Raw genomic sequence first — 230,686 nt, 5'->3', positions numbered from 1 at the left:
CATCGAGGGTGAAACGCGCGCTCACCTCGGAAATCCGCCCGGCGCCCTTGGTCACCACGACGAAGTTGATGATCATCAAGATGGCGAAGACCACGATACCAACCACGTAGTTACCGCCGATCACCACCTCACCGAAGGCCTGGATCACCTTACCGGCGGCGGCGTGGCCTTCCTGGCCGTGGAGCATCACCACCCGGGTCGATGCCACGTTCAACGCCAGGCGCATCAAGGTCGCCACCAGCAGAATGGTCGGGAACACTGCGAAATCCAGCGGCCGCAGGGCATACACGCACACCAGCAACACCACGATCGACAGGGCGATGTTGAACGTGAAGAACACGTCGAGCAGGAACGGCGGTACCGGCAGCATCATCATGGCAAGCATGACCAGCAGCAGGATCGGCACACCCAGATTGCCGCGACTGAGGTCGGCTACATTGCTGCGCGCGGTGCTGAGTAACTGAGAGCGATCCACCAATAATCCCCGTTCTGTGAAGCAAACTTTTGACGCCCTGGACGGGCGCAGACGGGGTATTGCAAGAAGCCTTCCAACTTTGCTCAGCCACTGGAATACGCGTGCTGGACGCAATCGGCGGGAGCGAATTTACGCCCTCCCACAGGTTCTGCGTTCAGCTGGAAATCAGCGCAGGTTCGATTCAGGAATCACGCCGCAAATCCGGCGGAATCGGCAAATCCTTGAGCGGCTCGGGGCGCTTGCCCTTGCCCGCGCGATGCTGGCGGATCTGGTAGACGTAGGCCAGCACCTGAGCCACAGCCAGGTACAAGCCTCCAGGGATTTCCTGGTCGAGTTCAGTGGAGTAGTAGATCGACCGCGCCAACGCCGGGGATTCGAGCAGCATCACCTCATTGGCCACGGCGATTTCACGAATCTTCAGCGCCAGGAAGTCACTGCCCTTGGCCAGCAACACCGGAGCGTTGCCTTTGTCGGGGTCGTATTTGAGGGCGACGGCATAATGCGTCGGGTTGGTGATGACCACATCGGCATCGGGGATAGCCGCCATCATCCGCCGCTGGGACACCTCGCGCTGCAACTGGCGAATCCGCTGCTTGACCTCTGGCTTACCCTCCGAATCCTTATGCTCGTCGCGTACTTCCTGCTTGGTCATCATCAGCTTCTGCTTGCTCTGATACAGCTGGATCGGCACGTCGATGGCGGCGATCAGGATCAGGCCGCAAGCTATCCACAATGTGCTCCAGCCCACCAGCTGCACGCTGTGGATGATGGCTTGCTCAAGCGGCTCATGGGCGATGCGCAGCAGGTCGTCGATATCGGACTGCAACACGGTGAGCGCTACAAACAGCACCAGCAGGAATTTCCCAAAGGCCTTGAGCAGCTCCATCAGCGCGGTGGTAGAAAACATGCGCTTGAGACCAGCCGCCGGATTCATCCGACTGAATTTGGGGGCCAGGCTACCGGCAGCGAACAACCAGCCGCCCAGGGAAATCGGGCCGATAAAAGCGGCAAACAACAAGAAGATCAGCACCGGTTGCATCGCTGCAAGCGCGATCTTGCCCGAATGCAACAGATACTGAACCATGGAGCCCGGCGTCAGCAGCACCTCGCGGGGCAGGGAAAAATTCAGACGCATGATTTCCAGCAGATCCAGGGCCAGCCCGCCACCGTAGATCAGCAACCCACCCGCCCCGGCCAGCATCACTGCCAGCGTATTGAGCTCCTTGGAGCGGGCAGTCTCGCCCTTTTCCCGGGATTCTTTCTTGCGCTTTTCCGTGGGGTCTTCTGTCTTGTCCTGACCACTCTCGCTCTCGGCCATGGTTCAGCGTGCCTGTGCCATGTCGCGTAGCAGTTGCAAGGCCTGGGTGGCCAGCGGCTGGTACTGATTGAGGATATCCCCCAGGCTGATCCAGAAAATCACCATGCCCAGCGTGAGGATCAGCGGGAAACCGATGGAGAAAATGTTCAGTTGCGGTGCCGCCCGGGTCATCACGCCAAAGGCAATGTTGACCACCAGCAGGGCGGTGATCGCTGGCAATACCAGCACCATCGCCGCGCCCAGGACCCAGCCGAGCTTGCCGGCGATCTCCCAGAAATGATTGACCAGCAAGGCGCTGCCAACCGGCAAGGTAGTGAAGCTCTCGGTCAACACCTCGAACACCACCAGATGCCCGTTCATGGCCAGGAACAGCAGGGTCACCAACATGGTCAGGAATTGCCCGATCACCGCCGTCGTCACGCCGTTGGTGGGGTCGACCATCGACGCGAAAGCCATGCCCATCTGGATCGAAATGATCTGCCCCGCCACTACGAACGCCTGGAAAAACAACTGCAGCGAAAAGCCCATCAAGACGCCGATAAGAATCTGTTCGGCGATGAGCATCAGGGCACTGAGATCCAAGGCATTGACGGGCGGCATCGGCGGCAACCCAGGCACGATGACCACCGTGATAGCCAGGGCGAAATACAGTCGCACACGGGTCGGCACCAGGGTCGTGCCAAAGACCGGCATGCTCATCAGCACCGCGGTGACGCGAAACAGCGGCAGTATGAACGACGCCACCCAGGTACTGATCTGGGTGTCCGTCAGCGCGAGCATCGACATCAGATCAACCGATCAACTGCGGAATACTGCCGTACAACTGCAGGATGTATTCCATGAAGGTCTGCACCAGCCAGGGACCGGCAACGATCAGCGTGACCAGCATCACCAGCAGGCGCGGCAGGAAGCTCAAGGTCTGCTCGTTGATCTGGGTCGCGGCCTGAAACATGGCCACCAGCAACCCCACCAACAGGCTGGGGATCACCAGGATGGCGACCATCATGGTCGTCAGCCAGAGCGCTTCGCGGAACAGGTCTACCGCTACTTCAGGCGTCATATCGTCCTACCCGCACAAATGGTCTAAACACCGCCGAAACTGCCCGCGAGGGTGCCAATGATCAGCGCCCAGCCATCCACCAGCACGAACAACATGATCTTGAACGGTAGGGAGATGATCAGCGGCGACAGCATCATCATGCCCATGGCCATCAGGATACTGGCGACCACCAGGTCGATGATCAGGAACGGGATGAAAATCATGAAGCCGATCTGGAACGCGGTTTTCAGCTCGGATGTCACGAACGCCGGCACCAGGATGGTCAAGGGCGCCTGATCGGGGCTGGCGATGTCAGTGCGCTTGGACAAGCGCATGAACAGTTCCAGATCGCTGCTGCGGGTCTGGGCCAGCATGAAATCCTTGATCGGCACCTCGGCCTTGGCCACGGCATCCTGGGCGGTGAGTTTTTCCGCCAGGTAAGGTTGCAGCGCATCCTGGTTCACCCGGTCGAACACCGGAGCCATGATGAACATGGTCAGAAACAGCGCCATGCCGGTGAGGATCTGGTTCGACGGCGTCTGTTGCAGACCCAGGGCTTGGCGCAGGATCGAAAAGACAATGATGATCCGAGTGAAGCTGGTCATCAGCATGACAAACGCCGGGATGAAACTCAGCGCAGTCATGATCAGCAGGATCTGCAGGCTGACCGAGTATTCCTGTGCCCCTTCGGCGTTGGTGCCCAGGGTAATCGCCGGGATCGACAGTGGGTCGGCGGCGAACGCCAACGGCGCGGCCAGCATCAGGGCCAACGCCAACAGAATGCGCAACGGCATTACTTTTTATCCTTCTGATCTTTACCCAGCAGCTCCATGAGGCGCTGGGCAAATTCGGGGGCGACCTGCTCTGTAGAGGATATCTGCACCGGTTCCTTGAGGACGTGCAACGCAGTAATGGTGCCCGGGCTCAAGCCCAGCAGGATCTGCTCGTTACCGACCTGCACCAGCACCAGCCGGTCTCGCGGGCCAAGCGCGCGGGAACCGACGATGTCGATGACCTGCCCTTTGCCGGCCGGCCCCGCCTGTTGCACGCGCCGCAATAGCCAGGCCAGGAAGAAGATCAAGCCCAGTACCAGCAGCAGGCCCAGCACCAGTTGCGCCAATTGCCCGGCCATCCCACTGCCTGTTGCCGACGCAACGGCCGCAGTGGCAACCGGTTCGGCCGCCAGCACACTGAACGGCAGCATCAAGGCTGCTGCGAAGAAACTTTTCACTCAGCGCAGCTTCTTGATGCGTTCGCTCGGGCTGATCACGTCCGTCAGGCGGATGCCGAACTTCTCGTTGACCACCACCACTTCGCCATGGGCGATCAGGGTGCCATTGACCAACACGTCCAGTGGCTCACCAGCCAGGCGATCCAGTTCGATCACAGAACCCTGGTTGAGCTGCAGCAGGTTGCGAATGTTGATGTCGGTGCTGCCCACTTCCATGGAAATCGACACCGGGATGTCAAGGATCACATCCAGGTTGGGGCCATCGAGCGTCACCGGCTCATGACTCTTCGGCACGCTGCCAAACTCTTCCATCTGCAGGCGGCTGGAGGCGTGGGCGCCGGTATCGGCCGCCAGCAAGGCGTCGATGTCAGCCTGCCCGGCATCGCCGGTTTCTTCCAGGGCCGCGGCCCATTCGTCGGCCAGCGCCTGGTCATCCTGGGTATTCATATCGTCAGCCATCATGTGTCCTCGGCGGGCAAAAATCAGTTGAAAACGTAAAATCCGTTACAAACTTAAGGAGTTCGACACCGCTCAGCGGCGTTCGATCGGCTCTATCACCTGCAACGCCAGGTTGCCTTTGTGAGAGCCCATCTTGACCTTGAAGGCCGGCACGCCATTGGCGCGCATGATCATGTCTTCAGGCATTTCCACGGGGATGATGTCACCCGGCTGCATGTGCAGAATGTCTCGCAGGCGCAGCTGGCGCCGGGCGACCGTCGCGCCGATCGGCACGTCGACATCCAGCACGTCCTGGCGCAAAGCGTTGATCCAGCGCTCGTCCTGGTCGTCGAGATCCGACTGGAAACCGGCGTCGAGCATTTCGCGCACCGGTTCGATCATCGAGTACGGCATGGTCACGTGCAGGTCGCCGCCACCACCGTCGAGTTCAATATGGAAAGTCGAGACCACAATGGCTTCGCTTGGGCCGACGATGTTGGCCATGGCCGGGTTCACTTCCGAGTTGATGTACTCGAAGTTCACTTCCATGATCGCCTGCCAGGCCTCCTTCAAATCGACAAAGGCCTGTTCCAGCACCATGCGTACCACTCGCAACTCGGTCGGGGTGAATTCCCGCCCTTCGATCTTGGCGTGACGACCGTCGCCGCCAAAAAAGTTATCCACCAGCTTGAACACCAGCTTGGCGTCGAGGATGAACAGCGCCGTACCGCGCAGCGGCTTGATCTTCACCAGGTTGAGGCTGGTAGGCACGTACAGCGAGTGTACGTACTCACCGAACTTCATCACCTGCACGCCCCCCACGGCCACATCGGCCGAGCGGCGCAGCATGTTGAACATGCTGATGCGGGTGTACCGGGCGAAACGCTCGTTGATCATTTCCAGGGTCGGCATCCGTCCGCGAACGATGCGATCCTGGCTGGTCAGGTCGTAGCTTTTGACGCTGCCCGGTTCAGCAGCGTTTTCGGTTTGCACCAGGCCATCGTCGACACCATGCAACAGCGCGTCGATTTCGTCCTGGGACAACAGGTCCTGCACGGCCATGTCGTGTTCCTACTGCAATACGAAGTTAGTGAAAAGCAACTGTTCGATCACCACTTTGCCGAGCTCTTTCTGAGCCACTTCCTGCACGCTGGCCGTAGCTTTCTGACGCAGCATTTCCTGGCCGACCGGAGTGGCCAGGGTGTCGAAATTCTGTCCGGAAAACAGCATCACCAGGTTATTGCGGATCAGCGGCATGTGCACCCGCAGCGCCTCCAGGTCAGCCTGGTTGCGGCCCAACAAGGTGATGCTCACCTGCATGTAGCGTTGGCGACCATTCTGGGTGTAGTTGGCCACGAAGGCCGGCGCCATTGGTTCGAAAATCGCCGGCTGTTTGCCCACCGGCGCCGCTTCGACCGACGCCGCTGGCTTGCTTTGAGCGCTGTGCATGAAATACCAGGTCGCCCCCACGGACACACCGATCGCCAGGAGCAAGCCCACCACGATCACGATGATCAGCTTGAGTTTGCCTTTGGTTGCAGGGTCTTTTACAGCTGCTGCTTCACTCTTCGCCATGCCAATAATCCGTCACTAATCGGGGTTTTCACTGTTGCACGGCAAGGCTGGAGCAAGTGTTATGCCAGAAGAGGAAGGACGGGGTCAGATGCAATCTCTAGAACGCCATAAACCAATGTGGGAGCGGGCTTGCTCGCGAAGCGGAGTGTCAGTTAACAATACTGTCGACTGACACACCGCTTCGCGAGCAAGCCCGCTCCCACAGGAGGGGACATCATTGGATCAGGCGTAGTAGTCGACCGCGCTGGAACCAATGACGCTGGTGGTACTGGCCGCCACTTCAGCGACGCTGGCCGGCAGGCTTTCCTCCACCGAGTCCACTCGCCCACCGCCCGACGTGGTACGTCCGGCCTGGGCCTGCTGCTGCGCTTGTTGCTCCGAGTTCTGCGAACCGCGAGACTGATCGGACACATTGACGTCGACCTGGCCCATGCCCTGCTGGGCAAAACTGTCCCGCAGGCGATGCATCTGGCCTTCCAGGGCTTCGCGAACGCCGGGATGGGCGCTCATGAACGTGACCTGGGTCTGCTGGTCTGGAACCATGTTCACCCGGATATCCAGGCGCCCAAGTTCGGCGGGCTGCAACTGGATGTCGGCCGCCTTGAGATTGACACTGGACAGGTACATCACCCGGTTGACCACTTCTTCGGTCCAACCACTCTGATTCATCGCGATAGGTTGGTTGACCGGCACCGCGTTAGCGGTTTTTGGCGTGGCAGCCTGGGTCAGTGCCGCCAGGCGGTTGGCGAAATCGTCCACGCGGGTATCACTGGAAGCCGCGGTAAGGTCCTTGAGGCCGTCGCTGATCAAGCCGCTGAACGCTTTATCACCGCCCTGGCTGCCGAGGTCGGTGCTGTTCTGATCAGCTTGCACAGTGAGCATGCTCGCCATGCCGGCGGCGAAGGTCTGGGCCGAGGTTGGCTCACCGTCGAGCGAGGCTGACGCAGCGTTTTTGGACTGCGCCTGGCTGGAAGCGGAAACATGACCGCTCTGCTCCATCGCCAAGCGCAAGGCCGGCAATGCGTCGAGCGGATCGGCCTGCGGATCGAACCCTGGATCGACCGCGGGGGCGGCAGCTGGCGTCAACGGCGCGACCGCAGCCGCCACCAGGGACGTTACCTGGGTATCAGGGGCGACCACCACCGGCGCCGGGGCCGGCTCGGGGGCAGCGACCGGCGCGACCACCTCGGGCAACAACGCAGGATCAAGTGTCGGGTCGGCAGGGGCAGCCTCCGCGACCGGGGTTTGAGCTGTGTCGTCGCTGTCGTCGCTGTTGTCACTGGCGGTCTTGTCGTCGGCAGTGGCAGGTTTGTCGGCGGGCAAGGGTTTGCCGCTATCGGCAACCGTCGGTTCCGAGGCGGCAGCGGTTTCGTTGCCGTCGTCCTTTTTGACAGGGGTATCGGAAGTCTTGTCACGCATCGGTTTAATCGCTGGCTCAGGGGCCGCCGACGATTTGACGGGCGCCTGCTGGGCGAAGACCTGCGCGAAGTTGGAGGCTTTATTCCCGAGGTCCGGGGCCGCTGCCGGTGAATTGACGGTGGCCTGGGGCTTGGCCTGGGCAGTGGCCTGAAGCAATGAATTGGGCGTGACGGGCATAAAAGGATCTCCGCTGCACTGGAATCATAGGTCCAGTCGAGAGAAGGCAATGCAAGGGGCGGGCCAACGGATGAAAAGCGATGAATTCTCAGCAGTGGAAGCCTTCACGCTCTTCCCTGCAAAGATTTCGAACATGAGCAAACTCGCTGTCGATTTCGCTGACCAGTTTCTCGATGCCGCCCAATGACGGCTGCTTGGCGCGCTGCTCCAACTCTGCACACAGCTCGGCCAAACGGATCGCGCCCATATTACTGCTGCTGCCCTTGAAGCTATGGGCCGTGGCGCTCAGTTTTTCAGCGTCCCGGGCTTCATGCAGCACACGCAGGCGTGCTTCGGAATCGTTGAGAAAAGTATCCAGCAACTCCAGATACCCATCCTCCATGACTTCCTTCAATGTGCTAAGCACATCGCGGTCCAGATGAATCTCACTCACTTGTTCGCTCCCTGATCAAGAATGGCCCCGATTATGCCAGAGCCTCCCAGAAAAACTCCACGCGCGCACTACGACCATCGTCGGACCAGCAGGCCTGATGGCTCAACTGGCGTACCAGGCTCACGCCGCGCCCCGACAACCGATCGCTGTCCAGTGGTCGTGCCAACACCTTGGCAACATCGAAACCCTCGCCGCTGTCTTCGACTTCAATTGCCAGGCGGCCACCGTCGCCATGAGGCGTGACATGCAAGTGTACTCGCACGTGACCATCACTCAGCTCCTCCAGGCGCGTGTTGCGCTCGCTGTAGTAACGCGCGAAACCCGACGCGTCATGCTTGATGCTTGAATCGAGCCCCAGCACACCATGCTCCAGCGCATTGGAATAAAGCTCCGACATTACGCTGTACAGCGCCCCACTCTGGGCCCTGAGCCCATGAACCTCAAGCAGCAACTGCAACAGGTAGGGCATGGGGTTGAACCGTTTGAGGGTCTGCGCTCGAAACTCGAAGCTCACCGACCAGTCCAGCGGGCTGGACTGACCACTATCGGAATAGACCGGCGGCGGCGGGTTGAGTTGCCCTGGCGCGACCAGACGCACTTCCACCATGCTGAAGTCGTCCCGTGACTCGCCACGAAAGTCTCGCAGCGCCTGCTGGATATCCTCGAAAAGACGGTCAGGCTCACGGTTGGCCGCGAACACCTGCTGCAACCCCTCCACGCCAAACGGCTGGTCGTTGTCGTCGCTGGTTTCGATCACGCCATCGGATAGCAGGAATACCCGGTCACCCAGAGACATGGGGTGCACCTCGGTGCGGTCATCGAATAACTGCGGCTTGAGCACGCCCAACGGCAGGTGGCGCGCCGGCAATGGCGTGCGCATGCCGGTGAGGCTGTCATGCAGATAACCATCGGGCATGCCGCCGTTCCAGATTTCCACCGTGCAGCGCTCGAAGCTCAGGCACAACAGCGTCGCGCAACAGAACATATCCACCGGCAGGATGCGTTTGAGCTTGGCATTCATCTCCCGCAGGATCTGCGCCAGGCCGTAGCCTTTGGCCGTCATCCCATAGAACACTTCCGCCAGCGGCATCGCGCCGACCGCCGCCGGCAGACCGTGTCCGGTGAAATCCCCCAGCAGGACGTGCATGTCGCCGGCCGGATTGAAAGCCGCCAGCAGCAAATCGCCGTTGAACAAGGCATAGGGCGATTGCAGGTAACGGATGTTCGGCGCGCTCAGGCAACCGGAATGGGCGATTTTGTCGAACACGGCCTTGGCGACCCGCTGCTCGTTGAGCAGGTAGTCATGGTGCCGGGCGATCTGGTCACGCTGTTCCACGACGGTGGCCTGCAACCGACGCAAGCGGTCCATGGCCTTGATCTTGGCGGCCAGGATCACCTGGTTATAGGGTTTGGCCAGGAAATCGTCACCGCCAGCCTCCAGGCAACGGGCCAGGGCTTCGCTTTCGGTCAGTGACGTCAGAAAAATGATCGGGACCAGTTGCTCACCGGCCAATTGCTTGATCTGCTGCGCGGCTTCAAAACCGTCCATCACCGGCATCATGGCGTCCATCAGCACCAGGTGCGGACGCTGCTGGCGATAAACCTCGACTGCCTCGGCACCGTCAGCGGCAGTCAGGACCTGATGACCCTGGCGACGAACGATGGTTGACAGCAGGAGGCGATCAGCGGCGCTGTCCTCGGCAATCAGGACGGTCAGCGGCTCCGGCGGTTGCATAGCGATCAACTGATGTCGAACAGCTTGTCGAAGTTGGAGATCGCGAGGATTTTCTTCACGTCACTGCTGCTGTTGACAACCCGGATATCTGACTCGTCGCCACCGGCATAGTCACGCAATAGCAAGAGCATGCCCAAGGCAGAACTGTCGAGATAAGTGGCTTTCTTCAAGTCCACCACGATGGAGTCGGGTATCGTATTGAGTCTCTCGTAAGACTCACGAAACTCCTGGTGCCGTCCGAAATCGAATCGACCCTCGACCGAAATCGTCAGTTTTTTCCCATGTTCGGATACTTCGGTAACAACTGACATAGTTGGCTTCCTTGTCATGGACATACGTGTACAAGGTTTAGCACCTGGTAGAGGTACGAGCAAGGTTTTGGAGCAATCATCCGACAAAAATCTGGCTGCATGACTAGTACGGATCCTGACGCGGCAAACGCTGGGACAACTCATCCAGCAGCTTTTGCTCGCGCTTGTCCTCCAATTGCCGCGCCTCATCGATATAGCGCTGCACCAGTTTGCGCAGCCCTTCGACCCGAGCGAAAGCTTCTTGCCAGCTCTGGCGGGCCTTTTCCAGGTTGTTCTGGTGCCAATTCAGACTCTGGCGTTGCTGGTCGATAGCCGTGCCCAACTGCGCAAGAAACCCTTGATACCCCAGCAACCATTGCCCGGAAACGCCATGGCTGCCACGGGCAATCCATTGTTCTTGATATTCGAGACGGAAGTTCTCCAGGTCGGCCAGTTTGCTCTCGGCCACTTTGACCTGCCCCTGGAAATAGGCCAGCCGCTGGACAGCGGTTTTCTCGGCTTTTTCCGCCATGTCCACCACCGGCGCCAGGCGCGCCGCACGACTCGTGGCCATGGCCGGTTAGCCGCCGGCGACCGGGGTGAAAATACTCTGCAGGTGCGCTTCGCTGGCGCCCATGCCGATGTTGTCGTTCAGGCTCTGGCGCAGGTAAACGGCCATGGCCGGATAGAGATTGATGGCGGTGTCGGTTTCCCGGTCACCGCCGGGCACGTAGGCACCGACGCTGATCAGGTCGCGGCTTTGCTGGTAGCGCGACCAGTATTGCTTGAACTGTTGGGCACGCTTCATGTGTTCGGCACTGATGACCGACGGCATCACCCGGCTGATGGACGCTTCGATATCGATGGCTGGGTAATGTCCCTCTTCGGCCAAGCGTCTGGACAGCACAATGTGACCATCGAGCACACCCCGAGCGGAGTCGGCAATGGGGTCTTGCTGGTCGTCACCCTCAGACAGCACGGTATAAAACGCCGTGATCGAACCACCGCCCTTCTCTGCGTTACCGGCACGTTCCACCAGCTTCGGCAGCTTGGCGAACACTGAAGGTGGATAACCCTTGGTGGCCGGCGGCTCGCCAATGGCCAGGGCGATTTCCCGCTGGGCCTGGGCAAAACGGGTCAGCGAATCCATCAGCAACAGGACATTCTTGCCCTTGTCGCGGAAATACTCGGCGATGCGCGTGCAGTACATGGCCGCCCGCAGCCGCATCAGCGGGGCATCGTCCGCTGGCGAAGCGACTACGACCGAACGCTTGAGCCCTTCTTCGCCAAGGATGTGCTCGATGAATTCCTTCACCTCGCGGCCCCGCTCGCCGATCAGGCCCACCACGATGATGTCGGCTTCGGTGAAACGGGTCATCATGCCCAGCAGCACACTCTTACCCACCCCGGTACCGGCAAACAGGCCCAGACGCTGGCCGCGCCCAACCGTCAACAAACCGTTGATGCAACGAATGCCCACGTCCAGCGGCACGCTGATGGGGTCGCGCTTGAGGGGGTTGATTGTCGGGCCATCCATCGGCACCCAGTCTTCGGCCTTCATCCCACCTTTGCCGTCCAGGGCACGTCCGGCCCCGTCCAGCACGCGTCCGAGCATACCCATGCCCATGGGCAGCCGACCGGTGTCGGGCAGGGGCACCACGCGCGCCCCCGGGGCGATACCGGCCACGCTGCCCACCGGCATCAAAAAGACTTTGCTGCCGGAAAAGCCCATGACTTCGGCTTCGACCTGAACGGGGTGATAGCTGTCGTCGTTGATCACCATGCAGCGACTGCCCATGGCGGCACGCAGGCCTTCGGCTTCAAGCGTCAGGCCGACCATGCGCAGCAGGCGCCCTTCCAGGATCGGCTGGCCGGCCAACTCAGTGGCCTCGGCGTAGCTGCCCAGGCGCTTGCCGAAGCTGGTTCGCTCAAGGCGCATCACGGCCGTCCAATGCAGGAACACTCAATTCAACGGGATCCGGCTCAGCGATGCTCGGTTCATCATCAGCCGCGACCGTGGGTTCGTCCGGCAACTCCAGACTCAAATCGCTGGCTGCCGGATGCAGGGCCTGTTCGTGCAATTGGTCAAACAGCTTGGCCATGACCTGACTGATGCGGGTTTCGACCGTCGCATCGATACGGCTGTGCTCGGTTTCCACCCGGCAACCACCCGGCAGTAACGAAGCATCCTCCACAATGCGCCAGGTTTCTTCATGACGCTCGCGCAAGGCTTTGACCAACTCGAAATCCTGGGGGTTGATGTACAACCGCACATTGCCTACGCCCAGCGGCAATAGCTTGAGGGCTTCGCGCATGACGTGTTCGATCTGGTTCGAATCAATGGCCAGTTCACGCTGGATCACCTGTTTGGTGATGTGTTGCACCAAACCCACCAGGGATTTCTCGATCTGGGTGTCCTGCTCGGCGATAGGATCGAACAGGTTGTGCATCAGCAATTCCAACGCCCGCAACTTGGCCGTCAGCGCCACGTCGGCTTCCTGACGGACCTTGAGCGTGGTGCTGTGGAACCCTTCCTTCTCGCCAACGGCGAAGCCTTCGTTGTAGGCCTCCTGGCGAATGCTCTCGACTTCCTCCAGAGTCAGTGGCTGGACTTCCTCCAGCGGCACTTCCTCCATTTCCGGCAACTCTTCCACAGGCTCCGGCTCAGGCTCGGGCACGTGGGGGTCGAAGCTTGGCAGCGACCAGACGTCGAAACCGCCGACGTCCCGGGCGCGGATCAGGTCGCTGGGTGAATCATCACTCTTGGCAGACATAACGACCTTAGATCATCTCTTCGCCGCCCTTGCCACCGAGAACGATCTCTCCGGCTTCGGCCATACGGCGGGCGATGGTGAGGATTTCCTTCTGTGCGGTTTCCACGTCGCTGACGCGCACCGGGCCCTTGGCCTCGAGGTCGTCGCGCAACAGTTCGGCCGCCCGTTTGGACATGTTCTTGAAGATCTTTTCCTTGACGCCTTCGTCCGAGCCCTTGAGAGCCAGCACCAGTACATCGGAGGACACTTCGCGCAACAGTGCCTGAATACCGCGGTCATCGACATCGGACAGGTTGTTGAACACGAACATGAGGTCTTCGATCTGACCGGACAGGTCCTCGTCGACTTCGCGGATCGAATCCATCAACTGACCTTCGATCGAACTGTCGAGGAAGTTCATGATATCCGCCGCACGCTTGATACCACCCAGGGTGGTGCGCGAGGCATTGGAGTTGCCCGAGAACTGCTTCTCGAGGATCTGGTTCAATTCTTTCAGGGCAGCTGGTTGCACGGTGTTGAGCGAAGACACCCGCAGGATGATGTCCAACCGCACTTTATGGTCGAAGTTGCCCAGCACTTCGCCGGCCTGGTCCGGATCGAGGTAAGCCACCACGATCGCCTGGATCTGTGGGTGCTCGTAACGGATCACGTCGGCAACGGCGCGCGGTTCCATCCACTTGAGGCTGTCCAGGCCGCTGGTATTGCCACCCAGCAGGATACGGTCGATGAGGCCGTTGGCCTTGTCCTCGCCCAGTGCCTGGGTGAGCATCTTGCGCACGTAGTCATCGGAACCGACGCCCAGGCTGGTCTGATCGCCGACGATGTCGACGAACTCGCTCATCACCTGCTCGACCTGCTCACGGTGCACATTGCCCATCTGCGCCATGGCCACGCCCACTCGCTGGACCTCTTTGGGGCCCATGTGGCGCAGCACTTGGGCGGCGTCGGTCGAACCCAGGGACAGCAGCAAAATCGCAGCTTTGTCGACCCGGGACAATTTGGCAACAGCGGCTCGATTATCACTCATCTGCGTTAATCCACTCTTTCACGACCTGGGCCACACGACCCGGATCTTCTGCCACCAGACTCTTGATGGCGTTCAACTGAGCGTCATAGCCTTCGCTCGGGCTTGGCAACAGAATGCTCTGCGGCCCGCCGAGGCTGACGCGATCATTGGCCAATTCGCCATCCAGGCCGCCCATGCCGCCCAGCTCTACATCACCCAAGCCAGCCAACTGCTTGCTCCTGCCGCCACCGGTAATGTTGTTGAGCACCGGACGCAGCACGCCAAACACCAGGATCAGGATGAACAGCACACCCAATACTTGCTTGACCACATCCCAGAACCAGGGTTGCGAATAAAACGGAATATCGGCGATGACTTCACCGCGCTCCGAGGAGAATGGCACGTTGATCACACTGACGCTGTCGCCACGGCTGGCATCGAAACCCACGGCGTCCTGTACCAGTCGGGTAAAGCGCGCCAATTCGTCGGCGCTCCACGGTGCCCGGCTGGTTTCGCCGTTGGCCGGGTTGACCTTGACCTGATCGTCCACCACCACGGCCACCGACAGGCGGGTCAGACGGCCCTGCTGCTGCTTGGTGTGGCTGATGGAACGGTCGAGTTCGAAGTTCTTGGTCGACTGTTGACGCTTATCGGCTGGATACGGCGCCAACATCGGCTGGCCGGTGGCCGGGTCCATGATCTGCTGGCCATTGGCGTCGATCAGCGGTTGACCTGGCTGCACCATGCCGGCGGCTGCGGTTGCACCACCGGTGGTTTGTGGCGCGCTGGCCGGCGACGGCGGTTGGTTGCTCAGGGCACCCGGCACGCCTTGCGGACCATTGCTGGCGGTGCGCTGTTCGCTCACCGATTGCTCGCTGCGCAAGGCCGGTTGATCCGGGTTGAACTGCTCGGACGTCGACTCGACGGCACTGAAATCCAGGTCGGCCGAGACTTCCGCCTTATAGCGATCGTTACCCAGGATCGGTTGCAGGATGTTGTGCACCCGTTGGGTCAGCATGCCTTCCATGCGACGGCTGTAATCGAATTGCTTGCCGGCCATGGTCAGTTCGGAGTTTTCCGCCTGATCAGACAACAGGTTGCCTTTCTGGTCGACCACCGTGATTTGGGATTTGCTCAACTCAGGTACGCTGGTCGCCACCAGGTTGATGATGGCCAGCACTTGGCCTGGCTCCAGGGAGCGGCCCGAATACAGTTCGACCAGTACCGAAGCACTCGGTTTGCGTTCATCGCGCACAAACACCGAACTCTTCGGAATCGCCAGGTGCACACGGGCGCCCTTGACGTTGTTCAGGCTGGAAATGGTGCGCGCCAGTTCGCCTTCCAGGCCGCGACGATAACGGGTCGCTTCCATGAACTGGCTGGTGCCCAGGCCTTGATCCTTGTCGAGGATCTCGAAACCGATGTTGCCATCGGTGGGCGTCACGCCAGCGGCGGCGAGCTTGAGGCGCGCACGGGCGACGTCGTCAGCCTTGACCAGCAACGCACCGGAATTGGGTTCGACAGTGTAAGGAATGTCGGCGGAAGCCAGGGTTTCCATGACTTGCTTGGCGTCCATGCCCGCAAGGCTGCCGTACAGAGGACGGTAGTCCGGCTGCTGGGACCACAGCACCACGGCAAAACCAATCGCCACGCTGGCAGCCAGGCCGACCAACAGGCCAACCTGACGCAACATGGTCATCTCGGAGAGATTTTCCAGGAAGGACAGACCGAACAGCGGCGGTTTGCCGTCTATCGGAGTGGCCTTGGCCGGAACGTTATCAGCGGCTGCTTCTGCCATGACTCAATAATTTCCTTAGACCGGCATCTGCATGATGTCTTGATAGGCTTGAACCAGTTTGTTGCGAACCTGGGTCAACGCCTGAAACGAGACAGCGGCTTTCTGCGAGGAGATCATGACATCCGTCAGGTCGACGCCGCTTTTGCCAATCTCGAAAGCACTGGCCAACTGATTCGACGCCTGCTGGGTATCGTTCACTTTATTGACGGCCTGACCGAGCATGTCGGAAAAGCTGCTGCCACCCACTTGGGGGACCGCGACCGATTTAGGCTGGGCCATGGCGTCCATCTGCATGGCCCGCATGTCCAGCATCAACCGATTAAATTCAATACCTTGGCTCATGGTCTACTCTCTCTGGCGGCCCGCGTTTTTTTGACACTTACTCAGCGGGTATACAGGTGTTAGCAACAAGGGTGCCAGCTCCATGGCGACAGGAAACAAATGCTCACTTAAGCTCATGTGGGAGCGGGCCTGCCCGCGAAAGCGATGGCTCAGCCCATGCAAATGTGACTGGCAGATCGCCTTCGCGAGCAATCCTGCTCCCACAGAGGATTTTCGGTACACACCACTCAACTGGCGAAGAGGTAGGCCTCCACATCCATTCCGGCGTCCCGCATCTGTGCCAGCTTGTAGCGCAGGGTGCGCGGGCTGATCCCCAGGCGTTCGGCTGCCTCCTTGCGACGACCGCGCTCGGCGCGCAGGGTGTCGATGATCATCTGGAATTCGCGACGGCGCAGGTCGTCTCCCAGGGCGCCAGCCGACTCGCCCTCCGCGTCCGCCTGGGGGGCGAACGCCGGAGCCGCCGACACTGCTGGCAATGGCGCGCAGGCCACCGGACCGCTCAGACAGAAATCTTGCGGCTGGATCAAACCGCCTTGCTGCAGGATCAATGCTCGCTGAATGGCGTTATCCAGCTCCCGCACGTTACCGGGCCAGGGATAGGCGATCAGGAAAGCCTCGGCCTGGGGCGACAATCGGGCCGTCGCATGCTTCATTTTGTTCACGTGCTTGGCCAGCAGGCGTTCGGCCAGTGGCAGGATATCGGCGGTGCGCTCGCGCAGCGGACGCCAGGCCAGCGGAAATACCGACAGGCGATAGTAAAGGTCTTCACGAAAACGCCCTGCCGCCACTTCGCCGGCCAGGTCGCGGTTGGTGGTCGCCACCACGCGAATGTCCAGGCTGATGGGTTTGCGGGCACCGACCCGCTCCACTTCCCGCTCTTGCAAGACCCGCAACAGCTTGGCCTGCAACCCCAGGGGCATTTCGGAAATTTCATCGAGCAAAATGGTGCCGCCATCGGCTTGCTCGAACTTGCCGGCCTGGGCCGCAATGGCGCCGGTGAACGAGCCCTTTTCGTGCCCGAACAGTGTCGCCTCGAGCATGTTGTCGGGAATCGCCGCACAGTTGATCGCAATGAACGGTTCGCTGGCGCGCCGGGATTGCTGGTGGATGTAGCGCGCCAGCACTTCCTTGCCGGTGCCAGACTCGCCGGAGATCAACACCGTCGAGTCACTGCGGGCCACTCGCGCCGCCAACTCCAGCAACTGCGCACTGGCCGGCTCGAGCGCGACCGGCCCATCACCGTCAATGGCAGGACTACCTTGGGCATGGCGAGCTACCAGATCCAGCAACGCCTTGGGCTCGAACGGCTTGACCAGATAATCCGCCGCGCCTTGGCGCATGGCATCCACTGCTCGCTCGACAGCACCGTGAGCGGTCATCAGTAACACTGGCAACTGAGGCTGACGGGCGCGCAACAGCCCAAGCAATTGATGCCCGTCCATGCCTGGCATGTTGACGTCACTGATCACCAGGCTGAAGGGTTCCCGGCCAACGGCCAGCAATGCCTCTTCCGCCGAACCGACGGCGGCGTAATCGTGCCCGGCCAGTACCAGCGTATCGGCCAGCGCTTCGCGCAGGGCCCGATCGTCCTCAACCAGTAACACCTTGATCGCCATTACCTTTACTCCATACCCGGCGCACTGGAAAACAGCGGCAAGAGCACCAACGCACAGGTGCCGCGCCCCAGCCGCGAGCGCAATTGCAACTCTCCCTGATGCGCACGGGCCACGGCCTTGACCACGGTCAACCCCAGTCCGGTGCCGGTAGTCTTCGTGGTGAAGAACGGCTCGCCCAGACGCGTCAGTACGGCCGGCTCGATCCCACTGCCACTGTCACTGACGCACAAGCGCAACGTGTTGCAGCGGGTATATAAATGCACCTTCAAACGGACATTGCCGTTGCTGGCCTGGATTGCGTTTTCAATGAGATTCAACACCGCACCGACCAGGGTGTCACGGTTACACAGCAGCTCGCCGGTATGGCTGTCGCACTGCCAGCGGACCGGCAAATCCTGCACATGGGTCAACGCCGCTGCCTGCAATGATTGCAGCAAAGCCTTGGGGGTAACGCGGTCGGTCAACGGCAGTTCACCACGGGCGAATACCAGCATGTCGCGCACTTGATGCTCCAACTCGTGCAGGCGCTCCTTGAGGCGACCGGCGAACCGCTGCTGGGTTTCTACCGGCAGTTGCTGTTCAGTCAGATGGCTGGCGTATAAAAGTGCGGCAGACAGAGGCGTGCGAATCTGGTGCGCCAACGACGCGACCATCCGCCCCAGGGATGACAAGCGCTCATGACGAGCCAATTGATCTTGCAGGTGACGGGTTTCAGTCAGGTCATTGAGCAACACCAGTTGCCCCGGCTCCGCATCCAGCGAACGCGTCGAAATGGACAGGCGCCGACCGTCCTTGAGCGACACTTCATGGCCGTCGTCTTCACGGGGCGCAAAGCAACGCGCAATGACATGCCGCCACAGCTCCCCTTCCAGCGGCAGGCCAAGCAACTCACAGGCTGCAGGGTTGGCTTCGCGCACACGGCCATGAGCATCGATGACAATAACGCCACCGGGCAACAGATCGAGCAGGTTTTGCAGACGATTAGCCAGGCGCTCTTTTTCCGCCAGCTCCTGCATACGCTGAGCGCTGACCACCGCCAACTCGCCCTTGAGCTCGGTGACCCGGGCTTCGAGCAGGCTGTAGGAATCAGTCAGCTGACTGGACATTTGGCTAAACAACGCAAATGCCTGCTCAAGTCCAAGCCGGCTAGCCTGCTCGGCGGATGGCATGAGCCCCGGCTCAGGGACAGGGGACATCTGGGCGGCTTGGGTCATCGTGTCTCTCGCTTGGCTGACCGTCAGTTAAACGGAACGTTGCGAGGGCTGTAGCAATACCCGTGCCGAAAAAAAACCGCCTGAAAATCAGGCGGTTGTAAAACAGGCGTCAATCATCCGCCTGTTCATCTCCTTCGCGCCGGCTCATACCGTACTTGCGCATCTTTTCCACCAGGGTGGTGCGGCGGATGCGCAGGCGCTCCGCGGCACGGGCCACGATACCGTTGGCGTCGTCCAAAGCCTGCTGGATAAGCCCTTGCTCCAGGCCACCGAGGTAGTCCTTCAGATCCAGGCCTTCGGGCGGCAGCAAGGCATTGGCGGTGAAATCTGGTGTATGGCCGTTGATAGCCACTCGTTCTTCCAGGTCGCTGCGCAGGCTGTCGACCATTTGTTCGTCTTCGTCATCGACGTAGCGGAATTTCTTCGGCAGCTCGGTCACGCCGATAACCCCGTACGGATGCATGATCGCCATGCGCTCCACCAGGTTGGCCAGCTCCCGGACGTTGCCCGGCCAGCCATGACGGCACAGGGACATGATCGCCGCCGAGTTGAAGCGGATCGAACCACGCTTTTCGTGCTCCATGCGCGAAATCAGCTCGTTCATCAACAGCGGGATGTCTTCGACTCGCTCACGCAGTGGCGCCATTTCGATCGGGAAGACGTTGAGGCGGTAATAGAGGTCTTCACGGAAGCTGCCGATCTCGATCATGCTCTCGAGGTTCTTGTGGGTCGCAGCAATGATCCGCACGTCGACGCTCTGGGTCTTGTTGCTGCCCACGCGCTCGAACGTACGCTCCTGCAGCACCCGCAGCAGCTTGACCTGCATCGGCAACGGCATGTCGCCGATTTCATCAAGGAACAGCGTACCGCCGTTAGCCAGCTCGAAACGCCCCGCCCGGCTGGTAATGGCGCCGGTGAAGGCGCCCTTCTCGTGGCCGAACAGCTCGCTCTCCAGCAACTCGGCCGGAATCGCGCCACAGTTGACCGGCACGAATGGCGCTTCGCGACGCTTGGAGTGGTAATGCAGGTTGCGCGCAACCACTTCCTTACCGGTACCCGATTCGCCCAGGATCAACACGCTGGCGTCGGTATCGGCCACCTGTTGCATCATCTGGCGCACATGCTGGATCGCCCGGCTGGTGCCGACGAGGCTGCGGAAAAGATTGGGTTCGCGATGCCTGCCGCGTTCGCGGGCCTGGTCGTACATCTCGCGATAGACCTGGGCGCGATGCAGCGAATCCAGCAACTTGCTGTAGCTGGGCGGCATTTCGAGCGTGGAAAGCACCCGGCGACGCTGGTCTTCAGGCAAGTCAAGGGAAGAATTTTCGCCCATTAACAAAACCGGAAGGAACTCATCCCAGGTCGAGAGTGTCTTTAGCAAGCCCAAAAGAGTCGCGGGCGCATTGACGGTCCCGATCAGGACGCAAATGACTTCGCGACTGGACGACAAAGAGCCGACGGCCTGCTGCCAGTCATGGCTTCCGCAGGGTAAATTTTCTTCACCAAGAAAATTTAAGATCACCGCCAAGTCGCGGCGGCGGACGCTATCGTCATCGATCAGGAGAATTTTGGTTTCACGCCACATGCAATAGCAACTTCCCTAGTCAACTCAATGCCCGGAATTTGGGGGCAAGCTAGACGCTTGCAGACTTGTCATGCCTGTAGACGCCTTAAATCTGGATACAGCCACTAGTTAAGTCAAAAAACCGCGCACAGTCAAATTTATGGCGCACAGGGTTCGGATTAACTCAGCATTAACCGAACAGATGGTAAACCTTTGCCGCGTTCTGCGCTTGATGGATCTGCGACATCTCGTCGACGATTGCCTGACGCTCTCCCGTCGCCGCCTCCAGCAATTGCCGATAAACCCCCAGCAACTCCTCAAGTTTATTGCGCAACGCCACCTCGTCCACGTTGGACTCGCCCAGGACGTCTTCCATGCAGGAACGGCACGCCAGGTCCAATTGACCGATTGCCTCCCAGTTACGCTCGGCCAGGGCACCGACCAGGGCATCACGGGTTTGTTCGATTCGCTGCAAGACAAGACTCATGAGAGTACTCCTAGAATTGCGGACCAGGCGTGGCGATGGCATCCCAGCCTTCCTTGACCGTGCAAAGCAGATCAGCCACTTCGTCGAGGATCTTCGGATCGGCCTTGACGTTGGCCTCGGCCAAACGCTTCATCATGTAGGTATAGAGACCATCCAGCTCGGCCACTGACTCGGCCTGGTTTTCCAGGTCCAGGCCTTCACGCAGGCCGCCGACGATGCCAATGGCCTTGCCGATCAGCACGCCTCTGCTGGCGATATCGTTACGCTCCATCGCGCCCTTGGCCTGGGCAATACGATCCAGACCGCCCTCCATGAGCATCTGCACCAGACGATGGGGACTTGCTTCGGAGGTTTGCGCCTGGGCGCCAATCTTCTGGTATTGGCGAAGGGCCAACATCGGATTCATGTTCTACCTCATCAAAAAACTGCGGTTGGTATAAACAGCGTATCGACGCTGCGTCAAAAAACTTTAGGTCGAAAAGCCGAAAGCCCGGAACGTTGTCAAAACGTTGCCGGGCTTTTTGCATCGATCGAAATCAGCTGTTTTTCTGTTGTGCCGTCAATGCTTCGAACATCGAGGTGATGTTGCTGGCAGTAGCCTTCAGCTTGCCGACCAGGGTATCCATGTCGTTGTACTTTTTGGTGAGCGTGGCGGTCAGGGTCTCGACCCGGCGATCCAAGGCCTCCTGATCGTTCTTCAGGCGGGTCTGGGTCTTGGTCAGCGTGTTGGTGCGCTGATCGAGGATGCCGCCGGTCTGGGTGTAGGGTTCGATAGCCTTACCCATACGCTCCAGCAGACCATCGGTGCCGGTGAAGAACGTTTGGACTTCGCCGCTGAGCTTTTTATCGCTCATCGCTGCGGTGAATTTGACGCTATCGAAGTTCAACGCACCCGTCTTCTGATCGGTGGTAATACCCAACTGGGCCATCGACGTCAGCTTGTCGCCAGCGCCGGTTTCAGACAGGGGCGCTCGAATCGCCGCCAGCAGCGAGCGAGGCAATGCGTCACCGGTCAATTTTGCCGACACCGTCAACTTCCCATCATCGTCGAGCGACGGCTTGGTCAGAGCGGTAATGCTATTGGCGATCGCGTTATAGGCATCGACGAACTTCTGGATCGAGGCTTTCAGGCCATCGTTGTTCGGTGCCACGGTAACGGTTGAACTGGCGCTCGGCCCGCCACTGAGCAAATTCAAGGTCAACCCGGAAATCGCCGTGCTTACCGTATTGCTCTTGCTGGTCAGCGCCATGCCATCGACGGAGAACTTGGCATCTTGGGCCAGAGCACCGATGGCGCCCGCAGAAGTGGCCGTCAGCGCGGCACCGCCGGCCCCCACGACATTCGTCCCATCGATCTCCAGCCCTGCGATGCCGCTCACCGAGATGTCGGAACCTGCGCCGGTCGTGCTGGAACCCAGCACCAGGCGCGAACCGAAAGAGTCAGTGATGATGTTGGCACTGAAACCCGCAGCCTTGAGCGAAGTGTCGGCATTGATCGCGTCGCGAACCGATTGCAGGGTCGCACCGGACGCCACATCCAGGTTGTAGTCGACACCGTTCTGCTTGATGGTCAACGTACCGGACGGAATGGCACTGGAAGTGCCACCGGCGAAAGCGGCCGTAGTGACCTTGGAAGCCGTTGCGATACTATCGACCTTGATCGAATAGGTACCGTTCACCGCCGAGTTGCTGGCGGTTGCCGTCAGAACAGTGGGGGTCGAGGAGGTTGCAGCAAAACCCGCGAATTGCGGAGTCGTTGTGCTGGACAAGTCCTTCATCGCGGTATTGAAAGCTGCCAACAACGACTTCAGGGTTCCCACCCCGGAGATACTGTTGGTAGTCGTCGTCGTCGCTCGGGTGATCTGACCTTGCTTGGCGGCCTTGTCGGAGTCGACCAGGGCCTTGACGATCGCAGTGGTATCAAGGCCGGAGCCTAGACCCAAGCCAGGTAGAATTGGACTTGCCATGTGGGACTCCCTTCAGTGTGTCGCCGGCCTTTTGACCCTTACAACGCCCAAAAGAACATAGCAACAAAATTCGTGCCAGTTGTCAGGCTTCGGCGCTGAACAACAAGCTGTTTGCATCATTCAAACTATTGGCCAGCTTCAGAACTTCTTCGTTCGGGATCTGGCGAATCACTTCACCGGAACCACTGGCAATCACTTTGACCACTACTTTGCCTGAAGGCTCATCAATAGAGAACTCCAGGTTGCGCTTGACCGACTGGACGAACTTCTCGATTTCCTGAACGGCCTTCTTGAGTTTGTCCTGCTCGGCAGCAGCGTCTTTGGGAGTTTCCTTCACCGCAGCCACGACAGCAGCGTCGGCTTGAGGCTTCTCCACCGGCTTATCCACCGGTTTTCCGACCACCGTAGGAGCTGGCTTCGCCGCTGGATAAGACAAGTTCAGCTTCACGCTCATATCCATGTCCATCACCTCTTGAACGGAAAAAGCGAGAGAGTACGCAAGCGCACTCCCCCGCTAAAACTCATCCAGCTATTACTGAAGCAGCTTCAGTACAGCGGATGGCAGTTGGTTGGCCTGGGCCAGAACCGAGGTAGACGCTTGCTGCAGAGTCTGCTGCTTGGTCAGTTGTGCAGTTTCAGCAGCGAAGTCGGTATCTTGTACGCGACCCAGTGCAGCACTGGCGTTTTCGTTGATGTTCTGCAGGTTGGAGATAGTGCTGGCGAAACGGTTTTGTGCAGCACCGAGGTCAGCACGGGCACTGTTGATGGTGTCGATCGCGCTGGTGATTGCGTCCATAGCGGCCGAGAAGTTGGTTTCAGCAGCAGCGCTGTCGGAACCAACGATGGTGATTGCCGAGTCAACACCCAGGCTTGCAGCGTCGAAGCTGGCGCTCAAGGTCAGCGAGATCTGGTTGTCAGCACCGGTGTTCGAACCAACCTGGAAGGTCATGGTGCTGGCGGTACCGTCAAGCAGATTCTTACCGTTCAGGTTGGTGCTGTTGGCGATACGGGTCAGTTCGTCGCTCATCTGCGAGAACTCTTTGTTCAGAGCGACACGGTCGGTTGCGCTGTTGCTATCGTTACGGGACTGGATGGCCAGTTCACGCATACGCTGCAGAATGTTGGTTTGTTCCTGCATTGCGCCTTCAGCGGTCTGCGCCATGGAGATACCATCGTTGGCGTTTTTGATCGCCATGGTCTGACCGCGGATTTGCGAGGTCATACGGGTAGCGATCTGCAGGCCGGCGGCGTCGTCTTTGGCGCTGTTGATTTTCAGGCCGGAAGACAAACGGGTCATCGAAGTGGACAGAGCGTCGGAAGCCCGGTTCAGGTTCTTCTGAACGTTCAGCGATGTGGTGTTAGTGTTTACTGTTAAAGCCATGACGAATTCCTCGTTGGTTGGGTACTGCGGCTTCCGGCCCTTGGCAACCGCCGGGGTGTGGCCTAGAGAACCTTCGTAATAGTTATCGTCGGATTGGGAACTTGCTTGAGGGCTTTTTTCAAAATATTTGCTAGCAGACTGCCACCCCTTGCAAAACAAGGGTTTAGCGGCGGGTAAAGGCCCGAAAAATGGCGTCAAGAAAGCGCGAGACAAAATCGCGGGCAAAAAAAATAGCGCCACAGGCCAACCTGAAGCGCTATCTAAGGAAGAACATGAGTCGATCAATCGCGATAAAGAATCGCCGATCCCCACGACAGGCCCACACCGAACCCGCTGATCGCCACGCGCTTCCAGTCAGCATCCAGAACGTGCTTTTCCAGCAGTAGCGGAATACTCGACGAAACGGTGTTACCGGTCTCGACCATGTCCTTGATGAACTTCTCTGGCTCACCCTCGAAACGCCGCGCCACGGCATCGACAATCGCCGCACTGCCCTGGTGGATGCAGAACGCATCGATATCACTGGCTTGCAGTGACGACTCATCCAACAATTCGTGCAAATGAGCGGGTACTTTCAGCAAGGCAAAGTTGAAGACCTGGCGACCGTTCATGAAAAACACCCCGTCGCTGACCTTCAGGTGTGGCGCGCCGGAACCATCGGTACCGAACTTGGCCTTGCCCAACTGCCAGGTGGCGTCCTCGGCCATCCAGGTTGCCGTGGCGGCATCGCCAAACAACATGGTGGTGTTGCGGTCTTCAGGATCGACGATTTTCGAATACGGGTCGGCGGTAACCAGCAGCCCATTCTTCAGCCCTGCAGCCTCCATGAAGCCTTTCAGGGCATAGATGCCGTACACATAGCCCGAGCAGCCCAGCGAGATATCGAACGCCGCCACATGGGTCGGCAGCCCGAGTTTGTCCTGCACGATGGCGGCGGTATGCGGCAACCCCTCTTCGTCACCGTTCTGGGTGACGACGATCAGCGCGTCGATTGACTCGCGCGAAAGCTGCGGATTGTTGGCGAACAATGCATTCACTGCTTCGACACACAGGTCCGAGGTTTCCTGGTCGGCGTCTTTGCGCGGCAGGAACGCCGAACCAATCTTGCCAAGGATGAATTCTTCATCCTTCTCGAATTTGGCACCCTGAGCGTAGTTATCCACACCAGCGGTCGGCACATAACTCGCTATGCTTTTTATGCCAATCATCATGGCTTCCCGATCATAAACTGCGACTAGGTTCACCCCCAAAAGCTCAGGGGCGCTTCAAAATAGTTGATTTTCCAAGGGGCGGACGCCTTGTCCAGCGAACGAACAGGCCTCCACTCCGGGGAATACAATACAGTGAAGATGCACTTTGTGACCTATGCGTCACGCCGTTTTGTTCTGGAAAGGCATTTTTTCATGACAAACGAAGCCGTGTCATTTCCCGCGACGGTATTGAACACTGGACAGAAGTCTTGAGGATGGCGGTGCAATTGGACAAGAACGCCGGCAGTTTTACCTGCCGGCGTCAATGGAACGCCTCACAAGGCGCAGTTATGCCAGCAATTCGGTCCAGGGTACGTTGCGCACCGGTCCCAGGGTGAAACCCGCGCCTTGCAACGCCAGGTTCCCGTTGTAGAAACGATCCTGGGCGAGCGCCTCGGACCACTTCTCACGCAGCGCCGCACGCGCCTCTGGCGTACTCGCCAGCACGCCGGACTGGATGACCTGCACGTGTGGCGTCCACACCGTCAGGTACCCGGCCTGGCCGACTCTGAGGCACAGGTCCACGTCACCCAAGGCCGCGTCGAACAAGTCGCTGTCTATGCCGTCAGCAGCATTGAATAACTGCTTGGAAATCATCAAGCAGGCAAAAGACACCGCCGAGCAATTCTGCTCGACGACCAACCGGTTCATGTAACCTCTGGCAGTCTTCGGCTCGCCGATGAATGCCGAGCCAACGACGTCATTCAAGCCCAGGATCAGACCGGCCTGGGTGATACGGCCATCGCGTTCGATCAGCTTGGCACCGACCACGCCAACTTCCGGACGCAAGGCCTGATTGAGCAACGATTCGATCCAGTTGACATTGACCACTTCGCTGTCTGCCGCCAGGGTAACCAGATACTCGCCCTTGGCTTCCTGGCTGGCAGCGTTGATCAAGGACCCGGTTGCCATGCCCGGCTCGATATCCAACAAGCGAACACGACTGGCCTGATGCCCCTGCCCCTGAAGCCAGGTGCGCAGCACGGCGTTATCTGCCGCAACGGCGCCGAGCAATACCTCGTAGCGCTGATAGCGGGTGCGCTGCAGCACGCTGAGCAGGCAACGCTGGAGCGTCGTCAGATCGCCAACGCCGTGGACGATGATCGACACCAGGGGGCGTTCGGCAAAGCGGTAGTCGATTTTATGCGTACCCGGCACTACCGAGCTCACGTCAGCTTGATAACCGCGAACCGCCAGATGACGCAGCAATGTCTTGCGCTCATCGGCATTCTCTCCCACCGGCAATGCCAGGCAAGTCAGCAGAGGCTCATCCAGGTGGGCAAGTCCCTCCAGGCCGTCCCGCTCGATCAAACGCAACAGCAGGTCGAACTCCATCGCATTCTTGAACTCGCGCGAATAGCCGCCGAGTCTTACCAGCGTCTCGCGGCGTACCAGCCAATGGCGGGCCATCAAGGCCGGGGAGCTTTGCAACAAGTCAAGGTTGAACCCTGGCCGGAAAACATCGGCCAGCGTCCCGTCAGGCTGGCGCTGGAACTCATCCATCGCCACGGCTTGGCATTGCGGCGCGGCCAGCAATTCCACACCCGCGCGGAACAGACCGCCCGGCGTCAATTCATCACCGGCCTCGGCCAACACCATCCAATCGCAATCGCTCTGGCTGACCATCTGATTGATTTTGTCGACGTAATTGCTTTCGTTGACTTTGACGAAATGCAGGACTTGCTGTGGCGTCGTCTCGGCAGGCAGGTCACCGGTGGTAAACACGACAATCTTGAATGCCCGGCAGTAGCCATTGATGATGCTGTCGAAGGTGGCCTGCATCTTGAAGACGTCGGCCTCCAAGTCCAGGATCAAAATGCCAAACGTCGGGCCACCGTTACGAGCGGCCAGGTACTTGGACACCTTCTGGGCTTCACTCGCACTCGGTTCACGCGCCTCGAGCCAGCGCAGCAATTGACCGGAGCGCGTAGCGTCGAACAACCTCGCGGTATTTTCAAACGCTGCCGCCTTGAGCCGTTGTTCCCAAGCCTGGAGCATTTGCACGTAGCGCTTGTCACCCTTGGCCTGCATGACCTCGAGCAGTTGCTTCACCAGATCCTGGTTGAAGGCATAGCTCAGGAAAGCCCTGGCTAGCTGTTCATCGAGCGGCTCGGCGCTGGTATTGCGCTGGGGACGAGACAGCTCCTTCTGCTTGAGCATGACCGCTTCCAGCTCCGTCAACTGCACGCGGCCGCTGGGTGCTGCATGAAGCAGGAATTCCAGAGTGCTGAGCACGTCAAAAAAAGCCTGGTTATAGAAAGGCATCTCAACGTATTGCGTCGGTTCGAAACGCCGAACCGGTTCACCACGCCGCGAATCCCAGATCGACTCGAACAGCTTTTGGCTCTGCGGCACCGAACGCCCAGCCAGCTTCTTGACGATGGCTCCGGTATGTTCTCGCGCCGCAGCATCCACGCCGAATGCACTGGCCAAGGTCGTTGCCATACGTTCCTGCTCAGCGACCGCACGCAAGTCCTGGGAACCAGGCGCCGTGGCGACCGAGTCCTGCGGCTTCGCCACGCGGCTTCGCTCATGCAGGCCATAAGGAATGGCCAGCAAACGAACTCCTGCCTGCGCCACCAACCCATAGCAATGGCCGGCTTCCTGCAACCGCGAGTCAAAACCGGCAGGCAACGAAGCGTAGCTGCGTCGCAGGGTTTCAGTGCGCGTGAGTGCATTCACCAGGGATGGGCAATCCTCGACAAATGCGGCCAGCCGGGTGTCGACCGATGCGCCGGAATAATCTTCACAGCCCTTGCGATCGAGCAAGTAATAGTCGACACGGTCGGCATGGGCCTCGAACGCCAGGCTGTAGCCTTGGCAGGCACTGTATTCGGGGTGTGTTTCCAGGAAACCCAACGCTTGTTCAAGAGCCTCGGGCAGCAGGAAACTCTCGGCATCGGCAATCGCCAGGTAAGGCGTGACGACTCGCTCGACGGCCTGACGGACCTTATCGCCGAAACCAATGGCCGTGGGTGCGTGCAGGTATTGCACGCCGGGGAATGCTGCCGTGATATCAGTGTGGATCCGGCTCGAGGAGTCGATGACCAGCACCGCGAACGCACTGTCGCGGTAGTGGTGCAACGCCCGCCGCAGGGCAGTCGACTGGTCGTGAGCGAGCAGCACCAGGGTAAACCGTTCATTCAACGGCGCAGTCGATCCTGTTGGGACATTGCTTTGCATATTGATTCCTTAACGAGTAGGTGCCCGCATCAGCGACACCGGGAATTTCGCGGTTGAAGCTGATCAATCCGGCAGCCAACCATTGGCCCAGTACTGCAGGTTATCGCCGCGCAAGATAAAGTCGCGCAGTACCACTTCACGTAATTCGTCACCCATCCGGTAACTGGCAATCGGATCCGCCAGGTGCATACGGATGGCCTCAAGCCATTCTTCGGCGCTGTTGGTGAGGACCCGGGTACAAGGCAGGTGCCCCCGGTAAGCCTCGGTATCCGAACAAATGACCGGATAGCCGCACGCACCGTATTCCAACAGGCGAAGGTTGCTTTTGCAGTCGTTGAAAATATGAAATTCCAGCGGCGCCAAGGCCAGGTCGAGATTCAGGCTGGCCAGCTTCGCCGGATAAGCCGCCAGGCTCACGCCAGGATGAAACTCATGGATATAGGGCTTGAGCAAATCCGGGCACATGCCGAAGAACACCCATTCGACTTCGTCAGCCAGCTCGCGCACGACATCAGCAATGAGCTCCAGGTCACCACGGTGGCTGGTGCCGCCGCCCCAACCGATACGCGGCTTGCTTGAGGTGGCACGCTGACTTCTGAGCTGGTGCCACAGGCCGGCAGCGAGCATGTTCGGCACCACGCGGATGTCGTGGTGCATGCTGGACAAGACGTCCGCCAGCGGATGGGTGGACACGACAACCCGATCACACAGGCCGATCCCTTGGCGCAGCAAGTCCTCAAGGTTGTCCGGCATGTTGCGGCGGTGTTCGTTTTTTTCCGGGACCTTGGCGATGTAGTCATCCAATTCGTAGATGCGCATGGCGTTGGAGTAAGTCTTGACTTGAGTAATGTCCTTGAACTTACCCACGTTATAGCGTCCCTGAAGGATGATCACATCCGGTGACTGGCGCTCGATGTCGATGATCGAGGGCGTATCGTAGGCAACACGCCCCACGATTCGCCCCGCCGCTTCCAGTTCGAACAGCGGCTGGCTGACCCGGTAATGCCCCACCGCCGAGGTATTGACCGCCATCCCCAGGATCGAAGGGACATTGCGGGTGATCAACGGATTCCAGCCGGTGCGTGGTCCGGGCTCAAGACTGAAGCTTTTCCCGGTCAGGGTCAGGTTACGGTTGTAGGCCGGATCGTTGGCGATCCTGGGCAACCAGCGCTGATAGAACGCCTCTTGCTCGTGCTCCAGCCGCTGCTTCCACGAGGGATCACGATTGACTTCCACGCCGGACGCCAGCACGACATCACTGTAGGGTGTGGTGACGATCAGGTAACCGTTTTTTCCGACCTGCTGGCATAACTCAAGGGAGTTGATGCGCTGCGTCGTGATCGACTCATCGAACCCACCGGCCTCCTCCAGAACGTGCTTGCGCACCAACAGGCAGTGATCGCCGACAGCGCTCCAGTTCTGCACCGTCTGCAAGCGTTGCATATAGCCGCCAGACGTTATCGATTCATTGACGAAGGCCCTGCCCGCCAACCCACCCAGCCCCATGATCATGCCGGAGTCGATGACCCGGCCTTGCTGGTTGAGTGTGCGAGGCCCAACGATACCGACCTCGGGACGTTGCCCGTGATTGAGCAGTTCTTCCAGCCAGGCGGCTTCCAGCACGATGCAATTGGGGTTGAGCAACAACAGGTATTCGCCACGGGCGTGCTGTGTGGCGAAATTGCGGATCACCGCCTCGCTGGCACTTTCGGGGTGCAAGAATATTCGCAACTTTTCACTGCCCAGCTCAGCCATGGCCCGTAGCCAATGCTGCAGCTCGGCGCTTTCACTGGCGTTATCGACAATGATGATTTCGTAGTGCGGATACGCGGTCGTACTGATCAGGCTGTTTACGCAGCGCTCCAGCGCACTCAGGTCATCCTTGACACTGATGACGATCGACACCAGTGGTCGCTCGGCGAACAGGTATTCAATGCGCGGGATCAACGCCAGCAGCGGCCCTGGGTGGAGCCGGTGCGGCACACCGATACGCTTTAGATGAGCTTCGATCAACCGGGCGTTTTGCTCGATGACCTCAGGCAACGACAGCCATTGGGCGAACGAAAACGTCGACTCGACCTGGACTTCAGGAATGTGACCAACGACCTGCGGCCCATCCGTTTCCACCAGTCGCCAGATCAAGTCATGGGGTGCCAGTTCGCCCAGGCTCGGATCGAATCCACCACAGGCCAGGAATCGGGCACGCTCGAAAGCCAGTGTCCGACCGACATAGGGATAACCGCGCATCAGGTCGAGATTGAAGTCGGGCTTGAAGATCGGCTCCACCGACTTGTCATCCACCAGCGCCCCTTCATCGCTGTAGAGACAGGCAGCAGCCGGCGAGCTGACAATCCGGTCGGCCATGATCAGGAGCGCCGACTCGGTCAAGCGATCGCCGGCACGCAGCAGGTAGAACCAGTCGGCACCGTCCAGTTGAGGCAACAGCCCATTGAGCTGTTGCGCCCAGTCCGCTTGCAGCCCCAGGCGCAGGACATGGTTGTCCACCGCCTGGCGACCATTGGACAGCAGCAGCACCGATTCGCAGGCATAGGCCTGGGCCGCGATACTCTGCAGGGTAATACCCAACGCATAAGGATCGTCCTGCGCATCGATAATGATGGGGATGATCATTGGACGATAGGTCCAGCGGGCGATCTGCCGGGACAGGACTTGCTTGCGCAATGGACTGAAACGTCGACACGCCAACCACTGCGCATAGAGGTCCGCGTAACTTTCGATGTCGGTGCCGACTTGCGAGCCGATGACACCCTGCCGAGTTGCAATGACCGAGTAGACGTTGATTTCTTCCCACTCGGGCGCCCCCGGCTCCTTGGTCTGCCCAAGCGTCTGGTAACGCACCCAGCCACTGGCTGGCGCCGGCTCGCCACTGCGCTGGGCCAACATTTCCTTGAGCCATGTCAGTTCTACCGTGGCAGCCTCAACCATCTTGAGCTGATGCCCCAGGCGCTCCGGATGTAACCGCTGGCCACTTCCCTCGGCGTAAAGCTGGACCAGATTACCCCGGCGCAACAGGCAAATGAACAAGGCAAAATCCAGGACTGCCTCGAAACCTTCACCGGGTCGCGCCAACGCTGGCAGCAAGGCCTCGACATCGGTGCGGCGCATCAACGCGCCACTCAAACCGCCGAGAATATTACGGGTGGTCTTTTCAAAATACGCCAGCATGTCGTTGCCGTTGAACATCGCATCGAACTGCGTGATGCCCGTGTTTTCAACACGCACCGGCAAGGCATAGTTGTCGGCATCGATCAGATGATGCTTGTTGATCACCAGCGATACTTGCGCATGTTCCTGCAGGATGGCCGCCTGTTGACTGACGCAGAACGCCAGCAACTGGTCGTCATCGCACAGGAACTTGATGAACTCGCCCCGGGACTCTTCAAGACAGCGCAGCAGGTTCTGCTGGAATCCCAGCCGAATCGGGTTGCGCAGGTAGCGCACCGCAACATTGGCGCCCACGCTTAGTTCCTGGACGATCCGCTCGATTTCATCGGTGCGGCAATCGTCGCAAATGACAATCTCAAGATTCTCGTAGGTCTGCTCGAGCGCGCTTTGCAAGGCGAGGCGGAAAAAGCGTGGGTGGAACGCGGGGATGGCAATGCTGACAAGAGGAGCTGATTTCACACGCATGGCTCTCAACCGGTGGGCGCCAACTCAGGCGAGAGCAGGACGTCCTGAATCGTATAAAAGAACGGGTCAGGGACCGCTTATAGCGTCACGGTCCCTGCCCTGGATCAGATTTTGTTGAACAATCCCAATTGCGTGATTTTGCTGAACGCCAACTGCGACGCCTGCAGCATAGTTTGTTGCAAGGTCAGGCGCGTCATCACTTCGGCCGCGTCGGAATCACGAATCGCCGACTGGGTCTGCGTGTTGGCCAGGACAAAGCTCTGATTGGTATCGCTCTGGGTATCGAGCGACTGGCCACGACCACCGACCGAACTCAATGCACTGGTCAACTGGTCAGTACCACTGGCCAGGTTACCCATGGCCGAAGCCAGTGCCGCATTCAGCTTCTGGCCGGCAATGTTGTCGCCATCAACCGGCGTGTTCAAAGCAGTCCGCAACTGATTCACAGTGTCCAGGATGTTCTGTGTCTCGTGGGTATTGACTGCAATGCTGAATTGATCGTTGGCGGCCGGGGCACCATTGAGCGTGAAGCTCACGCCGGATGCGGTGGCAACGTTACCCGCCAGGGTGCCGCTGGACACCGGCTTGCTGTCAGCGTTCAGTGGTGCTGCGTACAGGTCGAAATCCGTGGCACTGGTGAACTTCAGCACCGCCGCCCCCGTTGGGAAACTGGCGTGGTAGGCCACCGGATCGGTGATTTGGCTACCGGTGATCTGAGTCGCAGTGGAGTTTCCCGGACTGCGAGCCGGGGTGAACGTGTCGGGTTTAGCGGCCAGGGTGAAGGTGTGACCGGGCAACACCGTGCCGGCAACGTCGCCCGCTTGAAGGTTGACGTTCAAGGTCAGGTCGACACCGCGAAAGCTCACGGTCTGCCCGGGCTGGCTGTTGGGGTCGATGACACCGCCCTTGCTGGCTTCGGCGGTCACATCGTTGCCGCCCGAATCAGTGATTTTCAACTGGGTGCCACTGGCGAATTCCACTGTGTACGGCTCGCCGCTGCGGAACTGGCTGTTGTAGGTCACGCTGGACGAAACTTGGCCGTTGCTCAGCACCACGCGACCGTCATCCACCGCCGGCGCGGTCATGGTGACCTGGCTGCGACTGGTGTTGACGGCTTGCTGGAACACTTCCCAACCGGTGCTGTTGGTGGCCATCGACATGGTGTCGCCGATCGGCAGGTCAAGGGTGACCTGGTCACCGTTGTAGCTGTAGGTCCCGTCGTCGTTGCGGGAAAACGGTACGACATCGCCCTTGGAACCGGAAAAGATGTATTTGCCGTTTTCATCCTTGGTGTTCATCAGGCTCAGCAACTGATCTTCGATCGAGCCCAACTCCGAAGCGACCGCCTTGCGATCTGAGTCGGTGTAAGCAGCGTTACCGGCACTCACAGCCAGTTCCTTGGCGCGCTGCAGCACATTGCCAATGCTGGTCATGACCGCTTCGGTCGTGCCCAAGGTCGCCTTGATGGTGGTGACGTTGGCTTCATATTGGGAAAGCATCGAAGCCTGGTTGCCCAACTGCAGCAGACGCGAAGCGCCCACCGGATCATCAGCGGCGGTGTTCACACGCACCAGACTGCTGGCTTCCTCGCTGGTCTTGACCACCTTGGCGAAGTTTTTCTGGTAGTTCGCAGCCGTGCTTTCGTAAAACTGAGAGGTAGAAATGCGCATGGGCTACGGCTCCTTAAAGGCTGTTGATCAATGTGCTGAAGATTTGCTGCGCCGCCTTGATGATCTGCGAAGACGCCGTGTAGTACTGCTGGAACTTGACCAGGTTGCCGGTTTCTTCATCCAGGTCCACGCCTGACAACGAATCGCGGGCAGTCTTGGCGTTGTCCAGGATCGCGCCGGTGGCGGCACTGTCGAGCTTGCCCTGGGCAGCCTTGGCGCCAACACCCTCCACCAGCTTGCCGTAAGCATCGTTCAGGGAAATACCCTTGCTGGAGGACCCCGTGTCGACGGTCTTGGCGGTCTGCAAGCCGGCCAGGGCGGTGCCGTTACGATTGTCCAGGCTGCCGGCCTGGCTGAGGCTGACACTGATGGAGGCGCCATTGGACGGCGAACCGGCAATGGACATGTCAAACGCGACGGTGCGTTGTACCGGCGGCACGGACGAATCCATGATCGGATTGCCACTGGCATCCTTGAGCGGAACACTCAGGCTCAGTGTGTTGCTTTCGCCCGGTTTGATCGTCCCGCTGCTGATTGGGGAGCCCTTGGCATCCAGCAGTTGGTAAGCCTGGCTGGTGCCATCGGCGGACGTCGCGCCGAACACCACCTTGACCGGCATGGAATTCTTGATGCCGTTCTGGATGATGGTCGTGGTGGCGGCGTCGTAGATGTCCAGCTTCGTGGTCATGCTCGGCTGGCCGCTGGCAGGGATGGTCAGCGTACCGCTGCCCCCTGGGACGATGGCGGCGCCCAACGGCGCGGCAATCGCCAGCCGCTTGGAGTCGGTCATCTCGGTCTTGATGTTCGCCGCCTCGTTGCGGGTCGGAGTGAGCTTGAATGTGTCGCCGGCGGCCGCGGTGCCGTTGGCAAAAGTCATCGAAAAACCGTCGATCACCGGTGGCGGCGTGGTTGCGGTGTTGAACGCGCCCATCGAGGTGCCGTCGGGCAGGCGCTGGACGGTGTAGTCAGTGCCGCTGGTGAACGTCACCTTGTAGTCGTTGGTGGTCAGCTTGCCGGAGTCTTCGATGGCGATGTTGAAGTTGCCGGAGCCAGCGCTGTTGTTCAACGAGGCAACGCTGCGCTGACTGATCTGCGCGGCGCTGTTGATGTTGGTGAACAGGTTGGAGCCAAACGCCCCGTTCATGTCGATGCCCGACGCCTGGATGCTGTTCATCTGGTCGGCGACCACCAGGGCCACGCGCCCCAGTTCGTTCATGGCCGGGTCGAGCACGGTATTGCGGTAGCGCATCAGACCGCCAATTTCGCCGCCAGTGAGCACCGACGTCAGGTCCATGGAGCTGGAGCCGCTGTTGAGCTGGATGCCAATGCGCCCCGGGTCGTTCTTGTCCGGCACGGCTTCCAGGGTATTGACGGTATTGCCCATCACCAGGGGTTGGCCAGAACCCAGGTAAATGTCCAGGCTGCTGCCGTTCTCGACGACCTGCGTGCCGGTGAAGGTCGAGAGCTGGCGAATGGTTTCGCTGCGCGCATCGAGCAGGTCGTTGGGGGCGCCACCGGAGTTGGAGACTTCGGCGATTTTCTTGTTCAACTGCGCAACGGTGGCCGCCAGGTTATTGACCTGGTCGACCATGCTGCTCAAGTTGCCATTGATGTTCGTGCTCTGCTCCGTCAACTGGTTGGAAACCGAGTTGAAACGGTTGCTAAGGGCCTGGGCATCGCTGAGCAACAACTGACGGGAAGCATCGTCACCAGGCTTGGCGTTGACGTTCTGCACCGAGGCGAAAAACTTGGTCAGCGCGCCGTTGAGACCGGTGCCGCTATCCGACAGCAGGGAGTCGAGCGGGGTGATTTGCCCCTGATAGGCCGCCGCGTCGCTGTTGAGCGACGTGGTGGTTTTCAATTGTGCTTCAAGGAAGGCGTTATACACCCGGCGCACATCGGCCAGGGTCGTGCCGGAACCGATGAACACGTTGCCGTACTGGTTCGACGCCTTGGTGGTCTGCACGGTCTGCTGGCGCGAATAACCGGCGGTATCGACGTTGGCGATGTTGTTACCCGTGGTCACCAACGCAGTCTGGCTTGCTGACAGACCCGACATCCCTATATTGAGCAAACTCATGGTTCAGACCTTATAAAGTCGTGGTGGCGCCTGCCGAAGCGTAGTTTTGGTAACTCGTCATCTGCCGGGCTATGTTCGAAATCTTGCTGGCGTAGTGCGGGTCGGTGGCGTAACCGGCCTTTTGCAACTCGCGTACAAACTGTTCCGGGTTATCGGCCGACTTCAGTACATCTTGATAGCGACTGTTGCTTTGCAGCAGATTGACCAAGTCATGGAAACTGTCGCGGTACGAAGCGTAGGAGCGGAACTCGGCCGTCTCCTTGACCATCGCGCCATTGCGGAATTCGCTGGTGATCGCCCGGGCCGAATCACCCTTCCAATTGGCGCTGGCCTTGATGCCGAACAGGTTGTGGCTGCTGCTGCCATCGGGCTGGCGCATGACCGATTTGCCCCAACCGGTTTCCAGGGCAGCCTGGGCCACCAGATAACGCGGATCGACACCGATGCGGTCGGCGGCTTCCTTGGCCATTGGCAGCATGGCATTGACGAATTCATCAGCATCGCGGAAGGCCTTGCGCGCCGGTGCCAGCGGTGGCTGGGCCATGGCGCGACCATAGACCTGCATGTCGCCTTTCGGCTCGGCAGCCTTGAGCGCGGCCAGCCAGTCACCATTGGCCAGTTCGCCAGTAGCAGGTTTAGCGGCGGCGACGGCGCGATCCGTCAGGACGTTCTGCGCAGGCACATCGGCATTGGTCGAGGCCGAAGGTACCAGCCCGGCGAGCAGACGATCGGCCAGTTTCGGCGGCAAGGCCAAGCGACGCTGGTTGATCAATTCCATGTCGTTGCGGTGAGAGCCCTCACCCGCCCCTTGCGGCGCATTCACGGCCCGGGAAGCCCACAGCGGGCGCTGGCCGTTGGAGCGCGAAAGAGGACCGTCGGGCAACGTACCGGCCGCCACTGGCGTTGGCACGGCTGCCTTGGCGACCTTGTCCAGCGCCTCTTGCTGCTTGGCAGCCGACAAGCTGGCCGCCTCGCCTGGCGCCAGCGGTTTATTCTTGGACATCTGGCGCAGCAGCACATCGGCCAGGCCGATACCACCGCCCTCGCGAGACATCGAAACCGCCAGTTGCTGGTCGTACATTTCCTGGTACTGCTTGGCTTCAGGCGTATTGAGCGGATTGTCCTTGCCCAGCGCATCGGTGGCCGAACGCATGGACTTGAGCATTTCGCCGAGGAACAGCGACTCGAATTCCTGCGCCACTTTACGCAGGTTGCCGTCGCTGTTCTTGTCGCCAACCTTGAGCTGGTTCAGGCGGTTCAGGTCCGAGTAGGAACCCGAATCCCCGCTGATCAATGTGCCCTTGCGCATATCCATGGCCCGGTCCTCAAATCACGATCAGGTCGGCTTGCAACGCGCCGGCCTGCTTCAAGGCTTCGAGAATCGCCATCAAGTCGCCCGGTGCCGCGCCGACCTGGTTCACCGCCCGGACGATTTCATCCAGGGTAGTGCCCGGGCCGAACTTGAACATCGGCTTGGCTTCTTGCTCGGCATTGACCCGTGAACGGGGGACTACGGCGGTCTGACCGTTGGACAACGGGCCAGGCTGGCTGACGATCGGGTCCTCGGTGATGGTCACGGTCAGGCTGCCGTGGGTTACGGCGGCCGGAGAAACCTTGACGTTCTGGCCGATCACGATGGTGCCGGTGCGCGAGTTGATGATGACTTTCGCCACGGCCTGGCCCGGATCGACTTCGAGGTTTTCCAGGATCGACAGATAGTCGACCCGCTGGCTCGGATCCATGGGCGCGGTGACGCGAATCGAGCCGCCGTCGAGGGCCTGGGCCACGCCCGGGCCAAGCATGTCGTTGATCTTGTCGACGATGCGCTTGGCGGTGGTGAAGTCGGAGCGGTTGAGGTTCAGGGTCAAACTGTTGCCCTGGTTGAAGCCGCTCGGCACCGCACGTTCCACCGACGCACCACCGGGGATGCGACCGGCCGACGGAACGTTGACGGTGATCTTCGAACCGTCGCGCCCCTCGGCATCGAAACCGCCCACCACCAGGTTGCCCTGGGCGATGGCGTAGACGTTGCCGTCGATACCCTTGAGCGGTGTCAGCAACAGGGTGCCGCCGCGCAGGCTCTTGGAGTTACCGATGGACGAAACGGTGATATCCACCTGCTGGCCAGGCTTGGCGAACGCCGGCAGGTCAGCGCTGACCGACACCGCCGCGACGTTCTTCAACTGGACGTTGCCTGAACCTGCCGGCACCTTGATACCGAACTGCGACAACATGTTGTTGAAGGTCTGCAGGGTGAACGGAGTCTGGGTGGTCTGGTCACCGGTACCGTTCAGGCCCACGACCAGGCCGTAGCCGATCAACTGGTTGGAACGCACGCCGGAAATGCTGGCGATGTCCTTCAGGCGCTCGGCTTGAGCGGTGAAGGCTGCCGACATCACCAGGGCACCGATCAACAGCTGTTTAAGATTCAACTGGGCCACCTAGAAAGGGAACTTCGGGCTGAGGAAGAAACGGTCGAACCAACCAGGCTGGCTCGCATCGGCGAAGGCACCGGTGCCCGAGTAGGTGATGCGTGCATCGGCCACCCGAGTCGACGAAACAGTGTTGTCGGTGGCGATGTCATCGGCGCGAACCATGCCGGCGATGCGCACCAGCTCGTCACCGGTGTTGAGGGTCAGCCACTTCTCGCCCCGCACGACGATGATGCCGTTGGGCAACACATCGGCGACGGTCACGGTGATCGAACCGGTCAGGCTGTTGCTCTGGCCGGACTTGCTATCGCCCTTGGTGGCCCGGTCGGAGCTGTAACCGGCGTTGAGGCTCAGGTCATTGCTCCCGATCGGGTTGTTGGTGGTCAGGCTGGAACCGAACAACGACGTCAGGCCGACGCTGGTGTCGCTGGTCTTGTCGATCTGCGAGTTGGCGTTCTTGCTGGCCTGGGTCCGCTCGTTCAGGGTGATGGTGATGATGTCACCGACCCGGAAGGCCTTGCGATCGCTGTACAGGTTCTGTTCGAAACCGGCCTGGTAGATCGAGCCATTGTTGGCGGCAGCCGGCAACGGCGTGCGCGGCAACACCGGAGCGTAGTACGGGTCATTGGGCTTGGGCGTTGGCCCGACACAGCCCGCGAGTGCGGTGATCCCACTCAGTGCCAGAACAGATACGAAGCGATTCATGACCCTACCTCTTGGTGTTGCAGGCGACCTCAGGCCGCCTCATAGACGTGATTACAGATTCTGCGTAACGAACGAGAGCATCTGGTCGGCGGTGGAGATCACCTTGGAGTTCATCTCGTAGGCGCGCTGGGTGGTGATCATGTTGACCATCTCCTCCACGGTGCTCACGTTGGACGTTTCCAGGGTGTTCTGCAGCGTGGTACCGAAACCGTTCAGACCCGGTGTACCGACTTGCGGCGCGCCACTGGCAGCGGTTTCCAGGAACAGGTTGTTGCCCACCGCTTGCAGGCCGGCCGGGTTGATGAAGTCGGCTGTCTGCAGGTTGCCGATCACTTGGGAGGCCGGGTTGCCCGCCACCGTGATGGACACGGTGCCATCGCGGCCCACGGTGAACGTCTGGGCATCGTTCGGGATAATGATGGCCGGCTCCAGGGCGAAACCGCTGGCGTTGACGATCTGGCCGGTGGAATCGAGGTGGAACGTACCGTCACGGGTATAGGAGGTGGTGCCGTCCGGCTGCAGGATCTGGAAGAAACCACGACCGTCGATGGCCATGTCCAGCGGCTGCTCGGTGGTTTGCAGGCTGCCGGCGGTGAAGTTTTTCTGGGTGCCGACAATGCGCACACCGGTACCCACTTGCAGGCCCGACGGCAGTTCGCTGTCTTGGGTCGACTGGGCGCCTGGCTGACGCTTGACCTGGTACAGCAGGTCCTGGAACTCGGCGCGATCACGTTTGAAGCCCGTGGTCGAGACGTTCGCCAGGTTGTTGGAAATGGTCGTCAGGTTGGTGTCCTGGGCGGACAAACCTGTTTTGGCAACCCATAGAGCCGGAAGCATTCGATTCTCCTCGTACGCCTGTTTTTCGGCGCAACGCTGTAATTAATGGTTAGATCTGCAAGACCCGGGCCATGGCCTCGTCGCCTTCTTTGGCGGTGTTCATCATCTTGACGTGAAGCTCGAACTGCTTGGCCAGGGCCAGCACCGAAGTCATCTCATCCACGGCGTTGACGTTGCTCGCTTCCTGGAAGCCGGACACCAGCTGCACGTTGCCATCGATGGGCGCCGGCTGGCCGTCCTTGGTACGGATCGAACCGTCCAGGCCCTTGGTCATGTTCTTGAGATCCGGGTTGACCAGCTTGATGCGATCGACTTCAGCCATCACGCGCGGACCTTCGCCCATGGCGCGGATGCTGATGGTGCCGTCCTGGCCGATTTCGATTTTCTGCTCCGGCGGCACGGCGATCGGACCGCCATTGCCCATCACCGGCATGCCGTTGCCGGCCCGCAACACGCCCAGGGCGTCGACGTTGAGGCTGCCAGTGCGCACGTAGCTTTCACCACCATCGGGATTCTGCACGGCCATCCAACCCGGCCCGCTGACCGCGACGTCGAGGTCACGACCGGTTTCCACCAGCGCGCCCGGCGTGAAGTCGGTGGCAGGCCGCTCGGACATGGCAAATGCCCGCGCCGGAAAGCTGTCGCCAAATACCGGCATCGAGCGGGCCTGCTCCAGGTCTTTCTGAAAGCCGTTGGTGGAGATGTTCGCCAGGTTGTTGGCATGGGCCCGTTGTGCCAGTGCGTTCTGGCTGGCGCCGGTCATTGCCACATAAAGGTACTTGTCCACTGTCGTTCCTCTGCATGCCGGACGTTTGCCGTCCACTGCTGTGTTGCACAGCCTTAAGCAATTTGCAGACCAACTCCTCCCAGACGCCACGCAGGCCGATAAACAAAGGGTTTGAGGGATTCGGTGGGGTTGTGGAAATGTATTGAAGACGAAAAACCGGCGCACTTATGCCGGTAAGTGGCAAGTCTCAGCCCTTGATGCTCTGCGGGCCAGGTCGGATTGATGACCGGGCGGCTGGGGCGCACTCCCCTGCCGCCTCTGAGGTCTCCGTCAGTCAGGCATCCACCCCTTGACCCAGTGCGTCGCATAGGCATCGTCGAAGACCCAATTGTCCAGCACTTGCTCGCGCAGTCGCGCGGCTTGCTGTCGCGAGGCGTGCCGATCAGCCAGATGATCACGAATAGCCTCCAGCCATTGCTCTCGGCTGTTAGCTACTCGCGTGATGGCGAGATCGCCCAGGTAATCGGCGGTATCGCTGCCGATCACACTGTAGCCGCAAGCGCCATATTGCAGATGATCAAGCAGGCTTAACCCTCCCTCGGCCCAGCCGAAGCCCAGGGGTGCGAGGACAATATCCAGATTGAGGCTTGCCATGACATCGGGATTGTCGTGAACGTCCTCATGAACCTCGCTGGCGAGCGGCCGCAGGTACGCAGGCACATCGCCCCAGAGCACCCACTCCACTTGACCGGCCAGCGCCTGCATCAGCTCGATGATCAACGGCTGAACGAAGGGCTGCATCGGGTCGATATCGCAGCCTATGCGAGGGATGTCAAACGTCTGGCGCGCATTGGGGAGGTTGCGCCATCTGCTATCCAGACGCGTTTCCAGGACGCGAATATCGTGGTGCAGTCCGGCACAGGCTGCCGCCATCGCAGGCGTCGCAACAATGATGCGGTCGACAAGGCTCGCTGCTTGCTGCAGTGAGGTCGTCCATCCCGGGGTCGCCGGAGCCAGCGCATCCAACTCGAGGACCTTGAAGGCTTTGGAGAGGGTATTGATGCGCTCCATCTGCTCCAGACGCAGCGGGTCGGCCTGATGCTGGAAGACAATGACATCGGGGTTGTAGCGCGCAAGCGTCGTTGCCGGTAACAGGCTGTTGCTGATGCATCCTTCGATTTTGCCGTAGTCACGCAAAGCAGTGAACGGCTCGACAATACGCAGATTGGCGGCTTTTGCCGACTTCGCAGGATGTACCAGCACCACCGGAAGCGGGCGCCAGGACAGCGGGCGCCAGGTCAACTCGTTGACGGCTTCCAGCTCGAAGCCGGCACCACGCAACGACAGGTTGCTGTTGTAGGCGGGATCATTGGCCAAGACGCTCAGCCATTTGCTCAAGGCCTGCTCTTGCTCCATGGCGAAGCGTTGCTGGTTGAGCGGGTCCTTGCCGACACTTGACCAGGTCGCTTCACCCTCATGCAAGAGCACGGCATGAGGTGTCCAGACATTCAGATAGCCAAGGTTCGCCACCTTCAGGCACAGGTCCAGGTCATTGCAGGTGACCTGGAACTGCGCGTCGTCCATACCACCGGCTTCCAGGTAGATCGCTGTGCGGATCATCAGGCAGGCTGCACTGACTGCGCTGGTGTTTTGGTCGACCAACAGGCGTTGCATATAGCCACCGCCGTTGGCAGCCTGATCGACGAATGGGCTCCCAGCGGGGCCGCGCAGACCAGTGATCAGACCAGCATGCTGAACGGTGCCTGCCGGGCTAATCAACTTGGCGCCGACGATACCCACTTCGGGACGCAAGGCGTGGTTGAGCAGTTCGTCCAACCAGTCTTCGCGGATGATTGCCGTATCGTTGTTCAACAACACCAGATACTCACCGCGCGCCTGGTTGGCTGCCAGATTGTTCATGGCACTGAAGTTGAACGGATAGGGGAAGCGGATGACACGAACCTTGTCACCCCCGATCGACTCCATCTCGCTCAGCCAGGTGAGCGCCTCTTCGGTCTCGCTGCAATTGTCGATCAGGATAATCTCGAAGTGTGGATAGCGGGTCTTCGACAACAGGCTTTCCACGCAGCGCTGCAGCAGCGGCAATTGGTCCCGGGTAGGAATCAGGATCGACACCAGGGGCTGCTGGTCATGGCCGTACTTGATGTGGTAATGCCGGGTCGGTTCCTGCTGGATCCTGGCGCTCGTGTAGCCGCGATTGCTCAGGTGCCGTTGCAGAGCAAGGCACTCGTCAGGGTTATTGGCAAGGGTGGGTGTGTTGCTGACTACCAGCGGTTCACTCAGGTGAGCAATACCATTCATGCTCCCGACTTCGATCAGTCGCAGGATCAGGTCCAGTTCAAGCGCTTCGGGCACCTGCGGGTCGTAACCGCCGACTTGCAGCGCCAGCTCCCGACGGACCAGCCAATGGTTGGCCATGGTCAATGGCAGACTCAAGAGGTAGTCGAGGTTGATGCAAGGCCGCAAGACCGCTTGCGGGCCATTCTCCGAGCGATACATGCCGTCGCAATAGATCATCCTGCAGCCATTGGCACCCGGCAGTTCCAGATCGAGCATCAACGTGCCGGCGGGCAGGACCTCGTCGCCAGCCGTTAGCAGCATGATCCAGTCGCTGTCGTCTGCCTGCAGAATTTCGTTCAGCTCGACGGCGCCTGGCTGAGCGCACGTCAGCCAGTGCAGGCTAGCGGGCAGGTCGGCAGGACTTGGCGCAGTGCTCAAGACCACCATGCGCAAGCTGATGGAGGAGCGCGATCGCCACAGTGCAAGACTTTCAAGGGTGTCGCTCAAGGCGTTGAAATCGCCCAGGGGGTCGCGTATCAACAGCGTCAGGCTGGTTTGTCCGCTGAGTTGTTGACGACGCCCGTCGACAAGCTGTTGCTGGATCGGCGTCAGTACGCGGTTGCGCAACCAGTCCTTGACGGAGGGTACACGGGCGTCAATGGCATGCTGGACGGCAACCTGCTGAGTGATATCGATGAAACGCTCCAGCTGTGGCCAGAAGGCCTTTTCGAGCTCCAGCCAGCGCCTGCGAGCCTGCAACACTGTTGCGCGGGCGCGCTCCAGTCCACCTGGCTCATCATAGAGTGCCGAGCCCGCGTCACCGAACTGTTCAATGAACGGCTGGGTCTTCACGTGACCGCCAGGCATGTAGACAACCGGGCAGCCACAGAGCATGGCTTCGGTGCACGTCGCTGAGATTTCGTAGCTGTAGAGTGTTGAAGCCGTCCGAAAAATCTGCGCCAGCTCGGTCAGCGTCTTCGGGTTGGCCATGCTCAGGACTTCGATATCGTCCGGCAACATCGAGTAGTCGACCTTAGACCTGTCGATGCGGTGCAAATACAGATAGTTGCCGCTGCGCTGCACCGACTCGGTTGGCGGTGAAAACAATTCCGAGTCGATGACAGGCAACAGGAGCAGGTTGCTGTTATCGCTGTCGCCACCGAAATCCTGGGTGTAATAGAAAAACAGGTCCGTTTTTTGCGCCTTGATCGCCCGACCAGTGAGGAAGCCTTCACGGTTCAGAATGTAACGAGCCACGATCGGTGCGCCTATCGGGTTACCGTCCACCACCTCGGAATACACAGCAATGGGCGCCAAGCCCAGCGACCGATGGTGCCGGCGCAACTCGTCGGTAAGGATCGGGGTGCGCAGTTTCGGATTGACCTGGCATGGCGTGAGGTAGGCCTCGTAACCGGACAGGTTCAGAACGTGACACAGGTAGTGCAATACGCACACACCCGAGGAAGTCTCCCGATAGTTGGGAGCGGCGATGTAGTAAGGGTGACGCGGCTTGCCGTGCAGGGATGGGGTGGTCATACGGTTGCCTTGGGGCTGGAGGGCTGCTCACAAATGACAAAGACACTGGCGCACAGGTCTGGATAGACCATGCCCAACGCATGGCAGGCATCCATGAAACGATCATCGATCAGCTGGGTTTCCAGGGCCTTGTCCAGCTGGAAGTTGGCCAGCGGCTTGAAGAACACCCCGCCGCGGTGGCTCACGCGCCAACCGGCGCTGCGTACTTCGTGATCGAGGGTGTCGAGGGTGTAGGTGACCCGATGGCCATGCAGGCGCTCGCCCTCGGTCACGGCACTGTTGTGTTCGATCAAGCCCATCTTGACGGCGATCTGCCGCGAAGGGGCATTCGCGTTCGGCACAGCGATGAACAGGCGACCGCCAGGGGCGAGCCAGTTGTGCACGCGCTTGAGCACCGCCTGGCGGTCGTCGAGGTGCTCCAGGGTGTGGATCAGGAAAATGTTATCGAAGCGCGGTTCCAGCTCGGCTTCCTCAAAGGTACTGCAAACGAACTTGACGCCTGAACCGACTTTGTTCCGGGTGACCTCGATCAGATCGCTGGCCGCTTCGATGACCGTCAGGTCGGCAAAGCGTTCGGCGAACAGCGTCGTAAAAGCACCTTCGAAGCAGCCCATTTCCAGGGTCGGACCCTCCGCCAGCCAGGGGCCGAAGCTGTCCAGCATGTAGCGTCGCAGGCGCGCATCGAAATCGTAGAAGTAGCTGCGGTGAGCGTTATCCTGAAACTCTTTGTTGTAATCGCGTACGGACATGGCGTTATTCCTGGCTTTTCCTGTAGAAACGACGTTCTTCAGGCTGGTACCACTCATGGAGGGTCGAGGGAGTACGGGCATACCACCCCAGCAGTTGTTGCATGCTCGGTGTTTGCGAGCGGCAGAAGTCTTCGCCCAGAGCTCGGCAATAATCGAACTGCGGTTTGAAATAGCTTCGCGTGAAGGTCAGCGTCAGGCAGCGTCGCGGCTGGTCGGTACGATTGACGCCGGCGGCGTGCCAGATACGTGAGTCGAACAAGTAGATCGAACCCGCGCTACCCAAGGCCTTGCGGGCCTGAGTCTCGAACACCTGAGGGTCAGGCTTTTCAGGGGCGGCGTGCGAGCCCGGCAGAAACAGGGTCGCCCCGTTGTCGACCGTGAAATCGTCGAGCAATACCAGCGCCTGGGCCATCTGCATGGACTCGGCTGACCAGGAACGCACGTCCCGGTGCACATTACGCACGTAGGCGTCGGTGCTGTTCAGGTTGTTCAGACCGCCAAACGAATTGAGGATCGCGGCACCGCCGAGCATGTGTTGCAAGACGTCGACGATCCCCCATTCGGCAAATCGATCGAGCAACTCAACGAAACGGGTATCCGGCGCAAGTATATGGTGCGCGGTCTGTTCGGTTCGCTGGGTAATACCGTTCTCCAGCTGTACCTGACGGCAACGGTCTATGGCACGGCCCAGGTCTTCGCGCAGTTGGCCGAGCAGCGGATCAGTGATCAGGGAGGGCAGGCAGACGTAACCGTTCGCTTGCAGCTCCTGCAAGACCGGATTCATAGGCTGTCTCCCCGCGCGGCTTGCCAGGCGCGGTACTCTTCGGCGCTCACGCCAAGCATGATGCGGTCCCAGCGCTGGCCCTTGCGGTAATACCATTGGCGCTGCACGCCCTCGATGACCCAAGGGGTCTTGCGCGTGTAGGTCGCCAGTGACGCTGCGTTGTACTCAATGATGGTGGTCGAGAGACGGCTCAGGCCCAGTTCGTCGAAGGCATAACGCATCACCGTGGCAATCACGTCGGTGCCATGGCCTTGGCCGCGCAGGGACGAGTCGCCGATCATCATGCCGTGTTCGGCTGTGCGGTTCTTCCAATCGATGCCGACCAGATTCGCCGTACCGATCAGGCCGTGGCCCTGGACCTCTATACCGAAGCGCTGGTTGAGCGGGTCGCTCTTGAGACCCAGTAGCCACTCCCGTTGCGCCTCCCGTGAGGTGGGGAAATGCCAGCCGCCCAGCAGGCTCCAAAGGGCTTCGTCGTTGGACCATTGATGCAGCAGTGGCAAGTCCTCAAGCTCCAGTGCCCTGAGCAGGATACGTTGGCCTAGAATGCTCATGATTTCCCCATGTTCTGAAGGATGGCGTCGGCAAGACGATTCATGTCGTCGACGTTATATCGCTGGTCGATCGGCAGCGGCAGCAAGCATTGTGCCCAGTCTCTTTCAATGGGCGGCGATGTCGGACTACTTAGCACTTCGCGCCAGTAGCTGGGCACATAGATGTGCTGCTCCAGCAGTTGAGCGCGCACCCGGGTCGCCGTCTCGGCGGACTTGACCAGCAGCGGGTAACACAATGCGGCAACTGGTTGCGCGGGCCAGTCGGTAAAGCGGTTGCGGTGGTCCAGGCGTCGGCGCAGTTGCGCCAGGTTGTCTATCCTGCGCCTGGCTACTTCGTGGTAATCGATGCTATCGAGCAGGCGGGCGGTACTGGGAGACATGGCCTTGACGCCGTCGTTCTCCAGCGCCTGCTCCAATGACTGGAACATCGCATAGTGATGTTGAGGAGGATCTTCAAGGCGCCCCAGCAGTGCGCCAAAACGCGCCTGGGAGCTGCTTCTCTCAGCTTGAGGCAGATCGGCCGGGGCATTGGCCAGCCACCCACCGTCGGCAACGCCGACGAACTTGCGTGGTGAATACAGCGTTGCAACCCCAGACTGCGGCGCAGAAAACAGCGCCTGGGAGTTGTCGACGATCAATTGCCTGCCATAGCGCACAGTAAGCACCTCGCCAATGTAGTCGGCCTTGAGCCCGAAGTAATTGACGAACAGCAACGCCTCATCGGCTTGCAGGACTGGGAGGTCCCGCAGCTCGAGCCGTTCGGACAGTGTGTATTGCAGCACCTCGACGCCGGATCCGCACAGCACGTCCTGCATGACATCGCAGATGTAGACAGGCAGATGAACCCGGCGCAGGTTGCGCGCCAACACCAGTGCCTTGAAGGCTGAGCGAGCTGAGTTGAAGGCAACGGCCTGTGGGTAAGGATGTTGCCCCTTGCGCAGCTCCAGCTCGAAATAACCGCCGATGGCTTCAGGCACGGACAATTTCTCCACGTTTCGCCCAGGCCCCCACGGTCTGCGCGTCGTTGTACATCAACACGTCGAGAATCGACAGGCCGGGCACGAAGGGTTGTTCACTGCGGCCCTGTTGGTAGTCGGGCAAGGTGGCCTTGAGCAATTCAAGGGTGATACCGGCCTGCTGGAAGGCTTCGGCCCGGTAGAGGTGGCCGCCGTTGAAGGGGTTGAGGTAGTGAGTGCCTGCGCAGGCCTGAATCACTTCGAGTACCCGATCCTGAGCTTTGCTGTCAGTGGAAATCGACAGCTCGCTGGAACGGATGATCGGCGTTTGCAGCCCGATCAGGCAGCAGCAGGCCCGTAGTATCCGTTCGTTGAGTTCGGCAATGTTCTGGGCGGGCTCGACCAGCAGCGCTTCCAGCCACGCCAGCATGCGCGCAACGTAGGGTGCGCGGCGATAGGCGAAGCTCAGCTTGTTGAGGATATCGCCAGGGTCGAATGTCTCGGCAACACGCTTTTCCATGATCTGCTGAGTGTGACTCCCCTTGGTCAGCGGCACTCGGAACCACTTCGGCTCTTGTTCCAGCAGATAGCGGTTGCGTTCGATCCAGCCGTTCTTGATGAACTGCACATTGTCGTAGATGACGAAACAGTCGACGGCGGCGATCAGCTGGAAATAACCCAGGTATGGCAGGAAATAAGGTTGCATGAGTGCAATCCGATATTGCTGGCCGGCTGCCGGGGCGCGCACATTCGAGATGTGGGCCAGGCTCATGCCGTCCGGGCCTTGAGCAGCACCTCGATGATCTGCGCCTGGGTCTTCGGATCGAGATCCGGATAGATCGGCAGGCACAGTACCTGGCGGGACACCTTGTAGGCATTCCCCAACTGAGAGAGATCCGAGCTGGGAAGGCCGCGGTACATCGGAAACTCGCATATCAGCGGATAGAAATAGCGACGCACGAGGATGTTTTCTGCGCGGTAACGGTCGTACAACTCGTCCCGACTCACTCCAAAACGCTCACCATCGACCAGGATCGGACAATAGGCATAGTTCCAGTCCAACCCCTGCGGTTGCTCCAGGAGGCTGATACCGTCTATGCCTTCCAGAGCGCTCCGATAATACTCGAACACCTTTTGTCGACGGCTGAGGGCCTCATCAATGAAGCGCAGTTGCAGCACGCCGAATGCGGCCTGCAACTCGTTCATTTTCCCGTTGATACCAGGGGCCATGACCGTGACTTCATCGGCAAACCCGAAATTCTTCAGGTAATCGATGCGTCGTTTGATTTTTGCGTCAGGGCAGATGATGGCGCCGCCTTCGAAGGTATTGAATACCTTGGTGGCGTGGAAACTGAGAATCGACAGATCGCCGTTGTTGAGAATGCTTTCGCCGTTGTGTCGAACACCAAAGGCATGCGCGGCATCGTAGATAACCTTGAGCCCATAGGTGTCGGCGACGGCCTGGATACCCTCGACATCACAGGGAACACCATAGCAATGAACCGGAAGAATCGCTGAAGTAGCCGGGGTGATGGCTTCGGCGATACGCCGTGGATCAAGGTTCTTGGTGACCGGATCGATGTCCACGAACACTGGCTTGAGATTGTTCCACAGCAGCGAGTGAGAGGTGGCCACGAACGAGTAGGGCGTAGTGATGACCTCCCCAGTAATGCGTAAGGCCTGGAGTGCCGTCACCAGGGCCAAGGTACCGTTGGAAAACAACGAAAGATGCTGGACGCCGAGGTATTCGGCCAACTCCCGTTCCAGTTGTTCGTGGAAAGGGCCTCCATTGGTCAGGCGCTTACTGTCCCAGATTTGCTGCAGGTAAGGCATGAACTCTTCCAGAGGAGGCAGCAGCGGGCTGGTAACGGTGATGGAATCGGCCATGAAGACACTACTCTGGGTGACTGAAAAATGGCGCACGGCTCAGGATTTGCCCTGACGCGGCGTTGCATCGCGGTCTATATCGGCAGGCTGCAACGCCATGAAACCGACAGCCGACGCTTGATGTGCGGGTACTCCAGCAAAAAATCGGCCAACTCCTGTGGCGAGGGGATTTATCCCCTCTGGACATCAGGCACTGTCCTTGCCCACCGCATATTCGCGCAACTTATTGGCAATAGTCGTATGGGAAACCCCTAGGCGCTTGCCCAATTGCCGGCTGCTGGGATGTTCGGAATACAGGCGCTCCAGCACCGCCTTTTCGAAGCGTCCGACTATGTCGTCCAACCCACCTTCAAGGGAGAAATCGCCAAGCGGCTGACGCACGCCGTAGTCCGGCAGGCGAATATGTTCGGCTTTCACCGTGCCGCCGTCGCACAGGGAAACGGCCTGGAACAGGACGTTTTCCAACTGCCGGACGTTGCCCGGCCAGTGGTAGTGACTCAGACGCTCCATCGCCGCCGGGGCCAGCTTGGGCAATGCACAACCGATCTGGCGGCTGGCCTGGTCGAGGAAGTGCTCCACCAGCGGTGCCAGGCCGTCGAGGCATTCGCGCAAGGGTGGAATGTGCAGGGAAAGGACGTTCAATCGGTGGTACAAATCCTGGCGGAATTCGCCCCGGGCGCAGAGCTCGGACAAGTCGACCTGAGTGGCGCAGATCACCCGGACGTCCAGGTACACCTCTTCATCACTGCCTACGCGACGGAAGCAACCGTCCTGCAGAAAGCGCAGCAGTTTCACTTGCAGGCGCGGGCTCATCTCCCCTACCCCGTCGAGAAACAGCGTGCCCCCGGCGGTCAGCTCCAGCAGGCCCAGCTTGCCTTCGGCCCGGGCACCTTCGAAGGCGCCGGGGCCATAGCCGAACAGTTCGGTCTCGGCCATGGACTCCGGCAGCCCGGCACAGTTGAGTGCCATCAGTGGCGATTGCCCGCGCGGACTGGCCAAGTGACAGGCGCGAGCCAGCAATTCCTTACCGGTACCGGTTTCGCCTTCTATCAATAGCGGTGCATCCAGCGGTGCCATGCGCCGGGCCTCACGAACCACCGCGGCCATTACTTTGGAACTCTGGAAAATACTGTCGAAGCCGCGAAGCTCCTGCTTGCGCACGTTATAGATCCGCTCGCCGACCCGGTCGGCCCGGTGCAACGTCAGTACCGCGCCGGCCATGGCCTCGCTGTCGTCGTGCTCCGATTGCAGCGGCGCGATGTCGGCCAGGAACACATCGCCCTTGACCTTGACCCGCAACCCGTTGATCCGCGACTGGTTGGCGCGCACCAGCTCCGGCAAATCGAAATCTTCGGCGTAGCGCGACAGCGGAATCCCGGGCACCTCATCCACCCGCACCCCGAGCAACTGCGCCGCCGCCCGGTTGGCCGCGACGATGGAGCCGCCCATGTCGATGGACAGCACCGGGAACTCCAAGGCACCGAGCAACGCATTGAGCTCCATGTGCCGACGTTCACTGGGCATCAGCCCTACGCGCTTGACGCCAAATACCCCAGCGATGCCTTCGAATTTCGGACGCAGCGCCTGAAATTGGATGTTGATCAGGTTCGGGCAGTGCAGATAAATCGCATTGCCATGTTCGCCACCGACCTCCCCTCGGGCGACGTTGATGCCGTACTCCACCAACAGGTTGAGAATGTCCCGCAGGATGCCGATGCGGTTCTGGCAATGGACTTTGATGCGCATAAAAAGGCCCGGGTGCGTATTGAGATAGAAAGGCGCGCCATCAAGCTCCCTCACCACAAGGTTTCTGTGTGGCAGCGCAAATAAACGTCAAGATTATGTGACACATGTAGGCCATTTCCCAGCCAAAAATCCCGACAGCAACGAAGCACGGCCCTATCCGTAACGAAAACTTTACAAAATAGCCCTCCGGTCGCGATACGCACTCTCGGCTGCCTGCTGCACACATCCGCGCTTCGAGTTATCTCTAATGCATCGCTGGACATAACAACAAACAAGTCTTCCCCCAGAGGGAAATCAGCAGGAGAGCAGCATGAAGCAGACGCAGTACGTGGCCCGCGAGCCCGATGCGCAAGGTTTTATCCACTACCCCGCCGAAGAACATGCGGTGTGGAACACGCTGATCACCCGCCAGCTGAAAGTCATCGAAGGCCGTGCGTGCCAGGAATACCTGGACGGCATCGACAAGCTTGGCCTGCCCCACGACCGTATCCCGCAACTGGGCGAAATCAACAAGGTGCTGGGCGAAACCACGGGCTGGCAGGTCGCCCGGGTGCCGGCGCTGATCCCCTTCCAGACCTTTTTCGAATTGCTCGCCAGCAAGCAGTTTCCGGTGGCGACCTTTATTCGTACCCGCGAAGAACTGGATTACCTGCAAGAGCCGGACATTTTTCACGAGATCTTCGGCCACTGCCCGCTGCTGACCAACCCCTGGTTTGCCGAATTCACCCACACCTACGGCAAACTCGGCCTACAGGCCTCCAAGGAAGAACGCGTCTATCTGGCGCGCCTGTACTGGATGACCATCGAGTTCGGCCTGGTGCAAACGCCGCAAGGCCGGCGCATCTACGGTGGCGGCATCCTGTCCTCACCCAAGGAAACCGTTTACTGCCTGTCGGACGAACCGGAGCATCAAGCCTTCGATCCGGTGGAAGCGATGCGCACGCCATATCGCATCGACATCCTGCAACCGGTGTACTTCGTGCTGCCTGAACTCAAGCGCCTGTTCGACCTGGCCCACGAAGACATCATGGGCATGGTCAAGCGCGGTCGGGAACTGGGCTTGCATACACCTAAATTTCCACCAAAAGCGGCGTGAACCGCCTCTTTTGATCTCAATTGAGTCTGTTGCACAGCGCAGCTTTGCTTTAGCGTGGGTGCATCGACGTTTCTCAAATATTCGATCCGGGAACACACCATGAACACTCTGAACCAAGCCCATTGCGAAGCCTGCCGCGCCGACGCCCCGCAAGTCAGCGACGAAGAACTGCCGGTACTGATCAAGCAGATCCCGGACTGGAACATCGAAGTGCGCGACGGCGTGATGCAGTTGGAAAAAGTCTTCCTGTTCAAGAATTTCAAGCACGCCCTGGCATTCACCAACGCCGTCGGTGAAATCTCCGAGGCCGAAGGTCACCACCCTGGCCTGCTCACCGAGTGGGGCAAAGTCACCGTGACCTGGTGGAGCCACTCCATCAAGGGCCTGCACCGCAATGACTTCATCATGGCCGCCCGTACCGATGACGTGGCCAAGACTGCCGAGGGCCGCAAGTAATGCATTTCGATGCCATCGGCCGAGTGCCCGGCGATCCGATCCTCGGCTTGATGGAGGCCTATGGGGCCGACAGCAACCCGAGCAAGTTCGACCTGGGCGTGGGCGTCTACAAAGACGCCCAGGGCCTGACGCCGATTCTTCAGTCCGTTAAGCAGGCTGAGCAGCGGCTGGTGGATCGCCAGACCACCAAGACCTACATCGGCGGTCACGGCGACGCCGCGTTCGGCCAGTTGCTCAATGAGCTGGTACTGGGCGCCGACTCGCCGCTGATCAGCGCAAAACGTGCTGGCGCCACCCAAACCCCGGGTGGCACCGGCGCCCTGCGCCTGAGTGCCGACTTCATCGCCCAATGCCTGCCGGGCCGTGGCGTCTGGCTGAGCAATCCGACCTGGCCGATCCATGAAACCATCTTCGCCGCCGCCGGCGTCAAGGCCAGTCATTACCCCTACGTGGGTGCCGACAATCGCCTGGATTTCGAGGCGATGCTGGCGACCCTGAACCAGGCGCCCAAAGGCGATGTGGTGCTGCTGCACGCCTGCTGCCATAACCCCACTGGCTTCGACCTGTCCCATGATCAATGGCGCCAGGTGCTGGAGGTGATGCGCCGCCGTGACCTGCTGCCGCTGATCGACTTTGCCTACCAGGGCTTTGGCGACGGGCTGGAGCAGGACGCATGGGCGGTTCGGTTATTTGCCGATGCGTTGCCGGAAGTACTGATCACCAGTTCCTGTTCGAAGAACTTCGGCCTGTACCGCGACCGTACCGGCGCGTTGATCGTCTGTGCCCGGGATGCCGACAAGCTGCTGGACATCCGCAGCCAACTGGCGAACATCGCCCGTAACCTGTGGTCGACGCCGCCTGATCATGGCGCAGCGGTGGTGGCGACGATCCTGGGTGACCCGCAGCTCAAAAGCCTGTGGGCCGACGAAGTGCAGGCCATGCGCCTGCGTATCGCTCAGTTACGCAGCGGCCTGCTGGAAGCCCTCGAACCCCACGGCTTGCGCGAGCGCTTCGCGCACATCGGCGTACAGCGCGGGATGTTTTCCTACACCGGGCTGACGCCGGATCAGGTCAAACAGCTGCGCCAGCGCCATAGCGTCTACATGGTCGGCACGGGCCGGGCCAACGTGGCGGGCATCGACGCTACGCGCCTGGATCTGTTGGCCGAGGCTATTGCGGACGTTTGCAAATAACGAGGCTCAACCGAAGGCCGGGCACTTTACCTGTGGCGTGGAAGCTTGCTCCCTCGCCACAGTGAATCAAGCAAACCTGAAGTGAAGCGCAGTCCCCAGGGCGGGTTATTGACCGCTCCACTCACTGACAAACTCTGCCGTTTCCACCTTCGGCGCCGTACGCGCTTCTTTCTGCGGCGTGCCCAGGTAGAGGAAACCGATCACCTCTTCCCCTTCTTCAAGGCCAAGCCCTTTGGCGACATGAGGTGAGTAGGACAACTCCCCCGTACGCCAGACCCCGCCAACGCCTTGGGCGTAAGCCGCCAGCAGGATCCCGTGGGCCGCGCAGCCGGCCGCCAGCCGCTGTTCGGATTTGGGGATCTTGAAATGCTCCTGCAAACGGGCGATGACCACCACGACCAGGGGCGCGCGCAACGGGCCGTTGAGGGCCTTCTCCACGGCGGCCTCGGGTGCCTGTGGATCACTGAGCCGCGCCGCTTCGGCCAGGAGCTCGCCCATGCGATGACGCGCCTGCCCTTCGACCGTCAGAAAACGCCATGGCCGCAACTGGCCGTGATCCGGGGCCCGCATCGCAGCGGCGAACATGACCTCGCGCTGTTCCGGCGTAGGCGCCGGGTCGACCAGGCGCGGGACGGAAACACGGTTGAGCAAAGCGTCGAGAGCCTGCATCGGCCACCTCCTGAAAAAAATGTCTGGCTATTCTAGTGGCTTGTACGGCGAGTTCGTTAGTTCAAATTCCGCGACCAGACGCGCACCCGCCCCAAGCGCCGCCGGGCGCCGGTTTACATGCCGCTGGTCGCGGGTAGAATGGCGCCCTTCCCTTTCAGCCCGAGCGGACTTCATGGCGTTGCCGACCCTGCGGATCATTGGTTTCATCATCGGCATCTTCCTGATCACCCTGGCGATCTTCATGGTCGTGCCCATGGCCACCTTGCTGGTCTTCGAGCGTACCGGCGACCTGCCGTCGTTTCTCTGGTCGAGCATGATCACTTTCGTCGCCGGCCTGGCCCTGATCCTCCCCGGACGCCCGGAACACGTACACCTGCGCCCGCGCGACATGTACCTGCTGACTGTCAGCAGTTGGCTGGTGGTGTGTATCTTTGCCGCGCTGCCTTTCCTGCTGACCCAGCACATCAGCTACACGGATTCGTTCTTTGAAAGCATGTCGGGGATCACGGCCACCGGTGCCACGGTCCTGAGCGGCCTGGACACCATGTCCCCCGGCATCCTGATGTGGCGCTCGCTGCTACACTGGCTCGGCGGTATCGGCTTCATCGCCATGGCGGTGGCGATCCTGCCATTGCTGCGCATCGGTGGCATGCGGCTGTTCCAGACCGAGTCGTCGGACCGCTCGGAAAAAGTCATGCCCCGCTCCCACATGGTGGCGCGGTTGATCGTGGCGTCCTACGTGGGCATCACCATACTCGGCACCCTGGCGCTCTGGTGGGCCGGGATGAGCCCGTTCGATGCCATCAACCATTCGATGTCGGCGATCTCCACCGGCGGTTTTTCCACCTCTGACCTGTCCCTGGCCAAATGGACCCAGCCGGCGGTGCACTGGGTCGCCATCGTCATCATGATCCTCGGCAGCCTGCCGTTTGCCCTGTACGTCTCGATGCTGCGGGGCAATCGTCGGGCACTGATCAAGGACCAGCAGGTCCAGGGCTTGCTCGGGGTGCTGCTGGTGACCTGGGTGGTGCTCGGCACCTGGTATTGGGCGACCACCGACCTGCATTGGCTGGACGCCCTGCGGCACGTGGCGCTGAATGTGACATCGATCGTCACCACCACCGGCTTCGCCCTGGGGGACTACAGCCTGTGGGGCAATTTCTCGCTGATGCTGTTCTTTTACCTGGGCTTCGTCGGCGGCTGCTCTGGCTCGACTGCCGGCGGGATCAAGATCTTCCGCTTCCAGGTCGCCTATATCCTGCTTCGGGCCAACCTCAATCAACTGATCCATCCCCGCGCAGTGATCAAGCAGAAATACAACGGTCACCGTCTCGACGAAGAAATCGTCCGCTCGATCCTCACCTTTTCGTTCTTCTTCGCCATCACCATCTGCGTGATCGCCCTGCTGTTGTCGCTGCTCGGGGTGGAGTGGATGACCGCGCTGACCGGCGCGGCCAGTACCGTGTCCGGGGTCGGCCCGGGGCTCGGGGAGACCATTGGCCCGGCCGGCAACTTTGCTCCGCTGCCGGATGCGGCAAAATGGATTCTGTCAGGTGGCATGCTGCTGGGCCGGCTGGAGATCATCACGGTGTTCGTGTTGTGCATCCCGGCGTTCTGGCGTCACTGACCGTTTGCTCGCCGCGCCCGGTATTCGCCGGGTGTAGTGTCGAACCAGCGGCGAAAAGCCCGGAAAAAATTGCTCGGGTCGGCAAACCCCAGCAGATAGGCAATTTCCAATAAGGTCATGCTCGGCTGCGCCAGGTACTGCTCGGCCAGTTCGCGGCGGGTGTCCTCGAGCAGAGTCTGGAAGCTGGTGCCCTCTTCCTGCAAACGCCGCTGCAAAGTGCGTTGCGACAGGTGCAGTGCCTGCGCCACCACGTCACGCTTGGGCTCGCCCTGGGGCAACAGCCGACACAACACTTGCCGTGCCTTGTGGGTCACGCGGCTTCCGGAAAAACGCGCCAGGTATTCACCGGCAAAGCGATCGTGGAGCAGCGCCATGGCCTCGTTGGCCGTGGGCAGCGGCGCTTCCATGTCGGCCCGCTCGAAGATCAGCGCATCATAAGGGGCGCCGAACACCAGCGGTGCCGGGAAGGCTTGTTGATAAGGGGCCAGGTCAACCGGTTCGGCGCCCTGGAACAGCACCTTCAGTGGATGCAGAGTGCGCCCGGTCAGCCAGTTGCACATGGCCAATGCACAAGCCAGGGACGCTTCGGCACTTTGCCGGGTGGGAGGGAGATGGTCGCCATGCACCGTCAGAATCAGTCCGTATCCCCCTTCCAGCGGGCGAAAACTCAAGTCGGCACTTTCAGCGATGATCCGCTGATAACGCACCAGCCGCTGGAACCCCTCCACCAGCGTACGACTGGACATCAAGGCGTAGCCAACCACATGGAACGAGGCCGGGCGCACCACTTTGCCCATGTTCAGGGCGATGGCCGGGTTGCCTGACAACTCCACCGCGCGCTGCCAGAGCCGCGTCATCGAATCCTGGGGGAAGCGTGCATCCGGATCGTCCAGCGCATCAAAGTCCAACCCCAGTTGCTTGAACAGCACTCGACAATCCAGGCCGTCCATTTCCAGCGCCTTGACAATCCCCATCGCCCAGCTTGAAGAAGTCGTTCGTTCGTTCATGACGTTTTTACTCGCATGACGAGCCGCAGGGTACGGCTGGATTTGCGAAGGATACAGTGTCCTGTCTTACAAATAATGCCCCTTTTTGGACGAGCGGCCATGTCGTCAGGCAAGGCGCCGCGACGAGTCATAGCCCGCTATGGCGAGGAGCGGCAACGCAGCATGACGGCAACAGATGCCGTCCAAAAGGAGCAGTATTTGTAAGACAGGACACTAGAGTGGCGCTGATTGTCACTGGCCGTGGCTAATGATCCCTCTAGACTCAATTTAAAGAACAATAACCAAAGAGCCTGCAGTCTTGGAAAACACCCGACGATTCAACACGTTCGCTGAGTTCTACCCGTATTACCTCAGCGAGCACAGCAATAGCACCTGCCGCCGACTGCACTTCGCCGGCACCTCCCTGCTCATTCTGATTTTCATCCTGGCGCTCGTCGCGGGGAGCTGGTGGTGGTTGCTCGCCTTGCCTGTCGCGGGCTACGGCTTCGCTTGGGTCGGGCATTTCTTCTTCGAAAAGAACCGCCCTGCCACTTTCCAGTACCCCTTCTACAGTTTGCTCGGCGACTTCGTCATGTACCGCGACATGATGCTGGGCAAAGTGGCGTTCTAAGAGGACGATCGATGAGCTCACGCGCACGCTTTACCCACATGCAGGACGGCACTCAACAAGATTGGGCGATCATCGCGGCCGACTTCAGCGCCTACGCACGGCAACTGCCGGGGCGGATCCTGGCACACCTGAAGTTGTTGGACGGGGACTTCGGCGGTTTCCCGGTGGATCGCCTGACCCACTCCCTGCAAACCGCCACCCGTGCCTACCGGGACGGACGAGACGAGGAGTACGTGATCTGCGCATTGCTCCATGACATTGGCGACACGCTGGGCTCGTATAACCACCCGGATATCGCCGCGGCCATCCTCAAGCCGTTCGTCAGCGCCGAAAATCTGTGGATGGTGGAAAAACACGGGATCTTCCAAGGCTATTACTTCTTCCATCACCTGGGCATGGAGCGGCACCTGCGCGAGCAGTTTTTCGAACATCCGCAGTACCAGGCGACCATCGACTTTTGTGCGAAATATGACGCGGCCGCGTTCGATGCCGGGTACGACACCCTGCCGCTGAGTTTCTTCGAGCCAATGCTGGAAAGGGTATTTGCCGCGCCGAAGCAGTCGATTTACAAGGCGGCGATGACGGATACGCAGACCTGAACGCCCCCTGTGGCGAGGGGACAAATCCCCTCGCCACAACGGTGTAAGGCTCAGGCGGGTTCGGCGACTTTCAGCGCCTTCAACTGCGCCTCCCGCGCCTGGGCATCCGCCAGCCGATACAACTCGATCGACCCGTCCCAATGCTCGATCAATGCGGTGCACGACTCGACCCAATCGCCGCAATTGAGGTACTCCACCTCGCCCACCATGCGCATCTCGGCATGGTGGATATGCCCGCACACCACGCCATGCAGTTCGCGCTTCACGCATTCATGGGCGATGGCTTCTTCGAAATCGCTGATGAAGCTGACGGCAGTCTTGACCTTGTGCTTGAGGTACGCCGACAGCGACCAGTAGCCGTAGCCATAACGAGCCCGCCAATGGTTGAGCCAGCGGTTCAGCGTGAGGGTGAACTCGTAGGCCGAATCGCCGAGGAACGCCAGCCAACGGTGGTAACGGGTGATTACATCGAACTGATCGCCGTGGATCACCAACAGGTGACGACCGTCGGCGGTGACGTGCACGGCTTCGTCCACCAACTGGATATTGCCCAGGATCAACTTCGAATAACGCCGCAGGAATTCATCATGATTGCCGGTGACGTAGATCACCTCGGTGCCGCGCTTGCTCATGGTCAGCAAACGGCGGATGACGTTGGTGTGGGCCTGGGGCCAATACATGCCACCGCGCAGTTTCCAGCCATCAATGATGTCCCCTACCAGGTAGATCTTGTCGGCGTGGTAACCCTTGAGGAACTGCGACAAGTGCTCGGCCTGGCAGTCCCGGGTGCCCAGGTGCACATCGGAAATCCACAGGGTGCGAACACGCTGTTTGCGGCTGGGTCTGGCGAGCTCGGCGCTGGTCATTGGGCAACCCTCTGATCGTTTTTGCCACTGTGCACGCTAGCGGTTAATGGCCCATGACAAACACAAGTCCGTTACATGACAGCGCGAGGCGTTGAGCCCTCGGTGTATGCTGGCGGCCTGACACGGGAGACCGCGATGAGACCGATCCTCACGCTACGCCACTACAGCCACGACTTGATCGTCCACAGCCATGACCATGCCCAATTGGTATTCGGGCTGTCCGGCGCGCTGGATTTCGAAGTCGAAGGGTGCGGCAGCCAGGTGGTGCAACAGAGTTTCGTGGTGGTGCCGGCCGGCGCCCACCATGCCTGCGGCAGCCCCCATGGCAGCCGTTGCCTGGTGCTGGATGTGCCGAGCGATGAATGGGTCGGACAATCCCTGGGGGATCATGCCGACGCCAGCCGCCGATTGCTCGACGACCCCGCGCGCCGCCCCCTGGATGCGGGGCAAAGCCAACTGGTCAGTTGGCTGGCGAGCAGCCCGGTGCAAGATCCGGTGATTGCCCAGCAAGGTGCGGTGCTGCTTCTGGCCAGCCTCAATAATGCTCGCCAGGAAACGTTCGGCGGTAGACGCCTACCCTATGCCGCCCTCAATGCCCACATCGACCAGCACGCGGCCTATGCGCTACAAGTGGCGGACCTGGCGCAAGTCGCCGGGCTCTCCAGCGCGCGCCTGCATGCCCGATTCGTCGCTGAATGCGGGCAAACGCCGATGGACTACATCCGCAGCCGCCGCTTGCACAAGGCCGTCGAATTACTGCGCGAATCGGACCTGCCCATCGGTGAGATCGCCCACCGGGTCGGCTACAGCTCCCAGAGCGCCTTCGCCGCCGCAGTTCTGCGCGAATTCGGCAGCTCGCCGGGCAAGCTGCGGCGCCAACGCTAGTTTCGCGCTAAAAATCGCGAGGATCGCGACAGACAAAAACGGCCGGCAACCGGTTCAATACCCTGAACCGTATCCGTTGAACAAGGACCGCAATGACTCCCCGTACCGCCCTCGGCGCCCTGCACATTGGCGCACTCATGTTTGGCCTGACCGGTGTGTTCGGTAAACTCGCCGCCGCCTCGCCCACAGTCATCGTGTTCGGTCGCGCCGTGTTCGCCGTGCTGGCCCTGGCGGTTTTTGCCCGGTTCGCCAGTAATACCCCCTGGCAGAAGCTCCGGGCAGAGGACGGTCGGCGATTGCTGCTCGGTGGGTTGCTGTTGACCGGGCACTGGGTGAGTTTCTTCATCGCGGTAAAAGTCGCCGGGGTAGCGATCGCCACGTTGGGGTTTGCCAGTTTCCCGGCCTTCACGGTGCTGCTGGAGGGGCTGATCTTCCGCGAGCGCATTCGCGCCAATGAAATCCTGCTGGTGATCATGGTGAGCATCGGCCTGGTGCTGGTCACGCCGAACTTCGACCTGGCCAGTGGCGCTACCACCGGCCTGCTGTGGGCCATGGCCTCGGGCTTGCTGTTTGCCCTGTTGTCATTGACCAACCGCGCCGGCTCGGCGCACGTGCCACCTGTCCAGGCCGCGCTGTGCCAGAACGTGGTGGTCGGGCTGTGCCTAGTGCCCCTGGCCGCACCGCAACTGAGCGAGGTGCGCGCGCTCGATTGGCTGTGGATCGCACTGCTCGGTGTGTTCTGCACCGGCCTGGCCCACAGCCTGTTCGTCGCCAGCCTGGCGGTGATCAAGGCGCGCACTGCGGCGGTGGTGTTCGCCATGGAGCCGGTCTACGGCATCACCATGGCCTGGCTGCTGTTCGATGAAAACCCGACGCTGCGCATGCTGCTGGGCGGTGTGGTGATCATCGTTGCGATCGTAGTGTCGAGCCAACTGGGCGGTTCAAAGAAACCGAAAATGGGCGCCGAAGTCGCGTCTCACTGAACCCGGTCGTTGTGGCCCAGGTCCCGCTGCGGGTCGATCTGGTCACGTACCCGCTGTTTGAGGGTCTTGGCTTCGGGAAAACCGCCATCGGCCTTGCGTTCCCAGATCTGGGTGCCGTCGCAACTGATGTGGAACACACCGCCAGTGCCCGGCACCAAGGACACTTTGCCCAGGTCATCACTGAAGGTGCTGAGCAGTTCCTGGGCCAGCCAGGCGGCGCGCAGCAGCCATTGGCACTGGGTGCAGTAGGTGATGACGACTTCCGGTTTGTGTTCGGTCATTGCAGGTGGACTCCTGGGTTCGAAGGCGTCGCTATAATACCCGCCTTTGATCGCCCGCCCCGAGATTGACGATGCGCCGCCTGCTGCCTTGCCTGCTTCTTTTGCTGTTGCCCCTGTTCGGCCACGCCGCCGAACCCGCCGTCGAAGCACCGCGCCCGAAAATCGGCCTGGTGCTGTCCGGCGGCGCGGCACGGGGGTTGGCCCACATTGGCGTGCTCAAGGCCCTGGAAGAGCAAGGCATCAAGATCGACGCGATTGCTGGCACCAGCATGGGCGCGGTGATCGGCGGGTTGTATGCCTCGGGCTACAAGATCGACGAACTGGAAAAACTCGCCCTGGGCATCGACTGGCAACAGGCGTTGTCCGACGCCCCGCCACGCAAGGACGTACCGTTCCGGCGCAAGCAGGATGACCGGGATTTCCTGGTGAAACAGAAACTGAGTTTTCGGGATGACGGCAGCCTCGGCCTGCCCCTTGGGGTCATCCAGGGGCAGAACCTGGCCCTGCTGCTCGAAAGCCTGCTGGCCCATGCCAGCGACACCCGGGACTTCGACAAACTGCCGATCCCTTTCCGCGCGGTAGCGACCGACATCGCCAGCGGTGAAAAAGTGGTGTTCCGCAAAGGCCACCTGCCCAAGGTCATCCGCGCCAGCATGTCGATCCCGGCGGTGTTCGCCCCAGTGGAACTGGACGGCCGGCTGCTGGTGGACGGCGGCATGTCCGACAACATCCCACTGGACGTAGCCCGGGAAATGGGCGTGGACGTGGCCATCGTGGTCGACATCGGCACGCCTCTGCGCAACCGCAAGCAACTGGTCACGGTGCTCGACGTACTGAACCAGTCGACGACCTTGATGACCCGGCGCAACTCTGAAGAGCAATTGGCAACGTTGAAAAAAGACGACGTGCTCATCCAACCGGCGCTGGCGAGCTTCGGCTCTACCGATTTCGGCCGGGCCCGGGACATGATCGACGCCGGTTACCGTGCCACGCGAATACTTGAGACCCGCCTGGCGCGCCTGCGCCCTCCCGAGCCGGTCGACCCCGCACTCACGGCAGCGCGCACCCCGAGCGAACGCACACCGGTCATCACCGCGATCCGCGTGGAGAATGATTCGAAAGTCGGCGACGACGTGATTCGCTATTACGTTCGCCAGCAGATCGGCGAGCCACTGGACCTGGGTCGCCTGCAGACCGACATGGGCACGCTGTACGGCCTGGACTACTTCGAACAGGTGCAATACCGCGTGGTACGCAAGGGCCCGGACCACACGCTGGTGATCAGCGCCCGGGGCAAACGCACCGGCACCGATTACCTGCGGCTGGGGCTGAGCCTGTCGGACGACATGCGCGGCGACAGCGCTTTCAACCTCGGTGCCAGTTATCGAGTCAACGGCATCAATCGCTTGGGCGCCGAATGGCTGACCCGGGCGCAAATCGGCGACAAGCAGGAGTTGTACAGCGAGTTCTACCAGCCGCTGGACGTCGGTTCGCGCTACTTCATCGCCCCCTACGGGCAATTCGAATCGCGTAACGTGGAGTCGATCCTGGACAACGATCCGGTGGCCCAATATCGCGTCGAGCGTTACGGCTTTGGCCTGAACCTGGGCCGCCAGATAGGTAACAGCGGTGAAATCCGCTTCGGCGTCGGCCAGGCCTGGGGCAAGGCCGATGTGCGTATTGGCGATCACGACCAGCCCAGCGAGAACTTCAACGAAGGCTTCTACGAGCTGAAATATTCTTTCGACTCCTTCGACAACGTGTACTTCCCCCATGAAGGGGAAGACATCGGCCTGACCTGGCGCCAGTACGAACCGGGGCTGGGTTCCGATGAGCGTTATCGCCAGTGGGAATTCAAGCTGGACAAGGCCCTGAGCAGCGGCCCGGACACGTTCATCCTCGGCGGGCGCTACGGCCGCACCCTCGACACCGCCGAAGTCGTGACCTCCAGCTTTGTCCTCGGTGGTGCGCGGCAATTGTCGGGCTTTCGCGAAGACGGCATCTCAGGGCAGAACATCAGCCTGATGCGCGCCGTGTATTACCGCCGGCTCACCCCGCGAGCGTACCTGCCGCTGGACTTTCCGTTGTACATCGGCGGTTCGCTGGAGCGCGGCCGGGCGTGGAACAACGACAATGAATTCGACAGCGGCTACATCAATGCCGCCAGTATTTTCCTCGGCTTCGACACGCCGCTGGGGCCGCTGAATTTCAGTTATGGCTTTAACGATGATGATGAGCAGGCGGTGTATCTGAATCTGGGGCAGACGTTTTGATGGCGATGCACTATTGGATATGAATACAAATCCCCACATCCACCGCAGATCCATTGTGGGAGCAGGCTCGCTCCCACATGGGCTCGCGAGGGGGCACCCATCCGGCGTTCAGCGAATCCCGGCCAGCAGCACCCGGGCAGTCTGTTTGAGGGGTTCGTCTCCTTCTTCGAGCAACTCTTCAAGCAGTGTGATGGCAGTCTTCAAGTCGCCATCATCGATGCAGTTCTGCGCCTGCTCCAGTTTGAGCGAGTGTTCCGGCACCTGAAGTTCGAAGGGGACGGGCTCGAAGGAGACAGATTCCAGGGACATGGACTCGTGGGGGAGCGACTCCAGTTCGAGCGTCTGCTCTTCATCGGCAAACCCGTCGAGAAAGGCGTCGTCCAGCGACTCGGTTTCCAGTGGCGCGCCCCATTGCAGGTCGGGCTCGTCGAAACCGGAGAGTGATAAACCTCCGGCAGCCTCGGCGGCAGATGCCGCAGCAGCGCTTTTTCCAGGAGGGGGCTCCTGGGCGTCGGCCAGGTCCCAGTTGGCCTCCATGGACAACGCATCGAGGTTCAGCTCGAATTCGTCGCCGGGCACACTGGCAGGTTCAGGCGCCGGAACCGCTGCCAACGGCTCTACCGCTGCCACTACGGGAGCGCTGATAACCGCAACCTTGGGATAGCGCCCGCGAATCTCCTCCAGCGTTCCGGCGTCGACGCCCTGGGCCAATAGATGATGCTCCTGGGCCTGGAAACCGATGACATCGCCCTGTTTGCCCAGGACCTCCAGCAACTTGAGACCCAAGTCGATGCGGTCCGGCTCGGCCAGTAACGCGGCGCGCAATAATCCCGCGGCTTCGCTGAAACGGCCATAGGTCAGGTAAATCCCGACGCCTTCCAGTACATCCCCCAAGGGAGTGTCACCGTTGTTGAACGAGGTGGCGGCCGCGGGCTGCCGGCTGTCAGCGGCCGAGGCATAGGCGTCGGTGTCGTCCTCCAACATCGGTTCGGGACGTCCGGGCATCAGTGGTGCATCAGCCTGTTCCCGCTGCTGCCGACGAAGGAAGATTAACAGCGCAAGCAACCCCAACAAGCCCACCAACCCGGCCACCCACAGCCAGTTGATCCCCTCTGGCTCGGGTGCCTGCTCTGTCACTGGCGATGGGGCCGCCGGCGAAGCGGGTGCCGCGGGCTCCGCTGCCGACGGCGTCGACGCAGGGGAAGCCGGGCTGATCTCGGCCAGTTGCGCCTGCAATTCACTGATCTGCTTGCGCTGGCCGGCGATTTCCTGATCCTGGGACTGGAGCCGGGCCTGCAGTTCGTCGATGGTTTTCTGTTGCTGCTGGTTCTGTAGCACGCTGGCCGCCAATTGCTCGTCGACGGCGGCGGAGGTCGAGGCAGCCGTGTCAGCAGGCGCAGGCAGCACCGCCGAGTCAGGCAATAACAAGCGCTGCCCGATGGAAAGCCGTTCGCTGCCGGGGTTCAGGGCCTGGATACCTTGCATCAACTCGTTGACCGAAGCGTTGCTGCCGGCGTCGTGCAGGCGCTTGGCGATGATCCACGGGTTGTCCCCCTGCGCGACTGTGTAGCGCTTGCCCTGTACCGCTGGGGGCGGCTTGACGGCGGGCGCGGCCTGGTTCGCCATCGAGGACTGGGCAGCGGCGGAAGGCTCGTCACGAGCAGGCACGATACCCGGCGTGCCCGGCGGGTCGATCAGCACGGTGTATTCGCGCAGCACCCGCCCGTTGGGCTGATTGAGCTGCACCAGGAAATTGAGGAACGGTTCCTCGACGGGCTTGCTGGAGGTCACCCGAATGAAACTGCGCTCACCGCGTAGCACTGGCGTAAAGCGCAGGCTGTTGAGAAAGAACACCCGCTCCACACCGGCACGCCTGAAATCGTCCGGGGTCGCCAGGCTGGCCGATAGATCCCCCTCAGTTACCCCAGCCACATCGACCAGGGCAATATCGGCGCGCAACGGCTGGTTCAAGGCGGAATGGAGCGTGATCTCTCCAAGCCCCAACGCCGACGCCAAAGCTGAATACCCCAAGGCACCCACGACGACCGACACGTTGATCCAACTGCGCAACGTGGACTGCAAACTTTCAAGCATGGGCATCCCTTTCGATTACCAGAACCAACCTCGGCGTAAGCGCATGCAATAGGATCGCTTAGTAGTGGTTATAGTTCGCTAACCGCCGAATCTCAAAAGTCTGGCGCCAGGGTTTTGCCTCAGGACTTTTCCAGATTGGCCAGGATCGTACCGTGGACCCGCATGCACACTCGCATGTCTGCCTCGTCAACGCCCTCGAACAACTCCCGGCGCAATTGGGTGGCAATGGTTTCGATTTGTTCGATCAGCGGCAGCGCCGGTGCACAGAGCACGATTTTCTTGGCGCGACGATCCTCGGCCACAGCCTGGCGCTGCACCAACCCCTGGGTTTCCAGGCTGTCGAGCAAGCGAGCCAGGGTCGGGCCTTCGACGGCGACGCTCTGGGCCAGTTCGCGCTGGGTCGGTGCCTGCTCGAAACGAGCCAGGTGCAACAGCACCAGCCAGCGCGCCTGGGACAGGCCCAGCCCGGCCAGGCGACGATCCAGCTCGGCACGCCAGCCCCGGGACATTTGTGCCAGCTGCATGCCAAAACGGTGTTGGTCGGTTAACGGCATATAAAAACTCATCAGATCTGAAATAGAGAAAAACTAATTATTAGTCAGCTAAGCATGAGCTTCGGATTCAAGCAAGGTTTGCCCTGTACTGAATCGTTAAAGGAAGGTAACTCATTGATCAGACTTCGAATTCCGACTGCAACGCAGCCCTGACGCAATACAGGACACCTTCGGGTACCCGGCCGACAAACAGCGCGGCGATTTCCGACACCGGCGGTAACTCGCCTTCGCCATCCAGAAACGCATCCTGCACCTCGCCCATCAGTTCCTCGGGCAGATCCAGTGCCTGTTCCAGGGACAACTGCTGTTTACCAATAGCCTCGGCCAGCATCGTGTAGACGTTCTTCTCAGAGCATTGCAACTGCCCGGCGATTTGCATCGGCGTCATGCCGGCCCGTGCCAGGGTGATCAGTTCGTGGCGTACATCGGCCACCGCTTTCGGTGCCTCGCCCTCGCCCCCCAGCACCTGGAGGAAGGCCTCGCCGTAACGCTCCAGCTTGCGTGCCCCCACGCCACTGACCCGAGCCATTTCGGCCAGGGACGTTGGCTGGCTGCGGAGCATTTCCAGCAGCGTCGAGTCGGGGAAAATGACGTACGGTGGCACGCCGTGTTCCTCGGCCAGCTTGCGACGCAAGGCGCGCAGGGCCTCCCACTGATCGCGTTCTTCGCCGCGCACCAGTTGGCTGGCCTGGCTCTTGCTGCTCTTGACCGCCGTCGCCGGCTTGAGGTCGCGGCGCAGTTCAAGGGTGACCTCGCCTTTGAGCAAGGGCCGACAAGTCGGACTCAGGCGCAGGCCGCCGTAACCTTCCAGATCGATGTCGGCCAGACCACGCGCTACCAGCTGTCGGAACAGTGAACGCCATTCGCTCTCGCTGCGAGCCTTGCCCACCCCGAATACCGAAAGATGCTGGTGGCCGAAGCTGCGGACTTTCTCGTTGTCCTTGCCCAGCAACACGTCCACCAGATGCCCCACGCCATAGCGCTGGCCGGTACGATAGATGGCCGACAACGCCTGGCGGGCCGGCTCAGTAGCGTCCCAGGTTTCCACGCCGTCGACGCAATTGTCGCAATGCCCGCAAGGCTGGGGCATGTCTTCGTCGAAATAGGCCAGCAAAGTCTGGCGACGGCAGCGGGTTTCTTCGCAGAGCGAGAGCATGGCATCGAGCTTGTGCTGCTCCAAACGCTTGTGGCGCTCGTCGCCTTCGGAGTTCTGCAACATCTGCTTGAGCATCACCACATCTTGCAGACCGTAGGCCATCCAGGCGTCGGCTGGCAAACCATCACGGCCGGCACGCCCGGTTTCCTGGTAATAGGCCTCAAGGGATTTGGGCAAGTCCAGGTGGGCGACGAAACGCACGTTGGGCTTGTCGATGCCCATGCCGAATGCCACGGTGGCCACCATGATCAGGCCTTCCTCGTTGAGGAAGCGCTTCTGATGGTAGGCGCGCAGGTCATTGGGCAGGCCCGCGTGGTACGGCAACGCGGGAAAGCCCTGCTCGCACAGGAACGCCGCCACTTCATCGACCTTCTTGCGCGACAGGCAGTAGACAATGCCAGCATCGCTGCGGCGCTCGGCGATGAACGCCAGCAACTGCTTGCGCGGCTGCTCCTTGGGCACGATGCGGTAGAAAATGTTGGGCCGGTCGAAACTGGACAGGAACCGCTCGGCGTTCTGCAAGTGCAGGCGCTCGACGATTTCTTCGCGGGTACGTTTGTCGGCGGTGGCGGTCAGGGCGATGCGCGGCACATCGGGGAACAGCTCTGCCAGTTGCCCCAGTTGCAGGTACTCGCGACGGAAATCGTGGCCCCACTGGGACACGCAGTGGGCTTCGTCGATGGCGAACAGGGCGATTTCCAGGCTCTGCAAGAACGCCAGCATGCGCGGCTGCACCAGGCGCTCAGGAGCCAGGTACAACACCTTCACTTCGCCGCGCTTGATGCTCGCCGCCAGGTCCCGCTGCTGCTCGGCGCTGAGGGTGGAGTTCAGCGCAGCGGCGGCAACACCCAGTTCCTCGAGAGTCGCGACCTGGTCGTCCATCAATGCGATCAACGGCGAAACCACCACCGCCAGGCCGTTGCGCAACAGCGCCGGCACCTGGAAGCACAAGGACTTGCCGCCGCCGGTGGGCATGAGCACCAGGGCATCGCCGCCGCTGGCCACGCGCTCAATAATGGCACCTTGACGGCCACGGAAACTGTCGTAGCCGAAGATGTCCTTGAGGACGCGTTGAGCCTGTTCGAGCATAGAAACTCCAAAAATCACCGAAACATCCCTGCAAGGCTGGTTCAGAATCACAAAAGCTGCACCGGCAAATCGTAAGTGCGCGTTTCGGACCGGCGGGACGCCGCAGGGCATCACAAAACGCGGCAGTATACCCGAGGCCTTCGCTGCGAAGGGCGTCGCTGACAAGAGGTGCTGGCAGCCGGGATGCCCAACACATCGCTTCTGTTGTCACAAGTCCCTGTGGGAGCGAGCTTGCTCGCGATAGCGGCGGGTCATTTTGAGAGGGTGCTGGATGTGTGCCCCTCATCGCGAGCAAGCTCGCTCCCACATTTGATCTGGGGTGCCCGCCCATTTGTGCCCCCCCCGGGCCTTCAAGAGGCAAATACGCCACGCGGCTGGCCTGTGGGCTCAAGAAGGCCTAGAATTCCCGCATTGTTTATTCCCCAAGGTAGCCCGTAATGTCCTTCGCTGAGCAACTGACCCGCCTGCAAGTCTTCCTCGATGCCGATGAGCTGCACGATGAAGCGCTGGATTACGTGGCCGCTCACGGCTACCTGACCGCCCTGTCGATCTGCTCCGAAACGGTGCCGGACCGTGAGTGGATCGATGCGCTGTTCGCCGAAGAGCCTCATTACAGCGACGAAGCCCAGCGCGCCGAAATCGAAGCCACACTGGTGGGCCTCAAGGCTCACATCGCCCGTCAGTTGGCCTCCGACGAGGAGTTCGAGCTGCCGTGCGAACTGGACCTGGGTGATGACCCGGACGATTCGGAACTGCGTGGCTGGTGCATTGGCTTCATGGAAGGCGTGTTCCTGCGCGAAGCCGCCTGGTTCGAAACCGCCGAAGAGGAAGTCAGCGAAATGCTGCTGCCGATCATGGTTGGTTCCGGCCTGTTCGACGAGCAGCCGGAGTTCTCCGACATTGCCGCCGACGCCAACCTGATGGACGACATGATCGTGCAGATCCCGGAAGCCCTCACCGCCCTGTACCTGCTGTGCAACGCCCCGGACGAGAAACCGGCGATTCTCAAGCCGCGCCACCACTGAGCGACCGGGTGCCCGCGCCCATCGGCAATCATTCGCTGATCCTGCGTTACGTTCTGTTGGCCATTGGCTGGCTGAGCGTAGCGCTGGGGGTCATCGGCATCTTCGTTCCCGTACTGCCCACCACGCCTTTCCTGCTGCTGGCCGCCGCCTGTTTCGCCCGCAGCTCGCCGCGCTTCTACCGCTGGCTGGTGAGCCATCCCCGCCTCGGCCCCTGGATCAGCGACTACCTCAGCGGCAATGGCATTCCGCTCAAAGGCAAGGTCTACGCCATCGGGCTGATGTGGGTGAGCATCCTCTTTTCCTGCTACCTGGTTCCCCTGCCGTGGGCGCGAGGGTTCATGCTCACCAGCGCGGTGCTGGTGACGGTCTACATCCTCAAGCAGAAGACATTGCGCAAGCCTTGAAACCGCGAATCTGCTCTTGATGCCAGCGCAACACCCTGTGGCGAGGGGATTTATTCCCGTTCGACTGCGCAGCGGTCGCCAACCAACTGAAAGAGATTGACCTGTTGCACTGCGGCGCCTGGTTTTGGGCTTGCTGCGCAGCCCAGCGGGGCGGTGCGACGTTTCGCTGGATCCCCTCGCCAAAGTGCGTATGTGATCCCTGCAAATCTGTTTTCCAAGTCGCAAGAGTATCCGGCCCTTCAGAACGAAAAACCCGCCATTTCCAGACCGGAAATCGCGGGTTTTGTCATTTCAGCTCACCTCACACCGTGTCCACCTTCAACGAGTGGTCGTTCAACATCCCATTGATGATGGTCGCCGTATCCGCGCCCGCGATCATCCCGTCCGCACCCGGGGTGACACCGTAGTGGCTGGCGAGGTTGACGCCGGCCAGGTCGATGGTCTGGTTCGGCGTGGCGCCGGCGGTGGCACTGACGTCGATGCTGGTCACCAGCGACGCACCGCTACCGGTGACGGTGAAGTGCAGGTAGTCGTCCAGTGACGCCGCGCTGCCGTTTTCCCCCAGCAACAGTTGGGACAGGTCGAGTTTATCGAGGCCAGGGGTGAAGTCGGTGATCACGTCATGGCCGCTGTTGCCCACCTGCCATTGGAAGGTATCGGCGCCGCTGCCACCGGTGAGGGTATTGTTGCCCAGACCGCCGATCAGCAGGTCGTCGCCGCCACCGCCATTGAGCACGTCATGGCCCAATCCGCCGTTGATGCGGTTGCTGGCGCCGTCACCGGTGAGGGTATCGTTGAAGTTCGAACCGACCAGGTTTTCGATACCGGCCAGTGTGTCCGTGCCAGCACCCACGGTGTTCTGCGCCGCCAGCAGCCCCAGGTTGACGGTGACCCCGGTGGTCGCGTGGGCATAGCTCGCGGTGTCGTTACCCGTACCGCCGTCGAGCAGGTCGTTGCCCGTGCCGCTGTAGAGCAGGTCATCGCCAGCCCCGCCATGCAAGGTGTTGTTGCCTGAGCCTGCGCTGAGGATGTCGTTGCCGTCGCCGGCATTGAGGGTGTTGTCACCGTCACCGGCCATCAGCACATCGTCCCCGGTGGTGCCCGTCAGGGTATGGCCCGCCTGGTAGCTGATGCCCACTGCCGCGCTGTCGCTACCGCCATGGTTGTCGCTGGCGGTGTAGCTGCCGTGGTAATCCGGGGTGCTGTCCTGGGCCCCGGCGTAGTTGACGGTCATGGTCAGTTGATAGTTTTCCGCACCGTTAGGGTTACCACCGCTGCCATTGGCGATGTTGGTGACGTGGATCTGGTAGTTGCCATCCGCCGCCGCAGTGAACGAGGCGCCATCGCTGATCGCAATGAAAGGCCCACCGTTGAGCGAGTACTCAAGGGTGATATGACCGCCCGCCAGGTTATGGTCCAGGGTCAAGGTTTCACCCTGCTTGAGGCTGATATTGAGCCGGTCTTCATCGTTAGCATTATTGTTGGAAACCGCACCCAGCGCGCCGCTGACCACCAGCACCGCCGTCATGGTCGCAGCATTGGCGACGAAGGCGCTGCGATTGAGGTTGATCGACTGTACGTTGTTACCGGTGAAACTGACCGTACCGGTACTGCCGGTGAAGTCCGCGCCCTTGGCGACCCAGCCGGTATTGAAGCTGGTGGGCGAAGCGGTGAGCGGATCGCCGTTGGCATCGCTGTCGTTGCCCAGCAGCAACTCGCCCGGTACCACGATGTTGCCTGACAGCACGTTGGTGATGATGTTGTCGTCCATCGCCACGGGCGGGCTGTTGGGCACGACTTTGATCACCAGGCTGGAACTGGCCAGGTCGCCATCGTTGTCACTGACGGTGTAGCCGATGTTTTCGGTGATCAATGTGCTGGTGGCGGTCTGGGAGGTATAGCTGAACGCACCGGTATCGAGGTTGACCACCAGGGTACCGTCGTGGTCGGTGGCGATGCTTAGCGTGTTGGTGGTCGTGTTGAAACTACCGTGGTTGACCCCGCCACTGGCGGTCAAGGCACCCTGGCCACCGTTGGCGGCCGGGTCGTAGCTGTAGGTGGTGCCATCGACCACCAGGTTTTTGACAAACCCGCCATCGGCGCCGAACGAACCACCCTCGCCCAGCAGGTTGCCGGTGACCGGTATACCTTGCACAGTGCCGGAGAGCACCGAGTTGAGCTGGTTCAGATCGGTAACCACCACCGCGTTGGTGTTGGTGTGGGTGCTACCGTCGTAGGCCAGCGGGTCAAGGTAGGCATTACTGACACCGTTGCCCAGGCCGATGGCGTAGTTCTTGATGCCGTTGGCGTCGAGGAAGGCTTTCCACGCGGCTTCGTCCGCCGTGCCGGTTTCCTGGCCCGAGTTGGGTTTGCCATCGGAGAAGAAGTAGCCAATGTTCTGCGCCCCGGTCAGTTGCCCGGACGTGACGAACGCGGTCTTGGCCGCCGCCACCGCCGCGTCGTAGTTGGTCCCGCCTCCCGCTGACAAGCTGGAGAGGAGCGACTTGGCGGTCGCCACGTCCACCCACACCGAGGTCTGGTCGGTGGCGCTGCTGCTGAATGTCACGAGCTGGACTTTGACATCCCCCAGATCGTCGTATTTATCCAGCAAGGCGCTGATGGCCTGTTTCGCCAGATCCAACCGCGAGAGCCCCGGCACACCTGAGGCATCGGCCATGCTGCCGGAGACATCGAGCACGATCAGCAGGTTCGAATCGATCTCCACCGCCGTTACCGAACGCTCGGACGCAACGGCCTTTGGCACATCATCGACAATGCTCACCACCAGGTTGCCGGTGACGCTGTTACCCAGGGAATCCGTGGCCTGATAGCTGAAATTTTCGCTCAACACGTTCGGGCCGTCGTTGGCATTGGGCGTGGTCGTGGCTGGCGAGGTCAGCGTGTAGGTATAGGAACCATCCGGATTGAGCGACAGTTGGCCATGGGCGCCAGTGCCATCGCCCACCAAGGCAAAGGTCACCGCCCCGGTTGCCCCCGTGACTGAACCCACCAAGGTGCCGGTAGCGGTTTCGCCGGTGGCACTCGGCTCGCTGCCGGTAACGGTGCCGGGCGCCAGGTCCTGGCCGTCCTGGTTCAGGTCCAAGGCTTTTTCGTAGACGGTAACGTCCTGGTCGGTTTCGGCGACCAGGCAGCTGTTGTGCACGTCAATGGTGAGGGTCGTGGTGCTTTCATCGCCATCGCCATCGCGCACGGTGTAGGTGAACACGTCGGTGGCGCCCGGTGCGCCGACGGAGTCCGGATTACTGTGGTAGACAGCGTTGCCGTTGGCGTCCAGGGTCAGGTAGCCATAGGTACCGTTGATCTGGGTATTGAGGCCGCCGATGGCAGGGTTCGAGGTGTCGTTGCCAGCGCGCACACCGATGACGGCACCACCGTCGGCGCCGAGCACGTCGTTGTCCAGCACGTTGCCGTTGACCGTCCCGCCCTCCACCACCGAGGCGGAATCACTGTGAGCCTTAGGCACGTCGTCGACGATTTCGATGACGATGGTATTGGTGACGGTATTGCCCAAGGAGTCCGTAGCCTGATAGGTGAAACTTTCGCTCAATGCGTTCGGGCCGTCGTTGGCTGCGGGGGCGGTCGTGGCTGGCGAGGTCAGGGTGTAAGTGTAGGATCCATCCGGGTGAAGCAATAGCTGGCCGTAAGCGCCGGTGGCATTGCCCACAAGGGCGAAAGTCACGGCGCCGACGGCACCGCTGACCGAGTCCACGAGACTGCCAGTGGCGGTTTCACTGCTGGCATTCGGCTCGCTGCCAGTGACGGTGCCGGGGGCCAGATCCTGGCCGTCCTGGTTCAGGTCAAGGGCTTTTTCGTAGACGCTGATTTCGTGGTCGGACGCGGCGACGAGGCAGCTTTCATGGACATCGATGGTGACGGTGGTGGTGCTTTCATCGCCGTCCGAATCGCGCACGGTGTAGGTGAACACATCGGTGGCACCCGGCGCGCTGACCGTGTTCGGATTGCTGTGGTAGACGGCGTTGCCGTTGGCATCCAGGGTAAGGTAGCCGTAGGTGCCGTTGATCTGGGTGTTGAGGCCGCCAATCGCCGGTGTCGAGGTGTCGTCACCGGCGCGAACGCCGATCACCGCACCGCTCGCGGCGGGCCCATCGGCACCGCCCACATCGTTGTCCAGGACATTGCCGCTGACCGTCCCGCCCTCATCTACCGAAGCGGAATCGGCATGGGCGGTGGGCAGGTCGTCAACGATGTTCACGTCCAGGTTACCGTTGGCGGTGGTGCCGTTGTCATCGGTGACGACGACCGCAAATTGCTCGCTCAGGCTGTTGGCGCCGTTGGCATTTGGATGGGCTTCGTTGTCCAGCAAGGTGTAGCTGTAACTCACCACGCCCGTGGCGGCGTTGAAGCCGGTGATGGTCAGGGTGTTGCCCAGTGCAGTGGTCATCGATTGCGGGAAACCAGCCGCCACGCCGCCGCTGACCACGTTGATGCCACCAACGCTCAAGGTCTGCACGCCGTCCAGCGCAGTGACGGTGAAGGTGCCGCTTTGGGTCAGGGCCGGTGCATCCGGGCTGCTGCCGTCGCTGAGGTTTTTTTCCTGGACCGTCAGTTCGCCGCCTTCGGTGTCGAGGCCGGTGATGATCACCGGGTCGTCATTGTTATGCACTTGCAGCACCAGGTTCGCGGTGCTGGTGTCGCCATCGGCATCGGTCAGGGTGTAGGTGAAGGTTTCGCTGCCATTGCCGCCGCCGTGCAAACCTTTGAAATCGGCATCGGCGGTGTTGAGGGTGTAGGTGTAGGAGCCGTCGGCGTTGAGCACCAGGGTGCCGTAGGTGCCGGTAAAAGTGCCGGGTGTGATCGGGCCGGAGGCCACATGGTCGGCACCCTGGGTGTCGTTGGTCAGCACGCTGCCGGTCAGCGTCAGGTTGGTTTCCGAAGCGGTGCTGGCGTTGCTGTCGTCCACCGCCTTGGGCAGGTCGTCAACGATATTCACGTCGAGGTTGCCGTTGGCGGTGGTGCCGTTGTCGTCGGTGACAACCACCGCAAATTGCTCGCTCAGGCTGTTGGCACCGTTGGCGTTTGGATGCGCTTCATTGTCCAGCAGCGTGTAGCTGTAGCTCACCACGCCCGTGGTGGCGTTGTAGCCGGTGATGGTCAGGGTGTTGCCCAAAGCGGTGGTAATCGATTGTGGGAAACCGGCTGCCACGCCGCCCGTAACCACATTGATACCGCCGACGCTCAAGGTCTGCACACCGTCCAACGCGGTGACGGTGAAGGTGCCGCTCTGGGTCAGCGCCGAGGCATCCGGGCTGCTGCCGTCGCTGAGGTTTTTTTCCTGGACCGTCAGCTCACCGCCCTCAGTGTCGAGGCCGGTGATGATCACCGGATCGTCATTGTTGTGCACTTGCAGCACCAGGTTCGCAGTACTGGTGTCGCCATCGGCATCGGTCAGGGTGTAGGTGAAGGTTTCGCTGCCATTGCCGCCGCCGTGCAAGCCTTTGAAATCGGCATCGGCGGTGTTGAGGGTGTAGGTATAGGAGCCGTCAGCGTTGAGCACCAGGGTGCCGTAGGTGCCGGTGAAAGTGCCGGGTGTGATCGGACCGGAGGCCACATGGTCGGCACCCTGGGTGTCGTTGGTCAGCACGCTGCCGGTCAGGGTCAGGTTGGTTTCCGAGGCGGTACTGGCGTTGCTGTCGTCCACGGCTTTTGGCAGGTCGTCGACGATATTCACGTCGAGGTTGCCGTTGGCGGTGGTGCCGTTGTCGTCGGTGACAACGACCGCAAACTGCTCGCTCAGGCTGTTGGCGCCGTTGGCGTTTGGATGGGCTTCATTGTCCAGCAGCGTGTAGCTGTAGCTGACCACGCCCGTGGTGGCGTTGTAGCCGGTGATGGTCAGGGTGTTGCCCAGCGCGGTGGTAATCGATTGTGGGAAACCGGCTGCCACACCGCCGGTGACGACGTTGATGCCGCCGACGCTCAGTGTTTGAACACCGTCCAACGCGGTGACGGTGAAGGTGCCGCTTTGGGTCAGGGCCGGTGCGTCCGGGCTGCTGCCGTCGCCAAGATTTTTCTCCTGGACCGTCAGCTCACCGCCCTCAGTGTCGAGGCCGGTGATGATTACCGGATCGTCATTGTTGTGCACTTGCAGCACCAGGTTCGCGGTACTGGTGTCGCCATCGGCATCGGTCAGGGTGTAGGTGAAGGTTTCGCTGCCATTGCCGCCGCCGTGCAAGCCTTTGAAATCGGCATCGGCGGTGTTGAGGGTGTAGGTATAGGAGCCGTCAGCGTTGAGCACCAGGGTGCCGTAGGTGCCGGTGAAAGTGCCGGGTGTGATCGGACCGGAGGCCACATGGTCGGCACCCTGGGTGTCGTTGGTCAGCACGCTGCCGGTCAGGGTCAGGTTGGTTTCCGAAGCGGTGCTGGCGTTGCTGTCGTCCACGGCTTTTGGCAGGTCGTCGACGATATTCACGTCGAGGTTGCCGTTGGCGGTGGTGCCGTTGTCGTCGGTGACAACCACCGCAAATTGCTCGCTCAGGCTGTTGGCACCGTTGGCGTTTGGATGCGCTTCATTGTCCAGCAGCGTGTAGCTGTAGCTCACCACGCCCGTGGTGGCGTTGTAGCCGGTGATGGTCAGGGTGTTGCCCAAAGCGGTGGTAATCGATTGTGGGAAACCGGCTGCCACGCCGCCCGTAACCACATTGATACCGCCGACGCTCAAGGTCTGCACACCGTCCAACGCGGTGACGGTGAAGGTGCCGCTCTGGGTCAGCGCCGAGGCATCCGGGCTGCTGCCGTCGCTGAGGTTTTTTTCCTGGACCGTCAGCTCACCGCCCTCAGTGTCGAGGCCGGTGATGATCACCGGATCGTCATTGTTGTGCACTTGCAGCACCAGGTTCGCAGTACTGGTGTCGCCATCGGCATCGGTCAGGGTGTAGGTGAAGGTTTCGCTGCCATTGCCGCCGCCGTGCAAGCCTTTGAAATCGGCATCGGCGGTGTTGAGGGTGTAGGTATAGGAGCCGTCAGCGTTGAGCACCAAGGTGCCGTAGGTACCGGTAAAAGTGCCGGGCGTGATCGGGCCGGAGGCCACATGGTCCGCGCCTTGGGTGTCATTGCTCAGCACGCTGCCGGTCAGGGTCAGGTTGGTTTCCGAAGCGGTATTGGCGTTGCTGTCATCCACGGCTTTTGGCAGGTCGTCGACGATATTCACGTCCAGATTGCCGTTGGCGGTGGTGCCGTTGTCGTCGGTGACAACGACCGCAAACTGCTCGCTCAGGCTGTTGGCGCCGTTGGCATTTGGATGGGCTTCGTTGTCCAGCAGCGTGTAGCTATAGCTGACCACGCCCGTGGTGGCGTTGTAGCCGGTGATGGTCAGGGTGTTGCCCAGCGCGGTGGTAATCGATTGTGGGAAACCGGCTGCCACGCCGCCCGTAACCACATTGATACCGCCGACGCTCAAGGTCTGCACACCGTCCAACGCGGTGACGGTGAAGGTGCCGCTTTGGGTCAGGGCCGGTGCGTCCGGGCTGCTGCCGTCGCTGAGATTTTTCTCTTGCAATGACAGCTCGCCACCTTCGGCATCGAGGCCCACCAACACCACTGGATCGTCGTTGTTATGCACCTGCAGCACCAGGTTCGCGGTACTGGTGTCACCGTCGGCATCGGTCAGGGTATAGGTGAATGTCTCAGTGCCGCTTCCCCCGCCGTGCAATGCGACGAATTGCGGGTCGCTGGTGTTCAGGGTGTAGGTGTATGTGCCATTGGGGTTGAGCACGAGGGTGCCGTAGGTGCCGGTGAACGTCCCGCCAATGATCGGTCCGCTATCGGGGCCGATGGGGATCCGGTCGGCGCCCTGGTGATCGTTGGTCAATACGTTACCCGTGAGGGTGACCAGGGTTTCCGAGGCCGTGTTGGCGTGGCTGTCGTCGATCGCCTGGGGCACGTCGTCAGTGATATTGACGTCCAGGGTCCCGGTGGCAGTGTCGCCATCGGTGTCGACGGCCACGACCGGAAACTGCTCGGTGATGTTGTTGGCCCCACCACCGGCAGGATGGGTTTCATTGTCCGTCAGGGTGTAGCTATAGCTGACCACACCGGTGGCCGGGTTGTAGCCAGTGATGGTCAACGTATTGCCCAGCGCCGAGGTGATGGTTTGAGGGAAGCCTGCGGGCACACCGCCAGCTATCACGCTGATGCCGCCGATGCTCAGGCTGCTCAGCCCATCGGGGGCAGAAACAGTAAAGGTGCCGCTTTGCACCAGCGCACTCGGGTTGCTCGCCGAACCATCGGCCAGATTGGCCTCGTTGGTGGTCAGTTCGCCGCCCTCCACGTCCACGCCGTCGAGGGTCACGGGGTTGTCTGGCGTTTCGGGGGTGACCGGCGGCACGGTGCCATCGCCGTTATTGTCCGGATCGCCGGCCAGGCGCAGTTGCGGGAATTCGGGTATCCCGTTGAACCCGGCCGTGGGGAAGCCAATCTGCGGATCGACCTCGCCACCGACTTCTTCCAGCAGCACGAAACTGTGCCCGCCCCCCACACCGCCGGGGTTGCCACCCTCGGGGCCTGCGGCCGTGGCTTCGCCGGTCTGGGTCGGGTCGGCACCGGCGGCGATGGCTTGTTGCAGTTTTTGCACATCGGTCAGTTGCGCGTTACTCGGTGTCAACGCTTCAGGCGTGTCGACATGGGGCGCGTGGTTGGCGAGCAACTGTGGGGTCAGGGTCAGGTTGCTTCCGCGTCCCAGGGTCAATTCCTGGCCATTGTGCAGATGCACCGCCACGGCCCCTTCGCTCCCGGTGATCAGGTGTTCGCCGGCATAGAGCCGATCGCCTTCAACCAGCGGCCGCCGCAGGCCACCGACTGCTTCTGCGAAAACCTGTCCTACCACCTTGCTGACGATACCGATGAGCGCTGCCATGTGCTTTTCCTCCGTTGCCAACCGCGGTTGGCACCTGTCTGGGTGAAGAATTCGTGCTCAGGTTGGCGGTCAGACAATCTGGAAAATCTGCCAGCTTTCGCGTCAGTGGAGGCGCTAGCCATTCGCCACAACGACAAAAAACCGTCGCTAAAAACCGCCCTGCAATTCACCTGTTCGGCACTTCTTCACATCGTTTAAAAATTTGCATGGAACTTTTATTGACGCCTAAAAGCCGTCAGAACCCGCAGATTCAAAGGCTTTCGCTTTGAACAATGTGCCGGTTTTTTTCAAGCACATAAGTTTTTTTTGGCATAACTATTATGAAAAATTCTTCTTAGGTTTCGCGCAGGATGTTCTTAGCTGTGTTGTTACAAGGTTGAAACGGTTTTGATCTTAAACACGCCAATATTTTGGCGACAGCAAGCACTATAGACCTCAGGAGATGCACCCCATGCGCGTTCTTACCCCTCTCTACAGCGCGGTTTTGCTGGCCATGGCCTGCTCTTCGCACGCACAAGCGATGTCGTTGACCGAAGCGATCCAAAGCACCATCGCCACTCACCCGGAATTGGCACAGCGGGTGGATAGCCGTCTGTCGGCCAACGAAGATGTAAAAGTCGCCAGAGGGGGCTTCTACCCGTCGGTAGATTTGAATGGCGGTTACGGTCGTGGTTATAGCGACAACACCAATACCCGGGCCTTGGGTAATCACCACACCAATATCCTGACCTACACCCAGTCGGAGCTGCGCCTGCGGCAAATGATCTTCGACGGGTTCAACACCGCCAATGAAGTGGAGCGCACCAAGGGCGTGGTCAACTCCCGAGCCTATTACGCCCAGGGCACGGCCCAGGATCTGGCCTTGCGTACCATCGAGGTCTACCTGGAAGTGCTCAAGCGTCGCGAACTGGTGACCCTGGCCAAGAACAACCTGCAAGCGCACCTGCGGGTCAACGACCAGATCGGCCTGCGCACGCAGCGCGGCGTGGGCAGCACCGCCGACTCCGACCAATCCAATGCCCGCCGGGCCCTGGCGGAAAACAATTACGACACCGCCCAGGTTGACCTGGCCGATGCCGAGGCGAATTTCTACAGCGTGGTCGGGCGCATGCCCGATGAGCTGGAAACCCCGCCCTCGACCAAAGGCGAGATGCCCGCCGACCTGCGCGAAGCCCAGCAAAGCATGATGGATAACAACCCGTACCTGAAATCGGCCCAGGCTGACATACAGTCTGCCGAGAGCCAGTACGAAGTGGCCAAGTCGCCTTTCTACCCGCGCTTCGATGCCGAGGCCGCCGTGGGTGCCAATAACAACATCGGTGGCGAAGAAGGCCACGACAACACCTGGCGGGTCGGTGTGGTGATGAACTACAACCTGTTCCGCGGCGGCAGCGACAAGGCCCGGCTGGCGTCCAACGCCCACCAGATCAACCAGGCCATGGACATCCGCAACAACGCCCTGCGCCAGCTCAACGAAGACACGCGCCTGGCCTGGAACGCGATGAACAACGCCCGTAAACAAACCCCCACCGCCCGGGAATACGCCGAAACCACCTCCCGCGTGCGCGCCGCGTACCAGGATCAGTTCGGCCTCGGCCAACGGACCCTGCTCGACGTGCTCGACAGTGAAAACGAGCTGTACAACGCCAATCGTCGCTACACCGAGGTGCGTTACACCGAGGAATACTCGATGTACCGGGTGCTGGCGAACATGGGGCAATTGTTGAGCAAACAACGGGTGGTGCTGCCGGCCGACACAGTCGCCCAGACCGAAGTCAAAAACGAAGCGCGGCTGCCCGAACTGAAGTAGCCCTCTCAAAAAATGGGAGCGATCAATGTGACCAGCATGGAACCCGTAACCCCTGGCGCCGACCCGCGCCTGAATTTCGATGATCCTTTGCTCGATGGTCTGTTGATCCTCTGCAAACTCCATGGCGCGACGGTCAGCCGCGCCAGCCTCAGCGCCGGGCTTCCTATGGCGCACCAACGCCTGAGCCTGGACCTGCTGCCGCGCGCAGCGGCCCGGGCCAGCTTACAGGCCCGGTTGCTGCGTCGCGACCTGGCGGACATCTCGGCCCTGAACCTGCCGGTGATGCTGATTCTGGCCGGTGGCCGCTGTGCTGTGTTGCGGCGCTGGAGCGAGGATGGCCAGGCACTGATCCTGCCCAGCGAGGCCGATGGCGGCGAGCAATGGGTCAGCCGCGAGGAACTGACCGCCGATTACAGTGGCCAGGCGTTGTTCGCCCGGCCCCGCCATGAGCTCGAAGACCTGCGCTCCCCCTTGGTGCCGCGAGTCGAGGCATGGTTTCGCGACACCTTGAAACTGTCGCGCTGGCTGTACAGCGATGCGATCCTGGCGAGCTTTCTGATCAACCTGCTGGGGTTGATGGTGCCGCTGTTCGTCATGCAGACCTACGACCGCGTGGTGCCGAACCAGGCCACATCGACCTTGTGGGTGCTGGCCGTGGGGCTGTTGATCGGCACCGGCTTCGAACTGGTGCTGCGGGTGGTGCGCGCCCACCTGCTGGACACCGCCGGCAAGAAAACCGACGTGATCCTTTCCGCCACGTTGTTCGAACGCATCACCGGCATGGCAATGAAGGCCAAACCGGTGACCATCGGTGGGTTCGCCCAGAGCATCCATGACTTCCAGGGCCTGAGGGAATTTCTCACCGCAGTGACCCTCACCAGCCTGATCGACCTGCCCTTCGCCCTGCTGATGCTGGTGGTCATCGGCTTGCTGGGCGGCTGGCTGGTGGTGATCCCGGTGGTGGCGTTTCCGATCACCATTGTCTTCGCAATGATCATCCAGGTGCGCCTGCGCGACACCGTGCAAAAAAGCCTGGCCCTCGGCGCCCAGCGCCAGGCTTTGTTGATTGAAACCCTCGGCGGCCTGGAAACCCTCAAGGCCTGTAGCGCCGAAAGCGAGCGCCAGCATCAGTGGGAAAGTACCCACGGCGCCCTCACCCGCCTGGACAGCCATGCACGCAACCTCTCGGCGCTGGCGACCAACGGCACGTTGTTCCTGCAACAGCTGGCCGGCATGGCAACCATCGTCGCCGGGGTCTACAGCATCATCGCTGGCAACCTCAGCGTCGGCGCGCTGGTGGCGAGCTACATGCTCGGCAGTCGGGTGCTGGCGCCGCTGGGGCAGATCGCCGGGCTGATCACCCGCTACCAGCAAGCCCAGCTCACCATGCGCAGCACCGATGCCCTGATGGCGCTGCCCCAGGAACGCGACGCCAAGCAGCGGCCCCTGGATCGCACCCAATTGCAGGGCGCCGTGGACGTCAATGGCGTGACCTTCCACTACAACGGCCAGAGCACCCCAGCGCTGGCGAATGTCAGCTTCAGCCTCAAGCCCGGCGAACGGGTCGGGATCATCGGCCGCAGCGGCTCGGGCAAGAGCACCCTGGCGCGCCTGGTGATGGGCTTCTACGCACCGGAGGAAGGCCAGTTGCTGCTCGACGGCCTGGACCTGCGGCAACTGGATGTCGCCGACCTGCGCCAACAGATCGGCTATGTCGCCCATGACCTGCCGCTGCTGGCTGGCAGCCTGCGGGACAACCTGACCCTCGGCGCCCGCTACATCAGTGACGCGCGCATGCTCGAAGTGGCCGAATTGACCGGTGTCACCGAACTGGCCCGTCAGCATCCCCAAGGTTTCGACCGCCCGGTGGGCGAGCGCGGGCAGTTGCTCTCCGGTGGCCAGCGCCAGGCCGTGCTGCTGGCCCGGGCCTTGTTGCTCGACCCACCGATCCTGTTGCTGGACGAACCCACCAGTGCCATGGACAACAGCAGTGAAGATCTTTTGCGGCAAAAGCTACATACCCACATGCAGGGCAAAACGGTGCTGCTGGTCACCCACCGCACCTCGATGCTGAGCCTGGTGGACCGGTTGGTGGTGCTGGACAACGGCCGGATCGTGGCTGATGGGCCGAAGGAAGCGGTCATTGATGCACTGCGCAAGGGGCGGGTGGGGTCTGCGGCGGTGTAAGCCCCTCTAGCTGTCAACACAACACCTGTGGAGCAAGGCTTGCCCGCGATGCAGGCACCTCGGTTCCAGTGAGATCGCGTTAGCTTCATCGCGGGCAAGCCTTGCTCCCACAGATAACCCTCTCAAGCCACAGGTATGTGTTCGGCTTATTTCACTTAACTGACGGGTATCGCCCCATGTCTGCTCAAACACCCGATTCAGCTGCCCGAAGCTACTTCGGCAGTTTCAGCAAAAGCGCCGAAAGCGAGTTCATGGCGGAAACCGCTGGTGCCACCCTGCAGGACTCGCCGCGCCGCTCGCGCGTCACCGTGTGGTTGGCCGCCGGGTTGATCGTCACCGGATTGGTCTGGGCAAAATTGGCGGTCCTGCAGGAAGTCACCACCGGCGAAGGCAAGGCGATTCCGTCGAGCAAGGTCCAGGTGATCCAGAACCTGGAGGGCGGCATCGTCACCGAGATTTTCGTGCGCGAAGGGCAGATGGTGAACAAGGGCGACACCTTGCTGCGCCTGGACGACACGCGATATCTGTCAAACAAAGGCGAGAGCGAAGCCGACCGCTATGCCTTGACCGCCCAGGTCGAGCGCCTGTCAGCCGAGGCCGAGGGCCGGCCATTCAAGCTTTCAGCCGAGGTGATCGCCAAGGCCCCGCAAGTGGCCGAGGACGAGCGCTCGCTGTACGAACAACGGCAACGGCGCCTGGCCAGCGAACAACGGACCCTGACCGAACAACTGCGACAGAAGACCCAGGAACTGGCGGAGTTTCGCTCCAAGCAAGGCCAGTTCAGCTCGGCCCTGGCCTTGCTGCAAGAAGAGATGAACATGTCCGCGCCGCTGGTACGCACCGGTGCGGTGTCGCCGGTGGAGATCCTGCGGCTCAAACGCAGCGCGGTGGAAATCCGCGGCTCGCTCAACGCCACCACCTTGGCGATTCCAAGGGCCGAATCGGCGATCAACGAGATCAAGAGCAAAATCGATGAGTCGGAACAGACCTTCCGCTCCGAGGCAGCCAAGGACCTCAACGAGAAACGCACAGAGCTGTCGAAAATCACCGCCTCAAGCATCGCCATCGATGACCGCGTGACCCGCACCACTGTGGTTTCGCCGGTGCATGGGGTGATCAAGCAACTGAAGGTCAACACCATCGGCGGCGTCGTGCAGCCGGGCAGCGACATGGTGGAAATCGTGCCCCTGGAAGACAACCTGCTGATCGAAGCCAAGGTTCGCCCCCAGGACGTGGCATTCCTGCATCCGGGCCAGAAAGCCATGGTCAAGTTCAGCGCCTACGACTACACCATCTACGGCGGGATGAGCGCCAAACTCGAACTGATCGGCGCCGACACCATCACCGACGACAAGGGCAACAGCTTCTACCTGATCCAGGTGCGCACCGATAAAAACCACTTGGGCGGTGATGCCAAACCGTTGCTGATCATTCCTGGGATGGTGGCGACAGTGGACATCATTACCGGGGAGAAAAGCGTGCTGGATTACTTGCTCAAGCCGGTGTTGAAAGCGCGGACCGAGGCGATGCGTGAGCGGTAGTTTCTAGCTGGGATCTTCTCTGATCATGCGGCCGCCATCGCGAGCAGGCTCGCTGCACATTGGATTTGTGCTGATCACAAATCTTGTGTGCACTGAAGTTCAACTGTGGGAGCGAGCTTGCTCGCGATGGCGTCGGCGAGGACAACCATTATTTCTCAGCATGGTTACGCCGAAACGTCTCCTCCCCCATCGCCACAATCTGCCCCTCGATCAACGCCTCGAACGGCCGCAACAACGGCTCGAAGCTGGTCGGTGCTTCAAGGGTCTGCAATGCCTGGACAATCGCCTCCACCGTCGACAACGCACCCGGTCCCGGGGCCTTGCGCAAGCGATAACGGGACACCCCGCCTTCGGCCAAGGTCACCCTCGGCAGCGCCGCCAGCAGCGGGTTGAGGTGCAGCAACTTGCGCGCCTTGCGCCAGGTACCGTCGGGCACGACCAACAGCAGCGGCTCATCGGACGAAACATAAGCCTGCAGCGGCTGCGCCTCGTCGCCGGGAAACAGCAACCGCGCCCGATAACCCGGAGGGTTGAGCAAGCTGGGTAAATCCTCGAACACCTCGCCCACGACCAACTCGGCATTGTTGAGCCCCAACGCCGCCAAGCGGGCGGTGTTCAAGGCGTGGCTCACTTCGCTGGGATGCTGCAACAGCAGGACCCGGGTGCGGCTGTCGAGGTTGGGGATCAGCGTGCACAAACAGTGGCTTTGTGGCCTGAGGCAGCGTGGACATTGGATTCTGGACATGATCAGGCCTGATTCAGTTGAGCTTTGAGCAAATCACGGAACGTCTGGATCAGCGGCTCGCGGCTGCGGCCACGGCGTACGATCATTGAAAACGGCGCCTGGTAACCGAAGGTAGCCGGCAGCAGCACGCGCAAATCGCCCTTGTCAGCCCAAGCCTGAGCGTAGTGTTCGGGCAGGTAACCAATGTAGGCACCGGACAGCACCAGGATCAATTGCGCCTCCATGCTCTCCACCGTCGCCGCGCTGTGCTTGAAACCGTGGCGGGCCAGTTCGGCCTGGCTCCAGTAACCGCGTCCGACCATGCGCTGCTGGGTGATGACTTGTTCGGGGATGCGCCGCTCGTTGAACAACGGATGGCGGTTACTGCAGTACAACCAATGTTGCTCGCGGTACAACGGCATGTAGACCAGCCCGCTCATGCGCGTGGAAAACGCACCGATGGCCAGGTCCAGGCGGTTATCCTGCACGCCAAGTTGCAGCTCATAAGGGCTCATGACCGACAGGTGCAGGTGCACCGCCGGATGCTCCTGGCTGTAGGCGCCGATGGCTTCGGCGAACGGCAAGGCCTTGTCGCTGACGGTGGAATCGATCACCCCCAGGTTCAGCGTACCGCGCAATTCGCCCTTGAGCGCGGCGGCGTACTGTTCGAAACCTTCGAGTTCAGCCAACAGACGCAAGGTTTCCTGATGGAACAACTCGCCCTTGCTGGTCAGGCTGAACCCGCCCCGGCCGCGATGGCACAGCACCAGGCCCAGGGCCGATTCGAGCTGGCTCATGTAGGTGCTGATGGCCGAGGTGGAGAGGTTGAGTTCGTGCTGGGCGTTGGCGAACCCTTGGTGCCGGACCACGCTGACGAAGATGCGCAGCAGTTTCAGGTCGGGTAGAGCGTTGGCCATTGAAGGGCTCCAGTACAGGCGGTGGGAACGATCGGCGGGGACTGCGCTGGATCGAAGTCTATCGCCCTGCCCGCCATTAGTTTAGAAAATTCTGAACTAAGTATTTGCCCGCAGCGATTCTTCCACTCCCCCGCTTTTCGCAGAATCGGCCCCTGATAAATAAAACAACGATGAGGCCCTACCCGTGGACAAGATTCTTCACCAACCACTGGGCGGCAACGAAATGCCGCGCTTCGGCGGCATCGCCACCATGATGCGACTCCCCCATTTGCAAACCGCGGCCGGCCTGGACGCTGCATTCGTCGGCGTGCCGCTGGACATCGGAACCTCCCTGCGCGCCGGCACCCGATTCGGCCCCCGCGAGATCCGCGCCGAATCCGTGATGATCCGCCCCTACAACATGGCCACCGGCGCCGCACCGTTCGACTCGCTGTCAGTGGCCGACATCGGTGACGTGCCGATCAACACCTTCAACCTGCTGGATGCGGTGCGGATCATCGAGGAGTCGTACCACAAGATCCTCGAACACAACGTCATCCCCCTGACCCTGGGCGGCGATCACACGATTACCCTGCCGATCCTGCGGGCCATCCACAAGAAGCACGGCAAGGTCGGACTGGTGCACATCGACGCCCACGCCGATGTGAACGATCACATGTTCGGCGAGAAAATCGCCCACGGCACCACCTTCCGCCGCGCCGTGGAAGAAGGCCTGCTCGATTGCGACCGTGTGGTGCAAATCGGCCTGCGGGCCCAGGGCTATACCGCCGATGATTTCAACTGGAGCCGCAACCAGGGTTTCCGCGTGGTCCAGGCCGAAGAGTGCTGGCACAAATCCCTCGCCCCGCTGATGGCTGAAGTGCGCGAGAAAGTCGGCGGCGGCCCGGTGTATCTGAGCTTCGACATCGACGGTATCGACCCGGCCTGGGCCCCAGGCACCGGTACCCCGGAAATTGGTGGGTTGACCACCATCCAGGCGATCGAAATCGTCCGTGGCTGCCAGGGCCTCGACCTGGTGGGTTGCGATCTGGTAGAAGTCTCGCCGCCGTACGACACCACCGGCAACACCTCGCTGTTGGGCGCCAACCTGCTGTACGAGATGCTCTGCGTACTGCCCGGCGTGGTTCATCGCTGAGGCGCGCCCATGAACGAACAGGATCAAGTGCTCAAGGCCGCCGCACAACTGGTGTCGGCCTTCGCCCGCAATGACCGTGACGCCTACTTCGGCGCGTTCACGGCCGATGCGAGTTTCGTGTTCCACACCCTCGAACAGCCCCTGCTGTCACGCGATGCCTACCAGGCGTTGTGGGACCGCTGGCGCTCCGAGGATGGCTTCGAGGTGCTCACGTGCACCTCAAGCAACGCCTTTGTCAGCCTGCAAGGGGACGTGGCGGTATTCATCCATGACGTGGCCACCGAGCTGCGCATGCAAGGGGAGCTTCACTTTAGCCAGGAGCGCGAGACCATTGTGTTTCGCCAAGAACAACAAGGCCTATGGCTGGCCTGCCATGAACATTTGTCCGCAATGCCGGAAGGGCTGCCACCCCCTTAGCCAAACAGGCGACGCTCGCACACGATGAGCGCGCCTTTATGATCGGAGCAGGTCATGAATAACAATAACGACAACAGCCTTACGCAAATCGAAACCTTCGGGGTCGAACAGATCCCGGACCACGAACGCACCGCCGGCCCAGGCGATTTGTTTCGCCTGATCTTCGGTGGCGCCAATACCTTTGCCACCGCCGTGCTTGGCAGTTTCCCGGTGCTGTTCGGCCTGTCGTTCCAGGCTGGTGTCTGGGCGATTGTGCTGGGGGTGTTGCTGGGTTCGATCATCCTCGCCCCCATGGGTTTGTTCGGCCCACTCAACGGCACCAACAACGCGGTTTCTTCCGGTGCGCACTTCGGCGTGCACGGGCGGATCGTCGGTTCATTCCTGTCGTTGTTGACCGCCATCGCGTTCTTCTCATTGTCGGTGTGGAGTTCCGGGGATGCGTTGATCGGTGGTGCCAAGCGGTTGATCGGCGTGCCGGAAACCGACCTGAGCCTGGGCCTGGCCTACGGCCTGTTCGCCTTGCTGGTCTTGACCGTGTGCATCTACGGCTTTCGCTTCATGTTGTGGGTCAACCGCATCGCCGTGTGGGCCGCCAGCCTGTTGTTCCTGCTGGGCATCCTGGCCTTCGCGCCGACCTTCGACAGCCAGTTCGCCGGCACCGTCAGCCTCGGCCAGCCGGGCTTCTGGGCGGCGTTCATCGGCGCGGCGCTGGTGGCCATGAGCAATCCGATCTCCTTCGGTGCGTTCCTCGGTGACTGGTCGCGCTACATCCCGCGCAATACCCCCAAGCGGCGCATCATGCTGGCGGTGATCGCCGCGCAACTGGCGACGCTGATCCCGTTCCTGTTCGGCCTCGCCACCGCCACCATCGTGGCGATCAAGGCGCCGGACTACATCGCGGCCAACAACTACGTAGGCGGCCTGTTGGCGGTCTCGCCGAGCTGGTTCTTCCTGCCGGTGTGCCTGATCGCGGTGATCGGCGGCATGTCCACCGGCACCACGTCGCTGTATGGCACCGGCCTGGACATGTCCAGTGTGTTTCCACGGGTGCTGTCGCGGGTCAAGGCGACGTTGTTGATCGGCGTGCTGTCGATTGCCTTCATCTTCATCGGCCGCTTCGCGGCGAACCTGGTGCAGAGCGTGTCCACCTTCGCGGTGCTGATCATCACCTGCACCACGCCGTGGATGGTGATCATGATCATCGGCCTGCTGGTACGGCGCGGCTTCTACTGCCCGGATGACCTGCAAGTATTCACCCGTGGCGAAACCGGCGGGCGCTACTGGTTCAGCCACGGCTGGAATTGGCGCGGCCTGGGGGCATGGATCCCCAGCGCGCTGGTGGGATTGTGCTTCGTCAACCTGCCGGGGCAATTCGTCGGGCCGCTGGGTGAACTGGCCGGCGGGATCGACATCAGCCTGCCGGTGACCCTGGGGTTGGCTTCGGTGGTGTACCTGGCGCTGCTGGGGCTGTTTCCAGAGCCGGCGGCGGTGTATGGGCCGGATGATCCGCGTAGCAAGGGCTCTTCGGCGCCAATCGATAGCCCCGCCACCGCCTGACTGTCGTTCCCACGCTCTGCGTCACGCAGGAACGCAGAGCGTCCCAAGTGGTATTTCCACGCAGAGCGTGGGAACGATCAGTGCACCGTTTCGCCCTGACTTCACTATAAAAAAAACAATTGGAGACACGCCATCATGGCTTTGGATTTAATCGTCGTTCTTCTCTACGCCACCGGCATGATTGCCCTGGGCTGGTACGGCATGCGCCGCGCCAAGACCCGTGACGACTACCTGGTTGCCGGGCGTAACCTGGGCCCGGGCTTTTACCTGGGCACCATGGCAGCCACCGTGCTGGGCGGCGCATCTACCATTGGCACCGTGCGCCTGGGCTACGTCTACGGCATTTCCGGGTTCTGGCTGTGCGGCGCCATCGGCCTGGGCATCGTCGGCCTGAGCCTGTTCCTCGCCAAGCCGTTGCTCAAGCTCAAGATCTACACCGTGACCCAAGTGCTGGAGCGCCGCTACAACCCGGCCGCGCGCCACGCCAGTGCGCTGATCATGCTGGTTTACGCGCTGATGATCGGCGCCACCTCGACCATCGCCATCGGCACCGTGATGCAGGTGCTGTTCGGCCTGCCCTTCTGGGTGTCGATCCTGGTCGGCGGCGGTGTGGTGGTGCTGTATTCCACCATCGGCGGCATGTGGTCGCTGACCCTCACCGACATCGTGCAATTTTTAATCATGACCGTCGGCCTGGTGTTCCTGCTGATGCCGATGTCCATCAGCGATGCGGGGGGCTGGGACGCAATGGTGGCGGCCTTGCCGGCCAGCTACTTCGATTTCACCGCCATTGGCTGGGACACCATCCTCACTTACTTCCTGATCTACTTCTTCGGCATCTTCATCGGCCAGGACATCTGGCAGCGGGTGTTCACTGCCCGCAGCGAAGGCGTGGCCAAAGTCGCCGGCACCGCCGCTGGCCTGTACTGCGTGCTGTATGGCCTGGCCGGCGCTTTGATCGGCATGGCGGCCAAGGTATTGCTGCCGGACCTGGAAAACGTCAACAACGCCTTCGCCAGCGTCGTCCAGACCAGCCTGCCCAACGGCATACGCGGGCTGGTGATCGCCGCGGCCCTGGCGGCCTTGATGTCCACCGCAGCGGCGGGCCTGCTCGCGGCGTCCACCACGGTGGTCCAGGACTTGCTACCGCGCCTGCGCCAGGGTCGTGAAAGCGGCAGTGGCGACGTCCACGAAAACCGCATTGCCACCCTGCTGCTGGGCTTGGTGGTGCTGGGCATCGCCCTGGTGGTCAGCGACGTGATCAGCGCCCTGACCCTGGCCTACAACCTGTTGGTGGGCGGCATGCTGATCCCGTTGATCGGTGCCATCTACTGGAAACGCGCCACTACCGCCGGCGCGATCACCAGCATGTCGTTGGGCTTTTTGACCGCGCTGTTTTTCATGCTCAAGGACGGCCTGGACGCCAACACGCCGATCTACTACAGCCTGAGCGTGGCGCTGGTGAGTTTTGTATTGGTGAGTGTGTTGGCGCCGCGGCCGGGAGTGGTGGCCAAGGTGGTTTGATCAACGACTGAAAGCGGTTTTCTTCGAGGGGTGTGGCGCCGGTTGCCACACCCTTTTTTTCGCCTGTTATAGCTCGGATCCAGGCGATGAGAACCCTGTGGGAGCGAGCTTGCTCGCGATCACGGTGTATCAGGCAATATCAATGGTGGCTGATGCAATGCTATCGCGAGCAAGCTCGCTCCACATTGGTTTGTCTTCAGGCATAAAAAAGATCGCAGTTCCGGGCCATCTCAACTGAAATGGTCCGGAACTGCGATCTCTTCAAATTCCTGGTGTGTTTACCGGCGGCGCGGTTGGCGGCGGCGTTGCTCGTCATCGGTGCGGATCGGTACCGGCTGTATCGGCGGCTCGATCAGCCCCAACGCGACACCCAAGTCGTGAAGCCAGTTCTGGATTTTCTCTTTCATCGTGGTGCCCCCTCAGGGTGGTACGAGCGGCAGATTTCTGTGGCCCCTTCGCACTGATAATAGTCCGATGTTCTACGCAATGCTCGTCTCAGTTTGCAATGATCTGTTACTGAATTGATCCAAATCCACCTCCCGGAGTTCAAGCCGATTGCGCCGTCGTCATGGGCACTCGCGGCCAGGCCTGTTGCTGCAATTCGATCCAGGCGTTCAGGTTCGCCCCGACCATGCCTTTGCGCCACATCAACCACGTGGTAGCGCTGGCAAATGGCTCGGCCAGCGGATGCGCCGTCACCCGCTCGCGGCCCGGCAGGCTGGCAAGCATCGACTCGGACATCAACGCCACCCCGGACCCGGCGATCACACACGCCAGCATCCCCTGATAAGACTCGATTTCCATCGCCCGGCCCATGGCGGCATGGTCATGGGCAAACCAGGCTTCCAAGCGCATCCGGTACGAGCAACCACGTCGGAACGTGAACACCGCGCGGCCCTGCACATCCAGCGCGCTGCGTACCGGCGGATGATCGGCCTCGGTAATCAGTACCAACCGCTCGTCGCATAACGGCACGCCATCGAGCCCCGCCAACTCCAGCGGGCCATCCACCAACGCCGCGTCGAGACGATTGGTGAGCAAGCCTTCGAACAATTCGCCACTGGGCCCGGATTGCACCTGCAGATTCACCGCCGGATACGCCCGATGATAGGCCGCCAACAGGTCCGGCAAATGCGTTGCCGCCGTGCTGTACATCGTGCCTAGCAGGAAATCCCCGGCCGGCTGCCCGCCCTGCACGGCGGCATGGGCTTCGTCGTGCAAGGCGAAAAGCTTGGCCGCATAGTCCAGCAAGACTTTTCCCGCCGGGGACAACTGCAATCGCTGACGCTCCCGCAGGAAAAGGTCCACGCCCAATTGCTCTTCAAGCTGCTTGAGCCGGGTCGAGAGGTTCGATGGCACCCGGTGCAGGCGCTCGGCGGCCCGGGTGATGGAACCTTCCTCGGCCACGGCCTGGAAAATCCGTAATTGGCTGAACTCCACGACATTCTCCAAAAAAGAACAAGTTACTCACTATTATTCATTTTTAATGAAAGTCAATCAGTCCTAGCCTGACGGTCATTCGCCTAAACGCTGGAGAACGACCATGTCACCTCTTACTCGTCTGCTCGGCAGCTTCATCGCCCTGATGATGGCCATGGGCATTGGCCGCTTCGCCCTAACGCCCCAGTTACCTCATTTGATCGGCGAAGGTCAGCTCGACTTGACCGCCGCCGGTCTGATTGCCGCCGCCAACTACCTCGGTTACTTCCTCGGCGCGCTGGACGCCATGTTCGCCCGCCGCCCGGAACAGGTGCGCCGGCGCTTGCTCGGCGGCCTGTGGTTGTGCGTGCTGCTGACCTTGGCGTCGTTCTGGGCCTGGGGCTTCTGGCCGCATCTGGCACTGCGCTTTGGCACCGGTGTGGCGAGCGCCTGGGTGCTGGTGATGATCACCGCCCTGAGCCAACCCTTGGCAGCGGCGGCGGGACGACCACGGCTCGGCGCCCTGGTGTTTGCCGGCCCTGGATTGGGGATTTTCCTGACCGGCTTGCTCGCCCTGGGCTCGAACCTGCTGGGCCAGACCTCTGCGACCCTGTGGCTGGTGTATGCCGGCGTGGCATTAGCGATGCTGCTGGTGATTCTGCCGATTCTGCCGCACCCCGCCGCAGCCGCTACCGTCACAGCGCCAGTCAGCGTCTCGCCGAACCGTGGCATCGCTCGGCTTGGCGTGGTGTACGCCCTGTACGGCGTGGGCTACATCATCCCGGCCACCTTCCTGTCGCAAATGGCCTCGGCGCAGTTCCACGGGCAATGGCAAGCAGATCTATTCTGGCCTTGCTTCGGCCTGGCCGCAGCCACTGGCGTGCTGCTGGTCAGCCTACGTCGCCCCAACCCGAACACCACCGGTCGCTGGCTGATCGGTACCCTCTGGCTGCAAGCCGCCGGGGTGTTCGCCTGCCTGCTGGGCAGCGGGCCGGGGCTGGCGTTGGGCGTGATCCTGTGTGGCGGACCTTTCCTGGCCTGCATGCAACTGGTGATGCAGCGCTCTCGGGAACAGGCGCCCCACGCCACCCAGCGCAACGCCGGGCTGCTGACTGCCTGCTTTGCCGTGGGTCAACTGAGTGGGCCGTTGCTGGCAGCGCTAAGCAGCCACTTCAGTGGCGGCTTGCAACCGGCGTTGATCATTGCCGGCAGCGGTCTGCTGCTGGCCGGCGGGCTGTTGCTGCGGCCCGCCAGCCGGGGCGCGGTGAACCCTTGCGCCCAGACTGCCCTGCGCTGATCAGGCCTGGCCGAGCGATGGGCTCAGGTGCACGGTTGTCTCGCGCCGCGCCAAGGCGAAATACAACACCCCGCCGAGGAAGCAACCGGTGAACCAGGCGAAGTTGGCCATCGGTTGCAGCAGCGGCGTGAAGGTGATCGCCACGCCCATCAGCGTCGCCGGAACCAACGCCTTGACCGCCGTCCAGTTGATGCCACCGGTGTAGTAGTAGCGCCCACTCGGACCGTCATTGAACAGCGCGTCGACGTCGATCTGCTGCTTCTTGATCAGGTAGTAATCCACCAGCAGGATCCCGAAGAGCGGGCCGATGAACGCCGCCAACACGTCCAGGGTGTAGTGGATCACTTCGGGGTTGTTGAACAGGTTCCACGGCGTGATGAAAATCGAGGCCAGCGCCGCGATCATGCCACCGGCGCGCCAGCTGATTTTGCTGGGCGCGACGTTGGCGAAGTCGAACGCGGGGGAGACAAAGTTGGCGACAATATTGATGCCGACGGTGGCGGTCACGAATGCAAAGGCGCCCAACAACACGGCCACGTCATTGTCGATGCGTGCCACGGTGGCGATCGGGTCATGGAGCATTTCACCGAATACCGGCAAGGTCCCGGAAACAATCACCACCGTCACCAGGGAGAACGCCAGGAAATTCACCGGCAGGCCCCAGAAATTGCCCCGACGCACGTCAGCCATGCTCCGGCAGTAACGGCTGAAATCGCCGAAATTCAGGGTCGGGCCGGAAAAGTACGACACCACCAGCGCCGTCGCCACAATCACCTGGCCGAAAGCCTGCCAGCCGGACAAGGATTTCTCCGCCAGGGTGAAGCTGATGTTGCTCCAACCGGCCTTCCATACGATCCAGCCAGCCAACAGAAACATCACCGCGTACACCACCGGCCCGGCCCAGTCGATGAAGCGACGGATCGACTCCATCCCCGTCCAGAACACCAGCGCCTGGACGAACCACAGGCCGAGGAAACCGAACCAACCCAGGTAGGACAAACCGGCAAATTGCGGCGTGGCATAGGCTTCCATCGCAGGAAAAAACCGCAGCACCACAATGATCAGCGCGCTGGAAGCCAGGTACGTCTGAATGCCGTACCAGGCCACGGCGATCAGGCCCCGGATGACGGCAGGAATATTCGCCCCGAACACGCCGAACGCCAGCCTGCAAATGACCGGATAAGGCACCGCCGCCTGTTGGCTCGGCCTGGCGACCAGATTGGCAATCAACTGCACGATGCAAATCCCGCCCAGCAATGCGATCAACACCTGCCAGCTCGCCAGGCCCAAGGCGAACAGACTGGCGGCAAACACATAGCCGCCCACGCTGTGCACATCACTCATCCAGAACGCGAAGATGTTGTACCAATTCCATTTCTGCGGCAGCGGGCCCAGGTCCTCGTTATAGAGGCGGGGGCTGTAGCCGTTGGGCAATTGCTCGGACATTGCGGGGCTCCTTTTGAGTACCGCCGTGCCCCCGGGTCAACCTGTTCACCATACTGCGCACGGGAGCCGGCATGGTTTGTATACGCGTTTCTACGCAGAATGCGTGCCATAGGTGGGAAATGTAAGACAAACCGCGGTGTGTAGCGCAGAGGAACATCGCGCAAGAGCAGGCACACGCCCATGAACAGGGCGTGAGTGCATGCTAAAGGTGCAGAGTTTTGTATACAGCGAAGATCAATCTGTGGGAGCAAGGCTTGCCCGCGATGAAGGCCATGCGGTCGTTCAGAGACTTGATCGTTCCCACGCTCCTGCGTGGGAATGTCGCCAGGGACGCTCCGCGTTCCGCTTCTGGAAGGTGACGCAGAGCGTCACGGGATGCATTCCCACGCACAGAGCGTGGGAACGATCAGACACACCGAAGTGGCATGTTCGAGGGGAGGTTGCAGTTAGCTCAACTCGATCCGATCAGCATGAATGACAATCTGCCCATTCTTGTACAGCGCACCAATGGCTTTCTTGAAGTTGCCCTTGCTTACGCCAAACAGGCTGCTGATCAGTGCCGGGTCGCTCTTGTCACTGACCGGCAACGTGCCGTTGTTCTCCCGCAACTTGGCGAGGATCTTGGCGTTCAGGCTGGTGGCGGCTTCCTGGCCCACTGGCTGCAGGCTCAGGCTGATCTTGCCGTCCGGGCGGATTTCCTTGATGAAACCTTTTTCCTGTTTGCCGGCGCGCATGAACTTGAAGATTTCGTTCTTATGGATCAAGCCCCAGTGCTTGTTGTTGATAATCGCCTTGAAGCCCATGTCGGTGGCTTCGGCGACCAGCAGATCCACTTCCTGCCCTGGCGTGTAGTTGGCCGGTGTCTTGTCCAGATAACGATCCAGGCGCGCCGTGGCGGTGATGCGCCGGGTGTGCTTGTCGAGGTAGACGTGCACCACGCAGTACTCGCCGGCGGTCATCTGGCGCTTTTCTTCGGAATACGGCAGCAGCAAGTCCTTGGGCAGGCCCCAGTCCAGGAACACGCCGATGCTGTTGACCTCGACCACTTTCAGGCTGGCGAACTCACCGACCTGCACTTTTGGTTTTTCGGTGGTGGCGATCAGTTTGTCGTCGCTGTCCAGATAAATGAAAACATTGAGCCAGTCTTCATCTTCGCTGGGAATATCCTTGGGGATATAACGGTTGGGCAGCAGGATTTCGCCGTCCGCACCGCCGTCCAGATATAAACCGAAGTTAGTGTGTTTAACCACTTGCAAACTGTTGTAGCGCCCGACTAAAGCCATTTCCAATACCCTCATTGCGTGGGCGGCATTCTACCCGGTTTTGCGGCGCGATTCGTGGGCGCAGGCAAAAGGCCCTGCGCAACCGTTGATTTTCCTGGGTTTTCACTCAAGGTTTGGCCATTCGTCAGGCGAGGACCGGCTCGAATCACCCGCCATTGGCGTTATATTTCCCCCACGGTTGTTATTTAAAACAGTGGCTTAGGGCAATAATTGACGCATGAACCGGGCATAACTCCAGCCCCATCACGGATAAATCAGGAGGATATTTGCCAAGCTATTGTCAAGTATTTCCTGTACGATGCCTGGCCCAATTAATTATCTTTAGGTTAATGGCCGTCATGCGCGTAAAAGCATCCAACAGCAAATCAAAGCCAGCTCCAGCCGTTGAAACCAGCGAGTCGATCAACGACCAGATTGCTGCGTTCCTCAAGTCCGGCGGTGAGATCCAGCAAATTGCCAAAGGCGTCAGCGGCCAGACATTCGGCCCGTCCAAGCAAATCAGCCTGGGCAAGAAGTAACCCGCGCGTCACCTGGTCCCAGAGCGCTTTGAGCTTCGAAGCGCTTGGACTGGAACCTCTCCTGCTTCCTTCCATTTCGTATAAATCGACGAACGGCCTTCGCTGCCGTGTATTCGCCGGTATGCTTTCACCTCTCTAGCTCAAGCGTTTCAGCTTAGTTCCTGCTCCTCGCTATTTCATGGAGTGAAGCATGCGCATTTCTATTGTTCCGCTGGCGATCAGCCTGCTGACATGTTCCTTGGCCCAGGGGCAAGTTTTCCAACGCGAACTCGGTGACTTCGACCTCAAACTCGGCACCACCCCCAGCCGCAGCATGGCCGAAGGTTTGGTCACCCCGTCGAGTACGGGCTCGTTTCATGGCGGCCTGGACCTGAGCCACGACAGCGGCTGGTACGTCGGCCAATGGTCACCCAGCGCCGGCCTGACCTCGTCCGCCGAGCTCGAAGTCGATTCCTACATGGGCTTTAAACAACCCTTCGACCAGACCCTGGGCTACGAAGTCGGCCTGATCCATTACAGCTACCCCACCGTCGATACCCTCGACAGCCAGGAGTTCTACGGTGGCCTGACTGTGCTTGGCAGCCGTTTCGGCGCAGCCTTGAGCAACGATCCGGACAAACAGAACAGCACGCTGTTCGCCGACCTGGGCGGCAACGTGCCGTTCGGCATTGGCATCAGCGCCAAATACACCACCCACCAGCTCAACACGCCAGTATCGGTAGAGAACGGCTATGTAGGCAGTTTCAGCGACTGGTCGTTGAAAATTTCCCGCCCTTGGAAAGGCCTCGACCTGGACCTGATCTACAGCGACTCAAGCCTCAGCGGCAGCAGTTGCTCGGCCTACTCCGGCCACAACAGCGAATGCGACGGCCTGTTGACCCTCAAAATGGCCCACCCTTTTTACTAAGCGTTACGCATTAATCGGCTGAACTGCCGCGCGCCTGCCATGCTCAAACAAGACACTTACGTTTTTGCAAGGACTCGCTCATGTCGCGCTGGCTCACACGCATCGCCATGTTCCTCGCCCTGCTGCTGACCCTCACTGCCTGCAGCCGCATCGGCCTCGCCTACCGCAACCTCGACCTGATCATCCCCTGGACCCTCAACGACTACCTGGACATCAAAGGCGAGCAAAAAGACTGGTTCAACGAACGCCTCAAGGACCACCTGACCTGGCACTGCACCACCCAGTTGCCCGGCTACCTCGACTGGCTGGACCGTTTGAAAACCATGGTACAAACCAATCAGGTGAGCGACGAAGCCCTGCAACAGCGCACCCAGGAAGCCAAGGCCGCCATCGCCGAAACCGCCCGGGCGATCACCCCATCGGCCATCGAACTCTTGCAAGGCTTAAGCGATGAACAAGTCGCCGACATGGACGCCGCGTTCGTCAAGGACCAGCGCAAACGCCAGCAGCAATACCTCAAGCCGACGTTGCAGCAACAGATCCAGGAACGCAGCGAACGCATGGAAAAACGCCTGAACGACTGGCTCGGCCCACTCAACATCGCCCAACGCCAGCGGGTGATGGCCTGGTCCACCGCCCTGGGCGACCAGAACCAGCAATGGATCGCCAACCGCGCCCACTGGCAGAACCAGTTCAGCGAAGCCGTGGCCCAGCGCCACAGCCCGGATTTCCCGAAACGCATCGAACAACTGCTGGTCAACCGCGAAAGCCTCTGGACCCCCGCCTACCGCGAGGCCTTCAGCAAAACCGAAGCCCAGGCCCGCAGCCTGCTGGTGGACCTGATGGCCGACAGCACCCCGCCCCAGCGCGAACAGTTGCTGAAGAAAATCGACGGGGTGAAGAAGGATTTCACTGATTTGAAGTGCCTGAAAGCGGCACGCTCTTAAAACCACTGATACCGATGTGGGAGCGAGCTTGCTCGCGATAACGGTTGAACAGGCAACACACTTGTTGAGTGTCAGACCGCTATCGCGAGCAAGCTCGCTCCCACAGGGTTCGGTGCATACCTGTCAGGCAATCTGCGCCTTTGAAGCCAACTCATCAAACGTAAACTCATCCAGCGCATCTTCCTGCTCATCCAGCACCTGACGCGGATGATCATTGCCCGGAATGCTGCTGTCGATCAGGCTCAACAACCGCGAGCCACGGGGGGTCAGCACAAAGTTCTCGCCGTTACCGCCCTCTTCCTCCGGCCGAGGCTCGATATAGTTACGCTCCAACAGCAGCTTTTCGTACTCCCCGGCGAGCGCCTTCAGATGATCGAGGTTCTCGATCGCCTCGCCTGCGGCTGCCTTCTCTGCCGCGTACTGCTCCGCATAAGGCCGAGGGGTAAAGCTGTGACCGGCGCCGTTTTGCACTTCGTGCAACAACCGTTCGATCAAGTCCCAGTTATAAGTCGTCATCCTGGTCCATCCTCCAAAGAGTGAGATGCCTACTTAAGGTGTGACCGAGGCGCTGCGTCGCCGTTCAGCCGGGTTTCCGGGTGGTCTCCGCCTTGAGCCGACCAACGGCCTGTCGAATTCTTCCAAGGCCAAACGACCACCTGTTGAAAGCCGATTTCACAGCTCAGCCCACAGGAGAAATCACCATGAACGTAGAGAATCATCCAGTCGTCTCGCGGGAAGAATGGCTCACCGCCCGCCGCCAACACCTGGTCCACGAAAAAGCCTTCACCCACGAACGGGACAAACTCAGCGCCGAACGCCGCGCCCTGCCCTGGGTAAAAATCGACAAACCCTACCGCTTCCAAGGCCCCCACGGCGAACTGAGCCTGGCCGACCTGTTCGGCGGCCGCAGCCAACTGATCGTCTACCACTTCATGTTCGGCCCCGGCTGGACCGAAGGCTGCCAGGGCTGCTCGTTCCTGTCCGACCACATCGACGGCGCCAACCAACACCTGGCCCACCATGACGTGGCCGTGGTGGCCGTCTCCCGCGCCCCGTTCGCCGAATTCCAAGCCTTCAAACGCCGCATGGGTTGGGCCTTCGACTGGGTCTCATCGGAAGGTTGCGATTTCAACTACGACTTCGGCGTCAGCTTCAAAACCGAAGACACCGCCACCGGAAAAGCCAGCTACAACTACGAAAAAACCGACAGCGCCGAAGGCGAACTCCCCGGCCTGAGCGTCTTCTATCGCAACGCAGCCGGCGACATCTTCCACACCTACTCCACCTACGCCCGCGGCCTGGACATATTGGTCGGCACCTACAACTACCTCGACCTGACGCCCAAGGGCCGCAACGAAGACGAAATCATGGATTGGGTGCGGCATCACGATAAATACGAAGAGGCCAAGCCCCATAGCTGCTGCCATGGCTGATGCGCCAACCTGCCCAGTCGAGCGCGATCCCCGTGGCGAGGGAGCTTGCTCCCGCTCGACTGCGCAGCAGTCGCCTGCTTTGCCTGAACCAAAGCCGACAACTGCCAGGCCAAAGGTCCTACATGAAGCTCGGAAAGCGGTGTCTTGTAGCTCAAGAGCGGATCGCCCTATAGTCCCTCGTCGCCCAAAAACGCGGCCGGGTTTGGCGACCCGATCTACAGAGAGGCTCATCAACTTTCGAGGCTCTGATTATGACCAGATACGTGCCCATCACCGGAATCGACTGCGCCCCGGCCACCCTGCTCATCGACACCGAAGCTCCGCTCGACGTCCTCTTCGAAACCGCCGACTACCGCATCCGCACCGTGACCCAACTGCTGGAAAACATCGCGTTCCGTTCGGATATCAGCTCCGATACGGTAGTGCTTTCTGACTTTTGCAAAATGCTGACAATAGCGTTGCGTGATGGGTGTGATGTGATGGACGTGATTGGGAGACGGTTGCGGGCACAGGCTGCTGAGTAACGAAAACGGGCGACCTTTGGTCGCCCGTTTTTCACATGCGCGGAGAGCAAAATTATTGAGACCTTTACAGAATTTGACCCCGCAGAATATCTCAGTACTCCAGAGGCCATTGCGGAGTTCATGAGAGATGCCCGGGAAACCGACGATGCAAGCTACATCGCCAAAGCGATGGAAGTATTCGCACGAGCCAAGGGAATGACCGAACTGTCCAGGGGATGAATCACACGAAAGCGGGCTTTCCTACCTGCAAAAAATCAACATGCTGGCGAGCAAACCCGCAGATCGGGATCTCTTGGGTACAAACAAAATTTTACATCTAAAATCTACACAGATATGTGGTCTATCCCTGAAGAACCGTAGACCAAGGTCAGCCTTTTTTTCAGACATATCAGCTAGTTAGCCGTTAAGTAAGCGCCATTCAAATCTGCCCCCTTTTTCCTTGAAAAGGTCGGGGAAAGAGCACTGTTAAATTGAAGAGTACGGCTCCGCCTTTATAAAAAAAGTGGCCTCTAAAAGGATTCCGACTCGACACACCATCGCCTTAAAAAACATTATTATAGTCATACATATACTCTTCATACTCTTCCAAACTCCAAATATGACCATCTAAACGATCAACCATAAGCATTCCGCCTACTTTTTTCTCCGCAAGACCGACCGACATCAAACTGAAAGACCAGAACAGAGGCGGGCACTGCGTTTGATCCCTCATACCTATAACTCCATTTTGCCCTGCATATTTTTTTGCTATCTCGAATGCAGCATCAAGCAAAACACCTGCACTCCGGTATTCGATAGGAACACTGAAGCATAATATTTTCTCCTTACGTAAAGCAGAAACCACAGCCACAAGCTTCAACCTATTTATGCTTACAAATAAATAGCCACTAAACACCTGCCCACTCTCACAAGAAAAGCTTTTATCAAACAAACGTAGCATCTTAAGCCGCGCTGCATCCACCGGACCACACAAATACAAATCACATCTCTTCTGCATAACACTCATCCTCCTATGGATGGACAATTACGCCACCGTTAAGAATCCCTTCTAATGCACTTGCGGGTACAGAATATGTTGATCCAACCCCTAGCGGCCAAGGATCCCGAATCCCAGCCACACCATTCTCAACTGTATCGACGACGATCGCGTGCGTGGAAAAGGGGACAGATTTATTTTCTCAAATCAATCCTCCGCCTACCCTGACCTCGTCGCTCTTGGTCACGTTGCACAACGTGGTGCGGATGACTTATCCGTCCGTGGAAGCTTTCAGCGTAGCAAAGAATCAAAAAATAAATCTGTCCCCTTTTTCCGATATCCGAGCAGCCCAAGGCCACACGATAGATTGCGTAAGCATTCAGCACGTTGAAAAGGAGCCGCCAGAGTTTCTCTACCATGGTACCGCTACGCGCTTTATAGATTCAATTCGACAGTTTGGCTTGATCGCTGGCTCACGTCACCATGTGCATCTATCCCAAGATATATCAACGGCCATTACAGTGGGACGGCGCCATGGAAAGCCCGTGGTACTAAAAATTGAAGCTCTTAAAATGCACCAAGAGGGCTTTAAATTTTATCAAGCAGATAATGGCGTTTGGCTTACAAATAGCATACCCGCCTCCAAGTTGGATTTAGACGCATCCCTACTCCTTTGAAACCTCAATGGATTTGGCAATTACATGTATCGCCTCACCTACTGAATGGAAAAATAATCGATAGTGCCTGTAATCAGTAAACCCCGATCTCTTACGCTCCATTTCCAGCATATCTGAATATTCGTACTCCACCACAGAATTCAATAACGATATTTCTCGATCCCCCTGACAGTTAAAAAAACTAATACCCGGAAATGGTGTTTTAATAAAATATTTAGCTCGTAGAAAGCGAATGCTCGCTTTCATTTCAAGAGCACAACCTTCCCGCTCATAGAACACTTCTACATTCAAGTCTCCACCCGAATAAATGATATCGACCCTCTCCTCACCTTCAAGAGGCAAAAAACAATCCATATCTAAAATTTGTTTTGGCCCGGACAAATTCATTTATTCATTATCTCCTAGCATTCTGAACTGAACCACCATAATTTTTATTAAGCTGATTTAGCACCAACTCATCAAAGCTCACATCACCATAAGCTTTCACGCCAGTTTTATCTCTCCCATACCATTGGCTTTTAGGCACCCCGGCGTTTATAAGTGCAGTGGAGCTCCTCGTATTCGCAATAATCCTTTGACCATCAATCACAACGTAATCAAGGGGCACTTGGCTAGGTTTTATTACCCCCTGCTTCAAAGCCTCAGTGAGATCGTCAACAAGGAGAAAGGGGACAGATTTATTTTCTCAAATCAATCCTCCGCCTACCCTGACCTCGCCGCTCTTGGCCACGTTGTACAACGTGGTGCGGATGACTTATCCGTCCGTGGAGTTTTTCAGCGTAGCAAAGAATCAAAAAATAAATCTGTCCCCTTTTTCACAGCGACCGACTCCCCCGGAGCCCGCCCCAAGGGCCGCTCCCGTTTTCTCTCTTTCAGATCCCTTAAAAATTAATGACACCAGTAAAGCTAGCAACTAAGCGTACATGCTCAAGCATCAGCTTGTCGTCTTCATCACTACCGCTACCTAACCCAAGCTCAGACAGTTTAGAGTACGCATCGCTGAGCTCTTCGAAAACATCATCTGTAAAAGGATCATTCCTAGCAAACGTCACTCCCTCCCTTATCGCCACAAAAAATAAAGCGGTGAAGGCCTGAATCCTTACCCTGTAAGCTTTGGAATGCAAAAACGCATCCATCTCATCATAAGCGTAAGCAAAGGCCTGATAGATTGTTAGACCTTTATTATTAGTAGCTTCACCATACGAAGCCTGCATCTCATACAACATATCGAAATAACTCAAAGAACCTCCAAACCAAACTCAATCACGTGTAAATACATTCAACTGGATATTTGGATAACGCTCCCTAAATTGTAAGATCACCCCTGTACAGCTTGGACAAACTGCTTTTTCAGAAAGCAAATTTATACGCCCCGCTGCGCTAGTATTCTGGCCAAGTCTCTGCGCAACTGTTTCCAGGATCTTAAATTCAGTATCCGCATCTCTCAAATATGCACCAGGTCCACCTATATATTTTGAAAAAGGGGACAGATTTATTTTCCCTGAAAAAGGGGACAGATTTATTTTCTCAAATCAATCCTCCGCCTACCCTGACCTCGCCGCTCTTGGCCACGTTGCACAACGTGGTGCGGATGACTTATCCGTCCGTGGAATTTTTCAGCGTAGCAAAGAATCAAAAAATAAATCTGTCCCCTTTTTCCTGCTTTTTCACCAGATAAGTCTTGCTTCGCTCTGGTGTGAAAATGCTTTTGACCGGACCGCAGCGATAACCGTTACCAATGCTCCCGCCACTGGCGTAGCCAGATACCTCGAACGGTTGATCAACGTCAGCCTGCACTTCCAACTGCGGGAAGTGCTTCAAGGTTGCGCTATGAACCGTCTCGTTAACCTTGGCAATCCAGCCAAATACCTTGCCCCGACCGGTGTCCACTACGGTTCCCTGCACATCCATGCGCTGGTCAGGATCAGCTGCGCGCCTGATGGAAAACTCCACCGGATAAGTGGCCCCCGACGCTTTCATGATGACCTTGGCGTGCTGGGGGTCGACGGTCACTTTGGTTTGCTGAACCTGGATACCGTTGTTGAGCAGGGAGGGGGAGGAATCCCTGACGTTGGATTTACAGCCGGGCAACGTCAGGACCAAGGTTAAGACCACAAGTGAAAATTTACTCATACGTACTCCATGCGCATAATTATCGAATAACATACCCTACTATCCCCAGTAAAAATCAGGGGAAATACTACAAACAAGCCCAACAGAAACAAGAGCATTTCGAACCCGTAAAACCTCCTCTGCCTGACCGATAAATACGAGAAAATGACCACACTGAAGCTTTTTCCTAGACACTAAAAAGTTACAACCCGCCACCTCAGAAACAACTCTGATATGCACCTCATTTTTATAATCACCAACACAGCCAACGTTATATTCAACCTCATCGAGCTTAATATCCGCCACATGCGTCGTAACCACTGACCAATCACAGCCAGCACACTTCAATCCTTGAGTACCATCCTCTTTGAAGAGCTTTAATTCCCCTCCGCACTGTTCACAAGCTATGCAATCTGATTTACTCATTCCGGCCTACCCCGGCTCACCAAAACTCTATCCGTTTCGTCGGTAACCACGACAACGCTGTTGTTCGAATGCAGGTCTATGCCACAGAGGTCACTCGGAGGTCACTCGGGGACAGACCACGTTATCCAGAAACTGCACAAATAACGTGGTCTGTCCCCGCCACCCCACTGGATCAGTTTTCCATCTAAAAACCACACAGATAATGTGACCTGTTCCCCTAGCCCAAAACACACCTCAGCTAGCCACTAATTTCATTCTTCAATAGAAACGCTAACCAGCAGACAAATTCCATTTTTTTTTGCAACCAAACTAATTGGCTTACTTGTCACACCACCATCAAGCGAAAGTTCAACCTTAATATTTTTATCCTGAAAGGACTGAAGTTCTTCAATCAATCCTTCTATAGTTTTCCCTTGCCTTTCCCAATCAAACCCGCCAGCGCTCATTTAATCACCAATGCGTTTTAAGTTTACGTCGTAGGTACCAAGGCGAGTCGACTTACCACCCAACTCTCTTACCGAACTGGCCATCTTCCACGCCCCTCCATTATGACTATCTACATCACGAGTTATATAAAACCCACCTTTTTTAAATACTGCCTGCCCATGTGAGGTTTCGTTTATCTTCTTAAAACCAAGAGTTTCAGCAGCAGATTGAGCCTCCTTTGTAGTCTTAAAAAATGGACCTTTTGCCCCATCCCCTACGACCCCAACCTTAACCCCGGTTGTACCACCCTTCCCCCCAGCAGTCGACGAGAACAGATCCGGGCTAAAGGAGAAAGGGGACAGATTTATTTTCTCAAATCAATCCTCCGCCTACCCTGACCTCGCCGCTCTTGGCCACGTTGTACAACGTGGTGCGGATGACTTATCCGTCCGTGGAGTTTTTCAGCGTAGCAAAGAATCAAAAAATAAATCTGTCCCCTTTTTCACTCTTTCACAAATCTGCCCCCCTTTTTTGAACGGCTAGGTAAGTACCATTCAAATCTGTCCCTTTTTTTCTTATTTCTATCGTATTTCTAAAAAATTCAAATCTGTTCCTCTAACTTTCGAAGACTTTAAAAAATACACAAATCTGTCCAATATCATCTGAAGGTTATTATTAAATTCTGAAGGAACTAAACTAAACACATCCTCTAACTCACAGCAATCCATCACCAATCTACTAAGCTCTGGAGAGATACCCTTCTCTCTCAGAATTCTCGAATTCCTTGGTGAAAAAAGAAGCCTTTCAACCTCTTCCAGAGACATCGTGCCATTTTGCACAGAAATCAATAGCCCTATCGACAAAGCAGATAAAAATCTAGCTGCCTCTTCAGCCTCAAAAACTTCCAGCACTAAAGACATATCTTTCATTTAGTTATTGCTCCAACCGGGGGAAAAGGGGACAGATTTATTTTCTCAAATCAATCCTCCGCCTACCCTGACCTCGCCGCTCTTGGTCACGTTGCACAACGTGGTGCGGATGACTCATCCGTCCGTGGAAGCTTTCAGCGTAGCAAAAGAGAAAATAAATCTGTCCCCTTTTTCGTAGAAAACTCAACTATACTCTCGCCTAGAGTATATAAAACCACTAAGCGGATCTAACTCTCGCTTAGAGCCTTCCGCGCAAATGCATTCGATATCAATTCTACTGATAGCCTGTTTTTTCCCTCCCATTGCATCAAGATTTGTAGCTACAACCTCCAAACTTTCCAGATCAAACTCTGTAGGTTCACGGTCAAGATAATATCGAATCAAAACCGAACCATTTTCATTGTATCCGACAGCAATAGCTCTAATATCAGGGTAGATTTCGCCAAGGAGCGCAATCCGAAAACATGCGACGAGCCAATCGGGTAACTGTGCAGTAAATAGCATCTCAATTCCTCGCATCTGGAACAATGTGGGCACCATTTTTCCCATAGTGAATCTGCCCTCTGGTAACTGACTGGCCTGTGCGTCCGTCTACCCCAATTGGCCTTCCAAAATCCACAATTGGGTTACCACGAGCCCCAGCGCCAACAACAGGATATTTACCGCTGTGAACGCCTCCCAAAAGCTCCGTTGGGTCGACGCCATCGTTAAAATAACTACGCCCTTCCTCAAAATTATTGTGACCTTTGATATGTTTTCCTTGCTGCCCCATATGTATTTTGGTCGGAAGATCGTTGGGAACGGGAAGCTTACTTATCTCTTTTGCACCCACCACCACCGTATCAGCACCACCAGCCGCAGCAAGCCGCCTAGCCAGCAAAGCCCTTAATACCGCAGGCGCTCCCGTAGCCGCAAGCGCAGCATCCAGATCCCAAGTGACGCTTTCGATCCCACCGCCAACGATGGTTGAAACCCTTTGCACCAGGTCGTTGAACTCGTCCCTGCTACTGGAAACTCCAGCGATTTCCCTCAGATAAGTGACGGCGTCTCCACCAAACTGCTCCCTCCAGGCCGTGGGAACGATCTCGGGGTCATTGGCCCAATTGGTGTTGCTGGACCATTGAGAAGCGGTATTGAACAAGGCGGGATCGACAAACTGAGTCGTCGTCGCTTGAAACGCATGCACTTCAGCCCCATTGGCAACGATGGTACGCCCGTCGCTCCAGGTAAGCACAGTGTTCTGAGATGCCAAGGCTTGGATGCTTTTGGTCGCCGTTAACAAGTCTTGCGCAAGGTGCTGACCTTCAGGGTTGCCCGGGGGGAAGCTCTTCACAAGTGCCTGCAACCGCGCGTTTTCGGTAGCGTCAACTTGAGCATTGGCAGCAAGCAGCAGTACTTCTTCCCAAGACATATCCGACTGAGGCTTGCCCTTCTCTTCAAGAGCCTTGGCCTCATCGGCAAGCGCTTTCTTCTCCGACGAATGCAACAGCCTATTATAGGAAGTCGCACTGCCCGCCACCCATGACCCGGTCTGAAGGCTCTTTGCATCCCCTCCCTGCGCAGCGGCTGCAAGTACGCCTACTATTTGGGAGTTCATCACCAGAAGTCTGTTCTTCTGCTCCAAGGTCATCTTGGTGTACTGCTCGGCCAAGCTATCAATCAACAACTCGTTGGCACCCGCAGCCAACGCGCCGGTTTTGAAATCACCGCCAGCCGCCTCAGCGGCCAGCCCGCCCATGACCGCGTGCAAGCCAACCTTGGCCAGCCCCCCTTCTTTCAAATCGAATTTCTTGCCAAGATCCCCAACGAGATTGAATCCCGCCGCAGCAAAGGTGTTCGCCAAACTGCTACGCAGGGCGTTATCGAACTGGCTGTCACCACCAAGCGCTCGATCCAGCAGGGTTGAGGTACCGTTCTGCAGCAATTGGTTAGCGCCGAACCGACCGATTCCTTCCAGGCTCGACAGGCCACCTTGGGCCACTACCTTGCCTGCGTTAGGCAAAGCGCCCTCCACGGTGGTGGTGGTATTGGTCATCTTGTCGAAGATGCTGGCGGTCAGTCCTGCTGTAACACCGGACACCACATAACCACGCAATGCGTCCGCAGAAGTCACATCACTGAACACCGCCCCCAGGTTCCCACCATTGTTGATGAAGCTGATGGTGGCGTTGCTCGCAGCACCCGTTGCGATAGCCGTGAGCGCCACGTTCGCCCAACCGGCGGCCACAGTTGAAGTGGCCACCGTGCCACCGACTACTGTCGATCCGGCCACTGTTCCGGCTGCCATGGCGGTCCCTGAGCCTGCGGTGGCCCCGGCCATACTGCCAATCAAGCCACTGGCCGCACCTGCTGTGAAATAGACCACAAGGATCGCAATGATCATCTGCACAGCCGGCCCCATGCCGGAGTGGCTGTACTTATAAGAGTCGTGGACTTCCTTGACCTGCCGCCAATCCACGTCACCACGCTTCTCAGCTTCAGCCAACCACGCCAGTTGCGGGTCTGCGTCGACCATCGCCTTGATCGACTGGTGGACGGTGTCTTGGTTGATCTGCTTGAGATCGATGTTCAACCCATCGACAGCTTTGATCGTGATGGCACCGGCAGCGACCATCTGTGTCTGACGCAGAGTTTCGTCGGTGTGACCTTTGCCCGACATCGAACTCCAAGCCATGCTGCTTTTGCTTTTTGCATGATCCTCTTTATGCAAATCCTTCACGGCTTCAAACGTAATCGAGCCGCCACTGTCCAGCGTGATGCCCTTGCCACTGTCGAGCTTCGCCACCTGATAGCGCTGATCATCACCACTCTTGAGCGTCAGATCCCCCCCAGTGCTGATCTCACTGCCAATGTTCTTCACATCGGTCACTTCATCACGCTGAGTCTTCTTGCTCCCCCAACTCCCCTTCTTCTTCTCGTCATACAGCGAGTAGTCACTGTCCTGCGCGGCCAGCAACTGAAGGTTGTTCCCGGCAGCCAGGTAGGCCTCGTCGCCCGCCGTGATCCGGCTGGAGATCATCGTCAGGTTCTTGCCGGCATCCAGATCAACATTGCCGCCAGCAGTAATCTCGGACTTGATCTGACTGACATGATCTTCCTGAACCGTGAGCTTCTTGCTCTTGTACAAGAAGTGCTCTTCATCCGCTGCCGAGCTGATGGTGACGTTCTCGGTCGCGGCCATGTCGATGTCGCGCTTGGCGTCGATCTGGCTGGCAACGACATTGAGGTCACGACCGGCCACCGCCGAGATGTCCCGCCCGGCGCTGATGCTGCTGCCGTATTGGGTAGTGGTGCTGCTGTTGCGGTTGACGTCGCGGATCAGGTTGTCGACGGTCTGTGCGGCGACAAGGTTGACGTCGCGGCCGGCATTCAGAAGCAGGTCGCGGCCGCTTTTGATCGCGCCACCGACGTTGTTGATGTCTCGCCCCGCCGAGAAGCTCAGGTCATTGGCAGCTTCGATGCGCGCGGCACTGTCGGCAAAATCCTTGCGATCCTGCACCTGGCCGTAGGCAACTTGCGACGAGGTCACTGTGCGCTCGTTGACCACATCCCCCATCAGTGCGGTGACCGAGACATCCCGACCGGTGATGATGCCACCCGCCTTGTTGATGACGTTATTCCCGGCCAGCAGGTCGAGTCGCTCACCGGCCTGCATCAGGCCGCTGTTGACCAGGTTCTCCCCCGCCGAGGCCGACAGGTTGCGGGTCGCCTTCAGGGTGCCGACGTTGTCGAGGTTCTTGCCAGCAATCAGAGTCGTGTCGCGCCCCTGGATCAACGCGCCATTCGGGGCGAGACGGTTGTTGGCGTTGGCCAGGTACAGCACGGGAACCAGCACGGTTTCACCGTCTACAACGGCGCTTTCCATCCAGACGATGTCGTGTGTCAGGGCCGCGACTTGTTCGGAGGAGAGCGATACCCCGACGGTCAGGTCAAGGGCGTTCTTGCTCGCGATGGCGTTGTTCATCAGGTACCGGAACTGATCCTCGTTGGAGGTCAGTCCGTTGATGAATGCCTGGCCGGTGCGGGCGACCACGGCTTGCTGGATCAGGGTTTGCTCGTAGAAACCATCGCCCAGGCGCTTGGCGCTCTGGTCGGGGTCGTAGCCGAGGTTTTCCAGCAGGTAGTCCGAGCTCATGAACGACTTGAGATCGGTGAGCACCGGGTTGGTTTCGATCAGGTATTTATGTGCAGTGGCTACCACGGTGCGTGTAGGCAGGCCTTGGACCCGAGCGACGGTTTGGGTACCTGGCGTGGTCAGTCCGGTCGTTGGCGTTGCGGGGCCAGCAGCAACCGGCGCGACGCCGATCACGGCAGGTTGCCCCGCCAGGTTCGATCCGGTGATGCCATCGACAGCGGTTTTGGCGGGTATACCCTGCGAGTGCTCCGGCAAGCTGATAGCACCGGCGCCTGAATCGGATGGGGTGGTGACGCTGATGGTCGACACGCTCCCCATGATGGACGTGCCTTGGCGAACACCGGCAACCTGTTGTTGACTGGTCGCTGAGACCGAAGAGCCCGTACCCGGTTGGATATCGCGCGCCTGGACGTCCGGCACGGTCTGGTTGCGTTGGGTCTGCGCAACACTGCTGCCTGTCAGGGTCCAGTTTTGTACGCCAACACCCGCCTGTGCGGCCTGGGTGCTACCGCCCTGCCCACTCAGGCGGAACAAGCCGTTCTGGCCGACGGGCAGGCTGAATCCCGGCAAGCTCAATGGGTTGACCTGTTGCTGGGACAGGTCTGGGAACAAACGGAAACAGACCACAATTTATCGAAGAAGCATTACCACTGCCCTTAAAAAATGTGGTCTATCCCACGCCAGTCACAACCGCCTATCTAGGGTCGATGACATCCAGCGCCCGGTTTGCCAATAGTTGACCCAGCTCGATCAACTGTTGCAGCCCGAGTGCAACATGCCGTCGAGAATCCTCCAGATCGAACGCCAAATCGCCGGCCATGGCATTGGCGGAGGCCAAGGTTTCGCTGAGATTTGCCAACAGGCTTTCAGCATCGATGCCCTCCACGACGGTGAACAACTGGTCCGGAGGTGGCTTCTTGTCAGGCTGGGCGGGTTTGGGGTTCAGATAGGAATCGATGACACGCTCGGCGTTGGCGTCGGCCGCGATGTCCAGGTGCAGCGGTGGAACGGGTGGGTCGGGGATGAGTTTGTCCATATGGACCTCCTAACGTCAGTCGGATCCGCCACTGTTCGCGACTAAACGAAGTGGGGTGGCGGCTGTGCACAGGTTAGTCGACCGGGACGTTAGGAAACCGGCGCACCCGAAAGTGCCCTGCGCACAGCCACCATAAAATCAGCGAGAAAATCGTAGCCTGACTTCAAGGAGACCTTGCGCCTAACGAAATACCGAGCGACTAAACCCGACCGCTGAATTGGCAGCGGTGGACAAAGACTAGGCACCGGAATCAGCAGGCGCAAGGGACTGGAATTTTCTAGGAAATGTCCTGCAAGTCAATGGGGAATATTCGCTCCGTCGATTCCTACGACAAGCTTGTATAACCATTCCACCACCGAAACGCTGCGCGACGGGTGCTATGTGATCGGAGACGGTTGCGGGCGCAAGCTGCGGAACAAATGGCAATGAACGACCTTGGATCGCCCTCTCCATTCGATTCAGGTGCTAAGGCAAACTTGCGACAGGAATACGTTCCTGTGGCTGGGTGACATCGTAGACATGCTGTTCACAACGATCACCCACAAACTGAAACTCCACCAGATAAACCTTGCTTCGCTCCGGTGTAAAAGTGCTTCTGAGTGGGCCGCAGCGGTGGCCAGTCCCGATACTCTCGCCGCTGGCGTAGCCCAATACCTGGAATGGCTGATCAGCGTCGGCCTGTACCTCCAACTGCGGGAAGTGTTTCAAGGTTGCGCTGTGAACCGTTTCGTTGACCTTGGCAATCCAGCCAAACACCTTGCCCCGGCCGGTATCCGCTACAGTGCCCTGCACGTCCATTCGCGGGTCAGGATCCGCTGCGCGCCTGATCGAAAACTCCACCGGATAGGTAGCACCCGACGCTTTCATGATGACCTTGGCGTGCTGGCCGTCGACGGCTACCTTGTTTTGCTGGAGTTGGATGCCGTTGTTGAGCAGGGTGGGGGATGAGTCACGGACGTTAGACTTGCAGCCGGGTAATGTCAGGAAAAAGGATATTAATAGTAGTGTAGTTTTCTTCATAAATTTTCCAAACACATCATTAACACTTAACTTTCGTCAACAAGCAAAATCCAAACCTAAGCCCTCACCTCTGCCTGAGAAAAAACCTAGAACGAGGGCCTCACGACTCAAGATACCACTCAGTCATACAGCTCGTGCCTAAGCAAACAAAACTCAACACCTAATAAGCGCCTAATTTCCTCAGAACGAGTAGTCATATCCACATAAATTAGAACAGGGTACTCAGAAAATTCCTGTTCAACAGCCTCCCCATCAAAAGGATCAACATTGACTTTCAGAACAAATTTCTCTGATTCATCGTCACCAAAACGATAATAGACCCCTCCTTGATACGTGCTCTCCCTCTCTTCGAAGAAGACGTTTAAGCTTTCTTCGACCTTTAATCTCACCTCAAAAATTGTGCCCCCTTTGACACCATACAAATCATAAGCAGCCATTTTCAATCATCTCGGCAGAAGAATACTAGGAGTTCGGCTTATTGCCGAGGTTGTCGAACCATAAATCATAAAGTTAACGTCTCGACCTGCTTTCTTACTTAACTGAACAGCCAAATCATTCAAGCCTAAAGCTTTTAGATCTCTTGTACTTAATGGACCAGTACGTGTTCCGCCACTTCTGAGTCCAATCCCAAGAGAGTCCGCTTTGCTTAATAACTCTGGGCTGGCTAAAGCGATATCAAAATCGCTAACTCGCTCAAAATCAAAAGCCTGTCCCGTGCGATAGCTCTTACCCGTTACGGCACTCCCCTGAAGGATTGGATCAACATTCTTATAACCAGCCATCGACAACCCGTCTCTAACGCTCCCACTGAAAGTTGAAAACTCCTTCGCATCAGCAAAACCATGAGGTACAGGTCCTTTTACAGCTCCGCTATATAACGAGCCACCAAGCCCCCAGGTATTTAACAGGCCCTGTATGCCCCACATGACCCGCTCGGTATTGGTGGCCGTCTCCCCAGTAATAGGATTCTCTCCACCTGCCGCCATGTAGCCCTGGCACCCTATCCCAACCAGACCGCTCCCGCCACAACCAGCCGTGAACAGCTCGTTAGAAAGTCCCTTAAGCTCAGCCTCCATAGTCGCTGCATTCAAATCGCTTCTTGCTTTCCCCCTCACAGCCTGCTCGAACGACGCGGGCTGCAAAACCCATTCCTCACCCCGATCCGTCGTGATTGACTTATCGGTAGCCACGCAGTAGCCATTTGGCGAAGTGGCGCAGGAGACCACATCTCCAGGGTTAGTTGTCCAAACAAAAGCACGCGTGAAGTCGCCATCTTCTGCTATCGGCTCGTTCTTGAGAACGCTAGATCCTTTGGCAATAAGATCCGCGATCTCCCTGGACAACCCCTCGCAATCGCTTGACGTAGAGCCTTTACACGACGCGTTATACTCTTTCTGGAGCCCCGCGAGCGAGATCCTTTCTATATCGCTCAGATGATTGTTCTCAACGGCATTTTTTGCCGTTCCAGCCCCCAACGCAGCGTCGAAGGCGCCTGCCCCTACAAGCGCACCGGATAACCCACCCGCCAATGTGGATAGGGCTGAGATGGTTTGCTTTTCCGCATCCGTCAACTGATCACTGGATTTGCCTGGATAGAGCTGGCGGGCGATCAGCTCACCCGCTGTGGCGCCTGCAGCACCGGCCAGCGCCGAGCCTCCTTGCGCTTTTGCCAAAACAGCACCCAGTAGGGCATGCGCCATCAGGTTGGCTGCCTCGTCTCCTTCCGTCAGTTGTTTAACGGCTTGAGCCAGGTAAGGCGCTGCCCCTCCTCCCACGATAGCTCCAATGTCTCCAGTCAGGATGCCTTGGACAATCCCAGCAACCGCCTGGCTGGCCTTTTGAAAACTACTGCCTGTTCCGTAATCACGCTGAACCTGTTGACTGATTTGCTCGGGCGTTGTGGAAAAAGGGGACAGATTTATTTTCCCAAATTCCCGCTCGGCCGGCCCTGTCCTCGTTGCTCTATTCGTACACCAACAATCCGCTCTACCTCATCCACGAAACGGCTCGTCCCCGTCAACTGACCTCGCTGCAAAGCATCGCGAATTAACCTGATCTCATCCGCCGGAACGGCTTGGCGTACGAACGCCTCATACCGACGACAACGCTCCGCAGCTGTATTACCCAGAGCAACAAAGCATGGATCAGCGTCCAGCCAACGGCCATCTGGCACCTCACCTACCCGGATTCGATAGCTCGACCATGGGTAATCCGCAGCATCAGCCACCATACGAGCCCGTACAGGATTCAATTCAATGTAACGACTACAGGCAAGCAAGTAAGAATCCGACTGCACCACGCTGGATTTGTAACGGCTTTCCCATAAAGTGCCCGAACGCCCCTCCAACCGATTGCGGTAGCGCGTCGCACGTGCCGCTAGAGCCTTCATCAACTGGCCCAACCCCGCGACCGATTCCCCCGGAGCTAGCAACAGATGAACATGATTGGTCATCAGACAATAGGCGTAGACTTTTACGCCAAATGCATCCTTAAGCTCACGCAGATCCGCGAGGTAGCGCTGATAATCATCGGCGACTGCAAACACCACCTGACGGTTATGACCGCGTTGTACGATATGGTGTGGGTAATTCGGTAAACAATACGTCCCATCCTGGGCATATTTGACTTCTCCTCCGTGGAAGCTTTCAGCGTAGCAAAGAATCAAAAAATAAATCTGTCCCCTTTTTCCAGGAATTTTCTAGGAAATGTCCTGCAAGTCAATGGGGAATATTCGCTCCGTCGATTCCTACGACAAGCTCGTTCGACCATTCCATCACCGAAACGCTGCGCGACGGGTGCGATGTGATTGAGAGATGGTTGCGGGTGCAAGCGGAACAAATGGAAAATGAGCGATCTTGGATCGCCTATTCGATTCAGGTGCTAAGGCAAACTTGCGACAGGAATACGTTCCTGTGGCTGGGTGACGTCGTAGACATGCTGTTCACAACGATCACCCACAAACTGAAACTCCACCAGATAAACCTTGCTTCGCTCCGGTGTAAAAGTGCTTCTGAGTGGGCCGCAGCGGTGGCCAGTCCCTATGGTCTCGCCGCTGGCGTAGCCCGATACCTCGAATGGCTGATCAGCGTCGGCCTGTACCTCCAACTGCGGGAAGTGTTTCAAGGTTGCGCTATGAACCGTTTCGTTGACCTTGGCAATCCAGCCAAACACCTTACCCCGACCGGTATCCGCTACAGTGCCCTGCACGTCCATTCGCTGGTCAGGATCCGCTGCGCGCCTGATCGAAAACTCCACCGGATAGGTAGCACCCGACGCTTTCATGATGACCTTGGCGTGCAGGGTATCAACGAGCACTTTGTTTTGGTGTAGTTGGATGCCATCGTTGACCAAGGTGGGGGACGAGTCTCTAACGTTGGGTTTACAGCCTTGCAACGTTAAAAGCGAGCTCAACACCAGCAGTAAAGTTCTTTTCATATATTCAAAAACTCACAAAAAAATAAATCACCATACGGGACAAAGTGAAACTTATTCGCCACTCATCTACCCACCGCCATGCAAAGCTCAACATCATTAATTGCCATCAGAGCCGACGGAGCGATTGCCTTACTTCCTAACCACCCTGCGTTAACACTCCAATAAATCTTTCAAACTCTCGCAAAACGGAGCCCTTCTCCTCCGGCGAAAGCAATACATTCATAACCTGATCATCACAAGCGCAGTCATATACATCTAACCCCACCCAACCTTGGGACCAAAACTCTACCGTTCCTAATTTACCTAAACCTTCTAGCTCTATCCTTTCAAGATCACCAAAATCACCCCTAATAAATTTTGAGTACTCAAATGAATACCCACTCAGCCTAGGCTTTATATACTCATCAAACCAGAAGCGATCCATAAAGCACATTACTTCCTATCTCTAATTAGGATATTTTTTACTTCAGGAAGATGCTGCCCCCCTTGTTTGTTAAGCAGAAACTGTTGAGACTTGCTTGCGTCCGGACCAATCATTTTAAGCCAACCCTCTTTCCCACCTTGCAACAAAGAATTACTTGGCACATCAAACTCAACATACACTGCCCCCTTCGACGCAGCGCCTTTAAAATCCAGAGCCCCATTAATAGAAATAAAGGTTTGCCCTCCACCACCTTGGACCACTCTACCCGTATCCTTCATTTGTGCCAACTCGGTAGGAGACATCCACCTTCCCACACGAATCTCACTGACACCATTAATGACTTTTGTTTCGCCAAGTTTTAACGGAATGTCGGCTGTCGCCTTTACTCCACCAGTGTAAACAGAACCTAACACCCCCCACGCACTCAATAGGCCCTGTATACCCCATACCACCCGCTCGCTACTTGTAGCCGTTTCCCCCGTAACGGGATTCGAGCCTCCTGCGAACATATAAAAGGAGCACCCTACACCCGCCGGGCTAGCCCCACCACAACCAGCCGTGAACAGTTCATTGGAAAGCCCCTGAAGCTGAGCCTTTACAGCCGCCTCATTCAACTCATTCCTTGCCTTTCCTCCTGTCGCTTGTTCAAACGAAGCAGGTTGCAGAACCCACTCCTCACCTTGATCCGTTATGATCGACTGGTCAGTGGCGACACAATAGCCATTTGGTGAGGTAGCGCAGGAAACTACATCGCCAGGGTTGGTTGTGAAAATAAAGGCACGCGTGAAATCTCCATCCTCTGCAATCCGTTCATCCTTGAGAACGCTAAAGCCCTTGGTCATAAGATCCGCGATGTCTTTGGACAATCCTTGACAATCGCTCGACGTAGAGCCTTGGCACGACGCCTGGTACTCTCTCTGCATCGCCGTTAGCGAAAGCCTTTCTATATCGCTCAGATGATTGTTTTCAACAGCATTTTTAGCCGTGCCAGCTCCAAGCGCAGCGTTAAACGCGTCGCCTCCAGCAAGCGCACCAGATAACCCACCAGCCAAAGTCGATAGCGCCGCGACTGTTTGTTTTTCCGCTTCGGTCAGTTGATCGCTGGACTTGCCCGGGTAGAGCTGGCTAGCTATCAGCTCACCAGCAGTAGCCCCCGCAGCACCGGCCAGCGCCGAACCTCCTTGCGCTTTTGCCAGAACGGCACCCAGTAAGGCATGCGCCATCAGGTTGGCTGCGTCGTCTCCTTCTGTCAGCTGTTTAACGGCTTGAGCCAGATAAGGCGCCGCCCCGCCTCCCACGGCAGCTCCAATGTCTCCGGTAAGGATGCCCTGGACGATTCCGGCAACCGCCTGGCTGGCCTTCTGGAAACTGCTGCCAGTGCCGAAATCGCGCTGAACCTGTTGGCTGATTTGCTCTGGAGTTGGATTAACCACACCACTATCGTTCAGCTTCTCCCGTGCAACCTTGTATGCCTCACTGTCCGAATTTTGAGCCTCCTTGATTTTTGCGGCGGCAACGGCACTGCTAATCCCTTTTACCAACTCTACCGAGCTCTTCACCAGCTCGATGCGCTCATTCATTGCGTCTTCGTCAGGCTTATCCAGATGCTCGTTTGCATTCTTCGTATCGCGATTCAAGCCGACAGTATCCTGAGCACCCTCCGAGTTGCGGACTATGATCGTGCCTTCACTCACTGCACTACGTGTGTGGCTCTTGTCGGATTCGCTTAGAGCAATGCCGTACAAACCACCCACCGAGGCGCTCGCCCCAGCACCACCGTAACTGCCCGAGATGCTGATACCTGCGGACTGAGCCTCGATTTCACTGACGTTCTTGATGTCGCGCGCGATGAGTCGGTCGGTGATCAGCGTGTTTTTATCCGCCGAGGCGTCGCTGGCAATCACACCGCCTTCAAGGGTAGTGGTCTTACCGACATCAACGGTGTAGCCACCGGTACCTGCGAACAGGCCGGTTTGCTCGGTGACGCCTTTGTATTCGCTATTCATCTTGCCGGCAGCCAAGTTGGCTGAGGCCGCTACGGTCGTGCCGTAGCAGAACGGTGGAACGCAAATGCTTGCGCCGAAACCGCCGCTGCTTTGCTTGCTTTTCTGGTCCTGGGTGTCCTGACGGGAAATGATGTTGAGGTTGCCGTCGATCAGCGCGTTGATTTCATCAGCATGAACCTGAGCACCCGCCAGCGTGGTGTCGCCGCCGCTACGCAACAGCAGCGAACCGGTATCGACCGTCGTGTTGACCTGCGTGACGGAACTGCCGTTACCCATGCCTTTTGCAAGCTGGGCACCGAGGTCCAGGGTGAAGCCGTTTTGCTGGCCGATGTTGAAGCTGGCACCGATAACGGTTTTGTTGTTGCTGTTGCGGTTGGACCAGTCAGCGGTGTTCTGCGCACTTTCCAGAATGATGTCGTTGCTGGCAAGCAACGACGTGTTGGCCGCTTTGATGCTGCTGCCGATGACATGTAAATCACCATCGTTTTGCGCCGCGTTGCCATTGGCAATGATGGATAAAGTGGTGCCTGCGTTGAGCGTGCTCTGCTTGGCGGTTTGGCTGGCGTAGTCGCTGGTACTTTTGCTGTGGGTATTAGCCAGCTCGGTGCCAATTTTGATCAACGAACCATTACTGGCGGTGCCGCCCTGCTTGTCGGCGAAGCCGGTTTTCTGATCATTGGCGTCCGATGCCATCCCGCCGAGGTTGTAGGCCGCCAGCGCCGCCTGGGCCAGTTTCACGGCTTTGAGCCGAGGGTCATCGGCGTCCTTCGCGGCTTCGACCGACGAGCGAATGGTGTTGACCGTGTCGATGATCGCACCACCGACGACGCGTCCCACGGCCAAGCTGTTGGATTTATCGACGGTGCTTTGCGCCGCTGTTTCCATGCCCGCAGCGATGGTGACGTTCGAGCCGCGAAGGCTCATGTCCTTGGTGCTGACCAGATCGCTGGCGATGACATTGAGGTCCCCGCCGGCAACAAGACTGACATTGCCTTTGCTGGAGCCGATGGTGCTGCCGGTCAGAGTGGTTTGTGATGCCGTGCCGTTGTGTTTCTGGTTACTGATCGACAGATGCTGGTTGCCAGTGATGTCGTCGAGGCCTAGGTTGTTGCCCGTCAATACGCCCGTCAGGTCCCGATTCTTCTCCTTGTGCATTTGGGTACGGGAGAAAGTGTTCTCTGCCGCGTCGATGGTCAGGTCACGTCCCGCGCGTACAGCCAAGTCGTTGGTGCTGACCAATGCCGAGCCGGTGACGGTAGCATCGCGTTTGGCGCTGACGGCGATGGTGTCGCCCGAGATCAGGCTGCCTACAGCGGTTGTCTGAGTTTCGGCCAACTGATCCTTGACCTTGCTCGACTTCAAACCGCCCCAACTGCTTTTGCTCTTGCTGCGTTCGTGGCGAGCGTTCTCGGAGTCGGTAACGGCAACAATTTCCACATCATTGCCAGCTCCCAGGCCGACACTGCCTTTTTCGGAAGTGACGTTGCTGCCTTTGATCAACAGATCGTTGCCGGCGGTCAGCACGTTATTGCCCCCGGAGGTGACCGAGCTGGCAACGTTGGTAACAGAGCTTGTTTCGTCGAGACGGAATTTCTTCCCGGAAGAAGACTTCTTGGTCTTGCTATAGAAGCTGTAATCCGAATCCTCAGCCGATTGCAGCATCAGGTTCGCGCCAGCCACCAGGTAAGCCTCATCCCCAGCACTCACCCGACTGGCAATCAGCCCCAAATCCTTCCCGGCACTCAGCGCCACATTTCCACCCGCCGTTACGCTGGTGGAAACCTGGCTCACGTGATCTTCCTGAGCCGTAACCTTCTTGCTCTTGCCATACATGTGCTGTTCATCAGCCGCCGACGCCAGGGTCAAATCCCCGATAGCGCTCATGCTGACGTCACGCTTGGCATCGATCTGGCTGGCAACCGCTGTCAGATCACGCCCAGCCTTCGCCGTCAGGTCACGGCCTATGTCCAAACTGGAGCCGTATTGCTTGATGTCTTCGTCGCGATGCGCGCCGCGAGTGCCACTGGCAATGCGTTCGGCCGAGGTGAGATTGATGTCGCGGGTGGCGTTGAGGGTGGTGTCGGCACCGCTTTTCAACACACCGCCGACGTTGTTGATGTCACGCCCGGCGCTGAGGGTCAGGTTGTTGGCGGCTTCGATGCGGGCGGCGCTGTCGATGAAGTCAGTGCGTTCGCTGCGGTAGCCGCTGTCGCTTTCGTGGGTGGTCACGGTGCGCTCGTTGATCACATCACCCTTCGTCGCGGTGAGCGTCACGTCGCGCCCGGCGATGACGCCACCGGCCTTGTTGACAAGGTTGTTGCCCGCCAGCAGATCGAGACGGTTGCTCGCTTCGACCAGACCGCTGTTGACCAGGTCATTGGTGGCCGTCGCGGACAGGTTGTTGCTGGCGCGCAGGGTGCCGGCGTTGTTCAAGTCCTTGCCGGCGATCAGGGTCACGTCGCTGCCCTGGATCAGCGCGCCATTGGCGGCCAGACGGTTGTTGGCGTTAGCCAGGTACAGCACCGGCACCAGGACTTGCTCGCCGTTGACCTCGACGTTTTCCATCCAGACGATGTCGTGGGTCAGGGCCGCGACTTGTTCAGAGGTGAGGGATACGCCGACGCTGAGGTTGAGTTCGTTCTTGCTGACGACGGCGTTGTTCATCAGGTACCTGAACATGTCCTCGTTGGAGGTCTGGCCGTCGATGAAGCGTTGGCCGGTGCGGGCGACCACGGCTTGCTGGATCAGCGTCTGCTCGTACAAACCATCGCCCAGACGCTTGGCGCTGGTGTCGGGGTCGTAGCCGAGGTTTTTCAGCAGGTAGTCCGAACTCATGAATTGCCTGAGGTCGGTGAGCACCGGGTTGGTTTCGATCAGGTATTTCTGGGGTTTGGACTGGCTGGCGTTGCTCGGCAGGCCTTGAACCCGTGCGATGGTCTGGCTGCCTGGCGCGGTCATTTGTGTGACGACGGTCGACGGGTTGGTAGTGCCCGAAGAAGCGGGCAGTAGGCCAACCACGGTAGGTTGTCCTGCGAGGTTCGAGCCGCTCACGCCGCCAACAACGGTGGCACCAGCAGCGTCCGGGGTATGCCCCGGTACGCTGATGCCGTTGGCGCCCGCGTCGACGGGTGCGCTGACGCTGACGGTCGAGGCGTTGCCGTCGATACCCGTAGTTGGGCGGACGTCGGCGATCACTTGACGGCTGGCCGCCGAAACCTGGGGACCAGTGCCCAGTTGGATGTCCCGGGCCTGGACGTCGGGCACGCTCTGGTTGCGTTGAGTCTGGGCAACGCTGGCGCCGGTGAAAGTCCAGCTTGGCGCAGCTACGTTGGCCTGAGTGACCTGGGTGCCACTGCTGCCCTGACCACTCAGGCGGAACAGGCCGTTCTGGCCGCTGGGTAAGCTGAAGCCAGGTAACGCGACCGGGTTGACCTGCTGCTGAGCCAGGTTGGGCGGCAGTTGCTGGTTCAGGGTGATACGCGTGGAGTATTGGCTGCCCGCCGCACCTGTGCCAGTACGCGGGCCACTGCCGACGTAGGTGTAGCCGGGACGCACGACGCTGTTGTCGATGTTGTTCTGGGTGTTGATATTGACGGCGCCACCGGCCTGGATCACAGCTGCATAGCTTTGGTCGCCGCCGGCGAGCTTGGTGGTTTTGCCCAGGGCCAGTTCGGATTCGGTCATGCCGATGAAACTGGCGAGACCGGCTTCCAGGCCGCTGAGGTTATTAACGTTGTAGCCGGCGCTTTCGAACCAGAATTGGTTGGTGAAATTGTCGGCAGCGTTGTACCAAGCGCCGGCATTGCTCACTCGCTCGGAAAGGAACACCCGCGTGCTTTCCGTTTCGCCGGTCTCAATACCGCTGTTGGTCAGATTACCCAGCGATGCGGTCAGGTTGCCACCGCTGGCGATGGTGCTGCTCTGGTTCAGCAAATTGCCGCCGTTTAGCGTCAGATTGCCGCCCGCCGTGATGCTGGAGGCGGCGCTGGCCGCGGTGACTTCGGTTTTCTCGCGCTGCAACAGCTCCCAGACGTGGTTCCGCTTACCGCTGCAGTCCCCGGCGTTGTATCCCTCGATACAGGCAATTTCGTAGATTTTTGCCGTATAGATACCGCTGCTGCCAGTGGTCAGTAGCGTGCGGATGTTCTGGATGGTGCTAGCGGCAAGGCTAATGCTGCCGTCGCTTTGAATCGAGCTCGAGCTGTTGACGATACTGCTCGCCAGCGCGCCCTGGCCGTTACGGTCAACGCTGAGGTTGCCCAGGCTGTAGATGTTGGCGCTGAGGTTGTTCAGCGTGTTGACCCGCAAGCCCATGTCACCGCCGCTGAAGATCAACCCTTGATTGTTCACCAACGCACCGGTGGTGACGGTCAGCGCCTGACCGCTGCCCAACGTCCCCAGGTTGTTGACCCCGCCGGCATTAACCGTCAGGTTCGCGGCCGAGGTCAGCCGACCAATATTGTCCAACTGGCCGCTGACATTGACGGTGGTATTGCCACCGCCGGCGATGCTGGAATTGATGTTGTTAAGGCTGACCTGCGCGGCACTCAGGCCGAAGGTCCCCTGGCTGCTGAGGCGACCGGCGCCCCAGTAGGCACCGCTCAGACCTACGTTGAGGCTGCCGTTACTGGCGACCAGACCTTCGTTGAACCAGTTGACACCACTCCCGCTGAAACTGTCGGAGGCCAGCAACTGGCCGCTGGCGGTCTGGGTGAAGTTGTTGACGTTGACGGTCAGCCGACCGGCCTGGATCACGCCACTATTGGTCCAGCTATCGGTGCCGATGGTCAGGCCGCCACGGGTGACCAGGGTGCCGCCGGCGCCGATGAGGTTCGCAGTGGTGATGTCGAAGGTGCCAGTACCCACGTGCAGCAGACTACCGCCGGTGTTGAGGAAGCTGGCGGCGCCCAGGGTCAGGTCGCTGTTGGCGGTTTCCAGGGTGCCGTTGCGGTTATCGAACAACCCACCAATCTGGAAGTTGGTCTTGCCAGCGCTACCCAACGCACGCAACTGCCCGGTCTGGTTGTCGAGGCTCGCCGCCTTGATCGCCAAGGTGCTGTCACTCTCAATAATGCCCAGGCGGTTATTCAGCGCGCCGGTCAGGTCCAGGTCGATCTGGCTGCCGGCAATCTGACCATCGTTGTCGCCACTGTTATCAAAGTCGTTACCGGTGACATTGACCTTGCCCTTGGCGTACAGGCCGCCGTTGCGGTTGTCGAAGTTGCGGGTGACGACGATGGCATCGCCGCTTTGTGCGGAAATGCGTCCGCCGTAGTTGTCGATTCCACCCCGTGCGGTCAGGTCCAGGCGCTGAGCCTGGGTGATGCCGCCTTGGCGGTTGTTATTGAGGTCGTAGCCGTTTTTCAGCACGCCGGTCAGTTGCGTGGAGAGCAAGCCTTGCAGGCTGGCGAGCACGCCGCCACGGTTATCGAAATGGCGACCCGTTACGGTCACATCGCCGCCCTTGGCTTGGATTCGACCGCTCTGGTTATCGATGTCCGCATCGACGGTGAGTTTCAAATCCCCTTGGCTTTGCACCACCCCCTTGCCGTTGGTAAGGCTGGCCGAGTCGATTTGCACGCCGCTGTTCTGGCTGTAGATCAGGCCATCGGCGTCGTTCTGGACTGCGCCGGAGGTGTTCAAGACCAACAAATCATTGGCCGCTACGGTGCCGCGATTGCGGTTGTCCAGGCCATCGGTGAGCAAGGTCAACAAGCCCTGGCTAGCGATCTGGCCGCCCTGGTTATTGATTTGCGTAGCCCGTTCGACCCGCAGCGGGCCAACGCTGGCGATCTTGCCGTTGGTGTTGGTCAGGGCGCCGAGCAGGTCCAGGGTCACGGCGGCATTGCCGATCAGGTTGCCGCCGCTGTTGTCCAGGGAGGTGCCGGTGTAGCTCAGGGCTTTTTGTGCGTTGACGGTGCCGCCGGCGTTGCCCAGGGTCATGGCCTTCATGACCAGAATCGTGCCGCTGTCGATCAAGCCGCCTTGGGCGTTGTTCAGCAGACCGCCGGTGACGGTCAGGGTCTGATCGCTGCCGCTGGACAGAATCCCGCCGCTGCTGTTGTCCAGGCTGGCGGCGCTGACGGTGAGTTTTTTCTGGCCGGCCAGCGCACCGGCACCACTGTTGAGCAGTGCCCCGCTGAGGGTGACGCCGACGTCTCCATCGCGGCTGGAGAGCGTACCGTTGTTACGGTTGTCGAGACTGGTGCCGCTGACGTCCAGCCCCTGCCAACCGGAGATCAAGCCGTTCTGGTTGAGCAGGTTGGTGGCGTTTAGGCTGAGCAAGTGACTGCTGATCAGCTTGCCGCCGGTGTTGTCGAGGGTGCGTCCGGCCAGGGTGAAGCTCTGGCTGCTGGAGATTTCACCGCTGCGGTTATTGAGGTCGCGTAACCGGCTGATGGTCAGCGGTCCTTTGGCAGTCAGCAAACCGTTGCTGTTGTTCAGGTCACCACCGCTCAGGTCAAGCGAGATGCCGGCATTGCCGAGCAGGCGTCCGCCGTTCTGGGTCAATGCACTCAGGTTCAGGCCGATATCGCCTTTGGCCGACACCTCGCCGCCGTTGCTGGAGTCCAGGCTCTTGGCGGTCAGGCCCAACGTACCCTGACTGTTGATCAGCCCCTTACCGCTATTGTCCAGGGCTGTCGCATTGAGCGTCAGATCAGTGACGGCGAGCACCTGGCCGCCCTGGTTGTCGAGATCGGCGGAGCGGATGTCGAGCGCCTGCGCCGCATTGATCAGGCCATCGCTCTTGTTGGTCAACACACCGTCGACCTTGAGCAATAGATCGCCACGGCTGTTCAGGATGCCGGCGCTGTTATCCAGGGTGCCGGCTTCGACATCCAGGCTGGCAGCGGCAATCAGGCCCTTGACGTTGTTCAGTGCCTGGGCGATGCGCAGCGTAATGCCCTGGTTGCCCAGCACCTTGCCGTTGCTGTTGTCGAGTTTGTCCGCTGTCAGGGTGAAGGCTTGGGCACTGGAAATTTCACCGTCCTGGTTGATGACTTCCGTGAGGTTTTTCAGCACCAGGATCGGCGCATTGATCAGGCCATTGCGATTGTTCAACTGGCCGTTGTGCAGGTCCAGGTTCAGGCGGGTACCGCTGAACAAGCGACCGCCCTGCTGATCCAGGCCTGTGACATTGGCGGTCAAGGCACCGGTACTGCCGATCCGGCCGTTGTCCTGGTTGATGACCTTGCCCGCGTCGAGATTCAAGGTGCTGGCGCTGTTCAGTTGTCCGCCATGGCTGTTGTCGAACTGGCCGGTGGTGACGCTCGTGGCCCCCTTGCCACTAATGCGGCCCTGTTGTTGGTTATCGAGGCTGGCGCTATGCAGGTCCAGGTCGGCATCGGTGATCAGTTGCCCACCCCGGTTGCTGATCGCCCCAACGCTGTTCACGCTCAAGGTGCCGGCGCTGGACAGGCTGCCCGCCGTGTTGATCAGGCTACCCGCGCGAATGCCGAGTGAGCCTTCGCTGCTGAACAGACCCAGGCTGTTGTCCAGCGTAGCGCTGAGGTTGACATCGATGCCCTGCGCGCTGAGCACGGCGCCGGAGGTGTTATCCAATCCAGTGCCGATCACGCTCAAACCGGCCTTGCCCGAGAGCAGGCCTTTGTTGCGGTTGATGATTTGATCGACCTTCAGCGCCAGTGTGTCCTGGCCGAGGATTTGCCCGCTGTCGCTGTTGTCCAGCTGTTTGCCCACCAGGCTCAAGGCGCCTTGGCTGGACAGTTCACCGCCACGGTTGTCGACGTAGCCGACTTTGATGTCCAGTGCGCCGGTCGCACCGACCAGGCCATTGGCGCGGTTGTCCAAGCTATTGCCGACCAGGCTCAGCTTGCCTTGCGCGATCAATTGCCCGCCTTGCTGCTGCAAGCTGCCAACGGTCGCGGTTACGGCTTTTTTACCGGCGATCTGACCCTGGCTGTTGTCCGCCGTGGCGGCATTGAGCAGTAGATTGCCGTCGGCGACCACGGTGCCCTGATGGTTGGTGAAACCGTTGTCGACTTCCAGGTTCAGTGCATCGCGACTGCTGATCAAGCCGCTGGTGTTGTCCAGACTGGCGCTGCGGGCATTCAGCGCAGCGGCGGAAATGATGCCCTTGACGTTGCTCATCGCCTGCGTCACGCGTAACGTCAGGGCCTGATCGCTGAGCAGCTTGCCGCCGCTGTTATCGAGTGTCCGGGCATCAATAGTAAAGGCCTGGGCACTGGAAATTTCGCCATTCTGGTTGACGACGCCGTCGAGATTTTTCAGCAACAGCGCGCCGGGGGCATTGATCAGGCCGCGTTGGTTGTTCAACTGGCCGTGATTCAGATCCAGGCTCAATGCCGTGTTACTGAACAGCTCGCCACCCTGCTGGTCGAGGCCCGTGACCGAGGCAGTCAGGGCCATGGCGCTGGCAATACGCCCGGCGTCCTGGTTGGTCACTTGGGTTGCGGTCAAGTCCAAGGTGTTGGCACTGGTCAGGCGACCGCCGTGACTGTTGTCGAAGGCGCCGGTGGTGACCCGCGTTGCGCCCTTGCCGAACAGCACCCCGCCGTTCTGATTATCGAGGGTGGCGCTGTTGAGGGTCAGACCCGCGTCGGTATTGATCGAGCCTCCCCGATTATTCAGCGCCCCAGCGGCGGTCACCTTCAGCGCGGCCGCGCTGGACAGGCTGCCCTTGGCGTTGTTCAGGCTGTCGGCATCTAGAGTCAGGGTTCCTTCGCTGCTGAGCAGACCGTCGCGGTTATCCAAATCGGCCGTCAGTTTGAGCAGCAGGTCATTTTTGCTGGCGAGCGTGCCCCCACCATTGTCCAGACGCGCGCCGGTCAGGTTGAGGGTGGTGCCAAACAGCAGGCCCTTGTTCTGATTGATCAGGCGCGCAACTTTGAGTCCCAGCGCGGTGCCCGCCAGCATCTTGCCGCCGTCACTGTTGTTCAGTTGGTCGCCAGTGAGAGTGACATCGACCTGACTGGAGATTTCGCCCGCACGGTTGTCGATGCTACCGACATTGAGTTTCAGCGCTTTTGTCGCCCCGACCAAACCACCCTGGCTGTTATCCAGCGAGTCACCGGTCAATGTGAGCGTGCCTTGGGCGACCAGTTCGCCGCCCCGCTGGGCCAGCGCATCAACGTTGGCGACCAGGTCACTTTGGCTGGCAATACGTCCGGCGTTATTGAGCACGACACCGGCTTGCAACTGCACCAACCCCACGGCGCTAAGCAAGCCGCCCTGGTTATCCAGACGTTGACCGGTGAAACCGATGCCGGCCTTGCTGGTGAGCAAACCTTGCTGGCGGTTATCCATCTGATCGATGAAAAGTTGCAGGTCCTTGTCGGCGCGAATGACACCGCCACGGTTGTCCGTCGTGGTCGTGCGCAACGTCAGCAGATTCTGCCCCGAGAGACGACCTCCGCGGTTGTCCAGGCTCAGGCCTTGCACGTTCATCAAGCCCTTGGCCAACAGACTGCCGCCGCCCTGATTATTCAGTAGCCCGTCGAGGCTGACGTCGAGGTTGCCGTCCGTCACCAGGCTGCCTGCCTGACGGTTGTCCAGGCTCGCGGCCCTGACGCTCAAGCCTTGTCCGGCCCCCAGCGTGCCGGCCTGGTTATCCAGGCTGCCGCTGATGGTCAGGTTCAGGCGTTGATCGGCGGTGATCTGGCCGCCGCCATTGCCCAGGGTCATGGCGCTGATGGTGCTGTTACCGGCGCTGGACAACTCGCCATTGCCGTTGAGCAGCGCCCCGCTCAGTTGCAGGGTCAAGTCAGCATCGCTGCTGAGGCTGGCGTCGGTGTTGTCCAACTGAGCCGCGCGCAGGTCAATACCGTTGGCGGAGATCAAACCCCTGACGTTGGTCAGCGCCCGATCGATGCGCACGGTCAACGCTTGATCGCTGACCAGTTTTCCGTCGCTATTGTCGAAACTTTTCGCGGCCACGGTGAAGGCCTTGGCACTGGAGATTTCACCGCCCTGGTTGCCGACGGTGTTGAGGTTTTTCAGCAGCAGTTGACCCGGTGCCGTGATCAAACCGCCCTGGTTGTTCAACTGACCGTTATTCAGGTCCAGGCTGACATCGCTGCTGCTGAAGAACCGGCCGCCGGCATGCTGATCGAGGCCGGTGACCGACGCGGTCAACGCCATAGCGCTGGCGATGCGGCCGGCGCCGCTGTTGTCTACCTGGCTCGCCGTGAGCTGGAGCGTGCCGGTACTGCTCAGTTGGCCACCTTGCTGGTTGGCAAAGGCCCCCGTCTTGAGCACCACACCATCGCCAGCGATACGACCCTGCTGGCTGTTGTCGAGACTGCCGCTGGTCAAGGTCAGCCCAGCGTCGGTGAGCAGGCTACCGCCCTGGTTGGATAGAGCCGCGGCGCTGGTGACGGTCAATCCGCCGATGCTGGAAATACTGCCGCCATTGTTGCCCAGGCTTGCGGCCCGCGCAGTGAGTGTGCCGTCCCCGCGCAGCGTGCCTTGGGTGTTATTCAGTTGATTGACCACGGCCAGGTTGAGGTTGCGCTTGGCATACACACTGCCCGCGTCGCCGTTATCCAATTGTCCGGCATTGAGCTGCACATCGCGCTGCCCGGCAATCACACCTTTTTGCCGGTTGTCGAGGCGCTCGAGTGACAGCGTGATGTCGCCGTTGGCCAGGATGCGGCCATTGCCGCTGTTATCCGCCTGGCTGGCGCTTGCCGTCAGGTTGCCGAGGCTGGAGATTTCACCGTTGCGGTTATCCAACGTTGCGCTGGTCAGCAGCAAATTGCCGCCTGAATTGAAGAGCCCGGCCTGGTTCAGCAATTGCCCGGCGATCTGGGCAGTGAGCGCGCCAGCACTGAGCACTTTGCCTTGCTGGCTGTTATCTAGCGCACCCGCACTGAGCTGCAAGTCTCGCTGGGTAACAATTCGCCCGCCTCGATTGTTCACCTGACCACTGGCGTTGATATCGAGCATCTGCCCCGCCGCGACCAAACCCGCCACGTTATCCAAAGACGCAACGCGCAACTTAACGTTACTCAAGCTGTTGAGTTCGCCGCTGCTGTTGTTCAGTTGCCCGACATTGGCCGTGAGGTTGCCATTGCTGCTGACCAGGCCCTGAGCGTTGATGAGCTTATCGGCGGTGACATCCAGGGTGCCGCTGCTCAACACCCGTCCCTTGCTCTGATTGTCCAGGGTCGCGGCTTTTACCGTGCCGGTTTGTCCAGCGCTCAAGGTCCCGCCCTGGTTGCTCAACGTCTGTGCAACATTGGCCGTCAGGTTGCGGCTGGCAATAACGCTGCCGCTGTTACCGAGGTTCTGCGCCGTCAGGCTCACATCACCGGTTGCGTTACGGGTGTTATCAGCCTTGACCCCGGCTTCGATGATGCCGTTGTTGCTCAACTGCCCACCCGCATTCAGGGTAATGCTGTCCCGCGCCGCGAGGGTTTGCTGGTTAGTCAGATTGCCCTGGGTCTGGGCGCTCAAGGTCGTGCCGGCATAGACCGGTCCTTGGGCATCGAGGCTCACTGCTTTGACATCGACCGCGCCGCTGGCCGAGGTATCAACCATGCTCAAGTGACCATTGGCATCGAGCTGGATATCACCACCACTGGCAATCAGTTTGCCGTCCAGCTTCACCCCGACGCCGGCCTCGGTGCCCACCAGTTTGATGGCGCCTGCGTACATGCCGCCCAGGGCCGAGGAGTCGATGGCCAGTTGTGGTTTGGCACTGCCGTCGTCGGCGCGGGCGGTGGCGTTGAGGGTGTCGGCGTTGACGTCGTTGCGCCCAGCCACGATGGTCAGGTTTTTCGCCTGGATCTCGGCGTTGATCTTGGCGCTGCGGGTGATGATTTCGAAGTGGTCGACGTTGTTGGCGTTGAGGCCTGCGCCTTCGATGGCGACGCGGCCTTGGTCCACTTGGTAGCGGTTCAGTTGGCCGTTTTCCACCACCGGTTTGCCGGTGCTCAGGGTCACCTTCGGGCTGTTGATAAAGCCGCAGCCGTTGCAGGTAATACCGTAAGGGTTGGCGACGATAACGTGGGCCGACTGCCCCGCCACTTCGGTGTAGCCGCGCAGCTGGCTGGGGTTACCGCCGTTGACTTCGTTGAGGATGGTGGTGGCGGCCGCGCCATTGAGGTTCGGGTTACCGAGGATGATCCCGCCCAGTTGCGTGGACTGGGTGCGGGCGGTGGCGTTGTTGAGGATCACGCCGTTGCTGCCGACGTTGTAGTCCTTGAACTGGTTATGGGAAAGACCGTTGCCATTGGGTTTGGCGATATTGACGATGGGCACGCCGTTGCCCGCCCGGTCGAGGCCGGTGCCCGGTGCACTGACCACGATGCCGTCGGCCTGGGCCCACATCGGTTGCCAGAACATGACGTTGGCCAACAGGAATGCCAGGCCGCGCTTGGGCATGCCCCAGAACTGCTCGCGGGGTTGCAGGGCAGCAGAGGGTTGGCGGGCCAGGAAAGTGTATTGGCGATCGTCCATGTTCAGGTCTCGTTGCAGCAGAATTTGTTTAAAGGAGTACATCCACGCGGAAGTAGATCGGCGCTTCGCGCTCGGTCAGGGCATCCGGACGTTCCAGGGAGTGGGCGAAGGTGACGCTGGCGTTCAGGTGTTGGCTGCGGGCGAACAGCTCCAGCGAGTTGCTCGACATGCGCCCATGCTGGTCGCCGTTGTAGCGATCACCACGAATCACGCCCTGGTCATAGCCGAGGCTGCTGCCGTATTCGGTGAACACCGGGCGTAGCCACTCCAGGGTCACCGGGCGGCTCCAGCGCAGGTCGTTGCGCCAGTAGCCACCGCTGTCGCCGGACAGCGATTGGTCCTTGTAGCCGCGAATCGACGATTGACCACCCAGGCTCATGCGCTGCGGACTGAACAACACGTCCTCGCTGCGTTGGCCGGTCATCAGGCTGCTGAAGCTGAACGATTCGCCCCACACCTGGAACGGTTGCAGGTAGCTGAGGGTGGCGGTGTATTTGCGGTAACGGGCATCGGCCTGGCCGGGCCCCGGATCGTTGTCACCCTGGGCATCGAAGGCACCGATGCCTTGCTGCAGGCCCAGGTCCAGGTTGACGAAGGCATTGCCGATGCGCCGGCCATGGTTGATGCCGAACTGCGCTTCGCTGAGGCGATTGCTGCTCACTGCCAGCTTGCTGTCTTCGATGAAGTTGTTGGTGCGCAGGTACGCCAGGCCGGTGTTGAGGGAAGTCTTGCTCAGGGCGTCGCGGTGGATCACCCGCTCGACCCGCAACTGATGGTTCTGGCTGTCGCCGGTCTGCTTGAAGTTGAAACCGTTGGCCGGGATCTGCGAGCGGTACTCGCTCTGGCTGTAGGTGTAACTGACGTTCCACCAGCCAAATGGCAGGTTGTAATAAAGCATGGCGTTGCGGGAGGTGTGCTGGTGGTCGGTCATCGCGTCGTGACCACCGCGCAACATCAACTGGTCGGCCAGGCCCAGCGGGCTATCCCATTCGAAACTGGTACCCCACTGTTGCTCGCCCGTGCTGCGCTGGCCGTCGTTGCTGCGCGACAGTCCGGCACGCCAGGGCTTTTGTGGATCATTAGTCACACGGACTTCACTGCCGCCGACATTCTGCCCGGGAGTCAGCTCCATCTTGGCCTGATTCGACGGCAGGCGATTGAGCTGATCGACCATCTGCTCGATCTCCCGCAGGTTGACCAGGTCGCCGGTCTTGCCAGGAAAGGCCATCGCCAACTCGAGGTCCGACAACTTACTGTTCTCGGCCCCCTTCAGGCCTTCGAGCCGCCCTTCCACCACCAATACGCTCAAATGCCCGCCGGACAAATCCTGCTGCGGTAAATAAGCACGACTGGTGACCAGCCCCTTTTCGATGTAGTGGTCGGTAATGACTTTGAGCAGTTCGTTGAGCTGCGGCACACCCAGGCATTGGCCAATGTAGGGCCTGAGCAGGTGCTCACGCTCACTGGCGGAAAGACTGTCAGCGCCCTTGAGTTCGACGGTCTTGATGGGGAAGCAACGGGTATCGACAGGTGCTGTCGGCAGGCTCGGCTTCGCCTCCCTGCCAGGCAGGTCCTTGAGCTCCTCCAGACGCCGACGCTGCTCTTCGAGCAAACGGTTCTGGCGCTCGCGGATCAGGTCCGTGTCGCCAGGGGTGGGGGCGGCGTGAGCCTGGGTGAGTGGAGAAACGCACAGCAAAGCCACGCACAACCTCGCCCAAAAGGCAGGTGAGGACATGTTCGATCCCTCGAGAGAAAGCGCCATCAAAATAGTGGCGCGATATTAGTTAGCCATCATTTTGACGTCAACTAAATGGATTTGGCTTTGAGGCTATTGCTGGAACCATTCGTCTGAAATCAGATCGCTCCGGTACGGAGGTACGAAAGGTCCCGAGGCATATCTGTAAACCTCCTACAAAACGTACCAGCAGCACTCGTCCACGGTTTCGCGCTTCAGCTGTAGCCCTCGTCCATCCCATAAAAAAACCGGACTCAAGGTCCGGTTTTTATCGAAAGGGCTATGGCGCCCGCCTCAGAAAGCGGGGTTTTCCTGCTTCGAAGAGGTTTACGACTACTTGTTTGCCTCCTCGACTGCCTCCGTATTCCGAGGACCAAACGAATATTTCAGGGCCCGTGCCTTCGAGGTCCGCGGATCAGGTAAACCTACGGTCTCTGGGCCCGCAAAGCCGGTGACACCTTTGCTGAGCGTGGGATTGATGGCATCGAACAGGAAACTGAAACCTTGTTTGAGCGAGCTCTGGGCGATGCCGTGACACCCCATGCAACCGCCCATGGTCAGGCTTTGAGTGCTGTGATCATAATCCGGCACCTTGATGTTCGGTTGGTTGCGCGCATTGGTCAGGGTGTTGTTATTCGGGATGGGGAATACGTTGCTCCCGCGAAACAGCTGGATTCCCGGCTGGCTGCTTTCGACCATGATATTGGCCAGGTAATAATCCGGGTCGGTTTGAGTGCTCGACGGGATGGCCTGCACCCCTTTGAGCTGATAGTGCTTCCAGACCGAATTATTGAATTCGCTGCTGCCGTCCATCAGCTGCTTGACCTGATTGTTCACCGCTGCAACTTCGGAATGCATGGTGAGCGGTTGCACGACCCGGATCGGGCCGGCCTGCCCTTCGGGGATCCCGTTACGGCCGGAGTAGACCGGCGGAATAAGGGCTGCGTTTGCGACATCGCCCGCCTTCGGCAGGGAAACCGTGTAGGTCTTGTTGCCGTCAGAGAAGGTGGCGGTCGGGGGATTGTTTATAGCGAAGCCGGGATAATCAATCTTGTTGTAGTTGGCGATGTAGTAGAGCCCGGTTGGTGATTTACCGTCGGCCAGCGTCAGGGCGTCCTCGTGCTCGAACGTGGCGAAGATGAAGGTCGGGTAGTTGGGCGTCTTATGGATGATATGCAAGGCGACCAGTGCGTAGTCTTCGTTTTGCGCCACAGGGTCACTGTCGAGGCCCTTATAAGTCACCACCGTCGCCGTATGGTAGCGCCCACGATTCTGTACCGGGATGTCTGCCAGCTTGCGCCATGTCGCCTTGACCTCCACCGCGCCGTCGGGCAGTACTACATGAGTATCCGGGAAGCTGCTCAGGCCTTTCGCATACTCGTAGACAACGGGGTTCGCCTTGGCCTCGAACAGGATCTGGCTGTCGTTTGAAGGGGCATAATCGCTCCCTTTCTTCGCCACATTTGGCGGATTGACCGGGAAGAAAATAGCGTTTTGTCCTATTTGGGTTGCTTCATCCAGGTTGTTGTAATGGTTAAAGGTGGCGCCTGGCGCCAAACGAATACCCTTGGGAAATTTGATATAGCTGTATTGCGGGTCAGAACCAAACGGGCGCGTCGGACCACCTGCGGTGTTTTTTTCTGGTCCCGCTGGAAACAACTCGGTGCGGTGGGCGAAGGTTTGCCACAACAAGGGGCTTGGAGATTGTGGCACCTTGCCCGAATCCGCAAAGCTGCTGGCAGGGTTACCGACGCCACGGTTGGCCGGCAACGGTGCCTTGGCCGTATTGTTCAGTGCGAAAAAGCTCCGCCAGGCGAAAGTGGCATAGTCGGTATGGCTGAGGCCTGTGGCCAGGTCCGACGGTAGTTGCGGGTTGCGTACGGTTAGATCGTTTTCGGTAATGCCGTAGGAAACGCCCACTACCGAGGAAAAGTTATCAGGCCCACTCGCGGCGAAATACGGACTCCAGTTAAGCCCATCGCTTGAGTAAAAAGTTTTTGTATAGTTGCTGACAAACACACGATCGTTGATCATCGTTGCACTGTTCAGGAAAAGTTTACTGCTTATGCCTTTCAGTTCTTGCCTCTCTCCCCATTGGCCGCCACGGTCGTAGGTGCGTGCGTACATGAGGCGATTTTCCAGCGTGTAATAGACCCATATTTTACCCTTATAGACGACAGGTACCACTTTGGTCAGAGGTGTGGCTGCGCTTTCCTGGAACGCTGGAGTCTCCCGGCTGAACAGAAGACCATCATTCGAAGTGACGTAATAAACAGCTTTAGCATTACCGTCGCCCTTGTGATAAAAAATGAATAATTGACCGTTATATATAACTGGGCTGTTAACGCCGGCCATAGGACTGGTATTGATAGTTTGAATATCGGTCCAACTGACGCCATCTACAGAGCTGGTGGTCTGCAGGCGCTGATGGGAATCGGCAAAGGTCAGCACCAGCTTCTGCTTAAATACAGTCACTGAAATATCACCCCCCCACCTGTAGCCATTCACTGGGATAGGTTTAGCAGAGGACCAGTTTTTCCCATCTGTCGAATGGGAAGAATAGATATACTCTGATTCATAATTATTGGACCAGAACATATAGATTTTCCCCTTGAACGACTGCACCGCGGGTATAAATCCCGCTGGGAGGCCGAACCCAACCTGGCCCGTCGAGGAAGGTATACCGTTTGAGGCGCCGGGGTTGTCAAAGAGATCGACTTTTATTCCCACACCTTGTTGGGGTGTGGCGATGATCAAACTCTCCGCATAGGCTGATGAGAGCGCAAATAAACCACACAGACACAACATCAGTGAACTGAATATCGTTCTAAGATTCATAGGTTTCATTCCTTTGAATTAACGGCTACCACAGGCCGTGGATACGTCCTGACAGGCATAGTTGTTCCATTGACTGGATGATCTGGAAGTCATTGACTGCATTGCGACAGACATATTGTTAGCCTCCTAGCTAATAAAGCACTTACATCCTGTATGAAGGAGCGACCCAGCGTTGCAGGCATAGGGCTACCAGTCGCCTTTCTCCATGGTAGACGACGGTTTAATATCGGCTAGGAAAGTTCTGAAAAAAGACACCCGTTCATGGTTGGGCCTACGCAGTAATGGGAAACCTGCCAAGCGGCAGCCAACATGGCGGCTAATGAACTTTCCACCCAACAACGGCCTCAACCCATTACCTGCCCAACAAGGAATATGAGGCCCTGCCATGAAAACCCTCTTGAAACTCACCCTGGCCGCCACCCTTACCTGCGCCCTGCCCGCCTGGGCCTGCACCCCCGAGGAAGCCACCGCCAAGCGAGAGCTACTGGCCCAGGAAGTGAGCAAACTCACCGAGCAGAACCCGGCCAAGGCCAAGGAGATCAACGACGAGTTGCAGAACATGGACCTGAAAACCGCCAGCAAAGACTTGCCGGACAAGTGCCAGTTGATTGATAAGCGTCTGGAAGAATTGAAGAACGCAGAAAAGAAAGCTGGGTGACTCCCCGGGTTTTCGAACGTAGCCAGCTTTTGTGGTGAGGGGATTTATCCCCTCACCACAGGGTTCTGCGTCGAACTGAAGCTTGAGTTTCACCCATAAAAAAACCGGACCCAAGGTCCGGTTTTTTATCAAGCGCTAGCGCCAACTCACTCAGCCGCAGGCGCCTCTGGCTTGCGGCGCTTGAGCGGGGCCATGCCGTCCTTGCTGACCAGCGACAGGGCGTCGGTCTTCGGGCGGTTGGCGATTTTGCGTTTGGTTGGAGCCTTGGCGCCGGTTTTCTTTTTGTCGCCCTTGGCGTCGACTTTTTTCTTCTTCACACCGACGGCCTTGCCCGAGGCCTTGACCTTTTTCGGTCCGCCGTAGGTGCCTTTGACTTCCTTGATGGTGCGGCGCTCGAAGCTCTGCTTGAGGTAGCGCTCGATGCTCGACATCAGGTTCCAGTCGCCGTGGCAGATCAGCGAGATCGCCAAGCCGTCGTTACCGGCGCGGCCGGTACGACCGATGCGGTGCACGTATTCGTCGCCGCTGCGGGGCATGTCAAAGTTGATGACCAGGTCCAGGCCGTCCACGTCCAGGCCGCGGGCGGCGACGTCGGTGGCCACGAGGATTTTCACGCCGCCCTGCTTGAGGCGGTCGATGGCCAGCTTGCGGTCTTTCTGGTCTTTATCGCCATGCAGCACGAACGCCTTGTATTCCTGGGCGACAAGACGCCCATAGATACGGTCGGCCATGGCCCGGGTGTTGGTGAAGACGATGGCTTTCTGGTAGGTCTCGTTGGCCAGCAACCAGTTCACGATCTGTTCTTTGTGCTGGTTGTGGTCGGCGGTGATGATCTGCTGGCGAGTGGTGGCGTTCAGTTGGCTGACCGCGTTGAGCTGCAAGTGCTCGGGGTTGTTCAGCACCTTGGCGATCATTTCCCGCAGGCCCGAACCGCCGGTGGTGGCGGAGAACAGCATGGTTTGCTGGCGGTTGGTGCATTCGTCCACCAGGCGCTGGACGTCTTCGGCAAAACCCATGTCCAGCATGCGGTCGGCTTCATCGAGCACCAGCACTTCGACTTCCTTCAGGTCGAGGTTGCCGGCGTTCAATTGCTCGATCATCCGCCCCGGCGTACCGATCAGAATGTCTGGCACTTTGCGCAGCATGGCGGCCTGGACCTTGAAGTCTTCGCCACCGGTGATCAGGCCGGACTTGATGAAGGTGAACTGCGAGAAACGCTCCACTTCCTTCAAGGTCTGCTGGGCCAGTTCACGGGTCGGCAGCAGGATCAGGGTCTTGATGCTGACGCGAACCTTGGCCGGGCCGATCAGGCGGTTGAGGATCGGCAACACGAACGCAGCGGTCTTGCCGCTGCCGGTCTGCGCCGTCACCCGCAGGTCACGCCCCTGGAGCGCGAGCGGAATAGCCGCTGCCTGCACCGGCGTTGGCTCGACAAATTTAAGCTCGGCCACGGCTTTGAGCAGGCGTTCGTGCAGGGCGAATTGGGAAAACACGGGTGCTACCTCGAAGAAATGCAAAAAAACAGCTGCATAGGGTAACGGTTTCGAGCGCGAAGGCCGAGTTTCTTTATACAAACGCCGACAATCAGTGGCTTTTTTTTGCCGCCAATAGCCCTTCAACGGTCACTTGGACAGTCTTAAATGCTCTAATCGCCCCATCGCGTCTCTATAGAAGAACCGTTTCGTCCATGGACATCAAACAACTCTGGGTCAACCTCCAAGACCTCTGGGGTGCCCTTGACCGGCACCCGCTCCTGCATTCCAGCCTCGCCCTGATGTTGCTGCTGGTTATTGCCCTGGTGCTTGGCCGCGTGGCGCGCTACCTGATTTTGCACGCCGCCAAATTGCTGGGTCGCCAACCGGCCCTGCATTGGATCAACGACCTGCGCCAGAACAAAGTCTTCCATCGCCTGGCCCAGATGACGCCGTCACTGATCATCCAGTTCGGCCTGCACCTGGTGCCGGAACTGAGCAAGACCAGCCTGATTTTCCTGGGCAATGTCGCCCTGGCTTTCACCATTTTGTTCATGGTGCTGGCCCTCAGTGCCCTGCTCAGCGCCCTGCTGGACGTCTACGCTCGCACCGAGCATGCACGTACCCGCTCGATCAAAGGCTACGTGCAACTGACGAAGATGGTGCTGTATGTATTTGGCGCGATCATCATCGTTGCCACCCTGATCGACCGCTCGCCACTGTTGCTGCTGTCGGGCCTGGGTGCGATGTCGGCAGTAATCCTGTTGGTCTACAAGGACACGCTGCTGTCGTTCGTCGCCAGCGTCCAACTGACCAGCAACGACATGTTGCGGGTCGGCGATTGGATCGAGATGCCCCAGGTCGGCGCCGATGGAGACGTGGTGGATATCACGCTGCACACGGTCAAGGTACAGAATTTCGACAAGACCATCGTCTCGATCCCGACCTGGCGCCTGATGTCCGAGTCGTTCAAGAACTGGCGCGGCATGCAGCAATCCGGTGGGCGACGGATCAAGCGCAGCCTGTTCATCGACGCCAGCGGCGTGCGCTTTCTGCACGACGAGGAAGAACAGCGCCTGACCCAGGTGCGCCTGCTGACCGACTACATCGGCCGTAAACAGGCCGAGCTCAAGGCCTGGAACGAAGCCCAGGGCAACGTCGCGGCGATGTCGGCCAACCGTCGGCGCATGACCAACCTCGGCACCTTCCGTGCCTACGCCCTGGCCTATTTGAAAAGCCACCCGGAGATCCAGCCGAACATGACGTGCATGGTCCGTCAGCTGCAGACCACGGCCCAAGGCATCCCGCTGGAAATCTACTGCTTCACCCGCACGACGGCGTGGACCGACTACGAGCGTATCCAAGGGGATATTTTCGATTACCTGCTGGCGGTGATGCCGGAATTCGGGTTGAACCTGTACCAGCAGCCCAGCGGCATGGATCTGCGCTCGGGGTTGCTGCCGGCGGTGCTGGGGGCGAGCCACCTGCCAGATCCGCAGAAGCAGGTGGTTTGAGTCCACCACAGACCCCCTGTGGGAGCGAGCTTGCTCGCGATAGCGGCGAATCAGTCAGCCTCTATGTTTCTGACACACCGCTATCGCGAGCAAGCTCGCTCCCACAGGGGTCAGTGTGCAGTATGGAGTTGCCGTATACCCAACCGACTGATCCACACCGCCGCCACTATCACCGACCCGCCCAGCAGCAACCGCCCCAACTCCTCGTGCTGGTTCCAGATCAGCAGGTTCAACAGCAGCCCCACCGGCACGTGCAGGTTGTTCATCACTGCCAGCGTCCCGCCGCTGACCAGGCAGGCGCCTTTGTTCCACCAATACAGTCCCAGCGCAGTAGAGACCAGGCCAAGGAACACCAGCACGCCCCATTGCAGCGGGGCTTCGGGCCAGAAGTCTGCCTTGCCGAACAGCAGGAAGGCCGGCAACGCCACCGCCAGCGCGCCGAGGTAGAAGTAGCCGAACCGTCGATAGTGCGGCAGGTCGCTCGGGTGACGAGCCACCAGGTGTTTGTATAGCACCTGCCCGGCCGCGTAGGTGAAGTTGGCCAGTTGCAGCAGCAAAAAGCCCATGAAGAAATCCGGGTTGATCCGGTCATAGCGAATCACCGCCGCGCCAGCCACGGCCACCAGTGCCGCGATCAGTGCCCAGGGGTTGAAGCGACGGTTCAGCGTGTCTTCGATCAAGGTCACGTGCAGTGGCGTGAGGATGGTGAAGAGCAACACCTCGGGCACAGTCAGCACCCGGAAGCTCAAGTACAGGCAGACGTAGGTCACGCCAAACTGCAAGGCGCCGATCAACAGCATGCCGCGCATGAACGATGGCTCCACCTGGCGCCAGCGCGTCAGCGGAATGAACACCAGCCCCGCCAGCACAACCCGCACCAGCACCGCGAAATAACTGTCCACATGCCCGGCCAGGTATTCGCCGATCAGGCTGAAGGAAAACGCCTGGATCAGCGTCACAAAAAGTAGATAGCCCATACGCCCCTCATCTCGAATGGCGGCGAAGATAGCGGTTTTGAACGGGGGGAGCGAGCTTACCCGCGATGGCGGTGCGACAAGTCGATAAGAGATGGCGGCTCACATACCGCAATCGCGGGCAAGCTCGCTCCCACGGATATCCCATTAACTTGGAATTTCATCCACGATCGAAGGGCTGGCCTGGCGCAGTTGCCGGTAGTTGGCGGCGCGCTGGAGTACTCGGGTCAAAGCCTGGAAGTTTGCCGGTTTGGTTAAGATGTCATCGGCACCGGCGGCCCTGAAACGCTCTATCTCGCTCGAAAAGGCGCTCGCGGTGAAAGCAACGATGTAGCAAGTATCGCCCCGTGGTAATTCACGGATTTTGCGCACGGCCTCCATTCCATCCATGACGGGCATGTTGATATCCATCAAAATGATCTCTGGCATCGACGTCATGCAACGATTGACCGCTTCCAGGCCATCAGACGCAAGGTCGGGGGCATAACCCAACTCTTGTAGCATCGCCATCGCCACTTTCTGGCTCACCGGATGGTTCTCCACCAGCAGGATATCGAGCGGATAATCCTCGGCAAACGACGAGTCGAAGCCAACCGTTGCATGATCATCCCTGAGGGGTATTTCCGAGACGGAAAAAAGCGCCAGGGGGAGAGAAAAGGAGAATGTCGAGCCAACACCAGGCTCGCTGGTGAAAGATAAAGTCCCCTGCTGCGCCTCAAGCAGGTTCTTACAGATAGAAAGACCCAGCCCACTCCCAGTGAAGCGTTGGCTAGCCGCCCCTTTGAACTGGGCGAAAGGCTTGAACAGGTTGTCTTGCCGCTCCATGGGGATACCGATGCCAGTATCGCGTATGGCGAAGTCGAGGCGCGCTTGAGGACCGTGACCGCTGGTGGTGACCAGGAGGGATACTTTTCCGGCTTCGGTAAATTTGACCGCGTTGCCCAGCAAGTTGATCAATATCTGGCGAAGGCAATCAATATCGGTTTTGACCAAAGGCGGTACGTCCGGGGAGAACTGGGCGTCCAGGACGATGGGTTTGTCCTGAATACTTTGCCGGATCATTTCCATGCAGGATGAAACCAGAACTCTCACTTCGAAAACACGCGGTTTCAATTCAAGTTTGCCCGCTTCGATTTTTGCCAGATCGAGGATGTTATCAATAAGAGACAGCAGGGTCCGGCCACTGGAATGAATCGTTGTGAGAAGGCGACGTTGTTCGGGATCCAGCGCGGAGCGGGCCAGCAACTCGGTGGCGCCAATGACACCGTACATGGGGGTGCGGATTTCATGACTCATGGTGGCCAGGAATCTGGTTTTTGAACGATCAGCGTCTTCGGCGGCATTTTTTGCCTGATTCAATACGTGTTCGTTGACTCGCAGTTGCTGGAGATGAGCACGCATGCGTAAAAGGATGAAAGCGAGAAAGACCAGGATGGCAAGGATGATATGGTACAGAGAGTCATGATTAAGTTGTTGGTAGTAGTCCGCCAAAGTAATTTCCGCGCCGACAACATACACCGTACCGTCGTGCGATTTTAGTGGGACAAAGACTGCGCGAAAATCACCCCAATGATCCGAATAGTCGATCCAGGTTGGCTTGGTGCGCTCAAAACTGTCGAGTAAAGCCTGGCTGGCATCGGGATAAGGATCGAAAAAGCGCACGAAATTCTTCTCTTGAATTTCTTTCTGCGATGCGCTGGAACTGACGAGATACGCTTCTGCGCCCCGTTTGATCACGCTATAGACAAACGCGGTGCCCATGGACTCGTTGAAGCTGGAGAGCCGTTGAATGGTGTCCCAATCTTGCTCTGGCGATTTGGATTGTTTATCGACCAGGTTGTCGTGGTAACGGTCGCCGAGAATAGCCGAAGCGCCCAGCGCGGCATGCAGCAACTTGTTATTAATATTGTCAGTAAGGACGCTTTGCGTCTCGACATAGAGGTAGTAGATGTAGCCACCGGCCCCGATGAGGTAGACCAGGAATAAAGCCCAGGTCTTGCGTTTGACTTTGAACATATCACAGCCTCCCTACTGCAATTGCGCGCATAAATTACCACAGCAGGCGCCGCGAGACTTGGCCAAATCCAAGTGAGTCTGCGACCCGCACATTTTTCCTGCCCTCTGGACTTAGGAGGCCGCTCAGTCTAAGGCAGCGTTATTCTATTTCCCAAAAAAAAAGCCCGATCTCGCTAAAGCGTTCAATCGGGCTACTGCACTCAGGAGCAACAAGTGCAAAGGGAGGTTCGATGCGCAAAACGGTTTGAAGGGAAGCGCCAGGTCAATAGACCACCTGGCGATTATCCGAGGATTAACGGATCAGGCGACCTGGGACAGTTTGGCGTTGGCCTGATTCAACCCTTTCTCCTGGAAGTCGCCGCCCAGGTTCATGCCTTCGGCATGGATGAAGGTCACATCGTGAATACCGATGAAGCCCATGACTTGGCGCAGGTAAGGTTCCTGGTGGTCGGTGCTGCCACCGGCATGGATGCCGCCGCGGGCGGTCAGCACAAAGGCGCGCTTGCCGGCCAGCAGGCCTTGAGGGCCGGTGGGGGTGTACTTGAAGGTCACGCCGGCACGCAGCACGTGGTCGAGCCAGGCTTTCAAGGTGCTGGGGATGGCGAAGTTGTACATCGGTGCTGCCATCACCAGGACGTCGGCGGCCAGCAATTCATCGGTCAACTGGTTGGAGCGTTCCAGCGAGGCATTTTCAACCTCGTTGCGCTGCTCGGTAGGCTTCATCCAGCCACCCAGCAAACTGGCATCCAGATGGGGCACCGGATTGATCGCCAGGTCGCGAACGCTGATTTCGTCGGCCGGGTGCGCAGCTTTCCACTGGCTGATGAAAGTCTGGGTGAGTTGACGGGAAACCGAGTCTTGCTGGCGGGCACTGCTTTCGATGATCAGAACGCGGGACATGGCTTGTAGGCTCCATCTGGGAATGTTGTCAGTCGATGGAGTGAAGGTTAAACGCGAGCATATCGATGAAAAAGCGCAAATAATTGCTGTAAAGCATCGATAATTTCGTTTATAAGCGGAGCAAGCAACGCGTTGCCTGCCCCGCTGCCGGGCTATTTCGGCTGACAGGTCAGCTTGATGCGCAGCTTGATGATGTTGCGGTTGAACTTGGCCGTGGCGTTCTTGAACTTACCGGCGGCCACTTCGATCTTGCGGGTGCGCGGTGCTTCGGGGCCATTGCTGAAGACCACGGTACAGGCCGCGTCAGTGCTGCCGTAGTTATTGACCTGGATGGAACCGATGTCGGCATCGGTGTCATAGGCGTTGTAGTCGATGCTCAGGCCGTTGAGGTGTTTTTCCACATCAATCGGATAGGCAAACGCAGTCAGCGGCAACAGGGCCAGCACCGCACAACAGATTTTCTTCATTCGGCAGTCTCCACCAAGGGACCGCCAGCTTAGGACAAGAGGAGCTCAATATGAAAGCGCCCCGCGTGACCCTTGATCAATGGCGAACATTGCAGGCCGTGGTGGATCACGGCGGCTTCGCCCAGGCCGCCGAGGTGCTGCACCGCTCCCAGTCGTCGGTGAGTTATACCGTGGCCCGCATGCAGGATCAGCTCGGCGTACCGTTACTGCGGATCGACGGGCGCAAGGCCGTGTTGACCGAGGCCGGCGGCGTGCTGCTGCGCCGCTCCCGGCAACTGGTGAAACAGGCCAGCCAGCTGGAAGACCTGGCCCATCACATGGAGCAAGGCTGGGAAGCGGAAGTGCGCCTGGTGGTCGACGCCGCCTACCCCACCGCCCGCCTCGTTCGGGCCCTGACGGCGTTTATGCCGCAGAGCCGCGGCTGTCGGGTACGGTTGCGCGAAGAAGTGTTGTCGGGCGTTGAGGAAGTGTTGCTCGAAGGCGTAGCCGATCTGGCCATCAGCGGCTTCAGCATTCCCGGCTATCTGGGGGCGGAATTGAGCGACGTGGAGTTCGTCGCGGTGGCCCATCCCGAACACGCCTTGCATCGCCTCAACCGCGAGCTGACTTTCCAGGATCTGGAGAGCCAGTTGCAAGTGGTGATCCGCGACTCCGGACGCCAGCAACCGCGCGACGTTGGTTGGCTCGGTGCCGAACAACGCTGGACCGTCGGCAGCCTGGCCACCGCCGCGACGTTCGTTGGCAGCGGCCTGGGCTTCGCCTGGCTGCCCCGGCACATGATCGAGCGGGAACTCAAGGAAGGCACGCTTAAACGGCTACCCTTGGATCAGGGCGGCAGCCGCAACCCGAGCTTCTATTTGTATTCGAACAAGGAAAAACCCCTGGGCCCGGCCACGCAAATCCTTATCGAATTGCTGCGCACCTTCGACACCGCGCCGCTGGATGCGCCGTTCGCCGCCCCTGAACAAGCCTGACAAGGACTTCGCCGATGGCCTATTTCGAACATGAAGGTTGCAACCTGCACTACGAGGAATACGGCCACGGCGCACCCTTGCTGCTGGTCCATGGCTTGGGCTCCAGCACCCGGGACTGGGAAAAGCAGATCCCGGTGTTGTCCGCCCATTACCACTTGATCGTGGTGGATGTGCGCGGCCACGGTCGCTCTGACAAGCCGCGGGAGCGCTACAGCATCGAAGGCTTCAGCGCCGACCTGATCGCCCTGATCGAACATCTGGGCCTAGGTCCTGTGCACCTGGTGGGCTGGTCCATGGGCGGCATGATCGCTTTTCAGTTGGCGGTGGACGAACCCCAACGGGTCAAGAGCCTGTGCATCGTCAACAGCGCCCCGCAAGTCAAAGTTCGCACGCTCGACGACTGCTGGCAGTGGTTCAAGCGCTGGAGCCTGATGCGCATTCTCAGCCTGGAGACCATCGGCAAGGCCCTGGGCGCGAAATTGTTTCCCAAGCCTGAGCAAACCGAGTTACGCCTGGAAATGGCTCGGCGCTGGGCAAAAAACGACAAACGTGCTTATCTCGCCAGCTTCGATGCCATCGTGGGCTGGGGTGTCCAGGAACGACTGTCGCAAGTCGCCTGTCCAACCCTCATCATTTGCGCCGACCATGACTACACCCCGGTGGCGCTGAAAGAAGCCTATGTAAAGCTGCTGCCCGATGCACGGCTGGCGGTTATCGCCGATTCCCGGCACGCTACCCCGCTGGATCAACCCGAACGCTTCAACCAAACCCTGCTCGAATTCTTGACCGCAACCGATTCCACCACTCAGGATCATTGAACCCATGCTGAAAAAAATCGCCCTCGCCGCCGGTACCGTACTGTTTGCCGCCAACCTGATGGCTGCGCAGCCGACCAAGGCACCACACGTACTGCTTGAAACCACCAACGGCCAGATCGAAATCGAACTGGACCCGGTCAAGGCGCCCATCAGCACCAAGAACTTCCTGGAGTACGTGGACAGCGGCTTCTACAACAACACGATTTTCCACCGTGTGATCCCGGGCTTCATGATCCAGGGCGGCGGTTTTACTCAGCAAATGCAGCAGAAAGAAACCAAAGCTCCGATCAAGAACGAATCGAAAAACGGTTTGCATAACGTCCGCGGCACCCTGTCCATGGCCCGCACATCCGTGCCCGATTCGGCCACCAGTCAGTTCTTCGTGAACGTCAAGGACAACGATTTCCTCGACACTGGAGACGGCTATGCCGTCTTCGGCAAGGTCGTCAAAGGGATGGACGTGGTGGACATCATCGTCAACTCGCCAACCACTCAGCGCGGCGGCATGAAAGACGTGCCGGCCGATCCTGTGTTCATCAAGTCGGCCAAGCGCATCGACTGAAGAGGCACACGGCAAGCCTGAGCGGCGGCGGTGATCCCGCGCCGCTCACAGCAATAAGGAGAGCCCCTGCCAGGGCATTTACAAATGGTTTATCGCCGCTTCGAAAAACTGATCGATATCTTCCGCGACGCACCGACTTCGGCCCCACCGAACCGCGTCCTGCCCTTCTACACGTACTACCTGAAACAAGTCTGGCCCAGCTTCGCCGTGCTGCTGGTGGTGGGCCTGATCGGCGCGCTGATCGAGGTGGCGCTGTTCAGCTACCTGAGCCGCATCATCGACCTGACCCAGGGCACGCCCAACGTCGACTTCTTCAAGCTCCATGGCCTCGAACTGGCCTGGATGGCCGTGGTGGCACTGGTCTTTCGGCCGATTTTCGTGGCCCTGCATGACCTGCTGGTGCACCAGACCCTGAGCCCCGGCATGACCAGCCTGATCCGCTGGCAGAATCACAGCTACGTGCTCAAGCAGAGCCTGAACTTCTTCCAGAACGACTTCGCCGGGCGCATCGCCCAGCGCATCATGCAGACCGGCAACTCCCTGCGCGACTCGGCCGTGCAGGCCGTGGATGCCCTTTGGCACGTGCTGATCTACGCCATCAGTTCCCTGGTGCTGTTCGCCGAAGCCGACTGGCGCCTGATGATCCCGCTGCTGATGTGGATCGCCGCTTACATCGCTGCCCTCTGCTACTTCGTGCCACGGGTCAAGGAGCGCTCGGTGGTGTCGTCCGACGCCCGCTCCAAGCTCATGGGCCGGATCGTCGACGGCTACACCAATATCACCACCCTGAAGCTGTTCGCCCACACCAACTTCGAACAGCAATACGCCCGCGAAGCGATTCAGGAACAGACCGAAAAAGCCCAGTTGGCCGGCCGCGTGGTGACCAGCATGGACGTGGTCATCACCACCATGAACGGCATGCTGATCGTCGGCACCACGGCGCTGGCGCTGTGGCTGTGGACTCAATCGCTGATCAGCGTCGGCGCCATTGCCCTGGCGACCGGGCTGGTGATCCGCATCGTCAACATGTCCGGCTGGATCATGTGGGTGGTCAACGGCATCTTCGAAAACATCGGCATGGTCCAGGACGGTTTGCAGACCATCGCCCAGCCGGTCAGCGTCACCGACCGCGACCAGGCCAAGCCCCTGGCGGTGGCCCGCGGCGAGGTGCGTTTCGAGCATGTGGACTTCCACTATGGCAAGAAAAGCGGGGTGATCGGCGACCTCAACCTGACCATCAAGCCCGGCGAGAAAATCGGCCTGATCGGCCCTTCCGGAGCGGGTAAATCCACCCTGGTCAACCTGCTGCTGCGCCTCTATGACGTGCAGGGCGGGCGCATTCTCATCGATGGCCAGGACATCGCCGAAGTCGGCCAGGAAAGCCTGCGCGAGCGCATCGGCATGATCACCCAGGACACCTCGCTGCTGCATCGCTCGATTCGCGACAACCTGCTGTACGGCAAGCCCGACGCCACCGATGCGCAGCTCTGGGAAGCCGTGCGCAAGGCCCGCGCCGATGAATTCATCCCACTGCTGTCGGACGCCGAAGGCCGCACCGGCTTCGACGCCCATGTGGGCGAGCGCGGCGTGAAACTGTCCGGCGGCCAGCGCCAGCGCATCGCTATCGCGCGGGTACTGCTCAAGGACGCGCCGATCCTGATAATGGACGAAGCGACGTCGGCGCTGGACTCGGAAGTCGAGGCGGCGATCCAGGAAAGCCTGGAGACCTTGATGCAAGGCAAGACCGTGATCGCCATCGCCCACCGCCTCTCCACCATCGCCCGGATGGACCGGCTGGTGGTGCTGGAAAACGGCCGCATCGCCGAAACGGGTAGCCATGCTGAACTGCTGGCCCATGGCGGATTGTATGCGCGGTTGTGGCAGCATCAGACAGGTGGGTTCGTGGGGATCGATTGAACCAACCAGACGCCATATGAAACCAGGATGAATCAGCAATACTGAAAAATTCTGTCCAGAATCCATATTGCCCACACCGCAACGACATACTCCCCGCCGACCACGGCCAAAACCGCCACAGTCCATGACTCTGGCGGTTTTTTTAATGCCGCTGGATTTGTCGCAACGCTCTGCTGTACTCAGCTCAGGTTCTGGAGATGAACCTGTCGTAATTCTGCTGGATGCATAACCGATTATCACGACTGTTCTATCAAGGATGCTTATGTCTTTACTCAAACGTTCAACGACTGAGTTGTTGGGTACGTTCTGGCTGGTACTGGGCGGCTGCGGCAGCGCGGTATTGGCCGCCTCCGGGATTGGCGTGCTGGGAGTTGCCCTGGCGTTCGGCCTGACGGTGTTGACCATGGCCTTCGCCATCGGCCATATCTCGGGCTGTCATCTGAACCCGGCGGTGTCGGTGGGCTTGTACGTGGGCGGGCGGTTTCCGGCCAGGGAGTTGCCCGCCTACATCATCGCCCAAGTCATCGGTGGCGTGCTGGCCGCTGCGTTGATCTACTTCATCGCCAGCGGCAAGGAAGGCTTTGACCTGGCCACTTCCGGCCTGGCAGCGAACGGTTACGGCGAGCACTCGCCCGGTGGCTATTCGATGGCGGCCGGTTTTGTCACCGAGCTGGTCATGACGGCGATGTTCATCCTGATCATCCTTGGCGCCACCGATAAGCGTGCACCAGCCGGGCTGGCGCCGATTGCCATCGGCCTGGCCCTGACGCTGATTCACCTGATCTCGATCCCGGTCACCAACACTTCGGTCAACCCGGCCCGCAGTACCGGACCGGCGCTGATCGTTGGTGGTTGGGCCATCGAGCAACTGTGGCTGTTCTGGGTCGCACCGCTGCTGGGCGCGGTCATCGGCGGAGTCTCGTACCGCTGGCTGGGCCAGGAAAGCCGCTGAGTCATACCTGCGAAAATCAGCACTGCCGATAAGGCAGTGCTGTTTTCGCCTCCTCGGCATAGGCCAGCACCCCCTCCTGTTCCCGGGCGAGAAAATCTTCAACCGCGGCTTTCAAACCGGGATGACGCAGGTAATGCCACGAGCGGGTAATCACCGGTTCGAACCCGCGAATCAATTTGTGCTCGCCCTGGGCACCGGCATCGAAACGCTGCAAGCCATGGGCAATCGCGTAGTCCATGCCCTGGTAGAAACAAGTCTCGAAGTGCAAACGGTCAAACTCCGCCAGGCAGCCCCAGTAGCGCCCGTAGAAACTGTCGCCACCCACCAGGCTGAACGCCATCGCCACCGGCCGCGAACCTTGCTTGGCCAGCACCACGCGAATGGCCTCGGGCATGCGTTCGGCCAGCAGGCTGAAGAATGTCCGGGTCAAATAGGGCGCCTGCCGTCGTATCGCATAAGTGTTGGCATAACAGGCGTAGACAAAATCCCACTGTGCCTCGTCCAACTGATGACCTTCTAGCCATTCGAACTCGATGCCCTGCCCCGCCACCTGTTCACGCTCCTTGCGCATCTGCTTGCGCTTGCGGGAACTGAGCGCATCGAGGAAATCCTGGAAGTCCCGATAACCGCGATTGCGCCAGTGATACTGGCAACCGATCCGCTGCAACCAGCCCTCCTGCCCGGCCAGCGCCGTGTCGGTGAAGGCATCGGTGAAGTTGATGTGAGCGCTGGAAAGCCCTTCGATTTCCAGATAACCCGGCAGGCTGCCCAACAATTCCAGGCCGTCCTCCACACAGGCCGCCAGCAATCGCGGACCGCTGACCGGACTGAACGGCACCGCCGTCAGCAGCTTGGGGTAGTACTCGATCCCGGCCCGGGCGCAGGCGTCAGCCCAGGCGTGGTCGAACACGTACTCGCCGTAGGAATGCCACTTGCGATAACTGGGCAAGGCCGCCAACAGACGACCGTCCTCAATGTGCAGCAAATGCTCCGGCTGCCAACCGGAATACGCGCCCAGGCTGGCGCTGTCTTCCAGGGTGCTCAGGAAGGCGTGGCGCAGGAACGGCTGATTGGCGGGCACCAGCGCGTCCCATTCTTGAGGCGCGATGGTGGACAGACTTTTCAAGACTTGAAGCGGCATGCGGTTCCTCGACATCCGGACGGCGATGGGGCGAGTATCGCCGATCTGGACTGAATGATACGAGGAACAGGCACTTTTCGACGACTGTAACTGATCATTATCCCAATTGGATAACAATTATCAGACCTTGTCGCTATACACGAGCAATGTCAGTTCCTGTTTCCGTTCCGTATTTCTTCAATCTCGACTCCCAAGTACCTCCTGCCTTCGCCCGGGGGGCGCTTGACACCTTTCCTTGCCTCATTGTCTTTGGCTTGCCAGTCTAAAAAAACAGCATACTTTTCTTCATCTTGTATACCTTCTAATATAGCCATTCTTTTTGCAGATCTTTTGACTGCTCTTCGCCCATATTTCGTTATTAACTTTTCACCTCGATGTTCTTTAGCAAAGTCAAGCGCCTCAAAATCCTCTGCATAAAATTTCTTATACATAGCATATTTTTTTTCATCCTTACCTTTAAACTGCGCAGCGAGTTCCAACTGCAAGTTGGCCCTCATCTCCAAATTATTTACATCTTTACGCCTAATAGGAAGCAGGCTCGTCGGCCTATTTTTTTCATGCGGATTGAGGCGGAGAACCCTGGGCAGCTCCTGAGCACCCGGAGTTGCAGTGGTAATTCTATTTGATCCGAATAGACCTCTGAAGCCACGTGAGACAATTCCAAAGAGAGTATGCCCCGTCGGATCCACACTATTTATCGGATCCCCCACACAATACATATACGCATTCAAGCCCCCTTCACCAAAAGGGCTCAAGCTGTCTGGACTGTGAAACCTCATCAACAGCGGATTAAAGACTCGATAACCGTTGCCCAGCAAGTACCAACCGGTTTGTGTCTCACGCCGCTCACCGTTGTAACCAAAGGGGCTGCTCACCGCTGCGTCAGCCGTGCGATGGCCGTATGCTGAATACGCGATTGCCTTGACAGCATCCTGGCTGACCTCAACCAGCACGCTGTTCTTGTCATCCCCCGCCAGCAATAGAGGCGTTTGCTCACCGCCGACCTGCTGTTCGGCGAGCACGGTGCCCTCTGCCCTCAGGAAGGTACGGCTGACGCCTCCCTGGATCTCGTTCGCCAGCTCATCGTTGCGGTAGAACCGATGCTCTTTACCGCTCGAAGTACTGCGTCCAGTCAACGTGTCCAGCGCGTCATAGTGGAATCTGAAAGCCGGTTCGCCGGACGATGCATTGGCATCGGGCGAGGATTCATTGGACGTACGTTGCCCTTTTTTATCTTGACCAGCCATGTTGCTCTCCATCTTCACCGTTGGCTGCCATCGGCCGCTCATGGCGCTTCGTTTCGACAAGCACAGTGAGTACTGCCGAATTCCCAGACGCTGCCCATCGTTTTTCGACTGGACAAAGTAAGCGCCTTTTTCAAATGCCACGAAACTGTCAAGGTTGACAGGTGGTCGCCCATCCAGTTGTCCTAGGAAACGTGGCAAACGAGCCCGAACAGGCTAAAAAAAACCCCGCCAGAGGCGGGGTTCAAAGGAGCGCTTTAACGGATGAAGTCAGAGCGGTGTATCAAGTCAGTGCGATTTAGAACACGTACTGGGCACGCACAACCACACCTTTGCCGTCGTCATCGCCGTTGGCGTTGGTGACGTTGTCGGTCTTGGCCTTGACGTAAGCGGCAGTGATTTTCACCGCTTCGTTGGCGTACCAGTTCACGCCCAGGTTGTGCACCTTGGCCTCGGCATCGCCGACGTCGCGGGTGGCGGAAGCAGTGGTGATGTTGTCGTCTTCGACGGTCATGCTGTCGAAGCGATAGAACACTTCCCACGCGCCGATGGATTTGTTCTGGGGCTTGATCGCATCAAACTTGCCGACTTTATAACCACGGGACTCACCCGTGAGGGTGTAGGCGCCCTGGACGTAGAAGCCGTGGCCTTTGATGTCTTCGAAACCATCGGCATCAGCCTTGGTCTTGCGGGTGATGTATTCACCCTGGACCGAAGCCGGGCCCATGGCGAAAGCGGCTTCCAGGCCCAGAGCGGTATCACGGTCGTAGGAGCCGGCTGGCGAGTTGTTGGCGCCGCCCAGTACCGGACGGTTGCCGTTAGGGCCGGCGTCGTTACCACCCAGGGTTTCAACGCCACGCATGCCCAGGCGGGAGCGATAACGTGCGTCGAATGCGGTATCCGAAACGTCACGCGAGGCCACGTTCAAACCAAAGTGCAGCACGTTGCCAGCGTCGTGCATCGGTGCGAAGACGAAACGACCGTTGACTTGCTTGACGCTGTTGCCGTCGGTGTCGTCGGTGTCCTTGCTGAACACACCGGCCGAGGCGTAGAACGAATCGGCGAAGGTGCTGGAGGCTTGCAGGCCCAGGCCGTTCTGATGGCTGTTGGCCCAGTCGATCAAGTCGTAAGCGGCGTTACGCTCAGGCGCGGTCACCCACTTGGAGCTGGTGGCTTTTTCCAGGCCGAAGTCGGGGTCAAAACGACCGACCTTGATCGAAACCGGCTTGAAGCCGTTGTAGGCCAGGGACGCTTCGTCGAAATAGCCGTTATCGGAGTCGCCACTGTTGTGGGACATGTCGTAGTTGATGGTGTAGGCCCAATCCGTGTACAGCACGCCGGACAGTTCCAGGAAGGCGCGGCGAATGTAAGCGGCGTCAGCCTTGTCGCCATTGTCGGTGTAGATACCGTCGAACTGGCTGTAGTCAGCCTGCAAACGACCGCCGAGCTTGAAGCTGAACTCTTTGTCAGTGGTAGCGACCTCGAGGCCGCCCTTGGTCTTGACCACGATATCGGCGCCGTCGGTGGTGACGGTACCGGCGAAAGCCTGGGCGGTTACTGCCATGGCCAGTGCGCTGGCGGCAACACCTGCGAAGTGCTTACGAATCATCGAAGAATTCCCCTGTTGGTAGTCTATGCGTTAGAAAACACGCGGAACTGGGCCCGCTGGTGTTGGGAGGGGATCTTGGCGATGGGTTGTGTCAGCGCAGTTGCTGTCAGATAAAGATTTTATGACAACGGAACTTTTTACTTCGAAAGGGAATAACCGGTACGGCTATGGAACCTGTGGGAGCGAGCTTGCTCGCGATAGCGGTGGGTCAGTCAACACTACGCTGGCTGATCCGTCGCTATCGCGAGCAAGCTCGCTCCCCCAGAGGGTGGGTGATGGATTGAGGTTTAGCGGATGTCTTTGCGACGCTCGGCGGCAAGTTTTTCGGCGAGGTGATCCAGGTCTGGAATCGGTGGTTGCGGCAATTTTCTGAGGGTCGCCTGCATCAGGCGCATCTGGCGGATAAAACGCCGGCAGTTGGGGCAGAACAGCAGGTGATGCCGCACCATCAGGCGTTCACGAAAGCTTAACTGGCCGTCGAGATAATCGCTGGAGCGCGCCACTTGTTCCTTGCAGGTCAGCATTCGCCGGTTTCCTCGAAATGTTCAACGGTCGCGAAGACCTTCAGCCGGGCGCGATGCAATAGCACGCGTACGTTGGAGAGCGAGATGCCCAGAAGATTACAGATTTCTTCCAGTTCCAGCCCCTGGCGTTCACGCAGGGTCAACACACTGCCTTGCAGTTCCGACAGGCTGAGCAAGGTGTGTTCGAGGCAATCGCGCAACTCGCTCATCGTGAGCAACGCCTCCGGGGTGTCCTGGTGCCAGGCGAACGGCGCCAGCAGCCAATGACCATCGGCGGCGAAACGATCATCGCCCAGGGTGCCGTGGGGCGATGGCAGATCGTCCAGCAGCACTTCCCGGCGGTTCTGCTTGTAGCGGCCCTTGGCGGCATTGGCAGTGATGGTCAGCAGCCAGGTCTTGAGGCTGGAACGCCCCTGGAAGCCGCTGAGATTGCGCACCACCGACAGCCACGCGTCCTGCACCACTTCATCGGCATGGCGACCGCCGACGATGGCGTAGGCCACGGCGCGCATCGGGCCCTGGTAGGCGCTGACCAGTTCCTTGTAGGCCTGCTGCTCACCGGCCAGGAGGCGTGGGAGCAATTGGGTATCATCGGTGACCGTCATTCAACGCCCTATTGCTGGATGGATCGCTGTTGTAGCGAGGGGATAAATCCCCTCGCCACAATAAATCCCTTTGTCACCGCAACAATCAATGCTTACGCAAAATCACGCTACCAATCGAATAGCCGGCGCCAAACGAGCTGAGCACGGCAACCGAGCCGCTGGGCAGGTCATCCTGGTAGGTGTGGAAGGCAATCACCGATCCGGCGGAACTGGTGTTGGCGTAGCGGTCGAGGATCACTGGCGCTTCCTGTTCGGTGGCTTCGCGCCCCAACAATTTGCGCACGATCAGGTGATTCATGCTCAGGTTGGCCTGGTGCAGCCAGAAGCGCTTCACGTCGCCGACATTCAGTTGGTTCTCTTCCAAATGGGTACCGATCAGCTCGGCGACCATCGGGCAAACGTCGCGGAACACTTTGCGGCCTTCCTGGACGAACAGCTTGTCGCGGCCGCCGACGCCCTCTTCTGCCGCACGGTTGAGGAAGCCGAAGTTGTTGCGGATGTTGTTGGAGAACTTGGTCAGCAGCTTGGTGCTGACCACGTCGAACTGGTACGGCGAGGTCGCCAGGTCCGCTCGCTCGATGATCACGGCGGTGGCCGCGTCGCCGAAGATGAAGTGGCTGTCGCGGTCGCGGAAGTTCAGGTGGCCGGTGCACACCTCCGGGTTGACCATCAAAATCGCCCGGGCCTGGCCCAACTGCACGCTGTTGGCCGCAGCCTGGATGCCGAACGTCGCCGAGGAGCAGGCCACGTTCATGTCGAAACCAAAACCTTCGATCCCCAGGGCTTCCTGGACTTCGATGGCGATGGCCGGGTACGCGCGCTGCAGGTTGGAGCAGGCGACGATCACGCCATCGATGTCGGCCGCGGTGCGACCGGCGCGCTCTAGCGCCTGTTTTGCCGCGCCGACCGCCATTTCACACAGCACCGACCACTCGTCATTGGAGCGCTCAGGCAGACGTGGCGTCATGCGTTGCGGATCGAGGATACCTTCCTTGTCCATGACAAAGCGGCTCTTGATGCCCGAGGCCTTTTCGATGAACGCCGCGTTGGATTCGGTCAACGCCTCGACTTCACCGCGCTCGATGGCCTCGGCGTTGTCAGCGTTGAACTGGGCGACATAGGTATTGAAGGATTGCACCAGCTCTTCGTTGGAGATGCTGTTGGCCGGGGTGTACAGGCCGGTGCCACTGATGACGACGTTATGCATGGTCGTGTCTCTGATCTGTTCAGGCAGAAAGCATTGGCACCGACGTACCAATACACAAAGGGTCTTTTCCCATCCAGGGGAAGCAGACCTGGCAGTGCTTTATTCCGATCCGCCCGGGGCAGTGAAGCTCAAAAACCACGGGACCGGCATTTATAGCCGCGAAGTTTGCCACAAACGCTGGCGTTTGGCCCATTCTCAGTGAGCTACACCAACTAACCCTGTGGGAGCGAGCCTGCTCGCGATAGCGGTGGATTACTCAGTATTTATGTCGACTGACACAACGCTATCGCGAGCAGGCTCGCTCCCACAGGGGTTAGTAGTGTTCATCTGGTTTGTGGCATCAACCCTCCACCTGCCCCCACTGCTTACTCAAGCGCTTATCGGAAATCGGCACCTTGGTCCCCAGTTGCTGGGCGAACAGCGAAACCCGGTATTCCTCCAGCCACCAGCGGTACAACTCCAGTTGCGGGTCGCGCTTGCCTTCCTGGAGGTGTTTGCTGGCTCGGGTCTGGTATTGGGCCCAGAGGTTCGACAACTCACCGCTCCAGACCCGGTCTTTCTGCACCTGGCTACCCAGCTTCTCGAAACGTTGCTCGATGGCCTTGAGGTAGCGCGGCAGTTCCTTGAGCCATTGATGCGGGGTTTCGCGGACGAAGCCCGGGTACACCAGGTGGCTGAGCTGCTGCTTGATATCGTTCAGCGCCACGGCCTGGGCCAGGTCGATCTTGCCCTTGAAGCGTTTTTGCAGGCCGTGCCAGAGCTTGAGAATGTCCAGGGTCAGCTTCGCCAGGCGCTCAGCGTGCTCGGCCCAGCCACCGCGCTTGCGCTCGGCCAGCGAAGCCAGCGCGGCGCCATCACGGGGCAGGCTCGCTTCGCCTTCCAGCACGCAACTGTCGAGGCTGACCAGCAGGATGTCTTCCACCAGGCTGTCGATGCGGCCCAAGTCGCGGTACAACAGGCCCAACTCTGTCAGGCCGGGCAGCTTGCCGCGCAGGAACTTGGCCGACTCGGCCAACTGCTGCATCAACAAACGCTGCAAGGCGCGGCGATGCTGAAACTCGGCTTCGGCCGGAGTCGGGAAACGCCCCTCCTTGACCACGCCACCCTCTTCCACCAGCGCCGGGTACACCGTCATCGACAGCCCAGCGATCTTCTGTTGGGTTTTCTCTGCCACCGGCGCGAAAATTTTCGCCTCCACTGGCGCCTGGCTTTTTGCCGTTTGCGGCACGGCCAATGCCGCCTGGCTGGCTTCGGCAAAGCGCGCCGTCAGTTCGGCCAGGTCGCGGCCTTCGCCAAGGAACTTACCCTGGCCATCGACGATTTCCAGGTTCATGCGCAGATGGCTTTCCACCTGCTGCGCCGCTTCCGCCCAGGCTTCGTCGCTGACCCGCGCGCCGGTCATGCGCAGCAGTTCGCGGCCCAGGGACTGCGGTAACGAGCCCTCGGCGAAGGTGATGCGTTGCAGCGCCGCCTTGACGAAGTCCGGCACTGGCACGAAATTCTTGCGCAGGGCCTTGGGCAGGTTGCGCACCAGGGCGATGCATTTGGCCTCGATCATTCCCGGCACCAACCATTCCAGGCGCTCCGGCGGCAGCATCGGCAGCAACGGCGCCGGCACTCGCAGGGTCACGCCATCGCGGGGATGGTTGGGCTCGAAGTGATAGCTCAGCGGCAAGGTCAGGTCGCCAACGCGCAACGTGTCCGGATAGTACGCGGCAGTGACTTCACTGGCCTCGCGCGCCAGCACGTCTTCTTCACGCATGATCAGCAACTGCGGGTCTTTCTGGCTGTTGATCCGGTACCAACTGTCGAAGGTCGCGGTCTGGTGGATCTCGGCCGGCAGGCGCGCATCGTAGAAGGCGAACAGGGTTTCTTCGTCCGCCAGGATGTCGCGACGGCGGGCCTTGGCTTCCAGTTCGTCGAGCTGCTCCAGCAGTTTGGTATTGGCACTCAGGCACTTGGCCTTAGACTGGATCTCGCCACGCACCAGCGCCTCGCGGATGAACAGTTCCCGCGATACCACCGGGTCCACTGGCCCGTAATGCACCGGCCGGCGACCGACGACGATCAGCCCGAACAGGGTGATCTGCTCATACGCCACCACTTGCCCGCGCTTCTTCTCCCAATGGGGTTCGAAGTGATTTTTCTTGATCAGGTGCCCGGCCAGCGGCTCGATCCAGTCCGGTTCGATCTTGGCCACCATGCGCGCGTAGAGCTTGGTGGTTTCCACCAGCTCGGCGGTCATCAGCCACTGCGGACGCTTCTTGCCCAGGCCCGACGACGGATGGACCCAGAACCGCCGCTGGCGGGCGCCGAGGTAATCGCCGTCTTCGGTTTTCTGGCCGATCTGGCTCAACAACCCCGAAAGCACCGCTTTGTGCAGTTTCGGGTAATCGGCCGGTTCTTTATTGAGGCTCAACTGCATGTCGCGGCAGATCAGGCTCAACTGACGGTGGGAATCGCGCCACTCGCGCAGGCGCAGGTAATTGAGGAAATTCTTGCGGCACCAGTTGCGCAGCGGGCTGGCGGTCAGGGCCTGGCGCTGCTCTTCGAAACCACGCCACAGGTTGACCAGCCCGGCGAAATCCGAGTCCACATCCTTCCATTGGGCGTGAGCCTGGTCGGCCGCTTGTTGGCGCTCCGGCGGACGCTCGCGCGGATCCTGGATCGACATGGCGCTGGCGACAATCAACACTTCCTGCAGGCTGCCCAGTTTCGCCGCTTCCAGCAGCATGCGGCCCATGCGCGGGTCCACCGGCAGGCGCGCCAATTGCCGACCGAGCGGGGTCAATTGGCTGTTGCGGTCAACCGCCGACAACTCTTGCAGCAGGTTGAAACCGTCGCTGATGGCCTTGCCGTCCGGCGGCTCGATGAACGGGAAATCGGTGATCTCACCCAGGCGCAGATGCAGCATCTGCAAAATCACCGCCGCCAGGTTGGTGCGCAGGATCTCCGGGTCGGTGAATTCCGGCCGGCCGAGGAAGTCCTCTTCGCTGTACAGCCGCACACAGATCCCCGGCTCGACCCGCCCGCAGCGGCCCTTGCGCTGGTTGGCGCTGGCCTGGGAGATGGCTTCGATGGGCAGCCGCTGGACCTTGGCGCGATAGCTGTAGCGGCTGATGCGCGCGGTGCCGCTGTCGATCACGTAGCGGATGCCCGGCACAGTGAGCGAGGTTTCTGCAACGTTGGTCGCCAGGACCACGCGACGGCCTGGGTGGGACTGGAAGATGCGCTGCTGTTCGGCCGGCGACAGGCGCGCGTACAGCGGCAGAATCTCGGTGTGCTTGAGCTGGGCCTTGCGCAGCATTTCCGCCGCGTCGCGAATCTCCCGCTCGCCCGGCAGGAACACCAGCACATCGCCAGGGCTGCGGCGCTCGCTGCGCTCATAGGCGGCGATTTCATCGAGGGTGGCGAGGATCGCCTGGTCGACGGTCAGGTCGTCCTCGACGCGGTTGCCTTCTTCGTCCTGCTCCAGGGTCAACGGGCGATACCAGGTTTCCACCGGGAAGGTACGGCCCGAGACTTCCACGATCGGCGCGTCATCGAAGTGCTTGGAGAAGCGCTCCAGGTCGATGGTCGCCGAGGTGATGATGACCTTGAGGTCCGGGCGGCGCGGCAGCAGGGTCTTGAGGTAGCCGAGCAGGAAGTCGATGTTCAGGCTGCGTTCGTGGGCTTCGTCGACAATGATCGTGTCGTAGCGTTCGAGGTAGCGGTCGTTCTGGGTCTCGGCCAGCAGGATGCCGTCGGTCATCAACTTGATCAGGGTGTTGGCGTCGCTCTGGTCCTCAAAGCGCACCTGATAACCCACCAGCGCCCCCAACGGAGTGGCCAGTTCCTCGGCCACCCGACTCGCAACGCTGCGGGCGGCGATCCGGCGTGGCTGGGTGTGGCCGATCAAGCCATGTTGGCCCCGGCCGATTTCCAGGCAGATCTTCGGCAACTGCGTGGTTTTACCCGAGCCGGTTTCGCCGGCGATGATCAGCACCTGATGCTTGAGCAACGCGTCCTTGATTTCGTCGCGCTTGGCGGCAATCGGCAAATTGTCGTCATAGCGGATCACCGGCAGGCTCGCCTTGCGCGCCAGCACCTGATCGCACGACGCCTGCATGCGCGTCACCCACTGGGCCAGCTTGGCCTCATCGGGTTTCTTGCGCAGCTCGAGCAACTGGCGCCGCAACCGGTGACGGTCGGCGAGCATGGCGTGGTCGAGGTTTTTCAGCAGCTTGTCGATAGCGGGGGCTTGGTCAGTCATCAGGTACGCAAGGGTCGTCGGTTTGTGCAGGGGGCCGATTGTCGCAGATTTGCGGCTATTGCGCCGACACATGGCGACCTGCCCACCGCCATACCCTGTGGGAGCGAGCTTGCTCGCGATAGCGGTGGATCAGCCAGCGTTAATGTTGACTTACACACCGTTATCGCGAGCAAGCTCGCTCCCACAGGGTTCTCGCAGGATTCAGGGTCGCTGGTTATTCGCTGTCCAGGTCTTTGCGCCGATACGGAAACACATCGATCACCTTCCCCGCCCGGATCGCCTCCTGCAGGCCTTTCCAGTAATCGGCGTTGTACAGCTCGCCATGCAACTGGTCGAACAGCTTGCGCTGCCCGGCGTCGGCGAACAGGAACGGCGGGAATTCTTCGGGGAATACGTCCAGCGGCCCGATGGAATACCAGGGCTCGGAGGCCATTTCGTCTTCCGGGGTGCGGGGCTCGGGGATGTGGCGGAAGTTGGCTTCGGTCAGGAAACAGATTTCATCGTAGTCGTAGAACACCACGCGGCCGTGACGGGTCACACCGAAGTTCTTGAGCAGCATGTCGCCGGGGAAGATATTGGCGGCCGCCAGTTGCTTGATGGCCAGGCCATAGTCTTCCAGGGCCTCGCGCACCTGGGCGTCGTTGGCGTTTTCCAGGTAGAGATTCAGCGGCGTCATGCGGCGTTCGGTCCAGCAGTGGCGAATCAACACCGTATCGCCTTCCACCGACACCGTGGAAGGCGCCACTTCCAGCAGTTCCTCCAGACACGCCGGTTCGAACTTGCTCAGGGGAAAGCGGAAATCGGCGAACTCCTGGGTATCGGCCATACGCCCGACCCGGTCGACACTTTTCACCAGGCGGTATTTTTCGATCACCGTGGCGCGGTCGACGTTTTTCGACGGCGAGAAACGGTCCTTGATGATCTTGAATACGGTGTTGAAACCCGGCAGCGTGAATACGCTCATGACCATGCCACGCACACCCGGGGCCATGATGAACTGGTCATCGGTGTTCGCCAGATGATTGATCAACGCCCGGTAGAACTCGGACTTGCCGTGCTTGTAGAAACCGATGGAGGTGTACAGCTCGGCGATGTGCTTGCCGGGCAAGATACGCTTGAGAAAGCCGATGAATTCCGCCGGCACCGGCACGTCCACCATGAAGTAGGAGCGGGTGAACGAAAAGATGATCGATACCTGCGCCTCATCGGTGATCAGCGCATCGATCTGGATGCCCCGACCTTCGCGGTGCAGCAGCGGGATCACCAGTGGCCATTGCTCGTCTCGGGTGTAGATCCGGCCCACCAGGTAGGCGCCCTTGTTGCGATAGAGCACTGAAGAAAACAACTCCACCGTCAGCTCCGGGTCCTTGCAGACCCAGTCCGGCAGGTTTTCCCGCAGTTGGGCTTCGAGGCGCTTCAGGTCACCTGGCAAGTCGGCGTAATCCTCGCTGAAGCGGTAATCGGCGAACACGTTCGCCAGCATCCGGTCCAGTTGCCCCTGGGGTTTGTAGGTCCGGGTCTGGGCCGCACGGGCGCGACGCAGGCTGGGGCGGGTGGTGTGGATGAACATCGTGCCATCACTGATCAGGTCATGACTGAACAGCCCGCAGAAGATCGAGTTGTACCAGGTCTCCGACAGTTCATCGTCAAAACGCAGGTCGATCAGGCTGATGTAGGCGCTTTTGACCAACGGCCAGCAACTGACATCCATCAACGACTCGGCGTCGAAGGCTTCGCGCAAATGGGCCACGGTTTCGAAGACTTTTTCTTCATATAAATTGATCCGCGCCGCCGAAGCCGCTTGCGCCTCTTGCCACCGGGCCTGCTCGAACCGGGCGCGGGCGCCATCGGTGATCTGCCGGAAATGCTCTCGATAATCGTCGAAACCTTCGAGGATCGACCGGGCGATATCGGTGGCGGGCCATGGTTGCGGCATAGGTAAACCTCGGCGGGTCATACTTGTTATAGGCGCCTGAGCTTAGAGGCCAATCGCGCGGCAACGCAACCATTGCCATCGGTATTCAGGACGGCGACACTTGCCGCCCAACCACGGAAGGAATGACTTGTGAACCTCGTCGATATTCTGCGTTTGCTGTCACTGGCCGCCATCTGGGGGGCAAGTTTTCTGTTCATGCGCATTATCGCCCCCGTCATTGGCACGATCCCCACCGCGTTCTTTCGCGTATCCATCGCCTTCGTCGGGCTGCTGGTGATCCTGGCGCTGATGCGCGTCGACTGGAATTTTCGCGGCAAACTGAAAGTGGTGATGGGGCTGGGTCTGATCAACTCGGGCATCCCGGCGACGTTTTACTCGCTGGCGGCCCAAGTACTACCAGCCGGTTACTCGGCGATCTTCAACGCCACCACGCCGTTGATGGGCGTGTTGATCGGCGGGCTGTTCTTCAGCGAAAAACTCACCACCGCCAAGGTCTGCGGTGTGTTTCTTGGGCTGTTCGGCGTCGGCATCCTGACCCGCGCCGGCCCGGTGGCCTTCGACCTGCAACTGCTGATGGGCGCCCTCGCCTGCCTGCTCGCCACCACGTGCTATGGCTTCGCCGGCTTCCTCACCCGTCGCTGGCTCGATCAGCAAGGTGGGCTGGACAGCCGTCTTTCGACCCTGGGCAGCATGTTTGGCGCCACGGTATTTTTGCTGCCGCTGTTTGGCTACAGCGTCATCAGCCAGCCACCGGCCAGTTGGGGAGGCTGGAGCGTCTGGCTGTCCCTGCTGGGGCTGGGCCTGGGGTGTACCGCGCTGGCGTATATCCTTTATTTCCGGCTGATCACCTCCATCGGCCCGGTCAAATCCATGACCGTAACGTTCCTGATCCCGCCGTTCGGCGTGCTATGGGGGGCGTTGCTACTGGATGAGCCGCTGGGAATGGCCCATTTGTATGGCGGGGTGTTGATCGCGGCGGCGTTGTGGTTGGTGTTGAAGCCTGGGGTGGCTAAGCCGGCTGAGGTGCCTGCCCGATAGCCCATCGGAGCCGCTGAAAATGCCATCGCGAGCAGGCTCGCTCCCACAAAGGGCTGTGCATGACCCTGTGGGAGCAAGCTTGCTTGCGATAGCGGTGGTACGGTTAGCGAATAGCTAAAGGCTAGCGTTTTTTACGAAACACAAACACCAACCCAACAATAATCAGCCCCATTCCCAGCCAACTCAGCAATGCCAGGCGGTTGCCAAACACCAGGTAGTCCATGATCGCCGTCACCGCCGGCACCAGGTAGAACAGGCTGGTGACATTCACCAGGTTGCCCCGTGCAATCAGCCGGTACAGCAGCAACGTCGCCAGCACCGACACCACCAGGCCCATCCACAACACCGGCACGATGAAACCGGCGTTGTGCTCGAAGTGAAACGGTTGGAACGGCACGAACGCCGCGCACAGCAGCAACCCGGCCAGGTACTGCACCGGCAATGTGCCCAGGGGATTATCGGTGATGCGCTTTTGCATGATAGAGCCGGCCGTCATGCTCACCAGCGCCAGCAACCCGTAGAGCATTCCAACCAGGGACATACCGGCCAGGCCGATCCCCTGGTAGACCACCATGATCAATCCCAGCAACCCCAACGTCAGGCCGAACAGCCGTTGCCAGGATCGCTGGCGCTCCACCAGCACCACCGTAAGGATCGGCTGCACGCCCATCAGCGTCGCCATCACCCCTGGGGTGACGTTCATTTGCAGGGCCAGCAGATAGAAAATCTGATAGGCGCCCAGCAGCACCATCCCGGTGGTCGCCGCGTATAGCAGCGGCTTGCCGGTCTTGGGCAGCTTGAACTTGAGCAATGGAATCAACAGCACCAGCGCACACAGCGCGATGGCAAAACGGATCAGCAGGAACGCAAAAGGTGAAGCGTGGGCCAGGCCCAATTTGGAAAAGATCGCCCCGCTGCTCCACAGCAGAACGAACAGGCTCGTGGAAGCCGCCGCCAATAAGGCGTTTTTGGATAGGAAAAACATGAATACCACCTGTAGTCAGGCAAAAGCCAACTCAGCCGAAGCTGAAATCCAGTAGTTTTTTCAGGCGGGCACAGGGAACGGCAACCGTTGCCGATCAGCCCTGAACGCCAACACCCGGCGGTGATACGACGGCGTACACCGGTGGGCTACTGACAGGTGGGGGGTATTGACCGATCTGCACAGGCTGCTGATTCCCGCACGGCACGACGCCAGCGTTGAACGCTGGAACCACAACCGCGATGACAGGGGATGCAGGCATGAGCCGATCTCTTGGAGGGTGGGTAGGAAAACCCATCGAGCGCCGACTATAACCAGCGCTCGATGGGTTAGGCAATGACTAAACGAACAGCCAATAGCCTAGGGCGGTTAGCACCGCCACCGCCAACACGGGCCGCATGACCCGGTAGGCCTTGGGATGCTTGCGTTTCCATTGCTTGACCCGGCCACTGATGCCGTCGCTGAACGACTTGCTCCAGGCGTAAGCCTGGTTGATGCCGCCAACGCGCTCGTCGTCGAGGTTCTGCGGCGCGGTGGCGCGGCCGAGGAAGGCGCTGATAGCGCGGTTCAGACGAGTCATCAATCGGCTTTTCAATGGTCGCTCGACGTCGCAGAACAGGATCACGCGAGTCTGCGGGGTTTCATTCTTGACCCAGTGCACATAGGTTTCATCGAACATCACGTCTTCGCCGTCGCGCCAGGCGTAGATCTGACCATCGACAAAGATCCGGCAGTCGTCGGAATTGGGCGTGGACAACCCCAGGTGATAGCGCAGGGAACCGGCGAACGGATCTCGATGGGGGTTCAAGTGGCTACCGCCCGGCAGCAAGGCAAACATCGCGCCCCGCACGTTGGGAATCTGGTTGACCAGCTCGACGGTGCGGGGACACAGCAATTCGGCAGACGGCAGCGCTTTGTCGTACCACTTGAGGTAGAAGCGTTTCCAGCCTTTCTTGAAGAACGAGCCGAAGCCGGCGTCGTTGTTCTTTTCCGCCGCCCGGATGTACCCCTCGTCGAACAGGTGCATGGCCTCGTCGCGGATGACTTGCCAGTTGTCCTTGAGCACATCCAGTTCCGGGAACTTGCTGCGGTCCAGGTAAGGCTTGGAGGGCACGCTGGAGAACAGGTACATCAAGGTGTTATAGGGGGCGAACAAAGCCGAGTGGTTAACGAACTGACGCAATACCGGCAAACGCGCCTTGCCGCGCAAATGCACGTAAAGCGTACTGCCTAGAAACAGCAGCAACACTGAGGCCTTGGCGACAAACGAAACGGTCATTTACAACTCCTTGTCAAAAAACAACTTACGCAACGTCATCAACCCGGCGCAGCGGCCGGCCATTTTATAGATCGAGGCCAGGCGAAGAAACCGCCTGGCGCAATATTCACTGTTGAGGATCACGCAACAATGTCCTTGTTAACATGCGTGACCTGAATCGTGGCTGACACCAATCAAAATACCCTGCTTTCAGCCCATCCCTCCCTCAATGGCGAAGGGGCGTTGTGGCGAGTGCCCTCGCCACCTCCTGCATGCGGTTACTGTTGCGTCTCCTGCTCAGTGAACAAATCACTGAACAACATGCTCGACAGGTAGCGCTCGCCCGAATCGGGCAGGATCACCACGATGGTCTTGCCCTGCATTTCCGGCTTTTCCGCCAGGCGTACGGCCACGGCCATCGCCGCGCCACAAGAGATTCCACAGAGGATGCCCTCTTCCTGCATCAAGCGCAGGGCCATGGCCTTGGACTCTTCGTCAGTGACTCGCTCAACCTGATCGACGATCGACAGATCAAGGTTCTTCGGCACAAATCCAGCGCCTATCCCCTGGATCTTATGCGGGCTGGGCTTGATCTCCTGCCCTGCCATGGCCTGGGTAATCACCGGCGAAACCTCAGGCTCCACCGCCACCGACAGGATCGGTTTGCCACAGGTGTTCTTGATATACCGCGACACCCCGGTGATGGTTCCGCCAGTGCCGACGCCGGCCACCAGCACATCGACCGCGCCATCGGTGTCGTTCCAGATTTCCGGGCCGGTGGTCTTTTCGTGGATCGCCGGATTCGCCGGGTTGTCGAACTGCTGCGGCATGAAGTACTTGGAAGGGTCGCTGGCCAGGATCTCGGCAGCTTTCTCGATGGCCCCTTTCATCCCCTTGGCCGGTTCAGTGAGCACCAGCTCCGCCCCCAGGGCCTTGAGCACCTTGCGCCGTTCGATGCTCATGGACGCCGGCATGGTCAGCATCAGCTTGTAGCCACGGGCGGCAGCGACAAACGCCAGGCCGATACCCGTATTGCCCGAGGTCGGCTCGACGATGGTCATGCCGGGCTTGAGCTTGCCCGAGCTCTCAGCGTCCCAGATCATGTTCGCGCCGATCCGGCACTTGACCGAATACCCTGGGTTACGCCCTTCGATCTTGGCCAGGATGGTCACGCCGCGTGGGGCGATGCGGTTGATCTGCACCAGTGGCGTATTGCCGATGGAGTGAGCGTTGTCAGCGAATATACGGCTCATGGCTGGGTCCTTAATGCAGCGGGAATTTAGCGCTTAAAGGTATGCCTGTTGCCCATGGGCGTCCAGTTGCACCGAACGTTCCAGTTGTTACGACAGTCAATGGATTTAACACCGCTGGAGACTGACTGACATGAAGCGTCGATACAGCTGGCCACTGTGGACTCTCGCCGCCATCGTTGTGGTACTCGTGGCCCTGCATTTCACCCTGCCCTATCTGGTGCGCAACTACCTGAACGACAAACTGGCCGACATGGGCGACTACCGCGGCCAGGTTCTCGATGTAGACCTGGCGCTCTGGCGCGGGGCCTACCGGATCAATGGCCTGAAAATTGTCAAGGTCGACGGCAAGGTCCCGGTGCCGTTCGTCGATGCGCCGTTGATCGACCTGTCGGTGAGTTGGCATTCGCTGTGGTACGACCATGCGGTGGTGGCCGAGGTCGAGTTCGCCCGTCCCGAAGTGAACTTTGTCGACGGTGGGGCCAACCGGCAAGACTCCCAGACCGGCCGGGGCACCAACTGGCGCGAACAACTGAGCAAATTGCTGCCCATCACCCTCAACGAAGTGCGGATCAGGGATGGCAAGGTCACCTTTCGCAATTTCAACTCCAAGCCGCCGGTCAATCTGCGGGCCACCGACGTCAACGCCAGCTTCTATAACCTGACCAACGTGGTCGACACCAAAGGCAAGCGCGACGCCCGTTTCGAGGGCAAGGCCCTGGTGGCCGAACACGCGCCCCTGGAGATGCAGGCCACCTTCGACCCGTTGAGCAACTTCGAGGATTTCGACTTCCGCCTTCGGGCCAAGAACATCGAACTCAAGCGTCTGAACGATTTCGCCGCCGCCTATGGCAAATTCGATTTCAATGCTGGCCATGGCGACCTGGTGATCGAAGCTGAAGCCGACAACGCCAAGCTCAGCGGCTACATCAAGCCATTGCTGCGTGATGTCGATGTGTTCGACTGGCAGCAGGACGTGGAAAACAAGAACAAAAACATCTTCCGTTCCGTCTGGGAAGCGCTGGTCGGCACAGGCGAAACCGCCCTCAAGAACCAACGCAAGAACCAGTTCGCCACCCGGGTGGAACTCAGCGGCAATGTTCACCAGCAGGACATCAGCGCCTTCGAAGCCTTCCTGCAAATCCTGCGCAACGGTTTCGTCCAGGCCTTCAATGCTCGCTACGAACAACCGCCGCCTTCGACCGACTAAGGTGTTTGCGGCTTATTTGTGGCGAGGGAGTGGAGCGTGCCTCTTAGAAATGCGCCGAGACCGAGTCAACATGTGACGCTCCATTCAGAGACTGAATACAGCGTCTGCGTTCACAGTCGGCGGGGCGTCGCGTTATAGTCGGGCACGACATTTATTTCCCGCGCCCCGCCTCGTCAGGCCGGCGACACCGTTCGAGGAATTGCAGAATGAAGTTCGAAGGCACCAGCGCCTACGTGGCCACCGATGACTTGAAGCTGGCCGTGAACGCCGCCATCACCCTGGAGCGACCATTGCTGGTCAAGGGTGAACCGGGCACCGGCAAGACCATGCTGGCCGAACAACTGGCTGAGTCCTTCGGCGCGCGCCTGATTACCTGGCACATCAAGTCCACCACCAAGGCTCACCAGGGCCTGTACGAGTACGACGCGGTCAGCCGCCTGCGGGACTCGCAGTTGGGCGTGGACAAGGTCCACGACGTGCGCAACTACCTGAAGAAAGGCAAGCTCTGGGAAGCGTTCGAGTCCGAGGAGCGGGTCATCCTGTTGATCGACGAGATCGACAAGGCCGACATCGAGTTCCCCAATGACCTGCTGCAAGAACTCGACAAGATGGAGTTCTACGTCTACGAGACCGACGAAACCATCAAGGCCAAGCAGCGGCCGATCATCATCATTACCTCCAACAACGAAAAAGAGCTGCCGGACGCATTCCTGCGCCGCTGCTTCTTCCACTACATCGCCTTCCCCGACCGCGTCACCCTGCAGAAAATCGTCGATGTGCATTACCCGGATATCAAGAAAGACCTGGTCAGCGAAGCGCTGGACGTGTTCTTCGACGTGCGTAAGGTACCGGGCCTGAAGAAAAAGCCTTCCACCTCCGAACTGGTGGACTGGCTCAAGCTGCTGATGGCCGACAACATTGGCGAAGCGGTGCTGCGCGAGCGGGATCCGACCAAGGCCATCCCGCCCCTGGCCGGCGCCCTGGTCAAGAACGAACAGGACGTGCAATTGCTTGAGCGCCTGGCGTTCATGAGCCGTCGCGGCACTCGCTGATCCTCTTCGTTTAACAAGAGCGAGGGCGATTGCCATGCTGCTTAACCTGTTCAATGAAATGCGCGCCGCCAAGGTGCCCGTGTCGGTGCGTGAACTGCTGGACCTGATCAACGCCCTGAAACAGCGGGTGATCTTCGCCGACATGGACGAGTTCTATTACCTGGCCCGGGCGATCCTGGTGAAGGACGAACGGCATTTCGACAAGTTCGACCGGGCGTTCGCCGCTTACTTCAATGGCCTGGAAAAACTCGACGATCATCTCCAGGCATTGATTCCCGAAGACTGGTTGCGCAAGGAATTCGAGCGCTCGCTGAGCGACGAAGAGCGGGCGCAGATCCAGTCCCTGGGTGGCCTGGACAAGTTGATCGAAGAATTCAAGAAGCGCCTGGAAGAACAGAAGGAACGCCATGCCGGCGGCAACAAGTGGATCGGCACTGGTGGCACCAGCCCGTTCGGTTCCGGTGGTTTCAACCCCGAAGGCATCCGCGTCGGCGACGCTGGCAAGCGCCAGGGCAAAGCGGTGAAGGTCTGGGACCAGCGCGAATACAAGAACCTCGACGACCAGGTGGAACTGGGAACCCGTAACATCAAGATCGCCCTGCGCCGCCTGCGCAAGTTCGCCCGCCAGGGCGCGGCCGAAGAACTGGACATCGACGGTACCATCGACCACACCGCCCGGGACGCCGGCCTGTTGAACATCCAGATGCGCCCGGAGCGACGCAACACCGTGAAGCTGTTGCTGCTGTTCGACATCGGCGGTTCAATGGATGCCCACGTGAAAATCTGCGAAGAATTGTTCTCGGCCTGCAAGACCGAGTTCAAGCATCTGGAGTATTTCTACTTCCACAACTTCGTGTACGAGTCGGTATGGAAGAACAACCTGCGCCGCACCTCGGAGCGCACTTCGACCCTGGACCTGCTGCACAAGTACGGTGCCGACTACAAAGTGATCTTCATCGGTGACGCGGCCATGGCGCCTTATGAAATCACCCAGGCCGGCGGCAGCGTCGAACATTGGAACGAAGAAGCCGGTTACGTCTGGATGCAGCGCTTCATGGAGAAGTACAAGAAGCTCATCTGGATCAATCCTTACCCCAAGGACACCTGGGGTTATACCGCCTCGACCAATATCGTGCGGGAATTGGTGGAAGAGCGGATGTATCCGCTGACCTTGCAGGGGTTGGAGGAAGGGATGCGGTTTCTTTCCAAGTAGATCTTGGTTGCCCATTCGGGCGTCATCGCGAGCAAGCTCGCTCCCACACTGGATCTTCGTCACACATGAGATCCCTTGTGGGAGCGAGCTTGCTCGCGATGCTTTTAGCGCTAGAGAAAACTACGCAAACACTCCACCTGCTGCCGATGCGCAACCTCCTGCACCACTGGCCTCAATCGCACCTGCGTCCCCGGCAGGCGTTGCGCCAGCCGGGCCAGGGCCAACGGCGTCAAGGCACCCAGGCGTGGATAGCCGCCAATGGTTTGCCGGTCGTTGAGCAACACGATCGGCTGGCCGTCTGGCGGTACCTGCACAGCACCCAGGGGGATACCCTCGGAAATCATCGCCGGCCCCTGGTATTGCAGGGCCGTGCCGAGCAACCGAATGCCCATGCGATCGGCGCGGCTGTCCAGGGTCCAGGCGGTGTTGAACGCATCAAACAGGCTCTGCCCGCTGAACGCGCCATTCTGCGCACCGAGGATCAGATCCAGCGGCGAGTCCTGCTGAAAATCCGGAACAAGTGTGCGCGGCATCGGCCGAGGTGTCGCCAAGCCGCAATAGCTCAGGTGCGCACCGCGTTTCAACGGCCGCCCCAGTCCATCCAGGCCGCCAAGCTCTTCACGCACCACCGTCGAACGACTGCCCAGCACCGCCGGCGCTTCGAACCCGCCGGGGGCCGCGAGGTACGCCCGGGCGCCGAGCACCGGTTGGGTGAATACCAGGGTCTGACCTTGGCGCAGGCTAAAAAAGCGCCACGACGCTACCGGCTGCTCGTCCACCCGCGCTCCCAGATCCGCCCCGGCCAGGGCCAGCACGCAATCGTCTTCGGCCACCACCGTGAAACCGCCGAGGGTAATTTCCACCACCGCCGCGTTCGGGTCGTTGCCCAACATCCAATTGGCCCAGGCCATCGACAGCCAATCCGCCGCGCCGCCCTGGGTCACGCCCAAATGCCTGACGCCGAAACGCCCGATGTCCTGCAACAGGCACAACGGTGTGCTGGCCTCGATCAATAAGCGGCTCATGCCTGGGCCTCCAGCGGTGTATCGTCGCCGCCCAGGGCGATGAATTCGGCGTGATCCACGGCGGCAAAACGCACCGTGTCACCAGGCTGCATCAGGCTGTAGCCGTCACGCGCGCGGTCGAACAGTTTGGCCGGGGTACGCCCGATCAGGTTCCAGCCACCGGGCGACACCACCGGGTACGCCGCAGTCTGGCGCTCGGCAATGCCGACGCTGCCCGCCGCCACGCGCTTGCGTGGCGTATCGAGGCGCGGTGCCGCCAGTGCTTCGTCCACCAGCCCCATGAAGGCGAATCCAGGGGCGAAGCCCAGGGCGAACACTTGATATTCGCGCTCGCTATGGCGACGGATCACCTGGGCGACCGTCAAGCCGCTACGGCTCGCCAGCAGGTCTAGTTCGGGCCCGACACCGGAGTCGTACCACACCGGCAGCACGTGGCATTGGCCGGTAGAGCGGGCATCTGGTGAAAGATTATTCAGCGCCTCACCGATCAAGTCCCGGGCCTGGACCGGCGTCAGCGCCAACATATCGTAATGCACCATCAACGTGGTGTAGGACGGCACCAGATCGATCAGATGCTCGGCGAATACCGCTTTGAGCCGCGCACTGGCAGCAAGCATCCACGGCATGTTGGCCTCGGCGATTTCATCGAACAGGCGCACCATCAAGCAGTCCACTGCCACCACTTCCAAGCGTGGTTTCATGGTGCACTCTGCCGGTCCAGAGCTTCGCGGATGCGTTGTACGGCCGCCACTGAACTGGCGTTGTCACCGTGCACGCACAAGGTATTGGCCTTCAGGTTCAGAGCGCTGCCGTCGCTGGCGGTCAACGCATCGCCACGGGCAATGGTCAGGGCCTGCCCGATGATGACCTCGGGATCATGGTGCACAGCACCCGGCGCTTGCCGCGATACAAGACGACCGGCGCTGTCGTAGGCGCGATCGGCAAACGCTTCGAACCACAGGGTCAGGCCATATTCGTCGCCCAGGGCTTGCGCGGCGCTATTGTCCCGGGTCGCCATGAGCATCAGCGGCAGCGCCCGATCATAGGCGGCAACCGCCTGGATCACTGCACGCAGTTGCGCCGGATTGGCCATCATGTCGTTGTACATCGCGCCATGGGGTTTGACGTAGCTGACCCGCCCACCCTGGGCCCGGCAAATACCGTCGAGGGCGCCGATCTGGTAGTGCAGCAAATCCTGTAGTTCCTGGGCGCCATAGGCCATGGAGCGGCGGCCGAAGCCCGCCAGGTCCTGATAGGCCGGGTGCGCGCCGATCCGCACGCCGTGACTCAGGGCCAGGCTGACGGTCTTGCGCATGATGCTCGGGTCGCCGGCGTGAAAGCCGCAGGCGATGTTGGCGCAATCGATGAAGGGCATGACCTCGGCGTCCAGACCCATGGTCCAGTTGCCGAAGCTCTCGCCGATGTCGCAGTTCAATAGCAGGCGGCTCACGGTGAACGCTCCTGTAGGTTCTTTCTTCGTTTAACTGTGGGACATGTGCCCGCAGGTTATCAGTTACTCAGCTTCCAACTGCTTGCCTTGGGTTTCCGGCAGGCTTAGCGCCGCCAGTATCACCACGCCATAGGACACCGCCGCAAATGCGCCGATACCCACACTCAACGGCACTTTCTGGCTCAGCAAGCCGATCAATAGCGGGAACGTTGCCGCCAACGCCCGACCTATGTTGTAGCAAAAACCCTGGCCCGAACCGCGAATGCGTGTCGGGAACAGCTCGGTGAGGAACGAGCCCATGCCGCTGAACATGCCCGAGGCGAAGAAGCCCAGGGGAAAGCCCAGCCAGAGCATTACGTTATTGCTTACATGCAACTGGGTATACAGCAGCACAATGGTGAATGAACCGACTGCGTACAGGACGAAGTTCTTTTTCCGACCCAGGATGTCCGACAGATACGCACTGATGACATAACCGACGTAGGAACCGACGATTACCATTGCCAGATATCCACCGGTGCTCAACACGCTCAAGCCTCGCTCATTTTTCAGGAAAGTCGGCAACCAAGAGGTGATGGCGTAGTAGCCGCCCAGGGCACCGGTGGTCAGCAATGAGGCACGAAGGGTGGTGAAGAGTATGCCGGGGGCGAATATCTCGTAGAACTTCGCGGGATTGCTCGGTGTTTGCCGGGCCTTGGCCTGGTTATAGACTTCCGGATCCTTGACCAGGCGCCGGACGAATATCACGAACACCGCTGGGACAATGCCAAGGATAAACAAGGCGCGCCAGGCATCTTCCGGCGGCAATACCGAGAACAGCAGCGCATACAGAATCGCCGTCATCCCCCAACCCAGCGCCCAACCCGACTGCACCATGCCCACGGCCTTGCCGCGGTCCTTGGCGCGGATCACTTCGCCCATCAACACTGCGCCGGCGGTCCACTCGCCGCCGAAGCCAAAGCCCATCAGCGTGCGGGCGATCAACAGTTGTTCGTAATTCTGGGCAAAGCCGCACAGGAAGGTGAAGAAGGCGAACCACAGCACGGTCAGTTGCAACGTGCGCACTCGACCGATGCGGTCGGAAAGAATGCCTGCCACCCAGCCGCCAATGGCCGAAGCGATCAGGGTGCTGGTATGAATCAGCCCTGCCTGTCCGGTGGTAATGCCCCACATCGCGATCAGGGTCGGCACCACGAAGCTGAGCATCTGGGTGTCCATGCCATCCAGGGCGTAGCCGATCTTGCAGCTCCAGAAGGTGCGACGTTCCTGCTGGTTGATGTTGCGGTACCAATCGAACGGGCCGGAACGGGCCTGGGGTTTGGGGACGCCGAGCGTGTCGGGTGCACTCATGGTGGTTCTCCACGGTTTTATTGTTCTAAGCCTCGACGATGCACGTGGAGACCGGTGTCCAGATTCTTGAGCGCGCACGCGGTGGCGTCCAACGAATAAAACACCGGTTGGGTCATAAGAAAAAGTTGATTGGATACATCGGACGGTCTGACTGAACACTGTTGTGGCGAGGGATTTATCCGCTCGCCCCAAAAAGCCCTTCGACCCGAGGTGTATCGATCGTTCCTACGCTCCTGCGTGGGAATGTCGCCAGGGACGCTCCCTCGCCACAAAAGCCCATTGAGCAATCGTGTAGTCAGAGCCCGCGCAAATCCCGCTCTTCAATCGGCCGGCTCTGGCGCAGGCGCTTGCCGCCCAACACCACCCAGTCGATCAGGCGGAACAGGCATTCCAGGCCGAACGACAGCAACAAGGCGCCGCTGATGCCCCAGATCATCGCCTCGGGGGTCAGCAGGATCTGGTAGCTGTAGCCGTTCCAGGTTTCCTTGCGAATATCCGGATCGGCGGCCAGCGCCACTTGCAGCAAGCGGATGTACCACGGGCCTTGCATCGCCTGGAATTGCTTGTCCAAAGCCTGTTGGCGCACCAGCAGGGTGTTCAGGCTATCGGCATCGCTGCGAAAGATCGGGTCTTCGCTGGCGCGGTAATGGGCCACCAAGGCTTGCATGTCGCCCTTGAAGAACTGGTTGGCGGTGCCCTGGAAACCCTGCAGGCCGGCCTGCGCTTCGATCAAGTGCGCCTCGACCCGCTTGGCGTAATCACTGATGAAACCCGGCACCTGGACCCCAACCAGCAGGCCCACTGCGAACAACACCAACCGTAGATAACTGAGCAACATAACGTGACGTCCTTATTCGGTCTGGCCATGGCTGACGCATTCACCGCGCCGCCACAGGCTCCATTGGCCCGGTTCGTAGCGGGTCCAGGTTTCGTTTTCGGTCAAGGGTTCGGTGGCGATGACCGTGACCACGTCGTTGGGCGTGGTTTCGGCCTGGAAATCGACAATCACGTCCACGTCCTTGAGCCGCGCCGGACCGAACGGGGCGCGCCGGGTGATCTGGGCCAGTTTGGTCGAGCAGTAGCAGAACAGCCAGTCCCCGTCGCTCAGCAAACAGTTGAACACGCCCTTGCTGCGGTATTCGGCGCAGGCCTGGATCAAGGACGGCAGCAATTGCTCGACCTCCACCGGTTCCGGAAAAGCCTGGCGCACGCGGTTGAGCAAATCGCAGAACGCCGCTTCGCTGTCGGTATCGCCCACTGGCCGGTAGAAACTGACTTCAGGCTGGAAATCGGCGAGTTGGCCGTTGTGGGCAAAGCACCAGTTGCGGCCCCACAACTCACGCACGAACGGGTGCGTGTTGGACAGGCAAACCTTGCCGACGTTAGCCTGGCGGATGTGCCCGATCACCACTTCGCTCTTGATCGGATAGCGCTGTACCAGGTTCGCCACTTCCGACTCGCTGCTGGCCGCCGGGTCCTGGAACAGGCGCAGGCCACGGCCCTCATAGAAGGCGATGCCCCAGCCGTCGCGGTGCGGCCCGGTCTTGCCGCCACGCTGCATCAGTCCGGTGAAGCTGAACACGATGTCGGTCGGCACATTGGCGCTCATGCCCAATAACTCACACATGCTCGAACTCTCGCTTCAAAGGGCAGGCCTGGCTACAGACGTGGTTCTATACGCGAACGCTGGGGGTTGCTCGGCACTGGCGGGCGACCGTAGCGGTCATCACCAGCCACGCCGAACGGTGGCTCATCCTCGGGCTCATCGGCGGCAGCGGCGGCTTTTGCCGCGGCCGCCCGCTCCTTGCGAGCCTTGGCGGCACGCTCGATGGGGAAGCGGATCAGCACGAAAACCAAGTAGAGACCGAAGGCGATCATGCCGTACATGAGCAGATCGGAAGCCGCACGCCAGACGTTGTTGCCGACTTTGAACAGCACGTCCAGGGCAACAATGGCCAGGGCCGGGGCGACCTTTTCCTTCACCGGATCAACGATGGTAGGGCTGAACAGCAACACCGCCATCAGCAACCGCAGCGGCTCACGCAGCCAGCGCCACATCCAGCGGGTCATGCGCATCCATACCAACAGGCAGCCCACGGCGGCGAAGGCATAGAGGCCCCAGGCAATCAGATAGTCGTTCTCGGTCATGGTGTCCATGGCAAGGCAGGCAAATAGGCGCTTATAGTAACGGCTTTTCGCTCGTCAGGCTGCCCCGGCATCTGCCGAGCTTTTCGTACAACGTTCGAGAGCCTTACATGTCCCTATCTGCCCACGTTACCAATGCCCCGATTGCCCACAGGGACGCCGGCGTTGACCCGTACGCCTGGCTGCAGGAGCGCGACACCGACGCCGTGCTCGACTATCTCAAGGCGGAAAACAGCTACCAAGAGGCGCAACTCGCCGACCAGGCCGGGCTGCGCGAAACCCTGTTCCAGGAAATCAAGGGCCGGATCCTTGAGACCGATCTGTCGCTGCCCTCGCCCTGGGGTCCGTACCTGTATTACACCCGCACCACGGCCGGTGACGAATACCCGCGCCACTACCGCTGCCCGCGCCCGGCCGATGACAGCCTGAGCGTGGATGAAAGCCGCGAACAGCTGCTGCTGGACCCGAATGCGTTGGCTGGCGGCGGCTTCTTCTCCCTCGGCGCCTTCAGTATCAGCCCCGACCACCAGCGTCTGGCCTATAGCCTGGACACCACGGGCGAAGAGATCTACACGCTGTTCGTGAAGGAATTGTCCAACGACAGGGTCAGCGAACTGTCCTTCGAACAGTGCGACGGCAGCATGACCTGGGCCAACGACAGCCTGACGCTGTTTTTCGGCGAGCTGGACGAGACCCATCGCCCCCACAAGCTCTGGCGCTATCGCCTGGATGGCACCGCCGCCGAAGAGGTGTTCCATGAGACGGACGGGCGCTTCTTCCTGCATTGCTACCGTTCAAGCTCCGAGCGGCAGTTGATCCTGTCCCTGGGCAGCAAGACCACCAGCGAAGTCTGGGTGCTCGACGCCACGCAGCCGCAACAGCCCTTCACCTGCCTGGCGCCACGCCTGGAAAACCATGAATACGACGTCGACCACGGCCTGCTCGACGGCCAATGGAGCTGGCTGATCCGCAGCAATCGCGACGGGATCAACTTTGCCTTGTACCAGGCCGCCGACACGGGCGTGGTGCCGACCGAAGCCGACTGGCAGAACCTGATCCCCCACAGCGACACGGTGATGATCGACGGCCTGAGTCTGAACGCCGGGGCCATGACCCTGAGCCTGCGTGAAGGCGGCCTGCCGATCATCGAGGTTCACCCACAGGATCTGCCGGCGTATCGCGTGCAATTGCCGGACGCGGCCTACAGCCTGCATGTGCAGAACAGTCTGGAGTTCGTCAGCGACCGTATCCGCCTGCGCTACGAAGCCCTGAACCGCCCGGCGCAGATCCGCCAACTGGACCTGGCCAGCGGCGAACAGGTGGTCCTCAAGCAAACCCCGGTACTGGGCCCGTTCGACGCCGATGCCTACGTCAGCCAGCGGCTTTGGGCGACGGCGCCGGACGGTACGCAGGTGCCCATCAGCCTGGTGGTCAAACGTGAAGCCCTCGGCCAACCGGTACCGCTGTATTTGTACGGCTATGGCGCCTATGGCGAAAGCCTCGACCCCTGGTTTTCCCATTCGCGGCTGAGCCTGCTCGACCGTGGCGTGGCGTTCGCCATCGCCCACGTGCGCGGCGGCGGTGAGCTGGGCGAAGCCTGGTACCGTGCCGGCAAGCAGGAACACAAGCACAACACCTTCAGCGACTTCATCGCCTGCGCCGAGCATTTGATCGCCAACGGTTTCACCACCGCCGAGCAACTGGCGATCAGCGGTGGCAGTGCCGGCGGCTTGCTGATCGGCGCGGTGCTCAATCAACGCCCGGAGCTGTTCAAGGTTGCGATTGCCGAAGTGCCGTTCGTCGATGTGCTCAACACCATGCTCGACCCGGACCTGCCATTGACCGTCACCGAATACGACGAATGGGGTAATCCCGAGGAGCCAGACGTTTATGATCGGATCCGGGCCTACGCGCCGTACGAAAACGTCAGCGCCCAGGCGTATCCGGCGCTGTTGGTGATCGCCGGTTACAACGACAGCCGCGTGCAGTATTGGGAAGCGGCCAAGTGGGTGGCGAAATTGCGCGCCACCAAGACCGATGACAACCCCTTGCTGCTCAAGACCGAACTGGGCGCTGGCCACGGCGGGATGAGCGGGCGTTACCAGGGATTGCGTGACGTAGCGCTCGAATATGCATTTGTTTTGAAGGTTTTGGGGTTGGGTTGAGGAACTCTGTGCAATGGCCGGGTCTTAGCTGCATGCGCAAGGCTCTGATGCAACCACAATAAAATGTGGGAGCAAGCTCGCTCCCACAAGGGATCTTCTTACATCCAGGCCAACCCGAAACCGCAACAGACACAAGAAAAAGACCGTGACGACATGTCAGAACCGACCCTATTGAACAACGAAATCCGCGACTGGCTGATGGACTGCGGCCTGTTCGACCAGTTGCTGCCCGTCGACTTCGCTGCAGCATCGGGATATTTCAGTATCAGCGCCATTGCCCAAGGCGAGGCGATTTTCCGCGAGGGCGATGCCGGCAGTTTCATGTGCATCATTCACACCGGACAGGTAGCCGTACAGAAAACCGGCCCCGATGGCCAACCCGTGACCATCGCCACGCTGCGCAGCGGCCGGGCATTCGGCGAGATGGCCGTGCTCGATGGCGAGCGGCGTTCGGCCAGTTGCATCGCCGCCAGTGATTGTCAGTTGCTGAACCTGGGCAAGGACTCTCTGGAAAAAATGCTCAACGACGCACCGAAGATCGCCGCCAAAATCATCCGCGCCCTGGCCGTCTCCCTGTCCAAACGCCTGCGCATGGCCGATGGGCAGTTGCTGTCGCAGCAGGTCTGACAGCAACCTTTGACCCTGTGGGAGCACAGGCTTTCGTCATCCAAAGGATTTCAGGTCTACCCCCCCGGCGACTTGGCCCTCGGCGGTTGCTGCTCCATGCCCGGTATCGGCTGATCCTTGGGCGGCTTGGGCATTTCGATCGGTGGCAGCAACGGCGGCCCGCTACTTCCGGCGGCGGGCTTGGGTATGCCGTTGGGCGTAACCGGCGGGTACGGCATGGGCGTGGCGGTGCCAGGCGAACCGGGGATACTCGGTGGATTTACCGGAATCGTCGGCTGCTGGGCCTGCGCCCAACTTATCGAGAGCGCCGCCAGGGCAATGGCCGTTAGAATGATGCACTTCATCAATGGCTCCGTGGCTATTGTCTACCTTCAGGCTAGTCCTTACCGCGCCGGTTTGCCCCTTCCCATGAGATTTCCATGAAACGTTTCGTTCTGCTCGACACCACCCCCATTCCTGACAACGGCGGTGCCCTGTGCCTGTTCGAGTACGGCGAAGACTTCGTCATCAAGATCCAGGGCGGTGACGGCGGGCAGTTGATGAACACCCGCATGCATGGTTCCGAAGACGCCCTGGCGGAAATTCCCTGCCGCAAGGTCGCCGGTCGCCCTGGCTCGCGCGTGCTGATCGGTGGCTTGGGCATGGGGTTTACCCTCGCCTCGGCCCTCAAACACCTGGGCAAAACTGCCGAAGTGGTGGTGGCCGAGCTGGTACCAGGCGTGGTGGAGTGGAACCGCGGCCCCCTCGGTGAAAAGGCCGGGCGGCCGCTGTCGGACCCGCGCACCGTGATCCGCCTGGAAGACGTGGCCAAAGTGCTGCAAGCCGAACCCCAGGGTTTCGATGCGATCATGCTGGATGTCGACAATGGCCCCGAAGGCCTGACCCAGAAAGCCAACAGTTGGCTGTATTCGACCGGTGGCCTGGCCGCATGTGCCAAGGCCCTGCGGCCCAAGGGCGTGCTGGCGGTGTGGTCAGCCAGCGCTGACCGGCAGTTTTCCGACAAGTTGAAGAAAGCCGGTTTCAAGGCCGAAGAGGTGCAGGTGTTCGCCCATGGCAACAAAGGCACCCGCCACACCATCTGGATTGCCGAGAAACTCAAGGGCTGAGCTAAACTCTGTCCAACCGTCATCAGTCTTTTCTACAAAGGTGAACCCATGAGTTCGTCAACGCCTCCATCCAACACCGCCAAGCTGGACCGCATCCTCGCCGATGCCCAGCGTGACCGGGAAATAGGCTACCGCGACAAAGCCCTGAAAATGTACCCCCATGTCTGCGGTCGCTGCGCCCGTGAGTTTTCCGGCAAGCGCCTGAGCGAGTTGACCGTGCACCACCGCGACCACAACCACGACAACAACCCGCAGGACGGTTCCAACTGGGAACTGCTGTGCCTGTACTGCCACGACAACGAACACTCGCGCTACACCGACCAGCAATACTTCGGCGACGGCTCCCTGAGCACCCCGAAAATCGCCAAGGCGACCCACAACCCCTTCGCTGCGCTGGCCGGGCTGATGAAGAAAGACGAATAGTCAGCCATTGCGGCGAGCGGTTTTACTTGCGCAGCAACGTTTGCGCCACAGGTAAAATCCCTCGCCACAAGTGGCCTACTCCACTGTGCAGCGGCTGCCTGTGTCGCTTTCATGGGCCCCGCTGACAAATCTGCAATGTCCCCGTCAGGTCGCTGACAGCTCCGCACCTTTAGCATGCCCGTTACTTCCCTCATTTACAGGCGAAGTAAGCCAAGGTTGATGAATATCAATCTGCCAAAGCACGCCCTGCCTATGCTGTGGCTATGGGTGGCGGCTCGCCCGGCCTGAAGGAGCGATACCATGAACACTCATCAACCCCCATCTGCTGGCACAACGCCCTTCTGGCGGAACAAGACCGGCATTGTATTGATCATGTTGTTGGCCATCGGCCTCTTCTATCTGGCGCGAGAACACTTCAGCCACATCGCGGGGAATTGGCCGTACCTGATTCTCCTGATGTGTCCCTTGATGCATATCTTCGGACACGGCCATGGCGGTCATGGACGACATGGCGAATCCCCCGTCAACCGCAGGGATCAGGAAGGCCCCTAACCATGTCCGACACTCCCGTGCACCTTCACCACAGCGCTGCAGCGCTCAGCGGCGACATGACGACCGAATACACCTGTCCCATGCACCCGGAAATACGCCAGCCCAGCCCCGGCACCTGCCCCAAGTGCGGCATGACGCTGGAGCCGGTGATGCCCGCGCTGGAAGAAGAGGACAATCCAGAACTCAAGGACTTCACCCGCCGCTTCTGGTGGTCCCTGCCGTTGACGGTGATCGTCACCGTGCTTGCCATGGCGGGGCACGCCTTGTCGCTGTTTCACGGTGAAACGCAAAATCTCGTCGAGTTTTTCCTGGCGACGCCCGTGGTCCTGTGGGCAGGCTGGCCGTTTTTTGTGCGGGGAGTGGCGTCCGTTCACCAGCGTAGCCCGAACATGTGGACCCTGATTGGCCTGGGCACCGCGGCGGCCTATCTCTACAGTGTCGCAGCCACGTTTTGGCCTGGAGGATTTCCCGCCACGTTCATGCAAGAGGGGCGAATCGGCGTCTACTTTGAAGCCGCCGCGGTGATCATCTCCCTCACGTTGCTGGGGCAGATGCTGGAGCTCAAGGCTCGCTCGCAGACGTCGGCCGCCATCAAGTCGCTGCTGGGGCTGTCGCCCAAAACCGCGCGCCGGATCAATGCCGATGGCCAAGAACAAGACATCCCCCTGACCCACGTCCATCAGGGTGACCACCTGAGGATCAGGCCCGGTGAGAAGGTCCCGGTCGATGGTACGGTGCTCGAAGGGGAAAGTGCCGTTGACGAGTCGATGCTCACCGGCGAGCCGGTTCCAGTGATCAAACGCGCCGGGGACAGCCTGATCGGTGCCACGATCAACACCCATGGCAGCTTGGTGATGACGGCGCAGAAGGTCGGCGCCGAGACCGTCCTGGCGCAGATTGTTCAGATGGTCGCCCGGGCCCAGCGCTCGAAAGCCCCTATGCAGCGCATGGCCGACGTGATCGCTGGTTATTTCGTCATGGGCGTGATTGCCATCGCCGTACTGACCTTTTTCGGCTGGGGGCTGCTAGGTCCCGAACCTGGCTGGGTCTTCGGGCTGATCAATGCCGTCGCCGTGCTGATCATTGCCTGCCCCTGTGCGTTGGGGCTCGCAACCCCCATGTCGATCATGGTGTCCACCGGCAAGGCCGCCAGCCTGGGCGTGCTTTTCCGGGACGCCAGCGCCATCGAGAACTTGTGCAAGATCGACACGCTGATCGTCGATAAGACCGGCACCCTGACCGAAGGGCGCCCGGCCTTTCACAGCGTGAAAGCCACCCAGGGCTTCGATGACCGCCAGGTGCTGCTGTTGGCCGCCAGCCTCGACCAAGGCAGCGAACATCCCCTGGCCCACGCCATCGTCGATCACGCACGATCCGAGCACCTTGAACTGATCAAGCCTGCGTCATTTGAATCCGGCAGTGGCATCGGTGTCAGTGGCCTGGTGGACGGCAAGCGGATCCACTTGGGCAATACCGCCCTGATGGACGCCGCCCGTATCAACGTCAGCCCATTGCAACAACAGGCCGAACAGCTACGCGCCCAAGGCATCAGCATTATCTACATGGCGGTCGACGGCGTGCTGGCCGGGCTGCTGGCCGTCTCGGACCCGGTCAAGCCGACCTCCAGGGAAGCGGTCAACCGGCTCAAAGCTCACGACATAAAAATCATCATGGCCACCGGCGACGGCCTCACCACTGCACGCGCCGTGGCCAGGGAGATGGGCATTGAAGAGGTCCATGGCGAAGTCAAACCCGAGGACAAGGAGCGCCTGGTGGCGGACCTGCAGCGCGATGGCCGCCAGGTCGCGATGGCGGGTGACGGAATAAACGACGCCCCCGCCCTGGCTCGGGCGGACGTAGGCATTGCCATGGGGACAGGCACGGATGTCGCAATGAACAGCGCCCAACTGACCTTGGTAAAAGGCGATTTGATGGGGATCTTGCGGGCCCGCACCCTTTCGGTGGCAACCGTTAGAAACATGCGCCAGAACCTCGGCTTTGCCTTCCTCTACAACTCGATGGGTATTCCGTTGGCTGCCGGCCTGCTGTATCCCCTGACCGGCCACTTGCTCTCGCCCATGATTGCCGCTATCGCCATGAGCGTGAGTTCGGCATCGGTGGTGTTCAATGCCTTGAGGTTGCGTAACACGCCAGCGCAATAATCCGGCGCACATAAAAAACAGGCGCCACCAGGGCGCCTGACCGTCTCAAAACCAAAGGAGAACAAACGAGACGGTAATCAGCCGCCATTCGGACAGTTATCACCCAGGAGCCTATATTCCACGGTATTGAGCTTGCCGTTCGAGTCTTCGTAAGTCATGCGCGACGGTCCGACACCACAGCCTTTATTGGCCGGTGTAACGCTCACCACTTTTTTTACATCGAGTTTCATGCCGTATTCGTAATGAACGATTTCGGCGACGGCTTTGCCGTTTTCGGCGGCGTATTGCGCCATGGCTTGTTGATTGTTCTGGATCATCCGGCCATAAACCCGGTCACCTCCTCCTTCCGCCAAGGCAAGGGAAGAAAGGGACAGGATCGAAACGGCGAGCAAGGCATCAAGGGTCTTCATGAGCAACTCCGGCAGTCATTTGTCAGGCAAACCATAACGACTGGTGCCTTTCACGACGCTGGCGGGGACGTTACCGATTGGTCAGGTTCGTGAAGAGGTAACCGACCATCAGCCCCCACTCACAAACTGAACACGCAGCCCCATTCCCCGTATAATCGCGCCTTTTCCCAAAGGCACCCCGTCCGTGGCCAACAAACGCTATAGCTGCATCGGTCTGTTCAACCCCAAGTCACCGGAAAACGTCGGTTCGGTCATGCGTGCCGCCGGCTGCTACGGCGTGGCGTCGGTGTTCTACACCGGCAAGCGTTACGAGCGTGCCGCCGACTTCGTCACCGACACCAAGAAAGTCCACTACGACATCCCGCTGATTGGCATCGACGACCTGAAGAAGATCCTGCCCCTGGGTTGCGTACCGGTGGCCGTGGAACTGGTGGAGGGCGCTCGTCCCTTGCCCGAATACACGCACCCGGACCGGGCGTTGTACATCTTCGGCCCCGAGGACGGTTCGCTGGATAAAGACATTCGCGATTGGTGCGAGGACGTGGTGTACATCCCCACCACCGGCTGCATGAACCTGGCCGCCACAGTCAACGTCGTGCTGTACGACCGAATGGCCAAAGGCAACAACACTCGTTCGGGGCCGCAATTCCGCTGATCGGTGCACAATTGGATTGAACAAGGGAATCGCTCGGGCAGTCAGTTTTATACCAATCCCCACACTGGAGACAGATCATGAGCGATAACAACCCGTTCGAGCCGATTGAGACCACCCCTTTCCAATCTCATCCGCCACAAAACGTGCATGGCTGGGAGCGCATTGGCTCACTGGCTGGCGGTGTACTGATGATGGGCAAGGGCTTGCGCCGTGGCGGTGTGATCGGTCTGGCTCAACTGGCTTTCGGCGGCATGGCCCTGGCACGGGGTATCACCGGGCATTGTTCGGCCAAGGCTCTGCTGGAAAAGAATCGTCAGCATCTGAACAGCGCCCGCGCCCGCATCGAGCAGGCCGGTGATGAGCTGAGCCGCCTGAAGGCCAATGCCGAGGCGGCGACCGGTACGGCTACGGTGACGGGGAATGATTCGTTGGATTCGCCGAAGGTTGGGCTTTGATTCTTGTAGCGCTGCGGATGGCTCATCGCGAGCAAGCTCGCTCCCACACTGGATCTTTGGTGCATACACTATTTGTGTACGACATCGATCAATGTGGGAGCGAGCTTGCTCGCGATGACGGTGTCACTGAAGTAACCGAGTATCCAGCACAGTAGAGCTCCCCTCCAGGATGCTTTCACTGAGCTGCACAAACTCCTTGGTGTCGATCGTTTCCAGGCGCATCGCCCCTTGCAGCACATCATCCAGCGAACGCTTGTTACGGGTTTTCAAGCGGATCTCGCGGTCCAGCTCCTGTAGCAGCAATACCGCCTTGGCTACCACCGCCGGGCCGACCTGCTCGCCGCGCAAGGTGGTGACCCCCTTGCTGTCGCGGGCGAGCCGATCATTGAGGACCTGATAGCGCTCATCACTCATGCCGCCGGCACGGCGCAGCAGTTCGATGGCGTAGTACTCGGTCAACCCCTCGCTGATCCAGTCGCTACGATCATGGTCGTTGACACGCGCCAGCGCCTGCACCAATTCGCGCAACAACGGGCTACCGCCCCGTTCGCTGACCAGAGGCGCACGGCTGTGCAGATAAATCGAGTCATGCCCGGCCTGCGCACCACGCCACATCGGATCGCCCGCACCGACAATCAGCAGCTTGGCAGGATGACGCGGCACCAGCGCTTGTACCTGCGGCCAGACAAAAGTCAGCAGCGTCAGCACATCCATCCGGCGCATGCCCTGGCCTCGGGGCGAGGCCACCGTGACTTCGGTCTCGCCCAGGCGTGTACGACGGCTGCCCAGTTTGCCGGCGAGCATCCAGCCCGTGGGACGGTCGAACAGCCGCGAGGGGTTGTCGATGCGAAAGCGTTGCTTGCCGATGCGTGGCCAGGGCGTTTCGATGCTTTTCCAGCCAGCAGGCAATTCAACTTCCAGACGGGCAACCAGTTCGACGCCATCCTGCTGATCGAGCTTGGCCGACGGCACCAGGTCGTCACCGCGCAGCAAGGCCCAGCCTGGGGTCATGCGGGCCTCGAAAGTGCCCGCCTTACGGGCCTGGCTGATGCGCACGCGGTAGCTCAGGCTCGCCTTGTCGGCAGCCGGGCGCCATACGCCTCGCGCGTCTTTGCCCGGCGTGAGCTGCCATAGACCGTCAGCCTTGAAGTCGCTGTAGCGGCTGCCGTTGCCGAGGTCGAAATCCAGGCTGCGCACCGCCGAACCCCGGGCCAAGGTCAGGCGTACTTCAGCCTGATCGCTCTGCGGCAACAGATGCACGTGATAATCCAGGTCAACTTTCTGCGCCGCCCACAGTGGCCCGCACATCACCAGCAGCCCGGCCGCCAGCATTCGTTTCAATCCTGCAGCCATGGGTTCTCCCTGGTAGTGCTTCGCCTGGTCACTCAGCCGGCGCGAAAAATCAGATGATCTTCCCAATCCTCTTCGGGCACGCTGCCTTCGGCCAGCATACGCCCGGACTGGGAAATACGTTCGTGGTGCACGGCATCGCGGTCGCCGCAGACCAGGTGGTGCCACAACGGCAAGTCCTTGCCCTCGCTGACCAGCCGATAGCCACAGGTCGGTGGCAGCCACTTGAACTCATCGGCTTTGCCCGGCGTGAGCTGGATGCAGTCGGGGACAAAGTCGCGACGGTTGGGATAGTCGGTGCACTGGCAGGTTTTCAGGTCCAGCAATTTGCAGGCGATGCGCGTGTAATAGACGCTGTTGTCGTCTTCGTCTTCGAGCTTCTGCAGGCAGCACAGGCCACAGCCGTCGCACAGTGATTCCCACTCCTGCGGATCGAGCTGATCGAGGGTTTTGCGTATCCAGAACGGTTCGACTTTGGCGGCCATGGCTCGAGCATCAACATCAGGTGGTGAAAAGGCCGACAGTCTAGTGCCGGGGCCTCTTCAGGCCAAGCGTTGGCGACTGTCGGTAAGTGGGGGCTTGTCAGGCCGGACGCCGGGACGTAGGTTGCTTCATCCACTTTCCCGACCCCGTCAAGGTAAACCCATGAGCGCCAATCCCCGCATTGCCGATTACGCTATCCACCCTCAGTTCATCGAACGCTGGTCGCCCCGCGCCTTCACCGGCGAGAGCATTGCCGAAGAAACCCTGCTGGGCTTTTTCGAAGCCGCACGCTGGGCACCGTCGGCCTACAACTCGCAGCCGTGGCGCTTCCTGTATGCGCGCCGCGACACACCGAACTGGGAGCGCTTTTTGGGCCTGCTCAATGAATTCAACCGCGGCTGGGCCCAACACGCCTCGGCATTGGTGATCATTGTTTCGAAAACCACCTTCGCCGTGCCCGGCGCCACCGAAGAAACCCCCGCGCAATCCCATACCTTCGACACGGGCGCGGCCTGGGGCCACCTGGCGCTGCAAGCCAGCCTCAGCGGCTGGCACACCCACGGCATGGCCGGTTTCGACCAGGAACTGACCCGCAAAGAACTGAAGATCCCGCAAGGCTATGCCCTGCACGCGGCCGTGGCGATCGGCAAACTGGGGGACAAATCGACACTGGCCGAGTACCTCCAGGCCCGCGAAACTCCAAGCCCGCGCCGGCCGTTGAGCGAGCTGGTGGCGGAAGGCGATTTCAGCCTTTAAACATGTGGGAGCGAGCTTGCTCGCGATGGCGCCGGGTCAGCCAACATTGGAGTCGACTGACCCACCGCCATCGCGAGCAGGCTCGCTCCCACAATGGTTCACACTGGATCGGGTTCAGTAGCCCCGGGTGAAATCCACTTCCCCGCGCAGTGCTTCGCCAGCCTGATAAGCCCGCAGGTTTTCCAGGAACAACTGCACCATCATCGTCGGTGATGTCGGGGCCGAACTATGACCGGTCAACAGCAAGCCCCAGGCGGTCCAGAATGGATGACGCTGCGGCAGCGGTTCCTGACGGCAAACGTCGATCACTGCGCCGGCCAGATGCCCTTCTTTCAAGGCTTGCACCAGATCCGCATCCACCACTGCCACGCCGCGCCCGACATTGATGAACAGTCCGGTTGGCTTGAATTGCTTGAACAACGCCGCGTCGTATACATCATGGGTATTGGGCGTGTTGGGCAGCAGGTTGATAACGTAATCCACCTCGCCAACCAGACGCGGCAGATCCGTCAGCGCCCCGACCTCGATGAAAGGCGCCAACTCCCGGGCTTCACTGGCAATGCCATACAGCTGCACGCCAAACGGCACGAGGAACTGCGCCACGCGCTGGCCAATATCGCCGGTCCCGACGATCAACACCTTGCGCCCGGCCAAGCCTTGCCCCTGGCGGTTGTCCCACTTGCGCTCGACCTGGCTGACCAGCCGCGCCAACACCTCGCGCTCATGGCCGAGCATGTAGGTCAGCACGTACTCGGCCATCACCTGGCCGAAAATGCCCACCGCACGGGTCAGGCGGTAATTGCGCGTCAAGCCCTCGGCCAGCAGCGGCGTAATGCCCGCCCAGGTCGATTGCAGCCAGAGAGGACGATGGCCTTGGCGTAACAGGGTGGCCAGCAGATCCGGCTGGCCAAGCCAGACCGGGCAGTCGGTGGCCAGTCGCGACAGTTCGGCGGAGTCGCCGCTGGTCAGGACTTCGAGATCGGGTGCAGCCTGACGCAAAAGCTGGGCGTACACCGGGTGGTCGTGTTCGGCAATCAGAACGCGCATGAATCAAACCTTTCAAAAACAATGCAGAGAACCGCCGACAGAGTGTCGCTCCATCCAGGCGGTCATCGCCAATAAACCATTCCAGTGTTTCAAGAGCCCCCAGGACGGGGCCCCGGGGAATCCTCAGACCGGGTCGTTGCGGCGCAGCAACTCTTCGGGCAAATGTTCGATGTACTCGTCTTCAGGCGGTGGCATTTGCAGGTGATAACCCTGGGTGTCGAGGTTTTCCAGCACTTTGCCGATGTCTTCCCGGGACAGTTCCCGCTCGGGGCTCAGCACCAGGTCGAAGGCATGGATCGCCTTGCCAAAGGCAGCCATCAGGGGCTCCGGCACACGCTTCAAGGCATCGCTCTTGAGCACATACAGGTACATCTCGTTTTTCTTCGAGCTTCGGTAGATGGAGCAGATACGTTTCAAGGCTGTTCTCCGGCAGTGGCCAGGCTGTCCAGCAGCGCCTGGCCCATCAATTCGCGGCGCCAGCCACGCAGCGAATCGGGCAATTGGTAAGGGCCCTCGGGGAAGCCGCTCTTGATCAGCGCTTCGAGGGTTTTCTTGCGTAGCATCAGCTCAGGGGCAATCTCCAGGCGCTCGGCTTCAGCCTGCCCCAGCGCCTTGAGGCGCTTGACCAGTGTCGAGGCCTCGATGGGCAACGGCTCGGCCACCGCTGGCGGCCATTGCTCGGGCGACACGCTGGCGGCACGCTGGATCAGGTCCAGTAGAAACTCACCATCCTGGCGCACGGTGCGCGGGTGCATATCTTCGATTTTCGCCAAGGCGCCGAGGTTATCCGGCTGCGTGCGGGCCAGGGGCCATAGCGAATGCTCGCGGATGATGCGATTGCGCGGCACGTCACGGGCGCGCGCCTCGCGCTCGCGCCAGGCACACAGTTCCCGCAGCACGGCCAGTTGGGCACGGGACAGCTTCCAAGCCAGCTTGGCCTCGCGGTACACCTCATAGGGGTCGACTTCGCGACGCAGGTTGGCCACCAGTTCGGCGCCGTCCTCCAAGACCCAGCTGTATTTTTCGTCGGAAAGCTTCGGGCGCAGTTGTACGAAAACTTCAGCTAGATGCACCGCATCTTCAGCCGCGTAGCTGATCTGCGTTTCGGACAGGGGCCGCTGCAACCAGTCGGAGCGAGTCTCGCCCTTGGGCAATTCGATCCCCAGCACTTCCTGCACCAACCGCGAATAGCCCATGGAGAAGCCCAGGTTCAGGTAGGCAGCGGCCAGTTGGGTATCGAACAGCGGCGCGGGCAGGCTGCCCGTCAGGCGCAACAACACTTCAAGGTCTTCACTGCAGGCGTGCAGCACTTTGAGCACCGCCGGATTCTCCAGCAGCGCGGCCAGAGGTTGCCAGTTGTCGATGGTCAAGGGGTCGATCAGGTAGGCACGTTTGCCGTCGCCGATCTGCAGCAAACCGGCAATCGGATAAAAGGTGTCGACCCGCATGAATTCGGTGTCGAGGGCGACGAATGGCAACTGCTGCCATTCGGCGCAAAACTGACCGAGGCTATCGTTGTCGCGAATCCAGTGAATATCGATGGCCACACGGCTCTCCCTTGAAGAATGGCGCGCAGTATATATCGCCGCCGGCGATTGCGAGCATCCATAGAGCAGGAGCCTGAGAGAAATAGCCTGCGCAAAGACAAGAATAGTCCTACATCTGGGCTTACATCAGGACTTAACCGGCCTTACGCAATACATAAACCCGCGTCATCGCAAAACCGGGCAAGAAATCCTGATACCACAGCACCGTAAAACCGGCCTGACGAAACTCGGCTTCGACGTCAGACTTGCCGACCAGACTACTTTGCGGAGGATGGCCGATTTTAAGGCGCCTTTCGATCTGGACCGACACGATCACCGTGTCGCGACTGACCCGATGAAATTCGCGCAGCAGCGCCAGGCGATGCTCGCTGGCGTTGACGTGCCGAAACAGTTGCAGACAAAAAATACAATCGACCGCGTTGGCCGACAGCCCGATGGTAAACGCCGAACTCGGGAACGTCTTGACCCGCTTGAGCAACGCGCCGCCATGGTGGGTGAGCGCATGCTCAAGCATGTCCGGCGAAGGGTCCGCCGCCAGGATCACCCGGTTGGCGTGCTCGGCCAGCACCGGCCAGAACCGTCCCGCCCCACATGCAACATCGAGCACCAACCCCGGCTCGCCGGCCACTTTCAGGGCGTTACGCACCATTTGCTCGTCACGCCAGAACGTAAAGCGCAGCCGACGAGGCGTCGGCTGACAGCAGACCTGCGCATGCTCCTGGTCGTGATGCCTGGCGAACTCAAGCTCGACATTGGATGGGGGTAACCCGGACATACGAACGGCTCTTGGGGAAAAGGGTGGATGACAGGTTAAACGGCCATGCGTGAAAAAAAGGTGTAGGCGGTCATTCCCGCGCCAACACTCCGTCTATCACCGCACCGCGACAACTGGCAAACAGGTCCAGGTCCTGGTTGTAAACCTTGCTGTTGACTTCCAGCAGCCCGAGCATCGAGTGAAACAGGTTGTCCTGGCTCAAGGGCTTTTGCCGACTCAGTTGCAGGCAATGGGTATCGACCGAGAACGCCTTCTGATAGCTGTCGGAGAACCAGGCCAGCATCGCCACATGTTTCTGTTGCTCTGGGGCAAGCATGTACGGCGTGCCATGGAGGAACAGGTTGTATTCGCCCAAGGATTCGCCATGGTCCGACAGGTACAACATGGCCGTATCGACTTTGTCCTGATTGGCCCGCAGCAAGTCGATCAGGGTCGAGAGCACATGATCGGTGTACACCAGGGTGTTGTCGTAGCCGTTGACGATGCTCTCGCGGCTGCAATTGTTCAGCGCGTTGCTTTCGCACACCGGGGTGAAATGCTCATACTCCTTGGGATAGCGCTTGAAATACTCCGGCCCGTGGCTACCCATCTGATGCAGGACCAACACCGTGTCCTTGTCGAGGGTATCGATGAAATGCTGCAAACCCTGGAGCAGGATTTCGTCGCGGCATTCGCTGCTCGCGCACAGGGTTGGGTCCTTCAGATTGCTCACATCCTGCACGATGACCCGGTCGCAGGTGCCCTTACAGCCGGACTGGTTGTCACGCCAGATCACCTCCAACCCGGCGCGCTTGAGCACATCCAGCAGCCCTTCTTCATTCTTGGCCTTGCTGGCGTCGTAGTTCTTGCGCCCCATGTTGGAAAACATGCATGGCACCGACACAGCGGTTTCAGTGCCGCAGGAATGCACGTCGGTGAACGCGATCAGGCCGGCCTCTTTGTCCAACGTCGGGGTGGTATCGCGTTTATAACCGAGGATGCCGAAGTTCTCGGCACGGGCGCTCTCCCCCACCACCAGTACGGTCAGGGACTTACGGGCGTGGGTTTGCCAAACGGGGTTGCGAGTCGCATCCTCGCCCAGCGGGAGGAACGGTTGCTTGGCAGACGCTACCTGTTCACGCAAATAGCCGATCGAAGCGCCGATGTAGTTGCTCGGCACGACCATCAAGTGCAACTCGTGGTGATTGCGAAACAGCGAAGACAACCCCTGGTAGTTGGCCAGGGCGACCACGCCAATGACAGCGGCCGACGCCACACCGAAAATCAACTTACTTAATAGCTCTTTGGGCCAGCGGCGATAGTTGATCGGTGTCTTGTATAACAACCAGGACGGCAATACACCCAATAGACCGAGGTAGGCAAATAACTTCAGCGACAATAGGTCGCGGACTTCCGTGGCATTGGTTTCAGCGAAATTGCGCAACATGCCGGCGTCGATCAGTACGCCATATTGCGCCATGAAATAAGCCACACCAGCGCTGATCAGGAACAGTAACATCAACAATGGCTTGAGCACCGGACGGAACGCCAGCAGCGTCAACACCAGATTGAATGCAGCGAAAATCATCACGCCAAACGCCACGCACAACAACGTGCCCCGACCGTCAGCCGCCGTGATCGTGAGCAGGTGTTGCCAGAGAATTACGTTGAAACCCACTAATAGAAAGGCACTGGCGACCAGCGTCACCCACTCCGGGCGCACGGCTTTAATAGTCAGCATGATGGTTGACGGCTTCCTGAAAGTTACTCTTTTAAAAAGAAGTGCCGAAAAGAATGTGAAAAATTCGTTCCCCCTACGGCACCACAAACTTTAGGTAGTCCACCATCAATTTTTCGTGAAAAAGTTGCCATTAAATAATTTTTTAAGCGGCCGTCAGGCCTGATTCAAATACCAGCGCCAATCCTGCTCACCCACTTCCCCCATGAACTGACGGTACTCGGCGCGCTTGACCGCCAAGTAAACACCGAGGAATTCGTCGCCGAAGGCGTCCCGCGCCCAGGTCGACGTCTCAAGGGCGCGCAGGGTGGTGAGCCAATCAGTGGGCAATAACTCAGTCGCCTGGGCGTAACCGTTGCCTTCGACCGGCGTCCCGGGATCGCACTGTTCACGGATACCACGATGGATGCCGGCCAGTATCGCGGCGGCAGCCAGATACGGGTTGGCATCGGCGCCACAAATGCGATGTTCGATATGCCGTGAGAAAGCCGGGCCGCCGGGAACTCGCAGGCTCACGGTGCGGTTGTCCACCCCCCAGGTCGCCGCCAGCGGCGCGTAGCTGTTGCTCTGGAATCGACGATAGGAATTGGCGTTGGGACAGAACATCAGCAGCGAATCGAGCAAGGTGTCGAGCATCCCGCCTACCGCCTGGCGCAGTAACGGCGTGCCATCAGCCGCTTCGCTGGCAAACAGGTTGTGCCCATCGCGGTCGGCGAGGCTGACGTGCATGTGCATGCCGGAGCCCGCAAGGTGATCGAAGGGCTTGGCCATGAAACACGCCACCATCCCGTGCTTATGCGCCACGCCCTTGACCAAGCGCTTGTAGCGCACCGCTTCGTCCATGGCCTGCAGGGCATCGGTGCGGTGTTCAAGGGTGATCTCCACCTGGCCCGGCGCGTATTCGGAAATAGCTGTGCGGGCCGGTATGCCCTGCAGCTTGCACGCCGCATAAAGGTCCGCCAGGAAGGGTTCGATCTGCTCCAGTTCACGCAAGCCGTAGACCTGGGTGGCGCGTGGCCTGCCGCCGTCAGCATCTCGCGCCGGTTGCGGTCGGCCCTGGCTGTCACGTTGTTCGTCCAGCAGATAAAACTCCAGCTCCGCCGCCATCACCGGGTAATAACCGTCCGCCTGCAAGGCCTCGATCACCCGGCTGAGCAGATAACGCGGATCGGCGATCGTCGCCGGCATGCCCTCTTGAGGATGCATGCTGACCTGCACGGCAGCCGTGGGAATCAGCCGCCACGGCATGCGCTGCAAACTGCCACTGATGGGATAGGCCCGGCAATCGATGTCACCGACATCCCACACCAGTCCGGAGTTTTCCACATCATCGCCATTGAGGGTCAAGCCCAGAATCGTACTGGGCAATGGGCGACCGCTTTCGAACACCGCCAGCAATTCGTCCCGATGCAACAACTTGCCCCTAGGCACGCCATTGTTGTCGAGAATAAACAGTTCGAACAGCTCGATATCCGGGTATTGCGCCAGGAATGCCTGGGCTTGTTGCACGGGCGCGAAAGAAAAACTGGAAAGGCTCATGGGAAGGCTCGTATTGACGTGTCGGACGGGCGATGAGGCGCCGTCAGTACGTGTTCGCCATCAGCGAACACCGTTGATGATCAACAGCAGATACGAGCATCCGGAGGACGTGCATGGCGACAATGCCAGAGCGCCCAAAAAGCCAGTTCAGAGGGCAGCGCGCACAGTGAGGGGGTAACGGCAGGCGTGAATCGGCCGACCGAGCCGACCACGGCGGATGACGAGTAGTGGAATGCCGCGGGCCAACCGTCCATAAACGCATCACAGGAAATACACCCTGGAAGCGTCCCACGGCACCAAGGGTCGATAAACACTGATTTGATGGAGCTTGGATCAAACCAGGCTAAACAATGGCAAACAAGCCAAGCGTTAGTCGACCCGTCGTGTTCACAACATTATCTGTCCCACTCCCGACCGTGAAACAGCCTCGATGGCATTTTCTTGGGACGATCGTTCCGTTAGGATCGACAGCTGATTGCGCAAGATCCGCGCAAGGAGCACAGCGAGACAGAACGGATGCTGAACAGTAACTCCCTCAGAAAGCTCGATATGCAGGACCTCATGGTGTTTAGCGCCGTGTATGAGCAAAGCAGCGTCACCGATGTATCCGAGGCATTGTGTGTCAGTCAGTCAACGGTCAGTTACTGCCTCAAGAAACTGCGAACCTGCTTCGAAGACGAGCTGTTTATCAACACCCGCGCCGGCATGCGGCCCACCTATAAAGCCCGGGGCATGTACGATCATGTGCGCGCCATCCTGCAAAGCATCAACTCGTGTCACGCCGGTGCGCCGACGTTTGATCCGCGCCGGCAAGCCGTCACTTTCAATATTTGCGCACCGGAGTACTTTGAGCACCTGATCCTGCCGCCCCTGCTGCAAGGCTTCGATTACGCTGACCTGCCAGTGGTAGTGAACGTGCACAGGCTCGAAGCCGACATTCCTGCCCAAGAACTGCGTGACGGCACACTGGACCTGGTGATCTGCTTCGGTCCGAACTTTCACAGCACCCATGCCGATTTCAAATCCCGACAGTTGCTGGAGGAGGACCTGGTTTGTGTGGTGGATAAACGGGCGACGCCGCTGGATCCGCAACTGAGCCTTCAGGCGTTCCTGGGGCGCCGGCACGTTTTCCCGACGCCCTGGAACTCGCCCACCAACATGGTGGATGGCTGGTTGTCACAGCAGGCACATCAACGCCAGCTTGCCGCGCGCGCCAACAGCTACAGTGCAGCCTTGAAGATGATTACCGGCACAGACTTCATCCTGACCCTACCCCGCCGTATCCAGAAATTGCTGGCCAACGAGGCGATCTTCAATTACCACGAAGTGCCCAAGGGCCTGCCGGGGTTTACTTTGAACATGCAATGGAGCCTGGCCCTCGATCAGGACGGCGCCAACGCCTGGCTACGCGAACAGATCATCAAGACCTGCGCCACAAGCCAAGCCTGATCGTCATTGACCGATCAAGGCCTTGGCATACGACTCTCGGTCGATGTCGAGGATCTCCACGCACAGTTGCACGCTGACCCCGGCCGGCCATGGCCCCAAATCCTGGATTATCGCCAGCAGACTAGCGGACAGTTGTTTCTTGATTTCCGGCGAGCGGCCACTCAGCAAGGCCAGTTTCACGTGTACGAAACCACGCTCGCCCAGACTCGTACCCACCCGGAAAGTCTCGTGCTTCACGGCCCGGCTCTTGATATCCAACTCGGCGGCGAATTGACCGGAGGCCACCAGCGCATTGTTCAGGCGCATCAGTGCAGCATCGGCGTTTAGCTCGGGCAGGTTGGCGGTGTACTCCATGTGCAGGTGAGGCATGTGTTCGACTCCCATTCGAAAATATGACCAAGTGGTTTCAACCGTCGCAACCATACCTCGACTTTCTTCTTTTTACGCAGGATTTGTTTCGCCGCTTTGCGCTGTCAGGGGCGCCCCGAAACGCCACCCTCGCCCATGAACGCCTCCAGCCGGGAGCGCAACCAGCGTTCGGCCGGATCGCTGTCGACATGGCTCAGCCAGACCATGGACAAATCCAGGGTCGGGGTCTTGAAAGGAAAGGGTTCGCTGAACAATTGGCCGGAAGCGGCCATGGCGACGGCGGTATAGTCCGGCAGGCTGGCGAGCAGGTCAGTACCGGCCAGCAGCGCCGGCAACGCACTGTACTGCGGCACGGACAACACGACTTGGCGCTGACGACCGATCTCGGCCAACCATTCGTCAACGAAACCGGAGACGTTGGCGGTGTGGGACACCAGCACATGCGGTCGCGAGCAATATTCGTCGAGCGTCAGTGGCGTGTCCGATGCATCGGCTCGCAAAACGCTGGGCCGGATGTGGCGTAGCAGTTTGCGCTTGGCGTTGGCCGGTAGCCCACGGGTCTGGCTGATACCCACGGTGATGTCACCACTCGCGAGCAAATCGGGGATACGCCAGTAATCGACGTGCTGGACCACGAATACGATGTGCGGCGCTTCCTCGCGCAGACTGCTCAACAGCGGCGGCAACAGGCCAAACTCGACGTCATCCGACAGACCGATGCGAAACGTCATGGTGCTGCTGGAGGGATCGAAATCATGGGTCAGGCTCAGCGCCACCGACAGCGAGTCCAGCGCCGGCGACAGATGCTGGATGATCTCCTCGGCTCGAGCCGTCGGTTCCATGCGATGGCCGACGCGAATAAACAGCGGGTCGTTGAACAGCGTACGCAATCGATTGAGGGCCGAGCTGATGGTCGGCTGGCCCAGGAACAGCTTTTCCGCTGCTCGAGTCACGTTGCGCTCAAGCATCAGCGTCTCGAAAACCACCATCAGATTGATATCGGCCTTGCGCAATTCGTTGCGGTTCATCCATGGCTCCCGTTACGAGTCAGTTAGAGCAAAGGGCTGTAATTGTTGGCAATATCTCATAACCATTGGAAACGTATTTGCGATAGCGAAAACGAACGGCTTGGCTAGGCTTGAAACGACATGTGCAATGCATGTCTTGAATGAGTTAATCGCATGGAGCGAACCGATGTATTTTGAAATCTACAGGCAGACCCGAGGCACCCCAAGCAGCGGAAAAGGCCAATGGCGCTGGCGTTTGAGAGCAGGCAACCACGAAACGATCGCCAGCGGCGAATCCTACGTGAACAAGGCTGACTGCCTTCACGTCATCGGCCTGATCAAAAATGTTCAGGGCGAGACGCCCGTGAAGGAAATCTAGACAGCCCGCGCGGTATCGACCCGTAAGCTGCTCCGGTGTGAGCAGCTTTCTGCGGCCTCAACCCGGGCCCGCCAGAAAGGTATCGTGTACAAACAAAAGCGAGAGGCCAGTCCCAATGATTCAATCCAACCACAATCGCGACTGGCTGGTGCGGGCGCCTGAGTCCAGGAAGCTGGAACGCATCGAAGCCTATTTCAGTGGCCATGGCTACACCACCCACCGGCATGACACCTACGCCATCGGGGTCACGCTTTCCGGTGTCCAGAGTTTCAATTACCGGCACAGCAAGCGTCATAGCCAGCCCGGTGGAACCATCGTCCTGCACCCGGATGAGGTTCATGATGGTGAGGCGGGGACGAGCGATGGCTTTCGTTACCGGATGTTCTACATTGAACCGTCATTGATCCAGCAAGTGCTGGGCGGCAGACCGCTACCCTTTATCGAAGGTGGGTTATCGAGCGACCCTCGCCTCAATATCGCCACCCGCAGGTTGTTGAACAGCATGGATCATCGCCTCGACCCGCTGGAGGAAGAGGACGCCATCTACGACGTGGCCCAGGCACTCGATATCGCCGCGGGCGACCGGCGCGGGCGGCGCTTGCTCGATTACCCGGCGGCGGAACGTGCACGCCTGTTCATCCATGATGCCCTTGACCAGGCCATTACCCTGGATGACTTGGTCCAGGCAAGCGGTCGGGACCGGTGGAGCCTGTCCCGGGACTTTCGTGCGCTGTACGGCACCAGCCCCTATCGCTACATCACCCAGCGTCGCTTGAATGAGGCCCGTCGCCTGATATTCCACGGCATGCCGTTGAGCGATGCCGCGCTGGCCAGTGGCTTCTTCGATCAGAGCCACATGACCCGGCTGCATACCCAGGCGTTCGGTATCTCACCGGCACGCTGGCTGAAAATGCTCCGCTGAAGCCCAAGCCTGGCGCTGCAAAAGCTGCACGATCATGCAATACCGCCTCCGACCAGGACAGTAAGGTGGCGCTTATCCCCTCACAACACGAGCATGCCCCGATGACCATTCAATACTCGCCCATCAACTTCGCTCAAAAGTACGCCCTGTTCCAGGAACAATGGACGCCGAAAGTCGTGGCTGAAATGAACGACTACCAATTCAAGATCGCCCGGCTCGAAGGTGACTTCGTCTGGCACAGCCACGCCGACACCGATGAAACGTTTATCGTGCTCGAAGGCGAACTGCGGATCGACTTTCGTGACGGTGCGGTGACGATTGGCCCCGGCGAGATGTACGTCGTCAAAAAGGGCATCGAGCACAAGCCCTTCGCCGCCCGGGAAGTGAAGCTGCTGCTGATCGAACCTCGTGGCGTCATCAATACCGGCGAGCAAACCAATGAGCGAACGGCAGTCAATGACGTCTGGATCTGAGACTACTTCCCCATCCTTGCCCCCGTTGAATACGCCAGGAACTCAATCGTATTCAGCTTCCTGGTGATCACCCAGAAGGCGTCGTTGGCGAGGTGTCGCGGCAGCCAGCACGACCGGATTGAATTGCCAGTGCAGGTAAGGCGAGAACTTCTGCGCGACCATCCGCCGGCCATAGTGCACCTGCAACAGGTAGCGCGTGCGGTCGGCGGTCCGGTTGTCGCTGCCGGCATGCCATAACTCGCTGCGCAGCATCAGCACATCGCCAGCCCGACACAACACCGGTTGGGCGGATCGCCCCCGCCACTGTGTCTCGCCCGTCATTGGCGCCCGCCCCGCCCGATGGCTGCCAGGGATGACGCACGTAGGACTCAAGTCGACATCGATGTCATCAAGGTAAAACTGCGCGGTGCAAATCTGCATCGGCAACTCAAACGCTGGATCGATCAGCAGATCTGGCGGCAATTCCATCACCAGATAGTCCAGGTGCAAGGGGGCCCCGACAAACCCAGGATGGCAGCGCCAGGCCGTCTGGCCGATGATATGGCAGTCCTCCCCCAAAGCCGCCTCCGCCAACTCGATCACCCCGCTCATATCCAGAAATGGCAGCCAGAACGGATCGCGATTGAAGACACATTTGTAGTGGTCAATGACGCCGCTGTAGTCCCAGTGTTGGGGTTTGAGTTGATCGACTGCACGGCGCAGATCGATGATCTGCGCGCTGTTCAACACTGCGGGCAAAAGGACGAAACCGTCCTGATGCAAGGCTTGCTGGCGGTCCTTGGTGAGCGCCGCCAAAGATTCGCAAGTGCCCACGCTCGCCCCTGCCTCAGACCCGGAAGCGGCCAGTCAGCTCAGCCAGACTCATCGACAGGCTGGAAAGCTGCCGACTGGCCTGCATGCTCTGGGCGGAGTTCTCCGCCGCTTCGTTGGACAAGTCACGGATGTCGGAGATGTTGCGAGCTATCTCCTCGGTGACACTACTTTGCTCTTCGCACGCGCTGGCAATCTGCGCGGCCATGTCGTTGATCCGTCGTATTGACCCACCAGTGCCGCTGAGTACCTGATCGACGCCCGCGGCGCGCTCGACACTGTCGCGGGCCTTGGTGCTACCAACGTGCATGGCTTGTACTGCCTTGGCGACACCGGCTTGCAGACGCTCGATGCGAACCTGGATGTCTTTGGTCGAGTCCTGGGTACGCGCCGCCAGCGCCCGGACTTCGTCGGCCACGACCGCGAACCCGCGGCCTTGCTCGCCGGCCCGCGCAGCCTCGATGGCGGCGTTCAGCGCCAGCAGATTGGTTTGTTCGGCGATGCCTCGAATGACCTCGAGTACCGCGCCAATGCTGGAGGTCTCCTGGGCCAATGCCTCGATGGTGCCAGAAGCGCTCTCCACTTCCTGGGCCAGTTGGCGGATCGACTCGATGGTGCTGCTGACAACCTCGGCGCCATCGCGGGACTGACTGGTGGCTTGCTGCGCGGCGTCCGAAGCATTCAGCGCGCTGTGGGCCACCTCATGCACGGCGGCGCTCATCTGGGTCGCGGCCGTACTGACCTGATCGAGCGCCGCATGCTCGCTGCTGATCAGTTTGTCGTTGGTAGCCGCCATGTTGGCCATGTTACGCGCCGCGGCATCGACCTCCCCGGTCACCCGGCCCACCTCGGCAATCAGCGGCTGCAGCTTGTCGAGAAAGCGGTTGAAGGCACCGCTAAGCTGCCCCAACTCATCAGCCGAACGCACCTCGAGCCGCCCCTTCAGGTCACCGCCACCTTCGGCAATTTGCTCAACCCGGTGCAGCAACCGACGCATTGGACGCAGCACAACCATTGGCAGGGCAACAATCAGCAGGATGCAACCGAGCAGCCCCACCAACAGAATGCCACCTTGTTGCACCCCCACGGCCTGACCATGATCGATCGCTGCCTGCCCCTCGCGAAGCGCTGCTTCATCCTCCAGCTCGCCAAGCTTGTCGATGGCATCGCGCATGGTATCGAACTTACCTTCACCATCACCAAAACTCAGGGTGCTGGCCGCTTGCGGATTGCTCGCGGCCAGCTCGACGACCTGCCGCGATACCTGCGACCACTGGGCAAAGCGGTCATTGAACTGACTAACCAGCGCAAGCGCCTCGGCCCCCGGCTGCATCGAGGCATATTTCTGCACACGATCATAAGCCTGCTTCAGGTTGTCCCTATGGCTGGCACGCAGAGCCTCCAGATGCCCCCCCGCATTGCCACCGAGCAGGCTGCGCTCGGCCACAAAAGCCTGGTAGAGATCGCGATCGGCATTGAGCAACAGGCTGATGGCCGGCAAATTACGCTTGGTCAGCTGTGTGCTCGACTGCGTCACCTGATCGATGCCACGCATGCCCGACCACCCCATCAGCACTAGCAACAGCGCCAGGAAAGCAATTGGCAGGGTGATTTTCCAGCGGAAGCCAAGATCGGCAAAGAACCGCGGCATGGGGGGACACTCCTTTGATTGGATTGCCTTACCTATCGGCAAGCATGACTTGAGCTATAGACCATTAGTCTAGTTGTCACAATGAAGTACTGGGGCTGGGAGGGCCGCACGAACAGATTTTTTGTCGTGGGAAAAACGTTTGCGGGGGACAGATATCGCCTTGAAAAGGGCGCCGGACAAGCTCGGTGTCCGAGAGTAATTTCTGACAGCCCCCACCACTGTACGATGAGATATCCCAGGTGACTCAGTGGTCCAAGCTATCTCGCGTCTAAGTCTCCCGCCCCTTTTCCAAGTCGACAGTCAACCTATCAAACGCATCCACAGAGCAGACTCGGACGGCAGCATAACGAGTCTTTTTGGCCCAAAACTGTCCTGAACCAAAACGCAGAAACGAAAAAGCCCCTGAAATGTTCAACCATTTCAGGGGCTTAGTCGTATTCAATAATGGCGGAGAGATAGGGATTTGAACCCTAGGTACTGTCGCCAGTACAACGGATTTCGAATCCGTCCCGTTCGGCCACTCCGGCATCTCTCCAGTGGCGCGCATCATACCAGCACATTTGTCGGAAGCGAACCCCCGAGCGAAATTTTTTCCGTGCTATCAGATGCTTGCGTCGATTACAGCGGTACACCCAGACGCTGGGCGACTTCTTCGTAGGCTTCGATGACATCACCGAGGCCCTGGCGGAAGCGGTCCTTGTCCATCTTCTTCTTGGTGGCCTTGTCCCAGAGGCGGCAGCCATCCGGGCTGAATTCGTCGCCCAGGACAATGGAACCGTCGCTGAACACACCGAATTCAAGCTTGAAGTCCACCAACAGCAGGCCGGCGTCGTCGAACAGCTTGCTCAGCACTTCGTTGACCTTGAGGGACAACTCCTTCATGCGAGCCAGTTGCTCGGCGGTGCCCCAACCGAACGCCACGACATGGGATTCGTTGATGAACGGGTCGCCCTTGGCGTCGTCCTTCAGGAACAGCTCGAAGGTGTAGGGGTTGAGCTTCATGCCCTCTTCCACGCCCAGGCGCTTGACCAGGCTACCGGCGGCGTAGTTACGCACGACGCATTCGACCGGGATCATGTCCAGTTTCTTGACCAGGCATTCGTTGTCGCCCAGCAGCTTGTCGAACTGGGTCGGCACGCCGGCGGCTTCGAGTTTCTGCATGATGAAGGCATTGAACTTGTTGTTCACCATGCCCTTGCGGTCGAGCTGTTCGATGCGCTTGCCGTCGAACGCCGAGGTGTCGTTGCGAAACAGCAGGATCAAGCGGTCAGCGTCGTCGGTCTTGTAAACCGATTTGGCTTTGCCGCGGTAGAGTTCTTCACGTTTTTCCATGATGGGCTCCGCTTGCTAAGTAGTGGGCTAGGCGATATGTCGCCAGTCGAGCCCTGAATCTTGATCGGCCAGTTGCAGCCAGTCCGGGTCGCACCCTAGGGTGTCGACGAAACATTGCCGGGCCAGCTGCGGCAGGTTGTTCTTGCTGCTCAGATGGGCCAGGACCAGGTGTTGCAGGCCTTGCCAGCCCAACTCGGCCACCAGGAACGCCGCCTGATGGTTGTTCAAATGTCCGCGCTCCCCGCCTACCCGCTGCTTGAGGAAGTACGGGTAGTAACCGCGCGCCAGCATGTCGCGGCAGTGGTTGGACTCGATCATCAACGCATCGAGGTCCCGATAGCTGTCCATCACCCGCTCGCAATATGACCCCAGGTCGGTGAGCAAGCCGAAACGCCGCTCGCCGTCGCAGAACACATATTGCGTCGGCTCCCGAGCATCGTGCGCCACGCTGACCACACTGATATCCAGGGCACCAATGCGCAGTTGCTCGCCCCCGGCCACGAAACCAGCGGGCTCGATGGGCTTGCGCAGGCCACCCAGCGTTCCGCGACTGAGGTAGACCGGCAGATTGTAGCGCCGAGACAGCAAACCCACGCCATGCACGTGATCGGCATGTTCGTGGGTCACCAGTATCGCGCTCAGTTGCGCCGGATGCACACCCAGGCGCAACAGGCGCTTCTCGGTTTCCCGCAGGGAGAAACCACAATCGACCAGCACATACGTGCCGGCGCTGGCTACCAGCGTGCCGTTGCCCTGGCTACCGCTGCCGAGAACGGCAAAACGCATCGGATCAGCCCAGGTTGTCCTGAATCACGCCCAACACCTTGCGGGCCACATCGGCCGGCGCCACGGTGTTGATGTTCTTCTCGACGGTCACCTGAACGTTGTCGCCCACCTTGCTCAAGCGAACCTGATAACGCTCGGCGCGCGCTTCAACTTCTTCCTTGTCCGGCTTGCCGCCGAACAGACCGCTGAAGAAGCCAGGCTTCTCGTCTTTCTTCTCGGCCTTCTCGGCGAGGTTGATGTAGTACAGGCCCAGGCTGCGGTTGATGTCTTCAACCCGCCATTCGCCCTGCTCCAGTGCACGGCCAACACTCGACCAGGCACGGTCCAGGTCGGAGCCGACGTTGAGCACCGGGTTGCCGCTGCCGTCTTCGCTCAGGCTGACACGGCTCGGCGCATCGAACTCCTTGGACGCCAGCATCGAGACCGAACCACCCTGCTCGGCGGTACGACTCATGCTGGCGAGCATGTCGTCCACCAGCGCAGCGTCGAGGCCGGTATTGACCGAACGGTTGGTAAACGCCACGTCAGCGGTGCTACCGGCAGGACGCTGGGCGCTGACCACATAGACTTCACTGGTATTGCGCTGCACGCCCGGCTCGATACGCACCCGCACGCGGCTTTCGCTGTCGGCAGCGACGCCGGCGGCGCTCATGCGCTTGGCCATGGCAGCGGACAGCTCATCGGAACGTTGCCAGGTGGTGGTGAACTCACCCGTCTGCGGACGTTGTTCGTCCAGGCGGAAACCGTTGTCCTGGAAGAACTGGATTGCCACGGGCCAGACTTCGGCCGGTGGATGCTGGGCCATGACCCAGCTCGAATCGCCACTCTTCTGCAGGGTGTAGTCGCTGGCATCGGCCATGGCCGACAGCGGCTGCGGACGTGGGACAACGTATTCGCCCTTGACGCTGTCGTCGGCCACGTTGCGCGGGATCGGCAGCAACGGATCCAGGCGTTTGGCGACGCTGACATCAGGTGGCAGTTGCATCGGTGCAGTCTGTTGCGCCTGCAGGTAATCGCTACCCCGGTCGCGGAAATAACCTTCCGGCCCCCAGATCCATCCGCAGCCGCTGGTGCTGGAGATAATCAAGGCAAGTGCGGAAAGTCCGGCCATTCGCTTCATGCGTTGTACTTCCTCAATTAAACCAGGACGCCGGACTGGCGCATGGCCTGCCGCAGCGGTTCGTGACAAGGAGTGCTCAGCCAGGTCAGTGGCAGGCGGATGCCTTCGTGCATCAAGCCCATTTCAACCAAGGCCCACTTCACCGGGATCGGGTTGGCTTCGAGAAACAGGTTTTTGTGCAGCGGCATCAGTTTTTCGTTGAGTGCCCTTGCGGTTTCGGCATCGCCCTTGAGCGCGGCCTCGCACAGGTCGGCCATTTCGCGCGGCGCGACGTTGGCGGTGACGGAAATATTGCCCTTGCCGCCCATCAGGATCAGCTCGACTGCGGTCGGATCATCGCCGGAAAGGACGATGAAATCCTTGCTCACGCCATCGAGGATGGCTTTGGCGCGGGTCAGGTCGCCGGTGGCTTCCTTGATGCCGATGATGTTCGGGACGGTGGAGAGGCGAATCACGGTCTCGGCCTGCATGTCGCAGGAGGTGCGGCCGGGAACGTTATAGAGGATCTGCGGGATATCGACCGCTTCGGCAATATGCTTGAAGTGCTGGTACAAGCCTTCCTGGGTCGGTCTGTTGTAGTACGGCACGACCAGCAGGCAGGCATCGGCGCCGGCTTCCTTGGCGTTGCGGGTCAGCTCGACGGCTTCGCGGGTCGAGTTGGCACCGGTACCGGCGATAACAGGAATCTTGCCGGCGACCTGCTTGACCACGGCACGGATGACTTCGATATGCTCGTTGACATCGAGGGTTGCCGACTCGCCGGTGGTACCGACAGCGACAATGGCATGGGTGCCGTTGTTAAGGTGGAAGTCCACGAGTTTGCTGAGGCTGGCCCAGTCAAGACGCCCTTGTGCATCCATGGGTGTGACCAGTGCCACCATACTGCCCGCAATCATGAAACCGCTCCTGCCGGAAAAAGAGAGCGGTAATGGTACTGGCGCCAAGATGCTTGTACAAGCGAACTACCATTCCCCTTGGCGATGGTTTTCGCTACCCTTCATGCTTTGATCGGTACTGATAAGCTCATTCACCGGTTCCCAGCCTCCGTTTTCGTCGCCACAAGCCCCGATCCTGCGTTTGTCCTGGTGCGTTCCCGTCGTCCTCGGAACGCAGCGCAACCCCAGGCCCAGGGCTTGAGCCGTTCGTTTATCCGGGCCTGACGCCGTGTCGAGCTGCAAAAGTACCGACCGCTCATCGCTTTAGGAATGCTGCATGTCCACCCCCACAGTCCGCGAACAATTCCTTGTTATCAGTGCCCTTGGCGCCAACCCCATGGAGCTGACTAACGTCCTGTGCCGCGCCAGCCATGAAAATCGCTGCGCCGTCGTAACCTCTCGCCTGACCCGCCATGGCGAATGCAGTGCACTCGTGCTCGAAATCTCCGGCAGCTGGGACGCCCTGGCCCGCCTGGAAGGCAGCCTGCCGGTGCTGGCCAAGAAACACGCCTTCACCGTCAACGTCGTGCGCAGCGCCGCCCTGGAGAACCGTCCCCAGGCCCTGCCCTACGTGGCCTATGTGAGTTCGGCCTATCGGCCGGACATCATCAACGAGCTGTGCCAGTTTTTCATGGACCATCAGGTCGAGCTGGAAAACCTGACGTGCGACACCTACCAGGCCCCGCAGACCGGCGGCACCATGCTCAACGCCACGTTCACCGTGACCTTGCCGGCCGGCACCCAGATCAGTTGGCTGCGCGATCAGTTCCTGGATTTCGCCGATGCGATGAACCTGGATGCACTGATCGAACCGTGGCGCCCACAAAACCCAATGTAAGGAAGCGTTCATGGCCGTTGCCGTCGACCAGCCAGTTACCGATTTCCAGGCGCCCGCCACCAGCGGGCAGACCATCAGCCTCGCCGCCCTCAAAGGCCAGCAGGTGGTGATCTACTTCTACCCCAAGGACAGCACCCCGGGCTGCACCACCGAAGGCCAGGGTTTTCGGGACCAGTATGCGCAGTTCAAGGCCGCCAACACCGAGGTGTTCGGCGTTTCCCGGGACAGCCTCAAGTCCCACGAGAACTTCAAGTGCAAACAGGAGTTTCCCTTCGAGCTGATCAGCGACAAGGACGAAGCCGTCTGCCAGTTGTTCGACGTGATCAAGCTGAAAAAGCTGTATGGCAAGGAGTACCTGGGTGTTGATCGCAGCACATTCCTGATCGACAAGGACGGCGTGCTGCGCCAGGAATGGCGTGGCGTGAAGGTGCCTGGGCATGTGGATGCGGTGTTGGCGGCGGCTCAGGCGCTGAACAAGGCCTGAGGTTTTCGTTGCCTGCTCTGGCGCTATCGCGAGCAGGCTCGCTCCCACAGGGTTCTATGCCACCACGCAGACTCAAAGTGGGAGCGAGCCTGCTTGCGATGAGGCCATAAGCATCCGCTACAGCAACGGTGCCACAATCGGCTCCTTGCTCGGCCACGCATCCAGCACCGCCTTGAACAGCGTCGCCAGGGGAATCGCGAAGAACACCCCCCAGAACCCCCACAACCCGCCAAACAACAACACCGCACAGATGATCGCCACCGGATGCAGGTTCACCGCCTCGGAGAACAGCAGCGGTACCAGCACGTTGCCATCCAGGGTCTGGATGATCCCGTAGACCGCCATCAGATAAATGAACTGGTCGCTCCAACCCCATTGGAACAGCGCAATCAACGCCACAGGCACGGTTACCACGACGGTGCCGACATAGGGCACCACCACCGAAATGCCCACCAGCAGCGCCAACAGTGCGGCGTAATTGAGGCCCAGGGCCACGAAACCGACATAAGTCACCGCGCCGCAGATAAAAATCTCAATGACTTTTCCGCGAATGTAATTGGCGATCTGGCGGTTCATCTCCTGGGCTACCCGGGTAATCAGCGCTCGCTCGCGGGGCAGATAGCCACGGACCCAACGCCCGATCATTTCCCGGTCCTTGAGAAAGAAAAACACCAGGATCGGTACCAGCACCAGGTAGATCATGATGTTTACAAGGAGTGGCAAACTGGACAGCGAAAACGTCAGCGCCCACTGGCCGAACTTGCCGATCTGGCCGCGCACCACTTCGATGGCCTGCAACACCTGCTCGTCGGACACCAAGTGCGGGTAACGCTCGGGCAGCAGCAACAGCACGGACTGCCATTTGGCGAGCATCCCCGGCAACTCGTTGAACAGAGTCACCAACTGGTGCCAGAGCAATGGCACGATCACGACGATGAACACCAACAACAAGCCCATGAACAGGGCGAACACCAAGCCTACCGCCACCGCACCCGGCAACCGCAAGCGCTCCAGCGTCGTGACCAATCCTTGCATCAGGTACGCCAGCACCATCCCCGCCAGCACCGGCGCCAGCATTCCGCCCAGGGTAAGGACCGCCGTAAAGGCCAGGAACAGCAGCACTGCCAGCACCACAGCCTCTTCGTCGGAGAAGTAGCGCTGGATCCAGTCGCGTAACACTTTGAACATTAAAAATCCTTAAGAAACACTGTCGATTTTTCAGGCTTTCTTCAGCCAGTAACGGTAGACGCCGTTATCGTCTTCTTCATGCAGCAGCGTATGACCGGCCAGTCGGGCGAAGGTGCGGAAATCCCGCTGGGAGCCCGCATCCGTCGCGGTCACCTTGAGCACCGCGCCGCTGGCCAGGCGATTGAGTTCCAGCTTGGCCTTGAGCAACGGCAGCGGGCAATTCAGGCCGCTGGCGTCCAATTCGGCATCGTGGGCTACAGCATCGGTCATCGGTTCACTCCGCAGCAGTGGTTGAGCGGCTTAGAATATCTGGTCCCGCGCCCGGTGTCCGGCTACAGTAGGGTCTTTGTCGACTAAGGCTCCGTGCATGACATTTCTGCGCCCCACCCTGCTGACGCTCGCTTGCCTGCTTGCCTCACCGGGCTTCGCCGACGACTTGCCGTCACTTGGCGATGCCAGTTCTGCCATCGTTTCACCGGAACAGGAACACCAGTTGGGGCGCGCTTGGCTGGCCCTGCTGCGCAGCCAGGTTTCACAGCTCAACGACCCACAGCTCAAGGACTACGTCGAGTCCAGCGTCTACAAGCTGGTCGAGACCAGCCAGGTCAATGACCGACGCTTGGAATTCATCCTGATCAACAGCCCTCAGCTCAACGCTTTCGCCGCCCCCGGCGGAATCGTCGGGGTCAACGGTGGCCTGTTCCTCAATGCGCAGACCGAAGGCGAATACGCCTCAGTCATGGCCCACGAACTGGCGCACTTGTCGCAGCGCCACTTTGCCCGTGGCGTCGAGGCCCAGCAACGCATGCAAGTGCCGATGATGGCGGCGTTGCTGACCGGCATCGTGATTGCCGCCGCCGGTGGCGGTGACGCCGGGATCGCGGCCATTGCCGGGACCCAGGCGGCCGCCATCCAGGAACAACGACGCTTCTCGCGCCAGAACGAACAGGAAGCCGACCGCATCGGCATCCAGAACTTGGAAAAGGCCGGCTACGATCCGCGGTCCATGCCGACCATGTTCGAACGCCTGATGCGCCAGTATCGTTTTGATGCCAGACCGCCCGAATTCCTGCTGACTCACCCGGTGACCGAATCCCGGATCGCCGACACCCGTAACCGCGCCGAACAGGCCAAACCGGGTGGCATCGAGGACAGCGTGCGCTATCAACTGATTCGCGCCCGAGTCCAGTTGATCTATGAAGAAACACCTGGCCTGGGCGCCAAGCGCTTCCGGGCGCAACTGGATGAGAACCCGAAGAACGACGTGGCCCGTTATGGCTTGGCGATTGCGCAGATCAAGGGTGGCCAGTTGAATGAAGCCCGGGAGAATCTCAAACCGCTGCTGGCCAAATCGCCCAACGAGATCATCTACAACCTGGCCCAGGTTGATTTGGACATCACCAGCAACAAGCTGGCCGACGCGCAATCTCGCGTCGACCGCATGCTGAGCCAATACCCGGGCAACTATCCGCTCAATCAGGTGCGCGTCGACCTGTTGCTCAAGCAGAACCGCCCCACCGACGCCGAGAAGGCTCTGGAGAACCTGCTCAAGACCCGTCCGGACGACCCTGACGTCTGGTACATGGTGGCCGAGACCCGTGGGCTGTCGGGCAATATCATCGGCTTGCACCAGGCGCGTGCCGAGTACTTCGCCCTGGTAGGCGATTACCGTCAGGCGATCCAGCAACTGGACTTCGCCAAACGCCGTGCCGGCACCAACTTCCCGCTGTCGTCACGCATCGATGCGCGACAACGAGAGCTCATGGAGCAAGAGCGCATGGTCAAGGACATGATGGGCTGAGTATTCATCGCGCACAAAAAAACCGCCTCTGTCGAGGCGGTTTTTTATTGAGCCGCTAACCGGTCATTCGGCCAGTTTGAAGGTGATGAAGCTCGCACGCCCCTGACGCAGAACCCGCATCGACACCGAACGATTCTTCGGCAGTGCCTTGGCAATATCGGTGAACTCCTTGGCGGAACCGATTGCCTGGTTGTTCAGGTGCGTAATGATGTCGCCCGGCTGCAGGCCGATCAAAGCGGCAGGCCCTTCCTGCACTTCCTTGATCACTACACCACCTTGGAGCTCCAGGGTCCGCTTCTGCTCTTCGGTCAGTTCGGCCACGGCCACGCCCAGGCGGTTGCTGCTGCGCTCGACACCGGACTTAGACAGCGAATCGAGTTCCTTGCCTTCTTCAGGAATGGCACCGACAGTCAATTCGACGTTCTTGCGCTTGCCTTCGCGAATCACTTCCAGATTGGCCTTGGCACCAGCCTTCAAGGCGCCGACCAAATGCGGCAGGTCCGCGGACATGACGATTGGCTGACCGTTCATGCTCAGGATCACGTCACCCACTTGCAGGCCGCCCTTGGCAGCCGGCCCACCTTCCTGGATCTGCGCCACCAGCGCACCAGCCGGCTTCTCCAGCCCGAACGACTCGGCCAGGTCCTTGTTCACTTCCTGGATGACCACGCCCAGCCAGCCGCGGCTGACTTTGCCTCCGCTTTTCAGCTGGTTGGAGACGTCCATCGCAACATCGATCGGAATGGCGAAGGACACGCCCATGAACCCGCCCGAACGGGTGTAGATCTGGGAGTTGATGCCCACCACCTCACCGGCGAGGTTGAACAACGGACCACCGGAGTTACCTGGGTTGATCGGCACGTCGGTCTGGATAAACGGCACATAGTTTTCATTTGGCAGGCTGCGACCGATGGCACTGACGATGCCTTGGGTCACGGTGTGGTCGAAGCCGAACGGCGAACCGATGGCCACCACCCACTGGCCGGCTTTCAAGTCTTGGGATTTGCCCAGCTTGAGTACCGGCAGATCCTTGCCTTCGATTTTCAGCAACGCCACGTCGGAACGTGGGTCGGTGCCGATCAGCTTGGCCTTGAGCTCACTGCGATCAGCCAGGCGCACCAGGATTTCGTCAGCATCGGCGATGACATGGTTGTTGGTCAGGATGTAACCATCGGGCGAGATTATGAAGCCCGAGCCCAGGGACTGGGCTTCACGCTGACGGCCCCCGCCGGGTGAACGCGGTTGCTGCGGCATGCCGCGCTCGAAGAACTCGCGCAGCATCGGCGGCAAACCTTCCAGGTCGGGCATCTGTTGATCCGACACCCGGCGATCCGGCAGCTTCTGGGTGGTACTGATATTCACCACCGCTGGGGAAGCCTGCTCGACCAGTTGAGTGAAGTCAGGCAACTCGACCGCCACCGCAGGCACGGCCTGACCGAGCACCAGCACGGTGGCAAAAATAGAGAGATAGGTTTTCAAGCGTGGTATCGACATACGGCTCCCGTTACGACGAGCATGGTTAAGCGATATGGAGCAAGAAACACCAAGGCAAGATACGCCGGTATTTTTGTTCCGGGAACAGACAAGGCCAGAGCCGAGCGGCTCTGACCTATAGAAAAAAACCTGAAGTTTTGCAAATGAAAATGCTGACAGAAAATTTCGGCATCTCGATCAAGCCCTGGCGTTATCAGCCTCTTGCGCAATCGAACCACCCAAGCAGCACTATTGAGTAGCCGTGACATCGGATCGCATGGAGAGCGCAATCCGTTCCGCTGTCCCGATGGGTATCTCGCCGACCACCGTGACCATCATTTCACCCTGAGGCGTCGTGAGGCGACGGGAGACAGCAGCCGTCGGGCCAAGCTGAGTGCGGGTATCGGTAGCGGTAGCGCCGTTCAACGGCTCCAGAAACACCGAGAAGCGAGCCAGGCCATCGTCGTACATCAGACTATTGACCTGGATCTGGGTGTCCGGATCCTTGCGTGCAGTGCTGCTGGACAATTCAAAACCAGGCGGAAGCCAATCCGAGTGCCAGGCAGCCTTGACCGCAGCAGCTGTACCCGGCTCCTGCGCGACCGCCTTGCACTCGGAACTGGCTTGCAATTCGCCGTCTGACGGCTCTGCAATGTTCAAGCGAGTGAACTGGAAGCGCTCGAGCAATTGGCCCTTGTCGTTGAGCAACAACGACTTGAGCGGCAGGCCCGTCTCTTTGTCCAGATGCAGCTCGAAACCGTAGCGATGCTGGTCCTTGGGCGTCAATGACACAATGACCGCTTGACGCCCGGCCACGCGCGACTTGCCAATGACAGCAAGGTCATACCAATTTTTGAGTTTTTGCGGATCGAGCGCACGCGCGGTGCCATCAGGCGTATTGCCCAGTCCTGCGATCAGGGAGCCGCTGACGCATTGAGTATAGCCATCAATGCGTACGACTTCCTGTGCCGAACCGTCGAGCTGGAGTAACCGCTCGCGGACTTTGCCATTCTGGACACGATGCCAGATGTTATGGGTAGAAAAACTACCATTGCGCTCGTAAACGAAAGTGCCCTGAAAGCTTTGCTGCTGCTCGGCCTGACTCAGACGATTCAACCAATCTTGAGCATCACCGGCATAGGCTGGAACAGCACACCAGCCACCCAGCAAAAGCGTGAATAGAGGTATGGCGCGCAATATTCCTCCTTAACGGTTTTCCAGGCTGGCAGCACGGGCGTAAGGCAGCGCGCTTTCGGTACCCTTCAAGGCAGCCTGTTGGGCATGCTGACGCAGGTAGTTGGGCAGACGCTGATCATGCCAGCCGGGTTGGCCTTGCAGAACACCGTTGACCATTGGACCTGCAGCTTCCGAACTTTCGCTATAACCGGCCAGTACCGCCGGGCCCTTGACCTGTGGAGCAGCCAGGCCAGGCTGGGTGGACTGCTGTGCCATCTGCACGCCAGCAATCTCATCCTGGTTATACAGGCGTACACCAGCCAAAACAGCTACGGTGACCGAAGCGGCAACTGCCAGGCGACCCAGGCTGCGCCATGGTCCGCGGGAAGCTTTTGCCGGTACGGCTTCGTCAGCCAATGCAGCAGAAACGGCCGCAGCGATGTCCAGACGCGGAAGCAGCAGGTCCTTGTGCATGACAGCCCGGGCGATCTGGTAACGAGCCCAGGTCTCACGGGTTTCAACATCGTCGAAGGCATTCAACACCCGACGCAATTCCAATTCGTCCGCTTCGTTATCCATCACTGCGGACAGCGATTCCTGCAGGGCTTCACGACTCATGGCGTTCCTCTCTTGGCTGTCGCCGCTGTCTCAGTTTTCCTGCAACAACGGTTGCAGGGCTTTATCGATGGCCTCCCGAGCGCGGAAAATCCGGGAGCGCACGGTACCCACCGGACATTGCATGACGCTCGCAATGTCCTCGTAACTCAGACCGTCGAATTCACGTAAAGTTAAAGCCGTACGCAAATCTTCAGGCAGTTGCTGGATAGTTCGATGGACGGTGCCTTCGATCTCATCCCGCAGCAACGCTCGTTCCGGTGATTCGAGATCCTTGAGACCATGATCGCCATCATAGAACTCTGCATCTTCGGAACTCACATCGCTATCCGGCGGCCGGCGGCCGCGTGAAACCAGATAGTTTTTCGCCGTGTTGATGGCGATGCGGTAAAGCCACGTGTAAAACGCGCTGTCTCCGCGAAAATTTCCAAGTGCACGGTAAGCCTTGATAAAGGCTTCCTGAGCAACATCCTGGGCTTCATGGGTGTCGTGCACAAAACGCACGATCAACCCGAGAATTTTGTGCTGGTATTTCAGCACTAGCAGATCGAAAGCTCGCTTGTCGCCGCGTTGTACGCGCTCGACCAGCTGCTGATCCTCTTCCTGGGTTAGCATGAACACTCCTCGATAAGCTCGAAGGAGGCTTGCATTACTAATTGACCGGGCTTGCAAACATAGACTCGGGCTTTTCGCAAAAGTTCTCCCCCTTTCAAGCAAGTTTCCGGCGCGCTCTGATCTCGGCACGCACGAAAAACGCAGCGCGAGATGCCCCGGCTGCGCGAATAATCTGTCGGCGGGCCTAACGGCAAAGACTCGAATCGAAATCTTCTACCAACCCGACGCTGCTCCCTTTTGCAGACAACCGTCTATTGAACGTAGGCGCCTGGCAAAAGTTCCCACTATTTATAGCGCTGTGAATTGAACATTGGGCAACCAGGACGAGAAAAACAGCGTTCTGTCCTCGAAACGGCCGCCTTATCGCCCATCCACCCAAATCGTGATCCGACGAAGCGTGTCGCTTTTCTGTCACCCTGGTTTCACATTGCCATGAATGCCCGGCTATTGTGCCGATCCCCCCCTCTATATACTAGTGGGCTGCGTGGCTGCCTGACCCGTTGATGCGGATGTCTTGCGCCAACCCCGACCCGGGTCGCTTTGAGCGGAAACCTTCCAAATGAGCCAACAGTTCCAACACGATGTTCTGGTAATCGGCAGCGGCGCCGCCGGATTGAGCCTTGCACTGACTTTGCCTGAGCATCTGCGCATCGCAGTGCTGAGCAAAGGCGACCTGGCCAACGGTTCGACATTCTGGGCCCAAGGCGGTGTCGCGGCCGTACTGGATGACACCGACACGATTGAATCCCACGTCGAAGACACCCTCAACGCTGGCGGTGGCCTGTGCAACCCAGAGGCGGTGCGCTTCACCGTCGAACACAGCAGGGAAGCCATCCAGTGGCTGATCGACCAGGGTGTACCGTTCACCCGCGACGAGCAATCCGGCACCGAAGACGGCGGTTTCGAGTTTCATTTGACTCGCGAAGGCGGTCACAGCCATCGACGCATCATTCACGCGGCTGATGCCACTGGCGCGGCGATCTTCAAGACTCTGCTGGCCAAGGCTCGACAACGACCGAATATCGAATTGCTGGAACAGCGCGTCGCGGTCGACCTGATCACCGAAAAACGCCTGGGCCTGGACGGCGAACGTTGCCTGGGCGCCTATGTGCTCAATCGCAGCACTGGCGAAGTCGACACTTACGGCGCGCGCTTCGTGATCCTGGCCTCCGGTGGCGCGGCGAAAGTCTACCTGTATACCAGCAACCCCGACGGTGCCTGCGGTGATGGCATCGCCATGGCCTGGCGCTCTGGTTGCCGAGTGGCGAACCTGGAGTTCAATCAGTTCCACCCTACTTGCCTTTATCACCCGTTGGCCAAGAGCTTCCTGGTGACTGAAGCCCTGCGAGGCGAAGGTGCCCACTTGAAGCTGCCTAACGGCGAACGCTTCATGCAGCGCTTCGATCCGCGCGCCGAGCTGGCGCCACGGGACATCGTCGCCCGGGCCATCGACCATGAAATGAAGCGCCTGGGCATTGATTGCGTTTACCTGGACATCAGTCACAAACCCGAAGCGTTCATCAAGAGCCACTTCCCGACGGTGTACGAGCGCTGCCTGGAATTTTCCATCGACATCACCAAGCAACCGATCCCGGTGGTGCCAGCGGCGCATTACACCTGCGGGGGCGTGATGGTCGACCAGCGGGGGCGTACCGACGTGCCAGGGCTGTATGCCATTGGCGAAACCAGCTTCACCGGCCTGCACGGCGCCAACCGCATGGCCAGCAACTCACTGCTGGAGTGTTTCGTCTATGCGCGCTCGGCAGCGGCAGACATTCTGCAGCAGTTGCCGCAAATCGCCATTCCGACCGCCCTACCCTCCTGGGACGCCAGCCAGGTCACCGATTCGGATGAAGACGTGATCATTGCGCACAACTGGGACGAATTGCGGCGTTTCATGTGGGACTATGTCGGCATCGTGCGCACCAACAAGCGCTTGCAAAGGGCGCAGCACCGGGTGCGCCTGCTGCTCGATGAAATCGATGAGTTCTACAGTAACTACAAAGTCAGCCGCGACCTGATCGAGCTGCGCAATCTGGCCCAGGTGGCAGAATTGATGATCCGCTCGGCCATGGAGCGCAAGGAAAGCCGGGGACTGCATTACACCCTCGACTACCCGAACCTGTTGCCCGAGGCGCTGGACACTATCCTGGTGCCGCCCACCTACGCCGACTGAACCTGAGCCGCACCCGCAGGCGCCGATGTTCATCCGGCGCCAGCGCGTCGCGGGGCACGCACAGCGACCGGACCCACCATTCATCCGGCAGGCGGAAACGCAACACGACGATCATTGGCAGGGCCAGGCTGTCGGCGCGCAACTGCACCGGCTGCCAGCCACGGGCCCGGTTCCAGAGCTGCCAGCCTGCGGCATCACGACGCAAGCCGCAAAAGGCTCGGCGATGACTCAGCAACAGATGTCGAGGTATCGTCCAGGCGCCATGAGCCAGGCACAGCGCAATACCCAGCACGGCGAGCCAGAACGGGACAGACAACAGAAACAACGCACCCAGGGCGAACACCTGGGCCAGGAGATAGGCCGCCAGCAAGTGCCCGGAGGCATGCCAGCGGCATTCGAAGCGACTACTTGGGCTGGACACGGTCCAGGATCATCCGAACCATGCGCTGCAACTCCGGGTCTTCGGATTCGCTGCGCTCCATGAACCAGCCAAACATGTCCTGATCCTCGCATTCGAGCAGACGGACGTAGCAGGCACGATCCACTTCATTGAGATGGGGGTAAACCTCTTTCACAAACGGCACCAGCAACACGTCCAGCTCAAGCATGCCGCGGCGGCTGTGCCAGTAGAGGCGATTGAGTTCAACATCTTCGACCATGGAGCGCTCCTCAAATAGAGCGCAAGTATACAGGCCCCGCCACGGTGGAACAGACGGCTTTGGTCGGGCATCACCGATCCTTTGTGAACTACCCATTTCAAGGGCGTCCCCTTATGATGTCCACCAGACTTTTTACCCTGCGATGACCCATGGCTGATTCCGCTTTTTTTTGCACCCTGTCCCACGAAGGCGTTCTCGCAGTCCGCGGCGCGGATGCCGGCAAATTCCTGCAAGGCCAATTGACCTGCAATCTCAACTACCTGAGCGACAGCCGGGCTAGCCTCGGCGCGCGCTGCACCCAGAAAGGCCGGATGCAATCGAGTTTCCGCATCCTGCTTGAAGGCGATGGCGTGCTGATGGCCATGGCCAGCGAGTTGCTCGAACCACAGCTGGCCGACCTGAAAAAATATGCCGTTTTCTCCAAATCCAAACTAACCGATGAAAGTGCCGCCTGGGTCCGCTTCGGCCTGGAAAACGCCGATGCAGCGTTGACCGGCCTGGGCCTCGAGCTGCCGGCCGACACCGACAGCGTGGCTCGCCATGAATCCTTGATCGCCATCCGCGTCTCCCCCGGTCGCGCCGAACTGTGGGCCCCCGCTGGGCAGGCACAGACGCTGGCGTCACGGCTGCGCGCGACACTGACCGAGGCGGACTTGAACCTGTGGCTGCTGGGCCAGGTCCGCGCAGGGATCGGCCAGGTCATGCCGGCCACCCGCGAATTGTTCATCCCGCAGATGCTCAATCTGCAAGCCGTCGGCGGCGTGAGTTTCAAGAAGGGCTGCTACACCGGCCAGGAAATCGTCGCCCGCATGCAGTACCTCGGCAAGCTCAAGCGGCGCCTGTATCGCCTGCAACTGGACGCCAGCGAATTGCCGGCTCCCGGCACCGCGCTATTCTCACCTACTCACAGCAGTTCCATCGGCGAGGTGGTGATCGCCGCTCGTGCCGAGCGAAACATTGAACTGCTGGCAGTGTTGCAGGCCGAAGCAGCAGAGGATGGCAATCTTCATCTCGGTGATTTGGAGGGCCCGGTCTTGCAGTTGCTGGACCTGCCTTACGAGCTGGACCGTGACCGCGAAATCCAGCGCTGATCGCAGCATTTGTCGCAACACCCTAGAGAACCGAAATGAGCGATTTGGCGGATAAGGTCCAACGGGATTTGGTACAGGCCATCGATAACGATGACTTGGTTCTGCCAACATTACCGGAAGTGGCCCTGCAGATTCGCCGGGCCGCCGAAGACCCGGAAATCAGCGTCAGCAACCTGAGCAAAGTGATCGGCCGCGACACGGCGCTCTCGGCACGCTTGATAAAAGTGGTCAACAGCCCGCTGCTGCGTGCTACCCAGGAAGTCACCGACCTGCATACAGCCATCACTCGGCTGGGGGTCAACTACAGCAGCAACCTGGCCATCGGTCTGGTCATGGAACAGATATTCCATGCCCGCTCCGACGTAGTGGAACAGAAGATGCGCGAGGTCTGGCGCAAGAGCCTGGAGATCGCCGGCGTCAGCTATGCATTGTGCCGCGGTTATACCCAACTCAAGCCCGACCAGGCCGCGCTCGGTGGGTTGGTGCACCAGATCGGCGTGTTGCCGATCCTGACTTATGCCCAAGACAACAATGAACTGCTGTCGGATCCGGTCAGCCTCAACCATGTCATTGAAACGATTCACCCGGTGCTGGGAGACAAGTTGCTCAGTGTCTGGGAATTTCCAGAGCGACTGGTGAAGCTTCCGGGGTTGTATCTGGACTTCACTCGGGATTCGAAGCACATCGATTACGTCGACCTGGTGCAGATCGCGGCGCTGTATTGCTACAAAGGCACCGACCACCCCCTCAGCCAGGTCGACCTGTTCGCGGTTCCGGCTTTCAGGAAGCTGGGCATCGACCTGGACAACAAGGCCCGGTGCGCGGATATCGAAGAAGCGCGGGCGATGTTTGACTAAGCAGGCCAGATAGCCAACGAACTCGAGTCAGGCTTGATCCTGTGGCGAGGGGATTTAGCCCCTCGCCACAGAGACTCGCTCTGGATCAATCTGAGCCGGGGATAAAACTCACCCGCACCTTCAACCCACGCTCTTGCCCGTCATGCAGGGTGATCTGCGCCAAGTGTGCGCGACAGATTTCACCGACGATCGCCAATCCCAGGCCGGACCCGGCCACTTGCTGGTTGCGTCGATAGAAGCGCTCGAACACCCGATCCCGCTCATGCAGCGGAATGCCCGGCCCATCATCCTCGACTTCCAGCACCGCCGGTGCGCTGACCCTCAAAATCACGTTGCCGCCCGACGGTGTATGGGCCAGGGCGTTGTCCACCAGATTGCTCAACAGTTCATTCAGCAAGGTTGGTTCGCCCCGCAGCCATACCGGCTCGTCGGCCTCCAAGGCCAACGCCACACCTCTGGCGTGGGCCAGCGGGGCCATGGCCATGCCCAGTTCACGAGCCAATTGGCTCAGGTCAAGCAACTGCGCGCCGCCCTCGGCAATGGCCCGAGCGCCGTTTTCCACGCGCGCCAGGGACAGCAGTTGATTGGCCAGATGGGTCAGGCGATCGGTGCCCTGGGCCGCGGTTTCCAGGGTTTCACGCCAGGTCGCCGGCTCACTGGCGCGCAAGCCCAGTTCAAGGCGGGCCTTGAGCGCAGCCAGGGGCGTGCGCAGTTCATGGGCGGCATCAGCAATGAATTGCGCCTGTCGCTCGAATTGCCCGCGCAAACGCTCAGTGAAATGGTTGAGGGCGCGCACCAGCGGCCAGAGTTCATGCTGGACTTCCACTAGTGGCAATGGCCGTAGATCATCCGGCTGGCGCTCCTCCACCGCCGTACGCAAGCGTTCCAACGGGCGCAGTGCGGCACTGACCGCGAACCACACCAACAACAGCGCCCCCACGGCCAGCATGCCCAAGCGCAACAACGTGTCAGCCATGAGGCTGCGGGCCATGCTGACCCGCGCTTCTTCAGTTTCCGCCACACGAATTTCCGCCATGCCGTTCATGTTCGGCTCGCTCACCGCCTTGAGCAGGCTCACCACCCGCACGTTCTGGCCCTGGTAACTGGCGTTGTAGAAGCGTGCCAGGGCTGGGTAATCGTCCGTACGCGGCGTGCCGGGCGGCGGGCCTGGGAGATTTTCGTAGCCGGAAATCAGCTTCCTGTTGATGTCATTGACCTGGTAATAAATACGTCCGGCGCTGTCGTAGGCGAAAGTGTCCAGGGCCACGTAGGGCACATCTGCGCTGAGGCTGCCGTCGCGTTGCGAAAGACCGGCCGCGATAGTCCGGGCCGAGGCCAGCAGGGTCCGGTCGTAGGCGGTATCCGCAGCCTCGCGACCGTTCCAATAGGCGCTCAAGCCGCTGGCGAGCATCAGCACCACCAACAACAGCGCCAGGTTCCTGAGCAGCCGCCAGCGCAGGCTGTCGGGCTTATGCATCACGGTTTTCCAGCAGATAGCCCAGGCCGCGGAACGTCACGATGGCCACGGCATGGCCATCGAGCTTCTTGCGCAAGCGGTGGATGTAGATTTCGATGGCATCAGGGCTGGCTTCTTCGTCCAGGCCGAACACCTGGGCCGCCACCTGCTCCTTGCTCATCACCCGCCCCGGCCGGGCGATCAACGCCTCCAGCACGGCTTGCTCACGTGACGTCAGGGTCAGCAGTTCGTCATCGAGGGTGAAGCGGCGGGTATCCAGGTCATAGACCAGCCCACCACAACGCTGCTGGCGTTCCCCCCCCAATACGCTGCGGCGCAGCAATGCCTTGACCCGTGCTTCTAGCTCCGTGAGCTCGAATGGCTTGGCCAGGTAATCGTCGGCTCCCAGGTTCAGGCCATGGACCCGGTCCTTGACGTCACTGCGCGCGGTCAGCATCAACACCGGCAGGGTCTTGCCCCGGGACCGCAAACGCGCCAGCACCTCGAAGCCATCCATGCGCGGCAGCCCCACATCGAGGATCGCCACGGCGTATTCCTCACTGCTCAAGGCCAGGTCGGCCGCCACCCCGTCGTGCAATACATCCACGGTCAAGCCGGTGCTCTTGAGGGCCTGGGCTACACTTTCGGCGAGCTGCAGATGGTCTTCGACGAGCAGAACACGCATGGATTTTTCCTCGATTCAGGGATGGTCGACGCCATTCTTTGGCGCGGAGTTTACAGCCGCATGGGCAGCTGTGAAGGCAAAAAACATTCTGAAAGCTTCTGAAAGGTTAGCGAAAGGTTGAGCCATTAGAGTCCCTTTACGGATAGTTTCGACTGCCCGCCGCGACGCCCGATCGCGAATGAAAAATGCCACGAAGCGTTTTCGTCCCAATAAGAAAAATAAAAGCGGAGTATTCACCATGCTGTCCATGCAGCTCCAGGCCCCAGCGCCTGCTCGCCCTTCTCGCTTGAACCAGACCGCCTTGAGCGATGTCGCCCCGCATTCAATTCCGGTAACGACCTGCGCGCCCCATCAACGATGACTTGGGCGGGGATCCGTCAACGACAATTTTTCACCACGCACAACAACAATTCCTGTGGAGACAACAATGAACCTATCACTGCGTAAAGTAGCCTTGGCCGCCGGATGCCTGATGTTCGCCGGGCAGTTGCTCGCTGCTGATCCATCCAAAGAGCCGAAGCGCCCTGAATGCATCGCTCCGGCCGCCCCCGGCGGCGGTTTCGACCTGACGTGCAAACTGGCACAAAGCGCGCTGGTCAACCAGAAACTGCTGACCAAGCCTATGCGTGTGACCTACATGCCCGGCGGTGTCGGCGCTGTGGCCTACAACGCAGTGGTCGCCCAGCGTCCGGCCGACGCCGGAACGCTGGTGGCCTGGTCCAGCGGTTCGTTGTTGAACCTGGCGCAAGGCAAGTTCGGTCGTTTCGATGAAAACGCCGTGCGCTGGCTGGCGGCCGTCGGCACCAGCTACGGCGCCATCGCGGTGAAGAGCGATTCGCCCTACAAGAACCTCGACGATCTGGTACAGGCCCTGAAGAAAGATCCGGGTTCCGTGGTCATCGGCTCCGGCGGCACCGTCGGCAGCCAGGACTGGATGCAAACCGCCCTGATCGCCAAGGCCGCCGGCATCGATCCTCGCAAACTGCGCTACGTGGCCCTCGAAGGTGGCGGTGAAATCGCCACCGCCTTGCTCGGCGGCCATATTCAGGTAGGCAGTACGGACATTTCCGACTCCATGCCACACATCCAGAGCGGTGATATGCGCCTGCTCGCCGTGTTCGCCGAGAAGCGCCTGGACGAGCCGGAAATGAAAGACATCCCGACCGCTCGCGAGCAAGGCTACGACATCCTCTGGCCAGTGGTCCGTGGCTTCTACCTCGGGCCAAAGGTCAGCGACGAAGACTATGCCTGGTGGAAAGATGCCTTCGACAAACTGCTGGCTTCCGAGGAGTTCGCCAAGCTGCGTGACCAGCGCGAGCTGTTCCCATTTGCCATGACCGGCCCGGAACTGGATGCCTATGTGAAGAAACAAGTGGCCGATTACAAGGTGCTGGCCAAAGAGTTCGGCCTGATCCAGTAATCGTCTCTGTTCTCGCGGCGGCGCTGGCACTGCCGGTGCCGCCCAGGAGTTAGTCATGCTCACCATCCAACGTATTTTTGCCGCGGTGCTGCTACTGGTCTGTATCGGTCTGGCGCTGATGGCTTGGCCCTATCAGGCCGCCTTTTCCTACGAACCGGTCGGTCCCCGCGCCTTTCCCTTGCTGATGCTCGGGCTGATGGGACTGGCATTGCTGTACATGCTGTTTCGTCCTACGCCCATCGTGCACAGCGACGAAGACCCGCACCTGGACCGCGAAACCTTGCAGAAGATCGGCATCTGCGTGGTGCTGCTGCTGGTATTCGCCGGAACCTTCGAACCCCTGGGCTTCATCCTCGCCAGCATCCTGATTGGCGTGCCGATGGCGCGCCTGTATGGCGGTCGCTGGGTGCCGAGCGTAGTGATCATCAGCCTGATGGCCATCGGTCTCTACCTGTTGTTCGACAAGCTGATGGACGTGCCGCTGCCCTTGGGCCTGCTCGACGTCCTGGAGAATTGATATGGATACCCTGAATTATCTCGGCCAGGGTTTTGGCGTTGCACTGACTCCCTACAATCTCGTCACAGCACTGACCGGCACCTTGATCGGCACCGTGGTCGGGCTGCTGCCGGGCCTGGGCCCGATCAACGGCGTGGCGCTGCTGATCCCGATTGCCTTTGCCCTGGGCTTGCCACCGGAGTCGGCACTGATCCTGCTGGCGGCGGTGTACCTGGGTTGCGAATACGGCGGACGTATCAGCTCGATCCTGCTGAACATCCCCGGCGAAGCCTCCACCGTGATGACCACCCTCGACGGCTACCCGATGGCGCGCCAGGGCTTGGCCGGGGTGGCATTGTCGCTGTCGGCGTGGAGCTCGTTCATCGGTGCGTTCATCGCCACCTGCGGCATGGTGCTGTTCGCACCGTTGCTGGCCAAATGGGCGATTGCCTTCGGACCGGCGGAGTATTTCGTGCTGATGGTGTTCGCCATCGTCTGCCTCGGCGGCATGGCCGGCGATCGACCGCTCAAGACGTTCATCGCGGCGCTGATCGGGCTGTTCCTGTCCTGCGTCGGGATCGATGCCAACAGCGGCGTGTACCGTTTCACCGGTGACAACATCCACTTGACCGACGGTATCCAGTTCGTCGTGCTGGTGCTGGGCCTGTTCTCCATCAGCGAAATCCTGTTGCTGTTGGAAAAAACCCATCGCGGCCAGGAAGCGGTGAAAGCCACCGGGCGGATGATGTTCAACTTCAAGGAAGCGGCGTCGGTCTTTACGGTCAACCTGCGTTGCGGCGTACTCGGTTTCATCATGGGCGTGTTGCCGGGTGCCGGTGCGACCCTGGCCAGTGCCGTGGCCTACATGACTGAAAAACGCATTGCCGGTGCCACTGGCACGTTCGGCCAGGGTGACAAGCGCGGCCTCGCCGCTCCGGAAACCGCCATCGGCGGCGCAGCCTGCGGTGCGCTGGTACCGATGCTGACCCTCGGCGTGCCCGGCTCGGGCACCACGGCGGTGATGATCGGCGCCCTGTCGCTGTACAACATCACCCCCGGTCCCCTGCTGTTCCAGCAACAGCCGGATATCGTCTGGGGCCTGATCGCGTCGTTGTTCGTCGCCAACATCATGCTGGTGATCCTCAACATTCCGATGATCCGCGTTTTCACCCGCATCCTGGCCGTGCCGAACTGGGCACTGGTACCGGTCATCGCGATCATCACCGGGATTGGCGTCTACGCGGTGCATGCCACCACGTTCGACCTGTTCCTGATGATCGGCATCGGTATCTTCGGTTACATCCTGCGCAAGCTGGACTTCCCGCTGTCGCCGGTCCTGCTGGGTTTCATCCTTGGTGGGCTGATGGAGCAAAACCTGCGGCGCGCGCTGTCGATTTCCAACGGTGCGCTGGAGATCCTCTGGTCGAGCCCGATCACCTTCGGTTGCTGGATCCTGACGGCGATCATGCTGTTCATGCCACTGGTGCGGATCTGGCGTCGCCGCGCTGCACAACGTCGTGCCCTGGCCAATGTCTGAGGCAACATTCAGACAATGGTGGGGAACCCCGCTGGTCGGTCTGGCCGGCGGGTATCTGGCCAGCCTGATCGGCTGGCCTTTGCCCTGGATGGTCGGCTCGTTGCTGGCGATCATCCTGGTGCGCTGCTTGACGCCTTGGCAACTGATGGAAATCCCCGGCGGCCGTAAATGCGGCCAATGGGTGGTGGGCATCGGCATCGGCCTGCACTTCACTCCGGTGGTGATGGAACAGGTCTTGAGCCACTTCGGCCTGATCTTCTTCGGCGCGCTGATCACCAGCGTGTCCAGCGTAGTGAGTGTGTGGCTGATGCGTCGCACCGGCGAAAACCGCGCCACCGCATTCTTCTCCAGCATGCCGGGCGGTTCCGGCGAAATGGTCAACCTCGGTGCCCGCAACGGCGCTGATCTCAGTCGCGTCGCTGCGGGCCAGAGCCTGCGGGTGCTGGTGGTGGTGCTGTGCGTGCCGGCGGCGTTCAAATACCTGTTGGGCGAAGGCGCCCCGGTGCAACACGCCACTACGGTGGACTGGCTGTGGCTGGCGATGCTGTTCCCGGCGGGCGCCCTGCTCGCCTGGATTTGGGAGCGCTTGCGCCAACCCAATCCATGGTTGTTCGGGCCGTTGCTGGTGAGTTCGGCGGTGAGCGTCGGTTGGGACCTGCACATCGGCCTGCCCAACGGCGCCAGCCAGATCGGCCAGTGGCTGATCGGCAGCGGGTTGGGCTGTCATTTCAACCGGCAGTTCTTCCGTCGGGCGCCATCGTTCATGGGGCGTACCCTGATCGGCACGGTGCTGACGATGCTGATCGCCACGCTTGCGGCCTTGGGCCTGAGCACCTTGACGCTTCTGGACTTGCGTTCGCTGACATTGGGCATGATGCCCGGCGGCATCGCGGAAATGAGCCTGACGGCAGAGACGCTGCAACTGTCGGTGCCGCTGGTGACGGCGTTGCAAGTGATGCGGTTGTTGTTCGTGCTGTTTCTGGCGGAGCCGTTGTTCAGGTACTGGATGCGCAGGCCGGGTTCGGTCTGATCGTCCGAGGCACCCTCATCGCGAGCAAGCTCGCTCCCGCATGGATTGGCGGCATACACAGATCAATGTGGGAGCGAGCCTGCTCGCGATGGGGCCCTCATAGCCGACCACTCAAACCGGCGGCAACCGCCAGTCAATCGGCGTCTCACCCTGTTGTTCGAGAAACTTGTTGGTCCGGCTGAAATGCCCGCAACCCAGGAAACCGCGATAAGCCGACAACGGCGACGGATGGACCGAGGTCAGCACCAGGTGCTTGGTGGCGTCGATCAGCTTTTGCTTGCCCTGGGCATGGGCGCCCCACAACAGGAATACCAAGTGCGGTTGGTGCTCACTGACCACTTCGATGATTCGGTCGGTGAAGTGCTGCCACCCCTTGCCCGCATGGGCGTTGGCATTGGCGCGCTCCACGGTCATGGTGGTGTTGAGCAACAACACGCCCTGATCGGCCCAGCTTTGCAGGTAACCGTGATTCGGGATGTCGATGTTCAAATCGCGTTTCAATTCCTTGAAGATGTTCACCAGCGACGGCGGTGCTGGCACACCCGGCTGTACCGAGAAACACAAACCATGGGCCTGGCCAGGGCCGTGGTACGGGTCTTGGCCGAGGATCACCACTTTGACCTTGTCCAACGGCGTGGAATTGAGGGCATTGAAAATCAACGATGCCGGTGGATAAATCTCCTTGCCGGCCGCGTATTCCCGACGCAGGAATTCGCGCAACTCTGTCATGTAGGGCTGGTCGAACTCGGCACGCAGTGCCTGCTTCCAGCTCGGTTCGAGTTTGATACGGTCGTCAGCAGTCATGGTTGCACCCGGTAAAAACAATGGGCGCACCCTAGGAAAGCCTACATGGCTTGTCAATTGATCTGACGTAGAACCGGCACTTTCCTACGCAGCGGTCATACTGAACATTCAATTTTCTGATCGAGGTCACGATGAATCTGCACTTCGAAGAGCTCACTGGCATCGACGGTGCCCGCATCGGCATCGCCACGCTGGATGCCGAGAAATCCCTGAACGCCCTTTCGCTACCGATGATCAACGCCCTGCGTGATCGTTTCGATACCTGGGCCAGAGACCCGCAAATCGTTTGTGTTTTATTGCGCGGCAATGGCGCCAAGGCCTTCTGCGCCGGCGGCGAAGTGCGCAGCCTGGTGGAGGCCTGCCGGGCCAACCCCGGTGAAGTACCGCCCCTGGCTGCGCAATTTTTCGCAGCGGAATACCGCTTGGACTTCAACCTGCACACCTACCCCAAGCCCTTGCTGTGCTGGGGCCACGGCTATGTCCTGGGCGGCGGCATGGGCCTGCTGCAAGGCGCGAGCACCCGGATCGTCACGCCGAGCAGTCGCCTGGCAATGCCGGAGATCAGCATCGGCCTGTACCCGGATGTCGGCGCCAGTTGGTTTCTGTCGCGCCTGCCCGGCAAGCTCGGCCTGTTTCTCGGCCTGACCGGTGCCCATATGAACGCCCGGGACGCCATCGACCTGGGGCTGGCCGATCGCTTCCTGCTGGATGAACAACAGGACGATCTGATCGAAGGCCTGCTGCAACTCAATTGGCAGGAACAGACCGAGATGCAGCTCAACAGCCTGCTCAAGGCCCTGCAACAGGAAGCGGTTAGCCAATTGCCTGAAGCCCAGTGGCTGCCGCGTCGACAGAAAATCGATGAGTGGCTGGATGTCAGCGATGTGCGCTGCGCCTGGAAGGCCCTCAGCCTGCTGGTGGAGCACCCGGATCCGTTGATCGCCAGGGCGGCCAAGACCATGACCGAAGGCTCACCACTGACCGCTCATCTGGTCTGGGAACAGATCGCCCGTGCCCGGCATCTGTCCTTGGCCGGGGTGTTCAGGATGGAGTACACCCTGAGCCTCAACTGCTGCCGTCATCCGGAGTTCAGCGAAGGCGTGCGCGCGCGGCTGATCGACAAGGATCACAAACCCCATTGGCACTGGCCGGACATCAATCATGTGCCCGAAGCGGCGGTCGAGGCGCATTTTCACAAGGCGTGGGAAGGGCGGCATCCGTTGGCGGATTTGTCCAACGAGTAAACGATCCAGGAAGAGATCCCTGTGGGAGCGAGCTTGCTCGCGATAGCGGCATGTCAGACACATCAATGCTGACTGACCCGACGCCATCGCGAGCAGGCTCGCTCCCACAAGTTTTATGCAGGCACAAAAAAGCGGCGCTCAATGCGCCGCTTTCTGTTGCCGATGGATCAGCGGTGGCTGCCCCGTCCATCATGATCGCCGCGTCCCCGATGATCACGCCCGCCTCGACCACCACTGCGGTCGTCATTCCAGCCACCCCGGTCACGGCCATCCCAGCCGCCCCGATTCGGATAAGACCGGTACGCAGCTCGCGGTGGCGAGTAATAGCGTGGGCCTTGTTGGTAGTAACGCGGCGGCGAGTAATAACGTGGCGCCGGTTGGTAATACCGCGGGGCGTAATAACCACGCGGCGCCGAATAGTAGCTCCCGCCGCCGTAATAGATCGGCGCCGGTGAGGTGTAGACCTCGGAACGGTAGTAGCTGGTGTCTGCGTCGTAATAAGGCACGCAAGCCGAAAGACTCAAACCGAGAAACGCAAGGAGTAGCAGTCGTCGATACATGGCGGCCTCCTGGACCGCGGATGGGCCACATCAGCGACGCTGATGGGCGGCAGTCAACTTTGTGTGACTGACAAATACTCAGACAGCAAAATGGGAATCTGGTGCGACCCGGCAACAACTGGAAACATGTCACTCGTCGCCCTCTTCCGGTGCGCGGTAGCACCACAAGCAAGCACAAATCCGCCCTCCATCATCCGTCCCCACCACCTACCCCATCTGGCCCGGGCCTTTGCCCGAATTGGCACGGCTCTCGCTTTAACAAACTCCGTGCAGGAGTCATCACAGGTTCGCGGCACCACAATTTGCAATGGCTGACTAGGGTTCCGGCTCGCCTCTGGCGAGTGACTGGTCCGAGAGTTGGCGACCTCCAGTTGAGGTTACACGGCGGGACAAAAGCCCGGGAGACAAGCCACCGTTCGCGGTGCTGCGTTGCTCCTGTCCGCCCTCGATCAACTGGAGAACCACCATGCTCAAGCTTCGTCTGGCCACTCTGCTCATCGCCGCCTTTTCGGCCCTGGTGAGCCTTTCCTCCCCCGCTGCGCAAAAAGACCACTTCAGCGTCTGCTGGACCATTTACGCTGGCTGGATGCCCTGGGAATACGCCGGCAGCCAAGGCATCGTCGACAAATGGGCGAAAAAATACGGCATCAAGATCGATGTCGTGCAACTCAACGATTACGTCGAATCCATCAACCAGTACACCGCCGGTCAGTTCGACGGCTGCACCATGACCAATATGGACGCCCTGACCATTCCCGCCGCCGGTGGCGTGGACAGCACCGCACTGATCGTCAGCGATTTCTCCAACGGCAACGACGGCATCGTCCTCAAGGGCGCGGGCAAGAAAGTCGCTGATCTCAAGGGCATGGACGTCAACCTGGTGGAACTGTCGGTCTCCCATTACTTGCTGGCCCGCGCCCTGGATTCGGCCGGTCTTACCGAGAAAGACCTGAAAGTGGTCAACACCTCCGACGCCGATATCTCCGCCGCCTTCAACACTGATCAGGTCAAGGCCGTTACCACCTGGAACCCGATGCTCTCGGACATCAAGGCCCAGCCCGGCGTGAGCGAAGTGTTCAACTCCAGCCAGATCCCCGGCGAGATCATGGACATGATGGTGGTCAACACCCAGACCCTGCAGGACAACCCAGCCCTGGGCAAGGCGTTGACCGGCGCCTGGTTTGAAGTGGTGGCGCTGATGAACGCGAAAAACGCCGCCAGCAAGGCGGCACTGGAACACATGGCCAAGGCCTCGGGCACCGACCTGGCCGGCTTTCAGTCGCAACTGGACACCACCAAGCTGTTCGCCACGCCCAAGGAAGCCCTGAGCTTCGCCACCAGCCAGCAACTGCCGACGACCATGGGCAAGGTGGCCGAGTTCTCGTTCCAGCACGGCTTGCTCGGCGAAGGCGCCAAAAATACCGACGCGGTCGGCATGGCTTTCGCCAATGGCGTGACCCGCGGCGACAAGGCCAACCTCAAGCTGCGCTTCGACCCGACCTACGTACAGTTGGCCGCCGACGCCAAGCTGTAAACCGGAGAAGCTGGCATGCGCCTGATCAACCGCTACCCGGATCGTCCCAGCCGCTTGTTGCTGGTGATCCTGCCATTCGCGCTGGTGTTGTTCGCCTACTTCATGGGCTCGGCCGACCGGTTGACGGATAACCCTAACGACAAGTTGCTGCCCAGTGCCGTGCAGATGGCCGATGCGGTGAAACGCCTGGCCTTCACCGCCGATGCACGCAGTGGCGATTACTTGCTCTGGCAAGACACCGCGTCGAGTCTGCGTCGGCTGGCCATCGGCCTGGGCATCAGTGCCCTGGCGGGGCTGTGCCTGGGCATCGCCGCCGGCACGTTGCCGCTGCTGGGCGCGCCGCTATCGCCATTGCTCACCGTGGTGTCGATGGTGCCGCCGCTGGCGATCCTGCCAATCCTGTTCATCGTCTTCGGATTGGGGGAATTATCGAAAGTCATGCTGATCGTGATTGGCATCACGCCGTGCCTGGCCCGGGATCTGGAACAGCGCGCCCGGGAAATTCCGCCCGAGTTGCTGATCAAGGCCCAGACCCTCGGCGCTTCGACCTGGACGCTGATGCTGCGGGTGGTGCTGCCGCAATTGCTGCCGCGCCTGTTGATTTCCCTGCGACTGATGCTGGGGTCGGCCTGGCTGTTTCTGATCGCCGCCGAAGCCATCGCCTCCACCGACGGGCTGGGCTATCGGATTTTCCTGGTGCGGCGTTACCTGGCAATGGACGTGATCTTGCCGTACGTGGTGTGGATCACCCTGCTCGCCTGGCTGATGGATTGGGGCCTCAAGCGCCTGACGCGGCAAGCGTTCCCTTGGTATGAAGGGGCGAAGGCATGAGCTTCATTACCGTGAACAACGTCTGGCAACAATATGGCGATCAGGTGGTGCTTGAGCGCTTGAACCTGAGCGTCGCCGAGGGTGAGTTCTGCACCCTCGTGGGCGCATCGGGTTGCGGCAAGTCGACCTTCCTGCGCTTGCTGCTGGGCCAGGAGCGCGCCAGTCGCGGGCAGATTCTCCTGGACGGAGAACCCTTGGCCGGTGAGCCGGATGCCAGCCGGGGGGTAGTGTTCCAGCGCTACTCGGTGTTCCCGCATCTGACGGTGCTGGACAACGTAGCCCTAGGCCTGGAACTGCCGCGCTCGCCGCTGTTGGGACGACTGTTCGGCAGCGCCAAGCGCCAGGCCCGCGAAGAAGCCGCACGACTGCTCGATAAGGTTGGACTGGGCCATGCGCTGGACAAATACCCGGCGCAGTTGTCCGGCGGCATGCAACAACGGCTGGCCATTGCCCAAGCGCTGATCATGAAACCCCGGGTGCTGCTGCTGGACGAACCTTTCGGCGCCCTCGACCCGGGCATCCGCAAAGACATGCACACCCTGTTGCTGGAGCTGTGGCGCGAAACCCGGCTGACGGTGTTCATGGTCACCCATGACCTGTCCGAAGGTTTCAGCCTCGGCACGCGCCTGTTGGTGTTCGACAAGGTCCGTGCCGACCCGCACGCCCCCGGCGCCTATGGCGCACGCATCACCTACGACATTCCACTCAACAGCGACCGGCGCACCGCCCGGGCCGCCGTCGACGCCCTGCCCGCCGCACTGGCCGGCACGTTGCGTATCGCTTGAAAGGAGTTTTTCCATGACCGATTCGACCCCGTTGTTTGCGCCCTTCGCCGAAGAACTGCTGCCCGGTGGCGGCCACCGTTCCTTCGTGCTCAAGCGCGGCCAGCTGCTGCGCCTGACTGACCTGCGCGGCGCAGCCAACGTGAGCCTGACGCTGCTCAATGCCAACGAAAAAACCGAACGCCTGAACCTGCCCGACAGCCTCAAATGCCAACACACCGCCAAACTCACCGCCGGCCATTGCCTGTACTCGGATATGGGTCGGGTACTGGCAGCCATCACCGCCGACACCTGCGGCTGGAGCGATAGCCTTGGCGGCGTGCTCTGCGCCGAGGAAGTCGCGCAAAAATACGGCCAGGGCCGCTATCAGGAACTGCGCAACGGCTTCTTTCGCAACGGCACCGACAACCTGTTGGTGGAACTGGGCAAATGGGGCTTGGGCCTGTCCGACCTGCTGATGACCCTCAACTTGTTCAGTCGGGTCAACGTCGATGAGGCCGGACACTTTCACTTTGTCGAAGGCCATTCCAAAGCCGGTGACTACATCGAGCTGTACGCGCCGATGGACACCCTGGTGGTGCTGACCGCGCTGCAACATCCGATGGACCCGAACCCGCAATACGCCCCGCAACCACTCAAGCTCAGTTGGATGAACGCGGACCCCAGCGTCGCCGAGCACTGCCGCCAGTCGCGCCCGGAAAACCAGCGCGGCTTCATCAACACCGACCGTCTGTTCGCCTGAGGATCGCTGCCATGTCACTCGCCATCGCCACCGTACAAAAGCAGCCTGACACCGCCATCTATCGCGCCACCATTCCCGCCGGAGAACCGTGGCTGGTGGAGGTCAAGGCCGGCCAGACCCTGCGCATCCTCGACCTGGAGGGCAACCAGGCGGTCGATACGCTGTTCTACAGCCTGGCCAACCCCAAGGAACGCTACGACGTGCAGCGCACCCTGCGCCGGCAAAACAGCGTTTACCTGAGCACCGGCAGCGTCCTGTACTCCAACCTCGGCCACCCGATGCTGACCATCGTCGAAGACACTTGCGGGCGCCACGACACCCTCGGCGGCGCCTGCGCCCAGGAAAGCAACACCGTGCGCTACGCCCTGGAAAAACGCTACATGCACAGCTGCCGCGACAACTACCTGCGGGCCTGCGCCCACGACGGTCGCCTGGCCAAGGGCGATATCGGACCGAACATCAACTTTTTCATGAACGTGCCGGTCACCGCCGACGGCGGCCTGACCTTCGAAGACGGCATCTCGGCGCCAGGCAAATACGTCGACCTGCGGGCCGAGATGGACGTGATCGTGTTGATCTCCAACTG

196 protein-coding genes, 1 tRNA gene, 4 pseudogenes and 1 riboswitch (2 of these 202 cut by a window edge) are annotated in these 230,686 nt (G+C 59.8%); of the genes and pseudogenes, 66 read left to right on the top strand and 135 right to left on the bottom strand.

Going from position 1 to position 230,686, the window contains the following annotated elements:
- The 45 genes from flhA to J9870_RS07860 all read right to left on the bottom strand — a co-directional run.
- Positions 1-475 carry the 5' portion of a flagellar biosynthesis protein FlhA gene (gene flhA, locus J9870_RS08080; RefSeq protein ID WP_210643441.1) on the bottom strand. 1,655 nt of this gene lie to the left of the window's left edge, so the window shows 475 of its 2,130 coding nt (coding positions 1-475); its start codon is at positions 473-475; its stop codon lies off the left edge, out of view.
- 181 nt (positions 476-656) lie between these two features.
- Entirely contained in the window at positions 657-1,793 is a 1,137-nt protein-coding gene (gene flhB / locus J9870_RS08075) for a flagellar biosynthesis protein FlhB (protein WP_210643440.1), read from the bottom strand.
- Positions 1,794-1,796: 3 nt separating this feature from the next.
- A complete protein-coding gene (fliR, locus tag J9870_RS08070; RefSeq protein WP_210645147.1) occupies positions 1,797-2,573 on the bottom strand; it encodes a flagellar biosynthetic protein FliR in 777 nt (258 codons plus the stop codon).
- Positions 2,574-2,583: 10 nt separating this feature from the next.
- On the bottom strand, positions 2,584-2,853 hold the full coding sequence (gene fliQ / locus J9870_RS08065; RefSeq protein WP_003184009.1) for a flagellar biosynthesis protein FliQ: 270 nt from the start codon (positions 2,851-2,853) through the stop codon (positions 2,584-2,586).
- A 23-nt stretch (positions 2,854-2,876) separates the two neighbouring features.
- The gene (fliP, locus tag J9870_RS08060; RefSeq protein ID WP_210643439.1) at positions 2,877-3,626 is read right to left on the bottom strand and encodes a flagellar type III secretion system pore protein FliP; all 750 of its coding nucleotides are present in this window, start codon (positions 3,624-3,626) and stop codon (positions 2,877-2,879) included.
- A complete protein-coding gene (gene fliO, locus J9870_RS08055) occupies positions 3,626-4,063 on the bottom strand; it encodes a flagellar biosynthetic protein FliO (protein ID WP_210643438.1) in 438 nt (145 codons plus the stop codon). Before fliO ends, fliP begins: the two co-directional genes overlap by 1 nt.
- Positions 4,064-4,522 (bottom strand): flagellar motor switch protein FliN, encoded by a 459-nt coding sequence (gene fliN, locus J9870_RS08050; protein ID WP_003199107.1) that lies wholly within the window; start codon positions 4,520-4,522, stop codon positions 4,064-4,066.
- Positions 4,523-4,594: 72 nt separating this feature from the next.
- Entirely contained in the window at positions 4,595-5,563 is a 969-nt protein-coding gene (gene fliM, locus J9870_RS08045) for a flagellar motor switch protein FliM (protein WP_003184019.1), read from the bottom strand.
- A gap of 9 nt (positions 5,564-5,572) precedes the next feature.
- Positions 5,573-6,076, bottom strand: coding sequence for a flagellar basal body-associated protein FliL (fliL, locus tag J9870_RS08040; RefSeq protein WP_210643437.1), 504 nt, complete (start codon positions 6,074-6,076; stop codon positions 5,573-5,575).
- 222 nt (positions 6,077-6,298) lie between these two features.
- Complete coding sequence (locus tag J9870_RS08035; protein ID WP_210643436.1) at positions 6,299-7,672, bottom strand: flagellar hook-length control protein FliK; 1,374 nt, start codon at positions 7,670-7,672, stop codon at positions 6,299-6,301.
- Positions 7,673-7,760: 88 nt separating this feature from the next.
- A complete protein-coding gene (locus tag J9870_RS08030) occupies positions 7,761-8,105 on the bottom strand; it encodes an Hpt domain-containing protein (RefSeq protein WP_025212505.1) in 345 nt (114 codons plus the stop codon).
- A gap of 31 nt (positions 8,106-8,136) precedes the next feature.
- Complete coding sequence (locus tag J9870_RS08025; protein ID WP_210643435.1) at positions 8,137-9,840, bottom strand: fused response regulator/phosphatase; 1,704 nt, start codon at positions 9,838-9,840, stop codon at positions 8,137-8,139.
- A 5-nt stretch (positions 9,841-9,845) separates the two neighbouring features.
- Complete coding sequence (locus J9870_RS08020) at positions 9,846-10,151, bottom strand: STAS domain-containing protein (protein ID WP_210643434.1); 306 nt, start codon at positions 10,149-10,151, stop codon at positions 9,846-9,848.
- Positions 10,152-10,254: 103 nt separating this feature from the next.
- On the bottom strand, positions 10,255-10,704 hold the full coding sequence (fliJ, locus tag J9870_RS08015) for a flagellar export protein FliJ (RefSeq protein WP_210643433.1): 450 nt from the start codon (positions 10,702-10,704) through the stop codon (positions 10,255-10,257).
- A gap of 6 nt (positions 10,705-10,710) precedes the next feature.
- Positions 10,711-12,069 (bottom strand): flagellar protein export ATPase FliI, encoded by a 1,359-nt coding sequence (fliI, locus tag J9870_RS08010; protein WP_210643432.1) that lies wholly within the window; start codon positions 12,067-12,069, stop codon positions 10,711-10,713.
- Positions 12,059-12,904 carry a flagellar assembly protein FliH gene (gene fliH / locus J9870_RS08005; protein WP_210643431.1) on the bottom strand — a complete coding sequence of 282 codons (846 nt, stop codon included), beginning with the start codon at positions 12,902-12,904 and terminating at the stop codon, positions 12,059-12,061. The genes fliI and fliH overlap by 11 nt, the downstream gene beginning before the upstream one ends.
- A 7-nt stretch (positions 12,905-12,911) precedes the next feature.
- Complete coding sequence (gene fliG, locus J9870_RS08000; RefSeq protein ID WP_003184041.1) at positions 12,912-13,931, bottom strand: flagellar motor switch protein FliG; 1,020 nt, start codon at positions 13,929-13,931, stop codon at positions 12,912-12,914.
- Positions 13,924-15,708 (bottom strand): flagellar basal-body MS-ring/collar protein FliF, encoded by a 1,785-nt coding sequence (fliF, locus tag J9870_RS07995; RefSeq protein ID WP_210643430.1) that lies wholly within the window; start codon positions 15,706-15,708, stop codon positions 13,924-13,926. The genes fliG and fliF overlap by 8 nt, the downstream gene beginning before the upstream one ends.
- Positions 15,709-15,723: 15 nt before the next feature.
- Complete coding sequence (gene fliE / locus J9870_RS07990) at positions 15,724-16,050, bottom strand: flagellar hook-basal body complex protein FliE (protein WP_210643429.1); 327 nt, start codon at positions 16,048-16,050, stop codon at positions 15,724-15,726.
- 227 nt (positions 16,051-16,277) lie between these two features.
- Positions 16,278-17,666 carry a sigma-54 dependent transcriptional regulator gene (locus J9870_RS07985; protein ID WP_210643428.1) on the bottom strand — a complete coding sequence of 463 codons (1,389 nt, stop codon included), beginning with the start codon at positions 17,664-17,666 and terminating at the stop codon, positions 16,278-16,280.
- Between the two features lie 5 nt (positions 17,667-17,671).
- Entirely contained in the window at positions 17,672-18,862 is a 1,191-nt protein-coding gene (locus J9870_RS07980) for an ATP-binding protein (RefSeq protein WP_210645146.1), read from the bottom strand.
- Positions 18,863-18,989: 127 nt separating this feature from the next.
- Complete coding sequence (locus J9870_RS07975) at positions 18,990-20,465, bottom strand: sigma-54 dependent transcriptional regulator (RefSeq protein WP_135844288.1); 1,476 nt, start codon at positions 20,463-20,465, stop codon at positions 18,990-18,992.
- Positions 20,466-20,634: 169 nt separating this feature from the next.
- Complete coding sequence (locus J9870_RS07970; protein ID WP_210643427.1) at positions 20,635-20,931, bottom strand: flagellar protein FliT; 297 nt, start codon at positions 20,929-20,931, stop codon at positions 20,635-20,637.
- Between the two features lie 10 nt (positions 20,932-20,941).
- On the bottom strand, positions 20,942-21,337 hold the full coding sequence (gene fliS / locus J9870_RS07965) for a flagellar export chaperone FliS (protein WP_210643426.1): 396 nt from the start codon (positions 21,335-21,337) through the stop codon (positions 20,942-20,944).
- 130 nt (positions 21,338-21,467) lie between these two features.
- Complete coding sequence (fliD, locus tag J9870_RS07960; RefSeq protein WP_210643425.1) at positions 21,468-22,898, bottom strand: flagellar filament capping protein FliD; 1,431 nt, start codon at positions 22,896-22,898, stop codon at positions 21,468-21,470.
- Positions 22,899-22,980: 82 nt separating this feature from the next.
- Complete coding sequence (locus J9870_RS07955) at positions 22,981-23,358, bottom strand: flagellar protein FlaG (RefSeq protein ID WP_210643424.1); 378 nt, start codon at positions 23,356-23,358, stop codon at positions 22,981-22,983.
- A gap of 72 nt (positions 23,359-23,430) precedes the next feature.
- Positions 23,431-24,279, bottom strand: coding sequence for a flagellin domain-containing protein (locus J9870_RS07950; protein WP_210645143.1), 849 nt, complete (start codon positions 24,277-24,279; stop codon positions 23,431-23,433).
- A gap of 281 nt (positions 24,280-24,560) precedes the next feature.
- Positions 24,561-25,487 carry a ketoacyl-ACP synthase III gene (locus J9870_RS07945; RefSeq protein ID WP_210645142.1) on the bottom strand — a complete coding sequence of 309 codons (927 nt, stop codon included), beginning with the start codon at positions 25,485-25,487 and terminating at the stop codon, positions 24,561-24,563.
- A gap of 330 nt (positions 25,488-25,817) precedes the next feature.
- The gene (locus J9870_RS07940; protein WP_210643423.1) at positions 25,818-28,712 is read right to left on the bottom strand and encodes a TIGR00180 family glycosyltransferase; all 2,895 of its coding nucleotides are present in this window, start codon (positions 28,710-28,712) and stop codon (positions 25,818-25,820) included.
- Between the two features lie 63 nt (positions 28,713-28,775).
- Complete coding sequence (locus J9870_RS07935; protein ID WP_210645140.1) at positions 28,776-32,357, bottom strand: glycosyltransferase; 3,582 nt, start codon at positions 32,355-32,357, stop codon at positions 28,776-28,778.
- Between the two features lie 110 nt (positions 32,358-32,467).
- A complete protein-coding gene (locus J9870_RS07930; RefSeq protein ID WP_210643422.1) occupies positions 32,468-34,033 on the bottom strand; it encodes a flagellar hook-associated protein 3 in 1,566 nt (521 codons plus the stop codon).
- A gap of 13 nt (positions 34,034-34,046) precedes the next feature.
- Positions 34,047-36,113, bottom strand: coding sequence for a flagellar hook-associated protein FlgK (gene flgK / locus J9870_RS07925; RefSeq protein WP_210643421.1), 2,067 nt, complete (start codon positions 36,111-36,113; stop codon positions 34,047-34,049).
- Between the two features lie 10 nt (positions 36,114-36,123).
- Positions 36,124-37,428 carry a flagellar assembly peptidoglycan hydrolase FlgJ gene (gene flgJ, locus J9870_RS07920; RefSeq protein ID WP_210643420.1) on the bottom strand — a complete coding sequence of 435 codons (1,305 nt, stop codon included), beginning with the start codon at positions 37,426-37,428 and terminating at the stop codon, positions 36,124-36,126.
- Between the two features lie 10 nt (positions 37,429-37,438).
- The gene (locus J9870_RS07915) at positions 37,439-38,509 is read right to left on the bottom strand and encodes a flagellar basal body P-ring protein FlgI (RefSeq protein WP_210645138.1); all 1,071 of its coding nucleotides are present in this window, start codon (positions 38,507-38,509) and stop codon (positions 37,439-37,441) included.
- Positions 38,510-38,554: 45 nt separating this feature from the next.
- Positions 38,555-39,250 carry a flagellar basal body L-ring protein FlgH gene (gene flgH, locus J9870_RS07910; RefSeq protein ID WP_210643419.1) on the bottom strand — a complete coding sequence of 232 codons (696 nt, stop codon included), beginning with the start codon at positions 39,248-39,250 and terminating at the stop codon, positions 38,555-38,557.
- A 51-nt stretch (positions 39,251-39,301) separates the two neighbouring features.
- Complete coding sequence (gene flgG / locus J9870_RS07905) at positions 39,302-40,087, bottom strand: flagellar basal-body rod protein FlgG (protein ID WP_210643418.1); 786 nt, start codon at positions 40,085-40,087, stop codon at positions 39,302-39,304.
- A gap of 49 nt (positions 40,088-40,136) precedes the next feature.
- Positions 40,137-40,874: a flagellar basal body rod protein FlgF gene (locus tag J9870_RS07900; RefSeq protein ID WP_123342203.1), complete on the bottom strand. Its 738-nt coding sequence runs from the start codon at positions 40,872-40,874 to the stop codon at positions 40,137-40,139.
- Positions 40,875-41,144: 270 nt separating this feature from the next.
- Positions 41,145-44,651: a glycosyltransferase family 2 protein gene (locus J9870_RS07895; RefSeq protein ID WP_210643417.1), complete on the bottom strand. Its 3,507-nt coding sequence runs from the start codon at positions 44,649-44,651 to the stop codon at positions 41,145-41,147.
- Positions 44,648-45,400, bottom strand: coding sequence for a class I SAM-dependent methyltransferase (locus J9870_RS07890; RefSeq protein ID WP_210643416.1), 753 nt, complete (start codon positions 45,398-45,400; stop codon positions 44,648-44,650). Before J9870_RS07890 ends, J9870_RS07895 begins: the two co-directional genes overlap by 4 nt.
- A gap of 4 nt (positions 45,401-45,404) precedes the next feature.
- Complete coding sequence (locus tag J9870_RS07885) at positions 45,405-46,184, bottom strand: phytanoyl-CoA dioxygenase family protein (RefSeq protein ID WP_210643415.1); 780 nt, start codon at positions 46,182-46,184, stop codon at positions 45,405-45,407.
- Positions 46,181-46,738, bottom strand: coding sequence for a GNAT family protein (locus tag J9870_RS07880; RefSeq protein WP_210643414.1), 558 nt, complete (start codon positions 46,736-46,738; stop codon positions 46,181-46,183). The genes J9870_RS07885 and J9870_RS07880 overlap by 4 nt, the downstream gene beginning before the upstream one ends.
- Positions 46,735-47,715, bottom strand: a complete 981-nt coding sequence (locus tag J9870_RS07875) for a hypothetical protein (protein ID WP_210643413.1) — start codon at positions 47,713-47,715, stop codon at positions 46,735-46,737. The genes J9870_RS07880 and J9870_RS07875 overlap by 4 nt, the downstream gene beginning before the upstream one ends.
- A complete protein-coding gene (locus J9870_RS07870; protein ID WP_210643412.1) occupies positions 47,708-48,466 on the bottom strand; it encodes a WbqC family protein in 759 nt (252 codons plus the stop codon). The genes J9870_RS07875 and J9870_RS07870 overlap by 8 nt, the downstream gene beginning before the upstream one ends.
- Positions 48,463-49,581 (bottom strand): DegT/DnrJ/EryC1/StrS family aminotransferase, encoded by a 1,119-nt coding sequence (locus J9870_RS07865; protein ID WP_210643411.1) that lies wholly within the window; start codon positions 49,579-49,581, stop codon positions 48,463-48,465. The genes J9870_RS07870 and J9870_RS07865 overlap by 4 nt, the downstream gene beginning before the upstream one ends.
- 186 nt (positions 49,582-49,767) lie before the next feature.
- On the bottom strand, positions 49,768-51,327 hold the full coding sequence (locus J9870_RS07860) for a sigma-54-dependent transcriptional regulator (protein WP_210643410.1): 1,560 nt from the start codon (positions 51,325-51,327) through the stop codon (positions 49,768-49,770).
- A 310-nt stretch (positions 51,328-51,637) separates the two neighbouring features.
- Between J9870_RS07860 and phhA the strand changes: the two genes are divergently transcribed.
- From phhA to J9870_RS07845, 3 genes are all read left to right on the top strand, one after another.
- Positions 51,638-52,423 (top strand): phenylalanine 4-monooxygenase, encoded by a 786-nt coding sequence (gene phhA / locus J9870_RS07855; RefSeq protein ID WP_210643409.1) that lies wholly within the window; start codon positions 51,638-51,640, stop codon positions 52,421-52,423.
- Between the two features lie 99 nt (positions 52,424-52,522).
- Positions 52,523-52,879 carry a 4a-hydroxytetrahydrobiopterin dehydratase gene (locus J9870_RS07850; protein WP_003184087.1) on the top strand — a complete coding sequence of 119 codons (357 nt, stop codon included), beginning with the start codon at positions 52,523-52,525 and terminating at the stop codon, positions 52,877-52,879.
- Complete coding sequence (locus J9870_RS07845; RefSeq protein ID WP_210643408.1) at positions 52,879-54,072, top strand: amino acid aminotransferase; 1,194 nt, start codon at positions 52,879-52,881, stop codon at positions 54,070-54,072. The genes J9870_RS07850 and J9870_RS07845 overlap by 1 nt, the downstream gene beginning before the upstream one ends.
- A 105-nt stretch (positions 54,073-54,177) precedes the next feature.
- On the opposite strand, the gene J9870_RS07840 is transcribed toward J9870_RS07845, so the two are convergent.
- Positions 54,178-54,741 (bottom strand): NAD(P)H nitroreductase, encoded by a 564-nt coding sequence (locus J9870_RS07840; RefSeq protein ID WP_210643407.1) that lies wholly within the window; start codon positions 54,739-54,741, stop codon positions 54,178-54,180.
- Positions 54,742-54,913: 172 nt separating this feature from the next.
- On the opposite strand from J9870_RS07840, the gene J9870_RS07835 reads away from it, so the two are divergent.
- Entirely contained in the window at positions 54,914-56,368 is a 1,455-nt protein-coding gene (locus J9870_RS07835) for a TrkH family potassium uptake protein (protein ID WP_210643406.1), read from the top strand.
- On the opposite strand, the pseudogene J9870_RS07830 reads toward J9870_RS07835, so the two are convergent.
- A pseudogene (locus J9870_RS07830) lies at positions 56,325-57,375 on the bottom strand (AraC family transcriptional regulator). The gene J9870_RS07835 and the pseudogene J9870_RS07830 overlap by 44 nt on opposite strands.
- Positions 57,376-57,673: 298 nt before the next feature.
- Between J9870_RS07830 and J9870_RS07825 the strand changes: the two are divergent.
- Both J9870_RS07825 and J9870_RS07820 read left to right on the top strand, forming a co-directional pair.
- On the top strand, positions 57,674-57,985 hold the full coding sequence (locus J9870_RS07825) for a DUF962 domain-containing protein (protein WP_210643404.1): 312 nt from the start codon (positions 57,674-57,676) through the stop codon (positions 57,983-57,985).
- A gap of 11 nt (positions 57,986-57,996) precedes the next feature.
- On the top strand, positions 57,997-58,584 hold the full coding sequence (locus J9870_RS07820; RefSeq protein ID WP_210643403.1) for an HD domain-containing protein: 588 nt from the start codon (positions 57,997-57,999) through the stop codon (positions 58,582-58,584).
- Between the two features lie 50 nt (positions 58,585-58,634).
- Here the strand turns inward: J9870_RS07820 and J9870_RS07815 are convergent, their stop codons facing one another.
- Positions 58,635-59,450 carry a UDP-2,3-diacylglucosamine diphosphatase gene (locus J9870_RS07815; RefSeq protein ID WP_135844269.1) on the bottom strand — a complete coding sequence of 272 codons (816 nt, stop codon included), beginning with the start codon at positions 59,448-59,450 and terminating at the stop codon, positions 58,635-58,637.
- A gap of 135 nt (positions 59,451-59,585) precedes the next feature.
- On the opposite strand from J9870_RS07815, the gene J9870_RS07810 reads away from it, so the two are divergent.
- Both J9870_RS07810 and J9870_RS07805 read left to right on the top strand, forming a co-directional pair.
- Complete coding sequence (locus tag J9870_RS07810) at positions 59,586-60,335, top strand: helix-turn-helix domain-containing protein (protein ID WP_210643402.1); 750 nt, start codon at positions 59,586-59,588, stop codon at positions 60,333-60,335.
- A 92-nt stretch (positions 60,336-60,427) separates the two neighbouring features.
- Positions 60,428-61,318, top strand: coding sequence for a DMT family transporter (locus J9870_RS07805; RefSeq protein WP_210643401.1), 891 nt, complete (start codon positions 60,428-60,430; stop codon positions 61,316-61,318).
- Here the strand turns inward: J9870_RS07805 and J9870_RS07800 are convergent.
- The gene (locus J9870_RS07800) at positions 61,312-61,599 is read right to left on the bottom strand and encodes a SelT/SelW/SelH family protein (protein WP_210643400.1); all 288 of its coding nucleotides are present in this window, start codon (positions 61,597-61,599) and stop codon (positions 61,312-61,314) included. The two genes, J9870_RS07805 and J9870_RS07800, sit on opposite strands and share 7 nt — an antisense overlap.
- Before the next feature lie 71 nt (positions 61,600-61,670).
- Between J9870_RS07800 and J9870_RS07795 the strand changes: the two genes are divergently transcribed.
- On the top strand, positions 61,671-63,872 hold the full coding sequence (locus tag J9870_RS07795; protein ID WP_210643399.1) for a patatin-like phospholipase family protein: 2,202 nt from the start codon (positions 61,671-61,673) through the stop codon (positions 63,870-63,872).
- Positions 63,873-63,980: 108 nt separating this feature from the next.
- On the opposite strand, the gene J9870_RS07790 is transcribed toward J9870_RS07795, so the two are convergent.
- The 3 genes from J9870_RS07790 to recQ all read right to left on the bottom strand — a co-directional run bounded on the left by J9870_RS07790 (position 63,981) and on the right by recQ (position 68,765).
- The gene (locus tag J9870_RS07790) at positions 63,981-65,966 is read right to left on the bottom strand and encodes a FimV/HubP family polar landmark protein (protein WP_210643398.1); all 1,986 of its coding nucleotides are present in this window, start codon (positions 65,964-65,966) and stop codon (positions 63,981-63,983) included.
- A gap of 119 nt (positions 65,967-66,085) precedes the next feature.
- On the bottom strand, positions 66,086-66,520 hold the full coding sequence (locus tag J9870_RS07785) for a MarR family transcriptional regulator (protein ID WP_003199001.1): 435 nt from the start codon (positions 66,518-66,520) through the stop codon (positions 66,086-66,088).
- Positions 66,521-66,638: 118 nt separating this feature from the next.
- Complete coding sequence (recQ, locus tag J9870_RS07780) at positions 66,639-68,765, bottom strand: DNA helicase RecQ (protein WP_210643397.1); 2,127 nt, start codon at positions 68,763-68,765, stop codon at positions 66,639-66,641.
- Between the two features lie 437 nt (positions 68,766-69,202).
- On the opposite strand from recQ, the gene J9870_RS07775 reads away from it, so the two are divergent.
- On the top strand, positions 69,203-69,790 hold the full coding sequence (locus tag J9870_RS07775; protein WP_210643396.1) for a YecA family protein: 588 nt from the start codon (positions 69,203-69,205) through the stop codon (positions 69,788-69,790).
- 8 nt (positions 69,791-69,798) lie between these two features.
- Positions 69,799-70,194 (top strand): YbaN family protein, encoded by a 396-nt coding sequence (locus tag J9870_RS07770; RefSeq protein ID WP_210643395.1) that lies wholly within the window; start codon positions 69,799-69,801, stop codon positions 70,192-70,194.
- A 301-nt stretch (positions 70,195-70,495) separates the two neighbouring features.
- Here J9870_RS07770 and J9870_RS07765 read toward each other — a convergent pair whose 3' ends face one another.
- Positions 70,496-79,084 (bottom strand): retention module-containing protein, encoded by an 8,589-nt coding sequence (locus J9870_RS07765; RefSeq protein ID WP_210643394.1) that lies wholly within the window; start codon positions 79,082-79,084, stop codon positions 70,496-70,498.
- A 451-nt stretch (positions 79,085-79,535) separates the two neighbouring features.
- Here J9870_RS07765 and J9870_RS07760 point away from each other — a divergent pair, with 451 nt between their 5' ends.
- The 3 genes from J9870_RS07760 to J9870_RS07750 all read left to right on the top strand — a co-directional run bounded on the left by J9870_RS07760 (position 79,536) and on the right by J9870_RS07750 (position 84,622).
- Complete coding sequence (locus tag J9870_RS07760; protein WP_210643393.1) at positions 79,536-80,894, top strand: TolC family outer membrane protein; 1,359 nt, start codon at positions 79,536-79,538, stop codon at positions 80,892-80,894.
- Between the two features lie 27 nt (positions 80,895-80,921).
- Complete coding sequence (locus tag J9870_RS07755) at positions 80,922-83,081, top strand: type I secretion system permease/ATPase (protein WP_210643392.1); 2,160 nt, start codon at positions 80,922-80,924, stop codon at positions 83,079-83,081.
- Between the two features lie 176 nt (positions 83,082-83,257).
- Positions 83,258-84,622, top strand: a complete 1,365-nt coding sequence (locus tag J9870_RS07750; protein WP_210643391.1) for an HlyD family type I secretion periplasmic adaptor subunit — start codon at positions 83,258-83,260, stop codon at positions 84,620-84,622.
- A gap of 148 nt (positions 84,623-84,770) precedes the next feature.
- Here J9870_RS07750 and J9870_RS07745 read toward each other — a convergent pair whose 3' ends face one another.
- Both J9870_RS07745 and J9870_RS07740 read right to left on the bottom strand, forming a co-directional pair.
- Positions 84,771-85,367, bottom strand: a complete 597-nt coding sequence (locus J9870_RS07745) for a DTW domain-containing protein (protein WP_210643390.1) — start codon at positions 85,365-85,367, stop codon at positions 84,771-84,773.
- Between the two features lie 2 nt (positions 85,368-85,369).
- Positions 85,370-86,263, bottom strand: a complete 894-nt coding sequence (locus J9870_RS07740; RefSeq protein ID WP_135844254.1) for a LysR family transcriptional regulator — start codon at positions 86,261-86,263, stop codon at positions 85,370-85,372.
- A 184-nt stretch (positions 86,264-86,447) separates the two neighbouring features.
- Here J9870_RS07740 and speB point away from each other — a divergent pair, with 184 nt between their 5' ends.
- The 4 genes from speB (at position 86,448) to J9870_RS07720 (ending at position 90,896) form a co-directional block, all read left to right on the top strand.
- On the top strand, positions 86,448-87,398 hold the full coding sequence (gene speB, locus J9870_RS07735) for an agmatinase (RefSeq protein WP_003198979.1): 951 nt from the start codon (positions 86,448-86,450) through the stop codon (positions 87,396-87,398).
- Between the two features lie 9 nt (positions 87,399-87,407).
- Positions 87,408-87,815: a nuclear transport factor 2 family protein gene (locus J9870_RS07730; protein ID WP_210643389.1), complete on the top strand. Its 408-nt coding sequence runs from the start codon at positions 87,408-87,410 to the stop codon at positions 87,813-87,815.
- Positions 87,816-87,869: 54 nt separating this feature from the next.
- The gene (locus J9870_RS07725; protein WP_210643388.1) at positions 87,870-89,372 is read left to right on the top strand and encodes a cytosine permease; all 1,503 of its coding nucleotides are present in this window, start codon (positions 87,870-87,872) and stop codon (positions 89,370-89,372) included.
- Positions 89,373-89,507: 135 nt separating this feature from the next.
- Positions 89,508-90,896, top strand: a complete 1,389-nt coding sequence (locus J9870_RS07720) for a sodium:solute symporter (RefSeq protein WP_210643387.1) — start codon at positions 89,508-89,510, stop codon at positions 90,894-90,896.
- A 278-nt stretch (positions 90,897-91,174) separates the two neighbouring features.
- On the opposite strand, the gene J9870_RS29675 is transcribed toward J9870_RS07720, so the two are convergent.
- Together J9870_RS29675 and J9870_RS07715 are read right to left on the bottom strand one after the other, a co-directional pair.
- A complete protein-coding gene (locus J9870_RS29675; RefSeq protein ID WP_281728958.1) occupies positions 91,175-91,303 on the bottom strand; it encodes a PA1414 family protein in 129 nt (42 codons plus the stop codon).
- A 139-nt stretch (positions 91,304-91,442) separates the two neighbouring features.
- Complete coding sequence (locus tag J9870_RS07715; protein WP_210643386.1) at positions 91,443-92,336, bottom strand: LysR family transcriptional regulator; 894 nt, start codon at positions 92,334-92,336, stop codon at positions 91,443-91,445.
- Between the two features lie 103 nt (positions 92,337-92,439).
- On the opposite strand from J9870_RS07715, the gene J9870_RS07710 reads away from it, so the two are divergent.
- Positions 92,440-93,612, top strand: a complete 1,173-nt coding sequence (locus tag J9870_RS07710; RefSeq protein WP_210643385.1) for an MFS transporter — start codon at positions 92,440-92,442, stop codon at positions 93,610-93,612.
- Here J9870_RS07710 and J9870_RS07705 read toward each other — a convergent pair whose 3' ends face one another.
- Complete coding sequence (locus tag J9870_RS07705; RefSeq protein ID WP_210643384.1) at positions 93,613-95,058, bottom strand: NCS1 family nucleobase:cation symporter-1; 1,446 nt, start codon at positions 95,056-95,058, stop codon at positions 93,613-93,615.
- 446 nt (positions 95,059-95,504) lie between these two features.
- Positions 95,505-96,341 (bottom strand): S1-like domain-containing RNA-binding protein, encoded by an 837-nt coding sequence (locus J9870_RS07700; protein ID WP_014337103.1) that lies wholly within the window; start codon positions 96,339-96,341, stop codon positions 95,505-95,507.
- A 329-nt stretch (positions 96,342-96,670) separates the two neighbouring features.
- Here J9870_RS07700 and J9870_RS07695 point away from each other — a divergent pair, with 329 nt between their 5' ends.
- From J9870_RS07695 to J9870_RS07685, 3 genes are all read left to right on the top strand, one after another.
- Entirely contained in the window at positions 96,671-96,859 is a 189-nt protein-coding gene (locus J9870_RS07695; RefSeq protein ID WP_025212437.1) for a hypothetical protein, read from the top strand.
- A 190-nt stretch (positions 96,860-97,049) separates the two neighbouring features.
- Positions 97,050-97,766 (top strand): TorF family putative porin, encoded by a 717-nt coding sequence (locus J9870_RS07690; RefSeq protein WP_210643383.1) that lies wholly within the window; start codon positions 97,050-97,052, stop codon positions 97,764-97,766.
- 80 nt (positions 97,767-97,846) lie between these two features.
- Positions 97,847-98,713 carry a DUF6279 family lipoprotein gene (locus J9870_RS07685; RefSeq protein ID WP_210643382.1) on the top strand — a complete coding sequence of 289 codons (867 nt, stop codon included), beginning with the start codon at positions 97,847-97,849 and terminating at the stop codon, positions 98,711-98,713.
- Positions 98,714-98,836: 123 nt separating this feature from the next.
- Here J9870_RS07685 and J9870_RS07680 read toward each other — a convergent pair whose 3' ends face one another.
- Positions 98,837-99,229 (bottom strand): transcriptional regulator, encoded by a 393-nt coding sequence (locus J9870_RS07680; protein ID WP_210643381.1) that lies wholly within the window; start codon positions 99,227-99,229, stop codon positions 98,837-98,839.
- Between the two features lie 185 nt (positions 99,230-99,414).
- Here J9870_RS07680 and J9870_RS07675 point away from each other — a divergent pair, with 185 nt between their 5' ends.
- The 3 genes and pseudogenes from J9870_RS07675 to J9870_RS29425 all read left to right on the top strand — a co-directional run.
- Positions 99,415-100,146, top strand: coding sequence for a thioredoxin family protein (locus tag J9870_RS07675; RefSeq protein WP_210643380.1), 732 nt, complete (start codon positions 99,415-99,417; stop codon positions 100,144-100,146).
- A 251-nt stretch (positions 100,147-100,397) separates the two neighbouring features.
- Complete coding sequence (locus tag J9870_RS07670) at positions 100,398-100,670, top strand: hypothetical protein (RefSeq protein WP_210643379.1); 273 nt, start codon at positions 100,398-100,400, stop codon at positions 100,668-100,670.
- A 51-nt stretch (positions 100,671-100,721) separates the two neighbouring features.
- Positions 100,722-100,883, top strand: a pseudogene (locus J9870_RS29425) (transcriptional regulator); the annotation flags it as partial.
- A 328-nt stretch (positions 100,884-101,211) separates the two neighbouring features.
- On the opposite strand, the gene J9870_RS07665 reads toward J9870_RS29425, so the two are convergent.
- Positions 101,212-101,667 carry a hypothetical protein gene (locus J9870_RS07665; protein WP_134923254.1) on the bottom strand — a complete coding sequence of 152 codons (456 nt, stop codon included), beginning with the start codon at positions 101,665-101,667 and terminating at the stop codon, positions 101,212-101,214.
- A 245-nt stretch (positions 101,668-101,912) separates the two neighbouring features.
- On the opposite strand from J9870_RS07665, the gene J9870_RS07660 reads away from it, so the two are divergent.
- Positions 101,913-102,323 carry an RNA 2'-phosphotransferase gene (locus tag J9870_RS07660; RefSeq protein WP_210643378.1) on the top strand — a complete coding sequence of 137 codons (411 nt, stop codon included), beginning with the start codon at positions 101,913-101,915 and terminating at the stop codon, positions 102,321-102,323.
- Here J9870_RS07660 and J9870_RS07655 read toward each other — a convergent pair.
- The 19 genes and pseudogenes from J9870_RS07655 to J9870_RS07555 form a co-directional block, all read right to left on the bottom strand.
- Positions 102,312-102,710 carry a hypothetical protein gene (locus J9870_RS07655; RefSeq protein ID WP_210643377.1) on the bottom strand — a complete coding sequence of 133 codons (399 nt, stop codon included), beginning with the start codon at positions 102,708-102,710 and terminating at the stop codon, positions 102,312-102,314. The genes J9870_RS07660 and J9870_RS07655 overlap by 12 nt on opposite strands.
- 494 nt (positions 102,711-103,204) lie before the next feature.
- Positions 103,205-103,564 carry a hypothetical protein gene (locus J9870_RS07650; protein WP_210643376.1) on the bottom strand — a complete coding sequence of 120 codons (360 nt, stop codon included), beginning with the start codon at positions 103,562-103,564 and terminating at the stop codon, positions 103,205-103,207.
- A gap of 391 nt (positions 103,565-103,955) precedes the next feature.
- Positions 103,956-104,456 (bottom strand): hypothetical protein, encoded by a 501-nt coding sequence (locus J9870_RS07640; protein WP_210643374.1) that lies wholly within the window; start codon positions 104,454-104,456, stop codon positions 103,956-103,958.
- A 39-nt stretch (positions 104,457-104,495) separates the two neighbouring features.
- Positions 104,496-104,861 carry a hypothetical protein gene (locus tag J9870_RS07635; protein WP_210643373.1) on the bottom strand — a complete coding sequence of 122 codons (366 nt, stop codon included), beginning with the start codon at positions 104,859-104,861 and terminating at the stop codon, positions 104,496-104,498.
- Positions 104,862-105,112: 251 nt separating this feature from the next.
- A complete protein-coding gene (locus J9870_RS07630) occupies positions 105,113-105,307 on the bottom strand; it encodes a hypothetical protein (RefSeq protein WP_210643372.1) in 195 nt (64 codons plus the stop codon).
- Positions 105,308-105,484, bottom strand: coding sequence for a toxin C-terminal domain-containing protein (locus J9870_RS29420; RefSeq protein WP_246883138.1), 177 nt, complete (start codon positions 105,482-105,484; stop codon positions 105,308-105,310).
- Positions 105,485-105,868: 384 nt separating this feature from the next.
- Positions 105,869-106,216, bottom strand: a complete 348-nt coding sequence (locus J9870_RS07620) for a DUF3969 family protein (protein ID WP_210643371.1) — start codon at positions 106,214-106,216, stop codon at positions 105,869-105,871.
- Between the two features lie 183 nt (positions 106,217-106,399).
- A complete protein-coding gene (locus J9870_RS07615) occupies positions 106,400-106,720 on the bottom strand; it encodes a colicin (protein ID WP_210643370.1) in 321 nt (106 codons plus the stop codon).
- A gap of 1 nt (position 106,721) precedes the next feature.
- Positions 106,722-110,966 (bottom strand): annotated as a pseudogene (locus J9870_RS07605) (DUF637 domain-containing protein); the annotation flags it as partial.
- 79 nt (positions 110,967-111,045) lie between these two features.
- Positions 111,046-111,387: a DUF6124 family protein gene (locus tag J9870_RS07600; protein ID WP_210643369.1), complete on the bottom strand. Its 342-nt coding sequence runs from the start codon at positions 111,385-111,387 to the stop codon at positions 111,046-111,048.
- Between the two features lie 465 nt (positions 111,388-111,852).
- Positions 111,853-112,407: a hypothetical protein gene (locus J9870_RS07595; protein ID WP_210643368.1), complete on the bottom strand. Its 555-nt coding sequence runs from the start codon at positions 112,405-112,407 to the stop codon at positions 111,853-111,855.
- A 119-nt stretch (positions 112,408-112,526) separates the two neighbouring features.
- The gene (locus J9870_RS07590; protein ID WP_210643367.1) at positions 112,527-112,844 is read right to left on the bottom strand and encodes a hypothetical protein; all 318 of its coding nucleotides are present in this window, start codon (positions 112,842-112,844) and stop codon (positions 112,527-112,529) included.
- 6 nt (positions 112,845-112,850) lie between these two features.
- The gene (locus J9870_RS29415; protein ID WP_246883085.1) at positions 112,851-114,107 is read right to left on the bottom strand and encodes a VENN motif pre-toxin domain-containing protein; all 1,257 of its coding nucleotides are present in this window, start codon (positions 114,105-114,107) and stop codon (positions 112,851-112,853) included.
- Positions 114,108-114,325: 218 nt separating this feature from the next.
- Positions 114,326-114,982, bottom strand: coding sequence for a transposase (locus J9870_RS07580; RefSeq protein WP_210645132.1), 657 nt, complete (start codon positions 114,980-114,982; stop codon positions 114,326-114,328).
- 305 nt (positions 114,983-115,287) lie between these two features.
- A complete protein-coding gene (locus J9870_RS07575) occupies positions 115,288-115,842 on the bottom strand; it encodes a hypothetical protein (RefSeq protein ID WP_210643366.1) in 555 nt (184 codons plus the stop codon).
- 136 nt (positions 115,843-115,978) lie between these two features.
- Positions 115,979-116,266 (bottom strand): hypothetical protein, encoded by a 288-nt coding sequence (locus J9870_RS07570; RefSeq protein ID WP_210643365.1) that lies wholly within the window; start codon positions 116,264-116,266, stop codon positions 115,979-115,981.
- A gap of 8 nt (positions 116,267-116,274) precedes the next feature.
- Positions 116,275-130,716 (bottom strand): hemagglutinin repeat-containing protein, encoded by a 14,442-nt coding sequence (locus J9870_RS07565; RefSeq protein WP_210643364.1) that lies wholly within the window; start codon positions 130,714-130,716, stop codon positions 116,275-116,277.
- Positions 130,717-130,744: 28 nt separating this feature from the next.
- Positions 130,745-132,451 (bottom strand): ShlB/FhaC/HecB family hemolysin secretion/activation protein, encoded by a 1,707-nt coding sequence (locus J9870_RS07560; protein WP_210643363.1) that lies wholly within the window; start codon positions 132,449-132,451, stop codon positions 130,745-130,747.
- Between the two features lie 333 nt (positions 132,452-132,784).
- Complete coding sequence (locus J9870_RS07555; RefSeq protein WP_210643362.1) at positions 132,785-135,289, bottom strand: glycoside hydrolase; 2,505 nt, start codon at positions 135,287-135,289, stop codon at positions 132,785-132,787.
- Between the two features lie 385 nt (positions 135,290-135,674).
- Here J9870_RS07555 and J9870_RS07550 point away from each other — a divergent pair, with 385 nt between their 5' ends.
- On the top strand, positions 135,675-135,947 hold the full coding sequence (locus J9870_RS07550) for a hypothetical protein (protein WP_210643361.1): 273 nt from the start codon (positions 135,675-135,677) through the stop codon (positions 135,945-135,947).
- Between the two features lie 146 nt (positions 135,948-136,093).
- Here J9870_RS07550 and J9870_RS07545 read toward each other — a convergent pair whose 3' ends face one another.
- Positions 136,094-137,440: a DEAD/DEAH box helicase gene (locus J9870_RS07545; RefSeq protein ID WP_210643360.1), complete on the bottom strand. Its 1,347-nt coding sequence runs from the start codon at positions 137,438-137,440 to the stop codon at positions 136,094-136,096.
- A 194-nt stretch (positions 137,441-137,634) separates the two neighbouring features.
- Between J9870_RS07545 and J9870_RS07540 the strand changes: the two are divergent.
- Positions 137,635-138,923 (top strand): annotated as a pseudogene (locus tag J9870_RS07540) (mechanosensitive ion channel family protein); the annotation flags it as partial.
- A 120-nt stretch (positions 138,924-139,043) separates the two neighbouring features.
- Here J9870_RS07540 and J9870_RS07535 read toward each other — a convergent pair.
- The 4 genes from J9870_RS07535 to J9870_RS07520 form a co-directional block, all read right to left on the bottom strand.
- Positions 139,044-139,910, bottom strand: a complete 867-nt coding sequence (locus J9870_RS07535; protein WP_210643358.1) for a carboxylate/amino acid/amine transporter — start codon at positions 139,908-139,910, stop codon at positions 139,044-139,046.
- Between the two features lie 144 nt (positions 139,911-140,054).
- Entirely contained in the window at positions 140,055-141,923 is a 1,869-nt protein-coding gene (locus J9870_RS07530) for an ATP-binding protein (protein WP_210643357.1), read from the bottom strand.
- Positions 141,924-142,223: 300 nt separating this feature from the next.
- Positions 142,224-142,823, bottom strand: coding sequence for an FMN-dependent NADH-azoreductase (locus tag J9870_RS07525; RefSeq protein WP_210643356.1), 600 nt, complete (start codon positions 142,821-142,823; stop codon positions 142,224-142,226).
- 152 nt (positions 142,824-142,975) lie between these two features.
- Positions 142,976-143,290: a 3-phosphoglycerate kinase gene (locus J9870_RS07520; RefSeq protein ID WP_135844231.1), complete on the bottom strand. Its 315-nt coding sequence runs from the start codon at positions 143,288-143,290 to the stop codon at positions 142,976-142,978.
- 50 nt (positions 143,291-143,340) lie between these two features.
- Between J9870_RS07520 and J9870_RS07515 the strand changes: the two genes are divergently transcribed.
- The 5 genes from J9870_RS07515 (at position 143,341) to aqpZ (ending at position 148,513) form a co-directional block, all read left to right on the top strand.
- Positions 143,341-144,264 carry a LysR family transcriptional regulator gene (locus J9870_RS07515; RefSeq protein ID WP_135844230.1) on the top strand — a complete coding sequence of 308 codons (924 nt, stop codon included), beginning with the start codon at positions 143,341-143,343 and terminating at the stop codon, positions 144,262-144,264.
- 14 nt (positions 144,265-144,278) lie between these two features.
- Positions 144,279-145,082, top strand: a complete 804-nt coding sequence (locus J9870_RS07510; protein ID WP_210643355.1) for an alpha/beta hydrolase — start codon at positions 144,279-144,281, stop codon at positions 145,080-145,082.
- 4 nt (positions 145,083-145,086) lie between these two features.
- Positions 145,087-145,644 carry a peptidylprolyl isomerase gene (locus J9870_RS07505; protein WP_210643354.1) on the top strand — a complete coding sequence of 186 codons (558 nt, stop codon included), beginning with the start codon at positions 145,087-145,089 and terminating at the stop codon, positions 145,642-145,644.
- 84 nt (positions 145,645-145,728) lie between these two features.
- Positions 145,729-147,561, top strand: coding sequence for an ABC transporter ATP-binding protein (locus J9870_RS07500; RefSeq protein WP_210643353.1), 1,833 nt, complete (start codon positions 145,729-145,731; stop codon positions 147,559-147,561).
- Between the two features lie 262 nt (positions 147,562-147,823).
- Entirely contained in the window at positions 147,824-148,513 is a 690-nt protein-coding gene (gene aqpZ / locus J9870_RS07495; RefSeq protein ID WP_210643352.1) for an aquaporin Z, read from the top strand.
- A 16-nt stretch (positions 148,514-148,529) separates the two neighbouring features.
- Here aqpZ and J9870_RS07490 read toward each other — a convergent pair whose 3' ends face one another.
- The 8 genes from J9870_RS07490 to aceK form a co-directional block, all read right to left on the bottom strand.
- Positions 148,530-149,654 carry a GNAT family N-acetyltransferase gene (locus J9870_RS07490; protein WP_210643351.1) on the bottom strand — a complete coding sequence of 375 codons (1,125 nt, stop codon included), beginning with the start codon at positions 149,652-149,654 and terminating at the stop codon, positions 148,530-148,532.
- A 149-nt stretch (positions 149,655-149,803) separates the two neighbouring features.
- Positions 149,804-150,901: an RHS repeat-associated core domain-containing protein gene (locus tag J9870_RS07485; protein ID WP_246883084.1), complete on the bottom strand. Its 1,098-nt coding sequence runs from the start codon at positions 150,899-150,901 to the stop codon at positions 149,804-149,806.
- 295 nt (positions 150,902-151,196) lie between these two features.
- Positions 151,197-152,507: a porin gene (locus tag J9870_RS07480; RefSeq protein ID WP_210643350.1), complete on the bottom strand. Its 1,311-nt coding sequence runs from the start codon at positions 152,505-152,507 to the stop codon at positions 151,197-151,199.
- A 287-nt stretch (positions 152,508-152,794) separates the two neighbouring features.
- Entirely contained in the window at positions 152,795-153,031 is a 237-nt protein-coding gene (locus J9870_RS07475; RefSeq protein WP_210643349.1) for a zf-HC2 domain-containing protein, read from the bottom strand.
- Positions 153,025-153,636: an RNA polymerase sigma factor gene (locus J9870_RS07470; protein ID WP_210643348.1), complete on the bottom strand. Its 612-nt coding sequence runs from the start codon at positions 153,634-153,636 to the stop codon at positions 153,025-153,027. Before J9870_RS07470 ends, J9870_RS07475 begins: the two co-directional genes overlap by 7 nt.
- Positions 153,637-153,721: 85 nt before the next feature.
- Entirely contained in the window at positions 153,722-154,843 is a 1,122-nt protein-coding gene (locus tag J9870_RS07465) for a beta-ketoacyl-ACP synthase III (protein ID WP_210643347.1), read from the bottom strand.
- Positions 154,844-155,183: 340 nt separating this feature from the next.
- Positions 155,184-159,095, bottom strand: coding sequence for an ATP-dependent RNA helicase HrpA (gene hrpA, locus J9870_RS07460; protein ID WP_210643346.1), 3,912 nt, complete (start codon positions 159,093-159,095; stop codon positions 155,184-155,186).
- 214 nt (positions 159,096-159,309) lie between these two features.
- On the bottom strand, positions 159,310-161,031 hold the full coding sequence (aceK, locus tag J9870_RS07455) for a bifunctional isocitrate dehydrogenase kinase/phosphatase (RefSeq protein ID WP_210643345.1): 1,722 nt from the start codon (positions 161,029-161,031) through the stop codon (positions 159,310-159,312).
- Between the two features lie 129 nt (positions 161,032-161,160).
- Between aceK and J9870_RS07450 the strand changes: the two genes are divergently transcribed.
- Complete coding sequence (locus J9870_RS07450) at positions 161,161-162,069, top strand: DMT family transporter (protein ID WP_210643344.1); 909 nt, start codon at positions 161,161-161,163, stop codon at positions 162,067-162,069.
- Between the two features lie 121 nt (positions 162,070-162,190).
- On the opposite strand, the gene J9870_RS07445 is transcribed toward J9870_RS07450, so the two are convergent.
- From J9870_RS07445 to cysK, 3 genes are all read right to left on the bottom strand, one after another.
- Positions 162,191-163,054: a DMT family transporter gene (locus J9870_RS07445; protein ID WP_210643343.1), complete on the bottom strand. Its 864-nt coding sequence runs from the start codon at positions 163,052-163,054 to the stop codon at positions 162,191-162,193.
- Between the two features lie 337 nt (positions 163,055-163,391).
- Positions 163,392-164,330, bottom strand: coding sequence for an aspartyl/asparaginyl beta-hydroxylase domain-containing protein (locus J9870_RS07440; protein ID WP_210643342.1), 939 nt, complete (start codon positions 164,328-164,330; stop codon positions 163,392-163,394).
- Positions 164,331-164,587: 257 nt separating this feature from the next.
- On the bottom strand, positions 164,588-165,562 hold the full coding sequence (gene cysK, locus J9870_RS07435) for a cysteine synthase A (protein WP_210643341.1): 975 nt from the start codon (positions 165,560-165,562) through the stop codon (positions 164,588-164,590).
- 130 nt (positions 165,563-165,692) lie between these two features.
- Here cysK and J9870_RS07430 point away from each other — a divergent pair, with 130 nt between their 5' ends.
- The 3 genes from J9870_RS07430 (at position 165,693) to J9870_RS07420 (ending at position 169,034) form a co-directional block, all read left to right on the top strand.
- On the top strand, positions 165,693-166,769 hold the full coding sequence (locus tag J9870_RS07430; protein ID WP_210643340.1) for a DUF748 domain-containing protein: 1,077 nt from the start codon (positions 165,693-165,695) through the stop codon (positions 166,767-166,769).
- A 206-nt stretch (positions 166,770-166,975) separates the two neighbouring features.
- Complete coding sequence (locus tag J9870_RS07425) at positions 166,976-167,821, top strand: MoxR family ATPase (RefSeq protein WP_003184225.1); 846 nt, start codon at positions 166,976-166,978, stop codon at positions 167,819-167,821.
- A 34-nt stretch (positions 167,822-167,855) separates the two neighbouring features.
- Positions 167,856-169,034, top strand: a complete 1,179-nt coding sequence (locus tag J9870_RS07420) for a VWA domain-containing protein (RefSeq protein ID WP_210643339.1) — start codon at positions 167,856-167,858, stop codon at positions 169,032-169,034.
- A gap of 110 nt (positions 169,035-169,144) precedes the next feature.
- On the opposite strand, the gene J9870_RS07415 is transcribed toward J9870_RS07420, so the two are convergent.
- The 7 genes from J9870_RS07415 to J9870_RS07385 all read right to left on the bottom strand — a co-directional run bounded on the left by J9870_RS07415 (position 169,145) and on the right by J9870_RS07385 (position 175,016).
- On the bottom strand, positions 169,145-170,059 hold the full coding sequence (locus J9870_RS07415; RefSeq protein ID WP_210643338.1) for a biotin-dependent carboxyltransferase family protein: 915 nt from the start codon (positions 170,057-170,059) through the stop codon (positions 169,145-169,147).
- Positions 170,056-170,760 carry a 5-oxoprolinase subunit PxpB gene (pxpB, locus tag J9870_RS07410; protein ID WP_210643337.1) on the bottom strand — a complete coding sequence of 235 codons (705 nt, stop codon included), beginning with the start codon at positions 170,758-170,760 and terminating at the stop codon, positions 170,056-170,058. The genes J9870_RS07415 and pxpB overlap by 4 nt, the downstream gene beginning before the upstream one ends.
- On the bottom strand, positions 170,757-171,509 hold the full coding sequence (locus tag J9870_RS07405; protein ID WP_210643336.1) for a 5-oxoprolinase subunit PxpA: 753 nt from the start codon (positions 171,507-171,509) through the stop codon (positions 170,757-170,759). The genes pxpB and J9870_RS07405 overlap by 4 nt, the downstream gene beginning before the upstream one ends.
- Positions 171,510-171,572: 63 nt before the next feature.
- Positions 171,573-172,859, bottom strand: coding sequence for an MFS transporter (locus J9870_RS07400; protein ID WP_210643335.1), 1,287 nt, complete (start codon positions 172,857-172,859; stop codon positions 171,573-171,575).
- 295 nt (positions 172,860-173,154) lie between these two features.
- Positions 173,155-173,697: a DUF2937 family protein gene (locus J9870_RS07395; protein WP_210643334.1), complete on the bottom strand. Its 543-nt coding sequence runs from the start codon at positions 173,695-173,697 to the stop codon at positions 173,155-173,157.
- A gap of 12 nt (positions 173,698-173,709) precedes the next feature.
- A complete protein-coding gene (locus J9870_RS07390; RefSeq protein ID WP_210643333.1) occupies positions 173,710-174,486 on the bottom strand; it encodes a class II glutamine amidotransferase in 777 nt (258 codons plus the stop codon).
- A gap of 32 nt (positions 174,487-174,518) precedes the next feature.
- Entirely contained in the window at positions 174,519-175,016 is a 498-nt protein-coding gene (locus tag J9870_RS07385; RefSeq protein ID WP_210643332.1) for an MFS transporter, read from the bottom strand.
- A 98-nt stretch (positions 175,017-175,114) separates the two neighbouring features.
- On the opposite strand from J9870_RS07385, the gene J9870_RS07380 reads away from it, so the two are divergent.
- Both J9870_RS07380 and J9870_RS07375 read left to right on the top strand, forming a co-directional pair.
- The gene (locus J9870_RS07380) at positions 175,115-177,169 is read left to right on the top strand and encodes a S9 family peptidase (protein ID WP_210643331.1); all 2,055 of its coding nucleotides are present in this window, start codon (positions 175,115-175,117) and stop codon (positions 177,167-177,169) included.
- 153 nt (positions 177,170-177,322) lie between these two features.
- Entirely contained in the window at positions 177,323-177,796 is a 474-nt protein-coding gene (locus tag J9870_RS07375; protein WP_210643330.1) for a cyclic nucleotide-binding domain-containing protein, read from the top strand.
- Between the two features lie 56 nt (positions 177,797-177,852).
- On the opposite strand, the gene J9870_RS07370 is transcribed toward J9870_RS07375, so the two are convergent.
- Entirely contained in the window at positions 177,853-178,140 is a 288-nt protein-coding gene (locus J9870_RS07370; protein WP_210643329.1) for a hypothetical protein, read from the bottom strand.
- A gap of 75 nt (positions 178,141-178,215) precedes the next feature.
- Between J9870_RS07370 and J9870_RS07365 the strand changes: the two genes are divergently transcribed.
- The 4 genes from J9870_RS07365 to J9870_RS07350 all read left to right on the top strand — a co-directional run bounded on the left by J9870_RS07365 (position 178,216) and on the right by J9870_RS07350 (position 182,039).
- Positions 178,216-178,902, top strand: a complete 687-nt coding sequence (locus J9870_RS07365; protein WP_210643328.1) for a hypothetical protein — start codon at positions 178,216-178,218, stop codon at positions 178,900-178,902.
- Between the two features lie 48 nt (positions 178,903-178,950).
- Complete coding sequence (locus J9870_RS07360; RefSeq protein WP_210643327.1) at positions 178,951-179,325, top strand: YajD family HNH nuclease; 375 nt, start codon at positions 178,951-178,953, stop codon at positions 179,323-179,325.
- A gap of 300 nt (positions 179,326-179,625) precedes the next feature.
- Positions 179,626-179,877 carry a DUF2933 domain-containing protein gene (locus tag J9870_RS07355; RefSeq protein ID WP_210643326.1) on the top strand — a complete coding sequence of 84 codons (252 nt, stop codon included), beginning with the start codon at positions 179,626-179,628 and terminating at the stop codon, positions 179,875-179,877.
- Between the two features lie 56 nt (positions 179,878-179,933).
- The gene (locus J9870_RS07350) at positions 179,934-182,039 is read left to right on the top strand and encodes a copper-translocating P-type ATPase (protein ID WP_246883137.1); all 2,106 of its coding nucleotides are present in this window, start codon (positions 179,934-179,936) and stop codon (positions 182,037-182,039) included.
- Positions 182,040-182,116: 77 nt separating this feature from the next.
- Here J9870_RS07350 and J9870_RS07345 read toward each other — a convergent pair whose 3' ends face one another.
- On the bottom strand, positions 182,117-182,449 hold the full coding sequence (locus J9870_RS07345; protein WP_210643324.1) for a DUF2790 domain-containing protein: 333 nt from the start codon (positions 182,447-182,449) through the stop codon (positions 182,117-182,119).
- Positions 182,450-182,633: 184 nt separating this feature from the next.
- Here J9870_RS07345 and J9870_RS07340 point away from each other — a divergent pair, with 184 nt between their 5' ends.
- Both J9870_RS07340 and J9870_RS07335 read left to right on the top strand, forming a co-directional pair.
- Entirely contained in the window at positions 182,634-183,104 is a 471-nt protein-coding gene (locus J9870_RS07340) for an RNA methyltransferase (RefSeq protein WP_003198862.1), read from the top strand.
- 77 nt (positions 183,105-183,181) lie between these two features.
- Entirely contained in the window at positions 183,182-183,559 is a 378-nt protein-coding gene (locus tag J9870_RS07335) for a DUF2892 domain-containing protein (RefSeq protein ID WP_210643323.1), read from the top strand.
- 123 nt (positions 183,560-183,682) lie between these two features.
- Here the strand turns inward: J9870_RS07335 and J9870_RS07330 are convergent, their stop codons facing one another.
- Together J9870_RS07330 and J9870_RS07325 are read right to left on the bottom strand one after the other, a co-directional pair.
- A complete protein-coding gene (locus J9870_RS07330) occupies positions 183,683-184,912 on the bottom strand; it encodes a hypothetical protein (protein ID WP_210643322.1) in 1,230 nt (409 codons plus the stop codon).
- A 32-nt stretch (positions 184,913-184,944) separates the two neighbouring features.
- Positions 184,945-185,394 carry a YcgN family cysteine cluster protein gene (locus J9870_RS07325; RefSeq protein WP_210643321.1) on the bottom strand — a complete coding sequence of 150 codons (450 nt, stop codon included), beginning with the start codon at positions 185,392-185,394 and terminating at the stop codon, positions 184,945-184,947.
- A gap of 160 nt (positions 185,395-185,554) precedes the next feature.
- Between J9870_RS07325 and J9870_RS07320 the strand changes: the two genes are divergently transcribed.
- A complete protein-coding gene (locus J9870_RS07320; RefSeq protein ID WP_210643320.1) occupies positions 185,555-186,148 on the top strand; it encodes a nitroreductase family protein in 594 nt (197 codons plus the stop codon).
- A 114-nt stretch (positions 186,149-186,262) separates the two neighbouring features.
- On the opposite strand, the gene J9870_RS07315 is transcribed toward J9870_RS07320, so the two are convergent.
- The 6 genes from J9870_RS07315 to J9870_RS07290 form a co-directional block, all read right to left on the bottom strand.
- Positions 186,263-187,195 (bottom strand): D-2-hydroxyacid dehydrogenase, encoded by a 933-nt coding sequence (locus J9870_RS07315; protein WP_210643319.1) that lies wholly within the window; start codon positions 187,193-187,195, stop codon positions 186,263-186,265.
- A 123-nt stretch (positions 187,196-187,318) separates the two neighbouring features.
- A complete protein-coding gene (locus J9870_RS07310; protein ID WP_210643318.1) occupies positions 187,319-187,612 on the bottom strand; it encodes a YcgL domain-containing protein in 294 nt (97 codons plus the stop codon).
- Positions 187,609-188,742: a ribonuclease D gene (gene rnd, locus J9870_RS07305; protein ID WP_210643317.1), complete on the bottom strand. Its 1,134-nt coding sequence runs from the start codon at positions 188,740-188,742 to the stop codon at positions 187,609-187,611. The genes J9870_RS07310 and rnd overlap by 4 nt, the downstream gene beginning before the upstream one ends.
- Positions 188,743-188,875: 133 nt before the next feature.
- Complete coding sequence (locus J9870_RS07300) at positions 188,876-189,517, bottom strand: class I SAM-dependent methyltransferase (RefSeq protein WP_210643316.1); 642 nt, start codon at positions 189,515-189,517, stop codon at positions 188,876-188,878.
- 70 nt (positions 189,518-189,587) lie between these two features.
- Complete coding sequence (locus tag J9870_RS07295; RefSeq protein ID WP_210643315.1) at positions 189,588-191,237, bottom strand: phosphoethanolamine--lipid A transferase; 1,650 nt, start codon at positions 191,235-191,237, stop codon at positions 189,588-189,590.
- A gap of 153 nt (positions 191,238-191,390) precedes the next feature.
- Positions 191,391-192,773: a glutamine synthetase family protein gene (locus tag J9870_RS07290; protein WP_210643314.1), complete on the bottom strand. Its 1,383-nt coding sequence runs from the start codon at positions 192,771-192,773 to the stop codon at positions 191,391-191,393.
- A 516-nt stretch (positions 192,774-193,289) separates the two neighbouring features.
- Between J9870_RS07290 and J9870_RS07285 the strand changes: the two genes are divergently transcribed.
- On the top strand, positions 193,290-194,222 hold the full coding sequence (locus tag J9870_RS07285; RefSeq protein ID WP_210643313.1) for a LysR family transcriptional regulator: 933 nt from the start codon (positions 193,290-193,292) through the stop codon (positions 194,220-194,222).
- A 3-nt stretch (positions 194,223-194,225) separates the two neighbouring features.
- Here the strand turns inward: J9870_RS07285 and J9870_RS07280 are convergent, their stop codons facing one another.
- Positions 194,226-194,591 carry a 5-carboxymethyl-2-hydroxymuconate Delta-isomerase gene (locus tag J9870_RS07280; RefSeq protein WP_210643312.1) on the bottom strand — a complete coding sequence of 122 codons (366 nt, stop codon included), beginning with the start codon at positions 194,589-194,591 and terminating at the stop codon, positions 194,226-194,228.
- Positions 194,592-194,695: 104 nt separating this feature from the next.
- Entirely contained in the window at positions 194,696-195,619 is a 924-nt protein-coding gene (locus J9870_RS07275; RefSeq protein WP_210643311.1) for a LysR family transcriptional regulator, read from the bottom strand.
- A gap of 166 nt (positions 195,620-195,785) precedes the next feature.
- Between J9870_RS07275 and J9870_RS07270 the strand changes: the two genes are divergently transcribed.
- The 3 genes from J9870_RS07270 to J9870_RS07260 all read left to right on the top strand — a co-directional run bounded on the left by J9870_RS07270 (position 195,786) and on the right by J9870_RS07260 (position 197,372).
- Positions 195,786-195,977: a DUF1508 domain-containing protein gene (locus tag J9870_RS07270; RefSeq protein WP_210643310.1), complete on the top strand. Its 192-nt coding sequence runs from the start codon at positions 195,786-195,788 to the stop codon at positions 195,975-195,977.
- Positions 195,978-196,092: 115 nt separating this feature from the next.
- A complete protein-coding gene (locus J9870_RS07265) occupies positions 196,093-196,899 on the top strand; it encodes an AraC family transcriptional regulator (protein WP_210643309.1) in 807 nt (268 codons plus the stop codon).
- Positions 196,900-197,000: 101 nt separating this feature from the next.
- The gene (locus J9870_RS07260; RefSeq protein WP_210643308.1) at positions 197,001-197,372 is read left to right on the top strand and encodes a cupin domain-containing protein; all 372 of its coding nucleotides are present in this window, start codon (positions 197,001-197,003) and stop codon (positions 197,370-197,372) included.
- 42 nt (positions 197,373-197,414) lie between these two features.
- On the opposite strand, the gene J9870_RS07255 is transcribed toward J9870_RS07260, so the two are convergent.
- From J9870_RS07255 to dapA, 7 genes are all read right to left on the bottom strand, one after another.
- Positions 197,415-198,185 (bottom strand): phytanoyl-CoA dioxygenase family protein, encoded by a 771-nt coding sequence (locus J9870_RS07255; RefSeq protein ID WP_210643307.1) that lies wholly within the window; start codon positions 198,183-198,185, stop codon positions 197,415-197,417.
- Between the two features lie 13 nt (positions 198,186-198,198).
- On the bottom strand, positions 198,199-199,833 hold the full coding sequence (locus J9870_RS07250; protein WP_210643306.1) for a methyl-accepting chemotaxis protein: 1,635 nt from the start codon (positions 199,831-199,833) through the stop codon (positions 198,199-198,201).
- 445 nt (positions 199,834-200,278) lie between these two features.
- Positions 200,279-200,368 (bottom strand) — tRNA-Ser (locus J9870_RS07245).
- An 83-nt stretch (positions 200,369-200,451) separates the two neighbouring features.
- Entirely contained in the window at positions 200,452-201,165 is a 714-nt protein-coding gene (purC, locus tag J9870_RS07240; protein ID WP_016963914.1) for a phosphoribosylaminoimidazolesuccinocarboxamide synthase, read from the bottom strand.
- Positions 201,166-201,192: 27 nt separating this feature from the next.
- On the bottom strand, positions 201,193-201,951 hold the full coding sequence (locus tag J9870_RS07235) for an MBL fold metallo-hydrolase (protein ID WP_210643305.1): 759 nt from the start codon (positions 201,949-201,951) through the stop codon (positions 201,193-201,195).
- 4 nt (positions 201,952-201,955) lie between these two features.
- On the bottom strand, positions 201,956-203,071 hold the full coding sequence (bamC, locus tag J9870_RS07230) for an outer membrane protein assembly factor BamC (RefSeq protein ID WP_210643304.1): 1,116 nt from the start codon (positions 203,069-203,071) through the stop codon (positions 201,956-201,958).
- A 17-nt stretch (positions 203,072-203,088) separates the two neighbouring features.
- The gene (gene dapA / locus J9870_RS07225) at positions 203,089-203,967 is read right to left on the bottom strand and encodes a 4-hydroxy-tetrahydrodipicolinate synthase (protein WP_210643303.1); all 879 of its coding nucleotides are present in this window, start codon (positions 203,965-203,967) and stop codon (positions 203,089-203,091) included.
- Between the two features lie 316 nt (positions 203,968-204,283).
- Here dapA and J9870_RS07220 point away from each other — a divergent pair, with 316 nt between their 5' ends.
- A complete protein-coding gene (locus J9870_RS07220; protein ID WP_210643302.1) occupies positions 204,284-204,844 on the top strand; it encodes a glycine cleavage system protein R in 561 nt (186 codons plus the stop codon).
- Between the two features lie 10 nt (positions 204,845-204,854).
- Positions 204,855-205,328 (top strand): peroxiredoxin, encoded by a 474-nt coding sequence (locus J9870_RS07215; RefSeq protein ID WP_210643301.1) that lies wholly within the window; start codon positions 204,855-204,857, stop codon positions 205,326-205,328.
- Between the two features lie 117 nt (positions 205,329-205,445).
- Here the strand turns inward: J9870_RS07215 and J9870_RS07210 are convergent, their stop codons facing one another.
- Both J9870_RS07210 and J9870_RS07205 read right to left on the bottom strand, forming a co-directional pair.
- Positions 205,446-206,516 carry an AI-2E family transporter gene (locus J9870_RS07210; RefSeq protein ID WP_210643300.1) on the bottom strand — a complete coding sequence of 357 codons (1,071 nt, stop codon included), beginning with the start codon at positions 206,514-206,516 and terminating at the stop codon, positions 205,446-205,448.
- Between the two features lie 30 nt (positions 206,517-206,546).
- Complete coding sequence (locus J9870_RS07205; protein ID WP_210643299.1) at positions 206,547-206,786, bottom strand: sulfurtransferase TusA family protein; 240 nt, start codon at positions 206,784-206,786, stop codon at positions 206,547-206,549.
- A gap of 97 nt (positions 206,787-206,883) precedes the next feature.
- Here J9870_RS07205 and J9870_RS07200 point away from each other — a divergent pair, with 97 nt between their 5' ends.
- Positions 206,884-208,317 (top strand): M48 family metalloprotease, encoded by a 1,434-nt coding sequence (locus J9870_RS07200; protein WP_210643298.1) that lies wholly within the window; start codon positions 206,884-206,886, stop codon positions 208,315-208,317.
- 63 nt (positions 208,318-208,380) lie between these two features.
- Here the strand turns inward: J9870_RS07200 and J9870_RS07195 are convergent, their stop codons facing one another.
- The 4 genes from J9870_RS07195 to rpoE form a co-directional block, all read right to left on the bottom strand.
- The gene (locus tag J9870_RS07195; protein WP_210643297.1) at positions 208,381-209,811 is read right to left on the bottom strand and encodes a DegQ family serine endoprotease; all 1,431 of its coding nucleotides are present in this window, start codon (positions 209,809-209,811) and stop codon (positions 208,381-208,383) included.
- Positions 209,812-210,039: 228 nt separating this feature from the next.
- Positions 210,040-210,987 carry a MucB/RseB C-terminal domain-containing protein gene (locus J9870_RS07190; RefSeq protein ID WP_210643296.1) on the bottom strand — a complete coding sequence of 316 codons (948 nt, stop codon included), beginning with the start codon at positions 210,985-210,987 and terminating at the stop codon, positions 210,040-210,042.
- A gap of 9 nt (positions 210,988-210,996) precedes the next feature.
- Positions 210,997-211,584, bottom strand: coding sequence for an RseA family anti-sigma factor (locus J9870_RS07185; protein ID WP_210643295.1), 588 nt, complete (start codon positions 211,582-211,584; stop codon positions 210,997-210,999).
- Between the two features lie 30 nt (positions 211,585-211,614).
- Positions 211,615-212,196, bottom strand: coding sequence for an RNA polymerase sigma factor RpoE (gene rpoE / locus J9870_RS07180; protein ID WP_003172477.1), 582 nt, complete (start codon positions 212,194-212,196; stop codon positions 211,615-211,617).
- A gap of 559 nt (positions 212,197-212,755) precedes the next feature.
- Between rpoE and nadB the strand changes: the two genes are divergently transcribed.
- A complete protein-coding gene (gene nadB / locus J9870_RS07175) occupies positions 212,756-214,372 on the top strand; it encodes an L-aspartate oxidase (protein ID WP_210643294.1) in 1,617 nt (538 codons plus the stop codon).
- Here the strand turns inward: nadB and J9870_RS07170 are convergent.
- Together J9870_RS07170 and J9870_RS07165 are read right to left on the bottom strand one after the other, a co-directional pair.
- Positions 214,341-214,793 carry a protein YgfX gene (locus tag J9870_RS07170; RefSeq protein WP_210643293.1) on the bottom strand — a complete coding sequence of 151 codons (453 nt, stop codon included), beginning with the start codon at positions 214,791-214,793 and terminating at the stop codon, positions 214,341-214,343. The two genes, nadB and J9870_RS07170, sit on opposite strands and share 32 nt — an antisense overlap.
- Positions 214,777-215,031, bottom strand: a complete 255-nt coding sequence (locus tag J9870_RS07165) for a succinate dehydrogenase assembly factor 2 (protein WP_003184348.1) — start codon at positions 215,029-215,031, stop codon at positions 214,777-214,779. The genes J9870_RS07170 and J9870_RS07165 overlap by 17 nt, the downstream gene beginning before the upstream one ends.
- Before the next feature lie 149 nt (positions 215,032-215,180).
- On the opposite strand from J9870_RS07165, the gene J9870_RS07160 reads away from it, so the two are divergent.
- Together J9870_RS07160 and J9870_RS07155 are read left to right on the top strand one after the other, a co-directional pair.
- A complete protein-coding gene (locus J9870_RS07160) occupies positions 215,181-216,122 on the top strand; it encodes a folate-binding protein YgfZ (RefSeq protein ID WP_210643292.1) in 942 nt (313 codons plus the stop codon).
- A gap of 35 nt (positions 216,123-216,157) precedes the next feature.
- On the top strand, positions 216,158-216,979 hold the full coding sequence (locus J9870_RS07155) for an HDOD domain-containing protein (RefSeq protein WP_210643291.1): 822 nt from the start codon (positions 216,158-216,160) through the stop codon (positions 216,977-216,979).
- Positions 216,980-217,064: 85 nt separating this feature from the next.
- Here the strand turns inward: J9870_RS07155 and J9870_RS07150 are convergent, their stop codons facing one another.
- Genes J9870_RS07150 through J9870_RS07140 form a run of 3 tightly spaced genes read right to left on the bottom strand, consistent with a single transcriptional unit; the run spans position 217,065 to position 219,369 of the window.
- On the bottom strand, positions 217,065-218,456 hold the full coding sequence (locus J9870_RS07150) for a sensor histidine kinase (RefSeq protein WP_210643290.1): 1,392 nt from the start codon (positions 218,454-218,456) through the stop codon (positions 217,065-217,067).
- A complete protein-coding gene (locus J9870_RS07145) occupies positions 218,449-219,120 on the bottom strand; it encodes a response regulator (protein WP_025212358.1) in 672 nt (223 codons plus the stop codon). The genes J9870_RS07150 and J9870_RS07145 overlap by 8 nt, the downstream gene beginning before the upstream one ends.
- A gap of 15 nt (positions 219,121-219,135) precedes the next feature.
- Complete coding sequence (locus tag J9870_RS07140; protein ID WP_158296349.1) at positions 219,136-219,369, bottom strand: hypothetical protein; 234 nt, start codon at positions 219,367-219,369, stop codon at positions 219,136-219,138.
- Positions 219,370-219,547: 178 nt separating this feature from the next.
- Here J9870_RS07140 and J9870_RS07135 point away from each other — a divergent pair, with 178 nt between their 5' ends.
- The 4 genes from J9870_RS07135 to J9870_RS07120 are packed head-to-tail and all read left to right on the top strand — an operon-like array spanning position 219,548 to position 223,603.
- Positions 219,548-220,540 carry a tripartite tricarboxylate transporter substrate binding protein gene (locus tag J9870_RS07135; protein WP_210643289.1) on the top strand — a complete coding sequence of 331 codons (993 nt, stop codon included), beginning with the start codon at positions 219,548-219,550 and terminating at the stop codon, positions 220,538-220,540.
- 55 nt (positions 220,541-220,595) lie between these two features.
- Positions 220,596-221,057 carry a tripartite tricarboxylate transporter TctB family protein gene (locus J9870_RS07130; RefSeq protein ID WP_003198775.1) on the top strand — a complete coding sequence of 154 codons (462 nt, stop codon included), beginning with the start codon at positions 220,596-220,598 and terminating at the stop codon, positions 221,055-221,057.
- A gap of 1 nt (position 221,058) precedes the next feature.
- Positions 221,059-222,573, top strand: a complete 1,515-nt coding sequence (locus tag J9870_RS07125; protein ID WP_210643288.1) for a tripartite tricarboxylate transporter permease — start codon at positions 221,059-221,061, stop codon at positions 222,571-222,573.
- Entirely contained in the window at positions 222,566-223,603 is a 1,038-nt protein-coding gene (locus J9870_RS07120; protein ID WP_210643287.1) for an AbrB family transcriptional regulator, read from the top strand. The genes J9870_RS07125 and J9870_RS07120 overlap by 8 nt, the downstream gene beginning before the upstream one ends.
- A 111-nt stretch (positions 223,604-223,714) precedes the next feature.
- Here the strand turns inward: J9870_RS07120 and ung are convergent, their stop codons facing one another.
- Positions 223,715-224,407: a uracil-DNA glycosylase gene (gene ung, locus J9870_RS07115; protein ID WP_210643286.1), complete on the bottom strand. Its 693-nt coding sequence runs from the start codon at positions 224,405-224,407 to the stop codon at positions 223,715-223,717.
- A gap of 131 nt (positions 224,408-224,538) precedes the next feature.
- Here ung and J9870_RS07110 point away from each other — a divergent pair, with 131 nt between their 5' ends.
- Positions 224,539-225,651 (top strand): enoyl-CoA hydratase/isomerase family protein, encoded by a 1,113-nt coding sequence (locus tag J9870_RS07110; RefSeq protein ID WP_210643285.1) that lies wholly within the window; start codon positions 224,539-224,541, stop codon positions 225,649-225,651.
- A gap of 167 nt (positions 225,652-225,818) precedes the next feature.
- On the opposite strand, the gene J9870_RS07105 is transcribed toward J9870_RS07110, so the two are convergent.
- Positions 225,819-226,211 carry a hypothetical protein gene (locus tag J9870_RS07105; RefSeq protein ID WP_210643284.1) on the bottom strand — a complete coding sequence of 131 codons (393 nt, stop codon included), beginning with the start codon at positions 226,209-226,211 and terminating at the stop codon, positions 225,819-225,821.
- 304 nt (positions 226,212-226,515) lie between these two features.
- Positions 226,516-226,617: riboswitch (guanidine-I (ykkC/yxkD leader) on the top strand.
- 60 nt (positions 226,618-226,677) lie between these two features.
- Between J9870_RS07105 and J9870_RS07100 the strand changes: the two genes are divergently transcribed.
- The 5 genes in view from J9870_RS07100 to J9870_RS07080 are tightly spaced (at most 15 nt apart) and all read left to right on the top strand, a layout consistent with a single transcriptional unit that may run on beyond the window.
- Positions 226,678-227,745, top strand: a complete 1,068-nt coding sequence (locus J9870_RS07100; protein WP_210643283.1) for a putative urea ABC transporter substrate-binding protein — start codon at positions 226,678-226,680, stop codon at positions 227,743-227,745.
- A gap of 15 nt (positions 227,746-227,760) precedes the next feature.
- Positions 227,761-228,576 (top strand): ABC transporter permease, encoded by an 816-nt coding sequence (locus J9870_RS07095; protein ID WP_210643282.1) that lies wholly within the window; start codon positions 227,761-227,763, stop codon positions 228,574-228,576.
- Positions 228,573-229,361: an ABC transporter ATP-binding protein gene (locus J9870_RS07090; protein WP_210643281.1), complete on the top strand. Its 789-nt coding sequence runs from the start codon at positions 228,573-228,575 to the stop codon at positions 229,359-229,361. Before J9870_RS07095 ends, J9870_RS07090 begins: the two co-directional genes overlap by 4 nt.
- Positions 229,362-229,374: 13 nt before the next feature.
- Positions 229,375-230,100 (top strand): urea amidolyase associated protein UAAP1, encoded by a 726-nt coding sequence (locus J9870_RS07085; protein WP_210643280.1) that lies wholly within the window; start codon positions 229,375-229,377, stop codon positions 230,098-230,100.
- Between the two features lie 11 nt (positions 230,101-230,111).
- Positions 230,112-230,686 carry the 5' portion of an urea amidolyase associated protein UAAP2 gene (locus tag J9870_RS07080; RefSeq protein WP_210643279.1) on the top strand. It continues 67 nt past the right edge of the window, so only the first 575 of its 642 coding nucleotides appear in the window; the start codon lies at positions 230,112-230,114; its stop codon lies beyond the right edge, outside the window.

Origin of the sequence: Pseudomonas sp. Tri1 (assembly GCF_017968885.1) — a bacterium.
Classification (GTDB): Bacteria; Pseudomonadota; Gammaproteobacteria; order Pseudomonadales; family Pseudomonadaceae; genus Aquipseudomonas.
The sequence above is the reverse complement of the archived record's forward strand: the minus strand, read 5'-3'. Positions and strand labels throughout refer to the sequence as shown.

Coding starts and splice junctions, on each gene's coding strand:
- flhB (WP_210643440.1), bottom strand. CDS start 1,793: ATGGCCGAGAGCGAGAGTGGTCAGGACAAGACAGAAGACCCCACGGAA.
- fliR (WP_210645147.1), bottom strand. CDS start 2,573: ATGCTCGCGCTGACGGACACCCAGATCAGTACCTGGGTGGCGTCGTTC.
- fliQ (WP_003184009.1), bottom strand. CDS start 2,853: ATGACGCCTGAAGTAGCGGTAGACCTGTTCCGCGAAGCGCTCTGGCTG.
- fliP (WP_210643439.1), bottom strand. CDS start 3,626: ATGCCGTTGCGCATTCTGTTGGCGTTGGCCCTGATGCTGGCCGCGCCG.
- fliN (WP_003199107.1), bottom strand. CDS start 4,522: ATGGCTGACGATATGAATACCCAGGATGACCAGGCGCTGGCCGACGAA.
- fliM (WP_003184019.1), bottom strand. CDS start 5,563: ATGGCCGTGCAGGACCTGTTGTCCCAGGACGAAATCGACGCGCTGTTG.
- fliL (WP_210643437.1), bottom strand. CDS start 6,076: ATGGCGAAGAGTGAAGCAGCAGCTGTAAAAGACCCTGCAACCAAAGGC.
- J9870_RS08035 (WP_210643436.1), bottom strand. CDS start 7,672: ATGCCCGTCACGCCCAATTCATTGCTTCAGGCCACTGCCCAGGCCAAG.
- J9870_RS08025 (WP_210643435.1), bottom strand. CDS start 9,840: ATGCAACCGCCGGAGCCGCTGACCGTCCTGATTGCCGAGGACAGCGCC.
- J9870_RS08020 (WP_210643434.1), bottom strand. CDS start 10,151: ATGTCAGTTGTTACCGAAGTATCCGAACATGGGAAAAAACTGACGATT.
- fliJ (WP_210643433.1), bottom strand. CDS start 10,704: ATGGCCACGAGTCGTGCGGCGCGCCTGGCGCCGGTGGTGGACATGGCG.
- fliI (WP_210643432.1), bottom strand. CDS start 12,069: ATGCGCCTTGAGCGAACCAGCTTCGGCAAGCGCCTGGGCAGCTACGCC.
- fliH (WP_210643431.1), bottom strand. CDS start 12,904: ATGTCTGCCAAGAGTGATGATTCACCCAGCGACCTGATCCGCGCCCGG.
- fliG (WP_003184041.1), bottom strand. CDS start 13,931: ATGAGTGATAATCGAGCCGCTGTTGCCAAATTGTCCCGGGTCGACAAA.
- fliF (WP_210643430.1), bottom strand. CDS start 15,708: ATGGCAGAAGCAGCCGCTGATAACGTTCCGGCCAAGGCCACTCCGATA.
- fliE (WP_210643429.1), bottom strand. CDS start 16,050: ATGAGCCAAGGTATTGAATTTAATCGGTTGATGCTGGACATGCGGGCC.
- J9870_RS07985 (WP_210643428.1), bottom strand. CDS start 17,666: ATGGCGATCAAGGTGTTACTGGTTGAGGACGATCGGGCCCTGCGCGAA.
- J9870_RS07980 (WP_210645146.1), bottom strand. CDS start 18,862: ATGTCCCCTGTCCCTGAGCCGGGGCTCATGCCATCCGCCGAGCAGGCT.
- J9870_RS07975 (WP_135844288.1), bottom strand. CDS start 20,465: ATGTGGCGTGAAACCAAAATTCTCCTGATCGATGACGATAGCGTCCGC.
- J9870_RS07970 (WP_210643427.1), bottom strand. CDS start 20,931: ATGAGTCTTGTCTTGCAGCGAATCGAACAAACCCGTGATGCCCTGGTC.
- fliS (WP_210643426.1), bottom strand. CDS start 21,337: ATGAATCCGATGTTGGCCCTTCGCCAATACCAGAAGATTGGCGCCCAG.
- fliD (WP_210643425.1), bottom strand. CDS start 22,898: ATGGCAAGTCCAATTCTACCTGGCTTGGGTCTAGGCTCCGGCCTTGAT.
- J9870_RS07955 (WP_210643424.1), bottom strand. CDS start 23,358: ATGGATATGAGCGTGAAGCTGAACTTGTCTTATCCAGCGGCGAAGCCA.
- J9870_RS07950 (WP_210645143.1), bottom strand. CDS start 24,279: ATGGCTTTAACAGTAAACACTAACACCACATCGCTGAACGTTCAGAAG.
- J9870_RS07945 (WP_210645142.1), bottom strand. CDS start 25,487: ATGATTGGCATAAAAAGCATAGCGAGTTATGTGCCGACCGCTGGTGTG.
- J9870_RS07940 (WP_210643423.1), bottom strand. CDS start 28,712: ATGCAAAGCAATGTCCCAACAGGATCGACTGCGCCGTTGAATGAACGG.
- J9870_RS07930 (WP_210643422.1), bottom strand. CDS start 34,033: ATGCGCATTTCTACCTCTCAGTTTTACGAAAGCACGGCTGCGAACTAC.
- flgK (WP_210643421.1), bottom strand. CDS start 36,113: ATGAGTTTGCTCAATATAGGGATGTCGGGTCTGTCAGCAAGCCAGACT.
- flgJ (WP_210643420.1), bottom strand. CDS start 37,428: ATGGATATGCGCAAGGGCACATTGATCAGCGGGGATTCGGGTTCCTAC.
- J9870_RS07915 (WP_210645138.1), bottom strand. CDS start 38,509: ATGTCGGCAGCCTTCACCGCTCAAGCCGAGCGCCTGAAGGACATCGCC.
- flgH (WP_210643419.1), bottom strand. CDS start 39,250: ATGAATCGCTTCGTATCTGTTCTGGCACTGAGTGGGATCACCGCACTC.
- flgG (WP_210643418.1), bottom strand. CDS start 40,087: ATGCTTCCGGCTCTATGGGTTGCCAAAACAGGTTTGTCCGCCCAGGAC.
- J9870_RS07895 (WP_210643417.1), bottom strand. CDS start 44,651: ATGACCACCCCATCCCTGCACGGCAAGCCGCGTCACCCTTACTACATC.
- J9870_RS07890 (WP_210643416.1), bottom strand. CDS start 45,400: ATGTCCGTACGCGATTACAACAAAGAGTTTCAGGATAACGCTCACCGC.
- J9870_RS07885 (WP_210643415.1), bottom strand. CDS start 46,184: ATGAATCCGGTCTTGCAGGAGCTGCAAGCGAACGGTTACGTCTGCCTG.
- J9870_RS07880 (WP_210643414.1), bottom strand. CDS start 46,738: ATGAGCATTCTAGGCCAACGTATCCTGCTCAGGGCACTGGAGCTTGAG.
- J9870_RS07870 (WP_210643412.1), bottom strand. CDS start 48,466: ATGAGCCTGGCCCACATCTCGAATGTGCGCGCCCCGGCAGCCGGCCAG.
- J9870_RS07865 (WP_210643411.1), bottom strand. CDS start 49,581: ATGGCCGATTCCATCACCGTTACCAGCCCGCTGCTGCCTCCTCTGGAA.
- J9870_RS07860 (WP_210643410.1), bottom strand. CDS start 51,327: ATGCGCATCAAAGTCCATTGCCAGAACCGCATCGGCATCCTGCGGGAC.
- phhA (WP_210643409.1), top strand. CDS start 51,638: ATGAAGCAGACGCAGTACGTGGCCCGCGAGCCCGATGCGCAAGGTTTT.
- J9870_RS07850 (WP_003184087.1), top strand. CDS start 52,523: ATGAACACTCTGAACCAAGCCCATTGCGAAGCCTGCCGCGCCGACGCC.
- J9870_RS07845 (WP_210643408.1), top strand. CDS start 52,879: ATGCATTTCGATGCCATCGGCCGAGTGCCCGGCGATCCGATCCTCGGC.
- J9870_RS07840 (WP_210643407.1), bottom strand. CDS start 54,741: ATGCAGGCTCTCGACGCTTTGCTCAACCGTGTTTCCGTCCCGCGCCTG.
- J9870_RS07835 (WP_210643406.1), top strand. CDS start 54,914: ATGGCGTTGCCGACCCTGCGGATCATTGGTTTCATCATCGGCATCTTC.
- J9870_RS07820 (WP_210643403.1), top strand. CDS start 57,997: ATGAGCTCACGCGCACGCTTTACCCACATGCAGGACGGCACTCAACAA.
- J9870_RS07815 (WP_135844269.1), bottom strand. CDS start 59,450: ATGACCAGCGCCGAGCTCGCCAGACCCAGCCGCAAACAGCGTGTTCGC.
- J9870_RS07810 (WP_210643402.1), top strand. CDS start 59,586: ATGAGACCGATCCTCACGCTACGCCACTACAGCCACGACTTGATCGTC.
- J9870_RS07805 (WP_210643401.1), top strand. CDS start 60,428: ATGACTCCCCGTACCGCCCTCGGCGCCCTGCACATTGGCGCACTCATG.
- J9870_RS07800 (WP_210643400.1), bottom strand. CDS start 61,599: ATGACCGAACACAAACCGGAAGTCGTCATCACCTACTGCACCCAGTGC.
- J9870_RS07795 (WP_210643399.1), top strand. CDS start 61,671: ATGCGCCGCCTGCTGCCTTGCCTGCTTCTTTTGCTGTTGCCCCTGTTC.
- J9870_RS07790 (WP_210643398.1), bottom strand. CDS start 65,966: ATGCTTGAAAGTTTGCAGTCCACGTTGCGCAGTTGGATCAACGTGTCG.
- J9870_RS07785 (WP_003199001.1), bottom strand. CDS start 66,520: ATGCCGTTAACCGACCAACACCGTTTTGGCATGCAGCTGGCACAAATG.
- recQ (WP_210643397.1), bottom strand. CDS start 68,765: ATGCTCGAACAGGCTCAACGCGTCCTCAAGGACATCTTCGGCTACGAC.
- J9870_RS07775 (WP_210643396.1), top strand. CDS start 69,203: ATGTCCTTCGCTGAGCAACTGACCCGCCTGCAAGTCTTCCTCGATGCC.
- J9870_RS07765 (WP_210643394.1), bottom strand. CDS start 79,084: ATGGCAGCGCTCATCGGTATCGTCAGCAAGGTGGTAGGACAGGTTTTC.
- J9870_RS07760 (WP_210643393.1), top strand. CDS start 79,536: ATGCGCGTTCTTACCCCTCTCTACAGCGCGGTTTTGCTGGCCATGGCC.
- J9870_RS07750 (WP_210643391.1), top strand. CDS start 83,258: ATGTCTGCTCAAACACCCGATTCAGCTGCCCGAAGCTACTTCGGCAGT.
- J9870_RS07745 (WP_210643390.1), bottom strand. CDS start 85,367: ATGTCCAGAATCCAATGTCCACGCTGCCTCAGGCCACAAAGCCACTGT.
- J9870_RS07740 (WP_135844254.1), bottom strand. CDS start 86,263: ATGGCCAACGCTCTACCCGACCTGAAACTGCTGCGCATCTTCGTCAGC.
- J9870_RS07730 (WP_210643389.1), top strand. CDS start 87,408: ATGAACGAACAGGATCAAGTGCTCAAGGCCGCCGCACAACTGGTGTCG.
- J9870_RS07725 (WP_210643388.1), top strand. CDS start 87,870: ATGAATAACAATAACGACAACAGCCTTACGCAAATCGAAACCTTCGGG.
- J9870_RS07720 (WP_210643387.1), top strand. CDS start 89,508: ATGGCTTTGGATTTAATCGTCGTTCTTCTCTACGCCACCGGCATGATT.
- J9870_RS29675 (WP_281728958.1), bottom strand. CDS start 91,303: ATGAAAGAGAAAATCCAGAACTGGCTTCACGACTTGGGTGTCGCGTTG.
- J9870_RS07710 (WP_210643385.1), top strand. CDS start 92,440: ATGTCACCTCTTACTCGTCTGCTCGGCAGCTTCATCGCCCTGATGATG.
- J9870_RS07705 (WP_210643384.1), bottom strand. CDS start 95,058: ATGTCCGAGCAATTGCCCAACGGCTACAGCCCCCGCCTCTATAACGAG.
- J9870_RS07700 (WP_014337103.1), bottom strand. CDS start 96,341: ATGGCTTTAGTCGGGCGCTACAACAGTTTGCAAGTGGTTAAACACACT.
- J9870_RS07695 (WP_025212437.1), top strand. CDS start 96,671: ATGGCCGTCATGCGCGTAAAAGCATCCAACAGCAAATCAAAGCCAGCT.
- J9870_RS07690 (WP_210643383.1), top strand. CDS start 97,050: ATGCGCATTTCTATTGTTCCGCTGGCGATCAGCCTGCTGACATGTTCC.
- J9870_RS07685 (WP_210643382.1), top strand. CDS start 97,847: ATGTCGCGCTGGCTCACACGCATCGCCATGTTCCTCGCCCTGCTGCTG.
- J9870_RS07680 (WP_210643381.1), bottom strand. CDS start 99,229: ATGACGACTTATAACTGGGACTTGATCGAACGGTTGTTGCACGAAGTG.
- J9870_RS07675 (WP_210643380.1), top strand. CDS start 99,415: ATGAACGTAGAGAATCATCCAGTCGTCTCGCGGGAAGAATGGCTCACC.
- J9870_RS07670 (WP_210643379.1), top strand. CDS start 100,398: ATGACCAGATACGTGCCCATCACCGGAATCGACTGCGCCCCGGCCACC.
- J9870_RS07665 (WP_134923254.1), bottom strand. CDS start 101,667: ATGCAGAAGAGATGTGATTTGTATTTGTGTGGTCCGGTGGATGCAGCG.
- J9870_RS07660 (WP_210643378.1), top strand. CDS start 101,913: ATGACTTATCCGTCCGTGGAAGCTTTCAGCGTAGCAAAGAATCAAAAA.
- J9870_RS07655 (WP_210643377.1), bottom strand. CDS start 102,710: ATGAATTTGTCCGGGCCAAAACAAATTTTAGATATGGATTGTTTTTTG.
- J9870_RS07640 (WP_210643374.1), bottom strand. CDS start 104,456: ATGAGTAAATTTTCACTTGTGGTCTTAACCTTGGTCCTGACGTTGCCC.
- J9870_RS07635 (WP_210643373.1), bottom strand. CDS start 104,861: ATGAGTAAATCAGATTGCATAGCTTGTGAACAGTGCGGAGGGGAATTA.
- J9870_RS07630 (WP_210643372.1), bottom strand. CDS start 105,307: ATGAGCGCTGGCGGGTTTGATTGGGAAAGGCAAGGGAAAACTATAGAA.
- J9870_RS07620 (WP_210643371.1), bottom strand. CDS start 106,216: ATGAAAGATATGTCTTTAGTGCTGGAAGTTTTTGAGGCTGAAGAGGCA.
- J9870_RS07615 (WP_210643370.1), bottom strand. CDS start 106,720: ATGCTATTTACTGCACAGTTACCCGATTGGCTCGTCGCATGTTTTCGG.
- J9870_RS07600 (WP_210643369.1), bottom strand. CDS start 111,387: ATGGACAAACTCATCCCCGACCCACCCGTTCCACCGCTGCACCTGGAC.
- J9870_RS07595 (WP_210643368.1), bottom strand. CDS start 112,407: ATGAAGAAAACTACACTACTATTAATATCCTTTTTCCTGACATTACCC.
- J9870_RS07590 (WP_210643367.1), bottom strand. CDS start 112,844: ATGGCTGCTTATGATTTGTATGGTGTCAAAGGGGGCACAATTTTTGAG.
- J9870_RS29415 (WP_246883085.1), bottom strand. CDS start 114,107: ATGGCGCATGCCCTACTGGGTGCTGTTTTGGCAAAAGCGCAAGGAGGC.
- J9870_RS07575 (WP_210643366.1), bottom strand. CDS start 115,842: ATGAAAAGAACTTTACTGCTGGTGTTGAGCTCGCTTTTAACGTTGCAA.
- J9870_RS07570 (WP_210643365.1), bottom strand. CDS start 116,266: ATGGATCGCTTCTGGTTTGATGAGTATATAAAGCCTAGGCTGAGTGGG.
- J9870_RS07565 (WP_210643364.1), bottom strand. CDS start 130,716: ATGGACGATCGCCAATACACTTTCCTGGCCCGCCAACCCTCTGCTGCC.
- J9870_RS07560 (WP_210643363.1), bottom strand. CDS start 132,451: ATGTCCTCACCTGCCTTTTGGGCGAGGTTGTGCGTGGCTTTGCTGTGC.
- J9870_RS07555 (WP_210643362.1), bottom strand. CDS start 135,289: ATGAATCTTAGAACGATATTCAGTTCACTGATGTTGTGTCTGTGTGGT.
- J9870_RS07550 (WP_210643361.1), top strand. CDS start 135,675: ATGAAAACCCTCTTGAAACTCACCCTGGCCGCCACCCTTACCTGCGCC.
- J9870_RS07535 (WP_210643358.1), bottom strand. CDS start 139,910: ATGGGCTATCTACTTTTTGTGACGCTGATCCAGGCGTTTTCCTTCAGC.
- J9870_RS07530 (WP_210643357.1), bottom strand. CDS start 141,923: ATGTTCAAAGTCAAACGCAAGACCTGGGCTTTATTCCTGGTCTACCTC.
- J9870_RS07525 (WP_210643356.1), bottom strand. CDS start 142,823: ATGTCCCGCGTTCTGATCATCGAAAGCAGTGCCCGCCAGCAAGACTCG.
- J9870_RS07520 (WP_135844231.1), bottom strand. CDS start 143,290: ATGAAGAAAATCTGTTGTGCGGTGCTGGCCCTGTTGCCGCTGACTGCG.
- J9870_RS07515 (WP_135844230.1), top strand. CDS start 143,341: ATGAAAGCGCCCCGCGTGACCCTTGATCAATGGCGAACATTGCAGGCC.
- J9870_RS07510 (WP_210643355.1), top strand. CDS start 144,279: ATGGCCTATTTCGAACATGAAGGTTGCAACCTGCACTACGAGGAATAC.
- J9870_RS07505 (WP_210643354.1), top strand. CDS start 145,087: ATGCTGAAAAAAATCGCCCTCGCCGCCGGTACCGTACTGTTTGCCGCC.
- J9870_RS07500 (WP_210643353.1), top strand. CDS start 145,729: ATGGTTTATCGCCGCTTCGAAAAACTGATCGATATCTTCCGCGACGCA.
- aqpZ (WP_210643352.1), top strand. CDS start 147,824: ATGTCTTTACTCAAACGTTCAACGACTGAGTTGTTGGGTACGTTCTGG.
- J9870_RS07490 (WP_210643351.1), bottom strand. CDS start 149,654: ATGCCGCTTCAAGTCTTGAAAAGTCTGTCCACCATCGCGCCTCAAGAA.
- J9870_RS07485 (WP_246883084.1), bottom strand. CDS start 150,901: ATGGCTGGTCAAGATAAAAAAGGGCAACGTACGTCCAATGAATCCTCG.
- J9870_RS07480 (WP_210643350.1), bottom strand. CDS start 152,507: ATGATTCGTAAGCACTTCGCAGGTGTTGCCGCCAGCGCACTGGCCATG.
- J9870_RS07475 (WP_210643349.1), bottom strand. CDS start 153,031: ATGCTGACCTGCAAGGAACAAGTGGCGCGCTCCAGCGATTATCTCGAC.
- J9870_RS07470 (WP_210643348.1), bottom strand. CDS start 153,636: ATGACGGTCACCGATGATACCCAATTGCTCCCACGCCTCCTGGCCGGT.
- J9870_RS07465 (WP_210643347.1), bottom strand. CDS start 154,843: ATGCATAACGTCGTCATCAGTGGCACCGGCCTGTACACCCCGGCCAAC.
- hrpA (WP_210643346.1), bottom strand. CDS start 159,095: ATGACTGACCAAGCCCCCGCTATCGACAAGCTGCTGAAAAACCTCGAC.
- aceK (WP_210643345.1), bottom strand. CDS start 161,031: ATGCCGCAACCATGGCCCGCCACCGATATCGCCCGGTCGATCCTCGAA.
- J9870_RS07445 (WP_210643343.1), bottom strand. CDS start 163,054: ATGTTTTTCCTATCCAAAAACGCCTTATTGGCGGCGGCTTCCACGAGC.
- J9870_RS07440 (WP_210643342.1), bottom strand. CDS start 164,330: ATGACCGTTTCGTTTGTCGCCAAGGCCTCAGTGTTGCTGCTGTTTCTA.
- cysK (WP_210643341.1), bottom strand. CDS start 165,562: ATGAGCCGTATATTCGCTGACAACGCTCACTCCATCGGCAATACGCCA.
- J9870_RS07430 (WP_210643340.1), top strand. CDS start 165,693: ATGAAGCGTCGATACAGCTGGCCACTGTGGACTCTCGCCGCCATCGTT.
- J9870_RS07425 (WP_003184225.1), top strand. CDS start 166,976: ATGAAGTTCGAAGGCACCAGCGCCTACGTGGCCACCGATGACTTGAAG.
- J9870_RS07420 (WP_210643339.1), top strand. CDS start 167,856: ATGCTGCTTAACCTGTTCAATGAAATGCGCGCCGCCAAGGTGCCCGTG.
- J9870_RS07415 (WP_210643338.1), bottom strand. CDS start 170,059: ATGAGCCGCTTATTGATCGAGGCCAGCACACCGTTGTGCCTGTTGCAG.
- pxpB (WP_210643337.1), bottom strand. CDS start 170,760: ATGAAACCACGCTTGGAAGTGGTGGCAGTGGACTGCTTGATGGTGCGC.
- J9870_RS07400 (WP_210643335.1), bottom strand. CDS start 172,859: ATGAGTGCACCCGACACGCTCGGCGTCCCCAAACCCCAGGCCCGTTCC.
- J9870_RS07395 (WP_210643334.1), bottom strand. CDS start 173,697: ATGTTGCTCAGTTATCTACGGTTGGTGTTGTTCGCAGTGGGCCTGCTG.
- J9870_RS07390 (WP_210643333.1), bottom strand. CDS start 174,486: ATGTGTGAGTTATTGGGCATGAGCGCCAATGTGCCGACCGACATCGTG.
- J9870_RS07385 (WP_210643332.1), bottom strand. CDS start 175,016: ATGGACACCATGACCGAGAACGACTATCTGATTGCCTGGGGCCTCTAT.
- J9870_RS07380 (WP_210643331.1), top strand. CDS start 175,115: ATGTCCCTATCTGCCCACGTTACCAATGCCCCGATTGCCCACAGGGAC.
- J9870_RS07375 (WP_210643330.1), top strand. CDS start 177,323: ATGTCAGAACCGACCCTATTGAACAACGAAATCCGCGACTGGCTGATG.
- J9870_RS07370 (WP_210643329.1), bottom strand. CDS start 178,140: ATGAAGTGCATCATTCTAACGGCCATTGCCCTGGCGGCGCTCTCGATA.
- J9870_RS07365 (WP_210643328.1), top strand. CDS start 178,216: ATGAAACGTTTCGTTCTGCTCGACACCACCCCCATTCCTGACAACGGC.
- J9870_RS07360 (WP_210643327.1), top strand. CDS start 178,951: ATGAGTTCGTCAACGCCTCCATCCAACACCGCCAAGCTGGACCGCATC.
- J9870_RS07355 (WP_210643326.1), top strand. CDS start 179,626: ATGAACACTCATCAACCCCCATCTGCTGGCACAACGCCCTTCTGGCGG.
- J9870_RS07350 (WP_246883137.1), top strand. CDS start 179,934: ATGACGACCGAATACACCTGTCCCATGCACCCGGAAATACGCCAGCCC.
- J9870_RS07345 (WP_210643324.1), bottom strand. CDS start 182,449: ATGAAGACCCTTGATGCCTTGCTCGCCGTTTCGATCCTGTCCCTTTCT.
- J9870_RS07335 (WP_210643323.1), top strand. CDS start 183,182: ATGAGCGATAACAACCCGTTCGAGCCGATTGAGACCACCCCTTTCCAA.
- J9870_RS07330 (WP_210643322.1), bottom strand. CDS start 184,912: ATGGCTGCAGGATTGAAACGAATGCTGGCGGCCGGGCTGCTGGTGATG.
- J9870_RS07325 (WP_210643321.1), bottom strand. CDS start 185,394: ATGGCCGCCAAAGTCGAACCGTTCTGGATACGCAAAACCCTCGATCAG.
- J9870_RS07320 (WP_210643320.1), top strand. CDS start 185,555: ATGAGCGCCAATCCCCGCATTGCCGATTACGCTATCCACCCTCAGTTC.
- J9870_RS07315 (WP_210643319.1), bottom strand. CDS start 187,195: ATGCGCGTTCTGATTGCCGAACACGACCACCCGGTGTACGCCCAGCTT.
- J9870_RS07300 (WP_210643316.1), bottom strand. CDS start 189,517: ATGTCCGGGTTACCCCCATCCAATGTCGAGCTTGAGTTCGCCAGGCAT.
- J9870_RS07295 (WP_210643315.1), bottom strand. CDS start 191,237: ATGCTGACTATTAAAGCCGTGCGCCCGGAGTGGGTGACGCTGGTCGCC.
- J9870_RS07290 (WP_210643314.1), bottom strand. CDS start 192,773: ATGAGCCTTTCCAGTTTTTCTTTCGCGCCCGTGCAACAAGCCCAGGCA.
- J9870_RS07285 (WP_210643313.1), top strand. CDS start 193,290: ATGCTGAACAGTAACTCCCTCAGAAAGCTCGATATGCAGGACCTCATG.
- J9870_RS07280 (WP_210643312.1), bottom strand. CDS start 194,591: ATGCCTCACCTGCACATGGAGTACACCGCCAACCTGCCCGAGCTAAAC.
- J9870_RS07275 (WP_210643311.1), bottom strand. CDS start 195,619: ATGAACCGCAACGAATTGCGCAAGGCCGATATCAATCTGATGGTGGTT.
- J9870_RS07270 (WP_210643310.1), top strand. CDS start 195,786: ATGTATTTTGAAATCTACAGGCAGACCCGAGGCACCCCAAGCAGCGGA.
- J9870_RS07265 (WP_210643309.1), top strand. CDS start 196,093: ATGATTCAATCCAACCACAATCGCGACTGGCTGGTGCGGGCGCCTGAG.
- J9870_RS07260 (WP_210643308.1), top strand. CDS start 197,001: ATGACCATTCAATACTCGCCCATCAACTTCGCTCAAAAGTACGCCCTG.
- J9870_RS07250 (WP_210643306.1), bottom strand. CDS start 199,833: ATGCCGCGGTTCTTTGCCGATCTTGGCTTCCGCTGGAAAATCACCCTG.
- purC (WP_016963914.1), bottom strand. CDS start 201,165: ATGGAAAAACGTGAAGAACTCTACCGCGGCAAAGCCAAATCGGTTTAC.
- J9870_RS07235 (WP_210643305.1), bottom strand. CDS start 201,951: ATGCGTTTTGCCGTTCTCGGCAGCGGTAGCCAGGGCAACGGCACGCTG.
- bamC (WP_210643304.1), bottom strand. CDS start 203,071: ATGAAGCGAATGGCCGGACTTTCCGCACTTGCCTTGATTATCTCCAGC.
- dapA (WP_210643303.1), bottom strand. CDS start 203,967: ATGATTGCGGGCAGTATGGTGGCACTGGTCACACCCATGGATGCACAA.
- J9870_RS07220 (WP_210643302.1), top strand. CDS start 204,284: ATGTCCACCCCCACAGTCCGCGAACAATTCCTTGTTATCAGTGCCCTT.
- J9870_RS07215 (WP_210643301.1), top strand. CDS start 204,855: ATGGCCGTTGCCGTCGACCAGCCAGTTACCGATTTCCAGGCGCCCGCC.
- J9870_RS07210 (WP_210643300.1), bottom strand. CDS start 206,516: ATGTTCAAAGTGTTACGCGACTGGATCCAGCGCTACTTCTCCGACGAA.
- J9870_RS07205 (WP_210643299.1), bottom strand. CDS start 206,786: ATGACCGATGCTGTAGCCCACGATGCCGAATTGGACGCCAGCGGCCTG.
- J9870_RS07200 (WP_210643298.1), top strand. CDS start 206,884: ATGACATTTCTGCGCCCCACCCTGCTGACGCTCGCTTGCCTGCTTGCC.
- J9870_RS07195 (WP_210643297.1), bottom strand. CDS start 209,811: ATGTCGATACCACGCTTGAAAACCTATCTCTCTATTTTTGCCACCGTG.
- J9870_RS07185 (WP_210643295.1), bottom strand. CDS start 211,584: ATGAGTCGTGAAGCCCTGCAGGAATCGCTGTCCGCAGTGATGGATAAC.
- rpoE (WP_003172477.1), bottom strand. CDS start 212,196: ATGCTAACCCAGGAAGAGGATCAGCAGCTGGTCGAGCGCGTACAACGC.
- nadB (WP_210643294.1), top strand. CDS start 212,756: ATGAGCCAACAGTTCCAACACGATGTTCTGGTAATCGGCAGCGGCGCC.
- J9870_RS07165 (WP_003184348.1), bottom strand. CDS start 215,031: ATGGTCGAAGATGTTGAACTCAATCGCCTCTACTGGCACAGCCGCCGC.
- J9870_RS07160 (WP_210643292.1), top strand. CDS start 215,181: ATGGCTGATTCCGCTTTTTTTTGCACCCTGTCCCACGAAGGCGTTCTC.
- J9870_RS07155 (WP_210643291.1), top strand. CDS start 216,158: ATGAGCGATTTGGCGGATAAGGTCCAACGGGATTTGGTACAGGCCATC.
- J9870_RS07150 (WP_210643290.1), bottom strand. CDS start 218,456: ATGCATAAGCCCGACAGCCTGCGCTGGCGGCTGCTCAGGAACCTGGCG.
- J9870_RS07145 (WP_025212358.1), bottom strand. CDS start 219,120: ATGCGTGTTCTGCTCGTCGAAGACCATCTGCAGCTCGCCGAAAGTGTA.
- J9870_RS07140 (WP_158296349.1), bottom strand. CDS start 219,369: ATGGACAGCATGGTGAATACTCCGCTTTTATTTTTCTTATTGGGACGA.
- J9870_RS07135 (WP_210643289.1), top strand. CDS start 219,548: ATGAACCTATCACTGCGTAAAGTAGCCTTGGCCGCCGGATGCCTGATG.
- J9870_RS07130 (WP_003198775.1), top strand. CDS start 220,596: ATGCTCACCATCCAACGTATTTTTGCCGCGGTGCTGCTACTGGTCTGT.
- J9870_RS07125 (WP_210643288.1), top strand. CDS start 221,059: ATGGATACCCTGAATTATCTCGGCCAGGGTTTTGGCGTTGCACTGACT.
- J9870_RS07120 (WP_210643287.1), top strand. CDS start 222,566: ATGTCTGAGGCAACATTCAGACAATGGTGGGGAACCCCGCTGGTCGGT.
- ung (WP_210643286.1), bottom strand. CDS start 224,407: ATGACTGCTGACGACCGTATCAAACTCGAACCGAGCTGGAAGCAGGCA.
- J9870_RS07110 (WP_210643285.1), top strand. CDS start 224,539: ATGAATCTGCACTTCGAAGAGCTCACTGGCATCGACGGTGCCCGCATC.
- J9870_RS07105 (WP_210643284.1), bottom strand. CDS start 226,211: ATGTATCGACGACTGCTACTCCTTGCGTTTCTCGGTTTGAGTCTTTCG.
- J9870_RS07100 (WP_210643283.1), top strand. CDS start 226,678: ATGCTCAAGCTTCGTCTGGCCACTCTGCTCATCGCCGCCTTTTCGGCC.
- J9870_RS07095 (WP_210643282.1), top strand. CDS start 227,761: ATGCGCCTGATCAACCGCTACCCGGATCGTCCCAGCCGCTTGTTGCTG.
- J9870_RS07090 (WP_210643281.1), top strand. CDS start 228,573: ATGAGCTTCATTACCGTGAACAACGTCTGGCAACAATATGGCGATCAG.
- J9870_RS07085 (WP_210643280.1), top strand. CDS start 229,375: ATGACCGATTCGACCCCGTTGTTTGCGCCCTTCGCCGAAGAACTGCTG.